Below are 230,686 nucleotides of genomic sequence, written 5' to 3' on the forward strand. Positions count from 1 at the left end.
CGAAGACCATGTCGGCGCCGTCGAGGGCCTCGGGGAGCGAGGACACGGCCCGGATCTGCGGGCCGGTACCCGGCGGACCCTGCTGGGCCATTGAGGCCAGGACCGCCTCGATGGCCGCCAGCCGGCCGGCGTCGACGTCGTAAAGCACCAGCTCCCGCACCAGCCCCGCGAAGGGGCCGGATGAGAGCGCCCGGTATACCAGGGGGACCCGGAACCCGCCCCCGCCGGCGATCGTGAGCCGCATGCGCACAGTCTATTCCCCGTTGGTCAGGGCCCCGCTTCCCGCGGTTTCCCTCGACGGCGGTACAGCGTAGTGTGCCGTATATGGACGCGACCCCGGCGCGGCGCTTTGACCCGCTCTCTGCCGTCCGCAGCCCGGCCGCGGACGGGTTCGATCTGCTCCTGACCGGGACCGTGTTCCAGGACATCATCTTCACCGGGCTGCCCCACGCCCCGCAGCCCGGGACGGAAATCTGGAGCGACGGGATGGGCAGCTGCCCCGGGGGCGTCGCCAACCAAGCGATCGCCGCGTCCCGGCTGGGGCTGCGGACCGGTCTTGCCGCCGTGTTCGGCGATGACGGCTACGGCGACTACAACTGGAAGATCCTGGCCGCCCAGGAACATGTGGACCTGTCGCTGTCCCGGCGCGTGCCGGGCTGGCATTCGCCCGTCACGGTGTCCTTGAGCGTGGAGAAGGACCGGTCCATGGTGACGCACGGGCACCCGGCGCCGGTGACCTCCACCGAGCTGGTCGGATGCCCGCCGCCGGCGCTCGCAGCCGTTGCCGAGCTGGGCGAGGAACTTGAACCGTGGGCCGTCGACGCGCACAAGAACGGCGTCCGGCTGTTCGGCGATGTCGGCTGGGACCCCACCGGCGCGTGGTCCCCGACCCGGCTGGAAAACCTGAAGTACTTCCACGCCTTCATGCCCAACCAGCACGAGGCCATGAACTTCACCGGCCGCGACGACCCCTGGTCCGCGTTGTACTCGCTCGCGGAGAGGGTTCCGGTGGCGGTGGTTACCCTCGGCGCCCAGGGGTCCATGGCCGTGGATTCGGAAACGGGGGAGGAGGAGTGGGTCCCCTCCCTGCCCGTCCGGGCCTACGATCCCACCGGTGCCGGGGACTGCTTCGGTGCGGCATTCATTGTCGGGTCCCTGGCCGGGTGGCCGCTGGGAGACCGGCTCCGCTTCGCCAATCTGTGCGCCGCCCTGGCCGTGCAGGAGGTGGGCGGCTCGCTAGCCGCGCCCGGCTGGGGGGACATTGCCGACTGGTGGCAGCGGGCCAACGCCCGGAAGGAGCGGCAAGCAAGTCAATGGCTTCGCCGCTACCGCTTCCTGGAAGAAATCGTCCGCGATGTCCCGCCCGAGGCACAGCGGCGGGCGACGGCGACCATCGCCCACCTGTCCGACGCGTAGCCGGGCCGGGGCGGGGTTCGTTCCGGTTACCACTGGACATGTCCTCCTGAGGGTTGCTCCACCACTGGACATGTCCCCTTGTGGGTTGCGTGACCACTGGACATGTCCCTCGCTGGGGCCAAGGAGTGGACCTGTACCCGTTGTGTCCGGCCTTGGGTGCGAAGAATGGGCATGTCCCGCGATGGTGCATGCCACCATTGGGCATGTCCCCTCGTGGGTTGCGTGACCACTGGACATGTCCCTCGCTGGGGCCAAGGAGTGGACCTGTACCCGTTGTGTCCGGCCTTGGGTGCCAAGAATGGGCATGTCCCGCGGTACGCGGGGTCGGCTCCTGCCATCACTGGACATGTCCCTCGTAGAGCTTGGACTGGTCCCTAAGAGTTGGACTGGTTCCCGTTGTGTCCGGCCTTGGGTGCGAAGAATGGGCATGTCCCAGGGGGGCGGGAGGGCATGTCCAGCCGAGGCACGCGGCCGCCGATTATTCGGCCTGCGGCGCCGCGCCTAGAATCGTTAAGTGACTTACCAAGCAGCAACAGGCGATCTCCTGCCCGGCTCGGCGGCAGTGCCGGCATACGCTGAGGAGCGCTCCGCCGTAATCGACCTAGACGCCATCCGGGACAACGTCCGCCACCTCGCAGCAGTGGCCTCACCTGCGCAGGTCATGGCCGTGGTCAAGGCCGACGCCTACGGGCACGGTGCGGTCCAGGTGGCCCGGGCCGCCCTCGGCGCGGGCGCCAGCTGGCTCGGCGTCGCCCACATCTCCGAGGCCCTCGCCCTGCGCGCCGCCGGGATCGAGGCGCCGCTGCTGGCCTGGCTGCACACCCCGGACAGCAACTTCGCCGCCGCCGTGGCCGCCGGAATCGACATCGGCTGCTCGGGCTGGGAACTGGACCGGATCGTGGCCGCCGCCCGCGAGCAGGAACGGCCCGCCCGCATCCACCTGAAGGTCGACACGGGGCTCGGCCGCAATGGCGTCACCCTCGACGCCTGGGACAGCCTCCTTGGTGAAGCGATGGAACACCAGGACCAGGGCCTGCTCCGGGTTGTGGGGATTTTCTCGCATCTGGCCGTCGCCGACGAACCCGAACGCCCCGAAACCGATGAGCAGCTCGCCGCGTTCCGCCAGGTCCTGGCCGTCGCCCATGACGCAGGCGTTGACCCGGAGGTCCGCCATCTGGCCAACACCCCGGCCACCCTCTCCCGGCCGGACACACACTTTGACCTCGTCCGCGTGGGGTTGGGCCTGTACGGGCTGTCCCCCTTCGAAGGACAAACTCCGGCCGAGCTCGGGCTGCGCCCGGCAATGACGGTCCGCACAAGGGTTTCGCACTGCAAGGACGTGCTGGCCGGGCAGGGCGTCTCCTACGGGCTGAATTACCACACGGACGGCGTCAGCACGCTCGGGCTCATCCCTCTGGGCTACGCCGACGGCGTGCCGCGCGTCGCGACCGGAGGCCCGGTCCGCGTCGAGGGCGTGAACTATCCGGTGGTGGGGCGCATCGCGATGGACCAGATGGTGATTGACCTCGGACCCCGCCACGTGGCGGCCGGCGGCCGGAGCATCCTCGGGGCCGAGGCGGTGCTGTTCGGCGACGGCGCCGACGGCGGACCCACGGCCGATGACTGGGCCAGGGCCGCCGGCACCATCAATTACGAGATCGTCACCCGCATCAGCCCCCGGGTACCGCGCCGCTACATCAACGAAGAGCCCTCCGCCGGCGAAGAGCGGCCGTGAGCGGGCCCGCGTGGGAACGGGGACTTGAGGTCCGGACGGCGGCGGAGACACACGCGCTCGCCGCGGCCCTGGGCGCCCTACTGCAGACAGGGGACCTGCTGGTCCTGACCGGCGAATTGGGCGCCGGCAAGACCACCTTCACGCAGGGGCTGGGGGAGGGGCTGGGCGTACGGGCCGGCATCATTTCGCCGACCTTTGTCCTGGTGCGCATCCACCCGAATCTCCCCGGAGGGCCCCGGCCGGGCGGCCCGGACCTGGTGCACGTGGACGCCTACCGGCTGGAGTCGGCCGCTGAAATCGATGACATCGATCTCGAAAACACCATGGACAGCGCCGTGACGGTGGTCGAATGGGGCCGCGGCCGGGTTGAGCACCTGAGCGACAGCCGGCTTGAAGTGGAACTCCACCGCCCCCGCGGAGGCGCCGCTGGCACCGGCACCGCGGGCATCGGCGCCGCGGGCATGCCCGCCGCGGCTGATCCCGCCGGGGCGCCGCGTGCGGCCGCCGATCCCGGTGTGCTGGACTTCGACACGGACGACGACGACGAGCCGCGGACCGTGGTGATCCGCGGCTTCGGGCCGCGCTGGGCCGAAGCGCCGGCGCTGCCCGGCCTCGAGCCCGTGCCCGCCACCGCAGCCCTGCCCGCCACTGAACCCGTGAACACCAACGAAACCGTGCCCGAGACCACGTCCCAGACCCCGGAACGGAACTCCTGATGCTGATTCTCGCCATCGACACCTCCGCCGTCGCCAGCGCCGCGCTGGTCTCCGACGACGCGCCGGAATCCGTGCTCGCCAGTTTCGCCACCGAAGACACGCGCACGCACGCGGAGGTCCTGGCCCCGGGGATCGACGAGCTTCTGGCCGAGGCCGGCGTCAGCGGCCGCGACGTCGACGCAATCGTCGCCGGCGTCGGCCCCGGACCGTTCACGGGACTGCGCTCGGGGATCGTCACCGCCCGCACCCTCGCCTTTGTCTGGGGCAAGCCGCTGCACGGCGTGATGAGCCTGGACGCGATCGCCCTGGAAGTAGCCGAATCCACCGACTCGGCCGGGGAATTCATTGTGGCAACCGATGCGCGCCGCAAGGAAGTGTACTGGGCCCGGTATACCCTCACCGATGCCCAGCTGCCGCACCTGGCGGACGGCCCGCACGTGGGATTCGCCGCGGATCTGCCGGATCTTCCCGTCTACGGGGCCGGGGCAGGAATGTACTCCGACGTCGTCAAGGCGGTCGCCGAATTCAGCACCCGGCAGCCGGAAGCCCTTTCGCTGGGCCAGTTCGCACTCGCCCGGCTCGCAGCGGGGGAACAGCTCCTGGATTCCAGTCCGCTGTACCTGCGCGAATCCGACGCCCAGGTGCCCGGACCTCGGAAGCGTGCCCTGTGAGCCGGGAACACGCCGCACCGCTCGGGCTGCCCGGCGGGGTCACCCTGCGGGATATGGAACCCGCGGACATCCCGGAGGTCCACACGCTGGAGCGCCGGCTGTTTCCCGTGGATGCCTGGCCGCTGCAGATGTTCCACGACGAGCTGGCTCAGACAGATACCCGGCGCTACCTCGTGGCGGAGGTTCACGGCGGGATCGTGGGCTATGCCGGGCTCATGTGCATCGAACCGATCTCGGACGTCCAGACCATCGCCGTGGTGCCCGAGCAGGAAGGCAAGGGCATCGGCTCGGCCCTGCTCACCGAGCTGATCGTGGAAAGCCGACGCCGCCACGCCCAGGACGTGCTGCTGGAGGTCAGGGCGGACAACCCCCGCGCCCAGCAGCTCTACCGGCGCTTCGGCTTCGAACAGATCCACGTCCGGCCCCGCTACTACCGCGACGGCGTCGACGCCCTGATCATGCGGCTCCAGCTGCCCCGCGAACCGCTCAGCCCCCAGCCCAAGGAAGCAGGCCGACCATGAACCGCACCCAGCCGCTCGTGCTCGGCATCGAATCCTCCTGTGACGAGACCGGCGTCGGCATCGTCCGGGGGACCGCCCTGCTGACCAACACCGTCTCTTCCTCCATGGACGAGCACGTCCGGTTCGGCGGCGTGATTCCCGAGATCGCCTCCCGCGCCCACCTCGACGCGTTCGTCCCCACCCTCGAGGAGGCCCTCGCGGAGGCGGACGTGTCGCTCGCGGACATCGACGCGATCGCCGTCACCTCCGGGCCGGGCTTGGCGGGGGCGCTCATGGTGGGGGTGTGCGCGGCAAAGGCGCTCGCCGTCGCCACCGGGAAACCCCTCTACGCCATCAACCACCTGGTCGCCCACGTCGGCGTCGGACTCCTGCAGCAGGGCGGCGGCACCCCGTCGATGCAAACCCCGCCGCGCGCCCTGCCGGAGAACATGGGCGCCCTCCTGGTGTCCGGCGGCCACACCGAGATCCTGCGGATCCGGAGCATCACGGACGACGTCGAGCTGCTGGGGTCCACGATCGATGACGCAGCCGGCGAAGCGTATGACAAGGTGGCGCGGCTCCTGGGCCTGGGCTACCCGGGCGGTCCGGCCATCGACAAGCTCGCGCGCACCGGCAACGCCAAAGCCATCCGGTTCCCGCGCGGCCTCACCCAGCCCAAGTACATGGGCACCGCCGAGGAACCCGGCCCCCACCGCTACGACTGGTCCTTCAGCGGGCTCAAGACCGCCGTCGCCCGCTGCGTGGAGCAGTTCGAGGCCCGCGGCGAGGAAGTCCCCGTGGCGGACATCGCGGCGGCCTTCCAGGAGGCCGTGGTGGATGTCATTACCGCCAAGGCGGTGCTCGCCTGCCGCGAGAACGGGATCACGGAGGTCCTCCTGGGTGGGGGCGTCGCGGCCAACTCGCGGCTGCGGCAGCTCACCGAACAGCGCTGCAGCGCCGCCGGGATCCGGCTGACGGTGCCGCCGCTGCCGCTGTGCACGGACAACGGCGCCATGGTGGCGGCACTCGGGGCGCAACTGGTGATGGCCGGAGTGGAACCGAGCGGGATCGGCTTTGCCCCGGACTCCTCGATGCCGGTCACGACGGTCTCAGCCTGAGGCTGTCTGCGGGCGACTGAGGGGTCGGCCGGCTGAAGCTCCGCCCGCCGCGGTGCGGGCCTTTGCGCTCCGGAGCTAGGCGTCCGGCCCCTGGCGCATCTGCTTGACCAGATCCAGGACGACGGCGCGCAGGTCCCCGCCGTGCTCGGCGGCCACCCGGCGCTGGCGCTGGTAGCCGGCGCCGCGCTCGATGATCTTCTCGACGTCGGCCAGTTCGGCGCTGCAGCCCAGCTTCGCCGCCACGGGCTCAAGCCGCTTGAGCGTCTCGCGCAGGTGCTCCGTGACGAGCTGCTCATTGCCCTCGGCGTCGAGGATGATGATTGCGTCCAGGCCGTACCGGGCCGCGCGCCACTTGTTCTCCTGGACATGCCACGGCGGCATTGTGGGAATGGTGCCGCCGTTCTCCAGCGTGGTGGAAAATTCGTCCACCAGGCACTGCGTGAGTGCAGCGATCGCGCCGACGTCCTCGAGGGTCGCCAGGCCGTCGCAAATGCGCATCTCGATGGTGCCCAGGGCCGGAACGGGGCGGATGTCCCACCGGATCTCGGAAAGCGTGTCAATCACACCGGTGGTGAACATGTCCTGCACGTAGGCCTCGTAGTCGTCCCAGCTGGCGAACTGGAAGGGCAACCCGGCGGTGGGGAGCTGCTGGAACATGAGGGCGCGGTGCGAGGCGTAGCCGGTGTCCTCGCCGCCCCAAAACGGGCTGGACGCCGAGAGCGCCTGGAAGTGCGGGAAGTAGTTGACCAGGCCGTCCAGAACCGGAAGGACTTTGTCCCGGCTGTCCAGGCCGACGTGCACGTGGACACCGTAAATGACCATCTGCCGGCCCCACCACTGGGTCCGGTCAATGAGCTTGGCGTAGCGTTCCTTGTCCGTGACGGGCTGCAGCTGGGGCGGGCTGAAGGGGTGGCTCCCGGCGCAAAAGATTTCCACGCCCATGGGATCGGTAACCTCCCGGACGGCTGCGAGCGAACTGTTCAGGTCCGCTTTGGCTTCCGCAACGGTTGTGCAGATGCCCGTGACGAGCTCCACGGTGTTCAGCAGCAGCTCCTGCTTGATGTGCGGGTGCTCGTCGTCCTCATTGAGTTCGGGATGCCGGGCAGCGACGCCGCGGAGCACTTGGTTCGCCACGGAGGCCAGCTCACCGGTCTCGGCATCGACGAGCGCCAGCTCCCATTCAACGCCAAGAGTCGACTGCCTGGATGAAGCGAACTCGATCTTCATGTGGTCCCTTCACTGTTTTGCTGTCGCTGGGCGCGGTCCTGGTGGGAAATGCGCTGCCAACCCTCGGACGTGCGCTGGGCGTGCCACCGGCGGTGGCACTCGAACATTTCCCCACACCAGAGCGCCGGCCGGGCGGCTGGCAGGGCAACGGGTGGTCCAAGTCTAGTGCAGGGGCGCCCTCCCGGACGGCGTCAAGGATGCCGCTGGCGCGTGAGTGTCTTCACAAAGCGGCTGGTCAGCGACGGTTCATGTTACGGCGTGGCGCGCGGCGGCCGGGGTGGCCGGACCCATCCTGGCGTTTAATGGAGCTGTGCCCATACTGAACAAAGACATGACGCTGTGTATCTCGCTCTCGGCCCGGCCCAGCAACAACGGGACGCGCTTCCACAACCACTTGTACGAGCAGCTTGGCCTGAACTGGATCTACAAGGCCTTCGCCCCCACCGACCTCGCCCAGGCGATCGCCGGAGTGCGGGGCCTCGGCATCCGCGGCTGCGCCGTGTCCATGCCCTACAAGGAGGACGTGATCGCCCTCGTTGACGTCATGGACCCGTCGGCGAAGGCCATCGATTCGGTCAACACCATCGTCAACGACGGCGGCCGGCTCACGGCCTACAACACCGACTACACGGCAATCGAGCAGCTCCTGCGCAGCAACGCCGTCCCCACCGACTACTCGGTGCTGGTCCTGGGCTCCGGCGGCATGGCCAAGGCCACCGTCGCCGCGCTGCGGGATGCCGGGTTCAAAAACGTGACCGTCGTGGCCCGCAACGAAGTCTCCGGCCGCGCCCTGGCCGACCAGTACGGCTTCGCCTGGAGCGCGGAACTGGGCTCGGCGCTGTCCGGCACCGGCACGGCCGACATGCTCATCAACGTCACACCTATTGGTATGGCAGGGAGTATGGCCGGCGGACCGGATGCCGAGGCGCTGTCCTTCCCGCAGGAGGCCATCGACGCCGCAAAGGTGGTGTTCGACGTCGTCGCCCTCCCGGCCGAGACGCCGCTGATCAAGGCCGCCCGCGCGGCCGGCAAGACCGTGATCACCGGAGCCGAGGTAGCCACGATCCAGGCGCTGGAGCAGTTTGTGCTCTACACCGGGATCCGGCCCACGGACCAGCAGATCAGGTCAGCTGAGGAGTTCATGCGGGCGCAGTAGCCCGCTAGCCCTGGTTCCTGCAGCCCACTGGCCCTGGATTCCGGCCGCTTCGGCCGGGAGCCTGTGCCGGGATCCTGCGCCGGCGGGGCTAGACGGGCTCCACCGAGATGGCCACCCGGTCCTCGCCGATCCTGGTGAGGACCAGGGTGGCCGTTTTCTTGCTCTTGGCCTTTGAACCGGCCGGCTTTCCACCGGGCAGGAGTTGCTTGCGCAGCTCTTCCGGCGTGACGGCTGTGCCGCGTTTTTTGATGTCCAGGACGCCGATCCCTTCGTCCTTGACCCAGGACTTGAGCGCCTTGACGTTGAACGGCATCACCTCCAAGACCTTGTAAGCCCTGGCGAACGGGGTGTCCTGCAGGTCCGGGGCGCAGATGTAGGCGATGTGCTCGTCCACGAGGTGCCCGCCCAGCTGGAGGGCGACGTCGGCCACCAGCCCGGCACGGATCACTGCTCCGTCGGGCTCATACAGATAGCCCTCCACGGGACCCACGGGCGCCACCGGGCCGCCGTCGAAGTTCTCCCCGCTGGTGAGTTCGGCCGCACCCTGCGGGCCGAGCACCAGGGCGGCACGCCGCACCCCGGGGCGCCGCACCGCGTTGAACCACAGGGCCACCTCGGTCACGTCCCCGCCCACGGAGACCCACTGCGCCTCGCAGTCGGCCGGCACGGAATCATGCGGCATGCCCGGGCCCATCTTGACGCCGACGGCGCGGCCGGAGCCAGCCAGCGTCTCCACGAAGGACAGGGGAGGGGAGAAATCCTCCGGATCCCAGATCCTTTTGGTTCCTGAGGTGGATGTGGTGCGTCGGGCCGGGTCGAGCCAGACGCCGTCGACGCCGTCCAGCGACACCGAGGTGGCGTCCGCGTGGACCACGGTGGCGTTGCGGAACGGGATGAGGTTCATCGTGGCGCAGGCGGCGGTCGCCTCGTCCATTTCCACCGCGGTAACCACGAGGTCCAGGGAGGCCAGAGCCATCGCGTCCGCCCCGAGCCCGCAGCCGAGGTCCGCAACGTGGCCGATCCCGGCTTCCGCGAACCGCTGCGCGTGCCGCGCCGCCACCGTCAGCCGGGTGGCCTGCTCCAGGCCGGCCTTGGTGAAGATCATCTGCCGGGCGAACTCCCCGAACTTGGCCTCGGCCTTGGTCCGCAGCCGGGACTGCGTGAGCACGGCAGAGACCATCTCGGGGGAGTGGCCGGCCTTGCGCAGCGCCGCAGTCAGGCGGAAGGCCTCGTCCTCGCGGTACGGGCCCAGCGACGCCAGCAGCTCCCAGCCCTCGGGCGTGAGGATCGGGGCAATATGTTCCTGCGGTGCGTCAGTCATGCCATCCAGCGTAGTTGAGCTCCGCGGGCACGCTGTGACCGGACCACGGGGGCTAGGCTTGACGGATGGAAGACAGCGGCACAGGCGACAGCACCTCAGCGGACACAACCGGGCAGGGCGCGGCCGGGAACGACGACGCCGGGCAGGGGCGCCGGAGCCCGCAGGGGCTGGCCCGGTACGCCCGGCCGGCACTAATCGCCGGCGCTGTGATCGCCGTCGTGAGCATCGCCCTCTTGGTGATCATTTTCTTCCTCGATTCCTTCAACGCCACCGTGTATTCCGTGGGCGGCAAGAACGTCCAGGACGCCACGGACGAGGCCCGGGCCATCCGGGACACCTATGCTGCCGCCCGGCTCGGCGGCATCATCTTCCTCATTGCAGGAGTCCTGCTGGCCGCCGCCGGGGGCGTGCTGGTGTACCGGCACCGGAACGACGAAGGCCGGAACACGGACGAAGACGACGGCCAGGACGTGGACTTCGAAGACCTCGCAGGCCAGTAGGCGCGCGCTAGCGACAGCCACGCGGTCACGCGATCACGGTCCCCGGGACATGCCCACCCTTCGGCACACGGAGTGGACATGTCCTCCCGGGCAGCCGGCACCCTCTGAGCATGCCCGTCGCTCAGCGCCAGGACTGGGCATGTCCTCCCGGGCGGCCCGCAACCGCTGAGCATGTCCGTCGCTCGGCGCCAAGAGTGAGCATGATGCCCAGGTGTCCTCTCGGCGGGGCAAAGATTGGGCATGGTCCTTTGCCCCGCCTGAACTGATTGGGCATGCCCTCGGTCCAGCATCAAGAGTGAGCATGTCCTCGGGCAGCCCGAATCCGCTGGGCATGTCCGTCGCTGAGCACCAGGACTGGGCATGTCCTCCAGCGCAGCCCGCAACCGCTGAGCATGCCCGTCGCTCAGCGCCAACATAGAGCATGATGCCCAGGTGTCCTCTCGTCGGGGCAAAGATTGGGCATGTTCCATTGCCCCGCCTGCGCTGGTTGGCATGCCCGTGGTCCAGCATCAAGAGTGAGCATGTCCTCGGGCCGCCCGAATCCGCTGAGCATGTCCGTCGCTCGGCGCCAAGAGTGAGCATGTCCTCCCGGGCAGCCCGCAACCGCTTGAGCATGTCCATTGCTCAGCACAGGCAGAGAGCATGATGCCCAGGTGTCCTCTCGTCGGGGCAAAGATTGGGCATGTTCCTTTGCCTCGCCTGAACTGGTTGGGCATGCCCGTGGTCCAGCATCAAGAGTGAGGATGTCCTCGGGCAGCCCGAATCCGCTGAGCAAGTCCGTCGCTCGGCGCCAAGAGTGAGCATGTCCTCCCGAGCAGCCCGCAACCGCTTGAGCCTGTCCATTGCTCAGCGCAGACAGAGAGCATGATGCCCAGGTGTCCTCTCGTCGGGGCAAAGATTGGGCATGTTCCTATGGCCCACCGGCACTCGTTGAGCATGTCCATTACTCCGTGCCAGGAGTGAGCATGTGCCACCGGGCGGCCCTGAACCGCACCCCGGAGGACATGTCAATCGCTCAGCGCGGGCCGTGAGCATGAGGCCCAAGTGTCCCCTCGCCGCGGCAAAGAATGGGCATGTCCCACCGGGGGAAATGTTCACCCCGAACGAATTTCTGGCACTCGCCTTGACCGAGTGCTAACCATTTACATAGAGTCGTCATTAGCACTCTCCCTAGGAGGGTGCTAATACATGAAGCGCGTTCCGCCAGGCATGCTGCCGGCACCGCGACGACGGTCTGTGCGCCTTGGCATCAGCGCTTCATAGTCCACGAATTTTCTGACGAAAAGGAGAGGTCCGAGTGTCGGTCTCTATTAAGCCTCTTGAGGATCGTATTGTTGTCCGCCCGCTCGAAGCCGAGCAGACCACGGCTTCCGGCCTGGTTATCCCGGACTCCGCACAGGAGAAGCCGCAGGAAGGCGAAGTTGTTGCAGTAGGCCCCGGCCGCTTTGATGACAACGGCAACCGCGTTCCCATCGACGTTGCCGTTGGCGACGTCGTCATTTACTCCAAGTACGGTGGAACCGAAGTCAAGACCGGCGGCACCGAGTACCTCGTGCTCTCCGCCCGCGACGTTCTGGCGATCGTCGTAAAGTAACTCTCTTGGACCCCCGCGCAGCCGATCCTTACGCATTGTATGGATCAGTTGCGCGGGGTTCTGTCTTGAAAGGACAAAACCATGGCAAAGCAGCTTGCGTTTAACGACGCTGCCCGCCGGTCGCTTGAAGCCGGCATCGATAAGCTCGCCAACACCGTCAAGGTCACGCTGGGCCCGCGCGGCCGCAACGTCGTACTGGACAAGAAGTGGGGCGCCCCCACGATCACCAACGACGGCGTGACCATCGCCCGTGAAGTCGAGCTGGACGACCCCTACGAGAACCTTGGCGCGCAGCTTGCCAAGGAGGTCGCCACCAAGACCAACGATGTTGCCGGTGACGGCACCACCACCGCCACCGTCCTGGCCCAGGCCCTGGTCAAGGAAGGCCTGCGCAACGTAGCGGCAGGCGCCGCGCCGGGCGAGATCAAGCGTGGCATCGAGGTTTCGGTCGAGGCCGTCGCCGCCCGCCTGCTGGAGAACGCGCGCCCGGTTGAAGGCACGCAGGTTGCCAACGTAGCCGCAATCTCCGCCCAGAGCGACGAGGTCGGCGAGCTCCTGGCCGAGGCATTCGGCAAGGTCGGCAAGGATGGTGTGATCACCATCGAGGAATCCTCCACCACGCAGACCGAGCTGGTCCTCACCGAGGGCATGCAGTTCGACAAGGGTTACCTGTCCCCGTACTTCGTCACCGACGCAGAACGCCAGGAAGCCGTCCTCGAGGACGCCCTGATCTTGATCAACCAGGGCAAGATCTCCTCGGTGCAGGACTTCCTGCCGCTGCTGGAAAAGGCGCTGCAGAGCTCCAAGCCGCTCTTCATCATTGCCGAAGACGTCGAGGGCGAGGCCCTGTCCACGCTCATCGTCAACCGCATCCGCGGCACGCTGAACGTCGTCGCCGTCAAGGCGCCGGGCTTCGGTGACCGCCGCAAGGCCATGCTCCAGGACATCGCGACCCTCACGGGTGCGCAGGTTGTCTCCGCGGAGCTGGGCCTGAGCCTGGACACCGTTGGCCTCGAGGTGCTTGGCACCGCACGCCGCATCACGGTCACCAAGGACAACACCACGATCGTCGACGGCGCCGGTTCGGCCGAGGACGTCGCCGCCCGTGTTGCCCAGCTGCGCGCCGAGCTGACCCGGACCGATTCGGACTGGGACAAGGAAAAGCTGCAGGAACGCCTGGCCAAGCTGGCCGGCGGCATCGGCGTGATCAAGGTTGGCGCTGCCACCGAGGTTGAGCTGAAGGAAAAGAAGCACCGCATCGAGGACGCTGTGTCCTCGACCCGCGCTGCCCTCGAAGAAGGCATCGTGGCAGGCGGCGGTTCCGCCCTCATCCACGCGCTGAAGGCGCTCGACGAGGACGCAGCCGTCCAGGCCCTCGAAGGTGACGCGGCTGCGGCCGTCGGCATCGTCCGCCGCGCCCTGACCCAGCCGCTGCGCTGGATCGCGCAGAACGCCGGCTTCGACGGCTACGTCGTCGTTGCCAAGGTGGCCGAATCCGCCGTGAACCAGGGCTTCAACGCCAAGTCCGGCGAATACGAAGACCTGATCGCCGCCGGCGTGATCGACCCCGTCAAGGTGACGCGTGCGGCTCTGCGCAACGCGGCATCCATCGCGGCACTGGTCCTCACCACGGAAACCCTCGTGGTCGAAAAGCCGGCTGACGAAGACGAGCACGCAGGGCACAAGCACTAGGCTCCGCCCGCACAGGGACGGTCCGGCATCTTGCCGGGCCGTCCTTTTGTCTTTCGGGACTCTGCCGGGGTTCTGCCGCGCGTCTGCAGGGTTCCGGCTACAAATTGCCCGGATGCTGGCGCGAACACCCCGGCATTCCGGCAGTCCGGCATTCCGCCGGTCTCTGGTTGCGGCAGCCCCATTCCTGCAGTCCCTTGGGCCCGGCGGGTCCGGTCGGTCGGCCCGGCAGTCCCACACCCGTCGGGTCCTAACGCCCGGCCGTCAACGCCGTGAACCGTCCGCCCTGCGCCGCAGCCGCAGTGCGGCGTCCGGCGACAGCCGCTTGGTCACCAGCCGGTAGAAGATGAGAACCCCGACGGCGGCCACCACGATTCCCAGCAGGTTCAGGAACAACTGCAGGGCGGAGCCGGCCGCCTTCTGATACTCGCCCAGGACCAGCGCCACAGCCACAAACCCCGCCGCCGGCACTGTGGTGACCGAAATGAACACCCCGATCAGCGCCGCAGAGCGCCGGCTGATGACCGACAGCATCCCGGCAATGCCGGCAAGGACGGCGACGATCAGTGAGTAAGGGCCCGGATGGTAAATGAATTCAACCGCTGAACCGCGGTTCAGCGCGTCACTGGGAAACAGCCCGAGCGGCACGGACAGCCACGCCGCCAGGGCGGCAGCCAGCATCGCCACGGGAAAGCCGACGCCGAGGGCCACGGCCGCGTCGCGTCCGAGCCGCCGCTCGCGCCGGACCAGGGCCACGGCCAGCGCAGCCAGCGGGCCGAACTCCGGGCCCACGGCCATGGCGCCGACGATCGCAATGGTGGAGTCGGTCACGATGCCGATGGCCGCCAGCTGGGTCGCCAGGACCAGGAAGGCCAGAAAACTCCACGTCAGGCGCGAATCCTCGCCGGTCTGCCGCGACACCTCGTCCCAGATCACGGCGTCGGCGCCCTCACCCGGCGCCTCCGCCTCCGCCCGGTCGGCCCGGTCTGAGAGCACGAGGTCCGGCTCGAGGACCGAAATCGATCCGCGCTGCTGGACATCGAGGACGTGGAGCTTCTCCACGAGCCCCTCGACGGATTCGCGCGCCAGCAGGACCTGGATAACGTCCCCGGGCGGCAGGACGGAAGCACCCGTGGCCAGCGCGACTTCCGAGACGCCGACGTGACTCGTACAACTTTCGACAACAACTCCGGACAACTCTCCCGGGACACAAATGCGCAGCTGCACGATCACTTGGCGGCCTCCTCAGACTCGTCCCAGCCTAGCTTCCGCGCCGCACCCGACGCCGCCGGTCCGGGCTCCGCGAGTACGCCGCAACCGGGCGCGTGGAGGCTCCCTGCCAGGTTTTCCGGGGGCCCGGCGGGCGCCGGCGATTGGCCAAGAAAATTACGTTTCGGTAACATTGATGTTTTGGAAACTGGCCGGAAGGGTTATCTGTGTCGAGCGAGCGAACCATCGCCACCCCGCCCAGGGCGGACGCAGGTTCTCCGGCGAGCCGAAAATCGAGCTACCGCCCCGAAGTCCAGGGCCTGCGCGCCCTCGCGGTCCTCATGGTGGTCACGTACCACGTGTGGCTGGGCCGGGTTTCCGGCGGCGTAGACATCTTCCTTCTCATTTCGGCATTCCTGATGACCCTCAGCTTCACGCGGAAAGTCGAAAGCGGCGCGCCGCTCCGGCTGCTGAGCCACTGGCTGCATCTGCTCAAACGCCTGCTGCCCGCCGTCGTCGTGGTGATCCTCGGCGTCCTCGCCGGCACCTGGGCCATCCTGCCGCAAAGCCGCTGGCCCGACGTCCTCGAGCAGGCCTGGGCCTCCCTGCTGTACCGGCAGAACTGGCTCCTGGCGGACAGCGCCGTGGACTACTACGCCCAGGACCATTCGGGCGCGAGCCCGCTCCAGCACTTCTGGTCACTCTCGATCCAGGGCCAGGTGTTCGTGCTCTGGCCGCTCATCTTCGCCGGCACGGCCCTTCTTTCCCGACTGCTCCGTCGCCTGCTCAGCCGAGGGACCGGCCAGGACCACGCGCTGCTGCGATACCGGTCCCTGCTGGCCGTGGCCTTCGGCGCCATCTTCGCCGTGTCCCTCGCGTACTCGATTCAGCAGACCACGTCGAACCAGGCCCACGCCTACTTCGACACCGGCGCCCGGCTCTGGGAGTTCGCCCTCGGCTCGCTCCTGGCCCTCGCCCTGCCGTACCTGAAGCCGGGCAAGATCCTGCGCGTCGTACTGGGCTGGGCCGGGCTGGCGGCCATGCTCTCCTGCGGGCTGCTGCTGACCGTGGACCGTTCCTTCCCCGGATTCATCGCGCTGTGGCCCACGCTGGCGGCCGCCGCGATCATCACCGCCGGCCAAAGCGGCAGCCGGTTCGGCGTCGACCGCTTCCTGACCTGGAAACCCCTGGTGGCGCTGGGGGACAACTCCTATGCGCTCTACCTCTGGCACTGGCCGTTGCTGGTCCTGGCCCTCGCCGGGGCGGGCATCACGGCGCCAAACCTCTTCCAGGGGCTGTGCATCGTTGCCGCGTCCGTCGTTCTGGCCGTGCTCACCACCCGCTTCGTCGAGAAGCCGCTGCGCGAGTGGCACTGGCCCAAGCGCCGCGCCTGGCGGACCGCCGTCGTGATTGCCGCCTGCGGTGCCTTGCTGGCCGGTCCCGTTGCCGTGTGGCAGAGCCAGCTCGTCGCCGACGAGGCCGAGGCGGCGTCCCAGCCCAAGGAACTGACCCCCGGAGCGGCCGCCCTGGCACCGGAAAACGCCGGAAAACCCACTCCGGAAGCGAAAATCATCCCCGCGCCGGCCGCGATGAAGAACGAGTGGGCTGACATCGACGGGCTGTGCACGGACGGCAACGTCGCCAGCGACCCCTTGCTGCAGGGCTGCCTGCAGAACAACAAGCCGGAGAAGGTCACCAAGCGGATCGTGGTGCTCGGTGACTCGCACGCCCAGCAGTACATGGCGGCCCTGGGCCCCATCGCGAAGAGCCACGGCTGGGAAGTGGTCACCCTCCTGAAGGGCAACTGCCGCTTCGGCGGGGAGTCCCCGGAGCGGGACGCGGACTGCAACGCCTTCAACAGGGCCAGCACACAGTACGTCCTGGACCACCGGCCCGACGCCGTTTTCACGGTTGCGTCCCTGACCCACAAGGAAGCGCCGTTCGAGACCGAAGTGCCGCAGTACCTGGAGGGCATCAAACCCTTCACCGACGCCGGCATGGACGTGGTGGGCATCCGCGACAACCCCCGCTTCAACATCAACATGCCCGAGTGCGTCCAGAAGAACGGCGAGGACGCGGCGGAATGCAACGTGCCGCAGCAGGAATCGCTCGCGGGGTCCTCGCCGCTTGACGCGTACCGCGGCCAGGTGCCCAGGCTGGCCCTGATGGACATGAGCGATTTCATCTGCGCCAACGGAACCTGCCCCGCGGTGGTCGGCAACGTCTACGTCTACAAGGACGACAACCACCTGACCAAGACCTATGTCCAGACCATGATCCCCATGTTCGAGAAGCGGCTGCTCGCCGCCACCGGCTGGAAATAGGCCGGCCCGGCCGGGCGGCCGGGCCCGTAGGAAGCCAGTCCCGCCGGGCGGGGGAGCCCTGCGGGCATGGTTCGGCTCACATTGAAGCCGCACATTACTGCCCCGGAATATGGCTATCGCCGCCAAGGTTCTACTATTTATGCAGGACTTCTGCACGACCTTCTGCATAACCTTCTGCACAGACCAGACCCGTAATGACGGGCTGGTCATCTGTTGCAACCCCTACCCGTGAACCCCGTAACCCAAGGTAAGAGGCGCACTCATGACCCAGCCCGAACACAATCCCTTCGGCTTCATCGGCCTGACGTACGACGACGTCCTGCTCCTGCCCGGCCACACCGACGTGATCCCCTCGGAAGCGGACACGTCCTCCCGGATCTCCAAGCGCATCACGGTCCAGACCCCGCTGCTCTCCGCCGCGATGGACACCGTCACGGAGTCCCGGATGGCCATCGCCATGGCACGCCAGGGCGGCCTGGGCGTCGTACACCGCAACCTCTCCATCGCCGACCAGGCCGACCAGGTGGACCGGGTCAAGCGCAGCGAATCCGGCATGATCACCAACCCGCTGACCATCGGCCCCGAGGCCACGCTGGCCGAGCTGGACGAGATCTGCGCACGCTACCGCGTCTCCGGTCTCCCGGTGGTGGACGAGGGCAACCGGCTGCTGGGCATCGTCACCAACCGCGACACCCGCTTCGTGCCCGAATCTGACTTCCCGCTCCGGCTGGTCAGCGACGTCATGACCAAGATGCCGCTCGTCACCGGACACGTCGGCATCAGCCGCGAGGAAGCCTCGCACAAGCTGGCCACGAACAAGATCGAGAAGCTCCCGCTCGTGGACGAGCAGGGCCGGCTCAAGGGCCTGATCACCACCAAGGACTTCACCAAGGCCGAGCAGTACCCGCTCGCCACCAAGGACGACGCAGGCCGCCTGCGCGTCGGCGCGGCGATTGGCTTCTTCGGCGATGGCTGGGAACGCGCCATGGCGCTCATCGACGCCGGCGTAGATGCCCTCTTCGTGGACACCGCTAACGGCCACTCCCAGGGTGTGCTGGAGATGATCCGGCGGCTCAAGTCCGATCCGGTCGCGGCGCACGTGGACATCATCGGCGGCCAGGCCGCCACCCGCGAAGGTGCCCAGGCACTGATCGACGCCGGTGCCGACGGCATCAAAGTCGGCGTCGGTCCCGGGTCCATCTGCACCACCCGCGTGGTGGCCGGCGTCGGCGTCCCGCAGATCACCGCCATCTACGAGTCGGCGAAAGCCGCCATTCCCGCCGGCGTCCCGCTGATCGCCGACGGCGGCCTGCAGTACTCCGGTGACATCGGCAAGGCGCTCGTCGCCGGCGCCGACACCGTGATGCTCGGCTCCCTCCTGGCCGGTTGCGACGAATCCCCGGGCGACCTGATTTTCGTCAACGGCAAGCAGTTCAAGAGCTACCGCGGCATGGGCTCCCTTGGCGCCATGCAGACCCGCGGCAAGAACACGTCCTATTCCAAGGACCGCTATTTCCAGGCCGACGTCTCCGGCGATGACAAACTCATCCCGGAAGGCATCGAGGGCCGGGTCGCGTACCGCGGTCCGTTGTCCTCCGTGGCGTACCAGCTGGTCGGCGGCCTCCGCCAGACCATGTTCTACACCGGCGCCCCGACCGTGGCCGAGCTGAAGGCGCGCGGCAAGTTCGTCCGCATCACCGCGGCCGGGCTCAAGGAATCGCACCCGCACGACATCCAGATGACGGTCGAAGCCCCGAACTACGGGTCGCGCTAAACCGCCGGAACTTCAGCGAACAGGCCGTGGGGACTTCTCCTCACGGCCTGTTCGTGTCTGCGCCCGGAACTAGGCTGGAGGCATGTCCGAACTCCTGCCGGCACGTGCGCCCAAACGCAAGCTCGCGCTCAAGCCCTACGCCCAAGCCGTGGCACAGGTGCTGCGCGTGAGTTTCCGGGCCTCACCCGCCGCCGTCGTCATGAAAGTCCTCGGCTCGCTGATCTCGGCACTGCTGCCGCTGGTCACGACTTACTTCGCCGCACTGACCACCACGGCGCTGGCGGCCGCCTACGCGGGCGACGCCGCCGCCGGCGGGCAGGCGATCGTCTACGTCATCATCACCGCGGCGCTCGGGCTTTTCTGGGGATCGTTCAGCAGCGTGGACCGCTACATCCAGCAACTCATGAGCTTCCGGGTCGGCGCGATCGTCGGGGATCTCATGTACGAGCGCTTCCTGACCCTGGACTTCTGGCGCTACGACGACAAAGAGACCGTGGACCTGTACGACCGGGCCAAGCGTTTCTCCGATTCCTATGCCCGCGTCCTGGACCGGATCGCCGCCATCTTCACGCAGCTCGTTTCCGTGCTCCTGGCTATCGGCGCGCTGTTGCTGGTCAGCTGGTGGATCGCCGTGATCGTCCTGGTCGCGATCGTGCCCAGCGTCTACCTGCAGTTCAAGCTCTCCCGCGAACAGATCGCGCACTGGAACACCCAGGTCGATTCCCGCAGGCAACGCAGGATGATCGAAACCAACCTGCTGCGCCCGCAGCACATCGCCGAGATGCGGCTCTACGGAATCGTCGGCCACCTGATGGGGCTGCGCTCCAGTCTGCGGGACGCCGACGAAAAGCGCCGGCTGGACTTCCAGAAACGCTACATTCCCAAACAGCTCGCGGCCGATGCCCTGCAGTACGGCGCCGAGGTGGTCTCCCTGATTTGGGTGGTGGGCCAGATCATCGCGCACGCACAGCCGGTGGGGCAGTTCCTGTACGTCCAGCAGATTGTCAGCCGCGCCCTGTCCACCGCCAACAACCTCGTCTCCTCGCTCAGTTCGATCGACGAGGACCTGGCAAACCTCAAGGACTACGAGCTCTTCATGGCGATGCCTGTGCAGTCCGGCCACGCCCCGCCCCTGCTGCAGGCGCCCAAAACGGTGGAACTGCGGGACATCCGCTTCACCTACACCGGCAGCGAACTGGAAGTGATCCGCGGCATTTCGCTGACCATCAGGCAGGGCCAGCACATCGCGATCGTGGGGGAGAACGGTGCCGGCAAGTCCACCCTGATCCGCATCCTGGCCGGGCTGTACCGCCCCGATTCCGGGCAGGTGATGCTCGACGGCGTCGACCTCGCCGCCGTCGACGTCACATCCTGGCACCGGCACCTGGCGGTGCTCAGCCAGGAGTTCCTCAAGTACGAGTTCGCCACCGCGGCGGAGAACATCTTCTTCGGCGATGTCGATTCGCCCCGCGACGACGGACGGGTCCGGCGCTCCGCCGCGGATGCCGAAGCCCTCGAATTCATCAACAAACTGCCCAACGGCCTGGACAACCACGTCAGCAACTGGATGGAGGACCCGCGCGGCCGGAAGGGCTCCGGGCTTTCCGGCGGCCAGTGGCAGCGCCTGGCGATGGCCCGGAACTTCTACCGCAACGCCTCCTTCATGGTGATGGACGAGCCGACGTCGGCCATCGACGCGCTGGCCGAGCATCGGATCTTCACGCGGCTCTTCGCGGACCGCAGCAGCACCATCATCGCCATCAGCCACCGGCTCGCCACGATCGAGAAGGCCGACGTGGTCTACATGCTCGAGGACGGCCGCATCGTGGAACAAGGCACCCACAAGGAACTCGTGGCGCTTCGCGGCCGCTACTTCCGGATGTTCGAGTCCCAGCTGACCGTCCCGGATGCCGAGAACGTCAGCGGCGAGTGAGGGGAGCGGCCCGGTGCTGGTGGTTCCGGCAACGTGTCCGAGGAAAATCCAGCGCCGTCCGCGGCGCCACAGCATGACGCCGCAGTACGCCGAAGCGGCGCCCCGCGTCCGCTGGGATAACCTAGAGCAGTGACTTACGAGATTGAGATTGGCCGAGGCAAGCGTGGGCGTCGTGCCTACTCCCTGGATGACATTGCGATCGTCCCCAACCGGCGCACCCGTGACCCCAAGGACGTCTCCGTCTCCTGGCAGATCGATGCCTACAAGTTCGAGATGCCCGTCATCGCGGCGCCGATGGATTCGGCCATGTCGCCGGAAACCGTCATCGCCCTGGGCCGCCTCGGCGGACTCGGCGTGCTCGACCTCGAAGGCCTCTGGACCAGGTACGAGAACCCGCAGTCCGTGCTGGACGAGATCGGCGGCCTCGCGGACGAGACCAACAGTCCCGCCGTCACCCGGCGCATGCAGGAGCTCTACCAGGCGCCGATCCAGCCCGAGCTGGTCACCTCGCGCCTCGCCGAGATCCGCGCCGCCGGCGTCACGGTGGCCGGTTCCCTGACCCCGCAGCGCACGCAGGAACACTACAAGACCGTGCTGGCCGCCGGCGTCGACATCTTCGTCATCCGCGGAACCACGGTCTCGGCCGAGCACGTCTCCAAGGACCACGAGCCGCTGAACCTCAAGCAGTTCATCTACGAACTCGACGTCCCCGTGATCGTCGGCGGAGCGGCCGGCTACACCCCGGCCCTGCACCTGATGCGCACCGGTGCCGCCGGCGTGCTGGTCGGCTTCGGCGGCGGAGCCACCACCACCACCCGCCGCGCCCTGGGCATCCACTCGCCGATGGCCTCCGCCATCTCCGACGTCGCGGCCGCCCGCCGCGACTACATGGACGAATCCGGCGGACGCTACGTCCATGTGATCGCCGACGGCGGCATGGGATCCTCCGGTGACATCGTCAAGGCCATCGCCATGGGCGCCGACGCCGTGATGCTGGGCAGCGCCCTGGCCCGCGCCGACGAAGCCCCCGGCAAGGGCTGGCACTGGGGCCAGGAAGCCCACCACCTCGAACTGCCCCGCGGCGACAGGGTCAACGTCGGAACGGTGGGCCCCCTCGAAGAGGTCCTGTTCGGACCGGGCCACCACACCAACGGCACCTCCAACCTCATCGGCGCGCTGCGCCGTTCGATGGCAACCACGGGCTACTCGGACCTGAAGGAGTTCCAGCGCGTCGACGTCGTCGTCTCGCCGTACGCCGGCAACTGAACCCCAAGCTGGCGGTTGTTTGGCCCTGCCCATCCGGGAAACTTGGACGTAGTCTGGTGCCCTAACGAGGTTTGACCCGGATGGAGGCGTGACATGAACAGTTTTCCCGGCGGTTCTGCCGTGGCCGGAGGTGCCCTTGGGCCTGCGGAACGCGAGGCTTCAATCGCGGTGCTCAGGGACAGCACCGCCCCCGGCAAAGAGCTCGACATCCTGATCGTTGGCGGAGGCATTGTGGGTGCCGGTGCCGCCCTCGACGCCGTCACCCGCGGGCTCAGCGTCGGCATCGTCGAGGCCAATGACTGGGCCGCGGGGACGTCGTCGCGCTCCTCGAAGCTGATCCACGGTGGCCTCCGTTACCTCGAAATGCTCGACTTCGGCCTGGTCAAGGAGGCGTTGCACGAACGCGGCCTGATTCTCTCCGTGCTGGCACCGCACCTGGCCCGGCCGGTCCCGTTCCTGTACCCGCTCCACAAGCCGTTCCTGGAACGGCCGTACATTGGCGCCGGGATCGCCCTGTACGACGCGATGTCCATCACCGGCGGGCACAGCCGCGGCGTCCCTTTCCACAAGCACCTGACCCGGCGCGGAACCCTGCGCGCTGCCCCCAGCCTCAAGGACGACGCCTTCGTCGGCTCCATCCGCTACTACGACGGGCAAGTCGACGACGCCAAGTACGTCGCCAACCTCGTGCGGACCGCGGCGCACTACGGCGCCCACGCGGTCAACCAGATGTCGGTTGTGGACTTCGTGCGCGAAGGCGAGCGCGTGGTCGGCGCCAAGGTGGTCAACCACGAGGACGGCTCCAGCTTCAAGATCCGGGCCAAGCAGGTCATCAACGCCACCGGAGTCTGGACCGACGAAACCCAGGCGATGGTGACGGACCGCGGGCAACTCAAGGTGCGGGCTTCCAAGGGCATCCACCTCGTGGTGCCCCGCGACCGGATCCAGTCCACGGTGGGGCTGATCCTGCGGACCGAGAAGTCCGTCCTGTTCGTGATCCCCTGGGGCAGGCACTGGATCATCGGAACCACGGACACCGACTGGCACCTCGACAAGGCCCACCCCGCGGCCTCCAGCAAGGACATCGACTACCTGCTGGAGCACGTCAACAAGGTCCTCAAGCGCCCGCTGACCCGAGAGGACGTCGAGGGCGTCTACGCGGGGCTGCGTCCGCTCCTGGCCGGGGAAAGCGACTCCACCGCGAAACTCTCGCGGGAACACGTGGTGGCCCACCCCGTACCGGGCCTGGTGGTGGTGGCTGGCGGTAAATGGACCACCTACCGGGTCATGGCCAAGGACGCCGTCGACGAGGCAACGCGCAGCATGGACGAGCGCGTCCCGCCCAGCTGCACGGAGTCCATTCCGCTGCTCGGGGCGAGCGGCTTCAAGGCAGCGTGGAACCAGCGGAACCGGATGGCGGAGGAGACCGGCGTCCACGTGGCCCGGATCGAACACCTGCTTAACCGCTACGGTGCCATGGCGCCGGAGGTGCTGGCGCTCATCGCCGACAACCCGGAACTGGCCGAGCCGCTGCCGGGCGCGGACGACTATCTGGCCGCCGAAGCCGTCTACGCGGCCACGCACGAGGGCGCCCGCCATATCCAGGACGCCCTGACCCGCCGCACCCGGATTTCGATCGAGGCGTGGGACCGCGGTGTGTCCGCCGCTCCCGTAGTCGCTAAACTAATGGGAGACGTTCTCGGCTGGAGTGATGCGCAGCGCGAGAGCGAAATCAAGCACTATCTGGCCCGGGTTGATGCCGAGCGCCTGAGCCAGCAGCAGCCGGACGACGAATCCGCCGACGCCGCACGGCTGGGCGTGGAGGACATCGTGCCCCTGCGCTGAGACGCAGCGCCGGCCGGCAGTGCAGATTACAACGCTAGTCATTGGACTGCCGGCCGGCGTGCACTGACGCCACTTCGAAGGGACATCTCTTGGCGGAACCACTGGACCGGTACGACGCCGAGCTCACCACACCCGAGATGGTGATCCTCGAAATGGATGCCACGGACAAGCTCGACGCCACATCCCAGCTCGCGGAGCGCATGCACGCGGCCGGACGAATTTCCGATCTGGAGGGATTCCTCAAACAGGTCAACGCCAGGGAGCACCAGCTCGCCACCGGCCTGCCCGGCGGTGTGGGCCTGCCGCACGCCCGGAGCGAGCTGGTCTCCCAGACCTCCATCGCGGTCGGCATCACGAAGTACGGCAGGGCGCTGGACTTCGGCGCAGCGGACGGCCCGGCCACTGTGATTCTGCTCATCGCCACCCCGGCGAGCTCCTTTTCCGATCACCTCGAAGTGCTCGCGACACTGGCACGCTCACTGTCGAAGGAGTCCTTCCGCGAGTCGCTCCGGCGCGCCTACGACGCCGAAGTGATCGCCGAACTCATCAATTCGAGTCTGGTGTTCTTCGACCACTAAAAATCGGCTTGCCCACTGTAGGGGGCAGGCCCTTTCGGAGGCCCGTTTCGCTGTTCTACACAGGGACGAAGTACGGTTAAGAGGTGCTGAAAACTGCCCTCAAACCCCGCTGGATCGCAGGACTCGTGTTCGCGATCGCCATTTCCGGGGTCTTTGTGCTGCTCAGCCAGTGGCAGTTTGGCCGTTCAACGCAGGCGGAAGCCCCGGTTTCCACCACAACGGAGGAGACGCGCCAGCTCACCGCGGTCCTGCAACCGGGTGGATTCTTCCCCGGGTCGGTGGCCGACCAGATGGTCTCCGCCACCGGCACCTACGATCCCCAGAAGCAGGTCCTGGTCGCGGGCCGGCTCAACGACGGGGCGAAGGGCTACTGGATCGTCTCCGCCTTCGCGGTCAAGGATGCCCCGGTCCTGTTGGGCGGCGGGGCCACGCCGCAGACCTGGATTCCGGTCGCGCGCGGCTGGGTGGCGGATCCCGCGGACGCCGTGGCGCCGCCGTCGGGCACCATAGAACTGACCGGACGGCTGCTGCCCTCCGAGTCCCCGCTGCCGCAGACCGATCCAGGGCCCGGCCGTGCCAGCGCCGTCTCGGTGGCCGAGCTCATCAACGACTGGAACGTCAGCAGCTACCCGGGCTTTGTCGCCGCGAGGACCGAACTGTCCGGCGGCACCGACGTCGGGCCCTCCGCCGCCGGCGGCGCCGTCAAACCGCTCCGGATCGGCCCGCAGCCGCCCGCGCAGCAGCTCAACTGGCTGAACCTGTTCTATTCCGTGGAATGGGTGGTCTTTGCCGGCTTCGCGTTGTTCATCTGGTGGCGGCTGGTCAAGGACGACTACCGCCGGGACCTCGAAGACGAGCTTGACGAGGAACTGGCCGGGGACGAGCCCCGCGCCGGACCCCACACGCCCGAAACCCATGCGGCCGAACCCCACTCGGCCGAACCCCACGCCGGCGCACAGGCCACCGACCCGCATCCCACAGCCCCCCACCCCACAAACCCGAGAGTGCAATCATGATCGAGCCCCAGCCAGCCATCCAGCCGCAGACAACCAACGGCACGGGGAAGGCCGGCAAGAAGCGCCGCTTCGGCGGCACCGAGGCCCAAATCCGGTCCGCCCTGAAGTTCTACAAGGTGCTCGCTTACCTGACCGGCACCATGCTGCTGCTGCTCTGCGCCGAACTGATCGCCCGGTACGGCTTCGGGCAGTACCTCTTCGCCGGCGGCACGAACGCCGTCACCGGCCAGCCGTTCGGCTTCGGATTCGCCGACGCCGAGCCTCCCGGAGTGATCGGGGGCGTCAACCTGTCCATCACGGTCCTGATCGTGCACGGCTGGATGTACGTCGTGTACCTGATTTCCAACTTCCGGCTCTGGTCGCTCATGCGCTGGCCGTTCACCAAGCTCGTGGTTATGGCCCTGGGCGGCGTCGTGCCATTCCTGTCCTTCTTCGTCGAGAAGAAGTTCCACGCAGAGGTCGAGGCCGAACTCGCAGCGAACCCGCAGGCTCCGCAGAGGTACTAAGCCCCCGGCGGTTCTGAACGCCGGCGGTCCTGAACCCCGCGGTCCTGAAGGGGGACACGACGCCGGCAGCCGCCGTCGGGCGTGTGAGTTCGCTTACCTCCGCCCGTGATTCGGGGCCCGCGCCGGCTTCTCAATGTGCGGGCGGGCAGCGGTGCAAAGTAGGCTAGTGGGGTGACTACTCCCTCTGCATCCCAGACGTCCCACAGGCCCGTCCTGGTTGTTGACTACGGTGCCCAGTACGCGCAGCTGATTGCCCGCCGCGTCCGGGAAGCGAATGTGTATTCGGAAGTGGTTCCGCATACCTACAGCACCGAGCAGCTGCTGGCCAAGAACCCCGCCGCGATCATCCTCTCGGGCGGCCCCTCGAGCGTCTACGCCGACGGCGCCCCCCGCGTCGGCGCCGACCTCTTCGAGGCCGGTGTCCCGGTCTTCGGCATCTGCTACGGCTTCCAGGCCATGGCCAACGCCCTCGGCGGCAAGGTGGCCCAGACGGGGCTCCGTGAATACGGCGCCACCGAGACCACCACCCTGGGCGAGGGCCGCTCCATCCTGGCCGGCATGCCCCAGCACCAGAGCACCTGGATGAGCCACGGCGACTCCGTCCATGAAGCGCCCGAGGGCTTTGAGGTCCTCGCGACGACGGCGGGCGCCGACGTCGCCGCGTTCGCCAATGAGGACAAGCGCCTCTACGGCGTCCAGTGGCACCCCGAAGTCAAGCATTCGGCCTACGGCCAGCAGGTCCTGGAAAACTTCCTCTTCAAGGGCGCCGGGCTGGAACCGAACTGGACCACCGGCAACATTCTGGAAGAACAGGTCCAGCGCATCCGCGACCAGATCGGCGACTCCAGGGTCATTTGCGGCCTGTCCGGCGGCGTCGACTCGGCAGTGGCCGCAGCCCTGGTCCAGCGCGCAGTCGGCGACCAGCTGACCTGCGTCTTCGTGGACCACGGGCTGTTGCGCGAGGGCGAAGCCGAACAGGTCGAACGTGACTACGTGGCCGCCACCGGCGTCAAGCTCTACGTCGCCAACGAGCAGGAGCGCTTCCTGAGCGCCCTTGCCGGCGTCAGCGACCCCGAGACCAAGCGCAAGATCATCGGCCGCGAATTCATCCGCGCGTTCGAGGAAGCCGAACTGGCGATCATCGCCGAAGCAGCGGCACACGGTGAAAAGATCAAGTTCCTCGTCCAGGGCACCCTGTACCCGGACGTCGTCGAATCCGGCGGCGGCGAAGGTGCGGCCAACATCAAGAGCCACCACAACGTGGGCGGGCTCCCCGAGGACCTGCAGTTCGAACTCGTTGAGCCGCTGCGCGCCCTGTTCAAGGACGAGGTCCGCGCGGTCGGTGCGCAGCTCGGCCTGCCGCAGGAAATCGTCGGACGCCAGCCGTTCCCCGGCCCGGGCCTCGGCATCCGGATCGTCGGCGATGTCACCCAGGAACGCCTGGACCTGCTCCGCAAGGCCGACGGGATCGCCCGCGCCGAACTGACCGCCGCCGGACTGGATGACGAAGTGTGGCAGATGCCCGTGGTGCTGCTGGCGGACGTCCGCAGCGTCGGCGTTCAGGGCGACGGCCGCACCTACGGACACCCGATTGTCCTGCGCCCCGTGTCCTCCGAGGACGCCATGACCGCCGACTGGTCGCGGCTGCCCTACGATCTCCTGGCCCGGATTTCCAACCGGATCACCAACGAGGTGGACGGCGTCAACCGCGTGGTGCTGGATGTGACCAGCAAGCCGCCGGGAACCATCGAGTGGGAATAGCAATGTGAATGGCCGGCCTTTCGAGGCTGGCCATTTCATTTTTCTTCCTGACAATTCGAGCTGAATTTCGCACCGCCCAGTGTTGCGGCCCCGCACCTGCGGGGGATTCGGGCTACCCTCGAAAGCATGCCGGTATGGTCCAAGGCGTCCCGCGCCAGCCAGACAACCGCGAGCACACACCACGCGGTCAGGGAAAGCGCGAACGCAACACAGACGAGCGTTGATACGTCGAACGCGCCAGAGTCGAGCCCGCCACGGTCCGGCACAGAGAAGTCGAGCACAGAAAAGAAGGCAGCAGTGTCAGTTGGTCAAGGCCACCCCGAGGGCTCCGAGGAGTTCAGGAAATGGCTGTCGGGGCTCAAGCCCGTCACCGGAGCAGACACCATGCTGCGCTTCACCAAGACGCCCGAAGGCTCGATCGACCTCACACATGCCCATCCGTCAGGGCTTGCCCAGCTGATGGCAGGCCGGCGCACCCGGCTCTCCACCCTGATCCGCGACCGCCAGCAGTACGTCGTGGCGGCCAGGGCATCGCGCAACCTGCGCTCCAAGATCTTCGAACTCGCCAATGACCGCGGCATCGACGCAGGCTATTTCTCCGCCGGCACGGTCGTCTGGACGTCTGCCGTCGGGGGCAAACCGCAACGGATCTCGGCCCCGGTCATGCTCGCCGCCATTTCCCTCACGGTGCGCCCCGGCGAGGACGACTACGAACTGCAACTCACCGAACAGGCGCAGATCAATCCGGCACTGGTCCGGCACCTCAAGTCAGTCCACGGGATCGTCTTTGACGTCAACGCGGTCACGCGGATGGCGTACAGCACGGCCCGTTATGACCCCCAGCCCGTCCTGGACCGCCTGGGCACCCTGGTCCAGCCGATCCACGGCGCGGAGATCGAGCACAACCTGCTCGTCTCCACCTTTTCCGACCTCTCCGGCAACCTCGATGATCCGTGGATCAACCAGAACAACCCCATTGTCACCGCGCTGGCACGGTCCGGTTCCGGCGAACGGGTCGATGTGCCCGCACTGGTGCCCGGCCGCTTCCCCAGCACGGATGAGCGGGACCCCGCCGAGGAGCTCTTACTGCTCGACGCCGACACGGACCAGCAGTATGTCATCGACGCCGTCCGCGCCGGCGACTCGCTGGTGGTCAGCAGCCCGCCGGGCACCGGCCAGACCCAGACCGTCATCAACACCATCGGCGCCCTCGTGGACGAGGGGAAATCCGTCCTGGTGGTGGGGGACAGGCGGGCCAGCCTCACCGAGATCTCCGCACAGCTCGATGGCCTTGGCCTCGATTCCGTGCTCCTGCAGCTGACCGGCAACGCCAGCCCGCTGCAGCTCAAGGGCCAACTGGTCCGGGCGATTGTCCGCAACGAGAAGTCGCTCCAGCCGCAGCTGAGCAACCTGCACGCCACTCTGACCGGGCACCGCCACGCCCTGATGGAGCACGTCGCCTCCCTGCACAACGTCCGGGCGCGCTGGGGCTGTTCGCCGTACGAGGCCATGCAGTCGCTGGCGGAGCTGACCTCCATCCAGCCGGCGCCGGCGACGACGGTCCGGCTCAAGCGCAGCGTGCTGGACAACATCCGCGACCGCGAGGAGCTCGCCGGCCGGCTCCGCCGCGCTGCCGAGCTCGGCAGCTTCAGCCGCGCGTCGACCACCAGTCCGTGGCACGGCGCGCGCCTGCTCACGCGCAAGGAGACGCAGGAAGCGCAGAACGTCGCCCAGTCCGTGGCAGAGAAACTGCCCTTGCTGCGCGGCCGCATGGACGCCGTGGCGGAACACGCAGAGATCCGGCTCGGCGGGACCTTCGCCGAATGGGGCGAGCAGATCGAGCTGCTCGTGGCCGTCCGCGAAAGCCTGGACAAGTTCACTCCCGACATCTTTGACCGGCCCGTCCATGATCTGATCTCCGCCACGGCGTCCTCCAGCTGGCGCAGGGAACGCGGGATCGAGATGCCGTCCATGCAGCGCTCACGCCTGCGCAGGGTAGCCAAGGAGTACGTCCGGCCCGGCGTGCACATCGCGGACCTGCACAGTTCCCTGGTCCTCGTGCAGGAGCAGCGCGCCGCCTGGTCCGGCTACGCCACCACGCAGCGGCACCCGGCCGTGCCGTCCGGGCTGGCCGAAATCTCGGGCCTGTACCGGGAACTCGCTGCTGAACTGGCCGAACTGGGCCAGGCGGTCAAGCACACCCCCGCCGGCGGTGACCTGGACCGCGCGCCGTACGATGAACTCCTGCCCCGGGTGCGGCGGCTCGTCGCCGACACCGCGACCCTGGAAACCCTGCCGGAGCGAACCTTGCTTGTCGAGAGCATGCGTGAGCACGGCCTCGGAGAGCTCCTCGCCGACCTTGCCGAGCGCGAGGTCCCGGAACGTTCCGTGACCGCCGAGCTGGAGCTGGCCTGGTGGCAGTCGGCCCTGGAAGCCATGATCAGCGGCGACGACTACCTCGCCATGTCCGACGGCGACGCCCTGCGCCAGCTTGAGGCCGAGTACCGTCTCGCGGACAACGCCCACATCGCCAGCGGCGCTGCGCGGCTGCGATGGAACCTGTCCGAGCGCTGGCGTGCGGCAATCGCGGCGTACCCCCGCCAGGCCGAGCTGCTGCGCAGCCTGCTCAAGGACGGCCGGGTGACCCTGGCAGCCCTGAGCGGCCAGGCGCAGGAGCTGCTGCCCACCCTCGTGCCGGTCTGGTCCGTCAGCCCCTACCTCCTGACCGGCCTCCTGCCGATCGAGCAGACCTTCGACGCCGTCGTGATCCTGGACGCGGAGACCACCTCGCTGCAGGCGGTCCTCCCGGCCATCGCCCGCTCCCGGCAGGTCATCGCCTTCGGCGACGAACAGATCGCCAGCCCCCGGACCTTTACCGTGGGCGTCGAACGGCTCGCGGCGGGGGAGAGCTCCTACCAAAGCGTCGAGAGCTCGTACCGGGCACTCTCCGCCGTGCTTCCGGTCCGGAACCTGAGGACCGTCTACCGTGCGGTCGATGAAGACCTGGTCCGCCAGCTCAGCAAGGGTTATTACGGCGGGGAACTTACCAGGCTCCCTGAAGGACAATCCGCCACGGGCCTGGACCGCACCCTCAGCGTGGAGTACCTCCCCGATGGCACGGGGCTGCCCAGCGCCGACCACGACGGCGTCGAATCGGTTGTTGCCGAGGTGAACCGCGCGGTGGAACTCGTCTTCGAGCATGCCCGACTCCGGCCCCGGACTTCGCTGGCCGTGGTGACCGGCAGCCTTCGCCACGCCGCCCGGATTGGCGAGGCCATCAGGGCGCAGCTGCCCAACTACCCCATGCTCGGCAGCTTCTTCACGGCCGGGGACGAGTCCTTCCGCGTGGTGGATCTGGAACGGGCCCAGGGCCTGGTCCGTGACCACGTCATCTTCTCGCCGGGCTACGGCCGCACTCCGCATGGGCGCACCCTCCACAGCCTCGGGCCGCTCTCCGCCGAAGGGGGCCGGGCCAAATTCGCACTGGCCATGACGCGTGCCCGCCGTTCCCTGCACGTGCTCAGCTGCTTCCGCCCCGAAGACCTCGATGTTAGCCGCCTCAGCCATGGCGCCGTGGACTTCTACGAACTGCTGGACCGTGAGATCGCGGGCAATACAGATCTTGGCAGCCCCGCCTCCCGGGCCGCGGCCAGCGAGCAGGCGCTCGGCGCCGATCCGCTGGTGGCCGACCTGGGCGACCGGCTCCGCGCCCGTGGGGCACGGGTGTGGCACCAATACGACGGCGTCCTGAACATGGTGGCGGCAGCCGATCCCATGACGACGATCGGCCAGGACGATGCGGAGATTCCCCGTCCGGTAGCGATCGAGTCAGATGGCACCGGCCAGTACCGGCGGATGAGCGTCCGGGAACGGAGCCGGCTCCGGCCCCAGCTCCTGGAACGGCTTGGCTGGCGCTACATGCCACTATGGACCATAGAGGTCTTCACCGACCCTTCGGCCTGCGCCGACCGGATTGGCGGCTACCTCGGGCTGGAGAAGCCTCCCGTTTCCAGCCGGCTCCGGACATCGCACGGGTTCTTTGACGACGACATCGAGCACCTGGCGATTGACGAGGCGCGGGCCGCGGAGCACCACCTGGCGGACGAACCCGCGGCACACGTGCTCCGGGGCCATGAAACTGCGGGCCAGGAATCGCGCCGGCAGGAACCAGCACCAGAAATGACAGGCAATACAGGCAGTAAGGAGGCCGGCAGCATGAGTGCGGACGGCGACATCCAAGACAACACCAACAACACCGGCAACACCGGCCCCGACGAGCGCGACGCGAGCGGAGGCGCTGAGCCCAGAACCGCTGAGCCGAAGTCCGACGAGCTGGCCGGAGAAGGGCCCGGCCAGGGCGCGGCCACGGAGGCGTCCCGCCGTTCGGAGGCGCAGGCCGCCGTCCCCGAAGGCGTGCTGCCGAAGAAAGCTTCGGAAGACGACCCCCGGCGCTGGGGTGACCAGCCTGACAATTACGATCATGACGCGTGGCTCCAGGAGCAGAAGCCTCCGCACTGGGGCTGACGTTGTTACGGGCGGCGCTGCGCTTGCGGGCAATGCTGCCGGCGGCAACCGTCGGCGCGGACTGCCCGGGCCCTAGACCGCCTGAGGGCTCCCCGGCCTCTAGCCCGGCGCGGCCGCCACAAGCACGAAGAACAGCTTGCCTTGGGTAGATGCGCCCGCCAGTCTTCGTGCCTGATCGGCCGCCGCTGCTACCACCACCAGCCCGTCAGTCTCCGCGGTGGCGGGCCACGGCCCTGCCTTGCCGCCCGGCACTGACGTCCAGAGCACCGGAACGGCTTCGGCCAAGATTTGGCTTTCGCCGGCCCGGTCAAGGCCGCTGCCGGCGGTGAGCACCACGTTGACGAGCTGCCCGGGGGAAACCAGCTGGACGGAGGCCGGATCCGCCATCCTGAGCGGCACGGCCGCAGAGCCGGGCGGGCTTCCCGCGAGCAGGCCCGGGCCCAGGATCTGGGCGTCGGTGAGGAGTTGGCCCCGGCGAAGCGGTGCGGCCAGCTGTTTGCCTTCGAACGCGGCCTCGGTGTCGGGATTGCCGACAGGCACGAGGCCCGGCGGCACGCTGACGCTGCTGACATCGCCGGGTACCAGGGTCTTCCCGGCAGGAAGATCTGCCGCTGCTGCGAAGGCAACGACGCTGTCAGCGGGCGCGGGAGTTAGCTGCTGAACCGTCAGGCCTGCGGGGATGCAGAACAGGAGGGCCGCGATAAGCCGCCGGTTCCGGTTCAACCAGCCGCGCACGCGGTGCTGCGGCGGACGACCGCGGGGCGGCCGCTGCCGGCGGGCATCCGTACGACGGTTCCGGTTCCGGAACGGCCGGCCAGCCGCGGATAATGTGGCGGCAGGAACGTTGGCGGGGCGGAACACCGCACGGGCCCAGCGGCCGGAGCCCTCCACAGGCATTGGGCGGGAGGGCAGGGACGAAACCCGGAACGAAGCCGGGTACGACGTCCAGAGCGAAGTCGGGGAAGCCGTGGAGAGTGAAAGATCCATGCCGCCACGCTACGGACCCGGACGCATCGGCGGGAGCGGCGGAATCGCCTATGTGGACAACGGCCAGCAGGCTCAAGAATTACCCTGCCTCAGCCGGCCGCCGCCCAAGCAGCAGCCACTGGCGGCCCGGGATCTGTTGGCCCGCCCTAAGCCGGCTCTGTTAGCCCGCGGCGGCGGGTGCAGGTGCGGGGGTGGCGGCCGGAGCTGCAGGCGCCGGGGAAACGGTGCTGCCCTTGGCGTCGCGCGAATCGGTGCGGTAGAAGCCGGAGCCCTTGAACACTACTCCGACGCTGTTGAACTTCTTGCGCAGCGTGCCCTGGCACTCGGGGCAGGACGTCAGGGAGTTGTCGCTGAATGACTGCACGATCTCGAAGGCGTGGCTGCAGTCCTTGCAGGCGTATGCATACGTGGGCACTGGAAATCCTCACTCTGGGGCAAACGAGCAGGTCCCGTGCTGCCGAGCCGGATCACTGCCGATATGTCTATCGACCGGTTCCGCCCTTAGCAGTCGCAGGGCCTGAGTGCTAATTCTATCACCTTGGCCCGGACCCCTATCAGCCGGGCGGCATCAGCCCAGCCGGATGATCCCGTCCGGCGTCAGGGCGGCGTCGACCTTCCGGTCGAACGACTCAGCGGGAATGCTGCCCGCGGGCAGCACCTCCGTGTCATAGACGACGGCGGCAGTCGGCAGCGCCGCGGCGTCGGACGCCTCGCCGGCCGCAGGGGACAGGGTGGCCAGGGCGGCAAGGAACTTGTCGTAGTAGCCGCCGCCTTGTCCGATCCGGTTGCCCGAGAAATCCACGGCGGTGGCTGGGAGGATGATTGCGGTGGCGTCGCGCATTATGGCGGTGCCGTGGCGGTCTCCGACAGGCTCCTGGATGGGCGCGTACCGGCTGCGGACAAAATCGGACTGCGGAGTCCAGTACACCCAGCTGAGCTCGATTTCGGGTTCGCAAACCGGAAGCAGCACCCGGTGCCCGGCGCCGGTCAGGGCAGTCAGCAGCGGCAGCGTGGGCGGTTCGGCGCCAACCCCGAGGTACGCCGCGAAGATGGCCCGCCGGCCGCGGGCCAGTCCGGAGGCCCACTGGAGCCCATGGCGGGCGATGCCCGCCGCGGCGGCATCCTGTGCGGCCAGCGGGAGTGCGGAACGCCTTGCCCTGTGGCTCGAGCGTATTTCCTCTTTTGACGCCATGCTGGCCCGTCCTCTGCCTCTAGCGGCCGCGACGCGCCGGGGACGGCCGCGGGAAGGTTCGACTAAAAATTACGCAATGATTGGTCCCTCCGTTAGATTAGTCGAGTGAATACACCCAACGCTTCCGTCCGTAAGGCCGTCATCCCCGCCGCGGGCCTTGGTACCAGGTTTCTTCCGGCGACGAAGGCCATGCCCAAGGAAATGCTGCCTGTCGTTGACAAACCGGCCATCCAGTACGTCGTTGAGGAGGCCGTGAATGTCGGCCTGAACGACATTCTGATGATCACTGGCCGCAACAAGCGGGCGTTGGAGGACCACTTCGACCGCGTTCCGGCGCTGGAGGCCACCCTCGAGGCGAAGGGCGACACGGCGAAGCTTGAGTCCATCCAGGCCGCCAGCAACCTCGGTGACATCCACTACGTCCGCCAGGGCGATCCCATGGGCCTCGGCCACGCCGTCCTCCGGGCCAAGCAGCACGTCGGGCAGGAGCCGTTCGCCGTCCTCCTGGGCGATGACCTCATCGACGCCCGCGATGAGCTGCTCAGCACCATGATCGAGGTCCAGGCCAAGACCGGCGGGTCCGTGGTCGCTCTGATCGAGGTGGATCCGTCCCAGATCAGCGCCTATGGCTGCGCCGACGTCGAGGCGCTCGGCGGTGAGGACTACGTCCGCATCAATCAGCTCGTGGAGAAGCCCGACGTCGAGGACGCCCCGTCCAACCTCGCCGTGATTGGCCGCTATGTGCTGCACCCGGCCGTCTTTGAAGTCCTTGAGCGCACCGCGCCCGGCCGTGGCGGAGAAATCCAGCTGACTGACGCGCTGCAGGAACTCTCGGCCGGCACCGGTGAGGGCTACGGCGTGTACGGCGTCGTCTTCCGCGGCCGCCGCTACGACACCGGCGACAAGCTCAGCTACCTCAAGGCCTGCGTCCAGCTCGCCTGCGACAGTGAGGACCTCGGCCCGGGCCTGCGCGAATGGCTGCCCGGCTTCGCCTCCACGCTGGCCCCCAGCCTCGCAAAGTAACTCCCGTGGGGGGCAGCTTCACCTGGCCGGTGACCCTGGAGAGTGGCGACATCGTGTTGCGCCCGATCCGGTACCGGGACCGGAAGGAGTGGACTGCACTCCGGTCCCGTAACTGCGAATGGCTGGCCCCCTGGGAGGCATCAAACCCGGTCCCCGGCGGCGGCCTGCCCGACTACCGGCAGATGGTGCGCTCCCTCAAGGCCCAGGCCGCGCAGGCCACTGCCCTGCCCTTCGTGATCGCGGAATGGACGCCCGGCCACCAGGCCCCGGTGATCGTGGGGCAGCTGACGGTGTCCTCGATCGTGTGGGGATCGGCCATGATGGCGACGCTCGGCTATTGGGTCGACAAGGAGCGAGCCGGCCGGGGGATTGCCCCGACCGCCGTGGCCATGGCCACGGATTATTGCTTTGGCACCCTTGGCCTGCACCGCATGGAGATCAACATCAGGCCGGAGAACGCGCCGAGCCTGCGGGTGGTGGAGAAACTCGGCTTTCGCGACGAGGGATTCCGGCCCAGGTACTTGCACATCAACGGGGAATGGGCGGACCACCGTACCTTCGCGCTCACCGCTGAGGAAGTGCCGGAAGGCCTCCTCGCACGGTGGCTGAGGACCCGCCAGGGCTGAGCCGGTGATGGCCGCCTGACCAGCCACGACGCCCCGACGCCTACCAGTGGCCGCCGCGCGCGCGACACACCTCTGACAATGCGGGGCAGCACCCCATATACCTCATACGGTTTTGAGTGTGGACTTCCCTCTTAGCAGCTCTGTGATCCTTGTCATTGCTGTTGCGCTCTGGATCGTGTGGGTGGCGCCCTACGTTCTCCGGAACGGGCGTCACCAGTTGCAGCCTGCAGGCGAATTTCTGGCGGACGTCATAGACATGGAACCAGCAGATCCACATGCGGGGAAGGTTATGAAAATGGCAGCGCAGCAGGAGAAACCCATGATCAGCACCCAGCGCGCAAAACCGGCCGGCGGCACTCCAGGTCCTGGTACCAGCACCTCGGCCACGTCTGGAGGGAATCCGATGTCTGCGGCAACTTCCCCGACGTTCCGGATTCGATGGGGACGGCTGGTGCTGGCGGTCGCCGGACTTCTGTCCCTCCTCACGGGAGTCGTATCCGCGGCCCTTCGGCTCTTCGGGATCGGTTCGGGCTGGCTCCCGGCCGTGGCCCTGCTGGGTGCCGTCGCCGCCGTGGCGCTGCTCCGCCGCCTCGCGGTCCGCGACCGCCGGCGAAAAATGAACGCCGCGTTCCGTGCCGCCATGGGCAGCCCGGAACGCCCCACTGCGCGGCCCTCAGCGCCCGAGCAGGTCCCCTCCCTTCCTGCCGGCTCTCCCGGTGCCCGGCCTGAAAGCCCGCTCTTCGACGCGGAAGCGGGCCGGGTCACGCCCGAGCCGGCGCCGAAGCCGCTGACCGCATTGGAGCTCCGCCAGGCCGCCCTCGCAGAAGCGGCAGCCTCGGGGGATACCTCGGCGGCTGTGGCTGCCGAAACGGCGGCAGCTACGGAGGGCTCCAGCTGGGAGCCCGTCGAGGTTCCCAAGCCCACCTACGTCGAAGCGGCCAAGGCCGAACGCGCAGCTCCCATGCCCCTTGACCTTCCTGAGGCGCCGAAGGCCGTCGGGAAACCGTCCCTCAAGCAGGCCTCCGGGCGGCCGGCCGCGTCGGATGCGCAGACCGCCGACGATTCAGAGTCAAAGCAGCTCAGCAAGGCCCAGAGCGCCCTGAGCAACCTGGACGATGTCCTCCAGCGGCGACGCGCCTGATCCGGTCTGTTCTTCCGGAGATTTCGCCCCGGGCAGCCAGCAATGGCCGCCCGGGGTTTTCGTTTCCCCGCAGCATCGCCGGCGGGCTTCGTTGCGGTAGCCTCGGGTCATGACCAGGATCTGCGTCGCCGGCGGAACCGGCCAAGTTGGCCGTGAAGTGGTGCGCCGGGCGCTTGACGCCGGGCACTCGGTGGCCGTCCTCAGCCGTAACCCGCCGCCGGCCGGGACCGCCGCCAACATCGGGGACGCGGAATACTTCCGCGCTGACGTGACCACGGGCGAAGGCGTCGCGGCAGCCCTGGCGGGCGCCGACGTCGTGATCGATTGCCTGGAGGGACGCTCCGGGAAGGCGCCGGGCCGTCATGTTGTCCATCGTGAATTGCGATCGCAGCAACTCCGCCTTCTACCGGTCGAAGGCCGCCAAGGAACACGTCTATGAGCTGTCCGGACTGGAGACAGTGGTGGTCCGTGCCACCCAGTTTCACTCGTTGCTGGCGATGATGTTTGGCGCCGGCTCGAAGGTACGGGTCATCCCCGTGGTGCGAGGCGCGCGGTTCCAGCCGGTGTCGCCGGCCGACGCGGCCGCGGTGCTCCTGGAAACCGCCCTGGAACCGGCGCCGGTTCCAGCTGCGGGACCGCGGCACCGGGTGCTGAACCTCGGCGGCCCGGAATCCAAGGACATGGCCGACTTTGCCCGGGAGTGGCAGCGGGCCACGGGCGTCAAGGGCCAACTGGTGCGCCTGCCCCTGCCCGGCGCGATGGGACGCTATCTGCGCGAGGGGCTGAACCTGGTGCCGGAGGCACGACACGGCAACGAGACATTCCGCGGCTGGCTGGAAAACAGCGCAGATAGTTTGTAGCCTAGGGACACCGGCAACGCCGTTCCCTCAGGACCGGCGTTGCTTCGGGGCTATAGCTCAGTTGGTAGAGCGCTTCGTTCGCATCGAAGAGGTCAGGAGTTCGAATCTCCTTAGCTCCACCCTTTTCAAGGCTCATGCCATGCGACCCGCGGCTGCAGGCCGTCCGTCGGCGCACTTTTCCATAGGCATGCTGGGATTCAGGTGTCAGACCCGGGCCGAGTGCCGCATCATCAAAATATTCTCCAAGAAGCCGCCGCGGGGTCGATTTCACGTGCTAGGTTTGCGGCAAAGCCGCGGCCATAGCCGGCAGTTTCCGTTCTCTTGGGGGGAGTGACGATGATCCCGAACCACAGCCAGCTCATCAATCTCGCTCGGCGCAGATCCGGGTTTTCTTGCCGGCCGTTTCGTTGCCGAATTTTCGGCGTCTTCGGGCCAGGAAGGGGAGCGGGGCACCTTCCGATACTTCGGGGCCGGCTACAGGCGGACCTGGAAGCTTTGAAATCAGGAGCAGCATGACCGCAGAGATCAGCTCCCGGACGGCGTCGAACGTCAGTCTGCACGTCGGCGCGCCGGGACCCGCCGTGGCCGCCGAGGCGGCAGCGCTCCTCAACGAATCCCTCGGCTCTGGTTTCATCCGCCCATCGGATCTGGCGGAACTCACGGTCCAGGGCGGGGGAGTGCTCATCCGGGCGCGCAGCCGGGAGGGTGATCTCCTTGGCGCAACGACCGCGCGCGTCCTGGACCAGAAGTCCCAGATGGCGCTGCAGAACCGCCTGCGTCTCGCCACCGCCGACGCCGGCTTGGCCGGGCGCCGCGTCGGCGAAATCAAGTCCATTGTCGTCCGCCCCGCGGCCCGCGGGATGGGCCTCGGCACGATCATGCTCGCGGCCTGCCTGGACTTTCTGAAGGCTGGCGGCTGCCGCTACGTCGTCTCCGCGTCGTGGGTCTCGGCCGATCCGCAGCACTCGTCCCTGGGAATGTTTGAGCGGGCCGGCTTTGCGCAGCTGGCCACCATCCCCAGCTACTGGGCGGACGACCAGAAAGCGGCCGGCTACCTCTGCCCCATGTGCGGCCCCGATTGCGTCTGCGCGGCCATCATCCTGGGGCTCCCACTCGAGGACGGACCAGCTAGAGCTCTTCCTTGGCGCGGGCCTTGGTCTGGTCCGGTGTCGGCCGTCCCAGGCGCCGGTCGAGTGTGACGCGCAGCCTGGCGGCCGCGACCTGAACCCGCTGCTGAGAGGCGGTCGCAGGGCTGGAAGCGTTCACGGGGATGTGCTGGGCAGCGGGATGTTCCTCGTGCCCGGTCACGGACTTCCACGCGATGTCCAGGAGTTCGAGTTCCTCGTCCCGGGCCAACTCACTGCTGGCGAGCACCTCCAGCGCCGCCAGCCCCAGGGCTCTGGTGTCCTCGTCCCGGTCCAGGGCACTGTCCAGCGCCCATTGTGTCCGTTTCCACCACTCGGCTCGGTCATCGGCGATGGCCCTCTGGCGCAGTGTCTGCCAGGCCATGAACGCTCCCACAGCTGCCGCTATGAGCACCGCAACAGGGGCAAGCGCGGCAACGATCTGCCACCACTCGGCCGGACTTGGGTGGAGGAAGACTTCAACCGGAACTGGAGTCGGGGCAGGCGTTGGCGGCATGCGATCAGCCTAAGCCGCGGCCCGGAACTCGGACGAGGACGCGCAGCGGATAATCTCGCGATCGGGGCCAACGTGTTCTGCCGCTAGCCTTGTCAGTAACACGAGGAGAATTATGACCACCCTGAAAGAACGCCTGCACGCCGACGTCGTGACCCACATGAAGGACCGCAACAAGGTTGCCCTCACCACTGTGCGCAATGTCCTCGGCGAAATCGAAACGCGCGAGAAATCGGGCAAGACGCCGATCGTACTCGACGACGCACAGGTGACTGCCCTCCTGCAGAAGGAAGCCGCCAAGCGCCGCGACACGGCCCGCATCTACACCGAAGCCGGCGAAGCCGAGCGTGCGGCCGCGGAGATCGCCGAAGCCGAGGTGATCGAGGCCTACCTGCCCAAGCCACTCACCGCAGCAGAAGTCGAGTCGATCGTGGACGAGGCCATTGCGGCGCTCAAGGCCGACGGCGTCGAGCTGTCCATGCGCCAAATGGGGGCAGTGATGAAGCCCGTCACCGCCACGGTGGCCGGACGTTTTGACGGCAAGGCCGTCAGCGAAATCGTCCGCAACCGTCTCGCGCAGCAGTGAGCCTGATCCGGCTGCACGACGTCGGCGTCCGCTTCGATAACACTCAGATCCTCCGCGAGGCGTTCTTCCGCCTCGAGCCCGGGGACCGGGTGGGCCTGATCGGCAAGAACGGCTCGGGGAAGACCTCCATCCTCAAGCTCATCCTGGACCAGGTTTCCCCGGACGCCGGAACGGTCACCGTGGAGCAGGGAACCAGGGTGGGGTACTTCTCCCAGTTTTCCGAGCTGGACGGCGAGGCGACCATCCTTGAGGTCCTCGACGGACTGTTCGTCCAGATCAAGGCTGCCGAGGCCGAGCTGGCAGCCATCGACGCCGCCATTGCGGCAGACCCTGCCGAGGCAGAGCTGGACCGGCTGATCGGGCGCCAGGCCGAGCTGTTCGAGGACATGGACCGCCTCGACGGATGGGACTACACGCGGCGCATCGCCGCCGTCCTGACCACGCTGGGGTTCAGCGAGGCCCACCGCACGTGCGCGATTGACGAACTCTCCGGCGGCTGGCGCAACCGCGCTGCGCTGGCCAAGATCCTGTTGGAGGGTCCGGACGTATTGCTGCTGGATGAGCCCACCAACTACCTCGACGTTGCCGGCGTCGAATGGCTGGAAAACTGGTTCCGCGACTACCGCGGCGCCGCGATCATCGTCTCGCACGACCGGAAGTTCCTCGATGCGGTGGTTACCCGGATTATCGAGGTGGAGAACTTCCATCTGCACGAGTACCCGGGAAACTTCGCCGAGTACGTTGTCCAGAAGCAGTTCCGGCTCAAAACGCTCGAGGCGCAGTTCGTCCACGAGTCCGAGCTCCTCGCGTTTGAAGCGGAGGGCATTGCCGACCGCCGCGAGGCGGCCAAAGCCGCAAGCCGCGGGTTGGGGAACCAGCTGGCCAAGATCAAGAAAGCGCGCACGCCCCGGCCCGTGGACCAGATCGTCACGGAGATCTACGGCGGGCTGCACGTGAAGGATGTTCTCTGCCGGGTGGAAGGACTGGGCAAGTCCTATGGCGAGAAAGTGTTGTTCGAGGACCTCAGCTTTGAGATCCGCCGTGGCAACAGGATTGTGGTCCTGGGCTCCAACGGCAGTGGCAAGTCCACGCTGCTGAAAGTGCTGACCGGGGAGGAGCCGACCGATGCGGGTGAGGTGGTCTGGGCCAAGGGGCCCGGTTTTGTTTCGTACAACAAAATGCTCGAAGAACTCGACGACGCCGACACCGTTTCGCACGCGGTCAACGCGCTGCCGGACAGCCTCGCCTTCAGCGCCACAAAGAAGTCCGTCAACAGGTTCCTCGCGATGTTCCAGTTCTCCGAGGCTGACCTCAAACAGAAGATCGGGAACCTCTCCGGTGGACAGAAAGCCCGCGTCGCCATGGCCCAGTGCCTGCTGTCCGGCGCCTCGGTGCTGCTCCTGGACGAGCCCACCAACCACCTGGACATGTCCAGCACCCAGGTGATGGAGCGGGCACTGCTCCACTTCCCCGGGGCGGTCGTCGTGGTCAGCCACGACCGCTTCTTCACCGAGAAAATCGCAACCCGCAAGCTGGTCTTTGGCAGCGACGGCGCGGAACCCGGCGAGATCGACGTACGGGCGGCCTGACGGAACGCCGGGATGGCCGGGGCGGGACGATTGACCCGGGCGCGGCGATCCCGGCAGCGAGATAATAAGAACATGACCAACCAGGAGCACGACCGCGACCCGTGGGAGGAGTTCGACCAGCTCAAGCCCGCTGGCCCGGACCGGGTTGCCGGTTACCCCGGCGGGCAACCGCTGGGCTTCGGCTTCCGCACGGGCGTCCGCAGCGCCCGTGTTGCCCTCGGATTTGCCGTCTACTCCCTAGCCCTTGGAAGCATTCTGGTCCTCATCGGGGCCGTCGTTTTCATTGGTAGCGGGAAGTGGCTGCTCCTCGGGCTCATGGTGCTGGTCGAGGTCGTCTTTATCCTGGCGTTCCGGCGGCTCATGGTCCAGGTCCGGGAACGCCGCGGTTCAGGCTAAAGCCAGCCCTTCCTCTTGAAGATGGCGTACATCAGCGCCGCCGTGCCGGCCATGAGCACGATCGCCATCGGGTAGCCCAGGGTCCAGTGCAGCTCCGGCATGTAGTCGAAGTTCATGCCGTACAGTCCGGCCACAAACGTCGGCGCGAAGAAGATCGCGGCCCACGAGGAGATCTTCTTGACCTGCTCGTTTTGTTCCGCGCTGGCCTCGTTCTGGCGGTTGGCGGTCAGGGTTCCGTCCAAAGTGAGCGCGTTCTGCAGCAGGTCACGGAACGAGTCGGCGCGGGAAATCAGCCGCTCCACGTGGTCCTCGACGTCGCGCAGGCTGTGCTGCAGTTCCGTGTCCACCCGGTACTTCGCAAAGCCCCGCCGGAGCTGCTGCATCATTGCCGGGAGCGGGTGGATGGCGCGCTGGAAATGGATAACTTCCCGGGCGAGTTCGTAGATCCGCCGGGACACCAGGGGGTCGCCGCTGAAGAGCTGGTCCTCGATCTCGTCGATGTCGTTTTCCAGCCCGGCCACCACAGGACCGTAGTCGTCCACCACCTGGTCCATGAGTGCGTACAGGACGGCCTCGGGGCCGTGGCGCAACAGGTCGGGCCGGTCCTCCATCCGGCGCCGGACCTGGCTCACGACTTCCGTCTCGGCGTGCCGTACGGTGACCACGAAGTTCGGGCCCGTGAAGATGTGCAGTTCGCCGAACTCCACAGTCTCGGTCTCGTCCAGGTACCGGGCAGGCCGGAGCACAGTGAACAGGTTGTCGTCGTAGCGTTCGAGTTTGGGGCGCTGATGGGCAGAGATGGCGTCCTCCACCGCCAGCCCGTGCAGGCCGAACTCCGCCGCCACGGCCGCCATTTCGTCGGGCGTGGGCCGGTAGAGACCGATCCAGGCCATCCCGCCGCGCTCGGTCAGGGTCTCGAAAGTCTGCTCGAGGTTCCGCGGCTCGGCGCTGCGGATGCCGTCAACGTAGACGGCGTTGTCGATGATAGTCACCGGGACATTATCCTTTGTTCACCTGAAGTTCGGCGGAACCGGCCCGCCGCGACCCGGGCCGGCCGGGAGCCAGCGCGTTGCCTTGGGCGAGCCGGCTGATCAGAGGTTCGGTTCGGTAGGGGATATGGGTGTGCAGGGCCAGTACAGTCTCGGTGCGGATGACTCCCTTGATCCGAAGGATCGACCGGAGGGCCGCCTGGAGGTTGTGCGTGTCCGTCGCCACCACCCGGCACCAGACGTCGCCCCGCCCGGAGATCTCATGGACTTCCAGGACCTGGGCGATCAGCCGCAGGGCCCCGACGACGCCGTCGAGCTCCCGGTGGTTGACCTCGATCGTGACGAAGGCGACGACGTCGTAGCCCACCGCCTCCAGATCGATTTCGCGGCCGCCGTCGTGCAGCACGCCCGAGCGCAGCATGCGCCGCACGCGCGACTGGGCGGTGTTCCGGGCGATGCCCAGGGAATCACTGAGGTCGCCGATCTGGATCCGCGGATCCCGGATCAGCTCCAGCAGGATCTTGAGGTCGGTAGGGTCCAGACTGTTCAAATCATCACTCCGGTTCACTCAAACAGCCCGAGAATGACTGTTTTGCTCAATTTTGGCACAGAAGTTAGCCATCAAGATCATTGGTATTGCACTGTGTAGGTACCAATCTTTCGACCGGGCCGGGCGCTTCCCCCACAACAGGGAAAGCCCGGCCCTGCACTTTGCAAGGGCACGGCCATGACTGTCTTCAACGAACTCCGCATGCGCCCGGCCACAGCTGACCGCTGGGGCTGGGATGCTTCCACCACCGCACGGCTCGTGATGGCAGGCGTCGTGATCTTTACGCTGCTCGTCGGCGCCAACCTGGCGACCCCGCTGTACCCTTTGCTGCAGGCAAAACTGGGGATCACCGCGCTCGATATTACGGTGGCGTTCTCGGCCTACGTCCTGGCGCTCGTGGCCACCCTGGTCCTGGCCGGTCACTGGTCCGACCACATCGGACGCCGCGCCGCCCTTGTGCTCGCGGTCCTGGTGGGCCTGGCCGGCGGCTTTGTCTTCGCCACTGCGGACAGCCTCGTGGCGCTCTGCGCCGGGCGCGCGCTACAGGGCGTCGCCGTAGCGCTCGCCACCGGCGCCAGCTCGGCTGCCCTGCGCGAACTCCTGCCCAGCCGGCCGGAGTGGGCCTCCCGGTTCACGCTCCTGGCCTCGGCCGGTGGCGTCGCGGCCGGCCCGGCGATCGGCGGACTGCTGTCACTGTTGCCGGGCCCGACGTCGACGCCGTACTACCTGCACTCCTTCGTCCTCGCCGCCGTGCTGGTGCCCCTCTACCTGCTCAAGGCGCGGCCCGCCATCAGCCTGCAGGCCGGGCCCCAGCCGCTGCGTGTCCTGGCACCGCGGCGGCCGTCGGTCTCGAGCGACGCGCGCGGCGCCTTCTGGCTGGCTTCCTCAGTGGGCTTCCTGAGCTTCACGGTCTTCGGCTTCTGCCTCTCGCTCGCGCCCGGCTATTTCGCCCAGATTGTCCACGCCGATTCGCGGCCGCTGATCGGCCTGCTGGCCGGACTGACGCTGGGTTCCTCGGCCCTGAGCCAGTTGCTGGCCATCCGGGGCCGGTTTGCCGTGCCCGCCGGCCTGGCCGTCCTCGGCGTTTCCGTGCTGCTGATCGCCGCGGCCGCCGCCTGGAGCAGCCCGTGGCTGCTGATCTTGGCCAGCATCACTGCAGGCGTGGGGCAGGGCGTGGCCTTCCGGACCGTCTTTAACGACGTCGCCGGCAAGGTGGAGCCCGGCCGCCACGCCCAGATCATCAGCACGGTCTATGTCATCACGTACCTGGGCAGCGCCATCCCGGTGATCGGGCTCGGGCTCGCGGCAGGGATGGTCGGGCTGCAGGCCGCCGTCGCCGGTTTCGTCACGGTGTGTGCCGCGGCCGCGCTGACGCTGGCGGCCGTGACGCTGCGGGCGGCGTTGCGCCAGCGGGTCTAGCCCGGCGCCGCTGTTACGGCAGCGGGCCGTGGTTGCCCTGGATGTGGTCGAAGACCAGCGTGGTTTCGGTGTGGCCCACCACGGGGTCTGTGGCCAGGTTGTCCAGTACCCAGTCCCGGAGGTCCTCGGTGGTGGCCACGGCGATGTGCAGCAGATAGTCCACGGATCCGGACGTGTGGAAGGTTGAGAGCACCGCCGGGAGCTTGGGCACCCGGGCCGTGAAACGGTCGATCTGCTCGCGGTCGTGGGCCCGGAGCCGGACCGCAATGAGGGCCTGGACCGAGCGTCCGATCGCGGACAGGCTGAGGTTGGCCTCGAAGCCCTCGATGATGCCCCGCTCGGACAGGGCGCGGGTGCGCATCAGCGCGGTCGACGGCGCGATCCCCACGAGCTCTGCCAGTTGCTTGTTGGAGATGCGGGCATCCGCGACGAGGGCAGCGAGCAGGCGCTCGTCGATCGCGTCCAGCGGCTCGCCGGGCCCCGGCCGAACATTCTTCGCACTGCTGCTCACGGATCCTCCTCGTAGTGTTGTCTATTCATCATAAAGGGCACTATCCGGCAGTTCCATTCAGAACCCCTACAAATGCTCGAATTATTGCCAGATACTTGCGGAATTCAATGGCGAATATTCGTAAGGAGTTAGGGTGCTCTCTCAAGATTCATTGGCGGTCCACGCGGGCCGGAACGGGCTCACGGAACTGGGTGTGCACGCGGTGCCTATCGATCTGTCCACGACGGCACCGCTGCCGTCCGTGCACGACGGCGGCCTGGCTTACGAGCACATGGCCACGGGCGGGGCGCACGTGGAGGGGCAAAGCACTGTGTACCAGCGGCTGTGGAACCCCACGGTGGCGCGTTTCGAAGAGGGCGTCGCCGTCCTGGAAGGCACGCCCGAGTCTGTCGCCTTTGCCACGGGCATGGCGGCGCTGAGCGCGGTGCTCCTCGCAGTTGTGGCGTCGGGCAAGAAGCATGTTGTCGCCGTGCGGCCCCTATACGGCGGCAGCGACTACCTGCTCGCCTCCGGCGTCCTCGGCAACGAGGTCACTTTCACGACGCCGGAGGGCGTCCGCGGCGCGCTGCGGTCGGATACCGGCCTGGTGGTCCTGGAGACGCCGGCCAACCCGACCCTTGAGCTGGTGGACATCGCACTGGTGGCTGCCGCTGCCGACGGCGTGCCGCTCCTGGTGGACAACACTTTCGCCAGTCCGGTGCTGCAGCAGCCCTTCAAGCACGGTGCCGCCATGGTGTTGCACAGCGCCACGAAGTTCCTGGGCGGCCACGGTGACGCCATGGGCGGTGTGGTGGCCGCAGGCTCTGAGTGGGCGGTGCGCCTGCGCCAGATCCGGGCAGTGACGGGCGGAATCCTGACCCCGTGGCCGGCCTACCTGCTACACCGCGGGCTGGCGACGCTCCCTGTGCGGGTCCGCGCCCAGCAGGCCAGCGCCGAAAAGGTCGCGGTTGCCCTGGCCGGGCACGGGCTCGTGAAGCGGGTCTACTACCCAGGACTGGCTGAATGCGACCCGCAGGGCCTTATCGGCACCCAGATGTCCGGCCCGGGATCGCTCATGGCCTTCGAGCTCGCCAGCGCCGAGCACGCCGAACGGATCCCGGCCGCCGTCGGCATGATCACGCACGCCGTCTCCCTCGGAGGGATCGACACCCTCATCCAGCACCCCGCAGGCCTGACCCACCGGCCGGTCGAGGCCGCGGCCAAGCCGCACGCGAACCTGCTGCGGATCTCGGTGGGCCTGGAGGACCCGGCCGACATCGTCGCCGACCTCGTGCAGGCGATCGAGACCACGCGGTAGCCCGCAGAGTCGACGGCCTGGCAGGAGCCGACACCTAACGGGGATCGGCGCCTAGCCGGACACCGCGGCCCCGCCGGCGGCGGCCTTGCTCCGGCCGCCGGCGGCCCTGCCGGCGGCTGCGGGAACCGACGCGGGATGCGCGACGGCGGTGATTGCCGCCGTCGCGCCGGCCAGTCCGATGACCGTCAGGGCAAGGGCCGTCCAGCCAAGCCGCTGGAAGACCAGGCCGCCGGCCCAGCCAAGCACGCTGGAGCCGAGGTAGTAGGCGAGGTTGTACAGCGAGGCGGCCTGCGCCCGGCCCGTCGTGGCGATCAGCCCGGTCCAGCCCGAACCGATGCTGTGTGCGGCGAAGAAGCCGCCCGTGAACAGCAGCAGTCCCACCAGGATCGGGACCAGCAGTTCCGTGAGCGTCAGGGCCAGGCCGCCCGCCATCAGCGCCGTGCCGGCAACCAGGACCGTGCGCCGGCCGAACCGGGACGTCAGTCCCGCTGCCCAGCGCGCCGAGACGGTGCCGGAGAGGTAGGCCAGGAAGATGAGGCTGATCGCGGTGGCCGGCAGGCTGAACGGTTCCCCGGACAGCCGGAATCCGAGGTAGTTGTAGACCGCCACAAACCCGCCCATGAGCAGGAACGCCTGGACGTACAGGGCCAGCAGCCGGGGATTGCGGGCATGGCCGGCCAGCGTGCCCATAGCGCCGCGGAAGCCGCCCGCGGCCGCAATGGTGAAGCCCTGGGCCCGCGGCACCAGAACGAGGAACAGGACGGCTGCCCCGGTGGCCAGAACGGAGACCGCCAGGGCCGCGGCCCGCCATCCCCACAGTTCGCCGGCCGGTCCGGCCACCAGCCGGCCGGCGAGGCCGCCCAGGGTGGTCCCGGCAACGTAGCTCCCGGCGGCGAGGGCGGCATGGGCCTTGTTGACCTCCTCATTGAGGTACGCGATCGCGATGGCGGGGATGCCGCCGAGCGCCATTCCCTCCAGCATCCGCAGGCCCAGCAGCACGGGGAAGCTAGGGGCCAGGGGGACCAGCAGGCCCAGGACGGTGGCAGCGGAGATGCCCCACATCATGGCCCGGACGCGGCCGATTCGGTCGGCCAGGAAGGACCACGGAAGCACCGTCAGGGCCAGCCCCACCGTCGCCAGGGAGATGGTCAGCGCGGCTTCGGCGGCCGAGATGTGGAGGTCCGCCGCCAGAAGGGGGAGCACCGCCTGGGTGGAGTAGAGCTGGGCGAAGGTCGCGACGCCGGCAAAGGCGAGTCCGGCGAGGATCCGCCGGTAGGCCGCGGAACCCTTCGGATGGCCCGCCCACGCTGCAGCGCCAGCTGCAGCGCCAGCTGCAGGATCAGCTGCCAGCTGGGGGACGGGACTGGGACCTGCGCCGGAGGGCGCGGAAAAGCGTGGCATGCCTTCAGGCTAGAGCCTGGCCGAGGGATGCTTCCAATGCATGATTTCCATAGGATAGATAGCAAGAATGCAACAGTGCACCGGGAGTGGACCATGGACGTCGAACACAGGCAGCTGGTTCAGCTGCTGCCCCTCCTGCCGCTGCTGGCAGAACTGGGGCGGACGGAGCACATTACCGAGACTGCCGAGCTCCTGGGCCTGCCGCAGTCGACGGTGAGCCGTGCAATTGCACGGGCCAGCGCCATTGTGGGGACGGAGCTGTTGATCCGGGACGGCCGCGGCGTGCGTCTGACGCCCGCGGCGAGGGCGCTCCTGCCCCACATCGAGGCCGCCCTGGACGAATTCCAGACAGGGCTGGATCTGGTCCGGCACGAATCGGAAGTGGTCCGCGGCCGGATCGCGGTCTCGTTCCAGCACACTTTCGGCGAGGCGATGCTGCCGCTGCTCATCAGTGCGTTCCGGAGCCGGCACCCGCAGACTGCCTTTGACCTCAGCCAGGGCGCACGGGACGGCTGCCTCGCGGAACTTGCCGCGGGCTCCGCGGACCTGGCGCTCACCGCCCCCGTGGCCATACCAAGCAAGAGAATCGGGTCGGCCGCGCTGTACCGGGAACCTCTGCGCCTGGTGGTGCACCACCGGCATCCCCTGGCCGGCCGCCGTCGGGCCCGCGTCGCCGAAATCCGGCAGGAGCCGTTCGTGGCGATGGGTTCCGGCTACGGCATGCGCTCGCTGACCGATGCCTTGTTCCGGGAGGCGGGGTTCCGCCCGCGCATTGCCTTCGAGAGCCAGGACTCGCACACCGTTCGCGGCCTCGTCTCGGCCGGTCTCGGCGTCAGCATCCTGCCGCCCGGCGGCTCCGCACCCGGCAGAGCCGCCCCACACAGCCACCACCAGCCGGCAGGCGCGGGAGCCGACGACGGCGGGCCCGGGTGGGTGGAGATTCCTCTGGATTCGGCCCTGGCGTTCCGCGAGATCGGCCTCGCGTGGCGGGAGCGCCGCGGCGGAGCCGATGCCGAGTCCGATCCCGTGCGCTTGTTCCGCGAACTCGTGCTGCGCGACGGGCCGGCACTCCTTGCAGGCTTCGTGCGCGAACGCTCGGGAGGCTGAGCCGGGCCGCCACACGCGCCAAGGTCGTCGAAGTCGCCGGAAGGGTCCGAGGACGCCGGAAAGAAACGGCGATCTCGCACGCTTCCGGCGAATTCGGGACCCTGCAGCGCGCGGCGGGACCCATCGGCGTTCAGCGGCCGGCGAGCAGCCCGTCCACGACGGCGGCGACGGGTCCGGCCTGCGCCTGCCGCCAACCCGAGCCGGCCCACAGGTTCAGGCGTTCTGGATCGCCCGCAGCGGCGGCCGCCGCCCGGAGCGGAGCCGTCAGGTGGTGGACGGCCGGGTAGGCCTCCGGCGCCTCGGGGTGGTCGCGGACGAATTCGTTCTCCAGGGCCCGGGCCTGCCGGCCGGTGAAGGCGCGTGTCAGCCGGGTGCCGGTGAAATGCGGATCCGCCAGGGCATCCTTGTGCAGCTGCCTGGCGCCGCTTTCGTCCGTGCGGAGGAATGCGGTGCCGATCTGGGCTGCTGCAGCCCCGGCGCGCAGCACCGCGTCGAGCCCGGCCGCATCCATGATGCCGCCCGCGGCCACCAGCGGCAGGTCGACGGCGGACCGCACCTCCGCGAGCAGCTCCGCCGTCGTGCCCGCCGTCGTCCCCGCCGTCCTCCCGCCGGGCTGTGCCCCCGACGCCGGAAGGAACGCCGCACTGTGTGCTCCGGCGCTCGTATGCTGCACCACCAGGGCGTCCACGCCCTGGTGTGCCGCCTGTACGGCTTCGGCCGCGCTGGTCACAGTGGCAAGCACCACCGATCCCGCCCGCTGCAGAGCGCTGGCGACGTCGGCGCCGGGCAGCCCGAAGGCGAAACTGACCAGCTCCACGGGCTCCGCCAGCAGGGCATCGATCTTTCCCTGCCACTCGTCGTCGTCATCGACCCGCAACGGCGGGAGCTCCACACCGTATCGCCGGGCATCGGCCAGCAGCTGCAGCCGGTAGTCCTCGAGCTCAGCCAACAGCGCCGCGGACGGCCGCAACTGGACCGGATCCGGGACGAACACATTCATGCCGAAGCGGGCGCCGGACTCCCGGACGGAGCGGATTTCCGCCTGCATCGCCGCCACGCCCTTGTAGCCGGCCGCCAGGAAGCCAAGGCCGCCGGCGCGGTGCACGGCCTCGACAAAGGCCGGCGTTGACGTTCCCCCGGCCATGGGCGCTGCGATGACGGGGGTGCCGAAGAGATCGTGGGGCATTGCGGGCTCCTTGCAGTGATTCAGTAACCTGATCCAGTGACTAACACTGACTTCCCGCCGGCGGCGGACTCCGTTCCATCTTCCACCACGCCATCCGCCCCGGCGACGACGGATGCCGTGATCGGTCTGGACATCGGCGGCACCAAAACCCGGGGCGTCCGGTTCGAGGACGGCAAGCCCGTGGCCGACGAATCCGTGGGCAGCTCCAATGTCCAGAACGTCAGCCCCGAGGAAGCGGCACGCAACCTGGCGGAACTCTTCGGCATGATCGGCGGGGGAGCAGTGGGCCAGGTTTACGTCGGAGCCGGCGGCATCGACACCGACGACGACGCCGCGGCGCTCGCGGCACTGATTGCCCCCCACGTGCCCGGCGCACGGATCACGGTGGTCCATGACACCCGGCTGCTGCTCGCTGCAGGCGGCGCCAGCACGGGCGTCGCAGTGATCGCCGGCACTGGCTCGGCCGCGTGGGGCAGGAACGGGCGCGGCGAGGAAGCCCGGGCCGGAGGCTGGGGCTACTTGCTCGGCGACGAGGGCAGCGGCTACTGGCTGGGCCGGGAGGCCGTCCGCCACAGCCTGCGGCGGATGAACCAGGGGCTGGAGCCGGACGAACTCACCAGCGCCCTGCTGGCATCCTGCGGCGTGGACCACCCGAACATGCTGATCGCAATGTTCCACTCGCCCGCGACCGGACGCCGCTTCTGGGCCCAGCAGGCCCGGCTCGTAGTGGAAGCTGCCGGCGCCGGCCATGCGACGAGCCAGGCCCTCATGGACCAGGCCGGGAGCGACCTCGCCAACCTGGCCGCGCAGACCGTCCGGCAGCTGGGCCTCGAGGGTCCCGTCATTCTGGGCGGCGGGCTCGGCATGAACGTGCCGCGGCTGCAGGAGTCCTTCCGCACGGCACTGGCCGCCGCCGGGATCACCGATGTCCGGGTCCTGGAGCAGGAGCCTGTCTTCGGGGTGCTCCAGCTGGTGGCGGAACAGGAATAGCCGGAGGCAATCTACCGGCTACTACGCTGGAGGGATGAGCATGCAATTCGACACCCGGCCTGCCGCCTACGCCGTCATCATCCGTGACGCCGAAATCCTCCTGGCCTACTGGAAGCAGGACGGCCGCGAGGGCTGGACGCTGCCAGGCGGCGGCCTGGACCTGGCCGAACACCCGGTAGACGGATGCCGCCGCGAGATTCACGAGGAAACCGGCTACGACGCCGAGGTCGGCGCCATGCTGGGGATCGACGTCGGGCACTGGCCATCCGAAGTCCGGCTCGACGGCGGCGACCGGGACTTCCAGTCGCTCCGGCTGGTCTACGAGGCGACGATCACGGGCGGGGACTTGCGCCACGAGGTGAACGGCAGCACCACCCACGCGGCCTGGATTCCGCTGGAGGCGGTGGCCGAGCTGAACCGGGTCTCGCTGGTCGATGCCGGGCTGCGCCTGTACCGCGAGAGGCCGCTGAACGGAAAACTCTCCGGCTAAATCGCTAGCCAGGCGCAGGCGCCATGGCTATTCTGTAGAAACCGCCGAGCAGAAGCACAGCAGTGCAGTCCGCAGGCGGGATCACGCAGGGCCGGCCGCAGCAAGCCAGCCAACAACGGGGAGGTGGAAGCAATGAATGCGATATTTCTGAGCGCGCAGCGCACCGATACAAGCCATGTCATTACTCCTGCCCCGTCCCACGGCGCAGCCTAGCCACCCAGCGCTAGTCTCTACGCCCGCGGCGTCTCTTGCCGCCGCAGCGCACCTGCGCCGCATCACGGGGCCCCATCAAAGGGTTTTCGTTGACTACACATGCTGCATCGCCGGGCGCCCGCCGCGCCCTCATGACCGATTCATCTGTTCCAAATTCACCCCTGCCCGATTCAGCCGGGCCTGATTCAGCCGGGTCGAATTCAGCTCTGCCTGCAAATGACGGCGGCCCCGAGGGGCCGGTCCACTACGGTTACACGGCCGGCGTCGCGGCGCGGTTCGCGGCCCATCCCGTGCCGGGAGGCCACCGCCCGGGCCGCGTCATCCGGGTGGACCGCAACCTCGTCCTGGTGGCCGACGGCGACGGAACCGCACACCTGCCCTATCCGCGTGGCGGGGAGCTTCCCGCCACGGGGGACTGGGTCTGGCTGGGCTCCAACGCGGCGGGGGAGCCCGCCGTCGTGGGCATCGTGCCGCGCCACTCGGAGCTGAGTCGCAAGCGTGCCTTCGAGGCCTCCTCCGAGGCCCAGGTCCTGGGCGCCAACATGGACATCGTGGGGATCGTCGTTCCGGTGGACCGTCCGCTCACGCACAACCGGCTCGAACGGACGCTGGTCGCGGCCTGGGACTCCGGTGCCACGCCGCTCGTGATCATCACGAAGGCGGACATCGCGGACCTGGCGGACGACGTCGTGGAGACGGTCGTGCGCCAGTCGGCCGGCGTCGACGTCGTCACCACCTCCGCTGAGAACGGCGACGGTCTCGACGAACTGCTGGGCCATCTGCCGCCCGGCGGCACGCTGGTGCTGCTCGGGCCCTCCGGCGCCGGCAAATCCACGCTCATCAATGCCCTCGCCGGCGCCGCGACCCAGGAGATCGGGGCAGTCCGCGCCGGCGACGGCAAGGGCAGGCACACCACCACGTCCCGCGCACTCGTTCCCCTGCCCGGCGGCGCCGTCCTGATGGACACACCCGGGGTGCGCGGCTTCGGGATCTTCGACGCCGAGGACGGAATGGAGGAGATGTTCGGCGACCTCGAAGAGCTCTTCGAGCAGTGCCGCTTCTCGGATTGCGCGCACGGCCGCGAGCCCGGCTGCGCTGTCCAGGCCGCGCTCGCCGACGGTGTCCTGGCCGAGCGCCGCTGGGCGAGCTACCTGAAGCTGCAGCGCGAACTCGCCGCCCTGGCCCGCCGCCACGACGCGGCCGCCCGGCGGGCCTACCAGCGCGAATGGCACCAAAAGATTGCGGTGGCGGGCAAGAGCCAACGGTCGGCCGAGCGGGACAGCCAGGAAAATGCGCGGGGCCACGGCAGTGGCAACAACAGCGGCAAGAGCGGCCACGGCAGTGGCAAGGGTGGGGCCAAGGGCGGGCGGCGGCGGCCCCGCTGAGGCACATCCCGCGGTGACACAACAGTCCCGGTGGCGCACCGGAAGCATTTCCGGTGCGCCACCCATCCGAAATCGTTGTGCTTCCGAAGCCCTACGGGAGCCGCGGCGCTGCTGACCGCATTTTCATGACAATGTCATGAGTGCTCGTTAGTCTAAGTGCTAACTGCTTTATGGCCAGCACACTGATGAAGTTGGCTGGTCCCTGTCGATGTTGCCGCCAACAGTTAGGTAAGCCCGGAAATGGCCGAAGCCATGATCGAGTTCCAAAACGTCACGAAGCAGTACCAGGGTGGCCAGCCCGCCGTTGACGGGTTGACCATGTCTATCGACAAGGGCGCCATCACAGTGTTCGTGGGACCTTCCGGTTGTGGGAAGACCACCTCCCTGCGGATGATCAACCGCATGGTGGAGCCCACTTCCGGCGTCATCACCGTCGACGGGGCTGATGTCACTTCAGTGCCAGCCGCGCAGCTGCGCCGGTCCATGGGCTATGTCATGCAATCTTCCGGGTTGATGCCCCACCGCTCCGTGCTGGACAACATCGCCACCGTTCCACGGCTCAACGGCGTGTCCAAAGCCGACGCCCGCAGGCGCGCCCAGGAACTGCTCGACGTCGTCGGACTGGCCTCCGCCCTCGGCAAGCGGTACCCGTCCCAGCTCTCCGGCGGCCAGCAGCAGCGCGTGGGCGTGGCCCGGGCGCTCGCGGCCGATCCTCCGGTGCTGCTGATGGACGAGCCTTTCAGCGCCGTGGACCCCGTGGTCCGCGATGAATTGCAGAAGGAGCTGCTCCGCCTCCAGCATGATCTGGCCAAGACGATCGTCTTCGTCACCCACGACATCGACGAGGCGACAGTCCTGGGCGACAAAGTGGCCGTATTCGCTGTCGGCGGCAAGCTGGCGCAGTACGCGGCCCCGCAGGAGATTCTGCGGGCCCCGGCCAACGAATTCGTGGCCGCCTTTGTGGGCCGCGACCGCGGGTTCCGGCACCTTGCGTTCAGCCCCTCCGACGGTGTCACCATCCACCCGGTCCGCACCATCACGGCCGAACAGCTCCGGGAGGAGGGCAGCTCCGACGGCTGGCAGTTGGTGGTTGACGACGTGCTCCGTCCCCTTGGCTGGGCCGGGCCCGGCAGTGCCACGGGAACCGGTCCGGCGATGGTTCCCGGCGGCTCCCTGTTCCGCAAGGGGGACACGCTCCGCCGGGCCCTGGACGCGGCCCTGTCCTCGCCGTCGGGCCTCGGCGTCGCCGTGGACGACGACGGCCGCGTGGCCGGGGTTATCGCGGCCACGGAAGTGCTCGCCGTGATCGAGTCAGACCGCAGCATCCGGCACGGAGGGCTCTGATGGAGTGGTTCCTGGCCAACAGGGCGGAGGTCTTCAGCCTCGCCGGCCAACACCTCGTCCTGGCCATCCTGCCGATGGTGCTCGGGGTCATCATTGCCGTCCCGCTGGCCCAGCTCGCCCGGCAGAGCCGGGGGCTCCGGTCCACGGTGCTCACAGGGTCCTCGCTGCTCTACACGATCCCGTCCCTGGCGCTCTTCATCATCCTGCCGACCATCCTCGGAACGCGGATCCTGGACCCCGTCAACGTGGTCGTGGCCCTGACCATCTACGCCGTTGCCCTGCTGGTGCGCGCCGCGCTGGATGCCTTCGACTCCGTGGACGAGGACCTCCGGCAGGCGGCCGTCGCGATGGGTTTCAAACCCTTCGCCCGTTTCATGCAGATCGATCTGCCGCTGTCTTTGCCGGTAATGTTCGCCGGGCTTCGCGTGGTCTCGGTCAGCAACATCTCACTGGTCAGCGTCGCGGCACTGCTCGGCATCGGCAACCTCGGAATGCTCTTCACGTCCGGCCTGCAACGCGATTTCGTCACCGAGGTGGTGGTGGGCATCATCGCCATCCTGATCCTCGCGCTACTGATGGACGCCATCCTCGTCCTGCTCGAACGGCTGCTAACGCCGTGGACCCGGGCCGCGGCGGCCACGGGCGCTGGCGCCGGTCCAGGCGCCGCCCAGGACACGACTGGCGCCGCTGACGGGGCCTTGCTGCTTTCACGGCCCAAGACCGGAGGGGGAAACGCATGAGCAATGTTGTCACGGACACCTTTGCGTGGCTCGCCAATCCGGAGAACTGGTCCGGCAGCGCCGGAATCCCGACGCGGCTAGCCGAGCACCTGCTCTATACGGGCCTGGTGATGCTGATCGCCACCGCCATCGCCGTGCCCATCGGCCTCTACGTCGGACACACCGGCCGGGGACGGGTTGCCATCGTGGCACTCGCCGGCGCGCTGCGCGCCCTGCCCACCCTCGGCTTGCTGACCCTCTTTGTCCTGCTCGCCGGCATCGGTCTGATGCCGCCGATCTGGGCCCTCGTGATCCTGACCGTGCCGCCCCTGCTGGCCGGCACCTACGCCGGGATCTCCAGCGTCGACCGCAATGTGGTGGATGCCGCCCGCGCCATGGGTATGACCGAATGGCAGGTCCTGTTCCGGGCGGAATTCCCCAACGCGCTGCCCGTGATGTACGGCGGCTTCCGGACCGGGGTGCTCCAGGTGATCGCAACCGTCTCCGTCGTCGCCTACATCAACCTGGGTGGCCTGGGCCGCTACCTGTTCGACGGGCTCGTGCTCTCCGACTTCCCGCAAATGCTGGGCGGCTCCTTGCTGATCGCCGCCCTCGCCATTTCCGTGGATCTTGTCCTCGCCCTGATCCAGAGGCTGTTCCTGTCACGGGGCGCCTCATCCAAGCCAAACCGCGGCCAGCAGGCTGCGGTTGATCTCACAGACCCCGTACTCGCGGGGACTGTTCTTCAAGGAGGTACGTCATGAAGGAATCCCGCCAACGAGCCCTCGGCAGGCGCACATTCGGCGCGGTTGCCGCCGGCGTCGGCCTGGCCATGGCCCTGTCAGCCTGCGGAGGATCGTCCAACCCGCTCAGTTCGGCCCCGGCCAGCAGCGGTGCGGCCTCCGGTTCAGGCGGCGCCCTGGTGGTCGGCTCCGCCGATTTCCCGGAGAGCCAGATCCTGGCGGAGGTCTACGCCGGTGCCCTGAACGCCGCGGGTGTCACGGCCAGCACCAAGCCGAACATCGGCTCGAGGGAGGTCTACCTGAAGGCAGTCCAGGACGGGTCGGTGGACGTAGTTCCCGACTACAGCGGCAACCTGCTGCTGTACGTAAACAAGGACGCCACCGAGGTTTCGGCCGAGGACATCGCGAAGGCCCTCCCGGCCAAGCTCCCGCAGGGCCTCGCCGTGCTGGATGCTTCCAAAGCGGAGGACAAGGACGCCATGGTGGTTACCAAGGCCACTGCCGAGAAGCACCAGCTGAAGTCCATCGAAGACATGGCGAAAGTTTGCAGCGACCTCGTAATTGGCGCCCCGGCGACCTTCGCCGAGCGCGCTTACGGGCTGCCCGGCCTGAAGAAGAACTACAACTGCGTCCCGAAGAAGCTTGAACCGTTCAGCGACGGCGGCGGCGCTGTCACGCTCAAGGCCCTGCTCTCGGACCAGGTCCAGGTGGCAGACATCTACACCACCACCCCGTCCATCCCGGACAACGACCTCGTGGTGCTGGAGGATCCGAAGAACAACTTCATCGCCCAGCAGGTGTTGCCGCTGTACAACACCGCCAAGATGACGGATAAGGCGAAGGAAGCCCTCAACTCCGTCTCCAAGGTCCTCACCACGGAAGACCTCATCAACCTCAACCGTGCCGTGAGCGGCAGCCAGAAGCAGAACCCGAAGGACGCCGCGGACGCGTGGCTGAAGGAGAAGGGCATCGTCAAGCAGTAGCCACACTGCGGGACCGCCGTGGCAACAAGCCACGGGGGACCCGGCCAGGCCGCTGGCCACGACTGACCTGACGACGACGCCGGTGTGCGGGCTTGCAGCCCGGGCGCCGGCGTCGTCGTTGTTACTGCCGCGCCCGCGTGTGAGTCATGTCTCAGCGGAAGTACATCCTCCATATGGCATATTTGATGGATGGCAGAATTCAAGCAGTCCACCAAGCTTCATAATGTCCTTTACGACATCCGTGGACCGATTCTTCAGGCCGCCCAGCAGATGGAGGCGGAGGGTCACCGGATCCTCAAACTGAACATCGGAAACCCGGCCCCGTTTGGGTTTGAAGCGCCGGACGCGATCCTGGTGGACATGATCCGCCACCTGCCGCACGCCCAGGGCTACAGCGACTCGCGCGGCATTTTCTCCGCCCGCACCGCCGTCTCGCAGTACTACCAGACCCGTGGGATCCAGAACATCCACGTCGATGACATCTATCTCGGCAACGGCGTCAGCGAACTGATCACGATGTCGCTCATGGCCCTGCTCGACGACGGCGACGAGGTCCTCATCCCTACCCCGGACTACCCGCTGTGGACTGCCTCGGTTGCCCTGGCCGGCGGGAAGCCCGTGCACTACCTCTGCGACGAGGAAACCGGGTGGCAGCCCGACCTTGAAGACATGGAAGCGAAGATCACCCCGCGCACCAAGGGCATCGTGATCATTAACCCGAACAACCCCACGGGTGCGGTGTATCCGAAAGCGACGCTGAAAAAGATCGTCGCCCTCGCCGAGAAACACGGCCTGGTGCTCTTCGCCGACGAGATCTACGAGAAGATCCTTTACGAAGACGCGGTGCATGTAAACCTCGCGTCGCTCACCGGCGACGACGTCCTGTGCCTGACCTTCAGCGGTCTCTCCAAGGCGTACCGGGTCTGCGGGTTCCGGGCCGGCTGGATGGCCATCTCCGGGCCGAAAAAGGACGCCGCCGACTACCTCGAGGGCATCAACCTGCTCGCCAACATGCGCCTCTGCGCCAATGTTCCGGCCCAGCACGCCATCCAGACCGCGCTTGGCGGCTACCAGAGCATCAACGACCTGATCCTGCCCGGCGGACGGCTCCTGGAGCAGCGGAACAAGGCCTACGACATGCTCAACGCCATCCCGGGCGTCAGCACGCAGCAGGCCCGCGGGGCCATGTATCTGTTCCCGAAGCTGGACCCCGAGGTCTATCACATCCGCGACGACGAGAAATTTGTCCTGGACCTGCTCCGCGAACAGAAGATCCTCCTGTCCCACGGCAGGGCGTTCAACTGGGTCCGCCCGGACCACTTCCGGATGGTGACTCTGCCAAACGTCAAGGACCTCGAGGAAGCGATCAACCGCATGGCGGACTTCCTGAGCCGGTACAAGGGGAACTAGGCTTCGGTCAGCAGCGCAATGGGGCACCTGCCCCGCCTACCGCGGCTGCGCCAACCGGAAAGAGGCATTGATGGCAGGCTCCGCGACATTCGATGACCACCCCTCGAAACTCCTGAAGGTCGGGAAGGGCTTTAGCCTGGATTCGCTGGACCCCGGCTCGACGCCCGGCTACGACGGCGACAAGGCCGACGGAGAGGAGTTGTTGGAGGAGCTGGACGGCAAACTCGCCCAACTCCAGGAACAGCTCTTTGCCGAGTCCCTGTACGGCGGAACCAAACGGCTCCTGCTGATCCTGCAGGCCATGGACACCGCCGGCAAGGGCGGAATCGTCACCCACGTCATGGGCACCATGAACCCCCACGGTGTCCAGCTGAAGTCCTTCAAGGCACCCACTCCGGAGGAGAAGTCCTACGACTTCTTGTGGCGCATCGAGAGGGAGGTGCCGGCGGCCGGGATGGTGGGCGTCTTCGACCGCTCGCACTACGAGGACGTCCTGATTCACCGCGTCCACCGCTGGGCCAGCCCCGAGGAGCTGGAGCGCCGCTACCGGGCCATCAACGAATTTGAGGCCAGGCAGGCGGGGGCCGGGACGAAGATCGTGAAGGTCATGTTGCACATCAGCAGCGACGAGCAGAAGGACCGCCTCCTGGCCCGGCTGGATGACCCCGCCAAACAGTGGAAGTACAGCAGTGGGGACCTGAAGGAACGGGCCTTCTGGCCTGACTACATGGACGCCTACCAGAAGGCCATCGACAAGACCAACACCGATCTGGTCCCGTGGCATGTGGTGCCGGCCAACAAGAAGTGGTACGCCCGCATCGCCGTGCAGCAGCTCCTCCTGGAAGCCCTCGACGGCATGGATCTCCAATGGCCGGTTCCGGACTTGGACCTGGACATGGAGCGCGAACTGGTAAAGCGGTCCTGACCGGCGGGCGACGCCGCGGGCCTTGCGGCGGTCTTTGAAGGGCGCCTAGTTCTTGTCCGCTGCGTGGTCCCGGGCTGCGGCGAGACGCTTGCGGGCGCCTTCGAGCCACTGTTCGCAGCGCTTGGCCAGTGCCTCGCCGCGCTCCCACAGCGCGAGCGATTCCTCCAGGCTGGCGCCGCCGGCCTCCAGCTTGCCCACCACTGCGACAAGCTGCTCGCGGGCGTCCTCGTAGCTGAGGGCCTCGATGTCGGCGTTCGGGCTGGATTCTTCTGCCATGTGGATGCTCCTTGGTTGTGGCGGTGTCTGCTGCCGCGGTGTCTGGTCGATGGTGCTGGTGCAGGGGTGCTGGGGTGCAGTGGTGCAGTGGGGCTGCCGGGTTGCCGGCTGATGCCCGGAGTGGCGCCGGATCAGGCGCCGCGTGCCTGGTTTTGGTCCGCTGGGTTAGTCCTCGGCCGGCTCCTGGCCGCCGGTGGATTGGGCCGTGAACCGGCCGCCGGCCACCCGCACCGTAAGGTCCGTGCCGACGGGCGCCTGCGAGGGGTGCCGCACCACGTCCCGGTGGGTCGCGGAGGCCGTTCCGGAGCTGGCGAGCTGGACCACCGCGTAGCCGCGATCCAGCGTCTTTTGCGGCGAGAGCGCGCGCACCTGCGCCTTGAGGTGGACCAGCTGGTCAGCTGCCCGCACGACGGCGGCGCTGATGGACGAGAGTGAGCGGACCTTGAGCCGTTCGACGTCGTCGTGGCGCTGGGTGATCATGACATCGGGGGAGAGCAGCACGGGACGGGAGCGCAGGGATGCCAGCCGGTCGCCCTCGCGTTCAACGAGCCGGGTGACTCCACGACGGAGCTGATCCCGGGCCTGCCGGACCCGGACGAGCTCTTCCGCGACATCCGGAACGATCCTCTTCGCGGCATCGGTGGGCGTCGAGGCCCTGAGGTCTGCGACGTCGTCGAGGATAGGCCGGTCCGCTTCGTGCCCGATTGCGCTCACCACGGGCGTGGACGCGTCCGCGACGGCCCGGATGAGCTCCTCGCTGCTGAACGGCAACAGGTCCTCGAGGGCGCCTCCGCCGCGGGCGATGACGATGACGTCAACCACAGGGTGGGCGTCGAGCTCCCGCAATGCCGCGATCATCTGGGCTACGGCGGTGTTGCCCTGGACCGCTACTTCGCGGATCTCGAATTCGACGGCGGGCCAGCGCAGGGCAGCGTTGCGCAGCACATCCTTCTTGGCGTCAGAGTCCCGGCCGGTGATCAGGCCGATCCGGTGCGGGAGCAGGGGGAGCCGCTTCTTCCGGGAATCGGCAAAGAGCCCTTCGGCGGCGAGGGCCTGGCGCAGCCGCTCGATCCTGGCGAGGAGGTCGCCGAGACCCACCGGACGGATGTCCTTCACGGACATGTTCAGGCGGCCTGTCTTGAGCCAAAATTCGGCCTTGATCAGGGCTACAACCCGGGAACCCCGTTCCAGCGGAGCGACCTGGCGATCCAGCACGGTGGTCCAGACCGACGCCGGCAGTGAGATCTCGGCGTCGATGTCCCGGAGCGTCAGGTAGGCGTTGCTGCCGCGACGGTTGAGCTCGATCACCTGCCCCTCAACCCATGCCGAGGGGGCACGGTCGATGTGCATCTTGAGCTTCTGGGACAGCAACTGCAGCGGCCAGGGGTTGTCCGGGCTGGTTTCAGCCGCCGTGGCCGGCAGCGTGGTGGCCGCCACCACTTCTTCAGACATGCCTGGGCTCCATGGCCGAGGGTGCCCTGTGGAGTGCCGTGTGGAGAGGCCTGTACATATGCGTGCGTGTCCTTTGCCCGAGGGGGACTGCCGGCGGCCCGCTCCCCGGCGGGTGAGCCGGCCGGCAGCCGGAAGTTGTCTCTTTCAACTCTATCCATAGCTCTACCACCGGGGCCCGACTTTATGGCCGCACCCCGCCCCGCCCTAGGATGGGAGGGATGCCATCGACCTCCTAGGAATCCCTTGCGCACTTTTGTCTCTGCCGCCGCCGTCCTTGTCGGGCTGGTGATGGCAGCCGTCGCCGTTCCAGCCATGTGGGTGGACCGCAACATCGTCCAGGAAGAGGGCTTTGTTGCCCTGACCGCACCCCTGGGCAAGAACCCGGCGTTCCAGCAGCGGCTGGCTACCGCTGCCGTCGATGGCCTGGCTTCCAGCGCCGGCATCCCTGAGGCGCTCAAAGAGCTTGCCCTGCCGGTCTTGGACAACGCGGCACAATCGCTCACGGGACTGCCCGGCTACTCCGAGGCCTGGGCGGAAACGCTGCGCAAGAGCCACCGCCTCACGTTCGCCGACCCCAGCACGCTGCCGCCGGAGGTTGACGGCACGTCGTCGCTCACCCTGGATGTCGCACCGCTTGTCGGGCTGGTGGCCAAGCAGGTATCCGAAGCGACCACGCTTCCTCTGGAGGCCCCCGCCCAAGTGCTGATCCATATCGGGCAGTCCAACCAGCGCCAGCTGATCGAACGCGTCACCGCCTTCGCCCCGATGGGCTATGCCGTTGCCGTCGGCGCCGGCATTGCCTTCATGCTGGCGTTCGTTGCGGCCCGACGCCGGTGGACCGTCCTGGTTGGCATGGGCCTCGGAGCCCTGGTGCTCGCAGGGGCATGGAAGCTGGCCAGCGATGCCGCCAGCGCCGCCGTCGCCGGGACCTCGAGCGGCAACGGTGTGGCGGAGCTCTTCAAGAACGAGTTTGTCGCGGCGAGCTCTGCCAGTTTCGGCCAGTGGATCGTCGCCGCCGCAGTCGCGGGAGCAGCCCTGCTGGCCGCAGGTGTGGCTGTCCGCGTAGTTGGGGGCCGCAAACGGGGCAAGAGTGAACACCGGTAGCATGGGGGGCATGACCTCCACCGCTGTTTCCGTTCCGATGCCATCCGTTCCGCGCCGGCGGCGTTCACCGGAAGACGTTCTGGCGGCAGCCCCTGTCGCCGGTCCCAAAAAGGTCCTGCTGGCGGCCCCGCGCGGCTACTGCGCCGGCGTTGACCGTGCGGTCATCGCGGTGGAAAAAGCCTTGGAGCACTACGGCCCGCCGGTCTACGTCCGCAAGCAGATCGTGCACAACGTCCACGTGGTCAGCTCCCTGGAGGAGAAGGGCGCCATCTTCGTCGATGAAACCGACGAGGTCCCGGAAGGTGCCCTCGTGATCTTTTCCGCGCACGGTGTCTCGCCCGCCGTCGTTCAGTCAGCCGAGGACCGCGGCCTGCGCACCATTGACGCGACCTGCCCGCTGGTCACTAAGGTGCACCGCGAAGCCGTCCGGTTCGCCAAAGACGACTTCGACATCCTGCTGATCGGCCACGACGGGCATGAGGAAGTGGAAGGCACCGCCGGCGAGGCTCCTGAGCACATCCAGATCATCAACGGCCCGCACGAGGTCGACAAGGTCACGGTCCGCGACCCGGAGAAGGTCATCTGGCTCTCGCAGACCACCCTCAGCGTGGACGAAACCATGGAGACTGTGCGCCTGCTCAAGGAGCGGTTCCCCACCCTGCAGGATCCGCCCAGCGACGACATCTGCTACGCCACCACCAACCGCCAAGTAGCGATCAAGAAGATCTCGCCCCAGGCAGAACTCGTGATCGTGGTGGGCTCCGCCAACTCATCGAACTCCGTCCGCCTCGTGGAGGTGGCACTGGAATACGGTGCCAAGGCCTCCTACCGGGTCGACTTCGCCAACGAGGTCGACGAGGCCTGGTTCGAGGGCGTCGCGACGGTGGGTGTGACATCCGGGGCCTCCGTCCCAGAAGTCCTGGTCAAGGACGTGCTCCGGCTCCTGGCCGACTACGGCTACGGATCGGTCGAGGAAGTCGTCACGGCCGAAGAAGACCTCCTGTTCTCCCTGCCGAAGGAGCTCCGGGCCACCCTGAAGCAGGCCGGCGACGTCACCCGCGCCCTCGGCGGCCGCGGCACCCGTCCCGAACAGTCCTAGGTACTGAACAGTCCTAGTACTGAACAGTCCTAGGCCGCGGACTCTTCGGCCTGGTTCCTGGGCTGCAGTTCCGGGGCGGCGACTGCCCGCGGCGTGACCTCGACTGCGGGCGGAGTGACCAGACCGGCTGATTCGAGGGCATTCAGCTTCCTGGCGGTGGGCAGGACTCGGGCCTCAAGGGTCCCGACCATGGAGTTGTACCGCTCCACCGAGGTCTTCAGCGATGACCCCAGCTTGGTGACGTTCTCGCCGAGTGTGCCCATCCGGTCATAGAGCTGCCGCGCCAGTTCGAAGAGTTCCCGGGCGCTGTCCGTCAACACGTCCTGCCGCCACGTGAACGCCACCGACTTCAGCACCGCCAGCAAAGTCCCGGGGGAGGCCAGGACCACGTTCTTGGAGAGGGCATAGTCCAGCAAGGCCGGGTCCGCGGAGAGGGCGGCGGCCAGGATGGACTCCGCCGGCAGGAAACACACCACCAGCTCCGGAGAATTGCCGGGGATGTCCCAGTACTTCTTGCTGCCCAGCGCGTCCACGTGGGCCTTGAGGGCCTTGGCATGAGCCGCTAGGTGCGCCTGCTGGCTGCCGGGCAGCTGCGAGGACTGCTGGCCTGTCTGGGAGGCGCCGAGGTCCTGGGCAGCCAGATACGCCGCCAGCGGGACCTTTGCGTCGACAACGAGCTGCTTGTCCCCGGGCAGCTGCACCACGAGATCGGGCCGGAGGCTGCCGTCCGGTCCGGAGCTGTGGGCCTGCCCGCTGTGGACCTGTTCATGGAAATCCACATGCCGCAGCATCCCTGCTGCCTCGACCACCCGGCGCAGCTGGACCTCACCCCACTGGCCGCGGGCGCTGTTGGAGCGCAGGGCAGACTCCAGCGCATGCGTCGAGCGCAGCAGCTGCTCATCGGACAGGCGGGCCTCCTGCAGTTGCTGGGCCAGCTGGCCGTACTGCTCCAGCCGGTCGCGTTCGAGCAGCGACACCTGCTGCTGCACGGCGGTGAGCTTCTCCGCCACCGGCGCCAGCGCTCGGAGCACACTGCCATCCTGGTTGCGGGACTCGCCCAGTTCCCGGTTCTGTGCCGCGAGAAGGCGCCTCTCGGCGTCGGCGGCGGCGAACTGGGCGCTGACGTCGGAGAGCCGGGCCGATACGCCGTCGAAGTCCTGTTCCACGGCCAGATAGCGCCGGCGGAGCAGGACATAGACGACGACGGCGCCCGCAACGGCGCCCGTGAGCAGCATGAGCAGGGCAAGAATCAGTGCAAAAGCATCCATAACTTCACTCTGGCATGCCCCTGTGACAGTTTCGGCTGCGACGCCCGGAACGCCCCGGACTTACAGCCCGGAACCTGCGCGCGGTCCCGCCCCGCAGGCCCTCGCGCCAGCCCTCGCGCCGGCCGCCGCAACGATCACCGGCCCGTGCGGGTAGAATATATGCTCGTGGCACTTACTATTGGCATCGTCGGACTGCCCAACGTCGGCAAATCAACCCTTTTCAACGCACTGACCCGCAACCAGGTCCTCGCGGCGAACTACCCGTTCGCCACGATCGAGCCGAACATCGGCGTCGTGAACCTGCCGGATGCCCGGCTTGAAAAGCTCGCCGGCATCTTCGGCTCCGCGCGCCTGCTGCCCGCAGCCGTGTCCTTCGTGGACATCGCCGGCATCGTTAAGGGCGCGTCCGAGGGCGAGGGCCTGGGTAACCAGTTCCTGGCCAACATCCGCGAGGCCGAGGCAATCGCGCAGGTTGTTCGCGTGTTCGATGACCCGGACGTCATTCACGTCGATGGCAAGGTTGATCCCAGTTCCGACATGGAGACGATCAACACCGAGCTGATCCTTGCCGATCTGCAGACCATCGAAAAGGCCGTCCCCCGGATTGAAAAAGAAGTAAAGATCAAGAAGCGGGATGCGGCCGAGCTCGCAGCCATCTTGGCGGCGCAGGCAGTGCTGGAACGCGGCGACACGATCTTCTCCTCCATCAAGAGCGACAAGCTGGAGATGGAGCACCTCAAGGAACTCGGCCTGCTGACGGCCAAGCCCTTCATCTATGTCTTCAACTCCGACGAGGGCATCCTCGGCAGCCCGGAGAAGCAGGCGGAACTGCGTGCCCTTGTGGCTCCTGCAGACGCCATCTTCCTGGACGCCAAGCTTGAGTCCGATCTGGTGGAGCTCGACGAGGCAGAAGCCCGCGAGATGCTGGAAATGAACGGCCAGGACGAATCCGGACTGGACCAGTTGGCCCGCGTCGGCTTCCACACCCTTGGACTGCAGACCTACCTCACGGCAGGCCCCAAGGAAACCCGGGCATGGACCATCCGCCAGGGCGACACCGCCCCGCAGGCGGCCGGCGTGATCCACTCCGATTTCCAGCGAGGCTTCATCAAGGCCGAGGTTGTGTCGTTCGATGACCTAGTCGAGGCCGGCTCCATGGCCGAGGCGAAGGCCCGCGGCAAGGTCCGCATCGAAGGCAAGGAATACGTCATGGCCGACGGCGACGTGGTCGAATTCCGTTTCAACGTTTGACGTCCTCCCGCCCGGCAGAGCGGTAATTCTGTCAAGTAATTAACGATTAACTAGAGGAGCCTCGATTTTCGGATCGGGGCTTTTCCTGTGTGCCGCTCTTTTGTATTTTGGCTACGCAGCCTTCAATGTTTTTGTGGAAAATTGGCTTTGCGGACCGTGTCCTATGTTGCAGCTCGGTAACGAACTTTACGGTGGGTCAACTTTGGTGGCTCCAAGTGGCCTTCTGGGTTTACGCTTCATGCCATGTGAGACGGGCCACACTGCCGCTGGGGGAGTGTGGACGTCTGTCTGGCGCTTCCGGCGCCGGTCTCACCCACACCACAGAAACAAGGAGGCGGAATGCGCTTGGGTCGTATTTCCAAAGCAGTGGGCGTGGCGGCAGCAGCTGCCATCGCCCTCAGCGCCTGCGCAGGCAACAGCGGCGGGACAACCCCGTCCACTGCGGCCGCAGCAAGCAAGCAAGGCGGATCGGCAACCGTAGTGGAGGTCAACGCGTTCAATACGTTCAACCCGAACACAGCCGATGGCAACACTGACATCAACTCGAAGATCAGCTATGCCACGCACTCGGGCTTCTTCTACATCGACAACAAGCTCAACGTTGTCCGCAACGAGAAGTTCGGCAAGATGGAAAAGGTCTCCGACAATCCGCTGACGGTAAAGTACACCATCAACGACGGCGTGAAGTGGTCAGACGGTACGCCCGTCACCGCGGCCGACCTTGTGCTGCAGTGGGCTGCCTTCTCCGGTTACTACAACGACGCTAACGCGGAGGCGAAAACCGGAACGTCCTACTTCTCCTACGCCGGTGACCCCACCGGTATTGCCCTCACCGACTTCCCGGAACTCGGTGACGACGGCCGCAGCATGACGCTGAAGTACTCCAAACCGTTTGCTGACTGGGAAATCGCCATCGGCGGCCCCGGCATCGACATCCCGGCCCACGTCCTCGCCAAGAAGGCAGGCCTGGCGGACACCAAGGCGTTCATTGACCTCCTGAAGGGCATGCCCCGTGGCGACGCCAAGGCCCCCAAGCCGGCGAACGCGCAGCTCAAGGCCATGGCGGACATGTGGAACACCGGTTTTGACACCAAGACCCTGCCTGCCGATCCGAGCCTCTACCTCTCCAACGGCCCGTTCATCGTCAAGAGCGTCAGCCAGGACCAGTCCCTGACCATGGTCAGGAACAAGGACTACAACTGGGGTCCGGAAGCCCAGCTGGACGAAATCACCGTCCGCTACATCGGTGAGGCACCCGCCCAGGTCCAGGCGCTCAAGAACGGCGAGGCCGACATCATCGCCCCGCAGGCATCCGCTGACACCGTGGAGCAGCTCAAGGCCCTCGAAAGCCAGGGCGTGACTGTCGACGTCGGCAACCAGCTCGCGTACGACCACATCGACCTGAACTACTCGGGCCCGTTTGCCGACAAGAATGTTCGTGAAGCGTTCATGAAGGCCGTCCCGCGTGCGGACATCGTCGACAAGATCGTCAAGAAGCTCGACCCGAAGGCAGCACCGCTTGACTCCCAGCTGTTCGTCCCGGACCAGGCACCCTACGCCGACTCCGCGAAGAACAACGGTTCCTCCGCCTACCAGGGTGTGGACATCGAGGGTGCCAAGAAGCTCCTCAACGGTGCCACCCCCTCGGTTCGCATCATGTACAACAAGGACAACCCCAACCGTGTTGACGCCTACTCCCTGATCAGCGAGTCCGCCACCAAGGCCGGCTTCAAGATCGTCGACGGCGGCCTCGGCAAGTCCGATTGGGGCAAGGCCCTCGGTGACGGCAGCTACGACGCCACCATCTTTGGCTGGAGCAACTCGGGTGTCGGCGTGTCCGGCGTTCCGCAGATCTTCAAGTCCGGCAACGACTCCAACTTCAACCAGTTCAGCAACCCTGAAGCCGACAAGCTGATGGACGAACTGATCGTCACCACCGACAAGAGCAAGCAGGACGGCCTCGTTGCGCAGATCGACAAGATGATCTGGGATTCGGCCTACGGCCTTCCGCTGTTCCAGTCGGTTGGCGTGGACGCGTACAGCGACCGCATCACCGGGGTGAAGTACATGCCGAACCAGACCGGCGTTTGGTGGAACTTCTGGGAATGGGCACAGAAGTAGCCCGCGACCCTAAGTAGCACTGCTGGAAAGGCGTCGGGACCACAGATCTTCGGTTCCGACGCCTTTCTGGCGATATCCTGGCGATGCCGTGGTCCCGCCGCCACATCGGCGGGAACCGGCCAAACTCCGCGACCGGTCCGGGCAATCCCTGGGCCCGAATTCCGAGGTTCTATTCCAATGGTGACCTACATTTTCCGGCGGCTTGTGACCGCCGCCCTCATCCTTCTCGGTGCGTCCTACTTCGTGTATCTCCTGACAGCGGCGTCCGGCGATCCCCTGGAGCAGTTCCGCGTCAACCCCTCGCCGCAGAAGCAGCAGCTCATGGACGCGAGGATCGAACTCCTGCAGCTGGACACCCCCGCCCCGTTGCGGTACTTCAAATGGTTCGGTGGCGCTGTCCAGTGCCTCATCCCGTTCGCCAACTCCTGTGACCTCGGGAAAAACATCGCCGGCCAGCCCGTCACCGAGGCCCTCGGCTTCGCGCTCGTCCAGACGCTGACCCTCGTCACCGCGGCAACGGTGCTCGCCATCCTGATCGGCATCACCCTGGGCATCGTCACCGCCCTGCGCCAGTACAGCACGCTGGATTACGGCGTCACCTTCATGGCTTTCTTGTTCTTTTCCCTGCCGATCTTCTGGGTCGCCGTCCTGCTCAAGGAATTCGGCGCCATCGGCTTCAACGACTTCCTGCGAAACCCCGATGTACCGCTGTCCGCGGCACTCGGCATCGGCGTGATCGTAGGCGCAGTGACTGCCGTCGCGGTGGGCGGGCCTATGCGGCGCCGGCTGCTGGCCGGGGTCGTCGCCTTCGGCTTCGTCGCCGCAGTGCTCATCTACTTCTCCGCCACCGAGTGGTTCAAGACGCCGGGTCTGGGCCCTGTGGTCATCGCCATCGCCGGTGTCGGCATCGCCTTCGCCGTGACCCTGCTCTCCGCCGGGCTGAAAAACCGTAAGGCACTGCAGTCCGCGCTCATCGCCGTCGGCGTCGGCGTCGTGCTGTACTTCCTCCTTCAGCCGCTGCTCAACGAGGCCACGTTCGTGATGATCGTGCTGCTGGCGATCGCCTTTGTCCTGATCGGCGTGGGCATCGGCTACCTGGTGGGTGGCTACGACCGGGGGCAGTCCATGCGGGCGGCGGGAATCACCTCGTTCCTGGTCGGCTTCCTGATCCTGCTGGACCGGTACATGCAGGCCTGGCCCAGCTACTTCAACAACAGTCGTGTGCGCGGCCGGCCGATCGCCACCATCGGTGCCAGCACGCCGAACATCCAGGGCGACTTCTGGGTCCTGGGCCTTGACACCTTTACCCACCTGATCCTGCCCACCCTGGCCCTGATCCTCATTTCACTGGCCAGCTACACGCGGTTCACCCGGGCCTCCATGCTCGAAATCATGAACATGGACTACATCCGCACGGCCCGGGCCAAGGGCCTGAGCGAGCGGACCGTCGTCATGCGCCACGCCTTCCGGAACGCCCTGATCCCGATCGCCACGATCGTGGCCTTCGACATCGGCGCACTGATCGGCGGTGCCGTCATCACCGAAACGGTCTTCTCGGTCCGTGGCATGGGCTTCCTCTTCCTGGACGGAATCGCGCACGTCGATCCCAATCCGGTCATGGGGGTCTTCATTTGCGTGGCCATCACGGCCATGGTCTTCAACCTCATCGCGGACCTTGCTTACTCCGCACTGGATCCGCGCGTAAGGGTAAAAGCATGAGCCAGCCAAGCCAGCAGGAAGAAATCATGGCCGAAGACGCCTCCCGGATATCTGCCGCCGCGGGCATTGAGCCGATCATCGAGGCCAAGGGCCTCAGCCAGGGCCAGATCGTCCGGAAACGTTTCCTCGGACACTCCGGCGCCATCATCGGCCTTGTGGTGTTCTCCCTCATCTTCATCCTGGCCTTCACCTCCGTGGGCTACCTGGGCATCCCGGGCTGGTGGAAGTACAACCACGAGCAAGTCTCCCCCCTGGTCAACGGCGGCGCACCGACCTCCTCCCTGTGGCCGCTGGCCTGGGGCGAACACCCCTTCGGCCAGGACCGGATCGGCCGGGACGTCTTCGCCATGACCATGCGCGGCGCGCAGCAGTCCATCACCATCATGATCGTGATCGGCGTCATCGCCGGCCTGATCGGCGTCGTGGTCGGCGCCATCTCCGGCTACTTCCGGGGCTGGCCCGAGGCCATCTTGATGCGACTGACTGACGTCATCATCATCATTCCCGCCCTGCTGCTGGCCGCTGTCATGGCTGCTCTCGCCGGGCGCCGGGACCAGGGAAGCTGGTTCGCTTCCTTTGCCAGCACCAACGGCGTCCTGGCCCTCGGAATCTTCCTGGGCCTGATCAGCTGGGTCGCACTGGCCCGCCTGATGCGCGGGGAATTCCTGTCACTGCGCGAACGCGAGTTTGTGGATGCGGCCCGGATTTCGGGCGCAAGCAATGCCCGGATCATCTTCAAGCACATTTTGCCCAACGCCGTCGGCGTGCTCATCGTGAACGTGACCCTGACCATGTCCGCCGCGATCCTCACGGAAACGGCGCTCAGTTACCTCGGTGTCGGTGTCAAGGCCCCGGACACGTCCCTGGGCCTGCTCATCTCGCAGAACCAGCAGGCCTTCACCACTCGGCCCTGGCTCTTTTGGTTCCCGGGTATGTTCATCGTGCTCATCTGCCTCAGCATCAACTTCATCGGCGACGGCCTGCGGGACGCCTTTGACCCGCGGCAGAAGAAGTTCAACGCCAAGAAAGCTGCAGAACACGGCGGCCCCGCGGCGCAGGCAAGCGCTGTCACCGGTCTGGACGGGCCGGAGCAACAGGGATTCCGGCAATCGGGGTTCCGGCCCGAGGAGCCGGGGCACGACGGGCCGGCTGACGGAACACGGGGCCAGTAAATGCCCGCCCCGTGCAGGCACCGGCTAGCTGGCGGTAACCGCCAGGTAGCTGGCCGCCAGGAGCAGTACGACGGCGCCGATCGCCACCCAGCGGACAGTGACGGTTGCGGCGGTGCTGCAGGCCTCGCCGGCGGCGAGCTGCCCGCCTTCCACCAGCTCATGCCACCGCGCCCGCACCAGCATGGCGGCCTGGCCGGAGTCCGTGGTTTTCAGATCGCCCGGACGGACCGACTTGCCAGGGCCATAGCTGGTTGCCGGCAGGCCGTGGAGGTCTTCCGGGCGGGCGTGGCGGCCGCCCCAGATACCGGGAGCGGGCGCGGCCCAGGACGTGTAGCTCTTCTCGGCGGTGACCAGCGTCAGTGCAAAGCGGGTATCGACATGCACCAGCGCGGCCCACGGCACCTCAATCGAGCGGAACGGATTTTCCAGGGTGACGCCGGCGTCGTGGACCACAACGGACGGCATCCAGAACAGTTGCCAGCCCATGAAGGCGATGAAGGCCAGCGGGGCGATGCCGCCCAGCGCCCCGGGACCTGCCATGACCACCGTGGCAACGACACCGAACGCGGCTACCGCCCAGGAGAGCCACGCGAACCATTTGTTGGTTCGTGCTTTGAAGACTTCAACTTTTCCGGCGTGCGCAGAGCTCATGCCCCCAATAATTCAGTATTCCGAGCCGCAGCACTAATCCCCGGTGCACCGGCGGCCCGGGCGGAAGGATAGCCCATCATGACTGACTTCATCACCCTCGATCCTCCGGCGTCACCCGCGCCTGGCAAAGGCGAAACCGTCCTGGAGGTCCGGGATCTCAGCGTGGATTTCGGTGTGGACAAGAAATGGGTCCCGGCCGCGATCGGCCTGAACTACGAGGTCCGGGCCGGCGAAGTCCTCGCCATCGTGGGGGAGTCCGGGTCCGGAAAGAGCGCCAGTTCAATGGCGCTGCTGGGCCTGCTGCCCAGTAACAGCCGCGTGAGCGGAAGTGTCAAGCTCGGCGGCCGTGAGCTGCTGGGAAGCAACGAGGCCAATATCCGCGCAGTACGCGGCAAGGACGTCGCGGTGATCTTCCAGGAGCCGATGACGGCCCTGAACCCGGTGTACACCGTGGGGGCGCAGATCGTGGAAACTGTGCGTCTGCACAATGAGGTATCCCCGGAAGAAGCCCGACTCCGCGCCCTGCGCATGCTGGATCTTGTCGAACTGCCCGATCCGGAGAAGGCCTTCCGGTCCTACCCGCACCAGCTCTCCGGCGGCCAGCGCCAGCGCGCGATGATCGCGCAGTCGCTCTCCTGCGACCCGAAGCTGCTCATCGCCGATGAACCCACCACGGCCCTCGACGTCACCGTCCAAGCCGAAATCCTTGACCTCATGCGCAACCTGCGGAACAAGCTGGACAGTGCCATTGTGCTGATCACCCACGATATGGGGGTGGTGGCCGACCTCGCCGACCGGATTGCCGTCATGCGCAAGGGCCTAATCGTCGAGACAGGGACGGCAGCGCAGATCTTCCACAACCCGCAGCACGAATACACCAAGGCGCTGCTGGCCGCGGTCCCGCACCTGGGCCAGGGGGGCGCCGATTCGGCCGCGGACGTGGACGTCACCGCCGCTCTCGCCGCCGCGACGCACGTCGAGATCCTGTCCATTCCGGAAGACGAGCTGATCCGGCGGGAGCGCGAAAATGCCGCCGCCCTGGCCGCGGCCGAGGCAGCCAAACCGAAGGGCGAGCCGGTCCTGGAGCTCAGCGATGTCGCCATCGAATACCCGAAGCAGGGCCGGGTGCCGGCCTTCCGCGCCGTGGAGGGGGCCAACCTGGTCATCTACCCCGGACAGGTGGTCGGCCTGGTCGGCGAGTCGGGCTCCGGCAAGACCACCATCGGCCGGGCCGCCGTCGGCCTGCTGCCGGTGGCGGCAGGCACCATGCGCGTGGTCGGGCAGGACATTTCCGCCGCCAAGCAGAACGGCCGCCAGCTCCGCGAGATGCGCCGGCATGTCGGCATGGTGTTCCAGGATCCGTCGTCGTCCCTGAACCCCAGGCTGCCCATCGGGGAAAGCATCGGGGAGCCGATGTTCCTGGCAAAGGCCGCGAAGGGCGCCGAACTGCAAAGCCGGATCGAGGCGCTCCTGGACCAGGTCGAGCTGCCGCGGGATTACCGCAACCGCTACCCGCACGAACTCTCCGGCGGGCAGAAGCAGCGCGTGGGGATCGCGCGTGCCCTCTCGCTCAAGCCGAAGCTGATGGTCGCCGACGAGCCCACATCCGCCCTCGACGTCTCCGTCCAGGCCAAGGTGCTCGATCTCTTCCAGAACCTGCAGAGGGAACTGGGGTTCGCGTGCCTCTTTGTCACCCATGACCTCGCAGTGGTGGATGTGCTCGCGGACCGGATCTGCGTCATGCAGCGCGGCAGGATCGTGGAGCAGGGCACCCGGGACCAGATCCTCCGCAACCCCCAGGAGCCCTACACCCAGCGGCTCCTGGCGGCCGTTCCGCTGCCGGATCCGGACAAGCAACGCGAGCGTCGCGAACTGCGTGCGCAGCTGCTGTCTGGGGCCAGCTGAGCTGCGCCCCGGGGGGCTAAAAACCGCCGGATTCCAGTTAATCGCGGGTAACCCGCGTCACACGGCGAGCGAATAGTACCAGCCAGTAGCGTGTGACTTGAAATACACCGCGCTTGACGTTAACCGTCATGAGATTGTCGGATCACGGTTTGGCAACGGAGTTCCAACATTTGGACAGTTAAGGGCTAGGCTACTTCCATATGTAGGCCACGTCACAGGGGATACCCCTGTGCCTGCTTACGGGGAAGCATAAGTTTTTCCCTCACGAACTCCCACAACTCATAGGAGGCGGAATGCGTTTTTCGCGCACTTCCAAAGCACTGGGCATGGTGGCTATCGCCGCCCTCGCCCTGACCGGATGCGGTGCCAGCGGCTCTGCAACCGGTAGCGGTAGTACCGGCGGTGACACCAGCAAGGTGATCCTCGCCGACGGCTCCGAACCCCAGCGTCCCCTGATGCCTGCCGACACCAACGAAGTTGGCGGCGGCAAGGTTATCGACATGATCTTCGCTGGCCTGGTCAGCTACGACCCCAGCGGCAAGCCCGTCAACGAACTCGCCGAGTCCATCGAGGGCAAGGACGGCCAGCACTTCACCATCAAGGTCAAGAAGGACCAGAAGTTTACGAACGGCGAGGCCATCACGGCCAAGACCTTCGTCGATTCCTGGAACTTCGGCGCCGCAGCCAAGAACGCCCAGCTCAGCGGTGGCTTCTTCGAAAGCATCAAGGGCTACGACGAAGCCAGCAAAGAAGGCTCCACCGTCGAGACCATGTCCGGCCTGAAGGTCGTTGACGACCAGACGTTCACCGTTGAACTGAAGCAGCCGGAATCTGACTGGCCGCTTCGCCTCGGCTACACCGCGTTTGTTCCGGTTCCCTCCGGCGCACTGAAGGACCCGAAGGGCTTCGGCGAGAAGCCGGTCGGCAACGGCCCGTACAAGATGGCCGACGGCGGCTGGCAGCACAATGTGGAGATCCAGCTGGTCCCGAACCCGGATTACAACGGCCCGCGCAAGGCCAAGAACGCCGGCGTGACCTTCAAGATCTTCCAGAACGACGACTCCGCTTACCAGTCTCTGCTGAGCAACGAGCTGGACATCCTCCAGACCATCCCCACCAGCGCTCTGAAGAACTTCAAGTCTGACCTCGGCGACCGCACCATCAACAAGCCGTACGCCGGCAACCAGACCATCGCCATCCCGGAATACCTCCCGGAATGGAGCGGCGAGGCCGGCAAGCTCCGCCGCCAGGCGATTTCCATGGCGATCAACCGCGATGAGATCACCAAGGTGATCTTCAACGGCGCACGCCAGCCTGCCAAGGACTTCACGGCTCCCGTGCTTGACGGCTACAGCGACGCGATCGCCGGTTCCGACAACCTGAAGTTCGACGCCGCCAAGGCCAAGGAAGCCTGGACCAAGGCTGACGCGATCCAGAAGTGGGATGCCAATAAGACCTTCACCATTGCCTACAACGCCGACAAGGGCGGACACAAGGCCTGGGTTGAGGCAGTGGTAAACCAGCTCAAGAACACGCTCGGCATCAAGGTTGAAGGCAAGCCGTACGCCACCTTCAAGGAAGCCCGCAACGACGCCACCGCCAAGACCCTCACCGGCTCCATCCGTGCCGGCTGGCAGGCAGACTACCCGTCGCTGTACAACTTCCTCGGCCCGATCTACAAGACCGGTGCCGGCTCGAACGACGCCAACTACGCCAACCCGACGTTCGACAAGGCCGTCTCTGACGGCCTGAACGCCGCGTCGGTCAGTGAAGGCAACAAGGCCATGAACAAGGCCCAGGAGATCCTCCTCCAGGACCTGCCGGCCATCCCCTTGTGGTACCAGGTCGCCCAAGGCGGCTGGAGCGACAAGGTCACCAACGTTGACTACGGCTGGGACGGCGTCCCGCTGTACTACAACGTAACCGGTAAGTAACAACAAAACGACGGCGGGGGCCGCCCATACTGGGGGCCTCCGCCGTCGTCGTGTTTTCCCACCATTTATTTTCTTGATGCCCGGCTCTTCGGGCGAACTTTTCGCAGCCCTGCCGCCGTGACTGAACCGGCGCCGGCCTGCATCCATAGTGAAAAGGTTCTTTGATGAACAACTCCGCCGCATCCCTGGACAGGATGCCTGCCAACGAGGGTGTGACTCGCTGATGTCGACATACATCCTCAAGCGTTTCCTGCAACTGATTCCCGTCTTTTTGGGCGCAACACTGCTGGTCTACTTCCTGGTCTTCAGCCTGCCCGGCGATCCCATCGTGGCACTGTTCGGCGACAAGCCGGTGAACGAGGCCGTGGCAGCCAAGCTGCGGGCGCAGTACCACCTGGACCAGCCGTTCTGGATGCAATACCTGCTTTACCTCAAGAGCATCTTCACGTTCGACCTAGGCCAGGACTTCTCCGGACGCCCCATCGCCGCCGTGCTCGGCGAGGTCTTCCCCGTCACGGCCCGGCTGGCCATCATGGCGCTGATCTTCGAGGCAGTTTTCGGCATCGTCTTCGGCCTCATCGCCGGCCTGCGCAAAGGCAAGTTCTTTGACGCCACGGTCCTGGTAGCGTCCCTGATCGTGATCGGCATCCCGATCTTCGTCCTAGGCTTCCTGCTGCAGTTCACCATCGGCGTCCAACTGGGCTGGGCCAAGCCGACCGTCAGCTCCGCCGCGACCGTCCAGGACCTCATCCTGCCGGCGATCGTGCTGGGACTGGGATCGTTCGCCTATGTCCTGCGCCTGACCCGTACGTCCGTCATCGAAAACATGAACGCCGACTACGTCCGCACCGCGACCGCCAAGGGCCTCTCCCGGTTCCAGGTGGTCCGCGTCCACATCCTGCGCAACTCCCTGATTCCCGTCATTACCTTCCTGGGCGCCGACCTCGGTGCCCTGATGGGCGGCGCAATCGTCACGGAAGGAATCTTCAACGTTCCGGGCGTCGGCAACCGGCTCTACCGGGCCGTGCTGTCCGGCGAAGGGCCCACGGTGGTCTCGATCGTCACCGTCCTGGTGCTGATCTACTGCCTCTCCAACCTGCTCGTTGACCTGCTTTACGGCTGGCTTGACCCGAGGATCCGTTATGACTCCTGATAACACCACCACCGCACGGCACGCCGATTCCCGCCGCCCGGCCCGCCGGACTGAGCACTTCGTGGCCGATGTCTCCGAGACCCCGCTCCAGGTGACGGACCGGGTCAAGGACGAAGCCGCACCACTGAGCCTGTGGGGCGAGGCCTGGAAGAACCTGCGCAAGCAGCCGCTCTTCATCATCTCCGCACTCCTGATCCTTGTGGTCGTGGCGGTCTCCCTCTTCCCCGGGCTGTTCTCGCCGATCGACCCGACCTCGGAGGCGTGCCAGCTGGCCAACTCCGACGCCGGCCCCGCCGCGGGGCACCCGCTGGGCTTCACCCAGCAGGGCTGCGACGTCTACGCCCGCGTCATCTTCGGCACCCGCTCCTCGGTGACGGTTGGCCTTTTGACCACCATCGGAGTGCTGCTGATCGGTGGCATCATGGGTGCCGTGGCGGGCTACTACGGCGGCTGGATCGATTCCGTCTTGGCACGCATCAATGACATCTTCTTCGCCCTGCCGCTGATCTTGGGCGCGATCGTGCTCATGCAGCTGCCGATGTTCCGGACGAACAAGACAGTATGGACGCTGGTGCTCATCCTGATCGTCTTCGGCTGGCCCCAAATCGCGCGCATCACCCGTGGCGCCGTCATAGAGGTCCGCAACGCCGACTTCGTCACGGCGGCCCGGTCACTCGGCGTCTCGAAGTTCGGTGCCCTCATGCGCCACGTCCTGCCGAACTCGCTGGCCCCGATCATTGTCGTGGCCACCATTTCCCTGGGCACGTTCATCGTGGCCGAATCCACACTGTCCTTCCTCGGCATCGGGCTGCCGCCCAGTGTCATGTCCTGGGGCAACGACATCCAGGCGGCGCAGGCCTCGCTCCGGTCCAACCCGATGCCGCTGCTCTACCCGGCAATTGCGCTGTCCATCACCGTCCTGAGCTTCATCATGCTGGGCGATGCCCTGCGCGATGCCCTCGATCCCAAAGCCCGCAAGCGATGAAAGGGGACACCATGAGCGCCTCTGTTGACTTCCAGGAAGCTGAGTACGCCACCGAGCGCCCACTGCTTGAAATCAGGAACCTGGCCATCGGGTTCACCACGAGCAACGGCGAGGTCAACGCCGTCCGCAACGCCCACCTCACCGTCATGCCGGGCGAAACCGTCGCAATTGTGGGCGAGTCGGGCTCCGGTAAGTCCACCACCGCCCTGGCCGCTATCGGCCTGCTCCCGGGCAACGGCCGCGTCGCGGCGGGCCAGATCCTGTTCGACGGCGAAGACATCTCCAACGCCAGCGAAAAGCGGATGATCGAACTCCGGGGCAACAGCATCGGCATGGTCCCGCAGGACCCGATGTCCAACCTCAACCCGGTGTGGAAGATCGGCGACCAGGTCCGCGAGACACTGAAGGCCAACGGACTCCCGAGCGGGCCCGACGACGTCGCAAAGGTCCTGTCCCAGGCCGGGCTGCCCGACGCTGGCAGCCGCGCCAAGCAGTACCCCCACGAGTTCTCCGGCGGCATGCGCCAGCGCGCGCTGATCGCGATCGGGCTCGCCTGCCAGCCGCGCCTGCTCATCGCGGACGAGCCGACGTCGGCGCTCGACGTCACCGTGCAGCGCCAGATCCTCGATCACCTGGACAAGATGACCACGGAACTGGGCACCGCGGTGCTGCTGATCACGCACGACCTCGGCCTCGCCGCCGAGCGCGCCGACCAGGTAGTGGTCATGTACCGCGGCCAGGTTGTCGAGTCCGGGCCATCGCTGGAGCTGCTGCAGAACCCGCAGCACCCGTACACCCAGCGGCTGGTCGCCTCGGCGCCGTCGCTGGCGTCCCGGCGCATCCAGGCCGCCAAGGAACTGGGGGTGGAGACCGACGACATGCTCGCCCCGAGCGAGACCGGCGTGGTTGAGCCGTCCAAGACGGACGAGGTCCTGCAGATCCAGAACCTGCGGAAGGTCTTCAAGCTGCGCTCGGGCCTGGGCAAGTCCACGGACTTCACCGCCGTCGACGACGTCTCTTTCAGCGTCAAGCGGGGAACCACGACGGCGATCGTGGGCGAGTCGGGGTCCGGCAAGTCCACGGTGGCCCAGATGGTCCTGAACCTCCTGTCGCCGACGTCCGGCAAGATCATCTTCGACGGCGTGGACACCTCCACCCTGAACAGCAAGGATCTCTTCGCCTTCCGGCGCCGGGTACAGCCGATCTTCCAGGATCCGTACGGTTCGCTGGACCCGATGTACAACATCTTCAGGACCATCGAGGAGCCGCTGCGGACCCACAAGATCGGGGACAAGGCGAGCCGCGAGAAGAAGGTGCGGGAACTGCTGGATCAGGTAGCGCTGCCGCAGTCCACCATGCAGCGGTACCCGAACGAGCTCTCCGGTGGCCAGCGCCAGCGCGTCGCGATCGCCCGCGCCCTGGCATTGGACCCCGAAGTGATCATCTGCGACGAGGCCGTCTCGGCGCTCGATGTCCTGGTGCAGGCGCAGGTGCTGAACCTGCTCGCCGAACTGCAGTCCCGGCTCGGTCTGACCTACCTGTTCATCACCCACGACCTCGCCGTGGTCCGCCAGATCGCGGACCACGTGTGCGTCATGGAGAAGGGCAAGCTGGTGGAGACGGGCTCAACGGACGACGTCTTCGAGTCACCGCAGCAGGACTACACCCGGGCGCTGCTCAACGCCATCCCCGGCGCCGGCCTCATGCTGCCGCCGGAAGTTGAAGTGGCCTGAGCCGCTTTCGCTAGGACTTGAACAAGTCCGCCGCCAACAGCACAGGAGCCGGTGTCCGCCCGTTGGGGCGGGCACCGGCTCCTTTGCTTTGCTTTTATTGGTGTGCGGGGCTGAGTGGACTGGCTGGGGCCCGGCCCGTCGCCGGGCCTGTCCGGGTCGCCGGGCCTCGCGGAGCTCCCGGCCCGCCCCAGCGCTAGTGGGACAGACCGGTCAGCATGCGGGGGTCTGCGTAGTCAAGCCCCAACGACTCCAACCGCTGGCCAAAAACGGCGCCAAGGGCCGCGTGGCCCTGCCGGTTCAGGTGGACCCCGTCCGCCATAGAACCCGTGAGGTTGTAGCGGGTAAGCCAGTCTCCCGCGCTGACGAACGTCAGACCGTGCCGGTCCGCCACTTTGCCCACGAGCGCGTCCACTTCGGACCGGCGTCCACCGCCGTAGTGGGCACCCCGCGCGAGCGTTCCGACCATGATCACCCGGGCCGCGGGATAGCGCTGCTGGATGCTGGCGATCAGCCGCTCGGCGTTGGCGACGATCTGCGCGTTCGACGCCCCGCGCGCGGCGTCGTTCCCGCCGCCTTCGATCACCACCAGGGGAGGGGTGCCGTAGGGGAGCTTCCAGTCGCCGCGCTGGAGCGCGTCGATGTAGTTGCCGGTTTTACCGTTGGACGCCACGTAGCCGGTGCCGCCCCGGCCGCAGAAGAAGACTTTGTACCCGGCGGCGGCCAGACCCTGCCTGGGCCAGCCGAAAGACGGTTCCGACTGTGAGTCGCCAATGAGCACCGCGATGTTGCTGGTGTCCTTGACGATGATCTCGTCGCGGCCGTTGGCAGGATTGCGGTAGATCGAGCCGGCCGGCAGACCGGCGGGGTCGATGGTGGACCCGATGTGCGTTTTCGCCGCGGATCCTGCCGCGACCGGCACGCCGGCCCCGTTGGCCGCTCCGGCCTGGCTGGCCGTCAGCGGGGCGCCCGCAGAACCCGCGTCAGAATATCCGCCGTCGGAAGAGCCCACATTGGAGGAGCCTGCGTCGTTCGCAGGTGAAAAAGAGGCCGTCCCGCAGCCGCCAAGAACTACGCCTACGGCGATCATCGTTGCGACAAAGCTGGACAGGGCCGAGGCGTTTCGCATGAATGACTCCGGGCTTGCTTGCTGCTATCAGAGCAATGATGGGGCATGGGAGCCGGAAAATCCAGTGATTTTACTCACAGGTAATAAACCAGTTCCGTGCGCCCGTCCTGCTCCGGCGGCGGTGCGGTGGCCGGCCGCCGGTTCGCATTTTAGGCCAATAAATGACCTAGCGTTTAGAATGGTAGAAGGTGCCCTGTGCCAAAGGGACTTATCCGTCGTGCGTTCCGGTTGGAAATGTCGCGATACCACAGCTGACTTCACCACTGAATCGAGCAATAACGCATGTCTGAAACCACCACCAACACCGCGGTAGCCACTGCATCGCGCAGTGACCTGCGCAACGTCGCGATCGTGGCCCACGTTGACCACGGCAAGACCACACTGGTCGACGCCATGCTCAAGCAGACCAACTCCTTTGCCGAGCACAACCACCTCGAAGACCGCGTCATGGACTCCGGTGACCTGGAACGCGAAAAGGGCATCACCATCCTGGCCAAGAACACCACGGTGGCCTACAACGGACCGTCCTCCAACGGCGAGACCATCACCATCAACGTCATCGACACCCCCGGCCACGCCGACTTCGGCGGCGAGGTCGAGCGCGGCCTGTCCATGGTGGACGGCGTCGTTCTCCTCGTAGATGCCTCTGAGGGCCCGCTGCCCCAGACCCGCTTCGTGCTGCGCAAGGCCCTGGCCGCGCACCTGCCGGTGATCCTCCTGGTCAACAAGACCGACCGCCCCGACGCGCGGATCGAAGAAGTTGTCCACGAGTCCATGGACCTGCTCCTGGGCCTGGCGTCCGACCTCGCCGACGAAGTTCCGGACCTCGACCTGGACAAGATCCTCAACGTTCCGGTTGTCTACGCCGCCGCCAAGGTTGGCCGCGCTTCCCTCGAGCAGCCCGCAGACGGCTCAGCCCCGGAGAACGAGGACCTCGAGCCGCTCTTCCAGGCCATCATCGAGCACATCCCGGCCCCGACATACAACCCGAATGGTGTCCTGCAGGCGCACGTCACCAACCTGGACGCATCCCCGTTCCTCGGACGCCTCGCGCTGCTGCGCATCTACAACGGCACCCTGCGCAAGGGCCAGACCGTCGCCTGGGCGCGCGCCAACGGCGAGCTGAAGAACGTCAAGATCACCGAGCTGCTGGCCACCAAGGCACTCGACCGTGTCCCCGCGGAATCCGCTGGCCCCGGCGAAATCGTTGCTGTTGCCGGCATCGAGGAGATCACCATCGGCGAGACCCTGACCGATGCCGAGAACCCGCAGCCGCTGCCGCTGATCACCGTTGACGACCCGGCCATCTCCATGACCATTGGTATCAACACCTCGCCGCTGGCCGGCAAGGTCAAGGGCGCCAAGGTCACGGCCCGCCAGGTCAAGGACCGCCTCGACAAGGAACTGATCGGTAACGTCTCCATCAAGGTTCTCCCCACCGAGCGTCCCGACGCTTGGGAAGTCCAGGGCCGTGGCGAGCTTGCGCTGGCCATCTTGGTCGAGCAGATGCGCCGTGAAGGTTTCGAGCTGACCGTCGGCAAGCCGCAGGTTGTCACCCGGACCGTCGACGGCAAGGTCCACGAGCCGATGGAGCACATGACCATCGACGTGCCCGAAGAGTACCTCGGCGCCGTCACCCAGCTGATGGCCGCACGCAAGGGCCGCATGACCAACATGGCGAACCACGGCACCGGCTGGTGCCGCATGGAGTTCATCGTTCCGGCCCGTGGCCTGATCGGGTTCCGCACCAAGTTCCTCACGGACACCCGCGGCGCCGGCATTGCAGCTTCGATCTCCGAGGGCTACGAGCCGTGGGCCGGCCCGATCGAATACCGCACCAACGGTTCGATGATCGCCGACCGCGCCGGTGTTGTGACCCCGTTCGCCATGATCAACCTGCAGGAACGTGGCTCCTTCTTCGTCAAGCCCACCTCCGAGGTTTACGAAGGCATGATCGTGGGCGAGAACTCCCGCGCAGACGACATGGACGTCAACATCACGAAGGAAAAGAAGCTCACCAACATGCGTGCAGCCTCCTCGGACACCTTCGAGAACCTGACGCCGCCGCGCGACCTGACCCTCGAAGAGTCCCTCGAATTCGCCCGCGAAGACGAGTGCGTTGAGGTTACCCCGGATTCAATTCGCATCCGTAAGGTCATCCTGGACACCAACGAGCGCGCCAAGGCCAACCGCGCCCGCGCCAAGGTCTGATCCCGGTCCCCGGGCTTCGGCTGAAACGTGACTAAGAGAGCTGCCGGTACGGCAGGCGGTATTGCCGCCGCCGTGCCGGCAGCTCTTTTTGTTGCCCTCGCAGGCACGGCCCTGCATCGGCACGATCTGGTCCTGGGCGGCGTGGACCTCCCGTGGGGCGCTGTGGCGGCTCTCGTGCTGCTGGGCTCGGTCCAGCTTTGGCTCGGGGCGGCGTTCCGTTCCGTCGTCCCGACGGCGGTGTGCGGCGTCCTCTGTTACGCGCTGACCGGCTGGTGGTCCACCCTGGAAACAGGCAAGCGCCTGGTCATCGGCGACACCTCGGGCAACATCTGGGTCTTCGGCATCGCAGGCATCACCCTGGCCATGCTCGCCTGGTGCCGCCGGTACCGGCGCCCGCCCGGCTAGGACCCACCCCCGGCCTGCCCCCACGCTCGGGGGGACATGCTCATTTTTCGTTCGCTCGAATGGACACAATGGCATTATGTCCGCCGGCGGCCCGGTGCACGGGACATGTCCAGTCCTCATGGTTGGGTTTGTTCGGTCGGCACTACCCTCGTCGCTGGACATGCTCGTTGTTCGTTCGCTCGAGTGGGCACAATGGCATTATGTCCGCCGGAGGGCCGGTGCGCGGGACAAGTCCAGCCATCGACCCCAGTCCGGGCAGGCTGCGGCCCTGCCCGGTCCGAGCGGTTGTCCACATAGCGCGGGATCCGACTACTCGGGCGCGGCCTGCGGCTCCACTATGGGTGAATGGCCAACATCCTCGAGGTGCTCTCGAATTATGACGGCGTCGCCCGCGCCAAATACATTGCTGCGGCGGGAGTCTCCGATTCTCAGCTCAGGTCGGCGATGGCCACGGGATCGGTGTCCCGGGTAGCCCGCGGCGTCTATGCCTTGCCCGGTGCGGACGCGCAGCTGATCTCCATTCGCTCGCTTCCGGCGGAGCCTGCGTGCATCACCGCGGCCCACTTCAGCGGACTGTGGGTTCTCCATTCCCCAACCCAGCCGCATGTAGCCCTCACCCACAGCAGGCACTACCAGGGCTTCGTCTGCCACCGGGCCTCCATGCCGCCGACGCTCCTGGACACGGTCATCCAATGCCTGCGCTGCTTGCCCGAACCAGACGGGCTGATCATCGCCGAATCCGCCGTCGTGCTGAAGGGACTCCCTCTGGGTTCGCTGCGTCAGCGGCTCGGTGGCCGGAATGACTCCCGGGAGCGCCGGATCGTATCGGCGATCGTCCCGCAGTCGCAGTCGGTCATTGAGTGCCTGGCCCGGTTCCTTCTGCGGCGGGCCGGCTTCCACGTTGAATCGCAGGTCAACGTTCCGGGCATGGGACACGTCGACCTGATGGTCGATGGCCGCCTCGGCATAGAGGCTGACGGGGCCGGGTTCCACATGGACAGGTCAAGCTTCGAGGAAGACCGGCGGCGTTGGAACGTCACAACGCGCCGGGGAATCCCGACACTGATTGTGACCTACCAGCTGCTGAGGGACCATCCTGAGGATTTCATCACCATGGTCCGGGAAGCGCTGAACAGGCTGTCCGCCGCCGCCTAAAGTCGGAGGCGAATTTCCAAATTTCGTGCGTCCTTGCACCGCGCCCTTGCGCAATGATCCTGCACTTCGCCCGCTGCGCTGCGCTGTGGTCCTGGGCTTGGCTCGCTGCGCTGTGGTCCCGCGCTTCACGCTTGCACCGTGATCCCGCGCTGCACCCAGTCACGGCTGGACATGTCCATTTCTCCGTCGATTCACCACTGGACATGTCCCGCGCTGCCAAGTGCCGATGCGCATTACGGTGAAATGTGCATCGCCGGCAGCGAGGGGAGGGCATGTCCATTGGGCGCGGGGGTGGCGGGTGGCCATGTGCGTGGCTCGCAGGCGGGGGAGGGCATGTCCACTGGACGCCCGAGCCCGCAACCACCGGCCACCCGCGAACCGCTGCTCAGCCGCCCTGCACGCGCCGGGCGCGGCGGGGTGGGGGTGGCGGGACTTCCTTGGCCGCCACTACGAGGGGGAGGGCGATGGCGACGTCGGAGTGGCGGGTACGGACAGTGCACACACCGTCGGCGCGTTCCACGAGCTCGCCAAGGGCATCCGTCAGGCCGCCGTCGATCCGGTACCGAACCACAACACGCGTGCCGAGCGGGGCGCCGGAGAGGAACTGCTGGGGCAGGGGCAGGGGCGAGCTCATCTGATCATAGTAAGACGCGGAGCATGTATGACGTCCCGCTAGGTTCGCGGGAACAGGCTGGGAGATAATAGGCTCGGAAGTCAGAAGCCCGGCTCAGGGCCTGGAAATCATCCGGCCGGTCGCCGGAACAACGTGGAGAGGCCAGGGACGTGACGTACGTAATCGCGCAGCCGTGTGTAGATGTTAAAGACAAGGCATGCATTGAGGAGTGCCCCGTCGATTGCATCTACGAGGGTGAGCGTTCCCTGTACATCCACCCCGACGAGTGCGTGGACTGCGGTGCCTGTGAGCCGGTCTGCCCCGTGGAGGCGATCTACTACGAGGATGACACCCCCGAAGAGTGGGCTGACTACTACAAGGCCAACGTCGAGTTCTTCGACGAACTCGGTTCCCCGGGCGGCGCGGCGAAGGTCGGGAACACCCACACCGACCACCCCATGATCGCCGCCCTGCCGCCGCAGAACCAAGACAACTAGGACGGCGCTACGGTGACATCCGCGGTGCGCACCTTCGGCCTGAGCCTGCCCGATTACCCGTGGGAGGCCATGGCGCCGTATCTCGCCACGGCAGCCCGGCACGAGGCAGGAGCCGTCAACCTTTCCATCGGAACCCCGGTGGACCCGACGCCGGCCCTCATCCAGGACGCGCTGCGCGCAGCCGCGAACGCCCCGGGCTATCCCACCGTTCACGGGACGCCGGCCCTGCGGGAAGCCATCGCCGGCTGGTTTGCGCGCCGGCGCGGCGTTCCAGGGCTCGATCCGCGGGATGTGATGCCGACGGTGGGCTCCAAGGAACTCGTCGCGTGGCTGCCGTTCCTGCTCGGACTGAAATCTGGCGACGTCGTCGTCCGCCCCACGGTCGCGTACCCCACCTATGACATCGGAGCCACCTTCGCCGGTGCGGAGCAGATCGCCGCCGACGACCTCGACGAGCTCGACGCCGGCACCCGGGCCCGCGTGCGCCTGGTCTGGGTCAATTCACCGGCCAACCCCACCGGCAGCGTCCGGGACATTGCATCGCTGCGGCGGATCGTCCGGCAAGCCCGCGAGCTCGGCGCCGTGGTCGCGTCCGACGAATGCTACGCCGAACTCGGCTGGGGGGAGTGGGACGTCCAGCGCGGCGGCACTCCGGTCCCCAGCATCCTGAACCCTGAGGTCGCAGAGGGTTCCCACGATGGCCTGCTAGCCGTCTATTCGCTGAGCAAACAGTCCAATGTGGCCGGCTACCGGGCGGCATTCGTCGCCGGCGATCCGGTGATCATGGCGAACCTGGTCAACAGCCGCAAGCACGCCGGGATGATTGTTCCGTATCCCGTGCAGGAAGCCATGCGGGTGGGCCTCGGCGACGACGCCCACGTCGAGGCCCAGAAGGATCTGTACAGGGGCCGGCGGGAACGGATTGTGCCCGCGCTGGAGGCGTTCGGCCTGACAATCCATGAGTCCAGGGCGGGCCTATATCTGTGGGCCACCGCCGGCGAGGCGACGTGGGACACCGTGGGCCGGCTCGCGGACCGCGGGATCGTCGTCGGCCCCGGCGTTTTCTACGGCGACGCCGGCCATGGGTTCATCCGGGTGGCGCTGACCGCCAGCGACGAGAGGATCGACGCCGCGGTATCGCGGCTGGCCACCGGAGCGTAACAATGCTGTGACGCGTGCCACATGTGGCACGTTTTCGGCGCTTTGGGCGCCTCCCGGATTAGTACCACCCGCGAAGTGAAGGTACTTTTTAACTGACGATCAATGGTGGCTTTCCACAAGAAGGCAGCGCAGCCTTTGGAAATCCTGTCCGCACAGGATCCGCGGGCAGCTTCACCAGATGTTGGACCAGCTTTCGACAGAGGCCCCGATGCCTCATGAGGAGACTCCATGACTGAAACCACCAGCGCAACCCTGCGCCATGCCGGCGGCGAACTCGAACTCCCGCGCATCAAGGTTGTAGAAGGAAACGAAGGCTACGACGTTTCCAAGCTGCTGAAGCAGACCGGCGCCGTCGCCTTCGACCCCGGTTTCATGAACACCGCGGCCACCACCTCGGCCATCACCTACATCGATGGTGACGCCGGCATCCTGCGCTACCGCGGCTACCCGATCGAGCAGTTGGCCCAGCACTCAAGCTTCCTGGAAGTCTCCTACCTGCTGATCTACGGCAACCTGCCGACCCCCACCGAGCTGGAAGCCTTCGACCAGAGGATCCGCCACCACACGCTGCTGCACGAGGAGCTCAAGGGCTTCTTCAGCGGCTTCCCCCGTGACGCCCACCCGATGCCGGTGCTGTCCTCGGCCGTGTCCGCACTCTCGACGTTCTACCAGGACTCGCTGGATCCGTTCAACGCCGAGCAGGTGGAAGTCTCCACCATCCGCCTCATGGCCAAGATGCCCGTCATCGCCGCCTACGCCCACAAGAAGTCGATCGGCCAGCCGATGCTGTACCCGGACAACTCGATGAACCTGGTAGAGAACTTCCTGCGCCTCAGCTTTGGCCTGCCGGCCGAGCAGTACGAAGTGGACCCGGTGGTCGCCAAGGCCCTGGACCTCCTGCTGATCCTGCACGCTGACCACGAGCAGAACTGTTCAACGTCGACTGTCCGCCTGGTCGGCTCCTCGAACGCCAACCTGTTCGCGTCCGTCTCCGCCGGCATCAACGCCCTCTTCGGCCCCGCCCATGGCGGCGCCAACGAGGCCGTCCTGAAGATGCTGCGCCAGATCCAGGCCGACGGCATCAAGCCCGAGGACTACATGGAGAAGGTCAAGAACAAGGAAGACGGTGTCCGCCTCATGGGCTTCGGACACCGCGTCTACAAGAACTACGACCCGCGCGCCAAGATCATCAAGGCCACCGCCCACGAGGTCCTCAGCAAGCTCGGCGGAAATGACGAGCTCCTCGACATCGCCATGCGCCTTGAAGAGAAGGCGCTGGGCGATGACTACTTCATCCAGCGCAAGCTCTACCCGAACGTGGACTTCTACACTGGCCTGATCTACAAGGCCATGGGCTTCCCCGAAAAGATGTTCACGGTGCTGTTCGCCATCGGCCGCCTGCCGGGCTGGATCGCCCAGTGGCGCGAGATGATCAGCGATCCCAACACCAAGATCGGCCGCCCGCGCCAGCTTTACGTCGGCGAACCGGAACGCAACTACCCGTCGCTGTAGCCCGCCCGCCTGCCACGGCAGGCACGCGCTAGCACGCACGACGCCGGCCGCGCACCTCCCGCTGAGGTGCGCGGCCGGCGTCGTTCCCTAGGCCCTCGGTGCGGATGTGACCCGCGCCACGCCTCTGGAGGGACCGGTGTGCCCTGGGGCGGCAGCGGCACGGACGTGCTAAAAAAGACCAGTGCCTAAATTTGTCGACGCCGTAATCCGGCGCCAGGAAGTAGTTGACGCAGTCTTCAGGATCATCGCCGTGGATGGTCTTGAGCGGGCCTCCCTGCGGGAGGTTGCAGACGAAGCGCAGCTGGCCGTCGGCTCGGTGCGGCACTATTTCGCCAGCAGCGACGAGCTCCTAACCCACGCCTTCGCAGTGGTGGTGGACCGGATCGTAGGCCGCGTCACCGCCGCGGACTCCCGGCGGGGGGACCTGCAGCCAAAGTCAGCGGAGCACCACGTTGCTGTCATGGCACTGCTGGAGGAGTTTCTTCCGCTGGACGAGGAGCGCGCGGTCGACGCCTGCGTTTGGATGGCCTTCAAGAATGCCGCCCGTACAAAGCCGTTCCTGGCCGCCGAGGCCGACCGCAGCCACCGCGCGGTGGCCGCAGTGGTGGGCGGACTCATCCTGGGCCTGGCCGACGGCGTAGTCCCCGGCGGCACGGATTCCGACCCCGACGGCGCCGATGGGTCAGTCAGCATCAACCAGCAGGTGCTCGTCACTGAGGCGGAGCTGCTGCTGGCAGTCCTCGACGGTCTGACGATGCACGCCCTCCTGCAGCCCGAGTGGATGACGGCCCAGATGTGCAAGGACGTGCTCGACGCCCATCTAGAGGGCCTGAACCGCCGGCTGGCGGCCGGGCAGCCAGCCGTTAACGCCTCATAACAACAGGAATAGACTGGGACCGTACGGCATGCCAAGGAGGCAATTGGATGCACCACACCGGCGGACCTGGCTGGCGGATCACGATGGACACTTCTGGTCCCATGCTCATCGCCCTTTATATTCGTGACGCTGCCGGTCTGGACACTGCGGGGCATCCGGCGCTGTGCCACGTGGCCCCGAAGATCCGTGCCGCGGACCACTCCCACCTGACCGCCGAGGTTGGCGGCCCGGCCGCGCTCAAGACCGAATGGGAGGCCTGGTGGGAGCAGCTGCTGAAAGCTCACCCGGAAATGTCTCCCGAGCTCGCCCCGCCGGGTTTCCGTGCGTTCGGCAATTCGCCGGCCCTCCGGCGCGTGCTGCAGGCCCACTTCGGGGCGGCCCTGACGTGGGCCCGGGAACGCCGTGGGGAATACGTGGCCCTCGAAGCGGAGCGTGAGGCCAACGGAAGCAATGAGCTGCTGGCCGACATGGTGGAGGACCGCCTGCTTGAAGTGGGACGCGCATCACAGGATTTCGGCCTGACGATCATCGAGCTGCCGCTTGCGGAGCCGCGGGCCTGGTACCTCGAGCCGGACAAGATCCTCATGAGCCACGAGTTGTTGTCCCAGCCGGAGCTGTTCCGCAGCTACGTGCAGCCGGTGGTCGACCTGCTGGTCTAATCCGTGCGTTGGTTGTCCGCCGGACGGCTGGCATTCCGTCGGTCCGCTAGCCTGGCGGCTGGCCGGGCCGGCTGTCTGCCAGTCGGCTAGTAGCCCGGTTGGCGGCTGACCGCCAGCGGTCAGGTAGCGGGCGCGTCGGCGACGGTTACCCGGACCTGGCCGGCCGGGACTGAGGCCGGCTGCCAGCCGTCGCGGGACTGCCGGTTCCAGGCACGGCCGTCGACCTCCACGCTGGTGATGGCGAGCTCCTTGGCGTTGGCCACGGCCCACTGCCCCACAGCCCAGGCCTTCGTGCCGTCGGCGTCCACCAGCAGCGTCCGGCCGCTGCTGGACGTCTGGACGTTCCCGAGCGCGGCGGTCAGCTCCGCGGAGACCGTAGCAGGATTCCCGGCGGTGTCGGGGGACCGCAGCGAGCAATCCAGGCCTGCGGGCGTCTGGCCGCTCAGGGCGGAGGCAAAGGCGCGGGCCATCAGCTCATGTTGGGCGTAGGCCTCCGGATACGCAGAACGCTGCACCTGCTGGGCGGCGTCGGTGATTTCCAGCGACTCGTACCCGGAGATCTCGACGAGCGCATCGTAGAAGGCGTTGCTGGCGTGGTATGGGTCCATCACCTGCGCTGTGGTGCCCCAGCCCTGGGACGGCCGCTGCTGGAACAATCCGCGTGAGTCGGGGCCGGCCTGGTCGCCATGGCCGATGTTGCGCAGTTTGGATTCCTGCATGGAGGTGGCCAGCGCGATGCTGGCGGCCCTGGCGGGAAGCCCACGCCGGACCGCGACCGCGGTGATAAGCGAAGCGTTGGCCGCTTGGTCGGTGGCGAGGTCATCGCCTCCGCTGCCCGCCGCCGTGCAGCGTTCGGCGATCAAGGTTTCCGATCGCTGCAGGAACGCCACTGCGGTGTATATCGCGCCCGCGACCATCGCCAAGGTCAGCAGAAGGACGATCCGGCGCCGCCAGCTCCCTCGTCGTGCCACGGACATACTCCCTCAGGCCCTAGCGGGCTGCGTCATCGGCTGCTTCATCGTTGCGGGTCGGCCCCGGCCGGACGGTCTTTGCCGCCCGCCACACCGTACCAGCCCGTGCTGTCAGTTGGCGTGCAGGTCCGCGTTGAGCTCCACGGTTTGGCCCTTGCGGGGCAGCGCCTCGACGGCGCCGGTGGCGGAGTTGCGGCGGAAGAGCAGGTTCGGAACCCCGGAAAGCTCCACGGCTTTGACTATCCGGCTGGTGTCCTCGCCGTCGGCATCCCGCGGGCTGATGACGCGGACGCGCGTGCCGGCGGTGACGTAGAGGCCAGCCTCCACCACTGAGTCGTCGCCTAGGCTGATGCCGACGCCGGAGTTGGCGCCGAGGAGGACCCGCTCGCCGAGGGCGATCTTTTCCTTGCCGCCGCCGGAGAGGGTTCCCATGATCGAGGCGCCGCCGCCGACGTCGGAACCGTCACCGGCAACGACGCCGGCCGAGATCCGGCCCTCAACCATGGAGGTACCCAGGGTTCCGGCATTGAAGTTCACGAAGCCCTCGTGCATGACAGTGGTGCCTTCGGCCAGGTGCGCACCCAGCCGAACACGGTCGGCGTCGGCGATCCGGACGCCGGAGGGAACAACGTAGTCCACCATCCGGGGGAACTTGTCCACGCCGAAGACGGTGACAGCGCCGCGCTTGCGCAGGCGCGCCCGGGTCAGTTCGAAGTCCTCCACGGCGGCGGGCCCGAAGTTGGTCCACACCACGTTGGGGAGCTTGCCGAAGATACCGTCAAGGTTAATGGTGTTGGGCTGGACGAGCCGGTGGGAGAGCAGGTGCAGGCGAAGGTAGGCGTCCGCCGTGTCCGCGGGTGCCTCGTCCAGGTTGATCTGGGCGAAGACAACCTGCTGCTCCGTGCCGCGGTCCGGGTCGGTGCCGCTGGCGGCGATGTCGATCAGCGACTGGTCAGCGTTTTCGACCTCACGCAGGTGTTCCGCCGCGACTCCGAGCGCCGGCGCCGGAAACCATACGTCCAGCACGGTGGCGTCACCGTTGCGGGTGGACACGGTGGCTACCCCGTAGCCATAGGCGGAGCGGGCGTCGGTGGGCACAGCGGAAGCAGCAGTTTCAGTCATGGCCCAAGTCTAACGAGAGGGCCCGCGGGCGCTGAAACCTGAGACGCCCAAGTGACAGGAGATGCTCGCCACCTACGTGTCGGGCCGGCACCTGCTGCGGCTCTGCGGGAAGACGAACAGATAAAGTGGGACGGTGACCCCCACGAACCCGCGCACCCCCGCCGATGCAACTGCCAGCGTCCCCGTCCGTACGCCTGTCCATTTGGACCTCCGCCAGGACGTTGCCCTGCTCACGGCCGCCCTGATTGACGTCAACAGCGTCTCCGGCAACGAAAGGGCCCTGGCCGACGCCGTGGAACATGCCCTGCGCCTGTTGCCGCAGCTGGAGCTGGTCCGCGACGGCGATTCCATCATCGCCCGCACCAACCTCGGCCGCCCCGAGCGCGTCATCCTTGCCGGGCACCTGGACACCGTGCCGCTTCCCACCACTGAGGGCTCACTGGGCACGGTGCCGTCGTACTGGCCGTCCGGGGCCCCGGGGGAGGGCATCCTCTACGGCCGCGGTGCCACCGACATGAAGAGCGGCGTCGCCGTTCAGCTGGCGCTGGCGGCCACCATCTTCGACGCCGGGGCGGAGCCGAACAAGGACGTCACGTTCGTCTTCTATGACCACGAGGAAGTCGAGGCTGTGAAGAGCGGCCTCGGCCGGCTGGTGCGCAATCACGGATCCCTGCTTGGCGGGGACTTCGCCATCCTGCTCGAGCCAACCGACGGGACGGTGGAGGGCGGCTGCAACGGCACCAGCCGCTTCGAGGTGACCACGAACGGCGAGGCCGCCCACTCGGCCCGGGCCTGGATGGGCAGCAACGCCATCCATGCTGCGGCCCCGATCCTGGCCCGGCTGGCGGCGTACGAACCGCAGACCGTGACGGTAGACGGCCTGGACTACCGCGAAAGCCTCAACGCCGTGAAGATTCACGGCGGCACGGCCGGAAACGTCATTCCGGACAAGTGCGTCATAGAAATCAACTACCGCTTCGCCCCGGACAAAACCCCGGACGGGGCCGAGGCGGTGGTGCGCGAACTGCTGGCCGGATTCGACGTCGTGCGCACCGACAGCGCCGCCGGGGCGCGGCCGGGACTCCACCACCCCGCCGCCGCGTCCTTCGTCGCCGCCGTGGGGGCGGAGCCGAAGCCCAAGTACGGCTGGACCGACGTCGCACGGTTCAGTGAGCTCGGCATCCCCGCGGTGAACTTCGGACCCGGCGATGCGCTGCTGGCGCACAAGGACAACGAGCACGTCGAGGCGGACGCCATCCGGGAATGCCTGCGGGCGCTGCGGACCTGGCTCAGCGCCTAACAGCGCCTAACAAGGTGCAACCAGCAACGTACAAAGGGTCCGAAACCTCCGAGAGGTTCCGGACCCTTTGTGGGTGGCGGGGCTTTACTTGGCCGCCGGGATTCCGGCGACCGGCACGTGCGCCACGCCGCCGGCGGCCCGCTTGGAGCCGCGGCGTTCGAGCCAGATGGCCAGGCGGGAGACCGCCAGGTCGATCGCGATGTAGATGGCCGCGGCCACGAAGAACACCGGGAACAGGTACTGCGGGCCGAGGAAGTCGGCCATGACCTGCACGGCCCGGAGCAGCTCGCCGTAAGCGACGATGTAGCCGAGCGAGGTGTCCTTCAGCAGCACCACGAGCTGTGCGACCAGCGAGGGCAGCATGCGCCGGATGGCCTGCGGCAGCTCGATGGTCAGCCGCGACTGGAAACTGGTGAGGCCGATCGCGAGGCCGGCTTCACGCTGGCCCTTGGGTAGCGACTGGACGCCGGCGCGGATGATCTCCGCGAAAATCGCCGAGTTGTAAAGGACCAGGCCCGCGACCACGGCGACGAACGAGCTGGTGGCAAAGACGAGCAGCACGAACAGCATCATGAGCACCACGGGCATGCCGCGCAGGAATTCCAGCACGATCCGGGTGGGCACCCTGACCCAGGCGTTGTCCGAGATGCGCATCAGGCACAAGAGCAGGCCCAGCGGGAAGGCAATCACGGCCGCCACCGCCGCGGCGGCGAGCGTGGCACCGATGCCGGCGGCGATCAGGGCCCAGACCTCGGGCAGCTGGAAGACCGCCCAGCGTTTGGGGTCGAAGATTCCCTGCTGTGCGAGGGTCATGACTGCCAGGACGAGGAGGCCGCCGATCACGATCACGCCGATGATGGAGCCAATCAGCGAAACCCGGCGGGCTTTGGGGCCCGGGACGTCGTAGAGAACAGAGCTCATCGCGCGATCGCCACCTTTCGTTCAACGACGCTGGCGAGGTAGCCCAGCGGGATGGTTATCAGCAGGTAGAAGAATGCGACGCCGACCAGAACCCACATGACGGCGTCGCCGTTGGCGTTGGCCAGCTGCTTGCCCTGGCCGAAGAGTTCCAGCACATAGAACGCGCCGGCCACAGAGGAGTTCTTGACCAAAGCGATCAAAATGTTGATCAACGGCGGGATCACGGTGCGCAGGGCCTGCGGCAGGATGATCAGGGAGAGCACCTGGCTGAACTTCATGCCGATGCTGCGGGCGGCCTCCGCCTGGCCCACCGGGACACTGTTGACGCCGGAGCGCACGGCCTCGGCAATGAAGGCCGAGGTGTAGGCGCTCAGGGCGATGATGGCGGCGACCTCGAACTGCTGGAACGTGACGCCGAGGCGGGGCAGAACCACCGCCGCGAAGAAGAATGCGATGGTCAGCGGGGTGTTCCGGACGATCTCGACGTACGCCATGCTGAAGCCGCGCAGCGCAGCGACCGGCGAGACACGGGCGGCAGCCAGGACGGTGCCGAAGACCAAGGCGATTAGGCCAGAGACCAAGGACAGGAAGAGGGTTCGGAGAAAACCGTCCCAATACTGAGGGAGGTTTTCAATGATGACGTCCATAAGTTCCTTCAGCTGCGTTGAGGGGATTCCAGGCGAAAGACGGGAGTGGCGGGGGGGGGGGGGGGGGGGAGTTAAATAACACCCCCCCCCCCCCCCCCCCCCCAAAGCAGGGATCCCCGGCCCGCGGGGGGGGGGGGGGGGGGGGGGGCCCCCCCACTTCCCCCCCCCCCAACCCGCCGCGGCCGACTAGTAGCGGTCGATCGTGGGAAGCGCGGGAGCCGTCTTGATGACGGTGCCGGCGGTGTCTTCCCAGGCCTTCTTGTAGGACCCGTCCTTGTCGAAGGCCTCCAGCTGGTCATTGATCCACATGCGGAAGGCGGTGTCGTCTTTCTTCAGGCCGATGCCATAGGGCTCCTTGGTGAAGGTCTCCTCCGATGCCAGCTTGAAGGCGTCCGGCTCCTTGGCCACGAAACCGGCCAGGATGACGTTGTCGGTGGTGATCGCTTCAACCTGCTTGTTCCGCAGCGGTTCAAGGCAGGCGGAGTAGGTCGCAGCCGGCACCAGCACAGCTCCGTACTTCTCGACGATCGTGGAGGCGGGCGTGGAACCGGTCACGGAGCAGACGTTCTTGCCCTTGACGTCCTCGGGCTTGGTGATGGTGTTGTTGTCCTTGTTCACCATCAGAGCCTGACCGGCCTCGTAGTACGGTCCGGCGAAGTCGACTTCTTTTTTGCGCTTGTCGTTGATCGTGTAGGTGGCGACGATCATGTCCACCTTGCCCTGCTTGATGAACTGCTCGCGGTTGGCGGAGACAGTTTCAACCCACTCGATCTTGTCGGCGGGGATGCCCAGCTTGGCGGCGATCAGCTTGCCGATTTCGACGTCGAAGCCGACGGGCTTGCCGTCGAGGCCCTTCTGGCCGAAGAGAGGCTGGTCGAACTTGGTGCCGATGGTGATCTTGCCTGCGGAGGCAAGCTTGGCCATGGTGGAATCGGCGGCGAAGCTCGGCTTCTCGGCTACAGGCGGGTTGGTGGTCGTGGGGGAGCTGCCGCCACAGGCACTCAGGCTGAGCGCCAGTGCTGCGGAGGCTGCAACCAGAAGGGATTTCCTTCGGGTCAAAAATGCCTTCATGACATTCCTTTCATTGGGCGGCCGCCGTCCGGCGGCCAGGGTACGAATTTCGGAGTCGGTCAGTGTGTCAGCAGCTTGGACAGGAAGTCCTTGGCCCGGCTGCTCTTGGGGTTGGTGAAGAATTCCTCGGGGGTTGCGTCCTCGACGATCTGGCCGTCGGCCATGAACACAACCCGGTCCGCCGCCTTGCGGGCGAAGCCCATCTCGTGGGTGACCACGATCATGGTCATGCCTTCCTTGGCCAGCTGGACCATGACGTCGAGAACCTCGTTGATCATTTCCGGGTCGAGGGCCGAGGTGGGCTCGTCGAAGAGCATTACCTTTGGCTTCATGGCCAGGGCGCGGGCGATTGCGACGCGCTGCTGCTGGCCACCGGAGAGCTGGGCCGGAAGTTTGGGGGCCTGATGCCCGACGCCGACGCGCTCCAGCAGTGCCATGGCGTCCTTGTCGGCCTCGCCCTTGGAGACGCCCTTGACCTTGATGGGGCCGAGGGTCACGTTTTCCAGGATCGTCTTGTGGGCGAACAGGTTGAAGGACTGGAAGACCATGCCGACGTCGGCGCGCAGCTTTGCCAGTTCCTTGCCCTCTGCGGGCAGTTCGTTGCCATCGATCTTGATGTCGCCGTCGTCGATGGTCTCGAGGCGGTTGATGGCGCGGCAGAGCGTCGACTTGCCGGAACCCGAGGGGCCGATGACAACAACAACCTCACCCTTGCGGACGTTCAGGTTGATGTCCTTCAGGACGTGCAGCTGGCCGTAATGCTTGTTCACGGCCTTCAGGGAGACGAGAGCATCGCCGGGCACTTGAGTAGTCATAGAAAGAATCTAGCGAAGATTGACGCAATATGACCCCAATCACCCTGTTTAGTGCAGATCGTGATTCAAGAGATACCTGCACGTCAGCGTCCCTTGCGGGGACGCCGCAGGCCTCCCGTCCCGGTCCCGGCCGCCGCCTGCTGCCGCTCCCGCGTCGACGCGCCGACGCGGCGGCGGTTGAGTTCCGCGCTAGCCTATGGGCATGAGTACCGATCCGCAGCACGGCCAGCAAGACGCCGAACAGAAGCCCGCCGGTAAGCCGGCCCGCGAGGCCCGCACAGCCCCGGCGGCCAACGGGATCCGCCACAAGGGCCCGCTTGAGCTGCGCCGCAAGGCCGCGAAGGTCACGATGTCTGACCAGACATTGCTGGACACCAAGGGGCCGGGCCAGTTCGTCCACACCGACCCCTGGCGCGTCCTGCGGATCCAGAGCGAGTTCGTGGAAGGATTTGGCGCCCTGGCCGATCTCGGTCCGGCGGTCAGCGTCTTCGGCTCCGCCCGCACCATCCCCGGGAGCCCGAACTACGAGCTCGGCGTCGAGGTCGGACGCCGCTTGGCCGAGGCCGGACTGGCCGTGATCACGGGCGGCGGCCCGGGGTCGATGGAGGCCGCGAACAAGGGCGCCGTGCAGGGCAACGGCGTCTCCGTGGGGCTCGGGATCGAACTGCCTTTCGAGCAGGGCATGAACCAGTGGGTGGACCTGGGCATCAATTTCCGGTACTTCTTCGCCCGCAAGACCATGTTCGTCAAGTACGCCCAGGGCTTCATCGTGCTCCCCGGCGGCCTCGGCACCCTGGATGAGCTCTTCGAGGCCATGGTCCTGGTCCAGACCCGCAAGGTCACCTCCTTCCCGATCGTGCTGGTGGGAACCGCCTTCTGGAGCCCCATGCTCGCGTGGGTCCGGGACACCCTCGTCGCGGAGGGGATGGTTTCGGCCGAAGACCTGGACCTCGTGCAGGTGGTGGATGACCCTGCGCTGGCCGTCGAGCTGGTCGTGGAGGGCGCCGCCCGCCACCGGAACCCTAACGGCGGCTCGGTCAACGGGAGCGGTAACCCGAACACTAAGGGAAGCGGCGCAGGAACTCGGGGCTGAACCCCACGGCCGCCGGCGTCTGGCACGATGGTCTAGTGAGTCTCTTCCTGGTCTTCCTGGCGATTGTGCTGATCGGCGTCGCCGTCCTCCTGGGCACCGGCCTGGCGCCGAAAATCTTCCGCCGACACCGGGACGGCGGTGCAGACGGTTCCTTTGACGACGGCTTCGACGAGCCGGTCGCCTCCCTGCCGCCGGTTCTGCTGCCCGAGCGCGCAGCCGCGGCCGACATCGACCGTCTCCGCTTCGCCGTCGGACTCCGCGGCTACCGGATGGACCAGGTGGATCAGGTCCTTGATGACCTGCGGGACCAGATCATCGCCAAGGACCAGAAGATCGAGGCACTCGGGGAGGAACTGGAACGCCTCCGTCCGCCCACCGAAGAACGTCCGTGAGCCTCGTGGAAGACCCGGAGACTGTCGCCGAGCCTGAGGCTCCGAACCCGCAGGGGTTGAACGCGGCGCTGTGGAACCGCGTCGCGGCCGCGGGCGCCAGGACGGCGCGGTGGCCGTGGTGGGTGCAGGTGGCCGGCCTGTACATCGCCGCCCGGCTGGTCAGCGCCTGTATCTTCATGGCTGCCGCCCTGCACCAGGGCGTGAACCCGTGGTTTCCCGCCAAGCCCGACTACTGGAACTTCATCAATATCTGGGACGCCCGCTGGTACGCCGAAGCGCTCCAGCAGGGGTATCCGGCGCTGCTGCCGACCGACGCTGCCGGCACTGTCCAAGAGAACACCTGGGCCTTCTATCCCCTGTTTCCCGTGCTGGGCCGGGTGGTCTCCGGGCTCACGGGCACGGGCCCGGCGTGGTCGCTGACGGCCATCGCGCTGGTCGCCGGGCTAGGTGCAGCGCTCGTGGCCTACAGGATCTTCCGGCACCGGGCCTCGCACCGCACGGCGCTCTGGGGGACCGTGTTCCTGGCGACCTTCCCGGTGGCCCCGGTGTTGCAGGTGCCTTACGCCGAATCCCTCAACCTGCTGCTGCTGGGCGCCGCACTGCTGCTGGTCATGGAGCGCCGGTACCTGTGGGCCATGCCGGTGGTGGTCCTGATGTGTCTTTCCCGCCCCACCGGGGTTCCGTTTGCCGTGATGCTGGGGCTGTTGTTTCTCTACCGGTTCTGGCAACGTGTCGCGGCGCCGCGCTTCACAGCGCAGACCGGGGATGGCGTTGCCGTCCCCAGCAACACGGAGCTCTGGTCCCTGGGCGGCCTCACCGCCGTCAGCGGCATCGGTGCGCTGCTGTGGCCGGCCATCGCCTGGGCCGCGACCGGCGATCTGGGCGCCTATACCAAGACCGAAACCGCGTGGCGCGGCGATGACCTGGTGCCGTTCAAACCGTGGTTCGACGCCGGCATCATGCTGTTCGGGCCGACGCTCGGCGTGCTGGCGCCCTTCGTGTTCGTTGCCGCATTCACCTTGTTGATGATGTCCCGCCCCGTCGTCGCCTTGGGCACTGAACTGAGGCTCTGGTGCTGCTGTTACATGGGGTACCTGTTGGTCTTCCTGCACCCCCAGACCAGCACATTCAGGATGCTGTTGCCGCTGTTCCCGCTCGCCCTCAGCGCAGCGCTCCTCTCGCGTTCCCGCGCCTACCGCGGAGCCGTCGTGGTCATGTTCGTGCTGCTGCAGATCGTATGGATTGTGTGGCTGTGGGCGTGGGCGCAACTGCCGGGCGGAGGGGACTACCCGCCGTGACGCACAGCACCATTTCGAGGTGCCGGCCCGGCATGGCAGGACGCGCTGGAAAGTCCAACGATTAGCTACGCGCGCATTGTTACGCGATAATAGAGGATAAGCAAGGACAAGAAGCGCACAGAATTCGTAAGCGATTTATTTGTGAGTTTGCCTGTCACGGCGGCCTCCTGGAGCGCTGCCGGACGGCTTGATTGGCCAAGCGGACGCAGCCCAGCCGGGCTGGTATGTCAGGGACTAATGGAGGGGATATTCCTTATGGCGGCAATGAAACCACGCACCGGCGACGGCCCAATGGAAGTGACGAAAGAGGGACGTAGCCTGATCATGCGTGTTCCGCTCGAAGGCGGGGGGCGGCTTGTAGTCGAACTCAATGCCGCTGAGGCGACAAACCTCAAGGAATGCCTCGTCGGCGTCACCGAATAGCGTCACGCCAAGAGCTTCGCAAAAGGGCGGGGTCCCGGCCACCAGGCCGCGGACCCCGCCCTTTGCTGTTGGCGCTTTGGCCTCTGCTTCGTGGCGGCCAACCCGCGGTTGCTATTTGTTGGCCGCTATTCTCGACTGTTTGTTACCTGGTGCTACTTCTTGACGGCGATCAGCAGGCCGTCGCCGGTGGGCAGCATCGCGGAGGCGAGACGGTCGTCGTCGCGGATGGACTTGCCGATCTGGCGCAGCACCACGGTGGTGGCTTCCCGGGCTGCTGGATTCGCCACCCTGTCCTTGTCGAGGGCGTCGTTGACAATCAGCAGGCCGCCGGACTTGAGCAGCCGCACGGCCTGTTCCACGTAGCTGGGGTAGCTCGGTTTGTCGGCGTCGATGAACACGAGGTCGTAGGCCCCGTCCGTAAGCCGGGGCAGGACATCGCCGGCCCGGCCGGAAATGGTGCGGGTGCGGTTGGCGGGGCTGCCTGCTTCGTGGAACGCTTCGCGCGCGGCCTTGAGGTGTTCGACGTCGACATCGATGGTGGTCAGGACAGCCTGCTGGCCCAGCCCGCGCAGGATGCAGACGCCGGACACTCCCGCGCCGGTGCCGATCTCCACCGCGGTCTGTGCCTTGGACGCTGCCGCCAGCACCGTCAGCACAGCGCCCACGCCGGGACCGATCGGGGTCACGCCAAGCTCGAAGGACCGTTCGCGCGCGTGCAACAGGACCTCGTCCTCGGCAGGCAGATCTTCTGCGTAGGACCAGCTCGTGGACTTATCGGCGCTCATGGGATATCGCTTTCTGGGCGGCAGGGGAGTGTTCCCTACAGCGTACTGTGTCCGGCGGGACGGGACGCGGAGGCGCCAGCGCCGTGGCACGGGCAGGAAGGGACTCGTTCTGCCTTCGGCGGAAGACCGCGATGAATCAGGAAATTCCCAGCTTATTTTGAAATGATAGGTATCCGCTCATCCGCGTGGTGATCGGCGTCGAATGAAGGGTGCAGGAACCTGCGCGAGCAGGCACAATTCAGGCGTAGGTACCATCCACGAGGGGAGCGGACGATGTCGATTCTGGCACCTGTCCCGGCAACTGAGGCAACTGATTCAACCGGCCAGTCACGGACCGCGGCGGAAGCCGAATGGGTCCGGCCGACCTGGGAGGAAGTGGTGACGAACCACTCCGCCAAGGTCTACCGCCTTGCGTACCGGCTGACGGGAAACAAGTACGACGCCGAGGACCTCACCCAGGAGGTTTTCGTCCGGGTGTTCCGTTCGCTGGAGAACTTCAAGCCGGGCACCCTGGACGGCTGGCTGCACCGGATCACCACCAACCTGTTCCTGGACCAGGCGCGGCGCAAGAGCAGGATCCGCTTTGACGCCCTGGCCGACGACGCCGAGTCGCGGCTGCCGGGCCGGGAGCCCGGGCCCGAGCAAAGCTTCGAATTCAACAACCTCGACGTCGACGTTCAGGCTGCGCTCGAGGAACTTCCGCCGGACTTCCGCGCCGCCGTCGTGCTGTGTGACCTCGAGGGGCTGTCCTACGACGAAGTCGCCGCCGCGCTGGACATCAAACTCGGGACCGTCCGGTCCCGGATTCACCGCGGCCGGACCATGCTGCGTGAAAAGCTCGCGCACCGCGACCCTCGTCCGGCGCAGACGGCCAAGCAGTCCCTCAAGCCGCGGCTCAAGATGCCGCGCATCGCCGGCCTCCTCTGAACCCGTCAATGGGTCTGCTGAGACGTTTCCTGGGAGGCTCTGGCTGCGGGTTCTGGAGCAGGACCGGCCGTGCCAAATTCGGTGCTACCCGGAAGTGGGCCGCCGGGCGCCATGACCATGTGGAATCGTGTGCCGAATGCCGTGCCCGGCAACAGCGTGAGCGCCAGTACCTTGAGAAGCTCCGCGGCGCCGCCGTGCCCGAGGCCAGCGAGGACCTGACCGCACGGCTCCTGGCACGGACCGGGCAGCTGGCCGCGGAACGCGCGGCGGCAGAACGGACGGGCCCGACCGGGCTGGAGGCACCCGAACCAGCGGCCCCGGACCGGGCGGCGCCGGCAGAGCTGGAGGCGCCGGAACGGGCGGCGCCGGAGCCGGCGGACGCAGCCGATACGGCGGCGACGGAACAGGCCGGCACTCATCGGTGGCCGTCAGAGCGGTTCCCCGCAGCCGACTCCCTGCCGGATCGGACACCGACGCCGGATCGGACAGCGGCCACCTTAACAGCCGCTAGTATTGCCGCGCATCCCCAGCGCCGCCGCGGAGGCCCCCGCCTGCCAGTGCTGGCAGTCGGAGGGGCCGTCGCCGCCTTGGCCTTCATGACCGGAACCGCGTACGTCATGGGAGGCGACGACGCCGTCCCTGTCGACGGCGCAGGGGCCTCCGCCCTCGTCCATCCGGACGCCGCCGGGCTGCCCGCCGGCAGTGCACCGGCCGGCGCGGGGGAGCTGTTCGACGCCAGCGGATCCGGCGGTCCCGGCGTCCCCGGGGCAGAGGAAAGCGAGCCCCGTGTTGCGTTCGGCCTGGGCGGTGAGCCCGACTTCACCCCCGCCGGGACGCTGAGCACCGGGCAGCTTGCCGCGTTCCGCTCGCAGGGATGGACATGTCCGGAGCTGCACGCCCTCGGATTCCATCTCATGTGGGCCCGCGCCGGCGTCATCGCAGGGGACGAGGTGCTGGAACTTCGCCTCACGGACGGCCAGCACTTCGCCACTGTCCTCGAGCAGCACGCTGCGGCGCGGGGCCCCGGTTCGGCACCCACCCCCATCGGTGCCGAAGTTTCACCCACTAACGTGCTGACCGGACACGCCGCCGTGGCAGACGGCTTCACCCGGGCCAAGGCGGGCACGCCGTCGGCCGCCCCCGAAACCGGAAATGGCACCCTCTGGGTCAATCCTGCCCCGCCCTACCGGGCCATCTACCAGACCTCCGCGGCCACGTACACGTACATTTCGGACCTGCCGGCCGAGCAGGCCGACGACGGCGTCGCCGCCCTGACCAGGGTCAGCAGCGGCGCTCCGGGGCAGGGCTCACGCAACGGAATTCCGGAGCGGATCGAGCGCGGACTGAGCCGAATCCTGGAGCACCTGGCCCCGTGAGGCAGGTCCGGGCCGGACATGGTCGGCATTGGGCCCTCGCGAAGTCGTCGCCAGCCCGAGCGAGAGGGTAATCTTCCTAAAGTGCTTGGAATCAATGGACCGGAGTTCTTACTTCTGCTGATCATCGGCCTTCTGGTGATTGGTCCCAGCAGGCTGCCCGAATACACCCAGAAACTTGCCAATATCGTCAAGGAAGTGCGCCGGATGGCGTCCGGTGCGAGGGAGCAGATCAAGGAAGAAGTCGGCATCGATATCGATGATGTCGACTGGAAGAAATACGATCCCCGCCAGTACGATCCCCGCCGCATCATCAAGGAAGCACTCCTCGACGACGACACCAAACCGGTGAGCACCGGGGCGCCCGCAGCTGTGTCCACGGCCGCAGCCGCCACTGCGGTCGCAGAGCACCGCCCGGCGCGGATGGTCGAGCGGTTGGCCGAGGGCGAACCGGCCCCCTATGACTCAGAGGCCACCTAGGACCTCCAGCAGCGCCTGGGCCCGCCTACCGGCCCCCGGGCGGCAGCCGCCACCAGCGGGCCCCAGTTTTCAGCGGGCGCTGTTAGCGGGGCTGCAGGCCCAGCGGCATGCCCTTGAGCCCACGGGGCACCGACGCCAGCTTGCCAGCGATTCCCGCCAGGGCCAGGGCCGCAGGCGTCTCGGGGCGGCCCAGCACCAGCGGCACGCCGGAATCCCCTCCCTCACGCAGCAGGACTTCGAGGGGAATCTGGCCCAGCAAGGGCACATCCTCACCCACGGTGGCCGAGAGCCGCTCGGCGAGCACGGCGCCGCCGCCACTTCCAAACAGTTCCATCCTGCCGCCGTCGGGCATTTCAAGGTAGGACATGTTTTCCACGACGCCGGCCACGGTCTGGCCCGTCTGGGTCGCGATCGCCCCGGCCCGCTCGGCAACATCCGCGGCGGCCGCCTGCGGGGTGGTGACGACGAGGATCTGCGCCTTGGGCAGCAGTTGGGCGACGGAGATCGCGATGTCGCCCGTGCCCGGTGGCAGGTCCAGGAAAAGGGCATCGAGGTCGCCGAAGTAGACGTCCGTGAGGAATTGCTCCAGCGCCCGGTGCAGCATCGGTCCGCGCCAAGCGACGGGCTGGTTCCCGGTGACGAACATGCCGATGGAGATGACCTTGACCCCGTAGGCCACCGGCGGCAGGATCATGTCGTCCACCCGTGTGGGGGCCTGTGTGATGCCCATCAGCCCCGGAACGGAGAAGCCGTACACATCCGCGTCCACGATCCCCACACGGAGGCCCTGGGCAGCCAGGGCGCATGCCAGGTTGACTGTCACCGACGACTTGCCCACGCCGCCCTTGCCGCTCGCGACGGCGTACACCTTGGTCAGCGAGCCCGGCGCGTTGAACGGGATGCCGCGCTGGCCGCCGGCGCCGCGCAATTGCTCTTTGAGGGCGTCGCGTTGCTCCTGCGTCATGACTTTCAAGTCCACCTCGACGCCGGTGACCCCCGGGACGGCGAACAGGGCCGCCTCGGTGTCGGCCGTGATGGTGCCGCGCAACGGGCAGCCCGCGATGGTCAGCAGTACCACGATCCGCACCCGGCCGCCGTCGGCGATCTCCACGGACTCCACCATGCCGAGCTCGGTAATGGGGCGGCGGAGTTCAGGGTCGATCACGGTAGCAAGTGCGCTGTGCACTGCCTGTTCGAGGGAGGTGCGGTCCATCGAGGCGCGGTCCAGCGGGGTGCTCATGCGGGCGATGCTCAGCTTTCGGGGATGGTGCGGTGTGCGGGCAGGCGGGTGGCGTCGGCGGCGGCCCCGGACTGGTTAGCCGGCGGTTTCTCCGCAGGGTCTTCCCGTTTGCCTTCCTTCGCAGGGTCTTCCCGCTTGCCGCCGGACTTGACGCGTGGGATCTGCTGGGTCCGGGGGCTCCGCTGTTTGTCGCGCCGCTCCTTCATCTTCTCTTTGACCTTGTCCCGTGGGGTCTCGTGGACGCCGGCGGAAGGATCGTGCGTGCGCAGTTCCTCCTGCGCCTCCAGCATGTCCTCGAGCAGGCTGCGGAGCTCGGTGCGGACGTAGTCGCGGGTGGCGACTTCGCGCAGCGCGATGCGTAGGGACGCGAGTTCCCGGGTCAGGTATTCGGTGTCGGAGAGATTGCGCTCGGCCCGCTGGCGGTCCTGCTGGAGGGAGACCTTGTCCCGGTCGTCCTGGCGGTTTTGCGCGAGCAGCAGCAGCGGGGCCGCGTACGAGGCTTGCAGGGACAGCATGAGGGTCAGCAGCGTGAAGCCAAGTGCCCGTGAATCAAACTGCCATTGTTCCGGAGCCCAGGTGTTCCAGCACAGCCAGAAGACGCAGAACACGGTCATGTAGAGCAGGAACTGCGGCGTGCCCATGAAACGGGCGAAGCCTTCCGTGGCATGGCCGAAGGCGTCCGGGTCGGGACGGAAGTTGGGCAGGATGCGCTGCCGGCCGCTCAGTGGCGTGTCGAGGCCGCCGGAGGTCCTGCTGCCGGGCCGGACAGGGGCGTTCCGTGGTGCGGTGGGATCAGCCAATGCGGCCTCCAAGCTTCCTTATCGGGACGTCGTCCTCGTGGGCGCGCCAGTCGTCCGGCAACAGATGATCAAGCACGTCGTCAACAGTCACCGCCCCCACAAGCCGTCCGTCCTCGTTGACCACGGGGAGAGAGTTGAGGTTGTATGTTGCGAGCGTGCGGGCGACCTCGCTGATGTGGGCCTGGTCGGAGACCGGCTCCAGGTTCTTGTCCACGAGGTTGCCCAGCGGTTCCGGCGGCGGAAAGCGCAGGAGCTGCTGGATATGGACGACGCCGAGGAATCGTCCCGTCGGCGTTTCCAGCGGTGGCCGGGCAACGAAGATCGAGGACGCCAGGGCGGGGGAGAGTTCTTCCCGGCGGACGTGCGCGAGTGCCTCGGCGACGGTTGCTTCCGGGGGCAAGATCACCGGAACCGGCGTCATGAGCCCGCCGGCAGTGTCCTCGTCGTATTCGAGCAGGCGGCGGACGTCCTCGGCGCCTTCGGGTTCCATCAGCTGCAGGAGCTCCTCGGCCTGCGCGCTTGGGAGCTCGGCGAGGAGGTCGGCGGCGTCGTCGGGATCCATTTCCTCGAGGACGTCGGCGGCGCGGTTGACATCCAGGGCGGAGAGGATCTCCACCTGGTCACCTTCCCGCATCTCCTGCAGGACGTCCGCGAGCCGCTCGTCCTGGAGCTCGCTGGCAACCTCGAAGCGGCGCTTGTCGCTCATTTCCTGGAGGGCTTCGGCGAAGTCTGCCGGCTTGAGGTCCTCGTGCGTTGCCACGAACTGGGTGGCTGCCTGCGGCTCGGTCTTGGCGCCCTGCCGGGCATCGGCCCAGTCGATGATCATGGTTTCGTTGCGGCGCAGCCGGCTCAGCGGCGAGAGCGAGTGGCCGCGGCGGACGAAGAGCTTGCTGACGAACCAGTCGCCGGAGCGGTGCTTGTCCATCGCGATGTCCTCGATGGTCGCGTCTCCGCTGCCGTCCGCGAGGGTCACGCGGCGGTCGAACATTTCCGCCACCACGAGGGTCTCCGCGCCGCGCTGTTCGAAGCGGCGCAGATTGACCAGCCCGGTGCAGATGACCTGGGTTTGGTCAATGGACGTAATCCGGGTCATCGGGACAAACACCCGCTTCTTGCCGGGGACCTCGACGACGATGCCCACCACGTGCGGGGCGCCCCTGGTCCCGCGGGAAAGCACCACGACGTCGCGCAGCCGGCCCAGACGGTCGCCCAAAGGGTCGAAGACGTCCAGTCCGAGGAGGCGCGCGACAAACACTCGCGAAAGATTCGTGCTCACCCCTACAGGCTACCGAGTCTGCTCTCTTTTAGCTGAATTTCCAGCCGCACACCAGCCGGATAGGTGAGAATGGGCTTATGTCAAACATTTTTGGTCCCAGGGCCGGTGCCCCCAACGGTTCGGACGAGGCCCGCGCCGTCCCGAGGGGCGACGTCGTCGGTTCCTACAACTCCTACCTGGATGCCCAGAAGGCGGTGGACTATCTGGCTGACCAGCAGTTCCCCGTGCAGATGGTGTCGATCGTGGGCAACGAACTGAAGATGGTGGAGCGGGTGACCGGCAGGCTGACCTACCCCCGTGTCGCACTCTCCGGTGCCCTCAGCGGCATGTGGTTCGGCCTTTTCGTCGGCGTCATGCTGTCCTTCTTCTCCACCACCCCCGGCTATTTCTCGATTGTGACGTCCGTGCTGATGGGTGCCGCGTTCTTCATGCTGTTCGGCATCGTCACCTACGCCATGCAGCGTGGCAAGCGTGACTTCACATCAACAAGCCAGGTGGTGGCGACCAACTATGACGTCGTGGTCTCCTTCGAGGCCGCCGGCGAAGCGCGGCGCATGCTGCACCAGCTGCCCATGACGCCGCATGACGCGTCCGGTGCCGCCGCCGGCGGTTACGCGCAGCACGACTACCGTCAGCAGGAACCCCAGCAGCAGGGCCCTGCGCCACAGCGCCCCGCGGGCTGGAACGATCCGTACGGCCAGCGGACGCCGGAGACCGGCAACGGGGCCGCCGGCCAGCCTCAGCCCGGACAATACCCGGGCGGTGCGCCCCAGCAGGAGGGCGCCGCAGGCCCTGCGCCGACGGCGCCGGCCACGGCGGACGAGCCGGCCCGGCCGGCCGGACGGGTCTCCGGGGTGACCTATCCGGACCTCCCCGACGGCCGCCCGCAGTACGGCGTCAGGGTCACGGACGCCGACAAGCCCGCGCCGGGCCAGGATGGCCAGCAGCACTGATCCGAGGCCGCCACAACAGGCAGCAGAAAAGGGAGGGTTCCGGACATCCGGAACCCTCCCTTTTCTGATCTTAGGCTTTTCGGATCTATGCCTTTTCCGCTTTTCGGCCTCTATTGGGGCTTTCCGAACTACGGCGTCTGGCCGTCGACCTCCAGGTAGATGCCCGCCATCCAGGACTCGACGTCGTCGGCCTTGCGCGGCAGTGCAGCGCTGAGATTGACCGGGCCGCCGGCCGTCATGAGGATGTCGTCCTCAATCCGGACGCCGATGCCGCGGTATTCCTCGGGGATGCCGATGTCCTCATTCTTGAAGTACAGGCCGGGCTCGATCGTGAACACCATTCCGGGCGTGAGCACGCCGTCAAGGTAGAGTTCCCGCTTCGCCTGGGCGCAGTCGTGGACGTCGAGGCCGAGGTGGTGGCTGGTGCCATGCGGCATCCACCGGCGGTGCTGCTGGCCCTCGGGGCTGACGGCTTCTTCCACGGAGACGGGCAGGAGGCCCCATTCGGCGAGCCGTTCCGCCAGCACGGTGGTGGCTGCGGTGTGGATGTCCCGGAACTTGGTGCCGGGCTGGGCAGCGGCAAAGCCGGCGTCGGCGGCGTCGAGCACTGCCTCGTAGACCTTGCGCTGGATCTCGGAAAACTTGCCATTGGCCGGCAGCGTGCGGGTGACGTCGGCCGTGTACAGGGAATCAGCCTCGACTCCGGCGTCCAGGAGCAGCAGCTCACCGGCATTGATCTTGCCGGTGTTCCGGGTCCAGTGCAGCACGGTGGCGTTGTTACCCGAAGCGGCAATGGTGTCGTAGCCGAGCTCGTTGCCTTCCTCGCGGGCCCGTGCGAAGAACGCCCCTTCCACCACGCGCTCGCCGCGGTGGTGGGTCAGCGCCCGGGGAAGCGCCTTCACGACCTCCGTGAAGCCTGCGACCGTGGCGGCGACGGCCGTCTTCATCTGTTCGATTTCCCACTCGTCCTTGAGGAGGCGCAGTTCCGAGAGGGCCTCGGTGAGCTTCTCGTCCAGGGCGTCCAGGACGCTCAGGTCAAGGTTGTCCGGGTCCTTGGCCGTGTTGTAGCGGGCGGTGTCCACGAGGGCGTCGATGTTGTCGTCGACCTTGCGGACCAGCCTGATGGAGATCCCGCCGATCTCGGGCGCACCAACGTTCTTGGTGATTGCGAGTTCGAGTTCGGCGATGTCCGCCGTGGCCAGTCCGAGCTTGGCCTGGAATTCGGCCAGGGTTGGGCGTGCGCCGATCCAGAACTCCCCGGAGCGGGAATCGGCGTAGAACTGCTCGGTGTCGCGGCCGGCCAGCGGGCGGAAGTACAGGGTGGCGCGGTGGTGGCCGCCGTCGTCGCCTGTGCCTTCCGGCACAGGTTCCAGGATCAGGACCGCATCAGGTTCGTGGTCCAGGCCGAGGCCGGTGAGGTGCGCGAAGGCCGAGTGCGGCCGGAAGCGGTAGTCGCAGTCATTCGAGCGGACCTTCAGCGGACCGGCGGGGATGACCAGGCGTTCACCTTTGAACAGGCCTGAGATGGAGCGGCGCCGGGCTGCGGCGTGGCCGGCGACGGCGTCCCTTTCGGGGAGCTGCTGCGTGGCCGGCGCCCAGTTGCTGGCCATGAAGGCCTTGAAGGCGTCGGAACTGGGCCGCTGTGAGCGGTTGTTGACGCGCTCTTCGAGGGGCTGGGAAGCGGAGACTAGGGTGTTATCTGCATCGTTCACCGTCCCATAGTCTCACCAGCGCCGCGGCTTAGGCCAACGGCACGCTCGCGCTGCGGGGCAACTGAAGGAGCCCTCGCATGAAGGAGCCGGGGCTTTGGATCCGGCCATCTACTAGGCTGGTGGGGTGAGGATTGACCTGCATGCGCACTCCAACGTTTCCGACGGCACCCAGATGCCGGCCGACGTTATGGAGTCCGCCGCCACTGCCGGCCTCGACGTCATCGCCCTGACCGATCACGATTCCACTGCCGGGTGGGCGGAGGCCGCCGTCGCTGCCCGGAAAACCGGGGTGGCCCTGGTCCCGGGCATGGAGATCTCGTGCCGGACGGCGGAAGGCATTAGCGTCCACCTGCTCAGCTACCTCCACGATCCCGCGCATCCGGGACTGCTTGAGGAAATCACGAAATCCAAGGATGCCCGGCACACGAGGGCACAGCGGATGGTCACCCTCTTGTCCGAGGACTACCCGCTGACATGGGACGACGTGATCCACCACGTCGCGCCGGGCGCCACCCTGGGCCGCCCGCACATCGCCGACGCGCTGGTCGCCGCGGGTGTGGTGGAAGACCGGGCCGAGGCCTTCGGCTCCATCCTCACCGCAAGGTCGCGCTACTGGGTCCAGCACTATGCGCCGGAGCCGGCGCTCGCCGTCGAACTAGTCCGTGCAGCCGGCGGCGTCCCGGTGTTTGCCCACCCCGTGGCGTCTGCCCGCGGGCGGATCGTGGGGGAGGAGACCTACCGGGAGATGATCGACGCCGGCCTGGCCGGCCTGGAAATCTACCACCGGGACAATCCCGAGGAGGGCCGGACGTTCCTCCGCCGCATCGCCGAACGGTACGGCCTGCTGGTCACCGGGTCTTCCGATTACCACGGCGCAGGAAAGCCGAACCTGCTCGGGGAGAACCTGACCTCCGCAGAAGTCTTTGCCCGGATCGAGGAACAGGGTACTGGCTCGTCCGTCGTCCGCTGAGGCCCAGTCCGCTGAGGCCCTGGCACCGCGGTTGCGCTATCACTTAGCGTCCCTCTGAGGCCTCCCAAGGCCCGAATGGCCGCCAGAAGTGATAGCGCAACGGGCTGGTTGGCGTCAGGCCGCCGGGAACGACGTGAACTGGGCTTGCGCGGCCAGGCGCTTGGCCATGACGTCGATGGCCGGCTGGTTCTGGTCCACGCAGACGAACCTGCGATCCAGTTTCGCGGCCACGGAGCCGAGCGTTCCGGATCCGGCGAAGAAGTCCAGGCACCAGTCGCCGGGCCGGCTCGAGGCCGCGACCACGCGGCGGATGAGACCCTCCGGCTTCTGCGTCGGGTAGCCGGTCTTCTCCTTGCCGGTCGGCGAAACGATCGTGTGCCACCACACGTCCGTGGGCAGCTTGCCGAGCTCGCGCTTGGCGGGGGTGACGAGTCCCGGGGCCATGTACGGCTCACGGTCCACCTCGGCGCTGTCGAAGTGGTACTTCGCCGGGTTCTTGACGTAGACCAGGATGTTGTCGTGCTTGGTGGGCCAGCGGTACTTGGCCCGTGCACCGTAGTCGTACGCCCAGATGATCTCGTTCAGGAAGCACTCCCGGCCGAAGATCGCGTCCAGCATGACCTTCGCGTAGTGCACCTCGCGGTAGTCCAAATGCAGGTACAGGGTGCCGTCGTCGGCCAGGAGCCGCCAGGCTTCCACGAGCCGGGGCTCGAGGAAGGACCAGTAGTCGCTGAACGCGTCGTCGTACTTGTGCAGGGCGCCCTTGATCGTGTCGTAGGACCTGCCCTTGAACCCGACGCGGTCACCCTCGCCGCCGGCGTTGAGCACCATCTTGGTTTCCTGGCGCCGCTGGACCCGGCCGGTGTTGAAGGGCGGGTCCACGTAAATCAGTGTGAAGGCGCCGTCCGGCAGCGTGGGGAGGTATTCCGCGTTGTCCGCGTGAACCACCAGGTTGCTGCCGTCCGGCGCCCAGACGGTGTCAGTCATGGAGGGGATTAGGCCTCGGCGCCGCTCGGCTGTGCGTCGCCCCCGGCCACTACCTCGCCGTTGCGGCGGCGCGTGCGGGTCCGGCGCCGGGCGCGGGTCGCCCGGTCCACCTCGGTGGGGGCCTTCGCCGTTGCTGCGGCAGCAGTTTCCGGACCCTGTCCGCTGGCGGTGGACGTCGTTGCGGCATCGGCCTCGGCGGGACGGCGACGGCGGTCGCCGGAGCGTCCGCCGGCTTCGGCGCCGCTGCGGCGTGAGTCGCGGCCGCCGGTGCGGCTGCCTTCACGGGCACCGTCACGGCTGCCGGTGCGGCTGCCCTCGCGGGCGCCGTCACGTCCACCCGTACGGCTGCCTTCGCGGCCGGTGTCCTTTGCGCCGGTGCGCGAGTTCTTCTTGCCGGTCTCGCCGAGGTCCTCGAGGACCTCCGCGTCGACGCCGGCCAGCACGCGCTTGTCGCGGGGCAGCCGGCCCTTGGTGCCTGCGGGGATATCGAGTTCCTCGAACAGGTGCGGCGAGGAGGAATAGGTCTCCACGGGCTCGGGATAGCTCAGGCCCAGGGCCTTGTTGATAAGCCCCCAGCGCGGCATGTCATCCCAGTCAACAAAGGTCACGGCGGTGCCCTTGTTGCCCGCGCGGCCCGTACGGCCGACGCGGTGCAGGTAGATCTTCTCGTCCTCGACGCACTGGTAGTTGATCACGTGCGTGACGTCGTCGACGTCGATGCCGCGGGCGGCAACGTCGGTGGCGACGAGGACGTCCACCTTGTTGTTGCGGAAGGCGCGCAGCGCCTGCTCGCGGGCGCCCTGGCCGAGGTCGCCGTGGATGGCGGCCGCAGCGAAACCGCGGTCCACCAGTTCCTCGGCCACCTTCGCGGCGGTGCGCTTGGTCTTGGTGAAGATGATGGTGCGGCCGCGTCCGCGGGCCTGCAGGATGCGGGCTACGACTTCGACCTTATCCATGCTGTGGGCGCGGTAGATCAGCTGGCGGATGTCGCGCTTGGTCAGGCCTTCGTCGTCCGGGTCCGCGGCGCGAATGTGGGTCGGCTGGGTCATGTAGCGGCGGGCCATGGCGATGACCGGGCCCGGCATGGTGGCCGAGAACAGGAGAGTCTGGCGGACCGCGGGGGTACCGGCGATCAGGGTCTCCACGTCCGGCAGGAACCCGAGGTCCAGCATTTCGTCGGCCTCGTCAAGGATGACGATCTTGACGTTCTTCAGGCTCAGGTGCTTCTGCTTGTAGAGGTCGATCAGGCGGCCCGGGGTGCCGACAACAACTTCGACGCCGTTCTTCAGCGCCTCGACCTGCGGCTCGTAGGCACGTCCGCCGTAAATGGTGGCGATGCGGGCGTTGCGCTTCTTTGCGGCGCTCTCAAGGTCCTTGGCCACCTGGACGGCGAGTTCGCGGGTAGGCACGATCACCAGGGCCTGCGGGGCGCCGGGAACGGCCAGCTTGTCGAAACCGGCGTCGTCACGGCCGACGACGCGCTGCAGCGCCGGGATGCCGAAGCCGAGGGTTTTGCCCGTGCCGGTCTTGGCCTGGCCGATGATGTCGTGCCCGGCCAGCGCGACCGGCAGCGTCATGGCCTGGATCGGGAAGGGGTGGGTGATGCCGGCGTCGGCCAGCGACTCCACAATGTCCGCGCGGACGTTGAAGTCGGCGAAGGTCTTTTCGGCAATCTCGTGCGGCTTTTCGTCCGAGATAATGGTCTCTTCAGGCTCGATGGTCTCCGTGCCGGACTCATCGGTCAGAAGCTGGTGCGTGTGCAATTCACTCACAGGGGAGTTTCCTTATTCATTTTGGGCTGCGCTGCTTGCTCAACGGGGCCGGCCTAAGTGGCCGTTCCGGAGCACGCTCAGGCGCGCAAGCATTTCCAGTGGAAGCCGATCGCGGGCTATCTAAATGCTGGCACTGGGGACCAGCGGGTGTATCTCAAGATCGCGTAGGGGCGGGCTTGTTGAATTCGAAAATCATGGAAATCAACGACCGGGCATCCATTTCTACCTCTCCAGTCTAGCTGTACACGGCCCGGATCCTCGACTGGACCCGTGATCGCGCCGCGGGAGTGTGCCGGCCGCGGACCGATAGCGGGCCTGGGGCGGACCGTCAGCCCACGAGCTCCAGCTCGATTTCGCGTGTGGCGATGTCCGAGGACAGCACCCGGACCCGGACTTGCGTGCCCGGCTCCAGTTCGCCGGGGCATCGTGCGGTCACGGCGGGCTCGGCGATCTGGACGATCCCGGAGGGGCCGTTCCCGTTCCCGTTGCCGTTGGCTTTGCCGCCGTTGCCATTCCCGTTGACGCTGACCGCTGTGTTGCCGTTCGCGCTCTTCGCCGGCTTGGGGCCGGAGATGACGACGGCGTCGAATTCCTGGCCGACGTGGTTGACCAACAGCGCCGCCTCCACGGTGTCCAGCGAGAGCCGCTCCAGCTTCGCGGCGAGCTGGTCCGAGGTGCCCATGATGGCCGGGAGGGACGGCAGGGCCTCCCGGGCCCAGGCCGGAACCTCGGTGCCGTTGCTCAGGGCCTCGCAAATCACCAGCACGAAGCGGTCGACCAGCCGCCGCAGCGGGGCCGTGGAATGGGCGTAAGCCGCGCCAATGGCGGACTGGACGGCGGCTCCCGGCACCGTGCCGTCGAAGTGCGTGTACCCGGCACCGCGGAAGAGCATCCCGGCCGCATGCACAATGGCCAGCTGCCGGGGGTCCGTGGGGTCCAGGGTCCGCAGGTACTCGCCGTAGCGCATTTCCCCGTCCCAGGGCTTGCCGAGGGCGTGGGTCTGCCGGTGGAAGTGCCGCAGCGACGCCTCGTCCGGGGCGGGCATGGTGCGCAGGATGCCGACCTTGCCCTGGAGCATGAGAGCGGCGGCGGCCATCCCGGTCATGAGCGAAATCTGGGCGTTCCAGTCCTCCACCGGCAGCGGCGGGGCCGCCACGATCCGGTAGCCGCCGTCGGGCAGCTGCTGGATCTCCTGTTCGGGCATATTCAGGCTCGCGCCGCCGCGCAGGCGTTCCTGCTCCACCCGCTTGATGCCCACCTCTTTGAGCAACTGCAGCACCGGCGCCGCGGTGCCGGCGTCGAGCTCGGCCTGGACTCCCTTGTAGTTGAGCTTGGCCCGGCTGCGGACCTGCGCCCGGCGGACGAGGACCGAGGTCACCTCTGCGGCGGCGTCGAGCTCGAACTCCCAGACGAACGCCGCACACAACTGCCCGGCGAGCAGGCTGCCGGCGGCCTCGCTGATGATCTCCGGGTGCAGCGGAATCCGGCCGTCCGGGGTGTAGAAGGTCTGGCCGCGGCGCCGGGTCTCGGCGTCGAGCGCCCCTCCGGGGGCGACAAAGGACGGGACATCGGCGATGGCGTAGAACACCTTGTAGCCCCCGTTGCTACGTTCGATGAACAGGGCCTGATCGAGGTCGGTGGACGACGCCGGATCAATAGTCACAAACTCGACATGCGTCAGGTCCAGGTCCGGCAGCTTGTGCTCGGCCACCGCTGCTTCCGCGTCGCGCACCACGTCATCGGGGAACGGACCGGGCAGTTCCAGCGTGGTGCGCAACGCCTTGAGAGCCTCGGCAAGCTGGTTCTGCTGCTCGTGGACACTGGGGGTCAGGCGATGATGTGACACGAAAATCAGGGTAGCCCGATTTCCGCTATTAGTCTTGGATGATGAGCGCAACTGCGGACGATCCTGCCCTCTACAACAGCTTGGTGGCGGATCTGCTGGGTGTCCTGGCGTATGGCGAGCTTTCCGCCTTCGAGCGGCTGTCCTCGAGTGCCCGGTATTCGCCCACGCTGCATGACCGTGCGGTGCTGGGCAGGATGGCAGTGGTCGAGTTCCAGCATTACGAACTGGTCCGCGCCCGGCTCGAGCACATGGGCCTGGACACCGAGGCCGCCATGCTGCCGTTCCAACCCTCGGTGGACCACTTCCACGAGCGGACGCGCCCGGCGGACTGGTATGAGGCGCTCATGAAGGCCTACGTGATCGACACCGTTTCCGCGGACTTTTACCGCGCCGTCGGCCGGTACGTCGACGCCGGGACCCGGGAGCTAATCGGTCAGGTCCGCTCCACCGGCGAGTCCACGGCCGTGCTCCAGGAGCGGCTCAAGGCGGCCCTGGCCGATGATCCCCGGCTGGCGTCGCGCCTGGCGCTGTGGGCCAGGCGCCTGCTGGGGGAGGTCCTGACCCACGCCCAGCGGGTCAGCCTTGAGCACGCGTTCCTCGCCGGGCTCTCGGGCCTGGACGACGCCGGCGCCCGGGAGCTGGTCAGCGGCCTGACGGCCGAACTCGCGGTGAACCACGGGCGCCGGATGGCAGGGCTGGGGCTCGCCGGCTAGGTTCAGTGCCGGCCGGGGTGCCGGCGGCCGCCGGGGGAACCTGCCTACGATGCAGCGGCGTCCAGCGCCGCCAGCAGCGCACCCGCGGCGTGGGCCGGATCGGCGGCGTCCGTGATCGCCCGGACCACCACGATCCGCCGGGCACCGGCCTCGACTACCTGCTCGACGTTGCTGAGGTCGATCCCGCCGATCGCGAACCACGGGATGACGCCGTCCACCTTGCCGGTTCCCTCAGCGTCCGCCTGGCCGATCGCCTGTGCGGCGTAGCGCACCAGATCAAGGCCGACGGCGGCTCGCCCCGGCTTGGTGGGCGTCGCCCACACGGGGCCCACACAGAAATAGTCGAGTCCCTTGCGGCTGGGCGAGGCAGCAATGGCGGCGTCCACCTGTTTCGGGCTGTGGGTGGACAGGCCGATCACGGCATCCTTGCCCAAGAAGCCACGGGCTGCGTCGAGCGAAATGTCCTTCTGGCCGATATGGAACACCGGTGCCCCGGATAAGGAAGCGATGTCCGCCCGGTCATTGACGGCCCACAGTCGTCCGTGGCGCTGGGCTGCGGCGTGCAGGACCTCCAGGAGTTCGAGTTCCTCGGCTGCCTCGAGTGATTTGTCGCGCAGCTGGATGATGTCCACCCCGCCGGCGAAGGCGGCGTCAACGAAGTCCTCGAAGTCGCCGCGGTCCCTGCGGGCGTCAGTGCACAAGTAGAGGCGGGCGGTGGTGTGGAGGCGGTCCTGGCTCATGGGTCCAGCCTAGTTCCTCTAAACTGGGCGCATACCGCGGGAGCCCGCAGCAGCCATGTCGCCGCTGCACGGCTGAGAGGGCGTCAGAGCCGACCGCTTGACCTGATCCGGCTAGTACCGGCGTAGGGAAGGAATTTTTTTATGGGCACACGAGCCGGCCGCGCAGCCGAAGCCGCAAATGACGCCGCCGCCGGGGTTTGTGACACCGGGCCCGGTTTCTCAGAGAGCATCACCACAGAGCCAATCATCCCAGAGGACATCACCGCAGACGTTGCCGTGATCGGCGGCGGGGTGATCGGGCATGGCATAGCGTTCGAGGCCAGCCGCGCGGGCCGGTCTGTGGTTTTGATCGACGATGCTCCCGGCAGCGGAGCCAGCTGGGCCGCCGCCGGCATGCTGGCCCCCGTCAGCGAACTGCACTACCAGGAGGAACAGCTGCTGGAACTGATGCTTGAGTCCTCCCGGCTGTGGCCCGGATTCGCTGCCAGCCTCGACACCGCTGCCGGCCTCGACGCCGGGACGGAGGCCGGTGCCGACGGCACGGAACCCCGGGCGGGGACCGGCTACCTGACGAACCCTACCCTCGCGGTCGGGGCCGACGCGGCGGACCGGCGCGCGCTCGCGGACCTGAGGGAAGTCCAGCAGGCCTGCGGCCTCACCGTGGAACCACTCACAGTGCGCGAGGCCCGCAGCCGGGAGCCCCTGCTCAGTCCCGGCATCTCGTGCGCCTTCGACATCCCGGCCGACCACCAGGTGGACCCCCGGCTGCTGCTCGCCCGGCTCGCCAGCGTCCTCGGCGCGGAGGGCGGGAGCTTCGTCCGGCGGCGCGCGGCGGGCCTGCTGTGGCAGGACGGACAGGTCGCCGGGGTGCGGCTGGCCGGCGGCGGCTCCGTGCGGGCTGCGGAGACGGTCGTCGCCAACGGCCTTGGCGCCGCCGGGCTCGAGGACCTGCCCGCCGGGCTGGCACTGCCGCTCCGGCCTGTCTACGGCGACATCCTCCGGCTTCGCGTGCCTCCGCGCCTGTTGCCGCTGCTGACGGCCACCGTGCGGGGCATGGTGCGCGGGGTCCCCGTGTACATCGTCCCCCGCCAGGACGGCACCGTGGTGATCGGAGCCACCCAGCGCGAGGACGGACCGTCGGATCCGCACGCGTTGTCTGCCGGCGGCGTCTACCAGCTGCTGCGGGACGCCCAGCAGCTGGTGCCCGCAGTCGCCGAGCTGGAGCTGCTCGAAGCCACGGCCCGGGCACGGCCCGGCACACCGGACAACGCCCCATTGCTGGGGCGGGTCGCGGGCCCGGACGGCGGGGACATCCCGGGACTCGTCATCGCCACAGGCTTCTTCCGGCACGGCGTCCTGCTGACCCCCGCGGCTGCGGCCGTGTGCCGGCAACTCATGGACGGGCCACCGGACCCGCGCTGGGCCGGATTCCGCCCCGACCGTTTCTCCCGCATCCCGGATACGTCCGGGGACAGCCCCAAGAAGGAAGCAGCATGAACATCAGACTGAACGGAACGGAGCAGAGCGTCGCCGACGGCGCCTCCGTCAGCACACTCGTCAGCCAGCTCACGGGCCGCAGCATCGGCCCCGACGGCCGGGCCGCCGACGGGGGCAAGCTCGGTGTCGCCGTGGCCCGCAACGCTGAAGTGGTGCCGCGCAGCCAGTGGCACGCCACGGCGCTCGCCGACGGCGACGACGTCGAACTTGTCACGGCAGTCCAGGGAGGATGACCAGCATGAACGAGACCACATTGGCAGGAACACCGGCCGTACCGGCGACCGGGTCGGTGGCCGACCCGTTCGTGGTCGACGGCGTGAGCCTCGGCTCCCGCCTCATCATGGGCACCGGCGGTGCGCCGAGCCTGGACGGGCTGGGGGCGGCGCTCGTGGCCTCCGGGACCGAGCTGACCACGGTGGCAATGCGCCGCTATTCGCCAGCGGAGACGGGCTCGCTGTTTCAGCTGCTCGAGGACCACCGGATCCGCGTGCTGCCCAACACGGCAGGCTGCTTCACCGCCAGGGACGCCGTCCTCACCGCCGAGCTGGCCCGCGAAGCCCTGGAAACGGACTGGGTCAAGCTCGAAGTCATTGCCGACGAGCACACCCTGCTGCCGGACGCCGTCGAACTGGTGGACGCCACCGAACAGCTCGTGGCGCGCGGTTTTAAGGTCTTCGCCTACACCAACGACGATCCCGTGCTTGCCCTCCGGCTCGAAAACCTCGGCGCGACGGCCGTGATGCCGCTGGGCGCCCCGATCGGCACGGGCCTGGGCATCCTGAACCCGCACAACATCGAGCTGATCGTCTCGCGGGCGTCCGTGCCCGTGGTGTTGGATGCCGGGATCGGCACGGCCTCGGACGCGGCCCTGGCGATGGAACTCGGCTGCGACGCGGTGCTGCTGGCTACGGCCGTGACCCGGGCGCAGAATCCCGTGCTCATGGGCGAGGCCTTCAAGCATGCCGTCATCGCCGGTAGGCTGGCAAAAAAGGCTGGCAGGATCCCGCGCCGCGAGCACGCGCTGGCGTCCTCGGCGATGGAAGGCCGGGCCGAGTTCCTCTGAGTCCGGCCGCTCCCGGTACGCCGCCGGTCTTGTCGGTCAACCAGTGAAGGAGACTGTCATGGCAGCCACGGATGACATCCTCACCCGCCCCCAAATCGACGAAGCGCTGGCGGGCCTGCCGGACTGGAGGTACCGCCTCGGCGGGCTGGTGACCGTGTACAAGGCGCCGACGGCGGCCGCCGCACTCGAGCTGATCGCCGCCGTCGGGCGCCTCGCCGAAGAGCAGAACCACCATCCGGACCTGGACTGGCGCTACAACCGGGTCTTTCTTCGCTACAGTTCCCACGACGCCGGCACCGAGGTGACGCCGCGGGACGTCCAGGCTGCGGCGGCGGCCAGCGTGGCGGCCGCCGCAGTCGGTGCCGCCGCGGAGCCGGGCCTGCACCGGACGGTGGATATAGCCATCGATTCGGAGGACCCCGCCGGGGTTTCGGAGGTCTGGCGGGTGGCCCTCGCTTACCGTAAGGGCCGTTTCGGAGTCCTCATGGACCCGCACGGCCGCGGCCCCTCGCTCCGGTTCCGGGAAACGTCCACCCCAAGCGCCAGCCGCATCCATGTGGACATCCACCGGAGCAAGGCCGAATCCGGGCCCGTCCTGGAAAAGACCGCGGCGACCGGCGCCTTAATGAACCGTGACCACGCACCCGATTGGGTGGTGGTCACGGATGCGCAAGGAAACCGGCTGTGCCTGTGTACCGAGGAAGGCCACGGACCGGACGTGCCGGCGTAGGGCGCTGCCCTGCCGGCGCCCCGCATGCCGGTGCCCCGGAGGGGGGCCGGGGCCGCTAGAGCTTCAGGATGGTGGTGAGCCGCGCGGTGTCCTGCCGGGTCCGTGTCTTGCCGAGGTACACCACGGCCGCGATCGAGGCCGCAGTGCCCAGGACCATCGGCAGGATCCACGGGATCCAGGTCAGGCCCGGCTGGTAGCCAAGCCCGGCCGCAATGAAGCTGATCCAGCTCAGCATGCCGACAGACGCAGCGACTCCCGCCGGGACGCTGACACCGTATTTCGTGTGCCGCTTGTCGTTGGCCCACACCACAAAGCCCGCAGCAACGGTCACGATGGCAACCACAATCAGGGAAAGCATTCAGGACACCTCACGCTGTTGAAGAAAACGGCAGTGGAGAAAAACGACAGTGAAAAAACGGCAGGTCTAGAGGGCGCCGAAGCCGACCCGGCGGGCCTCTTCCGCTCCGATTTCCACGTAGCCCAGGACATTGGCGGGGACGATCACCAGGCGGCCCTTGTCGTCCTTCAGCCGCAGTTCGCCGCCCTTGGCGATCGCGTCGCCGACTACCTTGGCGACGGCGTCGGCGTCCTGTGTCGATTCAAGGACAAGTTCGCGACCAATGTTCTGAATACCAATCTTTACTTCCACAGCAAGGCCTCCCAGCCAATCAACGTCCAAAAAATGTCTAAGGTCAATCTCTATTTGTAGTCTAGGTCTCCTTGGGGAAGCGGGAGATTCCGCGCCAAGCTAAACGGTAGATGAGGTCGCTGGCTACATCGAGATCCAGGTTCCCGTCCGTTTCCAGCCAGTACCGGGCGCTCACCTGGGCCATTCCGGCGAGCCCGCGGCCCAGCAGCTGGGCTTCCAGCTCGGGCAGCTTGGTGTCCTCGGCGATGACGCGGGCGACGGCGTCGGCAAAGGTTTTATTGAAGGTTTCCAGCCGTGCACTGACGTCGGGATCGTTGATCAGGTCCGATTCGAAGACGAGCCGGTGCGCCTGGTCGTCGTGGGCGATGAAGCGGAAGTAGGCGCGCATGACCGCCTGGACGCGTTCGTCATTGTCCTTGGTGGAATTCAGGGCGCCAAGCAGCAGATCGATCAGGGTGCTGAGGTGGCTGTCCAGCAATGCCAGGTACAGGTCCCGTTTGGAAGGGAAGTGCTGGTACAGCACCGGCTTGCTGACGTGGGCGGTCTCGGCGATCTCATCCATGGCGGCACCGTGGTAGCCGTTCGCCACGAAAACTTCCTGCGCGGCCGCGAGCAGCTGCGCCCGGCGTTCGTCACGGGGCAGGCGGGCCGAGCGGTGACCGCTCCGCGTCTGTCCGGCCGGCGGCTTGCCGGTCTCGTCCCGCTCCACCGGTGCCTGATGAACCACGTCGGCCTTCTTTCCCTTTTCACCCCATTGCGCGCAATGGCACTCAACTGCACTTGTACTGAACTACCTTGCACTCAATTACACCTTACGCGCGGGTAATATGACCTGGCGGTATCTTCGGGCATAGATTGAAGTATGGCTTCCAAGTTCACCGCCGCCGGCGCCCCCGCAACCCCCCAGACGCAGCTGGATCCGCGGCCCGGGCCGCTGGTTGAGCCGGCAGGGGACCTCAGCCCCGACGAGGTGGAACGCTACTCGCGCCACCTGATCATTCCGGAAATCGGTGCGATCGGCCAGCGGCGCCTGAAGAACGCGAAAGTTCTCGTGATCGGGGCCGGCGGCCTCGGCTCCCCGGCCCTGCTCTATCTCGCCGCTGCCGGGGTCGGCACCCTCGGCATCGTTGACGACGACGACGTCGATCTCAGCAACCTCCAGCGTCAGATCATCCATGGCGTCGCGGACGTGGGCCGGCCCAAAATCGAGTCCGCCCGCGACGCGATTGCGGCCCTGAACCCGCTCGTGGACGTCCGGCTCCACAACGTCCGGCTCGACGCTACCAACGCGCTGGAACTCTTTGCCGGCTACGACCTCATCCTCGACGGCGCGGACAACTTTGCCACCCGCTACCTCGTCAACGACGCCGCCGCCATCCTCGGGAAGCCCTACGTGTGGGGATCGATCTTCCGCTTCGACGGCCAGGTCAGTGTCTTTTGGGAGCAGTTCGGGCCCACCTACCGGGACCTCTACCCGGAGGCGCCGCCGGCCGGATCCGTGCCGTCCTGCGGCGAAGGCGGTGTGTTCGGCATGCTGTGCGCCGCCGTCGGAGCGTTGATGGTGACCGAGGCCGTCAAGCTAATCACCGGCGTCGGCCGGTCCCTGCTGGGCCGGCTGGCCCTCTACGACGCGCTCGGCGGCACCTGGCGCGAGATCAAGGTGGCCCGGGACCCCGAGGCGGTCCGCATCACGGAGCTTACCGATTACGAGGCATTCTGCGGGATAACCCCGACGGCGGATGCCGGCACCGAGCACACTGTGACGGCCACCCAGCTCGCGACCATGCTGGCCTCACGCAAGGCCGGCCTCAAGGACTTCCATCTCATCGACGTGCGGGAGCAGGGGGAGTACGAGATCGTCCGCATTGACGGGTCGGAGCTGATCCCGCAGGGCCGCATCCTTGCGGGGGAGGCGTGGCAGGAACTGCCCCAGGACGCCGAAATCGTCTTCCACTGCAAGGCCGGAACACGTTCCGCCGCCGTCCTGTCCGCCGCGCGGGCCGCCGGGTACGAGCGCGTCAGCCACCTCGAGGGCGGCATTCTCGCCTGGGTCCGGGACGTGGAACCCGGGAAGCCGGTGTACTGAGGCCCAACCGGCCAAGCGGACATCAAACCGGACACGTCGCGGCCGCCGAGAAACACCCCGCCAAGCGGTGCCCTCCTACGAAAGGCCTGGAGATGAGCGAGGAAAATATCGTGACGCCCCAGCGGAAGATTGGCTCCGGCTTTGGCCGGGACTCGACGGCAGCCGAGGTCATCGCCGGCATCGACCTGACCGGGAAGACCGCGATCGTCACGGGAGGCTACTCGGGACTGGGCCTGGAGACCGTGCGGGCACTGGCCTCCGCCGGTGCCGCCGTCGTGGTGCCCGCCCGCCGGCCCGAGCACGCCAGGGACGTCCTTGCGGCGGCCGGGCTGATGCCGGCTACCAAACGCGGCGATGTCAGCGTTGCCGAACTGGATCTGGCGGACCAGGCCAGCGTGAAGGAGTTCGCCGCCGGCTTCCTGGCCGGCGCGGCGCCCGGCACAAGCCGCAGCCTGGACATCCTGATCAACAATGCCGCCATCATGGCCAGTCCGGAGCGCAGGGTGGGTCCGGGCTGGGAATCGCAGTTCGCCACGAACCACCTGGGCCATTTTGCCCTCACCAACCTGCTGCGGCCCGCGCTTGCAGCGGCGCACGGAAGCCGGGTGGTCTCGCTGTCCTCCACCGGCCACAAGCTCTCGGGGATCCGTTTCGATGACATCAATTTCGACTCCGGCTACGACAAATGGCGCGCCTACGGCCAGGCCAAGACGGCCAACGCGCTCTTCGCCGTCCAGCTCGATGCCCTGGGCCGGGACTTTGGCGTACGCGCCTTCGCCGTGCACCCGGGCGGGATCATGACGGAACTGCAGCGGCACCTGCCGCGGGAGGAGATGATCGCCGCGGGCTGGATGGACTCGTACGGCAAGCTCGACCCGCGCTTCAAGACACCGGCGCAGGGCGCCGCCACCTCGGTCTGGGCCGCGACGGCGCCGGCGCTTGAGGGAATGGGCGGCGTCTACTGCGAGGACTGCGACATCGCCGAAGCCACGGTGCCGGGATCGTCCGAAGCGAGGATCCGGGGCGTGGATGCCCATGCGGTGGACCGGGAGGCTGCCGCGCGGCTGTGGCAGATGTCGGCCGAAATGACCGGGATCAACGCTTTCCGCTGATAAGTACCGGCAGGCACCGATAAGCACAGGGCCGATAAACACAAGTAGGCCGCGGACGGCACTGACTGCGCGGGGCGCCTAGCGGAGAACCTGGGCAGTTACGCGGTTTCGCGGATGTCGCCCGCATCGGAGATGTGCTCGCCAGGGCCGGGGACGGCGGCGGTGTGCTCGACGGGGCATACGGCCGCTGGGCCACCCGAGGCCGGTGCGCCGGCGGAGGGCTCCACCGTGATGCCGTACAGCGCCTCAAGACCGGCAATGTAGGTCTCCTGCTGTCCGTTGGAGGCCAGTTCGCGCGCCCGCACGGTGGGAATATGCAGCAGTTGCTTCACCATGCGGCGCAAGGCGAATTCGACTTCCTCGGCGGCGGCGGTACAGCCGTGCCGGGCCCGGACCTTTTCCATCTCCGCGTCCAGGACGTTCATTGTGTGGCGGCGCAAAGCGACAATCGCCGAGTCCACGGACCGTGCCTCGCGCTCCTGCTCAAAGGCGCTGGCCGCCCCGGACACGATGCTGCTGGCCTGCTCCAGCGACTCGGCCTGTTCCTGCGGCGCGGCCAGCCGGACGGATTCGAGCGTGAGCAGTTCGACGCCGTCGAGATCGCCCACCGCGGGGTCGAAGTCATGGGTCAGGGCGAGGTCAATCGCGATGAGCGGCTGGGGCGAGTTCGCCCGGATCCGGGCGAGATCGTCCGCCTCGACCCGGCTGTCAGAACCGCTGCAGCCGATCATGACGTCGGCCGCGGCAACTGCGGCCGGAAGGGTGTCCTCGTCCAGGGCCGTGCCGCCCCGGGTGGCGACGAAGCCGGCGGCGCGGCCGGAGGAGGAATAGACGCAGACGTCGGTGCAGCCGCGTTCGCGCAGCAGCGACATGGTGGCTCCGGCGTAGGCGCCGGTCCCGAAGACGACGGCTTTCTTGGCGGACCAGTCCGGGTTTTCCGACAGGTCCGTCGCGAGATCCAGCGCCACGGAAACGATGGACAGGCCGCGCGAACCCAGCGCCGTCTGGGCGCCGACGTCCTTGGCGGTCTTGGACGCGGCCTGGAACAGCCGGACCAGGCCGGAGCTGGCGGTGCCCTCGTGCTGGGCGGTGATCAGGGCGCGGCGGACCTGGCCGGCAATCTCGCGTTCGCCGACCACGGCGGAGTCCAGTCCGGAGCTGACTGCGAAGAGATGCTGGCTGACCTCGGCGCCGGTGCGGGTGCTGAAGGCGCGGGAGACGAGTTGATCGTTGAGTCCGCTGGCTCCGCTGATCTGGGTGATGAGGGCTGCCCGGGCCGCGTCGACAGCGTCGGGGTGCGGGGCTTCCCCATAGATTTCAAGGCGGTTGCAGGTGGCAAGGACAACGGCACCCGCCACGGCCGGCGATCCGGCGAGGGCGGATGTGGCGAGCCCGGAAGCGCCGGTGCTCAACTGAGCAACGGTTTCGAGGTCGATGTCGGCGTGTGTAGCCACCAATGAAAAAAGAACCACAGCATCACCATCATAGCTTTTTCGCGCCCGTGTAGAACAACTGTTCCGGCGTGGGTTCAGGCACGCCGGCCTGTGATTCCCGCCACCGTGCGGCGCTCGTGGCCAGTGTGAGAGGCGGCGTGACAGGCTGTCGTTATCTTTTGGGCACAAATTTGGGCACAATCGAAGGCATGACTCCAAGCGCTGCGGCACGTGCCGGCACCCCCACATTCAGTATGTCCGAGGGCAATGCTGCCAACGATGGCGGCGTCATGGATGGCACCGCCGGCGGCCTCGATGCCGGGCACCCACTGATGGACGGCCGCACCGCAGGCTCGCCGCTGATCACGGCCTACCGTGGCGGCAAGCCCTCCCGCCGTCCGGTCTGGTTCATGCGCCAGGCCGGCCGCTCGCTGCCCGAGTACCTCAAAATCCGTGAGGGCGTCGCGATGCTGGACTCGTGCCTGCGCCCCGAACTGGCTTCCGAGATCACCCTGCAGCCGGTCCGCCGCCACGACGTCGATGCCGCCATCTTCTTCTCAGACATTGTTATCCCGCTCAAGCTGGCCGGCGTCGGTGTGGACATTGTCCCCGGCGTCGGACCCGTCCTGGACAAGCCGGTCCGCACGGCTGCAGACGTCGCCGCCCTGCCGCAGCTGACCTGGGAGGCCCTGGAGCCCATCCGCGAAGCCGTCCGGCTCACGGTGGCCGAGCTCGGCAGCACACCGCTGATCGGCTTCGCCGGCGCGCCCTTTACCCTCGCCGCCTACATGGTGGAAGGCAAGCCTTCCCGCGACCACCTGGGCCCGCGCACCATGATGCACGCCGACCCCGAAACCTGGACTGCGCTGGCCAACTGGGCCGCGGACGCCTCCGGAATGTTCCTCCGCGCCCAACTGGAGGCCGGCGCCTCCGCCGGCCAGCTCTTCGACTCCTGGGCCGGTTCGCTGGGACTGGCCGACTACCAGCGCTTTGTTGCGCCGGCGTCGTCCCGTGCCCTGGACCATGTCCGGCACCTCGGCGCACCGCTGATCCACTTCGGCACCGGCACCTCGGAACTGCTCGTCGCGATGCGCGACGTCGGGGTCGACGTCGTGGGGGTCGACTACCGGCTGCCGCTGGACGAGGCCAACCGCCGCCTTGGCGGCACTGTTCCTCTGCAGGGCAACATCGACCCGGCCCTGCTCTCGGCACCGTGGGAGGTCCTTGAAGCGCATGTACGCGACGTGCTCGCGGCCGGCTCCGCGGCTCCCGGGCACGTGGTGAACCTCGGCCACGGAGTGCCGCCGGAGACGGATCCTGAGGTGCTCACGCGCGTGGTCGAACTCATCCACTCCATCGCCCCGGAGTAAGAGCGTGGATGCGGGCCCCGCCGGGACTGCCTTGGAAGGCACCGCCGTCGTGATTGGGGGCGGGATCTCCGGCCTGCTTGCGGCCCGGGAGTTCGCCCGGGCCAGCATCCGCACCACCGTCCTGGAAGCAAGCGAGGCCTGGGGCGGCTGCGTCGGCAGCCATGCCGTAGCCGGACTGACCCTGGACAGCGGGGCGGAGTCGTTCGCCACCCGCACTTCCGCCGTAGCCGATCTCGCCGGGGAACTCGGGCTGGAGGGCGAGATCGTCGCTCCGAACCCCGGCGGCGCCTGGGTCCAGCTGCCCGACGGCCCGCGGGAACTGCCCAAGACCGGGGTGCTGGGCATCCCGGCCAGCCCGTGGGACCCGGAAGTCCGCCGGTCGCTGGGCCTGCTGGGATCCCTCCGCGCCTCCCTCGACGCCATACTGCCGGCCTCGCTGGGCACCGGCGCCGAGGCCACGAGCGTGTCAGCCCTGGTCCGCCGGCGGATGGGCGGCCGGGTCCTGGACCGGCTCGTGGCGCCGGTTGTCGGCGGCGTCCACTCGGCCGATCCCGCAGTCCTCGACGTCGACATGGTGGCCCCCGGGCTGCGGGCCGGCATCCGCCAGCACGGTTCCCTCGCGGCCGCAGTCGCGGCCCAGCGCAGGGGAGCGGCGGCTGCCGCCGCCGGAGCGGCGGGGCCCGCGAAGGCCCAGCCCGCTGGCCTCCAAAAGGCCGGGTCCGCCGTCGCCGGGTTGCGCGGTGGCATGCACACGCTCGTCGCCGCCCTGCTCGCCGATCTGCGCCAGTGCGGCGTCACCCTGCTCAGCGGCACCCCGGCCCGGTCCGTGCAGCGCACAGCCGACGGCTGGCGGGTGGCCACTGACAAGGCCACGTTTGACGCCGGACTCCTGGTAGTTGCGGTGGAAGGTCCGGCCGCCATCGGGCTGCTTGAGGAAACCCTGCCGGAACTTGCCGGCCTCCGCCCCGACGCCGGACCCGATGTCAGCTTGGTCACTCTTGTGGTGGAACTGCCGGCCCTTGACCCGGCGCCGCGCGGCACCGGCGTGCTTGTGGCGCCGCAGAGCCCGGGCGTGCAGGCCAAGGCGCTGACCCACGCCACCGCCAAATGGGCCTGGCTGGCGGAGCGGACAGGCCCGGGAAGGCATGTGCTCCGGCTCTCCTACGGACGCGCTGCTGCCCCAGGGCCGGCGCCGGAATCCGGGGTCGGGGGAGGGGCCGCCGTGCCGCGCTCTGACGATGAACTGTTCCGGTCAGCGCTGGCTGACGCTTCTGCCCTGCTGGGCGTTCCGGTGGGCGACGGGGACGTGGCGGGCTGGGACGTGGTCCGCTGGGCCGGTGCGCTGCCCTTTGCGTCGCTGGGCCACAGGCAGCGCGTCGCGGCCGTCCGGAGCATCTGCGCAACGGACGGCACGCTTGCCGTGGTTGGCGGCTGGCTGTCCGGCAACGGCCTGGCCGCGATCGTGGCCGACACCCCGCGGCAGGTCCAAACCCTGTTGAACTGAAGGCGGCCGCCCTGAACGCGGACGCCCTCGACGCTGCTGCCCCACCCCGGCCGCCCTGGACGCGGCTGCCCTGGACGCGGCTGCCCCGACTGCCGCTGCCTCAGAAATCGGCTGCCCTAGAGACGGTCCCTGGAGTCCCAAAGACACCCTGAGCCACAGGAATAACAGCGGCTCCCGGGGCACCCTGAACCCCTCCGGTCCCGTGGGGTTCACTGCCGGATTTCCGCGGTTTTTGCAAGTTTTTCCTGCCAGTCGATTCCGGCTAGGGTCGATGACCATGGTTATTTTCAGGTCCAAGGTGTCCACAACGAAAAACGGGCGCCATCGGGGCCTTCGATGCGGCGCGGCGGCCGTCGCGCTAGGGACGGTGCTGGCTGCCACCGCAGGGGTTCCGGCCTCACATGCGGCCACAGGGCTGTCCGCGGCGGCGTCCGCCGCGCCGTCGGCGCAGGGCTCGCTGACCCTCGGCCTCGATGACGTGCTGGAGGGCCTGCTGGGCTCCGCGACGCCGAGCCCCTCGCCGTCCGGCGGCTCGGACGACGACGACACTCCGTCGCGGCCACCGTCGCACGGCAGCAGCCCGGAACCCAGCGATCCAGAACCCAGTGACCCAGAGCCCAGCACTCCCCAGCCCACGGCCCCGCGCACCAGCACCCCGCCGTCGAGCACCCCGCCCGCGAAACCTGCGCCGCCCGCCGCCCCGCAGGTCCCCGGCACGCCGTCCGCTGCCCCGGCGCCGGGAGCTCCCGCCGCCGGCGGATCCGCCGGGTCCGCTCCCACCGGCGAGGCTCCCGGCCGGCCGGCACCGGGAAGCGGCGGCGCCGACCAGGCCGCCGAACCCCAGCCCGGGGCCGCAGTGCCGGCAGCAGGCAGCGGTACCGGCACGCCCGCGTTGCCCTCGCAGCCGGCCACAGCGCACCCTTCCCCAACCGGTTCAAACACAGCCGAATCAAACGCAGCCGGTTCGACCAAGGCCCCGGCCAAGGGTCACTCCGGCAACTCCTCCCTGGAGGCGACTTCGGTAGTGAAACCCGCCGGGCCGTCACCGCTGGTGGGCTGGGGCATCGGCCTGGTGGTGTTCTCGCTCGGCGCGGGCGTCGCGGTGGTCCGGATGCGCCGGAGCTGACAGGACCTTCTCTGACGGACCCGCCAGCCGCGGACCCGCCAGCCGGACGCGCCAGCCGCGGACTGCCCCCCGGGTGTGAAATAAAGCACTTCTACGCGTTGTAGAAGTGCTTTTTTTCGACTTAGCTGGGGAGAGGGGGCAGACTGGTATGCATGAGCCACACTTCTGCCGAATCTGTCACTAAAACCGGAATGCCAGCCCCCGGAGAATCAGTTGCCGGGGCAACGGCGCCCGAAGATTCAACCGAGCAGTTCTTCACCCTCTGGACCGTTTTCAAGCGGTCCGAGGACATCCTGCGCGGCCCTGATGCAGCCGAAGACTTCGAAGCGCTGATGAAAAGCCTCGCCGACGCCGGCGTTGTCCACCGCGGCAGCTACGACGTCTCGGCGATGCGAGCCGACGCTGACATCATGGTCTGGCTGCATGGTCCCCGGCCGGAAGCGCTGCAGCGGGCAGTCCGGGACATCCGGCGCAGCAAGCTGTTCGCAGGCACCGAGATCGTCTGGTCCGCTATGGGCGTGCACCGCGAGGCCGAGTTCGCCAAGAGCCACACCCCGGCGTTCTCCCGCGGTGTGGAACCCGCAGAGTGGCTCTGCGTCTACCCCTTCGTCCGCTCCTACGAGTGGTACCTCCTCCCGGACGCCGAGCGCGGCGCCATGCTCCGCGACCACGGAATGCTGGGCCGCGAATTCCCCCAAGTCATCTCCAACACGGTCTCCTCCTTTGCCTTGGGCGACTGGGAATGGATCCTTGGCCTGGAAGCCCCCGAGCTCGTGGACCTCGTGGACCTGATGCGCCACCTCCGCGCCACCGAAGCCCGGCACCACGTCCGGGAAGAAATCCCGTTCTACACCGGCCGCCGCGTTACCGCCGCCGAGATCGCCGAGGTCCTTGCATGAGTCCGTTGGATCCCCAGGAATCCGCCGCCTCAGTAACCGCCCTGAACCCCGTCACCGAGGCCGGCCGGATGGCCCCCAAGGAGTACGACGCCGTGCTCCTCGCCTCCTTCGGCGGACCCGAGGGGCAGGAGGACGTCATCCCGTTCCTCCGCAACGTCACCCGCGGCCGCGGCATCCCCGACGAACGGCTCGAAGAGGTCTCGCACCACTACCGGGCCAATGGCGGTATCAGCCCCATCAACGGACAGAACCGTGCGCTCAAGGCCGGCCTCGAGACCGAACTTGCCGCCCGCGGCATCGGGCTACCCGTTTTCTGGGGCAACCGCAACTGGGACCCGTACATCCCGCAGACCCTGCAGGAGATCTACGACGCCGGCCACCGCAAGGTCCTCATGCTCACCACGAGCGCCTACTCCTGCTACTCCAGCTGCCGCCAGTACCGCGAGGACATCGGCATGGCGCTGACGGAAACCGGACTCGACGGCAAGCTCGAGGTCGACAAGGTGCGCCAGTACTTCGATCACCCCGGCTTCGTGGAACCCTTCATCGAAGGCACCGCCGCCGGCCTTGCCGAGGTCCGTGCCCAGCTGGCCGCGGCAGGCACGCCGGACGCCCCCGTGCATATCCTGTTCGCGACGCACTCCATCCCGACCCGCGATGCAGAGGCCGCCGGGCGGTCCGAGGAGGAGCCCCGCACATTCGAGGAAGACTCCGCCTACGCCGCGCAGCACCTGGCATCCGGCAGCGAGATCATCCGCCGGGTGGAGGCCGGGACGGGCCTGACCGCACCGTGGTCGCTCGTCTACCAGTCCCGCTCCGGCGCCCCGCACGTGCCGTGGCTCGAACCGGACATCAACGACGCCATTGAGGAGCTCGCCGGCCAGGGCGTCAAGGGCATCGTGATTGTGCCGCTGGGCTTTGTCAGCGACCACATGGAAGTGGTCTGGGACCTGGACACCGAGGCCCTCGAAACCTGCGCCAGGCTGCATCTGGCGGCCACCCGCGTCCCCACACCCGGAACGCACCGCAAGTTTGTCGCCGGGCTCGTGGACCTCATCTGCGAGCGGACCGTCGCGAACAACATCTCCGAGCGGCCGCACCAGACCACGCTGGGCCCCTGGTACGACGTCTGCCGGCCCGGCTGCTGCGCGAACTTCCGCGGCGAAAAGCCCACCATCGCCGGAGCCGACACCACCGTCGGGACCGGACACGATCCCTACCCGGCCGCACCTGCGGCTCCGGCTACGGCTGCTCCGGCGGCCCGGGTGACCCGATGACCGTCCGGATCGGTACCCGCGCCAGCAAGCTGGCCCTGACCCAGACCCAGCAGACCGCGGACCAGTTGGCCGCTGTCGGCGGGTTCCCCGTCGAGCTCGTCCACATCCGGACCGAAGGTGATGTCCTCAAGGGCTCGCTGTCCCAGATGGGCGGCACCGGCGTCTTCGTCGCGGCGCTCCGCGACGCCCTGCTGCAGGACAAATGCGATGTCGCCGTGCATTCGCTCAAGGACCTGCCCACCGGTCCGGCCTTGGGGCTGAGCCTCGCGGCCACCCCGAAACGCGTCGACGTCCGGGACGTGCTGTGCGCCCGTGACGGGTTCAAGCTCGCCGACCTGCCCGAGGGCGCCACCGTTGGCACCGGCTCCCCGCGGCGTGCTGCCCAGCTCCGCGCCGCCCGCCCCGACCTAGACATCCGGGACATCCGCGGCAACGTGGACACCAGGCTGGGGCGCGTCCCCGGCCTGCCCGGCAACACGAACGACGCCGTCGTCGACGGCAAGTCCTGCGACCTCGACGCCGTCGTGCTCGCCGCCGCCGGGCTGCACCGGATCGGCCGGCTCGACGCGGTCAGCGAGTACCTCGAGACGGACGTCATGCTGCCTGCCGCAGGGCAGGGTGCCCTGGCGATCGAATGCCGCACCGCCGGTGCCCCCCGCCGGGCCGGGTCCACGGAAGGCTCCCAGGGCGTGCTGGCGCAGGCCCTCGCTGCCCTCGATGATCCGGACACCCGGCTCGCCGTCACGGCCGAGCGCGCTTTGCTGGCCCGCCTGGAGGCCGGATGCGCCGCCCCGGTGGGCGCCTACGCCTACCGCAAGGGCAGCATGCTGTACCTGGAAGCGGTGGTCTGCGCGGTAGACGGCACGGCAACCGTCCGCGACAAGAAGGCCACCGATGGCCTCACCGAGATCGGGGCAACGCTGCTCGGGATCGAGCTGGCGGAAGTCCTGCTGGCCCGCGGCGCCGCCGGCATCGCAGACCTGGCAGCTTCCTGAGCCGCGGATTCCACACTTCATGGGACGGCACAACGACCGCAACCACACGGGCGGCCCAGCCGGCACGCGGGTGCCGGACGGCGCCCGTGTGCTGGTTGCCCGCAGCCCGGACCGGGCGGGGGAGCTCGTCACGGCCCTCCGTCGTGTGGGCGCCGAGCCCTTGCTGCTGCCCCTGATCGACTTCGAGCAGGCGAGTGACCAGCACTCCCTCGACGTCGCCTTCGACGCCCTGGGTGCCGGGGGCTACACGTGGCTCGTGATCAGCAGCGTGACCACCGTCCAGGCCCTTGAGGCGAAGGCGGCCGAACGCGGCGCCTCCCTCAGCAGCTGGCTGCCCGGCAGCCTCCTCGTGGCCACGATCGGCCCGGCGACCCGCAATTTCCTGGAATCCCGGGGCATCAGCGTCGATCTCGCCCCCACGGGCCAGCAGTCCGGAACCGGCCTGCTCGACATCTGGCCCGCCAACCAGGGCAGCGTGCTCCTGCCCCAGGCGGACATTGCCGACCCGCGGCTCCGCAAGGGCCTCGAGGCCCGCGGCGCCTCCGTCCAGGCCGTCACCGCCTACAACACGGTGGACTATCCGGCCGATCCGCGCCGGGCCCTGCCCGCCTTCCCTCCCGGGTCTGCGACGGCCCCACCGCAGACCCTGACACAGGGGAGCGGTCCGGCCGGGCAGGACGCACGGCCGCCCACCGTGCTCACCGTGGCCGAGGCAAAGGCGGAAATCGGTGCCGGCCGGCTGCACGCCGTTGTCGCAGCGTCGCCCAGCGCCGCCCGCCGCATCCACGCGGACCTCGCCCCGCTGGGCACCTGCCGGTTCGTCGCCATCGGACGTTCGACGGCGGCCGAGGCAGCCTCCCTCGGACTGGGCGTCGCCGCCGTCGCCCAGGAGCCGACGGCGTCTGGCTTGGTTGCCGCCGTCGTCCGGTCCCTGGATTATCAGCACTCTCCACCTCATCCGTCAGCCGCAGAGTCTTCAGCAAAGGACACCATATGAGCTTCCCGACCCACCGCCCACGCCGGCTCCGCACCACCCCGGCCATGCGCCGGCTGACCGCTGAACACCGGCTCTCGGCGTCGGAGCTCATCCTGCCGGCCTTCATCCGCGAAGGCCTGACTGAGCCAAATCCGATCGCTTCTATGCCCGGCGTGCAGCAGCACACCACCGATTCGCTCCGGCGTGCTGCGGCCGAGGCAGTGCAGTTGGGCGTCGGCGGCATCATGCTGTTCGGCGTCCCGGCGGTCCGGGACGCGCGCGGGACGGCGTCCTTGGACCCCGACGGTGTGCTGAACAAGGCCATCCGGGACGTCCGGGCCGAGGTGGGCGACGAACTCGTGGTCATGAGCGACGTGTGCCTCGATGAATTCACCGACCACGGCCACTGCGGCGTCCTGGACGCCAACGGCTACGTCGACAACGATGCGACCTTGGAAATCTACGGCCAGATGGCGGTCGCGCAGGCCGAAGCCGGCGCCCACGTCCTGGGCCCCTCGGGCATGATGGACGGCCAGGTCGCCGTGATCCGGCAGGCACTCGAGGACGCCGGGCACGCCAACACCGCCATCGTGGCGTACGCCGCGAAGTATGCCTCCGCCTTCTACGGCCCGTTCCGCGAGGCCGTCGACTCGCAGCTGACCGGTGACCGCCGCACGTACCAGATGGACGCCGCCAACCGCCGGGAGGCGATCCTCGAGGTGGACCTGGACCTGGCCGAAGGCGCCGACATGGTCATGGTGAAGCCGGCCATGAGCTATCTGGACATCCTCGCCGATGTGGCCGCCATGAGCCCGGTCCCCGTGGCCGCCTACCAGATTTCCGGCGAGTACTCGATGATCGAGGCCGCTGCCGCGAACGGCTGGATCGACCGCCGGGCGGCCATCACCGAGTCCGTCTTGGGCATCAAGCGCGCCGGCGCCAACATGGTGCTGACCTACTGGGCGAGCGAGCTTGCCGGCTGGCTGAAGGAATCCCGGTGAACGCGGCCCCCGAGCCCGGGAACACCGCACCCATTTCCACCCCCACGGCGCCGGTCGGGTCCGACCGTATCCTCCTCGGCCTGAACACCTTCGGCGACGTCGGCGTCTTCCCGGACGGCCATCCCGTCCCGCACGCCCAGGTACTGCGCCAGCTCCTGGAGCAGGCGGAACTCGCGGACGACGTCGGGCTGCACGCCTTCGCGGTGGGGGAGCACCACCGCCGCGACTTCGCGGTCTCCGCCCCGGAGGTATTCCTGGCCGCGGCCGCCGCCCGCACCAAGAACATCCGGCTCGGCTCCGCCGTGACAGTGCTCAGCTCCGATGACCCGATCCGGGTCTTCCAGCGCTTCGCCACCGTGGACGCCATCTCCGGCGGCCGGGCGGAAGTCATGCTCGGCCGCGGGTCCTTTATCGAATCCTTCCCGCTGTTCGGCCTCGACCTGGCCGACTACGAGGTCCTCTTCGAGGAGAAGCTCGAGCTCTTCGACAAGGTCCGGGCACAGAAACCGGTCCACTGGGAGGGCCGCACCCGGCCGGCCATCAACGGCCTGAGCGTCTATCCGCCGCTGGAACACCACCTTCTGCCGACCTGGATCGGCGTCGGCGGCACCCCCGAGTCGGTGCTGCGCTGCGCGGAGTACGGCTACCCGATCATCTTCGCGATCATCGGCGGCCAGCCGCGGTCCTTCGCGCCCCTGGCCAACCTCTACCGGGAGGCCATGGCCAAGTACGGGCACCCGATGCAGCAGATGGCGACGCATTCACCCGGCCACGTCGCCGCCACGGATGAGGAAGCCCGGGAGGAATTCTTCCCGCACTGGCTCGAGCAGCGGAACAGGATCGGTGCCGAACGCGGCTGGGGTCCGGCCAGCCGGGGCGAATTCGATGCGATGTGCACCCCCGAGGGAGCCCTCTATGTCGGCTCGCCCGAAACCGTGGCCGCGAAGATCGCCCTGCTCAAGAAGAACCTGGGCGTGGACCGCTTTGATCTCAAGTACAGCAACGGCACCCTGCCGCACCCGGCCATGATGCGCTCCATCGAACTGTTCGGCACCGAAGTGGCGCCCCGCGTGGCCGCGCTGCTGGCCGCGCACTGACCCGGCCGCGAACTGAAAGAATAGAAACCATGACTTCCAGCATGCCTCGCAACGAGGAACTCTTTGACCGCGCCCGCCAACTCATGCCGGGCGGCGTGAACTCACCCGTGCGCGCCTTCGGCTCCGTGGGCGGGACGCCGCGGTTCATGGTGTCCGCGAAGGGCGCCTACCTGACCGACGCAGACGGCGCCGACTACGTCGACCTCGTCTGCTCCTGGGGCCCGGCGCTGCTGGGACACGCCCACCCGGAGGTCCTCGCCGCCGTGCACGCCGCCGTCGACCGCGGGCTGTCCTTCGGCGCCTCCACGCCGGACGAGGCCAACCTCGCCGGCATCGTCAAGGAGCGCGTCCCGGCCGCCGAGCGCGTCCGGATGGTCTCCACCGGCACCGAGGCGACCATGACTGCCGTCCGGCTGGCCCGCGGCTTCACGGGGCGGAACCTGATCATCAAGTTCGCCGGCTGCTACCACGGCCACCTCGACGGCCTCCTGGCCGCCGCGGGCTCCGGCCTGGCGACCCTCGCGCTGCCCGGCTCGGCCGGCGTCACCGCCGCGACTGCCGCCGAAACCCTCGTGCTGCCCTACAACGACCTCGACGCCGTCGAAGCCGCCTTCGCCAAGCACGGCGACAGCATCGCCGCCGTCATCACCGAAGCCGCTCCCGCCAACATGGGTGTGGTGACCCCCGGCGACGGCTTCAACGCAGGCCTGTCCCGGATCACCCGTGAGCACGGTGCCCTGCTGATCCTCGACGAGGTCCTGACCGGCTTCCGCACCGGCTACTCCGGCTACTGGGGCCTGACCGGCGGGGCGGCCGACGCCGCCGAGCCGTGGGCCCCGGACCTGCTGACCTTCGGGAAGGTGATTGGCGGCGGCATGCCGACGGCGGCCCTCGGCGGACGCGCGGACGTCATGGACTACCTGGCGCCCGTGGGTCCCGTCTACCAGGCCGGAACACTGTCCGGTAACCCGGTGGCCATGGCCGCTGGCGTCGCGACCCTCACGCACGCCACCCCCGAGGTCTACTCGTTCGTGGACGCCCGCTCGCTCGAACTCTCCGCGGCGCTGTCCTCCGCGCTCGACGCGGCTGGCGTGGACCACTCCATCCAGCGTGCGGGCAACCTGTTCTCCGTGGCCTTCGGCACGGGCGCCCGCGGTGTCCACAACTACGACGACGCCCAGGGCCAGGACGTCTTCCGCTACGCCCCGTTCTTCCACTCCATGCTGGACTCGGGGGTCTACCTGCCCCCGTCGGTCTTCGAAGCATGGTTCCTCTCCGCCGCCCACGACGACACTGCGATGAACCGGATCTTCGACGCCCTGCCGGCGGCGGCGAAGGCGGCGGCCGGCGCCAAGCCGTAGCCTGCCCCCGGCGCCAAGTGCCCGGCGTCGGGCTTTATTGGCCGGCATCCTTAAACGACTGATGGCACCCGCAGCGGCGGGTGCCATCAGTCGTCAATGTTGACGCAGGTGAACTAGAGAACGTCCGCGAGGAACCCCTGCAGCCGTTCGGTCTCCGGGCTTGTGAAGATCTGTTCCGGCGGACCGGATTCGACCACCACGCCGGCGTCCATAAACGTGACCGTGTCCGAGACATTGCGGGAGAAGCCCATCTCGTGGGTCACCACCACCATGGTCATGCCGCCCTTGGCGAGGTCGGCCATCAGCGCCAGGACACCCTTGACGAGCTCCGGGTCCAGGGCCGAGGTGGCCTCGTCGAAGAACATCACCTCCGGCTTCATGGCCAGGGCGCGCGCAATGGCGACGCGCTGCTGCTGGCCACCGGAGAGGTTCGCGGGACGCGCGTCGGCCTTGTGCTTGAGCCCCACGAGATCGAGCTGTTCAAGCGCTTCGGCCTGGGCCTGCTCGGCCGGCAGCTTGCGCAGCTTCCGCAGGGCGAGCGAGACGTTGTCCACCACGGTCTTGTGCGGGAACAGGTTGAATTGCTGGAATACCATGCCGATCCGCTGGCGCAGCTCGTCAGGGTTGTCCTTCAGGACCGAGCGGCCGTCGAGCAGGATGTCGCCCTGGTCCGGTTCGATCAGGCGGTTCATGACCCGCAGCAGCGTCGACTTGCCCGATCCGGAGGGGCCGATCACCGAGGCGGTGGTGCCCTTCTCGACGTTCAGGTCGATGCCGCGGAGGACATGGTTCGAGCCGAAGGACAGGTGCAGGTTCTTGCCGGTCAGCGAACCGGAGGCAAACTCGCTCATGGCTGTGCTCCCTTCCCGATCAGGGCCGCGGCGTCGTCCGGCTGACGTTTCTCCGGACGGCCGGTGCGCAGGCGGTTGTCGATGTAGTTGACCAAGTGGGTGAGCGGAACGGTCAGGATGAGGTACATGAACGCCGCGGCAACCAGCGGCGACAGGTTCCCCGTGTTGGCGGCGGCGTCGTTACCGATCCGGAAGATCTCGCGCTGGCTGGCGATCAGGCCCAGCAGGTAGATCAGGGACGAGTCCTTGATCAGCGCGATGAACTGGTTGACCAAGGCCGGGAGCACGCGGCGGATGCCCTGCGGAATCACCACGAGGCGCATGGACGAGCCATAGCTGAAGCCCAGGGCGCGGGAGGCCTCCAACTGGCCCTTTTCCACGCTCTGGATGCCTGAGCGGAAGATCTCGCCGATGTAGGCCGCCGCCATGAGGGTCAGGGCGAAGATGGCGAGCGGGAACGGGTTGGTGGATCCGGTCGTGACGCGGATCACGGGTCCCAGCCCGAGGCCGATCAGGAGGATGATCACAATCGCCGGGACGCCGCGGAACACGTCCGTGTAGATCCGGGAGAGCCAACGCAACGCAGTGATGCGGGACGTGCCCATGACGGCCAGGACCATGCCCAGGATGCACCCGAGCACGCCCGCGGAACCCGCCAGGATCAGGGTGTTGGGCAGGCCGAACATAATCATGTTCGGTAGGACGGCTGCCATCGCCTCCCAGTCAAAGAAGGTCTTTACGAGCTGATCGAGTGCATCCATGGACTAGGACTTCGGAACGGTGACGGCCTTGGAGCCCGGGGACCACGTGGCCGGGGTCTCGCGGTCCGGGTACCATTCCTTGGTCAACCTGGACCAGGTGCCGTCGGCAATCACGGCGTCGAGGCCGGAGTTCAGCGCGTCGATGAGCGGCTGGTTTTCCTTGTTCACGGCGTACGCGGTGAAGTTCTGGGTGTTCACAACCGACTCGGCGATGACGGTGCCGTCGCCTTCCTTGACCTGGCCGGTGGCCTGCTGGGACGGAGCGACCCAGGCGTCAACCTGTCCGTTCTTCAAGTTGGCGTATGCGGTGTTGTAGTCCTCGAAGCGGACGGGCTCGATCTGGAGCGTGTTGGTGACGTAGTCATCCTGCACCGTGCCCTGGACCACGGCGATGCGGGTGTCCTTGGTCAGGTCCTTGAACCCCTTGATGTTGGAGTCCTTCTTGGCTACCACGGCCATGTAGCCGAAATCGTAACCGTTGGTGAAGCCAACGGTCTTGCGGCGGGCGTCGGTGGTGGAAATCGAGGAGGACCCGAGGTCGAACTGCTTGTTCTGGACCTGGGCGAGCAGCGACGCGAAGCCGGTCGACTTGAACTCCACCTTGAGGCCCAGCTTGTCCGCAATGGCGCGCAGGAGTTCGTTGTCGTAGCCGGTGAACTTGCCGGACTTGTCGATGTAGATGTTCGGCGGGGCGTCCGAAAGGGTGCCCACAGTCAGGGTTCCCTCACTCAGCAGGCCGAGCTTGGACTTGTCGATCTTGTCCAGGGGAGTGACGTCCTTGGTGGTGTATTTGTCCAAGGATTTCTGGTCGCTGCCCTGGAGGGCATCGGTCGATGACGCCGTTGACGGCGCCGATCCGCCGCCGCACGCTGCAAGGGAGACCGCCACGGCGATGGCCACGGGAACGGTTGTCAGCCACTTCAAGGCTTTGCTTTTCATCACGCAATCACTTTCGTCTGAAATTCAGTGGGTCGCGGGAGGCTCATCGGGGCCCCCGGCCGCTGGCTTGGGCGCCGGGTGGAGCAGACCACCGCGAAAGATAATTGTGTCATCCCACGTGGACGCTCATTCAATCCGAACGAATCGTGGCTGGCGCATGCGTTCTACGAAGTATCTTCAGGATCCGGCCTGATCGCCGGCGATCCTGGTAGCGCGTGCACGGAGAGGCGGAATCATCGGCGTCGGGGCTAGCGGCAGTTCGAAGCCCCAGGCGGTGTGAGCTCCGTCGCAATCACTGGAATTACGCGCCTTGGGGGTCTAGGTAAACGGTTCCACTGTCGAACGTTTCGTTTTAAGAAGTGCTCCCGCGCCGGTTTCCGGACGTCCAGGAGTCCCGAGTTTAGAGTCCGGAATTCAGATCCCGGCGTTCAGAAATCCTAAAAGTCGCCGCGGCTGGCGTCCTCAGGAGGCAGGACGGGCCAGTCACCTTCGATCACAGCGGCGGGCTTCGTCTTGCGGAGGTAGCTTTGGAAATCTGCGGCCTGGGCCGAGGCCCATTCGACCTGGAGCTGGTGCAGGTGGCTCGCCGGCATCCTGAGCTTGGGGAATTTTCCGGCCATGGCATCGAGCATGCGCAGGGTTGCCAAGGCGTCGGCGGCCGACGTGTGGGCGTTGTCCAGGCCGACGCCGTATTCCTCGCAGAGGGCGGTCAAGGTGCGCTTGCCCTTGCGGTACCGGTCCACCTGCTTGTTCATGATATAGGGGTCCAGGACGGGGAAGCGGCTCAACTGGGGGACGCCGTAGCGGGCCGATTCGGCCGCGAGCACGGTGAAGTCGTAGCTGGCGTTGAAGGCGATAACGGGCACGCCGTCGTCGAACAGCTCCTGCAGCACGGCGGCGAGTTCGCGCGTCACCTCCATTGCGGGGCGACCTTCGCGGCGGGCCTGCTCGGTGGTGACGCCGTGGATATCGCTGGCCTCGGTGGGAATCTCCACGCCGGGATCGGCGAGCCACTCGTGTTCCTTGATCACTCCGCCGGCGGAGTCCACCACGGTGACCGACGCCGTGACGATCCGCGCCGAGCGGGAGTTGCGGCCCGTCGTTTCAAGGTCGAAGGCGGCGCGGGGGAGGCTGTTCCAAGTGCTCATGCGTCAACGCTACCTGCTGCCTCCGACAGTTTTTGACCGCCGTGCCCGCGTGCCGTCCGGGCACCGTTCCGGAGTCTGGAACGGCTAGGCTGGATCGATGCGGACGGAGTATGTGGAGGCTGTGCTGGAGCTCGTGGCGATGATCCCGGCCGGCGCGGCAGTGGCCTATGGCGATGTTGCAGAACTCCTCGGCGCCGGCGGCCCGCGCCAGGTTGGCTCGGTCATGAGCCACCATGGCAGCAGCGTGCCCTGGTGGCGTGTCCTGAAGTCCAGCGGGGACGCGCCTCCCGGCCTCGAGCACGAGGCCTTGTCGCTGTATCTGCAGGAGGGGACGCCGCTGCTGGGCCGTTATGAGGACTTCCTCCGGACCGGCGAGGGCCGCTGGCGCGTTGACCTGGCGGCCGGCCGGTGGGCGCCCACCGACGCCGACTTCGACCGGATCGATGCCATTGCTGAGCGGCTCGAGCGGGAGTCGCATAAATTGTCGGTACCCGATGATGAAATGACTGTGTGAGTACCCCCAGCCACGGCCAGAATGTTGAACAGGCAGAATTCAAAGAGACACAGTTTGAACAGGCAGAGTTTCAACAGGCACGGTCTAAGGTGACAAAGTTTCCTTCTGCAGGGCTGCGCCTGTTGCCGCCCCGGACCCACCACAGCGCGGTCCCGTTGCTGTCGCCGGACCAGCTCGACGCCGTCGAGCTCCCGCCCGGTTCCGGGCCAGTCCTGGTGCCCGGAGCGCCCGGCACCGGAAAGTCGACGGTCCTCGTCGAGGCCGCCGTCCGCCGCACCCTGCGGGACGGCCTTGATCCGGAGCGGATGCTCATCCTGGCGCCCGGAAGACTCGCCGCGGATACGCTGCGCGACCGCTTCACGGCCCGCTTGAACCGGAGCCTCAGCACGACGCCGGCGCGGACCTGGGCGTCCTATGCCTTCGATCTGATCCGCCGTGCCAAGGCCGAAGGCCTCCTCCCGCTTCCGCGCCAGCCGAAGCTGCTCTCCGGTCCTGAACAGGACCTGATCATCAAGGAATTGCTGGAAGGCCATGCGTTGCCCGGCCTCGAGCTGCCGTGGCCGGAGGACCTGGGCGCGGCCCTGCAGACCCGCGGATTCCGGCAGGAAGTGCGCCAGCTCTTTGACCGGATTATTGAATCCGGGCGGACGGCCGAGGACCTCGTGGCGTTGGCCCGGCAGTGCAACCGGCCCGACTGGATTCCGGCGGCCGCACTGTACTCCGAGTACCGCGATGTCCTGGATTTGCGCATGCCCGAGGCCTTCGACCCGGCCGGCATCATCACTGCCGCACGCCAGATCTTCCAGGACTCACCGGATTTCCTCGCCGCCGAGCGCGACCGCTTGCAACTGATCCTCGTGGACGACATCCAGGAGGCGAACCCCGCGGTCTTCGAACTGCTGGCCGACATCGCCGCCGGCAAGGACGCCATCATCACTGCCTCGCCGGACACGGTGGTTCAGGGCTTCCGCGGGGCACGCCCCGACCTCGTGGCGGAGCTTCCCCGTCTCCTGGCCACTGACGGGGCGATCCTGGAACGGCCGCTGTGGATCGCACATCGGCACGCCCCGGCCGTGGCAGAGGCATGGCTGTCGGTGGCCGGGCGCATCTCCCGCAGGTCCGGCGGGCAGTCCGCACGAAGGCTCGAACAGCCAGAACAGGCCCCGACGCCGGCCAGGCCGCCGGTCCCGACGCCGGGATCTGCTGTCCCGACGCCGGACGGGCCGCCCCGCGCCGACAGCCGCCCGGGAACGGTCCAGGCCCACCTGCTGCCGTCGCCGGTCCACGAACTGCGGTACGTGGCGCAGCGGATCCTCGAGGCCCAGCTGAACGACGCCCGGGAACTCGGTGACATTGCCGTGATCGTGCGCAACGGCGGCCAGCTCAGCCAGCTGCAGCGGTACCTGGCCGGCCAGGGGATTCCGGTCCGGATTCCCGTCGCCGAATCCGCTGTCCGGGATGAGGTTGCGGTCCGTCCACTCTTGGATGCCTATGCGGTGGCCCTGGACCCCGCGGCGCTCACGCCCGAGTCGGCCGTGTCCTTGCTGACGTCGCGGATAGGCGGCGCCACCTCGATTGAGTTGCGGAGGCTGCGGCAGTCGCTGCGCCGGGAGGAACTCCTGGGCGGCGGCGGACGCACCAGCGACGCCCTCCTGGTCGAAGCTCTGCTGGAGCCGGGGGCGCTGGCGACGCTGGGCATCGAGGGGCACTCGGCCCGCCGGATCGCCCGGATGATCCGGGCGGGGCAGGACGCCGCCGAGGCCCCCGGAGGTAACGCCGAGACGGTGCTCTGGGCGCTCTGGCATTCCACCGGCCTGGCCTCCCGCTGGACCGAGGCCGCCCTCGCCGGCGGATCGGCCGGTGCCCGGGCCGACCGTGACCTCGATGCCATGATGGCGCTGTTCCATACCGCGGAACGCTTTGTCGACCAGCTGCCGGGCTCCGGCCCGGAGCAGTTCCTTGAATACCTGCTGAGCCAGGAACTGCCCATGGATACCTTGGCCGCGCGGGCGCAGCTGGAAGACGCGGTGGAGCTCATGACCCCTGCCAGCGCCGCCGGCCGGGAGTGGCCGGTGGTGATTGTGCCGGGAGTGCAGGAAGGCGTGTGGCCCAACACCCGGCTGCGCGGCGAGCTGCTCGGCAGCACCTTGTTCGCCGACGCCGTCGAACACGGGGTGGAGTATGCCCTGCGGTTGGATCCGCAGAGCCGGCTGCGCGAAATCCGCTATGACGAGCTCCGGAGCTTTTCTACCGCGGTGTCCCGCGCCCGGGAGGTGCTGATCTGTACGGCCGTGTCCTCGGAGGATGAGCAGCCGTCCTCGTTCCTGGACTATGTGGCGCCGCTGCAGCCGGGGCAGGACCGCCGGGGCTTTACCCCGGTCGAGCGTCCGCTGACCCTCAGGGCGCTGGTGGCGGAACTGCGCCAGTACGCCCAGCTCGACCCCAGGGCAGCCGAATCGGCCGAAGCCGCGGCCGTGTTGGGATCCCTGGCCACGGCTCAGCCGCCGGTTCCCGGCGCGCACCCCGCGAGCTGGTGGGGACTGGCCGGGTTGTCCTCGGAGGAACCGGTGGTTCCCCCGGGCGGTACCGTATTCGTGTCGCCGTCGAAGGTCGAAACCGTGCAGAAATCGCCGCTGGACTGGTTCGTCCAGGCTGCCGGCGGAGAAGCCGCGACGGATTTTGCCCGGAGCCTGGGAACGCTGGTGCACGCCATTGCGCAGGACCTTCCGGACGCCTCGGGCAGCGAATATGTCGCGGAACTCGTCCGGCGCTGGCCCACACTGGGGATGAAGGACAACTGGGAAGGCAAACTGGACTTCCAGCGTGCCGAGTCCATGGTCCGCAAGCTCGCCCAGTATGTCCTCGTGATGCGCAGCGAGGGCCGGAGCCTGATCGGCGTCGAACAGGACTTTGAGGTGAAGCTGCCGGACGTTCCGGCGGAGACCACCAGCGGACCCGGATCCGAGCCCGGCGACGGCGGGAGCATCGGGCCGGCGCGGCCCGCCGTGCTCCGCGGCCAGGTGGACAGGCTCGAGATCGACGCCGAGGGCCGGCTGGTGATTATCGACCTCAAGACCGGCAAACGCCAGCCCGGCAAGGCGGATCTGGACCGCCACCCGCAGCTCGGCGCCTATCAGGCCGCCGTTTTAGCCGGCGGCTTTGCGGGCCCCGACGACGGGCCGCCACCGCTGCCCGGCGGGGCCGTCCTGGCGCAGCTGGGCACCACAACCAAGAGCCCCGGCATCCAGGCCCAGGCCCCACTGGACCCGCAGGACAACTGGGCGCTGGAGATGGTCAGCGACGCCGCCCGCGTCATGTCCGGCAGTGTATTCCAGGCCCGTCACGATCCGTCCAAGGGAGGCCACGGCGGCCACGGCTGCCGGCTCCCCGAAGTGTGCCCGCTGTGTGTGCGGGGAAAGCAGGTTACTGAATGACCTCCGAGGCGCCGGCGACCGGCCTGGCCGGACCGGATCCGGCACCGCTTCCCCTCCCGGAGCCGCTTCCGGAGCCACGCTTCAGCCCGGAGGAGCTGTCTGGACTGCTGGGGGAGAACAACAGTCCCACTGCCGAACAGTCCCTGATCATTTCCTCGCCCCTCACACCGCGGCTCGTGATCGCCGGGGCAGGCTCGGGGAAGACTGCCACCATGGCGGACCGGGTGGTCTGGCTCGTTGCCAACGGCTGGGTCCGGCCGGAGGAAGTCCTCGGCGTCACCTTCACCCGCAAGGCCGCCGGTGAACTCGCCTCGCGGATCAGGGCCAAGCTGGCCGCGCTGGCGCGCATCGCGGCGGCCGACACCGGGAACACTCTCTTCCCGGCCGGGCTGCTGAGCACGGATGCGCTCGAACCCAAAGTCTCCACCTACCACTCGTACGCGAGCGGCATCGTGTCCGACTACGGCCTCCGCCTCGGCGTGGAACGCGACGTCGTGTTGCTCGGCGGCGCCCAGTCGTTCCAGCTCGCCAGCGAGGTGGTGGAAGCCTTTGACGGGGACTACGAACACTTCCGGTCCGCCAAGTCGACCTTGGTTAAGGCCGTGATCCAACTGGCAGGAGAGTGCGCGGAGCACCTGCAGGACCCGGCCCAGGTCCGTGGCTGGCTGCTGGAGCGGATCGCCGCGTTCGAGTCGCTGCCGTATGTCGCAGAGGCCAAGAAGAACCCCACCCAGGCCGCGGGCGAGCTCAGCGCGATGCTGCGCACCCGGGCCAGCGTCGCGGATATGGTGGGACGCTATTCCGCGGCGAAGCGCGCCCGCGGTGCCCTGGACTTCGGCGACCTCGTGGCCCTGGCGGCGCGGGTGGCCAGCGAGATTCCAATAGCCGCCCAAACGGAGCGCCAACGCTACAAGGTAGTGCTGCTCGACGAGTTCCAGGACACGTCGCACGCCCAGCTGGTGCTGTTCTCCCGGCTCTTCGGCGACGGCCATGCGGTCACCGCGGTGGGGGACCCGAACCAGTCCATCTACGGATTCCGGGGAGCGTCGGCCGGGCAGCTTTTCCACTTTGTCCGCGAATTCCCGATCCTCATCCACGGCGGAGGCACCGCCCACCGCACCGGCGCGGACCAGGGAGTCGGCGGGGACCAGGGAATCGGCGCAGACCAGGGAACAGCGGAGGACCTGCAAAGCGGTCCGGCCGGCCCGGCCCGGCGCTTCGCCGTGGCGCCGACGTCGTATTTGACCACCGCGTGGCGCAACGGGCGCAACATCCTGGCCACGGCCAACCTCATTTCGGCACCGCTGAGCAAGGCGGCGGCGAACCTCGGGGCCGCCGGGGCCCGGGAAACTGCCGATGCCGTCGAGGTGCCGCCGTTGCAGCCCAGCCCGGCCGCCGTCGAAGGCAGGGTCGTGATGGGACGCTTCGCCACGGACGAGGCCGAGGCCGCGGCGATCGCCGCAGACGTGCTGAAATTCCGGGTAACGGACTTCGATGCCCCGCAGTCCGCCGACCTGGTTCCGCCGGCCATGGCTGTACTCTGCCGGCGGCGGGCACAGATGGAATGCATTCGCCGCGAATTCGAAGTCCGGGGCATTCCCTATGAAATCGTCGGACTCGGCGGGTTGTTGGACACACCGGAAATCATCGATCTGGTCGCCACGCTCCGGGTGCTGGCCGACCCCGGCCGCTCGGACTCCCTCATGCGTCTGCTGGCGGGCGCGCGGTGGCGGATCGGCCCGGCCGACCTGATGGCCCTGCGGGACTGGTCCAGTTTCCTGGCCCGCCGTCGGGGCCGCCCCGGCGGCCTGGACGCCGACGGGGCCGGGGGTGGCGCCGCGGATACTGACGATGACGCAGTGATTGAAGGCGACATCACGGATTCGGCCAGCCTGGTCGAGGCCCTGGACTGGCTGCCCCGCGACGGCTGGACCTCGGCGCACGGCCGCAGGCTGAGCCCGGAGGCCCTCGGCCGGCTGCAGCGGCTCTCTGACGAGCTCAGGCAGTTGCGCAGCTACATGGGGGACGATCTCACCACGTTGCTGGGCGAGGTTGAACGGGCGATGCTCCTGGACATCGAAGTTGCGGCGCGGCCCGGGATCAGCATCCACCAGGCCCGCCGCAACCTGGACGCCTTCCAGGACGCAGCGGCGGGGTTCCTGCACACCTCCCAGCGGGTCGACGTCCTGGCGTTCCTCGCCTGGCTGGAAGCCGCGGCGGCCGAGGAAAATGGTCTCGATGCCGCCGCGCCGGAGGTGAACCATGAGGCTATACAGCTCCTGACCGTGCATGCCTCCAAGGGGTTGGAATGGGACGTCGTGTTCGTTCCCGGGCTCAATGCCGGGGCGTTCCCCAGCAGCAGGGACTCGCGGTGGAGCAGCGGCAGTGCGGCATTGCCGTGGCCGTTGCGCGGTGATCGCGCCGACCTGCCCCAATGGGACCTGGACCAGCCGGACCAGAAAGGCTGGCTCGACGCCGAGAAGGAGTTCAAGTCCGCCGTCCAGACGCACGGCGAAGCCGAGGAGCGGCGCCTGGCCTACGTGGCCTACACCCGTGCGAAACACGTGCTCTGGATTTCAAGTGCCGCGTGGGTGGGATCCCGGGCCGGCTTGGCTGAGATGTCCCCGTTTCTTTCCGGGCTGGAGGGCCTCACCGCGGAAGGCGCAGCCGAAATCCACCCGCTCTCCGTCAGCGAGGACGCGCTGCCGGACGAAAGCCCCTTGACCTCTGAACTCGAAGTCGCCGCCTGGCCCTACGATCCCCTGGAGGGGCCGCATGATCCACGGACGGGGAAACGGCTGCGTCTTGTCCCAGGCCGGCGCGCGGCCATGGAATCCGCCGCGGCCCGTGTCCTGCAGGCAATGGACGCCGGCCCGGACGGCCATGTGGTCAGTGATGCGGACACCGTCGCGGCTCTGTCGCACCCCGGCGGCGGACGGCGTCCGGTCCTGCGCGGTCCTGCGGCCGGATGGGCCAGGGAAGCGGCCACTTTGCTGGAACGCCGTTCCCGGCGCTCGGTAGTTCAGGACGTGCATTTGCCGGGCCATATCTCGGCGTCCACTCTGGTGGACCTGGAAGATGACGCAGGCTCCGTCGTGGCCCGCCTCCGCAGGCCGGTCCCGCGCGAACCGGGGATGTCGGCCCGCAAGGGCACGGCCTTCCACGCATGGGTGGAGGAATACTTCGGCGCCGCCGGGATGCTGGACCTGGGCGAGGCTGCCGGCGCTGACGACCACATTGACGAGGCCTACGGCCTGGATTCCATGGTGGAAACTTTCCGCCAGTCCGAGTGGGCGCACCGCGCTCCCGCCCATGTCGAGGTCCCGGTCGAGACACGGATTGGCGACGTCGTGGTCCGGGGCAGGATCGACGCCGTGTTCCGCGACGCCGACGGCGGCTGGGACCTTGTGGACTGGAAGACCGGTCGCCGCCCCTCGGCGGCCCAGCTGAAGGTAAAGGGAGTCCAGCTCGCCGTCTACCGCTTGGCCTGGGCCCGGCTCCAAGGTGTCCCGTTGGAGGATGTCCGGGCCGCGTTCTACTACGTGGCAGACAACCAGGTGGTCCGTCCGCACGACCTCGGGTCAGCGGAACAGCTTGAGGGAATCGTGGCAGCGGCGCTGGGCAGGACATCGCCGGCGCGGGGCGCCTAGCCGGTTTCTGCCTGCCGGAGCGCGCCTACCGGTGCGAGCCAGCCGGCAGGCGTCAGCCCTCAACTTGCAGGCGCCCTGACTGAACTGGCAGGCGGCGCCGGTTCTAGCGGGAGGTGGTGTCGACCACCGTGATGGCGGCGGTCGACGTGTTGTCGCCCGAGCCGGGCTTCGCGGCGGAGTCCGTCTGCACTGTGGAATCCAGCTGCGCGGCTGGATCCGCCCGGATGACGGCGATAGATTGTGTCGACGTGTCGTCGGTGGCGGGGACCCCGGCCTCAGCTTTTTCCCCGGTTTCACCGGCGTCGGCGTCCGGACGCTCGGCCTGTGGGGAATCGTTTTTGGTGACATCAGCCTCGGCGGCGGCGTCGGATGCGCGGGAGGGCTCGGTGATGTCGCCGGTGGATCCGGCGCCCGGCTCGGCGTCGGCGCTTGCCACTATGTTTCCGGCTGTGTCCTCAACGGTGCCCGTGTCGGCGACAGGCTGCGCGACAGCCGCCGGTGCGCCAGCCTCCGGCTCCCGCGGGATCGGCGTAACGTGCACAGCGGGTATGGCGCTGATTCCGGCTGAGGCAGCCCCGGCCGGGGCTGCGCCGGGTACCGGCTCCATGGGCAGCAGCGTGACCTTACTGACGGCGGGTGCCGTCCCGTTGCTCGGAAGTGCCGGAGCGGCCGGAGCCGCGGGCTCCGCCGTCGGCCCATCGGCATCGGCACCGGTAGCGCCTTGTTCCGCGCCGGCTTCGGGTGCCGCGACCGGTTGCGGCAGCGGTTCCACGCTGATGGGCTGGCCGCCGTGTTCCGCGACGTCGTCGGCCAGGGTGGCGAGCATGGACTCAGCCTCGTCGATCATGTCCTGGTTGCTGGCGGCCATGCCCTTGACCAGATACTGCGCCAGGGCGAATTCGGCGGACAGCGCAGCCCGCCGCAGCAGATGGGCATCGGGAACATCGCGCCGGTTGGAGGTGTAGTGATCCAAGACCGCGTTCACGAAGTCCTGTTCGTTGGAGGCGACCAGCCAGGCCATGTCATCGGCCGGGTCGCCGATGCGCAGGTCTGTCCAGCCCGTCACGGCGGTCACCCGGTCGCCGTCGACCAGCAGGTTGTCCTCGTGGAGGTCGCCGTGAACGACGCATGGATTGAAGCGCCAGAGGGAGACATCTTCCATGGCGTGTTCCCAGCGCCGCAGCAGCAGCGGCGGGATTTTTCCGGTCGTGGCGGCCTGGTCCAGTTCATTGAGGCGCCGCTGGCGGAATTCGTTGGGGGTGTAGCTGGGCAGATCGGCATTGCTCACAAGTGACCGCGGGAGGTCATGGATCGCAGCCAACGCTGCCCCGATTTCGCGGGCGACGGCGGGGGAGCCGCTGCTGAGGTCGTCCAAGGAGCGGGTGGCGCCGGCCAGGTGCGAGTAGACGAACGTGCTGAGCTGGCCCTGCCGGACAGTTCCCGCCACCGTGGGCATAAGGAACGGCAGTTCGGCCCGGATGCCGGGAGCGAAGGCCCGCAGAACCAGGAATTCGGTTTCGAGCCGGGCGCTTGCTTCGGCGTGCCGGGGGGAGCGGACGCGCCAACGCTTGCCCTCTGAGTCCAGCAGGAGGGCTGCGTCGAAGTCGGCCGGATCGTCGGGCGCGGAGCTGACGGCGGTCGGGGTCAGGCCGGGGACCGCCGCTGTGGCTACAGCTGCCAGTTCGATAGGTTTCCTTCTCACCCTTCCACGGTAGGTCGAGCGGCGCCCAAGACGGCGATGCACTCCGGCGAGTCTTGAGATCGGGCGTAAATGAGGGCAAAACTAGGGTTAAATCTGCGGCAAACGGCCTATCCCGCTCACGCCGTGGAGCACGCGGCGGCGGGGGTGGCAAATGTCAATTGTCTGCCCGAGTCAGTACGGTGGGTATATGAGTCTTGCGGAGTCACCGGCATCATCACAAGCATCGTCACAGGCATCAGGAAAAACCCCCTCCGGATCCTCGGCACCTGAAGGTGCAGTACCGCCGGTTCATCTGCCGGCAAACCACCTGATGGAGACGGTCCTTCCCGTGCGCCCGGCACTGATAGACCGCGGATCCGCGGCCCGGGTGAATCCCGGAATGCTGGCGGAGCTGGTCAGTTCAGGTTCGGCACAGGCCGTGGTGCTCTCCGGCCGGCAGGCCCTCGTCAGCGACAGCAGCCTTGTTCTGCTGAACGCGGCCGAGCTCGCCGGGCACCTGGCGAACACCCCGTATGCTCCGGAACACGTGATCTACCTCGGTTCGGCCCTGGCGGGTTCGGACCTCGACGCCGGCACCGAGCTCGTCCTCTTCGTTCTGCCGCTCCAGTTCGAAGTCCGGGCCGAGGAGTTCGAGGCCCATGTGGCCGGCATCCCCAGCGATGCCCAGTGGGCGGGCTTCCGCGATGTCGCGGCACGCTTGAACGCCACGGACACGGCGCTGTTCATCGAGGCCAGCGCCATCGCCAACTGGCACGCCACCCATACCCATTGCCCGCGCTGCGGCACCCCCACGCAGCCGGAGGCAGGCGGCTGGGTCCGGCGCTGCCCGGCGGATAACTCCGAGCACTTTCCCCGGACGGACCCGGCCATCATCGTGACCGTGGTGGGTCCCGACGGAAGACTGCTGCTGGGCGGAGGCGGTCCGCTCGACGCCCGGAACTATTCGACCCTCGCCGGCTTCGTCGAGCCGGGGGAGTCGCTGGAACAGGCAGTGCAGCGCGAGATCGGCGAGGAAGTCGGGGTCCGCGTCACCGCCTCCCAGTACCTCGGATCGCAGTCCTGGCCGTTCCCCGCCTCCCTGATGCTGGGTTTCACGGCCACCACGCCGGATACCGAAGCCCGGCCCGACGGCGTCGAGGTCACCAGGGCGCGCTGGTTTAGCCGGAGCGAACTGCAGGAGGCGGTCCTCAGCGGCGAGATCGTCATTTCCAGCAGGCTCTCCATCGCCCGGTCCCTGATTGAACACTGGTACGGCGGCGTCATTCAGGACGCCGCGGACAGCGCCTGACCCGGCCAGCCCCCATCCGCAGGACACCGACTACTGACTGAGCAGCAAGTGACCACAGAGAAGTTAAATTTCAGCACTATCCCCGGCGGAGAGCCGTCCGATGGCGCCACGCCCGGCGGAGCCACAGATGCCGCCGAACCGGACACCCGCTCGCTCGAGGAACGGATCCTCGGCGGCCTCGACGCCGAGCAGCGCGAGGTCGCCAGCACCCTCCAAGGGCCCATGTGCGTGCTGGCCGGCGCCGGCACCGGCAAAACCCGCGCCATCACGCACCGGATCGCCTACGGGGTCCACTCGGGGGTGTACAGCCCGCAGCGGCTCCTGGCCGTCACTTTTACGGCCCGGGCCGCCGCCGAGATGCGCAGCCGGCTCCGTGACCTCGGCGTCGGCAACGTGCAGGCCCGCACCTTTCACGCCGCGGCGCTGCGCCAGCTGCAGTTCTTCTGGCCGCAGGCGGTCGGCGGCACCTTGCCCAACCTGCTGGACCACAAGGCACAGATGATTGCCGAGGCCGCGAGGCGGCTCCGGCTCAGCACGGACCGTGCCTCCATCCGCGACCTCGCCTCCGAAATCGAGTGGGCCAAGGTTTCCATGCTGACCCCGGCCAACTATCTGGAAAATGCCCAGGGCCGCGGCACTCCGGGCGGCTTCGATCTGACGGCCGTGGCGCGGGTCTTCCAGTCCTATGAGGACGTCAAGACGGACCGCAACGTCATTGACTTCGAGGACGTGCTGCTGATCACGGTTGGCATCCTGCAGGAGGACCCGAAGGTGGCGGCGACCGTCCGGGAACAGTACCGGCACTTCGTCGTCGACGAGTATCAGGACGTCTCGCCGCTGCAGCAGCGGCTCCTGGAGCTGTGGCTCGGCGGACGTGACGAGCTCTGTGTGGTGGGTGACGCCAGCCAGACCATCTACTCCTTCACCGGCGCCTCCCCGAAGCACCTGCTCGGCTTCAAGACCATGTATCCCGAGGCCCACGTCGTCAAGCTGATCCGGGACTACCGGTCCACGCCCCAGGTTGTCAGGCTCGCCAACGACCTCCTCGGCGGCCGGCGCAGCGGTGGTCCCGTGGCGGACGCCGCCTGGGCCACCCCGCTGCAGCTCGTGGCGCAGCGGCCGGCAGGCCCCGCGCCGCGGTTCACCGAATGTTCGGATGACGAGGCGGAGGCCGCCACGGTTGCCGCGCGGGTCCGCGAACTCCTCGACGCCGGAACTCCGGCCAGCCAGGTCGCCGTACTCTTCCGCACCAACGGACAGTCTGAAGCCTACGAACAAGCGCTGGCCTCGGCCGGGATCGGGTACCAGCTACGCGGCGGTGAGCGGTTCTTCGCGCGTAAGGAGGTCCGGGACGCCATCCTGCAACTCCGGGCCGCCACCAGGGCCGTGGCCGAGACCGCCACACCCGAGCCGCTCGGCCAGCTTGTCCGCGACATCGTCGCCTCCCTGGGCTACACGGATGCGGCGCCGCACAGCGGCGGCGCCACCCGGGAGCGCTGGGAATCCCTGGCCGCCCTCGTCGCGCTGGCCGACGAACTCGTGATCAGCAGGGGCCCGCAGTTCGCGCTCCCGGACTTCGTCAACGAGCTCCAGGAACGGTCCCTGGCCCAGCATGCACCGACCGTCCAGGGCGTCACCCTGGCATCCCTGCACGCCGCCAAGGGCCTGGAATGGGACGCCGTGTTCCTGGTCGGGCTGAGCGAGGGACTCGTGCCGATCTCGTTCGCGGACACTCCGGAAGCGGTGGACGAGGAACGCCGGCTCCTGTATGTGGGCATCACCCGCGCCCGCGAACACCTGTTCCTGTCCTGGTCCACTGCCCGGACACCGGGCGGGCGCTCCAACCGCAAGCCCTCACGCTTCCTGGACGGCCTGCGCCCCGACTCGGTGGCCAGCTCCCAGCTCCGCGGCAAGGGGCCGGCACCGCGCCGGAAGGCGGCCGTCCCGGCGTCGTGCCGGGTCTGCGGCAGCATGCTCTCCAGCGGCGCCGAGCGCAAGGTGGGGCGCTGCAACCAGTGCCCACCCAGCTACGAGGAACAGACGTTCGACGCACTGAGGCAATGGCGGAAGGACGTGGCCCTCGAGGCGGACGTCCCGGCTTTTGTCGTGTTCACCGATGCCACCCTGACCGCCATCGCCGAGGCCCGCCCCGAATCGCTGGAACAGTTGGCCCAACTCGCCGGCATCGGTCCGTCCAAACTGGAGAAGTACGGTGAGGCCGTCCTGACGGTCCTGGCCGAAAGCACGGCGCTGTAATGTCCGGCGCAGTGACCCCAAGCGCCGGCAGCGGCCGTGCCGGCAAGCCCGGACGCGTTGGCAACCCCCGACCCGCGAGCTCAGCGGGCTCCGGCGCCGTTCCGGCGACCATACCGCTGGTGACCGCCGACGGCGCCCCCGTGCTTGTCCGTCGGTCCGCCCGCCGGCGCCGCACCGTCGCCGCGTTCTGGGAAGACGGCACCGCCGTCGTCGCCATCCCCGCGTCCTTCAGCAGGGCCCAGGAACGGGAATGGGTTCACCGCATGCTCGAAAAACTCCGGCTCCAAGGGGCCCGGGGTGCGAAGGGTTCCGGCCGGCGGCGCCCCCGCAGCGATGCCGACCTTGCCGCCCACGCCGCCGAGCTGTCGGCGAAGTACCTCGGCGGCAGGGCGGTGCCCTCCTCGGTCCGCTGGGTCACCAACCAGAATTCCCGATGGGGTTCGGCCACACCGTCGGAAGGAACCATCCGGCTCTCGGCGAAGCTCCAGCCCATGCCGCAGTGGGTCATCGACTATGTGCTGCTGCACGAACTCGCCCACCTCCTGGTGGCCGGCCACGATGCCGCATTCTGGCGGCTGCTGGCGGCGTACCCGGAGACGGAACGCGCCAAGGCCTTCCTGGACGGGGTCTCGTTCGCGACCTCACGCGGGCTGGCGCCGGGCGGCGGATACGACGAAGCCCCGGACGGAACCGAAATCCCGGCCGGGGCCCCTTAGCGATCGATTAGGCCTTCGGCTTGCCGCCGGCTTCCGGTCCACCATTGTCCGGTCCGCGGTCTTCCGGTCCGCGGTCCTGACGGTCGTCGTCGGCGGCCGCTTCCTGGCCGGACGCGTCGGGCTCCGCTGTGCCTTCTGACTGCCCAGCGTCGTCGGACTTTGCAGAATCCGCAGCGCCCTCGGACTTTGCGTCGCCCTCCGACTCCGCAGCGCCCTCTGACTTTGCCTCACCCTCGGTGTCCGTGGCGTCGGTGCCGGCGGGCTCGTCGAAACCGCCGTTGAGCAGCTTCTGCAGGGCATCATCCACTTCGCTGTCGCTGGCTTCTGCGAGTTTCCGGCGTTCGCTGAAGCCCTGCGGATCCTCCAAGTCCTCTGCCGTGGGCAGCAGGTCGGGGTGGTGCCAGACGGCGTCGCGGCCCTCCATGCCGCGCTCGGCCTTGAGCAAAGCCCAGAGCGTGGCGGCCTCGCGGAGCCGGCGCGGTCGCAGTTCCAGGCCCACGAGGGAGGAGAACGCGTGCTCCGCGGGACCGCCGGTGGCCCGGCGGCGCCGGACGGTTTCACGCAGCGCAGCGGCGGAGGGCAGCAGCTTCTCGGTCGCTCCCCAGGTGAGTTCGTCCACCCAGCCCTCCACCAGGGCAAGGGCAGTTTCCAGCTTTTCGAGGGCCTGCTCCTGGGCGGGCGTGCGCTGCGGCATGAAGACACCCTGCGAGAGCGCCTCCTGGATGCCCTCGGGGTTGCTGGGATCGATCTCCCGGGCGAGTTCTTCGATCTTGGACGTGTCGATGTGGATACCGCGGGCGTACGCCTCGATCGCGCCGAGCAGGTGTCCGCGCAGCCAGGGGACCTGGACGAAGAGGCGGGCGTGCGCCGCCTCGCGCACGGCGAGGAACAGGCGGATGTCGTTCTCCGGCAGGCTGAGGCCCTCGCCGAACTTCGCCACGTTAGCCGGCAGCAGCGCCATTTCGAGGTCTGCCAGGGGCACGCCGATGTCCGTCGAGCTGACCACCTCGGCCGAGAGCGCGCCGATCGCCTGGCCAAGCTGCATGCCGAAGATCGCCCCGCCCATGTTCTGGATCATCGAGGAGGCGCCGCCCATCATGGACTTCATTTCCTCGGGCATCTGCTCGGTCATGGCGGCGGAGAGCGCATTGGCAATACTGTTGGCCACCGGCTCCGTCAGCCGCTTCCACGTCCCAAGGGTTTCCTCGACCCACTCGGCACGGGACCACGCCCGGCCGATCAGTCCCGTGGCCGGTAGCCCGGTGACCTGGTCGAGCCAGAGTTCGGCCAGCCGGAGGGCCTCATCGACCTCACGCGACTGGTGAGCGGTGACCGACGGGTCGGATCCGCTGGCCGCCACCCGCCGGGCGTTCTCATGCGCCAGCTGCCAGTTCACGGGCCCTTCCGAAGGGGCGCTCATCATCGCCTGCACCTGGGAGAACATCTGGGCCAGGAGGTTTGGGTCGTCCGGGAGACCGGCGGCCTTGGCGAGTTCGGCGGGGTCGATGTTGCCCATGCCCTGGCCGCCCATCAGGTTCTTGAGCATTTCGGCCAATGGATCCTTGGGTTCCTCGTCGCCATTGGACGGATTGAGTGGGTTGGAGGTCATGATCCCGCCGATCGTCGGTGTGGCTGCTTCTCAACTTCACGGTACCCCTGTGCAAGAGCGGCTGTCTGCCGAAACCACGCCACGTTCGCTGTAGGCAAAGAGCGCTCCGGGGTGCCGAGCGCGTAGGCTTGGAAGTTGGAATATTTGCACGCCGCAGCCTCGGGTTAGGCTGCGGCCCTGGTGCGTGGACGCGGTGCCGTCGCAGGCTTGTCCTGTCGGGGCCGCCGCCCCTCGTGCCGGCACGGAGAGGTCGTTCAATGACAGTCACCCAAGGTGAGCAGCCCGCCAGCGACCCAGCGGCCGGCCCTGTCCGGGGCAGAAGGGCACGCCTGGCAGGCACTGGCGTGCGACGCAAGCGCACCAACCGGTCATCAGCCATGCTGGTCTCGGGGCTGCTGGCCGCGGCCCTGGGCATCGCTGCGGTGAGCCTGCCGGTGCCCTACGTGATCGAGTCTCCCGGACCCACCTTCAACACCATCGGCCAGGACAACGGCAAGCCGGTCATCAGCGTCAGCGGCCACGAGACGTTTCCCGCTAAGGGCAGCCTGGACCTCACCACTGTCTACGTCGACGGCGGTCCCAACGGTCCGGTCAGCGTCGTCGAGGCGTTTTCGGCATGGCTCAACGGGACCAAAGCTGTCTACCCCCAGGAGTTGCTGTTCCCGAGCGGCGTGACCAAGGAACAGTCCCAGCAGGAGAGCGCGACGGCGATGACCACCTCCCAGGAGAACGCCGTCGCCGCGGCACTGAAGGATCTGGAAATTCCGTTCGGACAGAAAATGCAGGTGGCCGGCCTCCCGGACGACTCCGCCTCGAAGGGACTGCTGCAGGCAGGGGACGTTCTGGTCTCCATCAATGACAAGCCCATCACGGCCCTCGGCGTCGTCCAGGCGGAACTGGCCGCCGGCAACGGCAAACCCGTCAAGGTCATCGTGGAACGCGCCGGCGCCCGGGTGCCTGTCACCATCACTCCGGCCAAAAACAGCGCGGGCCGCTACATCCTCGGCGTCTTGCTGCAGTACAAGTTCACCTTCCCGTTCAACGTCACTATCTCGCTCGACAAAGTCGGCGGCCCCAGCGCGGGCATGATGTTCGCACTTGGCATCATCGACACCGTCACCCCGGGCGACCTCACCGGCGGCAAGCACATCGCCGGAACCGGAACCATCGCTCCGGACGGTGCCGTGGGACCCATCGGCGGGATCGCACAAAAAATGCAGGGTGCGCGGTCCGGCGGGGCCACGTTGTTCCTGGCCCCGGCAGCCAACTGCGACGACGTCCTGGGCCACATCCCAGACGGACTGCAAGTGGTCCGGGTCGAGAACCTCACCGAGGCCCGCAAAGCGGTGGAACTGGCCGCGTCAGGCGGCGACACATCAGGCCTACCGGTATGCACTAGCAACTAGACTGACCGCGGAACTAAGCGGCGGCCCCACTCGTGGCATTAGTGACGGCCGCCGCCGTCCCTCGGGCACCCTTCCGCAGGGCCCTGACGGAACGGCAGCGGTGACCGTTAGAATGCATCAACCCTGCAATACCGGCATTTAGTCGCCCGACTGAGTCACAGCAGCGACCGATAACTAAAAACCAGCAGTAGACGACCAGCTATGAGGTACCGAGTTTGTCCCGTCCCGCCAGCACTGTCCCGCCCGGAAGACCCCAGACACGACGCGGCGCCCTGACGCCGACGCTGATCATCGTGGCCCTGATCGTGGTCGGATTCATCTTCTTCGCCAATGTCTGGACGGATGTCCTCTGGTACCAGCAGCTGGGCTTCTTCGAAGTGTTCCTGACCGAGAACCTGGCCAGGATCGCGATCTTCATGACCGGTTTCGCCATCATGTTTACCGCCGTCTTCTTCGCCATCCGGATCGCTTACCATGCACGGCCGGTGTACGCCCCCGACTCGGAAATCCGGGACAACCTGAACCGCTACCAGGCCCAGCTCGAACCCGTCCGACGCGTCGTGATGGTGGGGATTCCAATCCTCTTTGGCCTGTTCGCCGGCAGCGCCGCCGCCAGCCAGTGGCAGAAAGTGCTCCTCTTCCTCAACCAGGAGCCCTTCGGCCAGAATGATCCGCAGTTCGGCCTGGACATCAGCTTCTACCTCATGACCCTTCCGTTCCTCGGCTTCGTCACCGGGTTCCTCATCAGCGTCACCGTGGTCGCTGGCCTCGCCGGCATCCTCACGCACTACCTCTACGGAAGCATCCGGATCATGGAACGCGGGATCTTCACCAGCCGCGCCGCCCAGATCCACCTGGCTGTCACGGGCGCTGCCTTCCTGCTGCTGATGGGCATCAACTTCTGGCTGGACCGCTATTCCACCGTGCAAAACAACGGCGGGCGCTGGGCCGGTGCGTTGTATACGGACGTGAACGCCGTCATTCCGACCAAGGCCATCCTGGCCGTGGCCGCCGCGATCGTCGCCGTGCTGTTCATCGTCGCCGCGGTGATCGGCAAGTGGCGCCTGCCCGTGATCGGCACCGCCATGCTCATCATCACGGCCATCCTGGCCGGCGGCGTCTACCCCTGGGTCATCCAGCAGTTCCAGGTCCGGCCCTCGGAGCAGACGCTGGAGAACCAATTCATCAAGCGGAACATCGCCATGACCCGCGCCGCCTACGGCCTGGATAAGGTCCAGGAAAAGCGGTACAACGCCACCACCGCCGCCACCTCCGGTGCGCTGGCCCCCGATGCGCAGACCACTGCCAACATCCGTCTGCTCGATCCGAACCTGATCTCGGATGCGTTCTCGCAGCTTGAACAGTACCGGCCCTATTACCAGTTCCCCAGCGCCCTGAACGTGGACCGCTACGAGATCGACGGCAAGATCCAGGACACGGTCATCGCCGTCCGTGAACTCAACCCGGACGGGCTGGCCACCAACCAGCAGTCATGGCTGAACCGGCACGTGGTCTACACACACGGCTATGGCGTCGTCGCGGCCAAGGGCAACAAGTTCACCGTGGACGGCAAGCCGGACTTCCTGCAGTCAGGGATCCCGTCCACCGGCGCGCTCGGCAACGATTCGACCTATCAGCCCCGCGTCTACTTCGGCCAGGACTCGCCCGACTACTCGATCGTGGGCGCCCCGTCCGGTGCCCCGCACCGCGAGCAGGACCGGCCCGCGGCCAAGGAAGGCGACGGCGAAACGCAGTACACCTTCACCGGCAACGGCGGCCCGAACGTCGGCAGCTTCTTCAACAAGATCCTCTACGCGATCAAGTTCCAGTCCTCGGACCTGCTGCTCTCCGACGGCGTGAACGCCGAGTCCCAGATCCTCTACGACCGCAACCCACGCGACCGCGTTGAAAAGGTTGCGCCCTATCTGACCGTGGACGGCAATCCCTATCCCGCCGTCGTCGACGGCAGGGTGAAATGGATCGTGGACGGGTACACCACCAGCCCGTACTTCCCGTACTCGCAGCAGGAACAGCTCTCCGCGGCGACGGCCGACTCACAGACCGCCGCGAACCGGACGGTGGCCCTGCCGAACAGCTCGGTAAACTACATCCGCAACTCGGTCAAGGCCACTGTGGATGCCTATGACGGCTCCGTGACCCTCTACGCCTGGGACGACCAGGACCCGGTCCTGAAGGCCTGGCAGAAGGTCTTCCCCACATCGGTGAAGCCCTATACCGAAATGTCCGGTGCCCTCATGAGCCATGTGCGGTACCCGGAAGACCTGTTCAAGGTCCAGCGCGAGCTCCTCGGCCGCTACCACGTGACCAACCCGGACAGCTTCTACACCAACATTGACGCCTGGTCCGTTCCCAACGACCCCACCGTCAAGGACGAGGTCAAGCAGCCGCCGTACTACATGTCACTGAAGATGCCCGACCAGGACAAGCCGGCATTCCAGCTGACCTCGTCCTTCATCCCGCAGGTGGTCAACGGCAACGCCCGCAACGTGCTCTACGGCTTCCTGGCCGCGGACTCCGACGCCGGCAACAAGAAGGGCGTCAAGGCGGACAGCTACGGACAGCTCAGGCTCCTGCAGATCCCGCCGGAGACCCAGGTCCCTGGCCCCGGCCAGGCGCAGAACAAGTTCAACTCCGACCCCACCGTTTCCCAGGCCCTCAACCTGCTGCGCCAGGGTGCGTCGGCGGTGCTCAACGGCAACCTGCTGACCTTGCCGGTCGGCGGCGGCATGGCGTATGTGCAGCCCGTCTATCTGCGGTCTACCGGCGAAACCTCGTACCCGACGCTGCAGCGGGTCCTGGTGGCGTTCGGCGACAAGATCGGGTTCGCGCCCACGCTGGACGAGGCACTGAACCAGCTGTTCGGCGGAAATTCGGGGGCCGCGGCAGGGGACAAGTCGAACAAGGGACAAACGCCCGCCGCACCGTCCCCTGGGGGTACACCGGCAGCGCCTGGCCCCACCGACGCGAAGGCTGAACTGAAGGCCGCCCTGGACGAGGCCAACGCCGCGATCAAGGCCGGCCAGGACGCGCTCGCCAAGGGCGACTTCGCGACCTATGGCGACCAGCAGAAGAAGCTGGCTGCTGCCTTGCAGAAGGCGCTCGAGGCCGAAGCGAAGCTGGAAGCCCCGGCCGCCCCGGCGGGCACCGCCTCGCCGTCGGCCACACCGTCGGCGACGGCGGGCGGCTAACGCGTCGGTAGCAACTGACGCGGCGCTAGCAACCAACGCGGCGCCCAGCACACGCTGTGTGCGGTCCACAGGCCGGGCTTGCCCCTCTACAGAGAGGCGAGCCCGGCCTGTGGCGTAGACGGGCCCGCTCCGGTCTGCCCGGCTCTGGCCGCGGAGGTGTCCCGTTGGACCAGGGCGGAACCCGCTGAGCGCGAGATGCACATCACGCCACCTCGATTTGGCCTCAAGTTCACCGGCAGGTAGAGTTGATCTTGCGACGCGGGGTGGAGCAGTTCGGTAGCTCGCTGGGCTCATAACCCAGAGGTCACAGGTTCAAATCCTGTCCCCGCAACTGGAGAAAAGGTCCGGAACACTGGAAACAGTGTTCCGGACCTTTCGCTTTAAGCGCCGCAGGGAGGCCCCGGGAAATCGGAACCTGGTTATAGGACAAAACTTGTGTAAATGCCGGTGTTTCAGGGGTGCTCTGCTGTGAGCCTGGGCTACCGGGCTACTGGGCTACTGGGCTTGGGCACCCCTGGTCTCACCCGGCGGATGCGGCCGGGGGCACATTGACACGGACACGCCGCGGACACCGGATCCGGGGGCCGGAATCGTGTCCAAAGGCGCTCCGGACGGTGAGCGGCGGTGTCTGGAGCTCCCTTGGATGCGGGGTGGAGTGACCGGGGCTTGGGCACGTGGTCGGGGCGGTCCGGAAACTAGGGTAGAGTTGATCAAGCGACGCGGGGTGGAGCAGTTCGGTAGCTCGCTGGGCTCATAACCCAGAGGTCACAGGTTCAAATCCTGTCCCCGCAACCAAAGAACACCAGCAGTACACAGAAAGGCCCGGATCTGATGATCCGGGCCTTTCTGTTTTCCCCGTGGACGGCTTCCCCCGTGGACGGCTTCCCCCGAGGGCGGCTTCCGCCGCGGACGGCTACGGCCGAGGGCTGCTACCGCTGGGAGGGGCGCAACCCCGGACCGATCTAGCCGGCGCGCTCGGCCGGCCTCAGGGCCGCCCGTCAGCCGTCCTTGAGCCGCTGGTAGGTCGCCAGCGCACGCGCCCGGGACTCGGCAAGGTCCACGATGGGTGCGGGGTAGCCGGTGGCGGCGCCGCTGGCTTTCCAGGGCTCGTGGACGGTTTTGTCGTCCAGCGCCGCGAGCTCTGGAATGTACCCGCGCAGGTATCGTCCTGCGGCGTCGAACTTCTTGCTCTGCGTGACGGGGTTGAAGATGCGGAAATACGGCGAGGCGTCGGCTCCTGATCCCGCGACCCACTGCCAATTGGCCGGGTTGCTCGCGGCGTCGGCGTCCACGAGGGTGTCCCAGAACCAAGCCTCGCCCAGCCGCCAGTCGGCCAGCAGGTTCTTCACCAGGAAGGACGCCGCGGCCATCCGCACCCGGTTGTGCATCCACCCCGTCTGCCAGAGCTGGCGCATGCCCGCGTCCACCATCGGGTAGCCGGTGCGGCCCTGCTGCCAGGCTTCCAGCTCGGCGCCCGATGCCGGCTGCCACTCGAAGCGGTCGAACTCCGGCCGGTAATTCCGCGTCGCCAGGTCCGGATTCTCGTAGAGAAGCTGCCAGCAGAATTCCCGCCAGCCAAGTTCGGAACGGAAGATCCCGACGTCGGCCGGCGCCCCCGGCGTAAAGCTCTCCCGCAGCGTGTGCCAGATCCGGAAGGGACTGATTTCGCCAAAACGCAGATGCGGGGAGAGCCGGCTGGTACCTTCGACGCCGGGGACGTCGCGGCCGGTGCCGTATTCTGATGCCGGCCCGTCCACGAAATCCATGAGACGGCTGTAGGCGCCGGCTTCACCCGGTGTCCAGGTGCCCGCCAGCCCGGAGCTCCAGTCGGGATGCCGGGGGAGCAGGCCCCAGCTCTCGAGCGTTTCGCTTTCCGGCAGGCTGCCGCTGCGAGTGCGTGCGGGGGCCGGCAGCTGGTCCGGGGCCTCCAGGGGCCGTCGAGGCTCGGTGCCGGCCAGGCAGGCCTTCCAGAACGGCGTGAAGACCTTGTAGGGACCATCGCTGCCGGTCCGCACGGTCCATGGTTCGAACATGAGGTTTGCCTGGAAGCTCGTGGCGCTGATGCCGTGCTCGGTGGCCCAGCTCTTCAGGCCGGCGTCGACCGTGCGTTCGGGCCCGCCGTAGCGGCGGTTCCACAGCAGCGTGTCGGCCGATGTTTCCACCGCGAGGTCCTGGATGACCCGGGCGGCAGGGCCGCGGCGGAGCACCAGCCGCGAGCCGGTAGCCTCCAACGCGGCGGCCAGCTCGGCCAGGGAATGGTGGAGCCACCACTTCACCGCTCCGCCCAGGGGCCGGATGCAGGGAGACTCCTCATCCAGGACATAGACGACGGTCAGGGGTGTGTGCAGGGCGGCGGCCTCCGCGAGTGCCGGATTGTCATCCAGCCGGAGGTCGTCACGAAGCCAGACAAGGGTCGCAGACATGGATCCACGGTACACGCGCGGCGGGCGGCACCGCCGCCGGTACGGTGCAACGAGGTGCACAACGAGGTGCACAACGAGGTGCACAACGAAGGGTACAACAAGGGCCGGGCTCCGGCGGGCGAACCTGAGGTGTCAGGCTCACCCGCCGGAGTCCGGCCCTGGGTACGGAACGGGTGTTGGTCAGAGCTTGTCGAAGTCGGCCTCGTCCACCGTGGATTCGGACTCAGCGTTCTTGTCGCCGGTGCCGATGGCCGCGGGGGAGCCGCCGGACTTCAACGCTGCCAGCCGGGCTTCGATCTCTGTCTGCTCGCCCAGATCCTCCAGCGAATTGAACTGGGCGTCCAGGCTCGAGGCAGCGAGCTCCTGCTGGCCGCGGACCTTGGCTTCTTCGCGGCGGATCTTCTGTTCGAAGCGTCCCACCTCGGAGGTGGGGTCCATGATGTTGATGCTCTTGAGGGCGTCGTGGACCTGGCTCTGGGCCGCCACGGTCTTGGACCGGGCCACCAGCTCATTGCGCTTGCTGGTCAGTTCGTTGAGCTTGCCCTTCATCTGGTCAAGGCCCTGCTTGAGCTTGTCCACTACCTCGGTCTGGGACGCGATGCTGGGCTCGGCGGCCCTGGCCTCGTTCTCGGAGCCCATCTGGCGCTGCAACGCAACCTTGGCCAGGTTGTCGAACTTCTCCGCATCGCCGACGTCGCCCTTGGCGCGGTATTCGTCAGCCTTGCGCGACGCGGCGAGGGCCTTCTTGCCCCAGTCCTGGGCGTTGCGGACATCCTCGTTGTAGTCGTCCTGGAGCATGCGCAGGTTGCCGATGGTCTGGGCCACGGCGGACTCGGCCTCCGCGATGTTGTTCGTGTAGTCGCGGACCATCTGGTCCAGCATTTTCTGCGGATCCTCGGCCTGGTCCAGCAACGAGTTGATGTTTGCCTTCGCCAGCTGCGCCATGCGGCCGAAAATGGACTGCTTAACCATGGTGTTACCTTTCGTCCTGCTCCGTTGTCTCACTGATTCCAGTGATCGATGTGTGTCGCATGTATCCGCTGTCCGGTCCGTTGCGGCCGGAGCGTGGTCTTTACCGTTCCCGTCCTTGCTTCCCGACGCTGTGTCCCGTGCGGGGGAGGCTGCAGCTAGAAACTGCCGGAGTCGCCGCCGCCGAAGTCTCCTCCGCCGCCAAAGTCGCCGCCGCCACCCCAGCCGCCGCCGGAATCGTCGCCGCCCCAGCTGCCTCCGCCGCCGCCCCAGCCTCCGCCGCCTCCGCCGTGGAGGATTGAGTTGATGAGGATTCCGCCGAGGATCGCGCCGCCGAGGCCGCCTCCGCCGCTACCGCCGAACATCCCGCCACGGCCGTAGCCTTGGTTGGCGTAGCCGCCGAACTGGTCAACATCGGACTGGGCCAGCTGCGCGGCCTGCGCCGCCAGTGCGTGGGCCTGCTGCGCGTACTGCAGCGCTGTGACCGGGTCCGTGCGGGAGATGGAGAGCGCATAGTCCAGGTTCCGCTGGGCTTCCGCCAGGCGTGTGCGGGCATCGGTGCCCACGCCTCCGCGGCGGGCGGTGATGTAGTCCGACGTCGCACTGATCTGGGCCTGGGCCGACATGATGCTCTGCTGCAGCGAGGCCTGGGCGCGGCGCGCCTGTTCCTGTTGGTCGCGGATTCCGCCCAGGGACTGGTCCAGGGTCTGGTGCGCTGTTTCGACGCGTTCCAGCGTGGCGATGGGATCGAACTTGCCGCCCTGAATTTCCGCCTTGACCTGCGCGAGCGCCGCTTCCACGGCGGCCACCGGACCGGACAGTTCAGGATGGGCGCCGGACTGGAGCATCGCTTTCGCCTGCGCCAGGTCCTGGGCGGTGTCGGCGACGGCGGATTCCAGGCCGCTGCGTGCCTCGTCAAGGTTGCCAGCCACCTTGGTGATGGCGCCAATCAGCACGTTCGTCTGGTGCAGGCTTTCCTCGGCCGCCCGCACGGCCACCGCGGCAAGGCTGTTCTCGCCCGCCGCGAGCTTTTCCTGCGCCGCGGTCGAGGCGTTCTGGACGAATTCGAGGCGTTCCTTGGCCTGGTTGATATTGTCCGCAACCTGGACCAAGGCGCTCTCGGCGTACTTGGCGCGAAGATCCGTCAGCGACTGTTCGGCGCTGGCAATCTTTGCCTCGGCATCAGCTGCGCCGGCGCTGACGGCGGCGAGGGCCTGCGGTGCGTTCTTTTCCAGCTCGCGGAGGGAATCGAAGTCCGCCTTTTGCTCCTGCAGCGAGGCCAGGGCGGCCTCGGAGCGGCGGATGATTTCGCCGAGCCAGCTCCGTTGCTGCTCCTCGGTGTCGGGGATGTGGTCGTCGAGCTGCTGCTGCAGCTTGAACGACTCCGTCATGTGGCCCTTGGCCTCCTGCAGCGCCTTGGTGAAATTACCCACCGCGGAGTCACCATATTGGGCCTGGGCGAATCCCAGTTCCTGCTCGCTGGACTTGATGGCGTCATCGGCCTCGATCAACAGCGAATCGCTCTTCCGGCGCAGCTCCACCACGCTGAGGCCCGCCAGCGGATCCGCCTCCGCACCCTGGGCCCCGGAGGAGGCCCCGGCACCCTGACCGGCCTTCTTCCGGCGGTTGCGGAAATACAGGTAGGCTCCGCCACCTGCCACGGCAACGGCGCCGACCCCCACCAGGACGGCGCTGCCGGCCCCTTCGCCGGACGGCACTGTGCCGCTGCCGCCGCCCGCCGCGTCGCCCACCGCGGCAGCGGTATCAATGGCCGCCTGCGCGAAGTCGCGCTTGCCGCCGGCCAGGTTCGGCACAATGGCGTTCTGGGTGATGTTGGACGTTTTGGAGTAGATGGCGCTGGCCGAGCTGGGGGAGAAGTAGTACTTCCCGTCGTCGGACATGGTCAGAATGACGTCGGCCTTGCCCATGCCCTTGTTGGTCGCGACGGTCCGGGCCCATTGCGCTGGGTCGGCCGGATTCTCGAACGTCTTTGCCGTGACGACGTAGAGGTTGTACTTGTGGTCCTTCAGGAGCTTCTGGATGGCGTCCTGGACTTCGGCCTTGCGGCCGCCGAGCACGTTCGCGCTGTCCACAATGTTCTGCCCGGACGGAATGGTCACCGGATCTTCGGCCAGGGCTGGAGCGGCGGGGAGCGCCAGCAATCCAGCGACGCCAAGAACGGCGAGGAAACGATTCAACTTAGACCGCATGTGCAACCCTTCAGCACTTCTGGGACCGGTTCGGTCGAACCAGCCGTCACAGAATGCAGCAGCGCCCCCACGCAGATGTAAAGCGCCGCAGGTCGCTGTGGCATTTCCATTTGATTCTATGGTGCACCCAAATGGCAGTCCACCTAGGGGAATATGCCACCAGCGAAACGCGCCTAAACTGGGAAATACAGGCCCGGAGGCCGCAAACCATCCGTTCAGGAACCTCCCAGCAAATGTCCGCTCTAGTGTCAGCCTGAGCGTCCATAGTTATAGGCAGACGAGGATGAAAGGAAGTCTCATGACTGAGAACCCAGTGCCGGGTGCGTCACCGGAGCCGACACAACAGAACCGGGAACCGGCGGGGCAGCGGGCGGGCTCGCCGGAGCAGACGCATGCCGTAAACGCGCCTGAGGCGGCACCCGGAAACCCGGCACCCTCACAGCCAGCAGCGGGAAGCCCAGCGTCCGGAAGCTCTGCGCCCGAGAACCCCACCCTCCGGCTGGACCGCGCCGAGGACGGAGCACCACGTCCGGTGTACCAGCAGCAGCCCTCGGCCGGGGACACCCAGCAGTTCGGCACTCCCGCCCAGCACACCAGCCAGTACGGCGGGTTCTCCCAGGCCGGTCAGGGCCAGGGCCAACCGGCCCAGCCCTCCCACCTGCCCTATGGCCAGTCCCAGTACGGCGGCCCTTACGGTGCCAACCCCGGCGGCCAGCCGGCGTCGGGTCCGTCCTATGGATCCGGCCCGGGCTACGCGAACAACCCGGCGCACGCCCCTAAGCGCAAGGCGGCGTTTGGTGTCCCGACCCTCGTGGCCAGCATCGTGGCGGCCGGCCTGATCGGCGGCGGCGTGGTCGCTGGCAGCAACGCGCTGCTGCTGGACCGTTCCCCCACTGCCGCCACGAGCGGCACCACCCAGGCGGGTCCGGTGATCGTCAACAACAGGGACGCCGTCAACGCCATCACCGCCGCCGCCCTCAAGGCTTCCCCCAGCGTGGTGACCATCAAGGCAACCAGCGGCAGCGACGGCGGCACCGGCAGCGGGATCATCCTCGATGCCGAGGGCCACGTGCTGACCAACACCCACGTGGTCACTCTCGACGGCAAAACCGCGAACGCCACCGTGGAGGTCCGGACGAGTGACGGCAAGGTCTACTCGGCGAAGATCGTCGGTACCGACCCTCTGTCCGATCTCGCCGTGATCAAGATCGACAACCCCTCGGGACTGGTCCCGGCAACGCTGGGTGACTCGGGCAAGCTGAACGTCGGCGATACCGCCGTCGCCATCGGCTCGCCGCTGGGACTCACCGGCACAGTCACGGACGGCATCGTCTCGACCCTGAACCGGACCATCAGCGTGGCGTCCTCGGCCGCACCGAAGGACGGCGCGGATAACTCCCAGGGCGGGGACCAGGGCTTCCAGTTCGCGCCTCCGGGCGGTGGCGAGACCCCGAACACCGCGGATCAGGGGTCCATCTCGATCAACGTCATCCAGACAGACGCGGCCATTAACCCTGGCAACTCCGGTGGCGCCCTGGTGAACACCAAGGGTGAAGTCATCGGCGTGAACGTCGCGATCGCCTCCGCCGGCGGCGACTCGGCCACTGGAAGCAGCAGCGGCAACATTGGCGTGGGCTTCAGCATCCCCATCAACAACGCCAAGCGCGTGGCCCAGGAGATCATCAGCGGCGGCAAAGCCACACATGGGCAGTTCGGCGTCAGCGTGAAGCCCAAGGCCGCCGGTTCGTCCTCCTCCGGGTTCTCGGTGGGCGCCGAGGTCGCAACTGTCGAGTCCGGATCGGCCGCTGACAAGGCCGGCCTCAAAGTCGGCGACGTCGTGACGAAGTTCCAGAACCTGGCCATCAGCGATCCCAACCAGCTGACCGCGGCAGTGCGCGAACAGCCCGCCGGGTCCACAGTGAAGGTGACGGTCCTGCGCGGCGGCCAGCTGAAGGACTTCGACGTGACCCTCGGCGCTGCAGCCGAGCAGTAATAAGCACAGCAGTAATAAGCACAGCAGTAGTTAGGAGGCCGGGCGGCACCAATCGGTGCGGCCCGGCCTTTCCGTGCCAAACCTTTCCGTGCCAAACCTTTCTGTGCCCAGCCCATTGGTGCCCGGCTCATGCCGAAGATTCCGGGGTCCGGGCCGGGCGCTGACACAGGCGTTAACCGAGGCCGTGCTGCCGGCCGGCTATATGGTTAGCTAGGAACAGCCCGGCTACCGGGTGTTCCGTGGCCATGACCCCGCCAGGGGCGGCTGTCCACCCGCATGGAAGGCTGCTGTAGACACAGTGGAAGAAACTCTAAAAATCATTGTGCTGGTCAAGCACGTCCCGGATGCACAGTTCGACCGGCACCTCACCGGTGAGGGCAACACCGTGGACCGCTCCGAGAGCATCCTGTCCGAACTGGATGAATATGCCCTGGAGGCTGCCCTGCAGCTGAGCGAGGCCCGCGGCGGGGAAGCGGCCGGCAACAAGGTCATCGCCCTGAGCATGGGACCGGCCGGGGCCGTCAACGCGGTCAAGAAATCCCTCCAGATCGGCGCCTCTGAAGGCGTGCACCTCAGCGACGAGGCCCTTGCCGGATCCGATGCAGCAGCCACCTCGCTGGCACTGGCCGCCGCGATCCGCCACCTGGGCGCGGACGCCCCGGCGGACCTCATCCTCACCGGCATGGCCTCCACAGACGGCGAGACCTCGCTGGTCCCGGCACAGCTCGCCGAACGTCTGGGGCTCCCGCAGGTAACTTTTGCCGCGTCGCTGGAGCTCGACGCCGGCAAGCTCACCGCCCGCCGCGACGGCGACACCCACGCGGACACCATTGAGACCGAACTGCCGGCCGTCGTTTCCGTCACCGACCAGATCAATGATCCGCGGTACCCGAACTTCAAGGGCATCATGGCGGCGAAGAAGAAAACCATCACCACCTTGAGCCTTGCCGACATCGGCGTCGACCCGGCCCAGGTGGGCAAGGCAGGTTCCTGGACCGCCGTCGAGACCGCAGAGATCCGCCCGCCGCGCACGGCCGGCACCATCATCACCGACGAAGGCGACGCCGGCATCCAGCTGGTTGAGTTCCTGGCTGCCCAGAAGCTGCTCTAAAGGGGATTATCCGAACATGGCAAAAGTACTCGTTTTCATCGACAACCCCGGCCAGGCGCTGAAGAAGTCGAGCCTGGAACTGCTCACGATCGCCCGCTCCCTCGGCGAACCGGCCGTCGCCTTCAATGGCGAACTGCACGATGACGCCGCTGCGGCCCTTGCTGCGTACGGCGTCCAGGCACTCTACCGCCCGTCTGCGGCCGACCTCGACGACTATCTTGTGGGCCCCAAGGCGTCCTACCTGGCCGCCGCGGTCCAGACTTCCGGTGCCACCGTGGTCCTGACCGAGAACTCGGCCGAGGGCAAAGAAATCGCCGCCCGACTCAGCGTCAAGCTCGGCGCCGGTGTCATCACCGACGTCGTGGCCGTGGACCCCGACGGTACAGCGCACAAGTCCGTGCTGGCCGGCTCCTACACCACCACTGCGAGGGCCACCACGCCCGTGGCTGTTCTCACCGTCAAGCCCAACAGCATCACGCCCGAGCCTGCCGTCACCGGCACGGCACCGGAGGCCGTGACGATCGAGGTCCCTGAGACGGCCACCGCGGCCTCCGCCCGTGTCACGGCACGCAGTGAAAAGCCCGAAAGTGGGCGCCCCGACCTGACCGAGGCGCGGATAGTCGTGGCCGGCGGCCGTGGTGTGGACGGCAACTTTGGTCCGCTGGAGGAGCTCGCCGACGCCCTGGGTGCGGCCATCGGCGCCTCGCGGGCCGCCACGGACGCCGGCTGGATCGGCCACGACGCGCAGATCGGCCAGACCGGCAAGACCGTCTCGCCGCAGCTCTACATCTCCGCGGGCATTTCCGGAGCCATCCAGCAGAAGGCCGGCATGCAGACCGCCAAGGTGATCGTGGCCGTGAACAAGGACGCCGAATCGCCGGTTTTCGAGATCGCGGACTTCGGCGTTGTGGGTGACCTCTTCCAGGTTCTGCCGCAGGCAACCGCCGAAATCAAGAAGCGCAAAGGCTGACTGCATGAGCACCAACGCCGTTCCGGCGCAGAGCCCGTTCGACCCGGAGTCCTCCCGGATCGAGCGGGTGCTTTGTTTCACCGCCCACCCGGACGACATCGATTTCGGCGCCGCCGGCACAGTCGCCGCATGGACCGCCGCAGGAGTGCAGGTCAGCTACTGCATCATGACCGACGGCGACGCCGGCGGCTTTGATCCGGCGCAGCGCGAGGAAATAGTACGGCTGCGCGTGGCGGAGCAGCAGCGTGCCGCCGCCCTGGTCGGCGTCACGGACATCCATTACCTGCACCAGCGTGACGGCTACCTCGAACCCTCGCATGAGGTGATGCGCGAGGTGGTGCGCCTGATCCGGCAGCTCCGGCCCGACGTCGTCGTGTCCATGCATCCGGAACGGAACTGGAACCGGATCCAGAAGAGCCACCCGGACCACCTGGCCGTGGGGGAGGCCGTGACCCGTGCCGTGTATCCCGCGCTGGAAAACCCCTTCGCGTACCCGGAACTGGCCGAGTCCGGGCTCGAGGCCTACAAATTGCCATGGCTGTGGCTTTTCGCCGGGCCGGAAGAGCGCGAAAACCACTTCGTGGACGTCACCGAGCACGTGGACAGCAAGCTTGCCGCCATCCACATCCACGTCAGCCAGCACCCCGACGTCGACGCCATGGAGCGCACCGTCCGCGGCCTCATGCTCGGCACCGGGACCCGGGCCGGACTTCCCGCCGGACGCAGTGCCGAGGCCTTCCATGTCGTAACAGTCAACGGCCAGGGGACCATCGCCGGCTTCTAGTGTTGCTGCAGCACTACCTCTGCCATATGCTGGCCTCTGTTTAAATCATATTTATTTGATGGAAGGCAGACTTTGATGGCGAAGACTGCGCAACACCCCGTTCTTGTAATCATGGGCGTCTCCGGTTCCGGCAAATCAACTGTGGCGGGGCTTCTGGCCGGCAGGCTGGGCTGGGATCTTGCCGAGGGCGACGACCTTCACCCGGAAGCAAACGTGGCGAAGATGCACGCAGGAGAGCCGCTGACCGACGAGGATCGGTGGCCCTGGCTCGAAAGCATCGCCGACTGGATCCGGTCCCACACCGAAGCCGGAAACCCCGGCGTCGTGACGTGTTCGGCACTGAAGAAGCGCTACCGGGACATCCTGCGCGGCGAAGGGGTGGTGTTCGTGTTCCTCGAGGGATCACGGGACAAGATCTCCGACCGGCTGGCCTCCCGCCACGGGCACTTCATGCCCCCGGCCCTGCTGGAGTCCCAGTTCGACGCGCTCGAAGCGCCCACCCCGGACGAAAACTTCATTTCCCTGTCCGTCTCCGCAACGCCGGCGGAAGAAGCACAGGAAATCATCACCCGACTTCATCTCGACGCTGCCGACGCCAGGCCCTGAGCCTTCCGCGTTCCGCCGCCACCAAGGAATTTTTTTGTGAAACCACTGATAGCAACGCAGCTTCCGGCTGCCGTTGAGGCCGGCACCGGCATCAACACCCAACTACTCATCATCGCGGGCCTGGGCATCGCCCTGCTCGTGGTGCTGATCGCCAAATTCAAGTTCCACCCCTTCCTGGCCCTGATTCTGGGGTCCGGTTTCGTCGGCCTCGCCGCCGGTGTGGAACCGGCCAAGGTGATTGCCAACTTCGAGGACGGTGTGGGCGGCGTCCTGAAGGAAGTCGGCCTCCTCGTCGCGCTCGGCGCGATGCTGGGCAAGCTGCTCGCCGACTCCGGCGGCGCCAACCGGGTGGTCGACACCCTCCTGGCCAAGGCCACCGGAAACAAGCTGGTCTGGTCCATCACGCTGGTCGCCGTGATCATCGGCCTGCCGATGTTCTTTGAGATCGGGCTCGTCCTGCTGCTGCCGGTGATCGTCCTGGTCACGCAGCGCTCCAAGATGCCGCTGATGCGCATCGCCATCCCCGCGCTGGCCGGCCTGTCCGTGCTGCACGGGCTGGTGCCGCCTCACCCGGGGCCGCTGATCGCGATCAGCGCCGTCAAGGCGGAACTGGGCACCACCCTGGCCCTCGGCATCCTCGTTGCCATTCCCACGGTGATTATCTGCGGCCCGCTCTTCTCCCGCCTGGCAGCCCGGTGGGTGCCTGTGGGCGCCCCCGCCGTCGCCGGCGGCGTCGACACCGTGCATGGCGCGGACATGGAGGGCGTCAAGCGCCCGCCGAGCTTCCTCGTGACCCTGTTGACCATCCTCTTCCCGGTAGTGCTCATGCTGCTCAGGGCCGTCGTGGACATCATCTGGCCTGACCCTTTGACGGCCCCGGCCATACGGATGTTCTTCGACTTCGTCGGCCAGCCGCTGGTCGCCATGACCCTGGCGGTCCTGCTGGCCATGGTGACCTTTGGCTACGCGGTGGGCCTCAGCGGCGCCAAGATCACGAGCAGGATCAGTGCCAGCCTCGGCCCGATCGCGGGGATCCTCCTCATCGTCGGCGCCGGCGGCGGCTTCAAGCAGACGCTGATTGGTGCCGGTGTGGGTGACGCCGTGAAGACCTGGGCCGAGGGGACCAACATGTCCGTCCTGGTGCTCGGCTTCATCGTGGCCGTGGCCCTGCGCCTGGCGACAGGCTCGGCCACCGTCGCGACGGTGACGGCCGCCGGCATCGTGGCACCGCTTGCCAGTTCGCTGACGCCGACGCACGCCGCACTGCTGGCCCTCGCGATCGGCGCCGGCTCGCTGTTCTTCTCGCACGTGAACGACGCCGGCTTCTGGCTCGTCAAGGAGCTGTTCGGACTGACGGTGGGCCAGACGTTCAAGACCTGGTCCGTCATGGAAACGCTGATCTCCGTGGTGAGCTTCGGCCTGGTCATGCTGCTCTCGCTGGTCATTTAGCCGGTCAGGAAGTCAGCCGGACACCACGTCAGGCGCACCAAACGCAGAAAGCCGCCCGGGCCTTGAGTCCTTCTACGGAAGGAGCCAAGGCCCGGGCGGCTTTCTGTATTCCGGGCGGCCTGTGTTTGGCGGCCCGTGTGCAGCGAGAGCCTGTCCCGTGCGAGCGTCTAGGCGTTCAGTGGTGCAGCGGCGACGGTCGGCAGGGTTGGTTTCGCGGATCCGCCTGCAGGTTCCACGGTGATGCCCAGGGCGGCGGCGGAGCCGATGCCCTTGACCACCGCTGGCTTGGACAGGGCTTCCGCGTCCATGAGGCCCTGCGAGACCGGGGCCGAGCCGTCCTTCGGGATCAGCCACATCTGGTAGACCTTGCCCGCGGGCGGAGCCGGGACGCCGTTCATCTTGACGACGGCGGCGTCCCTGGACGGGGAAATCGACACGGTGGCCGTACCGCCGCCGTTGACGTCCACGGTGGCCTGGCGGACGTCGCTGGCCTGCAGCACCTGGTTCAGCGGATCGTTCTGGTTTGCCACATAGGCGCCCACCCCAACGCCGCCCAGGGCGATCACGGCGGCAGCGGCGACGCCGACAAGCCAGTTCCGCATGCCCTGCGGGCGGCGGCGTTCTTCCCTGCGCTTGCGGGCCGCGCCGAGCTCGTCGGTGGCGGCCACTCCGGAGCTGTCGCGTACCGGGTGCGGCATCACTGCCGCCGTCTGCGGACCCGTGCCGGGGAGGGGCACTGCAGCGGGGGACGGCTGTGCCGTCTGCGCCGGCAGCGATGACATGATCCGGTCCAGCAGCCCGGGCGGAGGTTCTTCCTCGGCAGTGAAGCTGGTGGTCAGGGTTTCCCGGGCCTGCCGGACGCGTTCATTGAAGGCATCCCGGTCGGCTGCCGGTGCGGAAGCGAGGAACTGCTCGATCGCGGCGCGTTCGGCGTCGTCCACCGCGTTGAGGGCGTAGACCTCGGCAAGGTCCACGACGCGGCCGGAAGCCAGGTCGGTGGCGATCTCGGCAGTGAAGCCGCCGGGGAGGCGGTTGTCGTTCTCATGTGGGTTCATGTCGGTCAATTCAGCTCACCCCCAAGCAGGTCTTCAGTCGGATCAGTCCATCGCGGATGCGGGACTTGATGGTAGGAACCGCGGCATTGAGCCGCTCGGCCACCTCCCGGTAAGTGAGGCCGCCGTAGTATGCCAGCCGCACGGACTCTTGCTGCGTATCGGTCAGCGTCGCCAAGCACCGGACCACTGCCTCGGCCTCGAGCCGGCTGCCGACTTCGTCCGAGACGGAATCGTGGTCGATCTCCTGGCTGCTGGCACCGTATTTGGCTTCGCGGTCAGTGGCGGACTGCGAGGACCGGACCTTGTCCACGGCGCGGCGGTGCGAGATGGTCATGAGCCAGGCCAGCGGACTGCCGGCCGCGGGATTGAACTTGGCCGCGTGCTGCCAGACCTGCAGGAAGACTTCCTGGGTGGTGTCCTCGCTGAGTTCGGTATCGATCAGGACCCGGCGTGCCATGCCGAAGACGCGCCGGGAGGTGAGGTTGTAAAATTCCGCGAACGCCGCCTGGTCGCCCTGCGCAATCAGTTCCAGCAGGCTGCCGAGCCGGCCATTGATGTCGGCTGAGGTACCCGCGGGAGCGGCGGCCTCGGGGTTCGGGGCATTCGGAGTATCCATCACTCCCAAGCATAAGCCGCCTGTCGGCGGACGCGGGCCAGGAGCGGCGGCATGGGGCGAGGGGCCTGCCCCTGCCGCATGGGCAGGGGGTCTATCCAGTTGCACTGTTCTCACCCGCCTTTTCTCGCTCCCTTCAGTGTCTCCCACAACGCTGGGTCGGCGGTTTCGTGTGCCCGCCTTCAGAAGTGATTCGGCGCAGCCCGGAATCCGGATGGGCGCGACGTGCGGGATTCTTTGCCGCGGGCCCCCGAGGGGGCAGCCGCCGGTCCGGCCGGCGGTAGGCGGCGGGCCGGCTACAGCTTGGCCCCTGCGAACCCGTTCTGGCGCCAGGCCTCATAGACGGCGATGGACGCCGCGTTGGCCAGGTTCAGCGACCGGAGGGAGGGAAGCATCGGCAGGCGGACGCGGGACGTCACCCGGGGACTGTGCTTGAGTTCCTCGGGCAAACCCACGGATTCAGGACCAAACAGCAAGACGTCGCCGGCGCGGTATTGGATGTCTGTGTAGGTGGTTTCGCCGTCGGAGGTGAAGGCAAATACCCGTTCCGGCTCCAGCGCCGCCCAGGCTGCATCTATGTCCGGGTGGACGGTCACGACGGCGAGGTCGTGGTAGTCAAGGCCGGCCCGCCGGAGCTTGGCGTCGGAAAAATCAAAGCCCAGGGGCTCCACCAGGTGCAGCTCGGCGCCCGTGATGGCTGCCAGCCTGATGGCGTTTCCCGTATTGCCGGGAATTTCGGGGGTGTGGAAGAGGATGCGGAACACCTTTCCATCCTAGCGAGCCGCCGGCGTCGGGCGCGCCGCGGGCGGTCAGCCCCGGAGACGCCGGGGAGGAACCGGGGCGAATCTAGTGCATTCCGCCCAGCAGCCGGGCCAGCACAGGCACGTTGACGGTGTTGGGGGCTGGTCCCGAGCCGAGGAACTGCTTGAGGCCGCGGGCCAGGCCCGCGGCGTTGACTACTTCGACAAGCCCCGAATTTTCCCCGTACCCGCTACCCTGGCCGCCGGGTGCGCGGCGGTGCCGGTCGATGACCGGTTGGTGCAGATTGCCGTCCGTGCTGTGGATAACAATCCAGCCGGTGACATTGAGCTCGGGAAAAATATCCTGCATCCGGCGCACGATATGGGCCAGTTGGGGCGGGGCGACGGAGCGGTTGCCGTGTGTCAAGGTGCTGCCGTTCCACGCATAGGCGCCCGGCGGCAGCAGCATCGACCCGATGATTGCGAGCCGGTACCCGGCAAGGACTGCGTGGTCGATGTGGCTGTTGTCCGCGGGGGACTGCAGCCCGTTGACGAGGCGCGCGGCCGGAATGGTGGTCAGGATCTGCCTGCTGATGAGCTGCACAGTGCGCATCTCGCGTTGGATCCTGGCCTCGGCGCCGAAGATCCCGCGCTTGCGGGGCATGCCGTGCACCTGCTGCCGGGCCACACCGGCAGGGATCAGCGGCACCGCCGTCCCGTCGCCAAACTGTTCGAACGGGGGAACATAGACAGGTGGGTCGGCAGCTGTATTCCGCGGCGTGTTCGGCCGGCGGACGTTGGCTGAGGCCCGGCTGCCGGCGGCCGGGGCATCGAAGTGGGCGCCCTCGTCGCCGGGAGTGGAATATGCGCTCCCGTAGGAGCGGTCATAGTCCGCGCGGCGCTTTGCGTCGATGAGTATCTCGTACGCGAGGGTGACACGTCGGAACGCGGCAGGGTCGCCTCCGTGGTCCGGGTGGGCGAGCCGGGCGGCCTTGCGGTACGCCACTTTGATGTCCTTCTCCGTCGCCGTCATGGGGATCCCTAGGACCTGGTAATGCGAGCTGCTGCCCTGCGTCAAACAGAGATCCTTTTCATCGATGGTGCTGGCGTTGAGAAATGCCGGGCCGTTCGTGGGCGCCCGGCAGGCCCAGTTTAACCGGCTGAGAGAACAACGAGTGCGCGTACCGGGATGGTTCCCCGCGCCGCAGGCCCGCGCAGCCGGGGCTAAGAACAGGGATGGTCCAGATGCCCCTCCTTTGGACGGGCACCTGGACCTGTTTGCTGTTACCCGGTTGTCCCGGACCGGACCGGGGCGGCCGTGTTCCGGCTTAGCGGCCTGGTGTGGCGGCGGGCGCGGCCTTGTGCGGGGACAGCCTGTTCAGTGCCAGGGCGCCCACGAGCAGCCCGAAGTCACGCAGTGCGACGTCGTAGAAGCCGCCGAGCACGATCAGGTTGATGATGATGCCCAGCAGCCAGGCGGCCACCAGCGCCGATCCGAAGCGCGGGCGCAGCGCCACCGTGACGCCGGCGATGATTTCCACTACGCCAACGATGTACATGATGGTCTGGGCCGGAAGCGGGATTACCGAGGTGGCCACGGGGGCCAGGTACATGGTCCAGTCGGTCAGCAGATTCGTGAACTTGTCGAGGCCGAACAGGATCGGCGCAACCGTAAAGACGGTCCGCAACAAGAGGAAGGCCTGGCGGTGCGGGTCCGCCGCCAGCTGCTGTGCGGGAGTGGCGAGGGATGGGGAAACTTTCATGGCGTGCTCCTTCTAAAAATGGATAACTCGATTTTAGAACGCGGCCCAGGAATTAAGCAATGATTCTTGTTTTTAGAGATATTCTTGGTTCATGACCAAACTTCCCTGGAACCGCCGGCTTGCGGCGGTCGCGTCCTTGGACGACGAGAACCGCAGGATGCTGTTTGACTACGTGGCCTCAGCTGCAGACGCCGTCGGCCGGGACGACGCCGCCCGGGCTTTGGGTCTGGCGCGGAGCACAGCCTCGTTCCATCTGGACCGTCTCGTGAAAGATGGGCTGCTGGTGGTGGAGTTCCGCAAGCTTGGAGGGCGGGAGGGCCCCGGTTCCGGCCGGCCCGCCAAGCTGTACCGGGCCGCCGTGGACGAGGTGGGGGCCTCCGTCCCGGACCGCCACTACGATCTGGCCGCGGAGTTGCTGGTCTCCGCGATCGAGGCCGCCACCAGCGACGGCGGATCGCCGCGGGAGGCCCTGCTCCGGGCCGCCCGCGCCAAGGGTCAGTCCGCGGTCGAGTCGGTAGCGCGTGCAGCCGGGCCCGAGCCGGCGGGGGCCACTGGCGTCGGGGATGCGGAAACCGCCGGCGGTCCCGCTGGCGACGGCCTGCTCGCGGACTTCTTGACGGGACAAGGCTACTGCCCGGCGGACGACGGCGCCGGGGGACTGGTGCTGATGAACTGCCCGTTCCATCGCCTGGCTGCCGGGCACACCGACGTGGTCTGTGCCATGAACGGGGCCTTCCTGGGCGGGGTCTCCGCGGCCCTGGGGATCGACCCTGGACGGATCGAAGCGCTCGCCATCGAAGATCTCAGGGCGCAGGGGGGCGCGCAGCCCGGGCAGTGCTGTGCCCGCATCCTGCCAGCCTGACTGTCCGGCTTGCCTGTATGAAGGCCCTGCCTGCCTGTGTTGCCGCGCTCTAGGGCCGGAGTGCCAGCATGTGTGACCCGGCATCTGGCGTCGCGGCTACCGGCCCCGCGCGCCCGCCGAAGAGGTGGCCGGGGCCCCGCGCCTGGGCCGGCCCTTGAGCCCGGTCAGCAGGACACCGGCGACCACCATGAGGCCGCCCACGATCTGCACGGGAGTGAGCGGTGTCCCCAGCAGCACTGTGATGATCGCCGTAAAGACAACCATCAGGTTGAGGTAGTTGCCCGCAGTCCCCGGCGGGGTGGTCTTCAGCGCCAGGTTCCACAGGAGGTAGGAACAAAGGGAGGGGAAGACGGCGATGTACGCCAGTGACCAGCCTTCGGCCGCGGTGTCCGGAAACTGCACGTGCATCGCGAGGGCCAACGGCGCCAGCGTCACGGTCGCGAACACCACCTGTACGGCGGTGGCCGAGATGGCCGGCACCTTCAGCCGGCGGGCAATGATCGTGTAGAAACCCCAGACGATGATCGCACCGATCATCAAGAGCTCGCCCGTGTTGATGGCGAAGCTGAATATGCGTGCCAGCTCACCCTGGGTCAGGACGAGCAGCACCCCCAGCAGGCCGAGACTGATGCCGAGCCAGCCCAGCCGGGTGGTCCTCTCACCGAGCAGGACAATCGCCATGACCACAATCAGGGCCGGGTTGGCGGCCGTAATGAGGGAGGCGTTCAGCGCGGACGTGTATCCGAGCGCGCTGTAGAGCAGCAGCGTGTAGCCGCTCATGCCCAGGACGCTCAGCAGGAGGAGGACGGGCCAGCGGCGCAGGACAGCGCGCCAGTCCGGCTTCTCAACGAAATGGGCCAGCAGCAGCAGCGGCACGGCGGCCAGGGTCCAGCGCCAGAAGGTCAGCTCCAGCGGGGTCATTGAGGCGACGGCGGCCTGCCCGACGACGTAATTGCCGGACCAGAACAAGGTGGCCAGCACAAGGTAGAGGGAGGCTTTCACCGCCCGAATCTACACCAGTCCAGTGCCCTGCCCGGTGCCTGCGCCCGTCGGCGCCGCAGCTGGGCAGCCGCGGCCGCAGGTAGAATTGGGCTGTGCCCGTCTACCTCGATCATGCCGCCACAACCACCCTCGCCCCGGAGGCGCTGGCTGCACTGACGCGCGAGCTGGCCCGGACGGGCAACCCCTCCTCGCTGCATGGATCGGGCCGTCGTGCCCGGCGCTCGGTGGAGGATGCGAGGGAGGTGCTGGCGAAGGCCGCCGGCGCCCATCCCTCGGAAGTGATCTTTACCTCCGGCGGGACCGAGGCGGACAACCTTGCGGTCAAGGGACTGTACTGGGCCCGCCGTGCCGAGGACCCGTCGCGTACCCGCATCCTGTGTTCCGCCGTCGAACACCATGCTGTGCTGGACACTGTCGAATGGCTCGAACGGCATGAGGGCGCCGAAGTCTGCTGGCTCCCGGTAGACGCCGCGGGCCTCGTGGACCTGGCCGTGCTTGAGGCCGAACTGTCCCGGGACCCGGCGTCGATCGCCCTGGTGAGCGTCATGTGGGCCAACAACGAGGTCGGCACCATCGAGCCCGTCGCCCGGGTGGTGGAGCTGGCCCACGCCGCCGGCGTGCCCGTCCACTCCGACGCTGTCCAGGCCTTCGGTTCCATCCCCGTAGACTTCCGCGGGACGGGCCTGGACGCCATGTCCGTCTCCGGGCACAAGATCGGCGGACCGGTCGGCGTCGGCGCGCTCATCCTGGGCCGGGCGGTGAAGCTGACCCCGGTCCAGCATGGCGGCGGGCAGGAACGCGACGTCCGCTCCGGGACCCTGGATACTGCCTCGATTGCCGCTTTTGCCGCGGCCGCCGAGGCCGTCGCCGCGAAGCTCCCCGAGGAGGCCGCCAGGATCGCGGCCCTTCGGGACCGGCTGATCGAGGGCGTCCAGGAGGCCGTCCCCGAGGCCGTACTCCGGGGCGCCCCGGGCCCCGGCCGGTTGCCGGGCAACGCGCACTTCACCTTCCGGGGCTGCGAGGGCGACTCGCTGTTGTTCCTGCTGGACCTCGCCGGGGTCGAATCCTCCACCGGCTCCGCCTGCACTGCAGGTGTTCCGCGGCCCTCTCATGTGCTGCTGGCCATGGGCCTGGACGAGGACACGGCCAGGGGTGCGCAGCGTTTTACTTTGGGTCATTCCTCCACCGACGCCGACGTCGATGCCCTGCTCGCCGCGCTCCCGGGCGCCTACGCGCGGGCCCGCCAGGCCGGCATGGCCGGACATGAATCCAGCATCCAGACCGCCGGTACGGTCGCCCGTGAATCCGCCCGTCAGGCTTCCGGCGGGCGCTGATCCAGGAGCTGATCCAGTGGTACCGAGGAAGCGGCAAGCAGGTCCGGGCTCACGGCGGTCCGTGCGCCGATGAGCGCCTTGATCGCCTTCTGCGGCTTGGCGGCGCGGGGCCAGTTGACGTTCATCCCGGCGATCACCTGGCCGCCCCGCTGCCAGAAGGCAATGAACTCCTTGTCCGCAAGCGAACCGCGGATGACCGGTGGCCCCGCGACGAGCGTCGGGAAGCCCGAGTACTCCATGCTGACGTCGTACTGGTCGGTGTAGAAGTACGGGATGGTGTCCAGCGCGGCGTCGAGGCCGAGCATCGCCTTGGCGGCCACCTTGCCGCCGTTGAGGGCATTGGACCAGTGCTCGCTGCGGTGGTGCTCCCCGGTGAACGGCTGCAGGGCATTGGCGACGTCGCCGGCGGCGAAGACCCCGGGTGCCGAGGTCCGCAGCGACGCGTCGGTGAGGATGCCGTTCCGGATCCCGATGCCGGCCGCCTCGGCCAGGCCGAGCTCCGGCACCACCCCCACGGCGATGACCACGAGGTCGGCGGGCAGGACGACGCCTGCGTCGGTGACCACCCCGGTCACCCGTCCCGACCGCCCCTGGATCTCGGCAGCGGTTGCCGGAAGCCGGAACCGCACACCGTGGGCCTCGTGCAGTTCACGGAAGAAGCCGCCCAGATCCGGGCCGATCGCCGCGCCCAGCGGCACCTCCGCCCGGCCCAGCACGGTGACGGTGTTTCCGAAGGTGCTGGCGGCGGCGGCCAGTTCCATCCCGATCCAGCCGGAGCCGATCATGACCACATTCAGCCCGCCGTCGGCCAGGCGGGCGTGCAGGCGCCGGCTGTCCTCCACTGTCCGGAACGTGCCGACACCGTCGAGCCCGCTGCCGGGCAGGGGGATGGTCCGGGGCCGCGCCCCCGTGGCGAGCAGCAGGGAGGCGTACTCCAGCCGTTCGCCGCCGTCCAGAACCACGGCCCGGCCGGCCGGGTCCAGTTCCGTGACCCTTACGCCGAGCCTAAGGTCGACGTCGTTCGCGCCGTACCAGTCCTCGGGCGCCACGGGCAGGGCGTCGTCGCCGGCCTTGCCCAGCAAGTACTCCTTGGACAGCGGCGGGCGCAAGTACGGCTGGTGGGACTCGGCGGCCACCAGCACCACGGGGCCGGCGAATCCCTCCGCCCGCAAAGTTTTGGCCGCCGTGCCACCGGCCAGTCCGCCGCCCACGATCAGGATGTCTTCAACAGCCATGTCCGCTCGATTCCCGGGTCTGCTCAATTCCCATGCCCGCGCGCTTCCGATTCTAAAACCGCTTGTCTTGACGCTAGAAGCCGGAAGCGGCCCCGTCAAGGCCTTTTGGGGAGGATTCGGCGTGGCGATAGAATGGCATGGCAGGCATTGTGCTATTTCCGCGGTTGCAGTGAGGTAATGCAGCAGTGAACAGCAGCCCCGGTGCCTGCGACACCCTGAACCCTAAAGAAAGCCAGTATGCGAGTTCTTGCAGCCATGAGCGGCGGCGTTGATTCCGCCGTTGCCGCCGCCCGCGCCGTCGAGGCGGGGCACGACGTCGTCGGCGTCCACCTCGCGCTGTCCCGGATGCCGGGTACCCTGCGAACCGGCAGCCGCGGCTGTTGCACGATCGAGGACTCCCGTGACGCCTGGCGTGCCTGCGATATCCTCGGGATCCCGTACTACGTCTGGGACTTTTCCGAGCGGTTCAAGGAAGATGTGGTCCAGGACTTCATCGATGAATACGCCGCCGGCCGCACCCCCAATCCGTGCATGCGCTGCAACGAGCGGATCAAGTTCGCCGCCCTGCTGGAGAAGGCTATTGCCCTGGGCTTCGATGCCGTGTGCACCGGCCACTACGCCAAGGTCATCACCGACTCCGACGGCAACCCCGAGCTGCACCGCGCTGCGGACTGGGCCAAGGACCAGAGTTATGTGCTGGGCGTGCTGACCCACGAGCAGCTCAAGCACTCGATGTTCCCGCTCGCGGAGACGCCGTCCAAGGCCGAGGTCCGCGCGGAGGCTGAGCGCCGGGGCCTATCGGTGGCCAACAAGCCCGACAGCCATGACATCTGCTTCATCCCCGACGGCGACACCGCGGGCTGGCTCGCCGAGAAGATCGAAATGACCACGGGTGACATCGTGGACGAATCCGGTGCGAAGGTCGGCGAGCACCCGGGGGCCAACGCGTTCACCGTGGGCCAGCGCCGGGGGCTAAAGCTTGGCACCCCGGCCGCGGACGGCAAGCCGCGGTTCGTGCTGGAGATCCGGCCCAAGGAAAACAAGGTGGTGGTGGGTCCGGAGGCGCTGCTCGCCATCGACGAAATCCGCGGCATCAAGGTCTCCTGGGCGGGGCTGCCCATCGCCGAGGTGGCCACTTGCGAGGAGTTCGACTGCTACGCCCAGGTCCGTGCCCACGGCGACCCTGTCCCGGCCCGCGCGCACATGGCGGGGGACGAGCTGGTGGTCACCCTCACCGAGCCGTTGCGCGGAGTGGCCCCCGGCCAGACTGTGGTGCTTTACCAGGGCAGCCGCGTGCTGGGCCAGGCCACGATCGATGCCGCGCGCTCACTGCAGCGGGCCGCGCTCTAGACGCCCGCCGCACCGACTCCTACGAAGGGCTCCGCCATGCGGCGGGGCCCTTCGTCGTATGCCGCACGGCAGCTGTGCCCGTGACTCTGCCGAAGATCCGGGCGGAATCCTGAAGAAAATGAGAGAAACCTTCGAATCGTGTAAATTTTGTGTCTCAACTCACAAAATGCAACGATTCACCGAATGGTTGTCTGGTTGAATCTAGGAATCAGCAAAGCGTGCCGCCCGACGAGTCACTCGTTTCACTTCGGGCTGCGCTAGAACGCATCGAACAGAAAGTTCACAGATGGCAATGAACAAAAAGGCCTTGCAGAGCGTTATCGCGCTCGCCGGGGTTTCCGCCTTTGCACTGACGGCCTGCACGGGACCGTCCGGCGGCGCTGGCGGGTCATCAGCCGCCGCAAGCGGTCCAGTCGCCTACGGCACCACGGACAAGGTCACTGCTTTGGACCCGGCGGGCTCGTACGACAACGGTTCGTTCATGGTGATGAACCAGATCTACTCCTTCCTGCTCAACTCGAAGCCAGGCAGCGCCGATCCGGTTCCGGACCTGGCCGAATCCGCGTCCTTCACTTCGCCGACTGAATACACGGTCAAGCTCAAGCCGGGACTGAAGTGGGCCAACGGTCACACACTCGACTCCAAGGACGTCAAGTTCTCCTTCGACCGGCAGACCAAGATCAACGATCCTGCTGGCCCCGCCAGCCTGCTGGCAAACGTGGAAGGCGTCACCGCCCCCGATGCCAACACCGTTGTCTTCAAGCTGAAGCTGGCCAACGACCAGACCTTCGCGCAGATCCTCAGCAGCCCTGCCGCGCCGATCGTGGACGATGAAGTCTTCCCGGCCGACAAGCTGCTTGACGACGACTCGATCGTCAAGGCAAAGGCCTTCTACGGCCAGTACACGATCGACACGTACAAGAAGAACGAGCTGATCAGCTTCAAGGCCTTCCCTGATTACCAGGGAGTCCTCGGCAAGCCGGCCAACGACGCCGCCACGATCAAGTACTACGCCGACCCCACCAACATGAAGCTGGACATCCAGCAGGGCAACATCGACGTGGCAAACCGCAGCCTGAGCGCCACGGACATCGATGACCTGAAGAAGGACTCCAAGGTCAAGGTCAACGTTGGCCCCGGCGGCGAAATCCGCTACATCACGTTCAACTTCGACACCATGCCGTTCGGTGCCAAGGCTGCCGACGCCGATCCGGCCAAGGCCACCGCGGTCCGCCACGCCATCGCGAACCTCGTTGACCGCCAGGCCATCGCGGACCAGGTCTACAAGGGCACCTACCTGCCCCTGTACTCCAACGTTCCCAACGGTTTCCTCGGCGCCAACGAGTCGTTCAAGGACGCCTACGGCGACGCCGGCAAGCCCAGCCTGGACAAGGCCAAGAAGGTCCTGGCCGACGCCGGAGTGACGACGCCCGTGTCGATGAACCTGCAGTACAACCCGGACCACTACGGCAAGTCCTCCGGCGATGAATACGCCATGATCAAGGACCAGCTGGAGAAGTCCGGTTTGTTCAAGGTCAACCTGCAGTCCACCGAATGGGTCACGTACAGCAAGGCAAGCCGGGCCGATGAATACCCGCTGTTCCAGTTTGGCTGGTTCCCGGATTTCAGCGACGCCGACAACTACCTGACCCCGTTCTTCCCGGAGGGCGGCTTCCTGAAGAACCACTACAACAACCCCACCGTCAACGCTCTGATCAGCAAGCAGCTCACCACCGTCGACAAGACTGAGCGCGAGTCCACGATCAAGGATGCGCAGAATGCCCTCGCCAAGGACATCTCCACGCTTCCGTTGCTCCAGGGCGCGCAGGTTGCCATTTCCGGCAGCGGTGTCAAGGGTGTGGATACCACTCTCGATGCCTCCTTCAAGTTCCGTTTGGGAACTCTTTCCAAGTAAGGCTGCATCTTTGCGGTTCTGACCGGCCTGCGAGGCGGGGCGCCCTCGAGGCGCCCCGCCTTTGCCGGTCATTGCCGCACCTTGCATTTCACGCCGGCCGGCCCATGGCCGCGAAAGCACAAGCTTAGGTACCAATGACAACTTTTGTAGAGGCGCCGCCAAGCGACGCCGACGGACTGCTTCCGTCCAAGAAAAAATCCTCGGGTGGGGGCCTGGGGACCTACATCCTGGTCAGGGCCTTCCTGATCATTCCGACCATTTTCATTCTCGTGACTCTGGTCTTCTTCCTGATGCGGGTCATTGGCGACCCCATCACCGCCGCCCAGGGCGGCCGGCTTCCCCCGGAGGCGCTGGCGCAGCGCATCCACGAAGCCGGCTACGACCGTCCGATTTTCGTGCAGTACTTTGAATACATTGGCCAGTTGGCGACCGGCAACTTCGGCACCACCATCACCGACCGCCGCCCGGTCGTCGAAATGGTCTTGACCTTTGGCGTGGCCACGCTGGAACTGGCCATCAACGCCCTCATCGTGGCGCTGCTGGTCGGTATCCCGCTCGGGCTCATCTCCGCCTACAAGCGCGACAAGGCACCCGACGCCTTCCTGCGGTTCTTCGCCATCCTCTGCTACGCCACCCCGGTGTTCTTCGCCGGCCTGCTGATGAAACTGACGTTCTCCGTGGGGCTCGGCTGGTTCCCCGTCGCGGGCCGGGCCTCCACCAGGACCGAACTGGCCATGGGAAGCCTGGCCGCACCGACCGGGATCTACTGGCTGGATGCGCTGCGCAGCGGCAACATGGCTGCATTCGGCGACGTCGCGTCCCATTCAGTCCTCCCCGCAGTAACCCTCGGGTTGCTGACGGCAGGGGTCTTCCTGCGGCTGGTCCGGACCAACGTCATCGGCACCCTCGGCAAGGACTATGTTGAGGCCGGAAGGTCCCGCGGCGTCAGCAATTACCGGCTCGTGACCAAGCATGCCTACAAGCCTGCCCTGATTCCGATCATCACGGTCATGGGGCTCCAGATTGCCCTCCTGCTGGGAGGTGCCGTCCTCACGGAGTCAACGTTCGAGTGGAAGGGCCTCGGCTACCAGCTGGTGCAATACCTGAACGCCCGCGACTTCGTCGCTGTCCAGGGCATCGTTGTGCTGCTGGCGGTCATCGTTGCCGTCACGAACTTCATCGTGGACGTCGTCGCAGCCCTGATCGACCCGCGAGTGAGGTACTAGCCATGAATGCAACCACAGTAAGCGGGCGCAAGCAGCCCCTCATCTACCGCCTGCCGGTAATTTCGCATTTCCGGACCAGCGTCGGGCTCCAGCGCGGCATGCTCGTCACCGGCTTGGTGCTTTCCGTCGTTTTCTTGCTCACGGCAGTGTTTGCGCCGTGGATCGCGCCCTACGGCTTTGCCCAGCTCAGTGACGCCGCGGGTCCCTTCCCGGCACAGCAGCCTCCCAGCCCGGCCCACATCTGGGGCACCACGGTGAGTGGCTATGACGTCTATTCCCGCGTGCTCTGGGGCGCCCAGACGGCCGCGGTGGTCATCATCGTCGCCGTGGCCATGTCGATCTTCCTCGGCGTGGCCCTCGGCCTCCTCAGCGGCTACTTCGGCGGCTGGCTGGACCGGATGCTGGTGGTCATCGCCGACGCGATCTACGCCTTCCCGTCACTCCTGCTCGCCATCGTGATGTCAATCGTCATTAGCCACGGCCAGTCCAGTTTCTGGGGAGGAATCGTTGCCTGCTCCATCTCCATCTCCGTGGTGTTCGTCCCGCAGTACTTCCGCGTGATCCGTGCCGAGACCATCCGGCTGAAGGCGGAGCCGTATGTCGAGTCAGCCAAGGTGGTGGGCGCCTCCAGCGTCCGCATCATGGGCCGCCACATCTTCAAGAACGCAACCCGCACGCTGCCGCTGATTTTTACGCTGAATGCGTCCGAGGCGATCCTGACCTTGGCTGGGCTTGGCTTCTTGGGCTTCGGCATCGAGCCGTCATCCGCAGCCGAGTGGGGCTACGACCTGAACAAGGCCATCGCCGACGCCTCCTCCGGCATCTGGTGGACGGGCATCTACCCCGGTACGGCGATCGTCCTGACCGTCCTTGGGCTGACCCTGGTCGGTGAGAGCATCAACGACCTCAACGATCCCCGCCTCCGCGGCCGCAAGAAGGCTGCCTCGGGCAAGGGCGGACCCGACTCAACCGCCGGTGCCCAGGCCGCACTCGAAGCAGAATCGAGAGTTCTATGACCATCAACATCGACAAGCCCGGCCCGGTCGCAGGGCCGGTCCTGGACATCGACAGCCTCAAGGTCACGTTCGCCACTGATGCCGGGGACGTGTACGCCGTGAAGGACGTCAGCCTCAAGGTCAACCCCGGCGAGGTCGTGGCCATCGTTGGCGAATCGGGATCCGGCAAGACCGTGACGGCCAAGACCATCCTGGGGCTCCTTCCGGAGACTGCCATCAGCCAGGGCGCGGTCCTGATCAACGGCAACAACGTCATCAGCGTCAGCGAGGCCAAGCTGCGGGAGATCCGGGGCCGCGACGTCGCCATGGTGTTCCAGGAACCCTCCACAGCCCTTAACCCGGTCTTCACCGTGGGCTGGCAGATTGCCGAAGGCATCCGGGCGCACGCCGGCACGAATGGCAAAAAGATCTCCGCCAAGGACGCCAAGGCGCGGGCCGTCGAAGCCCTCCGCAAAGTGGGGATTCCGGAGCCGGATACCCGGGTCAACTACTACCCGCACCAGTTTTCGGGGGGCCAGAAGCAGCGCGTCGTCATTGCCGCCGCGTTGGCCCTGAACCCCGGGCTCATCGTGGCTGACGAGCCGACCACCGCCCTGGACGTCACCGTCCAGGCGGAGATCCTGGAACTGCTGCGGGACCTGCGCGATAAGTACGGGACGTCCATCGTGCTGATCACGCACAACATGGGCGTTGTCGCCGACCTCGCCGACCGGGTAGTGGTGATGTACCAGGGCGACGTCGTGGAGGAGGCATCCTCACGGGTGCTGTTCGCGGAGCCCAAGGAGGACTACACCAAGAAGCTCCTTGCCGCCGTCCCGCACCTTGGCCGCAACTCCGCGTCCGAAGGCATGGTGGAACGCGCCCACCAGGGCGGCAAAGTGCTGGTCGAAGCCAAAAACCTGACCATCGAGTACCCGGGACGGCTGGGCACCCCGGCCTTCAAGGCGGTCGACGGCGTCAGCTTCACTGTGTCCGAAGGCGAAGTCTTCGGCCTCGTGGGGGAGTCGGGGTCCGGCAAGACCACCATTGGCCGGGCCATCGCCGGGCTCAACCGGACCACGGGCGGCAGCCTCAAGGTGCTGGGTTACGAAATGCTGAACTACAAGGAACGCACCTTCAAGCCGCTCCGCAAGGAGATCGGCTTCGTGTTCCAGGACCCGGCGGCCTCGTTCAACCCGCAGCTGACCATTGGCGACTGCGTGGCGGAGCCGCTGATCATCCACTCCAACCCGTCCGCGGCCGAGGCGCGCAAGCGGGTCGGTGAGCTGCTCGAGTCAGTGCAGCTGCCGGCGTCGTACGCTGACCGGTTCCCGCACGAACTCTCCGGCGGGCAGCGCCAGCGTGCCTCCCTGGCGCGGGCGCTCATCCTGAACCCGAAGCTGCTCATCGCCGATGAGCCGACCTCAGCCCTGGACGTGTCCGTGCAGGCTGTGGTGCTCGAACTGTTCAAGGAGATCCAGCAGGAGTTCGGCTTCGCGGCCCTGTTCATCAGCCATGACCTCGCCGTGGTGGACATGCTCTCCCACTGGGTGGGCGTGCTCTACAAGGGCAAGATGGTAGAGCAGGGCCTCGGCAACCAGGTGATGGGCAACCCGCAGCACGGCTACACAAAGAAACTCATCGCGTCCTTGCCCGTTCCGGATCCCGACGAGCAGGCCAGGCGCCGCGAGGCGTTCAAGGCCGTGCTCCACAGCTAACGGCTAACGGCCCGGTCCGATTCAGCGCGGGGCCGGGCTCGTGCCGAGCCACTGCTAACTGGGCATGCTCACCGTTCGACACGAACGGGGGGCATGCCCATTTGGCGGGCCGGCTTCATCTGACCCGGCGGGCGCCTGCAATGGCGCTTAACAGCGGGAGGCATTAGCTGCCGTGCCCATAGACTGGGTCAATGACCGAGCAGAACCTCAATCTTCCTGAAACCGATTCCTACGACCCGGCGGCAAGCTCCCTGGCCGGTTCCGTGGATCCCGCGGTAATGGCGGAGCTGTTGTCGATCCGCTCCAGCATCGACAACATCGATGCCACCCTCGTCTTCCTCCTCGCCGAACGCTTCAAGGCAACCCAGAAGGTCGGCTTCCTCAAAGCCGCGCACAAGCTCCCCGCCGGGGACCCGGGCCGCGAAACGGCGCAGATCGCCCGGCTGCGGCACCTCGCTTCCGAGGCCCACCTTGATCCCGCCTTCGCGGAGAAATTCCTGAACTTCATCATCGGGGAGGTCATCCGCCACCACGAGGCCATCGCCGAAGACCACCAGGCCGCCCAGGCCTCCGGCTCCGCGAACGCCAACCGCGCCGCAGACGCCTAGCCATGGCCGGAACAGACTCGGCCGCACCCGGCCAAGTGACCGCGACGGGCCTTGGCCCATGGCCCGGCGAGGACCCGGCCGAGGCCGCCCGCATCATCCGCGGTGAATTGGGCAGCCCGCACCTGCCGTTCCTTGCCGAACTGCCCGAGCGCGGCGTCGGCTCCGACGCCGTGGGCCGGACCGCCTCTTTGCTCGTGGAACTCGCCATCGACGTCCAGCCGCATGGATGGCGGCTCGTCGACCGCCCGGGCAAGGACCTGCAGCGGGCCAAATCGGCCCTGTCCACCGACATCAACATCCTGGCGGACGTTATCGGGGCCGAGGAAGCGCCGTCGGAAGATATCAAAATCCAGCTGCGCGGGCCGCTCAGCCTTGCCGCCGGCCTGCACCTGCACAACGGGGAGCGGGCCCTGCTCGACTACGGCGCCCGCCGGGACATCGCGGCCTCGCTCGCAGCGGGCGTGGAAGGCTACCTCAAGCGGGTGGCAGAGGCTGCCCCCGGAGCCCGGATCGTGGTCCAGATCGATGAACCTGAAATTGCCTCGGTACTGGCCGGCACCATTCCCACCGCCAGCGGCTACCGGACCCTGCGCTCGGTGTCGGGCCGGGAAGTCACCGAGTCCTGGCAATTGGTGATCGACGCGCTCCGGGCCGCAGGCGCTGTCGAAACCGTAGTGGCCGTCTCCGAGGTCGAGGCGCCCTTCGAGCGGATCCTGGCGGCAGGCGCGGACGGAATCGCCGTGCCGCTGCGGGCCCTGACCTCGCGGCAGTGGGAACAGCTCGCGGGCGCGGTGGAGGCAGGCAAGCGGCTTTGGGCCGGCGCGCTGGACGTTGCCGAGCCCGCCGCGACGCTGCCAAGGGTTGCCGACGTCGTGGAAAACGTGTGGCGCCCGTGGCGGCAGCTGGGTCTTCCCGCGTCCACGCTGGGGGCGCTGCGGGTCACGCCGTCGGAGGGTCTGGCACGGCACTCTCCGGCCGCGGCGACGGCGGTCCTGACCCGGCTGACCCAGGTGGCGGACGGCCTCAACCAGCTCGCCCTCGGCTAGAGCAGCCGCTGGGACTGCCGCGGCTGCCGGCGTCGGGACTTAGACCCTGCTCTCCCAGCCGTCCGGACGGGCGTACCCGGGAAGGTAGCCCGGCGTCGCTACAGCGCCGGGGTAGGGCTCGAGCCGGTAGTCGAAATGGCCGGCATACACCAGCACCAGGCCGAGTTGGGGCTGGATCACCTTGACTTGGATCCGGTGCCGCCCGCCGTCCTGCGGCTCCCACCACTGCTCGGCGTAGGCCTTTGCGTCGAGGGCGTCCGGCAGCGGTATCCGGAGAGGTCCCAGAAACAGCCGGGACGCCTCGGACACACCGCGGAGCCGGCCCTCCGGCGTGACGCTGAGATTGAGGTCGGTGGCGAGCCGCCGGAACCTGCCCACGTAGTCCACCAGCCCCTGCCGGGGCCCGGAGTCGTCGAAACTGGTGGTGTCGTGGAACAGCCGGGTGGTTCCGGGGAAGAAGATTTCCCGCCGGGCCGTCAGGCTTGACCTGCCGAACGGGTCCAGGTGGGCGTGGTTCTCGATCCGGAAGCGGATGCCCTCGCCGTATTCGGGGAAGAAGGCCTTCTCGCCGGTGGTGAGCCGGAGCAGGGGACGCAGCCACGCCTGCCGGCAGCCGACGACGTCGAAGACCCCCTCGCCGACGCCGTAGTGGCCGGAACCCGGTGCCAAGGCGAAGTATTCTTGAAGTTCCGGCTGCAACCGGTCAAAGTCGCGGCCCAGGGCACGCTCGTAGATGGGGGTGTTCACGGGTTCCTCCTGCGGTCCGGGCCGGTTCACGGGGCCTGTCCACAGCATGCAGGACAACGCGGCAATTGTCACAGCGGCCTGTGCAGCGGCGGGGCTCCGGCGGCGGTGGCAGGCGCGTCTGCGCCATGCCGTTGGGCCGCCCGATACGACAAAGCCAATTCAATGGGGGAATATATAACTATGAAGGCACGCATTCTGGTAGTGGATGATGACGAGGCGCTCGCCGAGATGATCGGTATTGTGCTGCGCAATGACGGATTCGAACCCGTCTTCTGCGCGGACGGCGGGCAGGCGCTGGACGTGTTCCGCGCCTCCAAACCGGACCTCGTCCTGCTCGACCTCATGCTTCCGGGAATGGACGGCATTGAGGTCTGCCGCCAGGTCCGTGCCGAGTCCGACGTCCCCATCGTGATGCTCACCGCCAAGTCGGATACTTCCGACGTCGTCCGCGGTCTCGAGTCCGGGGCCGATGACTATGTGCCCAAGCCGTTCAAGCCCGCCGAGCTCGTCGCCCGGGTCCGGGCCCGGCTCCGTCCGGGTGACCAGAAAGCCCCGGAAACCCTGCGGATCGCGGACGTCACGATCGACGTGGCCGGCCACCTGGTCAGCCGGGGCAACGACCGGATCTCCTTGACGCCGCTGGAGTTCGACCTCCTGGTCGCACTCGCCCGCAAGCCGTGGCAGGTGTTCACGCGCGAGCTGCTCCTGGAACAGGTCTGGGGCTACCGGCACGCTGCCGACACACGGCTGGTCAATGTCCATGTCCAGCGGCTGAGGTCCAAGATTGAACGTGACCCCGAAGCCCCCGAAGTTGTATTGACGGTCCGTGGTGTCGGCTATAAAGCAGGTTCCTGAGCCTGGGGACCGCGGTGCCCGGCAGGCCATAGCCACCGACACCGCGCCCGACACGACGCAGGCCATAGCCACCGAGACTGCGCCGGACACGGCGCCTGATAGGGCGCCGGCGGAGTCATCCGCCGTGTCAACCGCAAAGTCAATGGCAGAGCACTCCGTACCGCGCGGGCCCGGAAAGCGGCCGGCCGACGGCGCGCCGGGCCTTTGGCGCGGATACGCCTTCCGGACCCGGTTGTGGGCAAAACGCGCGAGGATCGTTGGCGTCCGGGTGGCGCGGCTGGTCCGCACAGGGATGCAGCGTCTCTTGCCCGGCATCCGGTACCTGCTGCGGGCGGTGCACCGGAAGTGGCGGCGTTCGCTGCAGTTCCGCACCGTCCTGACCACGCTGCTTCTGGCCATCGGTTCGTTCGCGGTGGTAGGCGCTTACCTGTCCAACCAGATCGCCAACAACCTGTTCCAGGAACGGCTCGCCCAGGCCGAATCCGAGACGCGCTACAACGTCAAGCAGGTCCAGGACACGTTCGACGGCGCCCAGGTCACCGACCAGTCCAGCGTCATCACGCTGGTCTACGACACCCTGAACGCGGTCGAAGGCCGCGGATCCGTGATCCAGCGGCGCTACGTCTTCGAGGCAATGCCGGAGCAGACCAAGCCGCGCAACCGTTGGGTTGAATCCCGGGCCTCTGACCAACTCACCATCGGCGTCATCCCTCCGGACCTGCGCAAGGCTGTGCAGGACTCGGGCAAGGACCAGTACTGGGCGTCCACGCAGTTCCCCGTGGGGACCGAGGACCGGCCCGGCATCGCCGTCGGCAACAAGGTGACCTTCAACGGCACCGTCTACGAGCTCTACCTCATCTATGACCTCAACACGGCGCAGAAGACGCTGGACGAGATCCAGAATGTCCTGCTGGCCGGCGGTGCCCTGCTGGTGCTCATGATCGGCGGCGTCGCCTGGTATGTCACCCGCAACGTGGTCAGCCCGGTCAGCCATGCCGCCGTCGTCTCGGAGAAGCTCGCGGCCGGCCAGCTGCAGGAGCGCATGGTGGTCAAAGGCGAGGACGAGGTCGCCCGGCTTGGTGCCTCGTTCAACCACATGGCTGCAAGCCTGCAGGAACAAATCACCCAGCTGGCCACGCTCTCACAAATGCAGCAGCGGTTCGTCTCGGATGTTTCCCACGAGCTCCGCACTCCGCTCACCACCGTGCGCATGGCCGCGGAAGTGCTCTATGACGCCCGCGAGGACTTCGATCCCATCAACAAGCGGTCCGCAGAGCTGCTCTACAACCAGGTGGAACGCTTCCAGTCGCTCCTGGCGGACCTGCTGGAAATCTCCCGCTTTGACGCCGGCGCAGCCACCCTCGACGCCGAACCCACGGACATTGTGCAGCTCGTGGCTCACGTGATTGAGGGCGTGTCGCCGGTCGCCGCCGAATACGGGTCCGCCGTCACCCTCAACGCCCCGGCCGGCAGCGTCATTGTCGACATGGACGACCGCAGGATCGATCGAATCCTGCGCAACCTGATCCTGAACGCCCTCGAACATGGCGAAGGCCGGCCGGTGAACGTCTCCGTGGCCGCCAGCGACACCGCGGTCGCCGTGGCCGTACGGGATCACGGCATCGGCATGACGCCGGCTGAGGCGGCGCGCGTCTTCGACCGGTTCTGGCGCGCCGATCCAGCCCGTGCCCGCACCACCGGCGGCAGCGGACTGGGACTGTCCATCGCCGCCGAGGACACGAAGCTCCACGACGGCTGGCTGCAGGCCTGGGGGAGCAAGGGCCACGGGTCCAACTTCCTCCTGACCCTTCCGCTGCGCCGGGACGAGCCGATCACCAAGTCCCCGCTCCAGCTTGAGCCGGTCAACGTCGGACTCCCAGTGGCAGGCAGCCAGCGGACGGTGGTCCTGCTGGACCCGCCGCGGACCGGGCAAGCGCCGGCCAGCGCGTCCGGGGCCCGCGGGACCATGGCCGACGGTTTCACCGACGACTTCACTGAGGACTTTGCTGGGGACACTACTGGCGGCGGCGGCACCGTCGGCGAGGCAACTGCGGCGGGCGGCTCGGCCGGCCACCGGGAAACCGGGATGGAGGGCAGGGCATGAGTGGGGTACCGGGCAAGTTCAGCCGCGTGGGGGCCGCACTGCTGGCACTCGTCCTGCTCCTGCTGACCTCCTGCGCCCAGATTCCGCGCTCGGGGCCGGTGGGCAAGAGCACCGACGAGAGCGCGGGAAACCCCAACGCCCCGGTCTTCTTCCCGGCTGCACCGCGTCCCGGCGCAGGACCCGAAGCAGTGATCGAGGACTTCTACCTGGCTGGCAGCGGCTACGAGGACGACTACGCCGTGGCCCGGCAGTACCTCACCCAGGCCTCATCGGTGACGTGGAAGCCGGACCAGCGGGCGCTCGTCTTCCGGAAGGCCGCCGTGGTGGCCACCGGCGTCGAAAACGTCTTCAACTACCAGCTCGACGTCGCGTATTCGGTGGACGCCGACGGGGTGGCCACGCAGCTTCCGGAGGGCACTACCGAAAACATCCCGGTCACCCTGACCCAGGTGGATGGGGAGTGGCGAATCTCCGATCTTCCGGACGGCACGGCCATTCCGGAAGAGACCTTCAAGGTCATCTACGGTGCCTACCCGATCTACTTCTACGACCCCACCTTCACGTATGCCGTGCCCGATGTCCGGTGGTTCATCCGGAAGAAGACGGTCAAGGCCATGACGAGCGCCCTCTTGGGCGGCCCCGCTCCCTACCTCAAGGGCGCCGTCGTCAGCGCGTTCCCGTCGGGCATCAAGCTGGCCCGCGAGTCCGTGCCCGTGGTCTCCGGAGCCGCCCAGGTGGATCTCACCGCCAAGGACCTGGTCGACGCCTCCAACGAGGACCGGCTAAGGATGCAGACGCAGCTGGCCCTGACGTTCCGCAGCCAGCCGGATGTCATCAATGTCGAGCTCCGGGCCAATCAGGATCTGGTGCGCGTCGAGGACAACGGCACGGTCCTGCCTCCGGTCCGGGACGAAAGCGTCCCCGCCTACCAGATAGCCGTCAGCAACCATGACCTGGTCCGGTACGAGAACAACAGGCTGTCACCGCTGCCGGACATCCGGTCCGTCGCGGCCCTGTCACCGCGGGCGCCGGCGGAGTCGATCGAGTCGCAGGCCGCCGCGTTCCTCAACGCCGCCCGCACCACGATGTACTCGATCGTTCCGGGCCAGCCCGCCAGGGCACTGACCACGCGGGCTACGTTGTCCCGGCCTTCGTTCGGCCGCTACGACTGGGTCTGGACCGCCGGCCCGGGTGCCGGCGGCGCCACCGAAGTGGTGGCCTACCGGCCGGTCGGTGTGGCGGAGAAAGCCAGCGTACCCACCGTGACCCTGTCGCCGGCATGGCTGGCCGGCCGGACCGTCAAGGAGTTCCGGATCTCCCGGGACGGCACACGTGCCCTTGTCATTTCGGAGCAGAAAGGCAAGAGCAAGGTCCAGATCACCGGGATCATCCGGAACGCGGACGGCACCCCGAGGGATCTGACCCCGCCCCTGACCCTCCTGACGCCGCGGAATCCGGACCAGGGAGTCTGGGTGGATGACACCACGGTGGCGGTCATGAAGGCTTCCGCCAGCGATGCCGTCACGCCCGAGTTGTTGTCCTTGGGCTCGGCGCAGCCGCAGCAGCTGGCGCCGTGGCCCGGGCTGACGGCCCTCAGCGCAGGCAACGGGACATCCGAGATCTACGGCCAGTCCGCCGAAGGAATCTTCCAGCGGCTGGGCAACGGGTGGTCACCGCAGCTCAAGGGCCCCACCGACCCGTCCTTCCCGGGCTGACCCCGTCCTTTGCGGGCTGACCCCGTCCTTTGCGGGCGGACCCCCGGGCCATCGGCGACGCCGGTGCGTCCGTCTGGGCGGGGTTCTATCCGTCATCGCCGGTGAGCGTCCGGGCCGGCGTGGGCGCCGGAGACGTGTTCCACATAGCGGCCCGTCCACCTAGCTGGTTGTCCACATAGCCGCCCGTGGGGCAGCCACCGAGGGCGCCCCCGGTGCAGGATCGAGGAATGAACAGCCACACGGATCAGTACGCCAGCCCGGCGCAGCCGGCCGCGGATCCGGACCTCGCCCCGGCCGCAGCGTCAGCGGCGCGACACCGCGGCAGCTACGCGCGGCCCCTGGCGAGACTCTGCGAGCTGACGGCCGAGTCCGCCGCAGAGGTGCTCGCCCTGGCCCTTCCGGTTGACTGCGCCTGCTGCGGGGCGGTGGACTTGGCGCTCTGCGGCGCGTGCGCCCGGAAGCTCCGCCTGCTGACACTGAGGCCGTTCCGTGCGGAGGCCCACGCACCTGCCCTGATGGACATGGACGGGTCCGTGCTGCTGCCCGTGGTGGCCGCCGGGGCCTACCGGGCCGAGCTCGCGCAGTGCCTGCTGGCCTTCAAAAGCCACGGGCAGGCCCGGCTGGGCGCCGAGCTTGCCAGGGCCCTGGCGCGGGCCCTTCACGCCGCGGCCGGGCCGGCACGGGGACTAGTCCTGGTCCCCGTGCCCACGAGCGCCGCCGCGTTCCGCAAGAGGGGTTTCAGTCCCGTCCACCTCCTGCTCCGTCGGCTCGCCAGCAGCGATGCGCTCCCAGGGTTCACCGTTGCGGACGCTTTGCGGAAAACCGTGCCGTCCGCGCGGAGCCGCATGCCCCCGTCGTTGCCACTGTTGGACCGGTTGCGGGCCGGCCCGCACGAGGACCTCTACCTCTCCGGCGGGCAGAAGGGACTGGGCCGGGGTGGCCGCGCCCGGCGCGTCCGCGGATCCATGCGGGCCAGGTCCGGCCCATGGGCTGCTCGAGTGGAAGGACGTCCCTGCATCATCGTCGACGACGTGCTGACCACCGGTGCCACCCTGGCGGAGGCGGCCCGTGCGCTTCGGGCCGCTGGGGCCGTAGTCGCTGGCGCCGTGGTGGTGGCCGCGACACGCCCGCCGGCCACCACCGACGTCGACGCCGCCAGCCCCGCGGCCGCGCGGGGGAACGGCGGGACCCAAAAAAATAAACCGTAAAAGGATGAATAACAGGTGTCTATGAACTAACGTCGAATATGGGTACCAAGAACAGATGTACCTGTCGATAGCGGCTCGGAAAGGGGCTCGACTGTCAGTCAGATCGGCCCCGGGAAGTACCGCCGTCGTGTCACCGAAGTCATTTGGAGGGCACCATGGAGTTCATGATCAGCGGACGCAACTTGACGGTCTCAGACCGGTTCCGCGAGTATGCCGACGACAAGATCTCAAAGATCGCGTCGTTGGGAGACAAGGTCCAGAGGGTAGACGCGAAGGTCACCAAAGAGACCAAAGCCCGCCAGACCGCCGAATCGCTCACGGTTGAGTTGACAGTCCTGGGGCGCGGCCCAGTAATCCGCGCGGAAGCGAGTGCCGCCGACAAGTTCGCTGCGTTCGATCTCGCTTACAACAAGCTTCTTGAACGCCTGCGCAGGGCTAGGGACCGCAGAAAGGTCCATCACGGCCGTCACACCCCGAAGTCCGTCACCGAGGCAACAGCAGCCTTGGAGCCGGCCAGCCCCAGCGAACCTCTTTACGTGGAGGCGGCGCAGCAGCAGGAGACCCAAATGCCGGCGGCAGCGAAGTCGCCGTACGATGTCGAGAACGATATTCCGGCCGGCGATTCGCCCGTGCTGATCCGCCGGAAGGTATTCCCCGCGGCCCAGCTCACGCTCGATGACGCCGTCGACAACATGGAACTTGTGGGTCACGACTTCTACCTTTTCGTGGACAAGGAAACCAAGGCGCCGTCGGTCGTATACCGCCGTGACGGCTGGACCTATGGGGTCATCTCCCTGGACCAGACGTGCGAACCCGGACATTCGACTCTGGAAGAGAAAATCCTGGCCTACCGTTCAGAGGATGAGGCCGCCAGCGCATAAGCTGGTGCAGACTTTTTCCGACGAAGGGACTAACGTGCAAGCATCGCTGAGCCTGGCACAGGCACGGCGGATCGCGTTGGCAGCCCAGGGATTGGACAAGGAACGGCCCGCCGGACCCGTGAGCGCACGGGCGGTGGGCCGTACCTTTGCCCGGCTGCACCTGGTTCAGATCGACTCCGTTAATGTGGTCTCCCGCAGCCACTTCCTGCCGTTCTTTTCGCGGCTCGGCAACTACGACCGCGACATCCTCCAACGCATGGCGGGGACCCACCCGCGCCGGATGATGGAGTACTGGGCCCACGAAGCCTCCTACATCCGGCCGGACCACTTCTACGACCTCGTGCAGTGGCAGAGCCGCAAATGGGTGGGCGCGCACAGCATGGACCCCGAACTGCGCAACGGGGTGGCGGCCAAGGTGCTGGAAACCCTGGCCGCCGGGAAACCGATGACCGCCGCCGAACTGACAGCCCGGCTCGGCCACGTGGAGGATCCGCAGCGGGAGAACTGGGGCTGGAACTGGAACGCCGTCAAAAGGGTGCTGGAACACCTCTTCGAGGAGGGACTTGTCTCGGCATCCTCGCGGACCGAATCCTTCGAACGGCGCTACACCCTCACTTCCAAGGTGCTCCCCGGACCGGGCGGGGAATCGCCGGCACCCGAACCGGACGCGGCCGCCGCGATGGACCGGCTGATCGACGCCGCGGCCCAGGCCCACGGTATTGGGACCGTGCGGTGCTTCGCGGACTATTTCCGGACACCGCAGAAAGCAGCCGCGGTGGCAGTCCAGAACCTCGTGGACAGCGGCCGGCTGGAACCGGTCACGGTGGCCGGCTGGGACCGGCCCCTGTACCGTCACGCGGAGGCGAAACTTCCGCGCTCCGCCAGCGGCCGGGCACTCCTGAGCCCCTTCGACTCCTTGGTGTTCGAACGCCGCCGGCTCGAGGAACTCTTCGGGTTCCACTTCCGGATCGAGATCTACACGCCAGAGCCGAAGCGGAGGTACGGCTACTACGTGCTGCCGTTCCTGCTCCGTGACGGGATCGTTGCCCGCGTGGACCTCAAAGCGGACCGGGCCGGCGGCCGGCTCCTGGCAAGGGCCGCCCATGCGGAAGCCGGCGCCCCGGGGGACACCGCCGTCGAACTCGCCGCGGAACTGCAGCTCATGGCAGAGTGGCTGGGACTGGACGGGGTAGTTGTCTCGCCAACGGGGAACCTCGCGCCGGCGCTCGCCGAAGCCGTGGCTGCCCAGCAATCGCACTATCCGCTGTGAGGGAACAGGCGCCACCGGCCCTGCGTCTCTCCCGTAGACTAAACACGCCAGAATTCGGCAGCTTGAGACTGGGAGCAACTTCACGTGGCAACACTTATCGAAAAACTTCTCCGCACGGGTGACAAAAAAACCCTGAGGCAACTGCGGAACTATGCCGATTCCATTAATGCCCTGGAGAGCTCCTTCCAGACCTTCACGGATGCCGAGCTCCGTGAGGAAACCGACCGTCTGCGCGAACGCCACCAGGCAGGCGAGAAGCTGGACGATCTGCTGCCCGAAGCCTTCGCCGCCGTCCGCGAAGCTTCCTCCCGTACCCTCGGCATGCGCCACTTCGATGTCCAGCTCATGGGCGGCGCAGCCCTGCATCTGGGCAACATCGCCGAAATGAAAACCGGTGAAGGCAAGACCCTGGTGGCCACCGCTCCGGCCTACCTCAACGCCCTCGCCGGCAACGGCGTCCACGTCATCACCGTGAACGACTACCTCGCCGAATACCAGTCCGACCTCATGGGCCGCGTCTACCGCTTCCTCGGCCTGAGCAGCGGCTGCATCCTGTCAAACCAGGATCCTGCGCTGCGCCGCGAGCAGTACGCCGCGGACATCACCTACGGCACCAACAACGAATTCGGCTTCGACTACCTGCGCGACAACATGGCGTGGGACAAGTCCGAACTCGTCCAGCGCGGCCACCACTTCGCCATCGTCGACGAAGTGGACTCCATCCTCATCGACGAGGCCCGCACCCCGCTCATCATCTCCGGCCCGGCCCAGGGCGACACCAACCGCTGGTACAGCGAATTCGCCAAGGTGGTCACGCGCCTGCACGCCGAGACCGACTACGAGGTCGACGAGAAGAAGCGCACCGTCGGTGTCCTCGAGGCCGGCATTGAAAAGGTCGAGGACTACCTCGGCATCCACAACCTTTACGAGTCCGCCAACACCCCCCTGATCGGCTTCCTGAACAACGCCATCAAGGCCAAGGAACTGTTCAAGCGCGACAAGGACTACGTCATCCTCGACGGCGAGGTGCTGATCGTCGATGAGCACACCGGCCGTATCCTCGCCGGCCGCCGCTACAACGAGGGCATGCACCAGGCCATCGAAGCCAAGGAAGGCGTCGAGATCAAGGCCGAGAACCAGACGCTCGCCACCGTCACGCTGCAGAACTACTTCCGCATGTACGGCAAGCTCGCCGGCATGACCGGCACGGCCGAGACCGAGGCCGCCGAGTTCATGAGCACCTACAAGCTCGGCGTCGTTGCCATCCCCACCAATCGCGACATGACCCGGATCGACCAGGCCGACCTCGTCTACAAGAACGAGGCCGTCAAGTTCGACGCCGTAGTCAAGGACATCGCCGAACGCCACGAAAAGGGCCAGCCCGTCCTCGTCGGCACCACCAGCGTCGAGAAGAGCGAATACCTCTCCCAGCTGCTGGCCAAGGAAGGCGTCCGGCACGAGGTCCTGAACGCCAAGAACCACGCCCGGGAAGCCTCCATCGTCGCCCAGGCCGGCCGCAAGGGCGCCGTCACCGTCGCGACCAACATGGCCGGCCGCGGTACCGACATCATGCTCGGCGGCAACGCCGAGTTCACCGCCGTCGCCGAACTGGCCAAGCGGGGCCTCGACCCGGAGGAAAACTCCGAGGAGTACGAGGCCGCATGGCCCGAGGCGTTCGAGTCAGCCAAGCAGGCCGTCAAGGACGAGCACGAAGAAGTCCTGAACCTGGGCGGACTCTACGTGCTCGGCACCGAACGGCACGAGTCCCGCCGCATCGACAACCAGCTCCGCGGCCGTTCCGGACGCCAGGGTGACCCGGGCGAGTCCCGGTTCTACCTCTCGCTGACTGATGATCTGATGCGCCTGTTCAACTCCGGCGCGGCCGAGCGGCTCATGAACAGCTCGGTGCCGGACGACGTTGCCCTCGAATCCAAGCTCGTCTCGCGCGCCATCGCCTCGGCCCAGGGCCAGGTGGAAGGCCGCAACGCCGAACAGCGCAAGAACGTGCTGAAGTACGACGACGTCCTGAACCGCCAGCGCGAAGCAATCTACGGTGACCGGCGCCGCATCCTCGAAGGCGATGACCTGCACGAGAAGGTCCAGTACTTCCTGGAAGACACCATCAACGCCTCCATCGACCAGGCCACGGCCGAGGGCACCGGCGATGACTGGGACTTCAACCTCCTGTGGTCCAATCTCAAGACCCTCTACCCTGTGAGCTTCACCCCCCGCGACGTCATTGACGAGGCCGGCGGCAAGTCCCGGGTCACCGTCGACTTCCTCCGCGAAGAAATCCTCTCCGATGCCCGTCTGGTCTACCAGGCCAGGGAACAGGCGATCGGCTCTGAGAGCATGCGCGAACTGGAGCGCCGGGTGGTTCTGTCGGTCATCGGGCGGAAATGGCAGGAACACCTCTACGAGATGGATTACCTCAAGGAGGGCATCGGGCTGCGGGCCATGGCCCAGCGCGACCCCCTGGTGGAGTACCAGCGCGAAGGCTTCATCATGTTCCAGGCCATGATGGAGGCGATCCGTGAGGAGAGCGTCGGCTTCCTGTTCAACCTCGACGTCGAAGTGACGCCGGCCGAAGATGTTGTGGTGGCGGACGCCGAGGGCCAGCACACCGAACACCACGAACCGCAGATCCGTGCCGCCGGGCTCGAGGCCCCCGAGAAGCCCGCGCAGCTGCAGTACACCGCCCCAGGCGAGGACGGTGCGGCCCAGACCCGGATCGAGGCGAAGGGCACCGGACGCTCGGGAAACCCGGCCAAGGCCGCGGCGCAGGACATCGGCCGCCGCACAGCGAAGAAGAAGCGTCGCTAGGCACCACGCCAACGCACGGGAGGACCGGAGCAATCGCTCCGGTCCTCCCGTGTTTACGCCTCCTTTCCCTGACAGGCCGGGCCGGTTTCCTGCCCCTTCCTGCCTGTTTCTGCTCGTACCTGCTTGCGGCCCGCTTCTGTCTAAGGCCCCGCGGTTCAGCCGATCTCCAGGACCGTGACGCGCCAGGCCGCTGTGCCGCGCTCCAGCCGCAGCGCGACCGCGCGGACCCGTGACTCCTCGACCACAACCGCGCTGGCTTCGTAGACGTCATCCGAAACGCGGCAGGCACGGACGGACCGGACTGACGGGTTGCGGTGCAGCCGGCCCGCCGTTGGCGAGCTGCCGGAGGCAACCCGGCGGGTCAGTGCGGCACGGTGCTGCAGTGCCGCCAGGCAACGCGGGTCCAGTCGGCGGGAGAGCTGCTGCGCGGGCCGCGTGCCTGCCAACACTTCGATGGCCGCCTGCACTGTGCTGCGGGAAATCGCACAAATCTCGCGGGCCTCGTCAACAACGCGCAGCGGCGGCGGGACCGCGGCGGTCTTCGCGGCCGGTGTTGCCGTGCCGGACACAACCCGGAGGGCGGGGGAGCGCGGGGCTGGGGTCGCCGCGGCTGAGCGGATCCCGGTGACTGCATTCATGACGGTTCCTTTGCTGATGGCTGATGGCTGATGACTGATGGGTGGTGCGTGCGGGGTGCTGGCGGGGCTGGTGCTGGCTGACTTCCTGTTGTCTGAACTTCCGCCGGGTCCCGGCTGCGGCCCTGTCTGGCCGTGGTTCTGACGGACCCTAGTGCGGCGGTCGCTAGGTTGGTGGCGGGAGGACGAGGACCTGTCCGGGCCGCAGGAAGTGCGGGTTGGTTCCGATGGTGCCGCGGTTCCCCGCATACAGCCGGGGCCACTCTCTGGCGATGTCGGCGTCGGACGCGAACGGCCCCAGCGTCGCCGCGGCGATGCTCCATAGCGAATCACCGGACCGGACCGTGACCTCTCGGCGGACGCCTGGTGTGTTCTGCGCGCGCGCGTGGCGTGCGGCCAGGGGGCCGGCATCCACGATCGGGCTCACGGGCTTCCAGCGCGGATCGACCGCGGAACCGGCGGCCGGATCTTGCGGCCCCGGCGCCGGGGCCTGCCCGGGCGAAGGCGTCCACGATGCCGACACTGCTGCCTGGCCGTGCCGGCCCGGACCGGGCCCCTCGTGCGCAGTCGCCGCGGAGGCCAGCGGCGCTGTCAGCAGCTGCAGGCCGACGGCACCGAGAACCAGCCGGCGCATGAACGCCGGACTGAACCGGCCCGTGGCGGCCGCCGCGCGGGTCCTGCCAAGGCGGGCAAGCAGCGCTGCCGCGACGGCGATGGCGAGGGACATCACCCACCAGGTGATAACGATCAGCCCCGCGGTGTTTGCCACGATCCCCAGCTGGTCCTCGAAGGAAAGTGACTGCCGGCGTGCCGAGCCTGACTGCCAGCGCCGGACGAGGAAACCTCCCGTAGTCGCGAGGAAGATCCCCAGCAGCAGGATGGCAGTGGCCATGGCCGCGTCGGTCCGAACCGTCTGCCTGGGTGAGGGCTGGGTCCGGGGTTGCTGTGCCGCTGTCCCGTCCATGGCTATTCCTCCGTTCGCCCACAATGCTGTTTGATGCCGTTTGATGTTATTTGATGGTGTTTAAGCCCGTTGAATGAAGTCTGGGCCCGCAGGTCTCGGTTTGTCTAGAGGTAGTCCGGGGCCTGTGGATAGCCGCCTCCCGTGCATCGGCGGCGCTCGTGGATTGACCCGTGCGGGAGGCGCGCCTACGCTGGCGCCATGCGGTGGGACGCCCTGTTTGAGGACATGGAGGCGCAGCTGGCGGCGCGCCAGCGGCTGGATTTTGAGGCCGAAATAGCGGAGCGTGCACTGGTGGATTCTGCGGGCATAGATCTCGCGGACCGGCTCCGCGGATCCCTCGGGCTTGGCATCCGCGTGCGCCTGTCCTCAGGGCAGGCGTTCGAGGGGGTGCTCAGCCATGCGGGCAGCGAAGCCCTGGTCCTTGATGAGCCCCAGCACCAGGTACTGATTCCTTATGCCGCGGCCGCTCAGTATCTGGGCCTTTCGAGGGTGGCGGTCTCCGAACCGTCAACCGTCCGCCGGCGGCTGGGATTGGGCAGCGCCCTGCGGGGACTCGCCAGGAATCGGGCGCGGGTGTCGATACTTCTCACGCACGGGAGGGCAGAGACCGCGCTCCACGGCGTCATTGACACCGTCGGCCGGGATTTCCTTGATCTGCTCATGGCGCCTGAGGGCGAGGACTGGCGTCCAGCCAGCGTGCGGCAGGTCGTGTCTATTCCTTTTCGCGCCCTCGCTGGCATCAGATCCGTTGGGGCCCCGGGAGGCTAGTCAGAACGCCAAGATCAACGTTCTGCAGATTTCGACTTAGCCTCTTCGATCATGCGGCTGGCCTCGGCGTAGCGTTCCTGGATGTACTGCTCGAGCATCTTCTCCTCGACACGCCACTGACCGCGCCCGCCCACCTGGATCGCCTTGAGTTCGCCGCTGCGAACCAGCGCGTAGGCGGCCGGTGAGTTGATCTGGAGCTGCTCGGCAACGTCAGCGAGAGTCAGGAATCGGGGCATGAGTCCATTTTGCCACCGTTGATGCCGACTGGTGCGGTTATCCACAGTTTGCGGCTGTTTGGCCCTGGATCTTCCACCGGGGCGGTCCGGGCGCAACAATAGGGGTGCCCGGCATACCGGGAAGGGACGGCGACGACAGGGGGAGCGGACGCATGAGTGGAAGCGCGGCAGCCGAAGGGGCCCGTTTGAAAAAACCGTCCTGGAAAGACCCCCGGCTCCTCGTCGGAATCCTGCTCGTCCTGGCATCCGTGGTGGGGGTGGTATCGCTGGTCGGTGCCGCGGACCAGACAACCGAAGCGTACGCGGCGCGCGAGCCGATCGCCGTCGGCGAGACGCTGACCGTCGACAAGCTGCACCGGGTCAAGGTAAGGCTCGGCGAGGTGGAACAGCACTACCTGACCCCGGAGGCCGGCCTGGACGCCGGCCTCGTGGCTGTGCAAAGAATCGGCAAGGACCAACTGCTGCCGCGCGAGAGTGTCGGCCAGCTCGATGGGCTGGACCGCAGGCCCGTCGCCGTCACGGTTGAGGAAACCCTTCCCGCCCAAGCCGTGGCGGGCTCTCGCGTGGACGTCTGGGTGGCCTTGCCGGATACCCGCAACGGCTTCAGCGAACCCACGCTGCTCCTCGCCGGCGCCGAAATTGCCCAGATCACCTCGGGCAGCACTGCCCTTGGGTCCTCCCGGTCGATGGTGGTCATGGTGCTCGTCCCGGACGCTCAGATGCCGAAGCTGCTGGGAGCCCAGGCCAACAAGGCAAAGATCGCGGTCGTCTGGAACCCGGGCGGAGCCGCGAGATGAGCATTCCCGTGGTGACGGTGGGGGACTCCCGCGATGACCTGGTGGGCGGACTGGAGCGTCTGCACGGACCTGTGTCCGTCGTCCGGCGGTGCGGCGAGCTGGCGGAACTGCTGGCCGCCTGCCAGAGCGGGCTGGCCCGCGCCGCTGTTGTCGCGGCGGGCAGCGAAGAGCTGACGGCGTCGCTGGTGGACCGTCTGTCCGCCGTCGGCGTCGTCGTGATCGCCCTGACTGACAATCCGGAGGAATCGGCCCGCCTGCGGACCATTGGCGTGGCAGCGGAAGCCCGCGCTGTTGACGCCGCCGCCCTTGCGGCGCGGATTTCCGCGGCCGTGGCGCAGCTCAGTGGCGCCGGACACCGGCCGCGGCTCGCTGGGTCCGACGACGCTTCCTCCGTGGCTGTCACGGCCGGTGGGCACGTGCTTCGGCCTTCCGGGGTGCCTTCAGTCACCCCAGCCCCTGCCGCGAGGGGCCGGATCATTGCGGTCTGGGGGCCGGCTGGCGCGCCGGGCCGGACCCTGGTGGCCGCCAACATCGCGGGGGAGCTGGCCGCGGAAGGGCAATCGGTGCTGCTGGTCGACGCCGACAGCTACGGTGCCAGCGTGGCCGCCCTCCTGGGTCTGCTCGACGAGGCTGCCGGGCTGGCCCAGGCCTGCCGGCTGGCAGACCAGGGACTCCTCGACGCCGATGCCCTGCTCAGGATCACCACGACGGTGGCGACCAAGGCCGGGACGTTTCGCGTGCTCACCGGGATCACACGGGCGGACCGCTGGACGGAACTGCGCGCCGCGGCGCTCACGCTGGTGCTGGAGCGGGCCCGGGAGATCGCAGATGTCACTGTGGTGGACACCGGCTTCTGCCTCGAAGCAGATGACGAGCTTGGCTTTGACAGCGGCGCGCCGCGCCGCAACGCCGCGACCCTGAGAAGCCTGGAGTTGGCCGACACGGTCTTTGCCGTCGGGGCGGCCGACTCCATCGGCGTGCCGAGGCTGGTCCGCGGCCTGGCCGAGCTCCAGGCGGCCATACCGCAGGCAGCGCCCCAAGTGGTCATGAACAAAGTCAGGACCTCCGCCGTTGGAAGGTCGCCCGAACGCCAACTTCGTGCTGCGTGGGAGCGGTACGGTCCCTCGGTGCCGTTGACGGCGTTCCTACCGTCCGACCCCGCAGCGAGCGACGCCGCCCTGCTGGCCGGGGCGCTTTTGCTCGAATCCGCGCCCGAATCCGAGCTGCGGCATGCGGTCGCCGCATTGGTTTGTGCACCTGCCCAGCGAAACAAGAAATCCTTTGTATTTTCTTCCACAGCAGAGCGTCGGGCAAAGGGCTAGGGTCAACATAAGGGCCGCAAAGAGGCGGCTGTGAACTTCTTTTATGGAGGCGTTTCGATGTCGTCTGGGTCCAGCGTGGAGGATCAGCCCGTTTCGATCGGGAGTAGCGAAAGCTATCTCGGGGATTACTACGAGCACCTCGCGGAGGAGGATCTCCGGGCCTACCCCCAGGAGGTCCTGACGGCAAGGGCGGATACCCACCGCCAGATCGCGGCGACGCGGAGGCCAGGCACCGCGAACATCGCCCTCCGTGACGAGGCCGATTGCAGCGTCCTGTACATCGTCACCGATGACATGCCCTTCCTCGTGGACTCCGTCAACGCCGAACTGGTCCGTCAGAACGCGCCCATCCACCTCGTACTGCACCCGCTGTTCGTGGTGACCCGCAACCGCGAGACCGGCAACCTGGTCAAGGTGGCGCGTGTACCCTCCCACCTGGGCATCTCCAGCGGCGACACGGCGGCCATGCCGAACCTCTCCCACCTGATCGCCGAGGGCGACAACGCCTCGCACATGGAATCCTGGATCGCCGTCGAAATCGACCTTGTCGACGAGAGCAAGCGCGCCGACCTGGTCAAGGGAGTCACCCGCGTGCTCGGCGACGTCCGCGCCGCCGTCGAAGACTGGCCAAAGATGCGCACGAAGGCCCTTGAGATCTCCGCGGACTTGGACAGGGTGGCCAACCGGGCGCAGATTGCCGAGCTCCGCCAGGCCCAGGACTTGCTCCGCTGGCTCGATGACGGAAACTTCACTTTCCTCGGCTACCGCGAATATGACCTCGTGAACGTATCCGGTGAGGATGTTTTGGAACTGCGCGAGGAAAGCGGCCTCGGCCTGCTCCGCGCCGGCGCGGACAGCCGCCAGGTCCAGCACCTCACCGAGGCCGGCAGGAAGAAGGCACGCGAGAAGCGGGCCCTCGTGATCACCAAGGCGAACTCGCGCTCCACCGTGCACCGCCCGGCGTACCTGGACTACATCGGCGTCAAGAGCTTCGACGCCGCCGGCAACGTCAACGGGGAGCGCCGCTTCATCGGCCTCTTCGCCACGACCGCCTACGCCGGTTCCGTCCGTGATATCCCCGTGGTCCGGGAAAAAGTGGCCGCTGTCCTCCACGACGCCGGTTTCCCGCCGGACTCGCACTCGGGCAAGGACCTGCTGGGCATCCTCGAGACTTACCCGCGCGATGAGATGTTCCAGATCGAAATCCCGGACCTCGCCGCCATCGCCACCGGCATCCAGCGCCTGCAGGAACGCCGCCGTACGCGGCTCTTCCTCCGACCCGACATTTACGGCCGGTTCATGTCCGCCGTCGTCTACCTGCCGCGCGACCGCTACACCACGAACGTCCGCCTGCGCATTGAGCAGGAGCTGCGGGAGACTTTCAACGCCGTGTCCATCGACTACGAGGCGCGCATGACGGAGTCCGCCCTGGCCCGCCTCTTCTTCCGGATCCGGCTGCCCAAGGACGCCGATGTCAGCAACGTCAACAGCGACGAGCTGGAGAAGCGCCTGGTCCGGGCAGCCCGCTCGTGGGGCGAAGGCATTTCCGAAGTCCTGCGTGCCCGCGGCGACGGCGGGGGCGCGGGCGCCAAGGAGAACGGCGCCAAGGAACTGGCAGCCATCTGGGCAGAAGCGTTTCCCGCCAGCTACCGCGTGGACTACGAGATCGAAGACGCGCTCCAGGACATCGACCGCTTCGAAAAGTACGGTGCCGCGGCCGAACGGGCCGGCGAGGCAGTCAAGGAGCAGCCCGGCGTCCACGTCTACCTGCCCGCAGGCGCCGGCGCCACGCTCGAAGAGGACGCCCGCGTCAAGCTCTACATGCTGGAGCCGAAGAGCCTGAGCCAGATCCTGCCGTACTTCCATAACCTCGGCCTCGAGGTCCTGGACGAGCGACCGTTCGAAATCGAGACCGCGGATCAGCGGGACTTCTTCCTCTACGACCTCGGTCTCAAGTACCCCGCCGGCGTCGATCCCCAGGCCACCGGCCAGCTGCTGGCCGAGTCCTTCGGCGCTGCCGTGACCGGCGCCGTGGAGTCCGACAGCTTCGACCGGCTGGTGCTGCGGGAGGGCATGCACTGGCGTCAGGTGGTCGTGCTGCGCGCTTATGCCAAATACATGCGGCAAATGGGCAACACCAACTCCTTTGGATTCCTGGCGGACACCCTGCTGGCGAACCCGGAGGTCACACGGGGACTCAGTGCCCTGTTCACGGCACGCTTCGACCCGGCACTCAGCGACACGGAGCGCGTGCTCAGGGAGGTCGAGGTCCTCGCCGGACTGGATGCAGCGATCGAGCAGGTCGCGACCCTCGACGCCGACCGGCTGCTGCGCACGTTCAAGAACCTCATCGAGGCCACACTCCGGACAAACTATTACCAGAACAAGCCCCACCTGAGCTTCAAGCTGGATCCGTCCCGCATAGCGGGCCTGCCGTTCCCGCGGCCCATGTTCGAGATCTGGGTCTACTCGCCCCGGGTCGAGGGCGTGCACCTGCGCTTCGGCAAGGTGGCCCGCGGCGGTCTGCGCTGGTCGGACCGGCGCGAGGACTTCCGCACCGAAATCCTGGGCCTCGTGAAGGCCCAGACCGTCAAGAACGCCGTCATCGTCCCGACGGGCGCTAAGGGCGGCTTCTACGCCAAGCAGCTCCCGGACCCCGCAGCCGACCGCAGCGCCTGGATGGCCGAGGGCATCGAGAGCTACAAGACGTTCATCCGGGGACTCCTGGACATCACAGACAACCTGATCGTGACAGCCGACGGCGAAACCGTCAGGCCGCCGGCCGACGTCGTGCGCCATGACGACGACGACTCCTACCTGGTGGTCGCGGCCGACAAGGGCACGGCGTCCTTCTCCGACATCGCCAACGGGCTGGCCGGCGAATACGGCTTCTGGCTCGGCGACGCCTTCGCCTCGGGCGGCTCCGTCGGCTATGACCACAAGGCCATGGGTATCACCGCCCGCGGCGCCTGGGAATCGGTCAAGCGCCACTTCAGCGAGCTGGACCTCGACACCCAAGCCGAGCCCTTCACCGTGGTGGGCGTCGGCGACATGTCCGGTGACGTGTTCGGCAACGGCATGCTGCTCTCCAAGCACATCCGCCTGCTGGCAGCCTTCGATCACCGGCACATCTTCCTCGACCCCACCCCGGACGAGGCAACGTCCTACGCCGAGCGGCAGCGGCTCTTCGAACTGCCCCGGTCCTCCTGGGACGACTACAACAAGTCGCTCATCAGCGAAGGCGGCGGCGTCTTTGCCCGGCAGGCCAAGTCGATCCCCGTGTCCGCACAGGTCCGCGCCGCCCTCGGCCTCCCGGAGGGCACCACGGAACTGAGCCCGCCGGAGCTCCTGCGCGCCATCCTCCTCGCCCCGGCGGACCTGCTCTACAACGGCGGCATCGGGACCTACGTCAAGGCCAGCACCGAAACGAATGCCGAGGTTGGCGACAAGGCCAACGACGCCATCCGCGTGGACGGCCGCGAACTGCGGGTCAAGGTGGTCGGTGAGGGCGGAAACCTGGGGATGACCCAGCGCGGACGCATCGAGGCCGCGCTGCAGGGCGTCATCCTCAACACGGACGCGATCGACAACTCGGCCGGTGTGGACTGCTCGGACCACGAGGTGAACATCAAGATCTTCGTGGACCGGATGGTCGCGGCGGGCAAGCTTGAGCCCGCCGAGCGTGCGGACTTCCTGGCCTCGATGACCGACGAGGTCGGCCGGCTGGTGCTCGAGGACAACATCGACCAGAACATCCTGCTCCTCAACGACCGGATGCGGGTCTCCGAATGGAGCCCCAGCTATGAACGGCTCATGGACTGGCTGGAAAAGTCGGCCGACCTCAAGCGGGACCTGGAGGCGCTGCCCACCACGGCCGCGCTGCAGGAGCGCCTGGAACAAGGCCAAGGGCTGACCTCGCCGGAACTTTCGGTCCTGGCCGCCTACGCCAAGATCGAACTCGCCAGCGCACTGCGCGACAGCGACCTCGCCGATGATCCGTGGTTCCGCACGACGCTGCGGAACTACTTCCCGGAGCAGCTGCGGGAGAGGTTCGACGCCGAACTGGACACCCACCCGCTGCGCCGCGAGATCATCGCCACCGTGGTTGCCAACGACATGATCAACCTCGGCGGCATCACCTTCGCGTTCCGCGCCATGGAGGAGACGTCGGCCACGGAAGCGGCCCTCGCCAAGGCGTTCGTGGCGCTCCGGGAGGTCTACGAGCTGGACATCATGGTCAAGGAACTCAACGAACTGCCGGCGTCGTTCCCGACCGAACACTGGAGCACCGTCCACCTGGACATCAGGCGGCTGCTGGACCGCGCCGTCCGGTGGCTCCTGGGCCAGGGCTCCGCGTCCCGTCCCATCGCCGAGATCGTGGCCGAATTCAAGCCGCTTATGGATCCCATGCGGGCCCGGCTGCTGGATTACCTCCGGGGCGACGACCGCGCCCGCGTGGCCGAATGGCTGGAGAAGGCGCGCAGCTGGGACCTTCCGGAGGACCTGGCACACCGCTGGGCGGAACTGTTCGAGAGCTTCGTGCTCCTGGATATCGCCAAGATCGTCCATGGCAGCAAGGAGTCGGTGGCCGATATTGCCCACGTGTACTACACGGTCTTCAACCGTTTCCATGCAGATTCCCTCCTCGAGCGCATCACCAAGCTGCCGAGGGCGGACCGCTGGCAGGCACTGGCCCGGGCAGCACTGCGCGATGACCTCTACTCCACCGTCTCGGACATGACGACGGCGGTGCTGGAGAGCACTCCGGCCGGGACTCCGGCTGAAGAGCGGCTGGCGGCCTGGGAGGGCCAGAACGCGGAGCAGCTGGGCCGTGCGAAGTCCATGTTTGACGAGGTCAATGCGCTCGAGGCCGATGACATGGCCTCACTGTCGGTAGCATTGAGGCTCTTGAGGTCAATCGTCCGACGCTAAGGGCTGCCGTCCCTGGTGTCGCAAATGGAGGTGCTGTGGCAATCTTTACGGACCCAATCAGGGAACATGCTGATTTTGGCCCGGGGGACGCCGAATGGCTGCACCTCCTGGTCGGCGACTGGCAGATGGTCGCCGACCTCGCGTTCGCCGACCTCGCCCTGTGGTTTCCGCATCCTGAGTTCGGCTACGTGGCACTCGCCCACGTCCGCCCCTCCACCACGCACACGGTATTCCATGCCGACTTCGTGGGGGAGGGGATCAGGTCGGACCTGCAGCCGCTGGTGGACAAGGCGTGGGAGAGCCGCGCGATCGAGCGCTCCAACGAGACCAACTGGAGCAGCGATATGGCGCTGCGGGTCGAGGCGGTCCCCATGGTCCGCAACGGCCGCACCCTGGCCATCGTGACGTCCCACATGGACCTTTCCAGTTCACGGATGCCCTCCCGGCTCGAGCTCACCTACCGGCAGTGCGCCTACGATCTGCTGCGCATGGGAACGCTGGGGCTGTGGCCGGACTTCGCGTCGCCCACAGGCTCGCGCCGCGGCGCTCCGCGTGTGGGGGATGGCCTGATCAGGCTCGACGCCGAGGGGATCGTGCAGTACGCCAGCCCCAACGGGGTCTCCGCGTTCCGCCGCCTCGGCGACGGCGAGTCCCTCGAGGGCCGGTCCCTTGCCGAGGTGACGGCGGGACTTTTGCGGGACCGGCGCATGGTCGATGAAACACTGCCGCTGGTGGTCACGGGCCGCATGCCGTGGCGCAGCGAAATCGAGTCACGCGGGGTCAGTCTTTCGCTGCGTGCGATCCCGCTGCGCGACGAGCAGCAGCGGTTCGGTGCCCTGGTCCTGTGCCGGGACGTCTCGGAGCTGCGTCGCCGGGAGATGGAACTGGTCACGAAGGACGCCACCATCCGCGAGATCCATCACCGCGTGAAGAACAACCTGCAGACCGTCGCGGCCCTTTTGCGGATGCAGTCGCGGCGCATGGTCAGCGACGAGGCGAAACAGGGGCTCGAGCAGGCGATGCGGCGGGTGGCGACCATTGCCCTGGTGCATGAGACGCTCTCGCAGGGCCTGACCCAGAGCGTTGATTTTGACGAACTCATCGGCCGCCAGTTCCGCCTCTCGGCCGAGGTCGCCTCGCCCTCGCAGCAGGTCAAGACCCAGCGGTCGGGCCTCTTCGGGGACCTGCCGAGCGACTTCGCCACCCCGCTGGCCCTCGTCATCAACGAACTGGTCACGAACGCCGTCGAGCACGGGCTGGAGGGGCGGACCGGTACTGTCTGGCTGCTCGCCGACCGCTCGGAGACCGAGGACGGGGATGAACTTCTCACCGTGACGGTGGAGGACGACGGCGTCGGGTTGCCGGACACGCCGTATGTCGAGGGTCTTGGCCTGCAGATTGTCCGCACACTGGTCACCAGTGAACTTGGCGGCACTATCCATTGGCAGGCCAGGGACGGCGGGGGAACCGCCGTCCAGATTGTCCTAAGCCTCTCGACCCGCTGACGATGCGTTGGCGGCTTAAACGGGCAATGGCCGCGGACCTGTGGGTCCGCGGCCATTGCTGCAGGGGTCGTGCGGTAGCTGCCGGCACTGTAGCTGCCGGTGCTTGGGCAGCAGAATCAGGAAGCGCGCCGTGCCCGTGCAGCGCGGCGCTTCAGGGCGCGGCGCTCGTCCTCGCTCATACCGCCCCACACTCCAGCGTCCTGGCCGGACTCCAAAGCCCACTGCAGGCAGGTGTCCACAACGGGGCAGCGGCGGCAAACACTTTTCGCTTCCTCGATCTGCAGGAGGGCAGGGCCCGTGTTTCCAACGGGGAAGAACAGCTCCGGGTCCTTGTCAAGGCAGGCTGCGCGGTTACGCCAATCCATGCTGATCAGTCACTCCATTCCTGGGAACTCGTTAAATGCCTTTGTGAATTTATTCACTAGAGGCTTCATAAGAAAAGGGCCCATTTGGGGCCCCCTCGGTCATCTGGATTAAGCGTGTCATGTTAACGCTGTGTAAACAAGGGGTAATAGAGGGCGAGATGCCCAGAGACCGTGAGCGATGCATCACATTCAGTGGCGGCGTCCTCACATCTAGACGACTATGTCCGGTAGTGTGCCAGTGTGTCAAGGCCCCCTGTGAACCCTGAAGACCCCAATGAAAATCCCCGCGAAGCCCCCAATGAAATCCCCAGCGAAAACCCCGCTGAAAATCCCCGCGGGAATGACGGCGAGCATCCCGGCGAAAACTCGCTCCGGAATCCGGACCGAGCCGCGGCCGGAAACCCTGTGAGGCCAAAGGGGATTATTGTCATCGCCGTCGTCGTCGCACTGGAGGCCGCAGCGCTGCTCGTGGCCGGCGGCTGGTACGGGATGCAGCTCCTGACCGGAGCGCCGGTGCTCTCCTTCTGGGGCGCCGTCTTCACGCTTTGCCTGTTGCTGGCGTTCTCCGCATGGCTCTTTGCCGTGGCACGCTTCCTGCTCCGAGGATTCCGTTGGCCGCGGGCCGGTGCCCTGGTGGCCCAGCTCTTCGTGCTGACCATTGGCTTCCCGACCCTGACCGGTGGCTATCCGGTGGCCGGACTGGCCATGCTGATCCCCGCCGTGACGGCCATCGTGCTCTTGTTCGACAAGCGGGTCATAGCGTTCGCCTCACGGGCCGCCGGAGCCCCGCCCGCCCTGTAAAGGGCCGTCCCGAGCGGCATGCTGTGCGGGGGAGTTCGCGGGGGAGGTCCGGAAACGCCCGCCGGCAGCCCGGACCGGAGCGGGCTGGGCGGCAGGGCCCAGTTGACCAGGAGAGCAGGGCGCCGCCAGCTGGACCGGCGTCGCACGGCCTTCGGATATGACGACGGCGCGCCCCGGAGGAGGACTGTGCTCCGCTTCGAACCGGACACCGAACAGTTCTCCGTCCATGAGCCCCCGCGGGCAAATCAGGACCGCCCGCCCCTGGCTGCGTGCGATGGCGGCCAGATCCACCCGTAGCCCAAAGGCCGGGCCGAATCCCGCGGTGAGGACCACCCTCCAGCCAAGACTGTGCAGGGCCGCCAGGGCACTGTTGGCTTCGGGCGCGAGCCGGTCAGCGTCGTCTGCGAGCGCTATCGCTGTCCGGTCCAGGGTGCCCGCGAGCGCGCTGGCGTGGAGCTCGGACCAGTACCGGCCGGGATCCGTTCCCGGCCGCGGCGAGAGCCAGGCAAAGGTTGGGTTCAGTCCCGGGAGCGCAGCCAGCAGCGTGCTCTTGCCGGAACCGGGGCCGCCGAGGACAGCGAGAACGCCGCCGACCGGAAACCGAACCCCGTGCGGCCGGAGTTCGTCGCCGCCCACCCCGAGAAGCAGGGCGGCCGCCGGGAAGGGGAGTTGCGCGGCGGACGGCATGGCTGCGGGCATGGGAGCGGGCGGCGGAATCCTTTGCCCCGGCCGGGGGTTGCCGCATTGGGCCAGCACCTGGTCCACGGTCACCAATATAGGCAGGGCTTCCACCCGGAAGGGCCTCACCGAGACGGCTTCGCCTGCGGGATACCGCCCGCCCTCGGCTGGCGGTTCGAACAGTTGGGCAGCGTGCCCGGTCGCTAAGGGAGCGGGCACAAAGGCGCCGAACACGGCCACGCGGCCGGCGATCGGCTCCAACGCCGGAAGCCGTGGCCACGCCAGCCGGCCCTCGTCGGTAGACCCTGCTGGAAAGAAGATCCGGTTGGGCAGGCCGGCGAAAAACCTCGCGGTCACGAGCTCACGCTCGCCAGAGACGATGACCGTGATCCCTGCCCGGGAACCGTCCCGCACAATGTCATGGACGACGTCTTCAACCCACGCCAGCGGCCCGAAACGGAATGCCGAAACCCAGGCGCCCCAGCCGCTGAGCACCAGGACCAGCCGGGGCCGTGGCCCGGCCGCGGCCCCGCTCAGCCGCGACGTGGCTTCTTCGGCGATCCGGCGCAGTACCCTGGCGGCCCGACGCACTTCATCCAGGCCCGCCACCGTGCCGACGCGGGGCGCCGCTGCGGCGCCGCTGAACACGCCGGCGGCGTCAAGTATGTACAGGTGTGACTCCACTGTGCCGGTCAGGAGCTGATCGACAGCCAGAACCAAGGCGGCATCGCCGGAGCCGGCCTCGGCCCCGACGAGGCCCAGATGCCCGTGCCGGGCAGGATTCCAGTCCAGCTCGGAGACGCGTTGGAGTTCCGGCAGATCCGTCTGGCCCAGTCGGACCGTGTCCCCGTCCGCGCGCCCGGGATATGGATAGGGCAGCAGCTCCGGCAGGGGATCTGCCACCGGCCGGCGGGGCGGCCGCCCGCCGCGGTCCTGCCACAGGCCCACAGTGGTGTCGATGAGCAGGGCCGTCCCCTGTGCCGGAGTCAAGGCGCCGCCGTCGTGAGATCCACTTTTGGGGAAACCGTCGCTCCGGACACCCAACACTGCCGGCGTTCGCGTCAGAAAGTCCGTGACGGTGCGCACCGTGACCGCTCCGTCTGTCTGCGCGGGGGTCCGGGGTGTCAAGGCGGCGGTCTGGAACTCTTCCGGGGCCTGGGCGCCGCGGATCAGGAATGCCCGTCCCGGACGTTCGATGGGGATGGCGGCCGCGAGCCCGGAGCCCATGATGTCGAACGATTCGGGGCCGGATTGGACGCGGAGGGCGATGCAGGTGGTGACGTTGGCCCTGATATCGGCGTTCAGGGCTCCCTGTGGGCGCTGCGTGGCCATGATGAGATGGATCCCCAGTGAGCGGCCGATGGCGGCAATCCTCATGAGTTCGGAGAGTGCGCCGGGCACTTCGTCCACCAGGATCCTGAACTCGTCAACGATGATGACAAGATAGGGGACCGGCGGTCCGGCCGTCGCCGACGAGTCGTAGGCCGCGAGATCAGGGGCATCCACCCGGGCGAGCAGTTCCTCCCTCCGCCGGACCTCGGCACGCAAGGAAACGAGCGTGCGGTCCACCTGCGCGGCGCCCAGATCCGTGAGCATGCCGACGCAGTGCGGGAGTCCGGTCAACGGGCCCAGGCCGGAGCCGCCCTTGAAGTCTATGAAAAGCAGGGTGACCCGGTCCGGCGGATGGCTGGCCGCGAGGCCGGCGGCAAGAGTCCGCAAAAGCTCCGACTTCCCTGAGCCGGTGGTCCCTGCGACCAGGAAGTGCGGACCGTCGGTCTTCAGATCGATGCGCAGGGTCCCCAGACTCCCCGTCCCGACTGGCGCACCCAGTCCGGCCTCCGCGCCGGTCCAAGACCAGCGCCGGGAGATGTCCGGCGCCGCGAGGGGAAGGACATCGGCCAGGCTGCAGTGCTGGGGGATGGCCGGCGGGGGAGTCACCGCAACGGGCCGTGCGGTATTGAAGCCCCGGCAAAAGCGGTCAAAGACAACTGCAGGGACCAGATCCGGGACGAAGTCCATCGGCGGGGCCCCGGCGGTGATGAGGGTGCTGCGCCGGCCGAGGACAATGCGGGGGTGGTCCGCGGGACCTCGTTCCGGCGTGCACTCGATCACCTTCCACCCGTGTGCCGTGGCCAGTGACCGGAACGCCGGCCCTGCACCGGCGGTGTCCGGCCCGGGCGCGGCCCCTGACTGCCCGGGGGTGCGCCAAAGGATAAGAACTCCGCGGTCGAGTGCATCCCCCGGACCCCTCGGGCCGCCCGGATCACGCGGATCGCCTGGACCGAGCGGACCGCCCGTCAACCCGCCCGGACCGACGGAACTGACCGCCTGGCGCGGACCGCCCGTCAACCCACCCGGAGCGCGCGGACCACCTGAATTAACCGGACCGCCGGGACCGCCCGTCAAGCCGCCGGAACTGTCGGGTCCGGCAGCCAACAGTGCCTCGGTCGTGGCGTCATTGGCGGACATTGTGACCCCTGGCAGGAAGCGCGCAGAATCCGGGACTGTGTCCGCCGGGCCATGCAGCAGCAGGCGGGTGCTGCCGCCGAGCGGATAGGACGCCAGCTGCAGGATGAACGAGCGCACCAGCCCGGCCACGGCAGGCGCAGGGCCGTGGATGGTCACCACCGCCGGGGCCGGGTCCAAGGTCAGGGGGACCTGGCCGAGCGGCGGTGGCCGGAAGCCGGAGTCGGGTGGTTCCAGCCGGATATTCGCCCTCTGATCCGCCAGCCCGAGCCGCAGGCAGATTTCCGGGGGCTGTCCATGGGGTGCAGGGGCCGCCGGGGGTGCCCAGGCCGCGCAACCGATGGCCAGGTCGGCCGCGGAAGGAGCGGCCTGCCGGCGTCGTTCCCTGTCCTGCCGAGTGGCTTCAGCCACAGCGGCGTTGAGCTCGCGGCGCTGCCGGCGGCCCGCCAGGTACGGGACCAGGACGGACACGCCAGAGACTGCCGTGAAGGCCAGGAACATCCACATTCCGGTGAGAAGCGCCAGGCCGAAGCCGGCCAGGAGCGGCAGTACCGCGGCCAGTGCCACGGCGGCCCGGTGGCTGGAGGAGGCGTTGCCCCGGACGATCAGCGGCGCGGCAACGCTGGAGCCTGCAAGCGCCGTCACCGAGTCGGCAGCACCGTTGGGCACCACCGGCGGCCAGAGCCGGAGCGAGAGGGTGGAGTCGCCGCAGCGGATCGAGGACGCCGTGGTCACCGGGGCCATTCCTACTTTCCGGCCGTCGACGCGGGTTCCATTCGCACTGCCGAGGTCCACGATGGTGATGTCCGAGTCCGAGACGTCCAGGCGCGCGTGCTCCCGGGAAAGTGCGGCATCCGGGATCACGATCTCGGTACCGCTGCGGCCGATCCGGAACTGCCCCCTCCGCAGCGCGACAAGCGTACCCGCACCGGGACCGCTGTCCACGGCGAGCAGCAACGTGGCAGTTTCCCGCTGGCGGGGACCGGGGCGGGATGGTGCTCCCGACCTATTAGCCGACGCGGCTCTCTCAACCAGCCCGGTTCTTTCCACCAGCCCGGTGCTTTCCACCAGCGCGGCTCTCTCAACCAGCACGGCGCTTTCCACCAGCACGGTGCTTTCCACCAGCACGGTGCTTTCCACCAGCACGGCGCCCGGGACCAGGGGAGGTTCGCCCACGGTCATGGCGGCGAGCGGGACTCCCCGGACGGACAGCCCACCGGTCCCGTAGCGCCGGGCGATGGCGGCTTCCAAGTCCGCACCCGGGCACGGCTCGGGGACCTCGACGGAGAGCTCAATGAGCTGCCCGTCCGGCGTCGAACCTGCGCTCGGCATCAGGGTGCTGGGTACTAGCGTGCTGGGTGCGAGAGTGCAGTGGAAAATCATCCGGGGCATCCTTTCCTGCGTGGCGGCCCGGTTCCACGTTAGGTGCCCTTCGGCCCGGCTGCGCCCGGGAAACTAGGCCATGTGGAAAACACCCCGAAGCGGCATGGCAACCCCCGCCACGTCTGGCTTCCGGGCCGGTGCCGGGGATGGCTCCGGGCGGCGGGGCTACCCGCGATTCGCCGATACCAGCCGCGTCTCAGGTAGGCTAGACCAGCAGACAATGCACAATATTGCGCTGCCCGCATTCGAACCAGGAGAGTTTGTGACCGCTGACCTCGTCATCGTAGGGTCGGGCTTTTTCGGCCTGACAATCGCAGAACAGGCCGCCACTGAGCTGGGCTTGAAGGTAGTCGTCATCGACCGCCGGCACCACATTGGCGGCAACGCCTACAGCGAAAAGGAAGAGCAGACGGGCATTGAGGTCCACCGCTACGGTGCCCACCTCTTCCACACGTCAAACGACCGCGTGTGGGAGTACGTGAACCGCTTCACGACGTTCACGAACTACGTCCACAAGGTCTACGGCGTCCACAAGGGCGAGGTCTACTCCCTGCCCATCAACCTGGCCACAATCAACCAATTCTTCCGGGCCAACCTCACCCCCGGGCAGGCACAGGAACTGATCAAGGACCAGGCCGGCGAACTGGCCGGCACCGATCCGCAGAACCTGAACGACAAGGGCATCCAGCTGATCGGCCGCCCGCTCTACGAGGCGTTCATCAAGCACTACACCGGCAAGCAGTGGCAGACGGATCCGAAGGACCTGCCCGCGAGCATCATCTCCCGCCTTCCGGTGCGCTACAACTACGACAACCGGTACTTCAACGACAAGTACGAGGGCCTTCCGACCAACGGCTACACCGCGTGGATCGAAAAGATGGCCGAGCACCCCAACATCGAGGTCCGGCTCAACACGGACTTCTTCGATGAGTCGCATGAGTACAGCAAGGACAAGGTCGTCGGCAACATCCCGGTCGTGTACACCGGCCCCGTCGACCGCTACTTCGACTACGCCGAGGGCGATCTGTCCTGGCGCACCATCGACTTCGAAGAAGAGGTGCTCGACGTCGGGGACTTCCAGGGCACGTCGGTGGTGAACTACAACGACGAAGACGTCGCGTACACCCGCATTATCGAGCCGCGCCACTTCCACCCGGAGCGCGAGTACCAGACGGAGAAGACCGTCATCATGCGCGAGTTCTCCCGCGCTGCGGAGAAGGGCGACGAGCCCTACTACCCGATCAACACGCCCACGGACCGCGATCGGCTCCTCAAATACCGCGACCTGGCCGCGGCCGAGCAGGATGTCCTCTTCGGCGGCCGTCTCGGCACGTACAAGTACCTGGATATGCACATGGCGATCGGCTCGGCCCTGACCATGTTCGACAACAAAATCCGCCCGCACTTCGAACGCGGCGTTAAGATTGAAAGCGGGGGAGTGGACGCATGAGCGCCGCAACCGATACCCAAGTAGAGTCCGCCCAGCAGTGGGACACCCTGCAGCGGGTCATCCTGCCCAACGCCAGCCAGATGGACACGGTTCCCCTGTATATGGACATGGGCACCGCGACCGGCATCCAGCTCCCCACGGTCGGTGACCGCGGAGGAAAAAAGACCAAGCCGCAGACGATCAGCAGCGCCGCCAAGGAAGCCCACGTTGAGGACTTCCTGTCGCGAAGCTCCACCAAGGTCAGGTCCGGGGAACGTGTTTCCTTCGGCAGCTATTTCAACGCCTTCCCGGCCAGCTACTGGCGCCGCTGGACCACCGTAGATTCTGTCCGGCTTCAGGTGCGCACCGAGGGCGCAGGATCCGTCATCGTCTACAAGTCGAACGCCCGCGGGTCCCTGCAGCGCGTCGACACGCGGCGTGTGGAGGGTACGGCGGAAAACACCTTCGAGCTGTCCCTGGCGCCTTTCGGCGACGGCGGCTGGTACTGGTTCGATCTCGTGGCAGGCTCCGAGCCGCTGGTGATGGTCGACGCCGAGTGGCAGGGCGTCGCGACTGACAAGACGCCCGGTTCGGTCACCTTGCAGATCACAACTCTGAACAAGACCGACTTCTGCCTCAACAATCTCCGGCTGCTGGCGGAGAACCCGGATGCCCTGAGGCATGTCCAGGAGATCCTGCTGGTCGACCAGGGCACCCAAAAGGTCGAGGACGCAGAGGGCTTCGCCGACGTCCGGGCTTCCCTTGGCGGCAAGCTGCGGATCATCAACCAGTCGAACCTCGGCGGATCCGGCGGCTTCGCCCGAGGCATGTTCGAAGCCGTCGAAAACGGCAGCGACTACGTCCTGCTGATGGACGACGACATCGTAGTTGAGCCTGAAAGCATCATCCGCCTGCTCACCTTCGCTGACCGCTGCAAGACGCCGACAATCGTCGGCGGCCACATGTTCGACCTCTACAATCGGACGGTCCTCCACACGTTCGGCGAGGTGGTCAACCCTTACCGCTTCCAGCCGTCCCTGCCGAGTGAGGAAATGGTCCTCGGACATGATTTCCTGTCCTCGAACCTGCGCCAGACCTCCTGGCTGCACCGCCGATGCGACGTGGACTACAACGGCTGGTGGATGTGCCTGATCCCCACTTCGGCGATTCGGGAAATCGGCCTCTCGCTGCCCCTCTTCATCAAGTGGGACGATTCGGAATACGGACTGCGCGCGAAGGCGCACGGCATCCCGACTGTCTCCCTGCCTGGTTCGGCCGTGTGGCACGTGTCCTGGATCGACAAGGATGACCTCGTCGGCTGGCAGGCTTACTTCCACGCACGCAACCGGATCGTGGCGGCACTGCTCCACAGCCCGTACGAATACGGCGGCCGCGTCGTGCGCGAATCACAGTACGCGGACATCAAGCACCTCGTGTCAATGCAGTACGCGACCGCGCACGGCCGCGGCTGGGCGCTCGAAGATGTGCTCAAGGGGCCGTCCGGCCTGCCGGAGCTGCTTCCGTCTAAGCTGCCCGAAATCCGGAAGATGATGGCCGGCTACTCCGACTCGATTTTCCGCGCGAATCCGGACGAGTTCCCGACGCCCAAGATGGACAAGCCGCCGCGCCGCGGGCACGGTGTGTCCCAGCCGTCCAAGATCACTCTTCTGCCCTGGGCGGCTAAAACCGTCGCGCGGCAGCTGTTCCGCCCCGTGGGCCACACGAGCGCGGAACGTCCGCAAACCAGCATTGCGCATCAGGACAACCGTTGGTGGCGGATCGCGCAGTTCGACAGCGCCATCGTCTCCAATGCCGAGGGAACGGGTGCCTCCTGGTACAAGCGGGACCCCAAGCGCGTGCGGGAAATGCTCACCGAGAGCACTCGCCTGCACGCCGCCCTGCTCAAGGACTGGCACTCGCTAAGCAAGGAATACAAGGCAGCAATGCCGGAGCTCACATCTCTGGATTCCTGGAAGAAAATCTTCGAAGAGCACACTCAGAGTGAAGTGAAATAGCGTGACAACCACGATTTCCGGGGAATTGACCCGCCCGGGTCTCGGCGGTGGATTTCGGGATCTTCGCCAGTCCAGTTTTTTGCTTAAGCTTCTGGTCCGCAAGGAACTGAAAGTCCGCTACCGCGGCTCCGTCCTGGGCCTCCTCTGGTCCTATGTGAAGCCCGGTGTGCAGTTCGTCGTGTTCTACGTGGCGCTGGGCGTCTTTCTCGGGCTGGAACGCAGCGCACGGAACCCGGACGGCCTCTCAAACTATGCCGTGTATCTCTTCTCCGGAATCGTGCTGATCAACTTCTTCTCCGAAGCCCTCGGGAACGCCGCACGGTCGATCGTGAATAACGGCAACCTGATCAAGAAGATCTATCTTCCCCGGGAACTGTTTCCGGTGGCGTCGGTCTGGGTGTCGGCGGTCCATTTCTTCCCCCAGCTCGTTGTCCTCGTGATCGGTTGCGTCTTGGCGGGGTGGCATCCGGACATGTTCCAGCTGCTGGCCGCGGTCGGCGGATTCGCCATTGTGGGCTTCCTCGCCACGGGGCTCGGGCTGCTTTTCGGCGCCGCCAACGTATATTTCCGTGATTCGGAAAACCTCGTTGACATGTTGCTGATGGTGGCCACCTGGGCATCGCCGGTCATGTACTCGTGGACGATGGTGGAGTCAAAGCTGGGTCCGGGATTCTTCACCCTCTATCAGGCCAACCCCATCACGGTGGGCGTCGAGTTGTTCCACTACGCTTTCTGGTACCCCACCACGGACGGCTCTGCCGCGATGCCGCCGAACCTGTTCAGCCTGTGGCTGCCGGTCGGCCTCGCCATTTCGCTCGTGGTCCTGGCACTGGGACAGCTAACTTTCCGGCGGCTTGAGGGCCGCTTCGCTCAGGAGCTGTAAATGGCAAACGCGATCGAGGTTTCCAATATCAGCAAGGAGTTCGTGCTCCGCCACACCCGTTCCATCAAGGAAGCGGTTGTGTGGCTGGTCAAGGGCCGCAAGGGCGACCTGTCCAAGAAGTTCCACGCCCTGAAGGATGTCTCCCTGATGGTGGAGACGGGGGAGACCGTGGCCCTGCTCGGTCTCAACGGGTCCGGCAAATCCACCCTGTTGAAGCACATCTCCGGCGTCATGCTCCCAGATTCCGGCAGCGTGTACACGCGCGGCCGGGTGGCTGGCCTGATCGAGGTCGGAGCGGGCTTTCATCCTGACCTGTCCGGCCGCGACAACGTGTATCTCAACGGGGCAATCCTGGGGATGACCGAGAAGCAGATCAACGAGCGGTTCGACGCGATCGTGGAATTCTCCGAGATTGGCGAATTCATCGACACGGAGGTCAAGTTCTATTCATCAGGCATGTACCTGCGCCTGGCGTTCTCCGTAGCGGTCCACACCGACCCCGAGGTATTCCTGATCGACGAGATCCTCGCCGTCGGAGATGAACCGTTCCAGCGCAAGTGCATCGCCAAGATCCAGGAGCTGGCGGAAAAGGGCAAGACGCTCGTCGTCGTCAGCCACGACCTGGACCTGGTCTCCCGGATCTGTGACCGCGGGGTCCTGCTGGAGCACGGAAATGTATTGTTCGATGGGCCGATCAGCGATGCGGTGAGCAGGCTCCGCAGCTAGTCGGCAGACCTCGCTGCCGCCCTCGCGGCGCGGCAGCCGCTAGTGTGGAGGCAGGTCCTTCGGCCCTGCCATCAGGCATGAGAGAAAAGGCACGAGAATCGTGAAGATTGCTGTAATTGCGTTGGGTAAGATCGGCCTGCCCTTGGCCGTCCAGTTTGCATCCAAGGGTCATGAGGTGGTCGGCGTCGACGTCAACCGGCAGGTTGTCGACCTCATCAACGCCGGTACCGAGCCATTTCCCGGCGAAGCCCGGCTGCAGGAACAACTGTCCGTGCTGGTGCCGGCAGGCAAGCTCCGGGCGACGACCGAATACGCGGATGCCGTCCCCGAAGCGGACGTTGTAGTCCTCGTCGTGCCGCTGTTTGTCGACGCCGACGCGAATCCCGACTTCGGCTGGATGGACGCGGCGACCGCCGAACTGGCGAAGCACCTGACCCCTGGCACCCTGGTGTCCTACGAAACCACCCTCCCGGTCGGCACCACCCGGACCCGGTGGAAGCCGGCCCTGGAATCGGCCTCGGGCCTGGTCGAGGGGCAGGACTTCCACCTGGTGTTCTCCCCGGAGCGCGTCCTCACCGGCCGGGTATTCGAGGACCTGCGCAAGTACCCCAAGCTCGTGGGCGGCCTGTCGGAAGAAGGGGCAGCCAAAGCCGTCGAGTTCTATCAGGCCGTGCTGGACTTCGACGAGCGCACGGATCTGGTGCGCCCGAATGGCGTCTGGGACCTGGGGTCCGCCGAGGCATCGGAGATGGCGAAACTGGCGGAAACCACCTACCGCGACGTCAACATTGGCCTCGCCAACCAGTTTGCCCGCTACGCCGCCACGGCCGGGATCGACATCTACCAGGTCATTGAGGCCGCCAACTCCCAGCCCTACAGCCACATCCACACACCGGGAATCGCCGTCGGCGGACATTGCATCCCCGTGTACCCGCGCCTGTACCTCTGGAACGATCCCGAGGCCACGGTGGTGCGCGCAGCCCGCGCGGCCAACGCCGACATGCCGGCCTACACCATCGGGCTGCTCGAGGGAGCCTATGGCGACCTCGCCGACGCCCGCGTGGTGGTACTCGGCGCCGCGTACCGCGGCGGCGTCAAGGAGACTGCGTTTTCCGGCGTGTTCGACGCCGTCAAGGCACTCGAACTGCGCGGCGCCACCGCGCTGGTCCATGACCCCCTGTACACCGACGAGGAACTCCAGAAGCTGGGCTTCCAGCCCTACCACCTGGGCGAGCCGGCCGACGCGGCCGTGGTCCAGGCGGACCACGCCGAGTACCGCACACTGGGGCCGCAGGACCTCCCGGGCGTCCGGGTGTTCATCGACGGCCGGCGGGTAAGCAGCCCCGAGGCGTGGGCCGGCGTCCAGTACCGCGTCATCGGCAAGGCATGACCCCGGTCGATTCGCCGATCGCTTCTTCCCTTTGACAGGAGATCCACGATGAACAACATTGCCCCGAGCGCTGATGTTTCGGACCGCGCCGTGCTGGGAGCCGGCACCAAGATCTGGCACCTGGCCCAGGTGCGCGAGGACGCCATCCTGGGAGAAAACTGCATCGTCGGCCGTGGCGCCTACGTAGGCACCGGTGTCCAGATCGGCGACAACACCAAAATCCAGAACTACGCTCTGGTCTATGAACCCGCCAAGCTGGGAAAGGGCGTCTTCATCGGACCCGCAGTGGTCCTCACGAACGACACCTACCCCCGCTCCGTCAGTCCCGACGGATCGTTGAAGAGCGCGCACGACTGGACGCCGGTGGGCGTCACCATCGAGGACGGGGCGTCCATCGGCGCCCGAGCCGTCTGCGTGGCGCCGGTGACGATCGGACGCTGGGCGACCATCGCCGCGGGCGCCGTCGTCACGAAGGACGTGCCCGCCTTCGCCTTGATGGCCGGAGTGCCGGCCAAACGGCTCGGTTGGGTCGGAAAAGCCGGCTTCCCGCTGCGTGAGGCGGACGGGTTCTGGGTGTGCCCCGAGACCGGCGCCAAATATGTTGAAGAAGAAAATTTCCTGAAAGAGGCAGAGGACAACGCATGAGCCTGGACTTTATCCCCGCAGCAAAGCCGATCATCGGCGATGAAGAGCGGGCGGCCGTAGATGCCGTACTCGCCTCCGGAATGTTGGCCCAAGGCAAGCAGGTAGCCGAGTTCGAAACCGAGTTCTCTTCGGTGCTCGTCGACGGCCGGGCGGCCGTCGCCGTGAACTCCGGCACCTCCGGCCTCCACCTCGGCCTCCTCGCCGCCGGCGTGGGCCCTGGCGACGAAGTTATCGTGCCGTCCTTCACCTTTGCCGCCACCGGCAACGCGGTGGCACTGACCGGTGCGACGCCGGTCTTCGCTGACATCGAGCTGGACCACTACACCCTGGACACAGACCACGTCGCCTCGCTGATCACGGAGAAGACCAAGGGCATCATGCCGGTCCACCTGTACGGCCACCCCTTCGACGTCGAGGGCCTCGGCAGGCTTGCCGCGGAGCGCGGCCTCGACCTCTACGAGGACGCAGCCCAGGCGCACGGAGCAAGCTTCAACGGGAAAAAGGTGGGCAGCTTCGGCACCTTCGCCATGTTCAGCCTGTACCCGACGAAGAACATGACCTCCGGTGAGGGCGGCATGGTCACGACGTCGGACGCCGCCGTCGAGCACAAGCTGCGGCTGCTGCGCAACCAGGGCATGCAGAAGCAGTACGAGAACGAGATCGTCGGTTTCAACGCCCGCATGACTGACCTGCACGCCGCCATCGGCCGCGTCCAGCTCACCAAGGTGCTCGGCTGGACCGCGCAGCGGCAGCAGAACGCCGCGTTCCTGGACGCCAACCTGGAGAACGTCGGGACCCCGGCGGTCAAGGCGGGGGCGGGCCACGTCTACCACCAGTACACAATCCGGGTGACCGAGGACCGCGACGGGCTGGCCAAGGCACTGCGCGACGAGTACAACATCGGAACCGGCGTGTACTACCCGGTCCCGAACCACCGGCTTCCGTCCTTCAACCGCACCGAAGACCTGCCCAACACGGAGACGGCCGCCAAGGAAGTGCTCTCCCTGCCGGTTCACCCGTCCCTGAGCCAGGACGACCTCGAACGGATCGTCGCTGCTGTCAACGCCGTGGCCAAGGCCGGTGCCTGAGATGGCGAATCTGCGCGTAGGCCTGATCGGGCTGGGAATGATGGGCCGGCACCATGCCCGGGTTCTTCGCGAACTGCCCGGCGTCGATCTGGTGGCTGTGGCGGACGCCTACGGCGACCCGCACGGCGTGGCCGGTGGCCTGACGGTGCTGTCCTCGGTCGAGGAACTCATTGCCGAAGGCCTGGACATGGCGGTCGCGGCCGTCCCCACGGGGATGCACGAGGAAGTCGGCCTGGCCCTGGCCGAAGCCGGCATCCACACCCTCGTGGAGAAGCCGATCGCCGAAAGCGCACGCGCAGGACAACGCCTCGTGGACGCCTTCGAGGCCAAGAACCTCGTAGGGGCCGTGGGGCACATCGAGCGCTTCAACCCTGCCCTGCAGTCGCTGCGGAAGCGGATTGAAGCGGGCGAACTCGGCGAGGTATACCAGATCGCCACCCGCCGGCAGGGTCCCTTCCCGTCGCGCATCGCCGACGTCGGGGTCGTGAAGGACCTCGGCACGCACGACATCGACCTGACCGCCTGGCTCGCCCAGAGCCGCTTCGAGTCGATCTTCGCCCACGTCACCACCCGCAGCGGCCGTCCGCATGAAGACATGGTGGCGGCGACCGGGCAGTTGGAAAACGGCGTCATCACCAACCACCTGGTGAACTGGCTCTCCCCCATGAAAGAGCGCCTGACAATCGTCACCGGCGAAAAGGGCGCCTTCGTGGCCGACACGGTCACGGCGGACCTGACGTTCTTCGAAAACGGCACCGTGGCCACGGAGTGGGAGTCCATGGCGGCTTTCCGGGGCGTCTCCGAGGGCAACATGACCCGGCTTGCCATCGCCAAACCAGAACCGCTGCGCACCGAGCACGAGGCCTTCCGCGACGCCGTCCTGGGGCTGCGCAACGACGTCGTGACCATGCGCGAAGGCCTGGACACGCTCGCCGTCGCCGAGGCCGTGCTGGAGTCCGCGCGTACCGGGCAGATGGTCAAAGTCGCCGCCTCGTGACGGCACCTCCCCGATTGAGGGTCGCGGTAGCGACCCGGCTATTCACACCCGAAGTGGGAGCCGCTGCCTTCCGTCTCCAGGCGCTAGTCGACGGGCTGGTGGCCGCAGGCGCTGACGTGCAGGTGGTGACGACCCGCGCCCCCGGCGGAGCCTCAGCCGGCAAAGTCCCGTTCGGACTCAGCCGCTGGCCCGTATTGCGGGACCCGGGCGGCAACGTCCGCGGCTATGTCCAGTACCTGAGCTTCGACATCCCGGCCTTCTTCCGCCTGCTGGTCCAGGGCGCGGACATTGTCGTCTCCGAACCGCCGCCCACCACCGGGCTGGTGGTGGCCCTCAGCAGCTGGCTGCGCCGCCGGCCATTCGTGTACTACGCTGCGGACGTGTGGAGTGAGGCGCTGTCCGCAACGGACGTGCCCGCCGTCGTCGTCAGCATGATGCGGCGCGTCGAAGGCTTCGTGCTGCGACGTGCCGCCTGCGTCATCGCCATTTCTGATGCCGTCGCCGAGCAAGTCGCGAAGTTCGGCGTCCCGGCGGAGCGGCTCCGGGTGGTCGCCAACGGGGTCGACACCTCAGTCTTCAACCCCCAGGGCGAGGTAGCCGCAAGTGAGCGGCCGTATTTCGCCTACACCGGAACCATTTCGGAATGGCAGGGAGCCGATGTTTTTGTCCGCGCACTGCCGATCGTGCAGCTGAAATATCCGGACGCCGAGATCCGCTTTTTCGGCCAGGGCACAGATGAGCCGGCCCTCCGGACGCTGGCGGCCGAGGTCGCCCCCGGGAGCGTGGTTTTCGGCGGAGTCGTTCCGCCCCGGCAGGCCGCGGCCTGGCTGCGGGGAGCCGCAGCCGCACTCGTCAGCATCAAGCCGGGCCAAGGATATGACTTCGCCAAGCCGACCAAAATCTATGCCGCCGCAGGATGCGGGACCCCGGTGATATTTGCCGGGACCGGCGAGGGCGCGGCAGTCGTGGCTGCCAACGGGCTCGGCGACGCCGTGGATCACGACCCCCAGGCCGTGGCGGCCGCAATGATCGCCGCGCTCGAAACCGACGACACGGGCCGCGGACTCCGCTCGCAGTGGGTGGCGGACCACGCTTCCCTCGCGGCGGCAGGCCAGGCCGCGGCGGCCGTCATTGCCACGGTGGCGAGGACCTCCCGATGAAGATCCTGGTGGTCACCACGTGGTTCCCCAGCCAGGGCTCGCCCGCCCAGGCGCCCTTCAACCTGGAGCACGCGAAGGCAATCCAACTCCGGCACGACGTCCGGGTGCTGCATGTAAGGCTGGGCAGCGGGCTACCCGCGGCCACGGAGTCCTACGCCGGCCTGCCCGTGCACCGGGTCTCCCTGAACCCCCGCCGGCCGTGGACGGCACTCTCGGTGCTCCGCCTGCTGCTGAGGGAATGCTCGACGGCGGATGTGCTGCACACGATGGCGTTTTCCTCGGCCCTCGTCGCGGCCCTGCCAGCGGCCCTGCGGCGGATCCCCTGGGTCCACTCTGAGCACTGGAGCGGTGTCACGAACCCGCGCAATGTCGCGGGGCTGTGGCGACAGTTCGCCTGGTTGCGATGGGTTCTGCGGCTTCCGCACGCCGTGACGGGAGTGACGGCAGAACTCGTGGAGAAACTGCAAGCGTTCGCACGGCCCCAGGCTGCGGTGCTGGTTCCCTGCGTCGTCGCCAACGACCGTCCCCTGCAGCCGCTGCCCGCGCGTGAACGGCTCCGGCTGGCCGCTGTTGGCGGCCTGGTGCCGGGGAAGAGGCCGCTGCTGGCCATCCGGACCATCGCAGCGCTCAAGGAATCAGGCCACGACGTGCACCTCAGCTGGGTGGGCGACGGACCCCTTCGCCGCGAGGCCGAGGAGCTGATCGCCGAGATGGACCTCGGCGGGAACGTCACACTGGTCGGCGCGGTCCCACCGGCCGAAGTCTTCGCGTTTTTCGAACAGGCCCACCTATTCTTCCTCCCGACGGCGCACGAGAACTTCTTCACGTCCGCGGCCGAGGCGCTCTCCGCCGGACGGCCCGTGGTGGTTCCGCGCGTCGGGGGATTCACCGACTACGTGACCGAAGCGAACGGCGTCCTCGTGGACGACGCTTCGCCGGAGTCCCTGGCCGAGGCGATCCTGGCGGCCCGCCGGACCTTCGCGGGGGTCGACCCCTCCACGATTGCTGAACCGATCCGGGCCAGGTTCAGCCGAACCACTGTCGGCCGGCTCTTCGAAGACGTCTACGGCCGGGTGCTCGCCGGCACAGGACCAACAGGACGGAGCCCACGTGAATAGCGGCGCAACAGAGGCGGTCCCCGCCGTCGACGTCGTCATGGCAGTGCACAGCAGCACCCGACCGGTGGCACGGGCGCTCGCCTCGATTGCGGCGGCCGGCCTGGAGCTGAACACCCCGGACGGCGTCCGGGTCACGGTGGTGTGCCACAACATTTCCCGGGACGAGATTTCGAGGAACGTTCCACCCGGGCTGGCCGCAGCCACCAGGTTCCTGGAACTCCGCGACGGGATTCCGAGCCCGGCCGGGCCCTTCAATTTTGGGCTGCAGCAGGCTACGGCCGAGTTCGTCTGCATCCTTGGCAGCGATGATCATCTTGAGCCCGGCGCCCTCCGCCAGTGGCTGGAGCTCGCCCGCAGCCACTCTTCCGCGATGGTCATCGCCCCGCAGCGCCACGCCGG

At 67.4% G+C, this 230,686-nt stretch carries 193 protein-coding genes, 3 tRNA genes, 1 pseudogene and 1 riboswitch (2 of these 198 running past the window's edge); of the genes and pseudogenes, 137 read left to right on the forward strand and 60 right to left on the reverse strand.

Going from position 1 to position 230,686, the window contains the following annotated elements; genetic code table 11:
• Positions 1 to 244, reverse strand: the start of a protein-coding gene (locus ACFRJ8_RS06570) for a 6-phospho-beta-glucosidase (RefSeq protein WP_377985322.1). 1,196 nt of this gene lie to the left of the window's left edge; the window shows 244 of its 1,440 coding nt (coding positions 1-244); it begins with the start codon at positions 242 to 244; the stop codon falls past the left edge of the window.
• An 80-nt stretch (positions 245 to 324) separates the two neighbouring features.
• Between ACFRJ8_RS06570 and ACFRJ8_RS06575 the strand changes: the two genes are divergently transcribed.
• The 6 genes from ACFRJ8_RS06575 (at position 325) to tsaD (ending at position 6,156) form a co-directional block, all read left to right on the forward strand.
• Positions 325 to 1,416 carry a carbohydrate kinase family protein gene (locus tag ACFRJ8_RS06575; protein WP_377985323.1) on the forward strand — a complete coding sequence of 364 codons (1,092 nt, stop codon included), beginning with the start codon at positions 325 to 327 and terminating at the stop codon, positions 1,414 to 1,416.
• A 514-nt stretch (positions 1,417 to 1,930) separates the two neighbouring features.
• The gene (gene alr, locus ACFRJ8_RS06580) at positions 1,931 to 3,151 is read left to right on the forward strand and encodes an alanine racemase (RefSeq protein WP_377985324.1); all 1,221 of its coding nucleotides are present in this window, start codon (positions 1,931 to 1,933) and stop codon (positions 3,149 to 3,151) included.
• A complete protein-coding gene (tsaE, locus tag ACFRJ8_RS06585; protein WP_377985325.1) occupies positions 3,148 to 3,867 on the forward strand; it encodes a tRNA (adenosine(37)-N6)-threonylcarbamoyltransferase complex ATPase subunit type 1 TsaE in 720 nt (239 codons plus the stop codon). Before alr ends, tsaE begins: the two co-directional genes overlap by 4 nt.
• Positions 3,867 to 4,538: a tRNA (adenosine(37)-N6)-threonylcarbamoyltransferase complex dimerization subunit type 1 TsaB gene (gene tsaB / locus ACFRJ8_RS06590; RefSeq protein ID WP_377985326.1), complete on the forward strand. Its 672-nt coding sequence runs from the start codon at positions 3,867 to 3,869 to the stop codon at positions 4,536 to 4,538. The genes tsaE and tsaB overlap by 1 nt, the downstream gene beginning before the upstream one ends.
• A gap of 53 nt (positions 4,539 to 4,591) precedes the next feature.
• Positions 4,592 to 5,059: a ribosomal protein S18-alanine N-acetyltransferase gene (gene rimI / locus ACFRJ8_RS06595; protein WP_377985585.1), complete on the forward strand. Its 468-nt coding sequence runs from the start codon at positions 4,592 to 4,594 to the stop codon at positions 5,057 to 5,059.
• Entirely contained in the window at positions 5,056 to 6,156 is a 1,101-nt protein-coding gene (gene tsaD / locus ACFRJ8_RS06600) for a tRNA (adenosine(37)-N6)-threonylcarbamoyltransferase complex transferase subunit TsaD (RefSeq protein ID WP_377985327.1), read from the forward strand. The genes rimI and tsaD overlap by 4 nt, the downstream gene beginning before the upstream one ends.
• A 75-nt stretch (positions 6,157 to 6,231) precedes the next feature.
• On the opposite strand, the gene ACFRJ8_RS06605 is transcribed toward tsaD, so the two are convergent.
• Complete coding sequence (locus ACFRJ8_RS06605) at positions 6,232 to 7,383, reverse strand: glutamate--cysteine ligase (protein WP_377985328.1); 1,152 nt, start codon at positions 7,381 to 7,383, stop codon at positions 6,232 to 6,234.
• A 310-nt stretch (positions 7,384 to 7,693) separates the two neighbouring features.
• On the opposite strand from ACFRJ8_RS06605, the gene ACFRJ8_RS06610 reads away from it, so the two are divergent.
• A complete protein-coding gene (locus ACFRJ8_RS06610; RefSeq protein ID WP_377985329.1) occupies positions 7,694 to 8,539 on the forward strand; it encodes a shikimate 5-dehydrogenase in 846 nt (281 codons plus the stop codon).
• Positions 8,540 to 8,627: 88 nt separating this feature from the next.
• Here ACFRJ8_RS06610 and ACFRJ8_RS06615 read toward each other — a convergent pair whose 3' ends face one another.
• Positions 8,628 to 9,860 (reverse strand): SAM-dependent methyltransferase, encoded by a 1,233-nt coding sequence (locus tag ACFRJ8_RS06615; protein WP_377985330.1) that lies wholly within the window; start codon positions 9,858 to 9,860, stop codon positions 8,628 to 8,630.
• Positions 9,861 to 9,925: 65 nt separating this feature from the next.
• On the opposite strand from ACFRJ8_RS06615, the gene ACFRJ8_RS06620 reads away from it, so the two are divergent.
• The 3 genes from ACFRJ8_RS06620 to groL all read left to right on the forward strand — a co-directional run bounded on the left by ACFRJ8_RS06620 (position 9,926) and on the right by groL (position 13,646).
• Complete coding sequence (locus ACFRJ8_RS06620; protein ID WP_377985331.1) at positions 9,926 to 10,360, forward strand: LPXTG cell wall anchor domain-containing protein; 435 nt, start codon at positions 9,926 to 9,928, stop codon at positions 10,358 to 10,360.
• A 1,297-nt stretch (positions 10,361 to 11,657) separates the two neighbouring features.
• A complete protein-coding gene (groES, locus tag ACFRJ8_RS06625; protein WP_018773735.1) occupies positions 11,658 to 11,954 on the forward strand; it encodes a co-chaperone GroES in 297 nt (98 codons plus the stop codon).
• 81 nt (positions 11,955 to 12,035) lie between these two features.
• Positions 12,036 to 13,646, forward strand: a complete 1,611-nt coding sequence (groL, locus tag ACFRJ8_RS06630) for a chaperonin GroEL (RefSeq protein ID WP_079550210.1) — start codon at positions 12,036 to 12,038, stop codon at positions 13,644 to 13,646.
• 261 nt (positions 13,647 to 13,907) lie between these two features.
• Here groL and ACFRJ8_RS06635 read toward each other — a convergent pair whose 3' ends face one another.
• Positions 13,908 to 14,876, reverse strand: a complete 969-nt coding sequence (locus ACFRJ8_RS06635) for a DUF389 domain-containing protein (RefSeq protein ID WP_377985332.1) — start codon at positions 14,874 to 14,876, stop codon at positions 13,908 to 13,910.
• A gap of 203 nt (positions 14,877 to 15,079) precedes the next feature.
• Between ACFRJ8_RS06635 and ACFRJ8_RS06640 the strand changes: the two genes are divergently transcribed.
• The 10 genes from ACFRJ8_RS06640 (at position 15,080) to ACFRJ8_RS06685 (ending at position 32,379) form a co-directional block, all read left to right on the forward strand.
• Positions 15,080 to 17,176 (forward strand): acyltransferase family protein, encoded by a 2,097-nt coding sequence (locus ACFRJ8_RS06640; protein ID WP_377985333.1) that lies wholly within the window; start codon positions 15,080 to 15,082, stop codon positions 17,174 to 17,176.
• 262 nt (positions 17,177 to 17,438) lie between these two features.
• Positions 17,439 to 18,950 (forward strand): IMP dehydrogenase, encoded by a 1,512-nt coding sequence (gene guaB / locus ACFRJ8_RS06645; protein ID WP_377985334.1) that lies wholly within the window; start codon positions 17,439 to 17,441, stop codon positions 18,948 to 18,950.
• An 82-nt stretch (positions 18,951 to 19,032) separates the two neighbouring features.
• Complete coding sequence (locus tag ACFRJ8_RS06650; RefSeq protein WP_377985335.1) at positions 19,033 to 20,883, forward strand: ABC transporter ATP-binding protein; 1,851 nt, start codon at positions 19,033 to 19,035, stop codon at positions 20,881 to 20,883.
• Between the two features lie 129 nt (positions 20,884 to 21,012).
• Positions 21,013 to 22,149, forward strand: a complete 1,137-nt coding sequence (locus ACFRJ8_RS06655; protein ID WP_377985336.1) for a GuaB3 family IMP dehydrogenase-related protein — start codon at positions 21,013 to 21,015, stop codon at positions 22,147 to 22,149.
• Between the two features lie 93 nt (positions 22,150 to 22,242).
• Positions 22,243 to 23,994: a glycerol-3-phosphate dehydrogenase/oxidase gene (locus ACFRJ8_RS06660; protein WP_377985337.1), complete on the forward strand. Its 1,752-nt coding sequence runs from the start codon at positions 22,243 to 22,245 to the stop codon at positions 23,992 to 23,994.
• An 89-nt stretch (positions 23,995 to 24,083) separates the two neighbouring features.
• Positions 24,084 to 24,572: a PTS sugar transporter subunit IIA gene (locus tag ACFRJ8_RS06665; protein WP_018773745.1), complete on the forward strand. Its 489-nt coding sequence runs from the start codon at positions 24,084 to 24,086 to the stop codon at positions 24,570 to 24,572.
• A gap of 83 nt (positions 24,573 to 24,655) precedes the next feature.
• Positions 24,656 to 25,588, forward strand: a complete 933-nt coding sequence (locus ACFRJ8_RS06670) for an SURF1 family protein (RefSeq protein WP_377985338.1) — start codon at positions 24,656 to 24,658, stop codon at positions 25,586 to 25,588.
• Positions 25,585 to 26,094 (forward strand): DUF3817 domain-containing protein, encoded by a 510-nt coding sequence (locus ACFRJ8_RS06675; protein WP_377985339.1) that lies wholly within the window; start codon positions 25,585 to 25,587, stop codon positions 26,092 to 26,094. Before ACFRJ8_RS06670 ends, ACFRJ8_RS06675 begins: the two co-directional genes overlap by 4 nt.
• A 171-nt stretch (positions 26,095 to 26,265) precedes the next feature.
• Entirely contained in the window at positions 26,266 to 27,855 is a 1,590-nt protein-coding gene (gene guaA / locus ACFRJ8_RS06680) for a glutamine-hydrolyzing GMP synthase (protein WP_377985340.1), read from the forward strand.
• Between the two features lie 297 nt (positions 27,856 to 28,152).
• The gene (locus ACFRJ8_RS06685; RefSeq protein ID WP_377985341.1) at positions 28,153 to 32,379 is read left to right on the forward strand and encodes an AAA family ATPase; all 4,227 of its coding nucleotides are present in this window, start codon (positions 28,153 to 28,155) and stop codon (positions 32,377 to 32,379) included.
• A gap of 99 nt (positions 32,380 to 32,478) precedes the next feature.
• Here the strand turns inward: ACFRJ8_RS06685 and ACFRJ8_RS06690 are convergent, their stop codons facing one another.
• The 3 genes from ACFRJ8_RS06690 to ACFRJ8_RS06700 all read right to left on the reverse strand — a co-directional run bounded on the left by ACFRJ8_RS06690 (position 32,479) and on the right by ACFRJ8_RS06700 (position 34,558).
• On the reverse strand, positions 32,479 to 33,366 hold the full coding sequence (locus ACFRJ8_RS06690) for an RcpC/CpaB family pilus assembly protein (protein WP_377985342.1): 888 nt from the start codon (positions 33,364 to 33,366) through the stop codon (positions 32,479 to 32,481).
• Between the two features lie 160 nt (positions 33,367 to 33,526).
• Entirely contained in the window at positions 33,527 to 33,781 is a 255-nt protein-coding gene (locus ACFRJ8_RS06695) for an FmdB family zinc ribbon protein (protein ID WP_090575512.1), read from the reverse strand.
• Positions 33,782 to 33,934: 153 nt separating this feature from the next.
• Positions 33,935 to 34,558 (reverse strand): 5-formyltetrahydrofolate cyclo-ligase, encoded by a 624-nt coding sequence (locus tag ACFRJ8_RS06700; protein ID WP_377985343.1) that lies wholly within the window; start codon positions 34,556 to 34,558, stop codon positions 33,935 to 33,937.
• Positions 34,559 to 34,663: 105 nt separating this feature from the next.
• Between ACFRJ8_RS06700 and galU the strand changes: the two genes are divergently transcribed.
• The 7 genes from galU to ACFRJ8_RS06735 all read left to right on the forward strand — a co-directional run bounded on the left by galU (position 34,664) and on the right by ACFRJ8_RS06735 (position 39,407).
• Complete coding sequence (galU, locus tag ACFRJ8_RS06705) at positions 34,664 to 35,581, forward strand: UTP--glucose-1-phosphate uridylyltransferase GalU (RefSeq protein ID WP_377985344.1); 918 nt, start codon at positions 34,664 to 34,666, stop codon at positions 35,579 to 35,581.
• Between the two features lie 5 nt (positions 35,582 to 35,586).
• Entirely contained in the window at positions 35,587 to 36,207 is a 621-nt protein-coding gene (locus ACFRJ8_RS06710; protein ID WP_277522389.1) for a GNAT family N-acetyltransferase, read from the forward strand.
• A 403-nt stretch (positions 36,208 to 36,610) separates the two neighbouring features.
• Positions 36,611 to 37,348: a hypothetical protein gene (locus ACFRJ8_RS06715; protein WP_377985345.1), complete on the forward strand. Its 738-nt coding sequence runs from the start codon at positions 36,611 to 36,613 to the stop codon at positions 37,346 to 37,348.
• 109 nt (positions 37,349 to 37,457) lie between these two features.
• On the forward strand, positions 37,458 to 37,787 hold the full coding sequence (locus ACFRJ8_RS06720; RefSeq protein WP_377985346.1) for an SDR family oxidoreductase: 330 nt from the start codon (positions 37,458 to 37,460) through the stop codon (positions 37,785 to 37,787).
• Positions 37,711 to 38,208: an SDR family oxidoreductase gene (locus tag ACFRJ8_RS06725; RefSeq protein ID WP_377985347.1), complete on the forward strand. Its 498-nt coding sequence runs from the start codon at positions 37,711 to 37,713 to the stop codon at positions 38,206 to 38,208. Before ACFRJ8_RS06720 ends, ACFRJ8_RS06725 begins: the two co-directional genes overlap by 77 nt.
• A gap of 46 nt (positions 38,209 to 38,254) precedes the next feature.
• Positions 38,255 to 38,327, forward strand: a tRNA-Ala gene (locus tag ACFRJ8_RS06730).
• 393 nt (positions 38,328 to 38,720) lie between these two features.
• A complete protein-coding gene (locus tag ACFRJ8_RS06735) occupies positions 38,721 to 39,407 on the forward strand; it encodes a GNAT family N-acetyltransferase (RefSeq protein ID WP_377985348.1) in 687 nt (228 codons plus the stop codon).
• Here ACFRJ8_RS06735 and ACFRJ8_RS06740 read toward each other — a convergent pair.
• Entirely contained in the window at positions 39,337 to 39,849 is a 513-nt protein-coding gene (locus tag ACFRJ8_RS06740; RefSeq protein WP_377985349.1) for a hypothetical protein, read from the reverse strand. The two genes, ACFRJ8_RS06735 and ACFRJ8_RS06740, sit on opposite strands and share 71 nt — an antisense overlap.
• Positions 39,850 to 39,961: 112 nt before the next feature.
• Between ACFRJ8_RS06740 and ACFRJ8_RS06745 the strand changes: the two genes are divergently transcribed.
• From ACFRJ8_RS06745 to ACFRJ8_RS06755, 3 genes are all read left to right on the forward strand, one after another.
• A complete protein-coding gene (locus ACFRJ8_RS06745; protein WP_377985350.1) occupies positions 39,962 to 40,432 on the forward strand; it encodes a GatB/YqeY domain-containing protein in 471 nt (156 codons plus the stop codon).
• Positions 40,429 to 42,021, forward strand: a complete 1,593-nt coding sequence (locus ACFRJ8_RS06750) for an ABC-F family ATP-binding cassette domain-containing protein (RefSeq protein ID WP_377985351.1) — start codon at positions 40,429 to 40,431, stop codon at positions 42,019 to 42,021. Before ACFRJ8_RS06745 ends, ACFRJ8_RS06750 begins: the two co-directional genes overlap by 4 nt.
• Positions 42,022 to 42,093: 72 nt before the next feature.
• Entirely contained in the window at positions 42,094 to 42,417 is a 324-nt protein-coding gene (locus ACFRJ8_RS06755) for a hypothetical protein (RefSeq protein ID WP_377985352.1), read from the forward strand.
• Here ACFRJ8_RS06755 and corA read toward each other — a convergent pair.
• Positions 42,414 to 43,409 carry a magnesium/cobalt transporter CorA gene (corA, locus tag ACFRJ8_RS06760; protein ID WP_377985353.1) on the reverse strand — a complete coding sequence of 332 codons (996 nt, stop codon included), beginning with the start codon at positions 43,407 to 43,409 and terminating at the stop codon, positions 42,414 to 42,416. The two genes, ACFRJ8_RS06755 and corA, sit on opposite strands and share 4 nt — an antisense overlap.
• A 7-nt stretch (positions 43,410 to 43,416) precedes the next feature.
• The gene (locus ACFRJ8_RS06765) at positions 43,417 to 43,956 is read right to left on the reverse strand and encodes an Lrp/AsnC family transcriptional regulator (protein WP_377985354.1); all 540 of its coding nucleotides are present in this window, start codon (positions 43,954 to 43,956) and stop codon (positions 43,417 to 43,419) included.
• A gap of 177 nt (positions 43,957 to 44,133) precedes the next feature.
• Between ACFRJ8_RS06765 and ACFRJ8_RS06770 the strand changes: the two genes are divergently transcribed.
• Entirely contained in the window at positions 44,134 to 45,375 is a 1,242-nt protein-coding gene (locus ACFRJ8_RS06770; protein ID WP_377985355.1) for an MFS transporter, read from the forward strand.
• A gap of 13 nt (positions 45,376 to 45,388) precedes the next feature.
• Here the strand turns inward: ACFRJ8_RS06770 and ACFRJ8_RS06775 are convergent, their stop codons facing one another.
• Positions 45,389 to 45,886 (reverse strand): Lrp/AsnC family transcriptional regulator, encoded by a 498-nt coding sequence (locus tag ACFRJ8_RS06775; RefSeq protein ID WP_377985356.1) that lies wholly within the window; start codon positions 45,884 to 45,886, stop codon positions 45,389 to 45,391.
• Positions 45,887 to 46,019: 133 nt separating this feature from the next.
• Between ACFRJ8_RS06775 and ACFRJ8_RS06780 the strand changes: the two genes are divergently transcribed.
• Positions 46,020 to 47,183, forward strand: coding sequence for a trans-sulfuration enzyme family protein (locus ACFRJ8_RS06780; RefSeq protein ID WP_377985357.1), 1,164 nt, complete (start codon positions 46,020 to 46,022; stop codon positions 47,181 to 47,183).
• A gap of 51 nt (positions 47,184 to 47,234) precedes the next feature.
• On the opposite strand, the gene ACFRJ8_RS06785 is transcribed toward ACFRJ8_RS06780, so the two are convergent.
• Positions 47,235 to 48,584 carry an MFS transporter gene (locus ACFRJ8_RS06785; protein ID WP_377985358.1) on the reverse strand — a complete coding sequence of 450 codons (1,350 nt, stop codon included), beginning with the start codon at positions 48,582 to 48,584 and terminating at the stop codon, positions 47,235 to 47,237.
• 93 nt (positions 48,585 to 48,677) lie between these two features.
• Between ACFRJ8_RS06785 and ACFRJ8_RS06790 the strand changes: the two genes are divergently transcribed.
• The gene (locus tag ACFRJ8_RS06790) at positions 48,678 to 49,691 is read left to right on the forward strand and encodes a LysR family transcriptional regulator (RefSeq protein WP_377985359.1); all 1,014 of its coding nucleotides are present in this window, start codon (positions 48,678 to 48,680) and stop codon (positions 49,689 to 49,691) included.
• A gap of 130 nt (positions 49,692 to 49,821) precedes the next feature.
• On the opposite strand, the gene ACFRJ8_RS06795 is transcribed toward ACFRJ8_RS06790, so the two are convergent.
• Positions 49,822 to 50,877 carry a nitronate monooxygenase gene (locus tag ACFRJ8_RS06795; protein WP_377985360.1) on the reverse strand — a complete coding sequence of 352 codons (1,056 nt, stop codon included), beginning with the start codon at positions 50,875 to 50,877 and terminating at the stop codon, positions 49,822 to 49,824.
• A gap of 36 nt (positions 50,878 to 50,913) precedes the next feature.
• Between ACFRJ8_RS06795 and ACFRJ8_RS06800 the strand changes: the two genes are divergently transcribed.
• The 9 genes from ACFRJ8_RS06800 to ACFRJ8_RS06840 all read left to right on the forward strand — a co-directional run bounded on the left by ACFRJ8_RS06800 (position 50,914) and on the right by ACFRJ8_RS06840 (position 60,079).
• Entirely contained in the window at positions 50,914 to 51,867 is a 954-nt protein-coding gene (locus ACFRJ8_RS06800) for an N-acetylglucosamine kinase (protein WP_377985361.1), read from the forward strand.
• Between the two features lie 34 nt (positions 51,868 to 51,901).
• The gene (locus ACFRJ8_RS06805; RefSeq protein ID WP_377985362.1) at positions 51,902 to 52,357 is read left to right on the forward strand and encodes an NUDIX hydrolase; all 456 of its coding nucleotides are present in this window, start codon (positions 51,902 to 51,904) and stop codon (positions 52,355 to 52,357) included.
• Between the two features lie 302 nt (positions 52,358 to 52,659).
• Entirely contained in the window at positions 52,660 to 53,955 is a 1,296-nt protein-coding gene (gene rsgA / locus ACFRJ8_RS06810) for a ribosome small subunit-dependent GTPase A (protein WP_377985363.1), read from the forward strand.
• A 240-nt stretch (positions 53,956 to 54,195) separates the two neighbouring features.
• Positions 54,196 to 55,299, forward strand: coding sequence for an ABC transporter ATP-binding protein (locus ACFRJ8_RS06815; protein ID WP_377985364.1), 1,104 nt, complete (start codon positions 54,196 to 54,198; stop codon positions 55,297 to 55,299).
• Positions 55,299 to 56,039 carry an ABC transporter permease gene (locus ACFRJ8_RS06820; protein ID WP_377985365.1) on the forward strand — a complete coding sequence of 247 codons (741 nt, stop codon included), beginning with the start codon at positions 55,299 to 55,301 and terminating at the stop codon, positions 56,037 to 56,039. The genes ACFRJ8_RS06815 and ACFRJ8_RS06820 overlap by 1 nt, the downstream gene beginning before the upstream one ends.
• The gene (locus ACFRJ8_RS06825; RefSeq protein ID WP_377985366.1) at positions 56,036 to 56,782 is read left to right on the forward strand and encodes an ABC transporter permease; all 747 of its coding nucleotides are present in this window, start codon (positions 56,036 to 56,038) and stop codon (positions 56,780 to 56,782) included. Before ACFRJ8_RS06820 ends, ACFRJ8_RS06825 begins: the two co-directional genes overlap by 4 nt.
• Complete coding sequence (locus tag ACFRJ8_RS06830; protein WP_377985367.1) at positions 56,779 to 57,744, forward strand: ABC transporter substrate-binding protein; 966 nt, start codon at positions 56,779 to 56,781, stop codon at positions 57,742 to 57,744. Before ACFRJ8_RS06825 ends, ACFRJ8_RS06830 begins: the two co-directional genes overlap by 4 nt.
• Before the next feature lie 189 nt (positions 57,745 to 57,933).
• A complete protein-coding gene (locus ACFRJ8_RS06835) occupies positions 57,934 to 59,154 on the forward strand; it encodes a pyridoxal phosphate-dependent aminotransferase (protein WP_277522555.1) in 1,221 nt (406 codons plus the stop codon).
• Between the two features lie 70 nt (positions 59,155 to 59,224).
• Positions 59,225 to 60,079 carry a polyphosphate kinase 2 family protein gene (locus tag ACFRJ8_RS06840; RefSeq protein ID WP_377985368.1) on the forward strand — a complete coding sequence of 285 codons (855 nt, stop codon included), beginning with the start codon at positions 59,225 to 59,227 and terminating at the stop codon, positions 60,077 to 60,079.
• Between the two features lie 45 nt (positions 60,080 to 60,124).
• Here ACFRJ8_RS06840 and ACFRJ8_RS06845 read toward each other — a convergent pair whose 3' ends face one another.
• Positions 60,125 to 60,355: an exodeoxyribonuclease VII small subunit gene (locus ACFRJ8_RS06845; RefSeq protein WP_377985369.1), complete on the reverse strand. Its 231-nt coding sequence runs from the start codon at positions 60,353 to 60,355 to the stop codon at positions 60,125 to 60,127.
• Positions 60,356 to 60,520: 165 nt separating this feature from the next.
• Positions 60,521 to 61,807 carry an exodeoxyribonuclease VII large subunit gene (gene xseA / locus ACFRJ8_RS06850; protein ID WP_377985370.1) on the reverse strand — a complete coding sequence of 429 codons (1,287 nt, stop codon included), beginning with the start codon at positions 61,805 to 61,807 and terminating at the stop codon, positions 60,521 to 60,523.
• Between the two features lie 243 nt (positions 61,808 to 62,050).
• Between xseA and ACFRJ8_RS06855 the strand changes: the two genes are divergently transcribed.
• Positions 62,051 to 62,911, forward strand: a complete 861-nt coding sequence (locus ACFRJ8_RS06855; protein WP_377985371.1) for a hypothetical protein — start codon at positions 62,051 to 62,053, stop codon at positions 62,909 to 62,911.
• A 10-nt stretch (positions 62,912 to 62,921) separates the two neighbouring features.
• Entirely contained in the window at positions 62,922 to 64,010 is a 1,089-nt protein-coding gene (locus ACFRJ8_RS06860) for a 4-hydroxy-3-methylbut-2-enyl diphosphate reductase (protein WP_377985372.1), read from the forward strand.
• A 29-nt stretch (positions 64,011 to 64,039) separates the two neighbouring features.
• Here the strand turns inward: ACFRJ8_RS06860 and ACFRJ8_RS06865 are convergent, their stop codons facing one another.
• Positions 64,040 to 65,278, reverse strand: a complete 1,239-nt coding sequence (locus ACFRJ8_RS06865) for a DNA recombination protein RmuC (RefSeq protein ID WP_377985373.1) — start codon at positions 65,276 to 65,278, stop codon at positions 64,040 to 64,042.
• A 165-nt stretch (positions 65,279 to 65,443) separates the two neighbouring features.
• Between ACFRJ8_RS06865 and ychF the strand changes: the two genes are divergently transcribed.
• From ychF to ACFRJ8_RS06885, 4 genes are all read left to right on the forward strand, one after another.
• Positions 65,444 to 66,529, forward strand: a complete 1,086-nt coding sequence (ychF, locus tag ACFRJ8_RS06870; RefSeq protein ID WP_377985374.1) for a redox-regulated ATPase YchF — start codon at positions 65,444 to 65,446, stop codon at positions 66,527 to 66,529.
• A gap of 339 nt (positions 66,530 to 66,868) precedes the next feature.
• A complete protein-coding gene (locus tag ACFRJ8_RS06875) occupies positions 66,869 to 68,650 on the forward strand; it encodes an ABC transporter family substrate-binding protein (RefSeq protein WP_377985375.1) in 1,782 nt (593 codons plus the stop codon).
• A gap of 177 nt (positions 68,651 to 68,827) precedes the next feature.
• Positions 68,828 to 70,369, forward strand: a complete 1,542-nt coding sequence (locus ACFRJ8_RS06880) for an ABC transporter permease (protein ID WP_377985376.1) — start codon at positions 68,828 to 68,830, stop codon at positions 70,367 to 70,369.
• Between the two features lie 26 nt (positions 70,370 to 70,395).
• Positions 70,396 to 71,541 carry an ABC transporter permease gene (locus ACFRJ8_RS06885; protein ID WP_377985586.1) on the forward strand — a complete coding sequence of 382 codons (1,146 nt, stop codon included), beginning with the start codon at positions 70,396 to 70,398 and terminating at the stop codon, positions 71,539 to 71,541.
• A 24-nt stretch (positions 71,542 to 71,565) separates the two neighbouring features.
• Here the strand turns inward: ACFRJ8_RS06885 and ACFRJ8_RS06890 are convergent, their stop codons facing one another.
• Entirely contained in the window at positions 71,566 to 72,192 is a 627-nt protein-coding gene (locus ACFRJ8_RS06890; RefSeq protein ID WP_377985377.1) for a PH domain-containing protein, read from the reverse strand.
• A 78-nt stretch (positions 72,193 to 72,270) separates the two neighbouring features.
• On the opposite strand from ACFRJ8_RS06890, the gene ACFRJ8_RS06895 reads away from it, so the two are divergent.
• From ACFRJ8_RS06895 to ACFRJ8_RS06915, 5 genes are all read left to right on the forward strand, one after another.
• Complete coding sequence (locus ACFRJ8_RS06895) at positions 72,271 to 74,097, forward strand: ABC transporter ATP-binding protein (protein ID WP_377985378.1); 1,827 nt, start codon at positions 72,271 to 72,273, stop codon at positions 74,095 to 74,097.
• Between the two features lie 293 nt (positions 74,098 to 74,390).
• A complete protein-coding gene (locus ACFRJ8_RS06900) occupies positions 74,391 to 76,031 on the forward strand; it encodes an ABC transporter substrate-binding protein (protein ID WP_377985379.1) in 1,641 nt (546 codons plus the stop codon).
• A 223-nt stretch (positions 76,032 to 76,254) separates the two neighbouring features.
• Entirely contained in the window at positions 76,255 to 77,184 is a 930-nt protein-coding gene (locus tag ACFRJ8_RS06905) for an ABC transporter permease (protein ID WP_229994650.1), read from the forward strand.
• Positions 77,174 to 78,169 carry an ABC transporter permease gene (locus ACFRJ8_RS06910; RefSeq protein ID WP_277522622.1) on the forward strand — a complete coding sequence of 332 codons (996 nt, stop codon included), beginning with the start codon at positions 77,174 to 77,176 and terminating at the stop codon, positions 78,167 to 78,169. The genes ACFRJ8_RS06905 and ACFRJ8_RS06910 overlap by 11 nt, the downstream gene beginning before the upstream one ends.
• An 11-nt stretch (positions 78,170 to 78,180) precedes the next feature.
• Positions 78,181 to 79,902 carry an ABC transporter ATP-binding protein gene (locus ACFRJ8_RS06915; protein WP_377985380.1) on the forward strand — a complete coding sequence of 574 codons (1,722 nt, stop codon included), beginning with the start codon at positions 78,181 to 78,183 and terminating at the stop codon, positions 79,900 to 79,902.
• Positions 79,903 to 80,095: 193 nt separating this feature from the next.
• On the opposite strand, the gene ACFRJ8_RS06920 is transcribed toward ACFRJ8_RS06915, so the two are convergent.
• Positions 80,096 to 81,028 (reverse strand): SGNH/GDSL hydrolase family protein, encoded by a 933-nt coding sequence (locus ACFRJ8_RS06920; RefSeq protein ID WP_377985381.1) that lies wholly within the window; start codon positions 81,026 to 81,028, stop codon positions 80,096 to 80,098.
• Between the two features lie 282 nt (positions 81,029 to 81,310).
• On the opposite strand from ACFRJ8_RS06920, the gene typA reads away from it, so the two are divergent.
• From typA to ACFRJ8_RS06935, 3 genes are all read left to right on the forward strand, one after another.
• Entirely contained in the window at positions 81,311 to 83,239 is a 1,929-nt protein-coding gene (gene typA, locus ACFRJ8_RS06925; RefSeq protein ID WP_377985382.1) for a translational GTPase TypA, read from the forward strand.
• 27 nt (positions 83,240 to 83,266) lie between these two features.
• Positions 83,267 to 83,644 (forward strand): hypothetical protein, encoded by a 378-nt coding sequence (locus tag ACFRJ8_RS06930; RefSeq protein WP_377985383.1) that lies wholly within the window; start codon positions 83,267 to 83,269, stop codon positions 83,642 to 83,644.
• A 345-nt stretch (positions 83,645 to 83,989) separates the two neighbouring features.
• Positions 83,990 to 84,799, forward strand: coding sequence for a type IV toxin-antitoxin system AbiEi family antitoxin domain-containing protein (locus ACFRJ8_RS06935; RefSeq protein WP_377985384.1), 810 nt, complete (start codon positions 83,990 to 83,992; stop codon positions 84,797 to 84,799).
• A 385-nt stretch (positions 84,800 to 85,184) separates the two neighbouring features.
• Here ACFRJ8_RS06935 and ACFRJ8_RS06940 read toward each other — a convergent pair whose 3' ends face one another.
• The gene (locus tag ACFRJ8_RS06940; RefSeq protein WP_377985385.1) at positions 85,185 to 85,433 is read right to left on the reverse strand and encodes a hypothetical protein; all 249 of its coding nucleotides are present in this window, start codon (positions 85,431 to 85,433) and stop codon (positions 85,185 to 85,187) included.
• A gap of 149 nt (positions 85,434 to 85,582) precedes the next feature.
• On the opposite strand from ACFRJ8_RS06940, the gene fdxA reads away from it, so the two are divergent.
• The 5 genes from fdxA to ACFRJ8_RS06965 all read left to right on the forward strand — a co-directional run bounded on the left by fdxA (position 85,583) and on the right by ACFRJ8_RS06965 (position 90,118).
• Complete coding sequence (gene fdxA, locus ACFRJ8_RS06945; protein WP_026266493.1) at positions 85,583 to 85,909, forward strand: ferredoxin; 327 nt, start codon at positions 85,583 to 85,585, stop codon at positions 85,907 to 85,909.
• A 12-nt stretch (positions 85,910 to 85,921) separates the two neighbouring features.
• Positions 85,922 to 87,070 carry a succinyldiaminopimelate transaminase gene (gene dapC / locus ACFRJ8_RS06950; RefSeq protein WP_377985386.1) on the forward strand — a complete coding sequence of 383 codons (1,149 nt, stop codon included), beginning with the start codon at positions 85,922 to 85,924 and terminating at the stop codon, positions 87,068 to 87,070.
• A 228-nt stretch (positions 87,071 to 87,298) separates the two neighbouring features.
• A complete protein-coding gene (locus ACFRJ8_RS06955; protein ID WP_090575702.1) occupies positions 87,299 to 88,582 on the forward strand; it encodes a citrate synthase in 1,284 nt (427 codons plus the stop codon).
• A 181-nt stretch (positions 88,583 to 88,763) separates the two neighbouring features.
• The gene (locus ACFRJ8_RS06960; RefSeq protein ID WP_377985387.1) at positions 88,764 to 89,459 is read left to right on the forward strand and encodes a TetR/AcrR family transcriptional regulator; all 696 of its coding nucleotides are present in this window, start codon (positions 88,764 to 88,766) and stop codon (positions 89,457 to 89,459) included.
• Positions 89,460 to 89,506: 47 nt separating this feature from the next.
• Entirely contained in the window at positions 89,507 to 90,118 is a 612-nt protein-coding gene (locus ACFRJ8_RS06965) for a hypothetical protein (RefSeq protein ID WP_377985388.1), read from the forward strand.
• A gap of 119 nt (positions 90,119 to 90,237) precedes the next feature.
• On the opposite strand, the gene ACFRJ8_RS06970 is transcribed toward ACFRJ8_RS06965, so the two are convergent.
• On the reverse strand, positions 90,238 to 91,095 hold the full coding sequence (locus ACFRJ8_RS06970; RefSeq protein ID WP_377985389.1) for a hypothetical protein: 858 nt from the start codon (positions 91,093 to 91,095) through the stop codon (positions 90,238 to 90,240).
• Between the two features lie 105 nt (positions 91,096 to 91,200).
• On the reverse strand, positions 91,201 to 92,211 hold the full coding sequence (gene dapD / locus ACFRJ8_RS06975) for a 2,3,4,5-tetrahydropyridine-2,6-dicarboxylate N-succinyltransferase (protein ID WP_377985390.1): 1,011 nt from the start codon (positions 92,209 to 92,211) through the stop codon (positions 91,201 to 91,203).
• A 202-nt stretch (positions 92,212 to 92,413) separates the two neighbouring features.
• On the opposite strand from dapD, the gene dapE reads away from it, so the two are divergent.
• On the forward strand, positions 92,414 to 93,511 hold the full coding sequence (gene dapE / locus ACFRJ8_RS06980) for a succinyl-diaminopimelate desuccinylase (protein ID WP_377985587.1): 1,098 nt from the start codon (positions 92,414 to 92,416) through the stop codon (positions 93,509 to 93,511).
• A gap of 84 nt (positions 93,512 to 93,595) precedes the next feature.
• Here dapE and ACFRJ8_RS06985 read toward each other — a convergent pair whose 3' ends face one another.
• The 4 genes from ACFRJ8_RS06985 to ACFRJ8_RS07000 form a co-directional block, all read right to left on the reverse strand.
• Entirely contained in the window at positions 93,596 to 94,432 is an 837-nt protein-coding gene (locus ACFRJ8_RS06985; RefSeq protein ID WP_377985391.1) for an amino acid ABC transporter permease, read from the reverse strand.
• A complete protein-coding gene (locus ACFRJ8_RS06990; RefSeq protein WP_377985392.1) occupies positions 94,429 to 95,079 on the reverse strand; it encodes an amino acid ABC transporter permease in 651 nt (216 codons plus the stop codon). The genes ACFRJ8_RS06985 and ACFRJ8_RS06990 overlap by 4 nt, the downstream gene beginning before the upstream one ends.
• A gap of 186 nt (positions 95,080 to 95,265) precedes the next feature.
• Positions 95,266 to 96,150: a glutamate ABC transporter substrate-binding protein gene (locus tag ACFRJ8_RS06995; protein ID WP_090950585.1), complete on the reverse strand. Its 885-nt coding sequence runs from the start codon at positions 96,148 to 96,150 to the stop codon at positions 95,266 to 95,268.
• A gap of 59 nt (positions 96,151 to 96,209) precedes the next feature.
• Positions 96,210 to 96,965, reverse strand: coding sequence for an amino acid ABC transporter ATP-binding protein (locus ACFRJ8_RS07000; RefSeq protein ID WP_377985393.1), 756 nt, complete (start codon positions 96,963 to 96,965; stop codon positions 96,210 to 96,212).
• Between the two features lie 349 nt (positions 96,966 to 97,314).
• Here ACFRJ8_RS07000 and ACFRJ8_RS07005 point away from each other — a divergent pair, with 349 nt between their 5' ends.
• The 4 genes from ACFRJ8_RS07005 to ACFRJ8_RS07020 all read left to right on the forward strand — a co-directional run bounded on the left by ACFRJ8_RS07005 (position 97,315) and on the right by ACFRJ8_RS07020 (position 100,171).
• Positions 97,315 to 98,058, forward strand: coding sequence for a TIGR00730 family Rossman fold protein (locus ACFRJ8_RS07005; RefSeq protein WP_377985588.1), 744 nt, complete (start codon positions 97,315 to 97,317; stop codon positions 98,056 to 98,058).
• Positions 98,059 to 98,093: 35 nt separating this feature from the next.
• Entirely contained in the window at positions 98,094 to 98,450 is a 357-nt protein-coding gene (locus tag ACFRJ8_RS07010) for a DivIVA domain-containing protein (RefSeq protein WP_377985394.1), read from the forward strand.
• A gap of 56 nt (positions 98,451 to 98,506) precedes the next feature.
• Positions 98,507 to 99,748, forward strand: a complete 1,242-nt coding sequence (locus tag ACFRJ8_RS07015) for a hypothetical protein (protein ID WP_377985589.1) — start codon at positions 98,507 to 98,509, stop codon at positions 99,746 to 99,748.
• A 255-nt stretch (positions 99,749 to 100,003) separates the two neighbouring features.
• Positions 100,004 to 100,171: a DUF3117 domain-containing protein gene (locus tag ACFRJ8_RS07020; protein ID WP_079550332.1), complete on the forward strand. Its 168-nt coding sequence runs from the start codon at positions 100,004 to 100,006 to the stop codon at positions 100,169 to 100,171.
• 152 nt (positions 100,172 to 100,323) lie between these two features.
• On the opposite strand, the gene ACFRJ8_RS07025 is transcribed toward ACFRJ8_RS07020, so the two are convergent.
• Positions 100,324 to 100,956: an O-methyltransferase gene (locus tag ACFRJ8_RS07025; protein ID WP_377985395.1), complete on the reverse strand. Its 633-nt coding sequence runs from the start codon at positions 100,954 to 100,956 to the stop codon at positions 100,324 to 100,326.
• A 273-nt stretch (positions 100,957 to 101,229) separates the two neighbouring features.
• Between ACFRJ8_RS07025 and sigE the strand changes: the two genes are divergently transcribed.
• The 3 genes from sigE to ACFRJ8_RS07040 all read left to right on the forward strand — a co-directional run bounded on the left by sigE (position 101,230) and on the right by ACFRJ8_RS07040 (position 103,736).
• Positions 101,230 to 101,883, forward strand: a complete 654-nt coding sequence (sigE, locus tag ACFRJ8_RS07030; RefSeq protein WP_229995002.1) for an RNA polymerase sigma factor SigE — start codon at positions 101,230 to 101,232, stop codon at positions 101,881 to 101,883.
• A gap of 119 nt (positions 101,884 to 102,002) precedes the next feature.
• The gene (locus ACFRJ8_RS07035) at positions 102,003 to 103,259 is read left to right on the forward strand and encodes a hypothetical protein (RefSeq protein ID WP_377985396.1); all 1,257 of its coding nucleotides are present in this window, start codon (positions 102,003 to 102,005) and stop codon (positions 103,257 to 103,259) included.
• An 81-nt stretch (positions 103,260 to 103,340) separates the two neighbouring features.
• On the forward strand, positions 103,341 to 103,736 hold the full coding sequence (locus ACFRJ8_RS07040) for a twin-arginine translocase TatA/TatE family subunit (RefSeq protein ID WP_377985397.1): 396 nt from the start codon (positions 103,341 to 103,343) through the stop codon (positions 103,734 to 103,736).
• Positions 103,737 to 103,818: 82 nt separating this feature from the next.
• Here the strand turns inward: ACFRJ8_RS07040 and ACFRJ8_RS07045 are convergent, their stop codons facing one another.
• Genes ACFRJ8_RS07045 through ACFRJ8_RS07055 form a run of 3 tightly spaced genes read right to left on the reverse strand, consistent with a single transcriptional unit; the run spans position 103,819 to position 107,052 of the window.
• On the reverse strand, positions 103,819 to 104,976 hold the full coding sequence (locus ACFRJ8_RS07045) for an Mrp/NBP35 family ATP-binding protein (RefSeq protein ID WP_377985398.1): 1,158 nt from the start codon (positions 104,974 to 104,976) through the stop codon (positions 103,819 to 103,821).
• A gap of 11 nt (positions 104,977 to 104,987) precedes the next feature.
• A complete protein-coding gene (locus ACFRJ8_RS07050) occupies positions 104,988 to 105,788 on the reverse strand; it encodes a DUF1003 domain-containing protein (RefSeq protein ID WP_377985399.1) in 801 nt (266 codons plus the stop codon).
• A complete protein-coding gene (locus ACFRJ8_RS07055; protein WP_377985400.1) occupies positions 105,769 to 107,052 on the reverse strand; it encodes a magnesium transporter MgtE N-terminal domain-containing protein in 1,284 nt (427 codons plus the stop codon). The genes ACFRJ8_RS07050 and ACFRJ8_RS07055 overlap by 20 nt, the downstream gene beginning before the upstream one ends.
• 77 nt (positions 107,053 to 107,129) lie before the next feature.
• Here ACFRJ8_RS07055 and ACFRJ8_RS07060 point away from each other — a divergent pair, with 77 nt between their 5' ends.
• A complete protein-coding gene (locus ACFRJ8_RS07060; RefSeq protein ID WP_377985401.1) occupies positions 107,130 to 108,005 on the forward strand; it encodes a general stress protein in 876 nt (291 codons plus the stop codon).
• Positions 108,006 to 108,133: 128 nt separating this feature from the next.
• Here ACFRJ8_RS07060 and ACFRJ8_RS07065 read toward each other — a convergent pair whose 3' ends face one another.
• Complete coding sequence (locus ACFRJ8_RS07065) at positions 108,134 to 109,717, reverse strand: aminopeptidase P family protein (RefSeq protein ID WP_377985402.1); 1,584 nt, start codon at positions 109,715 to 109,717, stop codon at positions 108,134 to 108,136.
• Positions 109,718 to 109,841: 124 nt separating this feature from the next.
• On the opposite strand from ACFRJ8_RS07065, the gene ACFRJ8_RS07070 reads away from it, so the two are divergent.
• Complete coding sequence (locus tag ACFRJ8_RS07070; RefSeq protein WP_377985403.1) at positions 109,842 to 110,687, forward strand: PHP domain-containing protein; 846 nt, start codon at positions 109,842 to 109,844, stop codon at positions 110,685 to 110,687.
• 114 nt (positions 110,688 to 110,801) lie between these two features.
• Here ACFRJ8_RS07070 and ACFRJ8_RS07075 read toward each other — a convergent pair whose 3' ends face one another.
• From ACFRJ8_RS07075 to ACFRJ8_RS07085, 3 genes are all read right to left on the reverse strand, one after another.
• Positions 110,802 to 111,674, reverse strand: a complete 873-nt coding sequence (locus tag ACFRJ8_RS07075) for a DNA-methyltransferase (RefSeq protein WP_377985404.1) — start codon at positions 111,672 to 111,674, stop codon at positions 110,802 to 110,804.
• Positions 111,675 to 111,682: 8 nt separating this feature from the next.
• Positions 111,683 to 113,446, reverse strand: a complete 1,764-nt coding sequence (locus ACFRJ8_RS07080; RefSeq protein WP_377985405.1) for a DEAD/DEAH box helicase — start codon at positions 113,444 to 113,446, stop codon at positions 111,683 to 111,685.
• Between the two features lie 328 nt (positions 113,447 to 113,774).
• Positions 113,775 to 115,292, reverse strand: coding sequence for an RNB domain-containing ribonuclease (locus tag ACFRJ8_RS07085; protein WP_377985406.1), 1,518 nt, complete (start codon positions 115,290 to 115,292; stop codon positions 113,775 to 113,777).
• Positions 115,293 to 115,330: 38 nt separating this feature from the next.
• Here ACFRJ8_RS07085 and ACFRJ8_RS07090 point away from each other — a divergent pair, with 38 nt between their 5' ends.
• Complete coding sequence (locus tag ACFRJ8_RS07090) at positions 115,331 to 116,005, forward strand: ferritin-like fold-containing protein (RefSeq protein ID WP_377985407.1); 675 nt, start codon at positions 115,331 to 115,333, stop codon at positions 116,003 to 116,005.
• 44 nt (positions 116,006 to 116,049) lie between these two features.
• On the opposite strand, the gene thiE is transcribed toward ACFRJ8_RS07090, so the two are convergent.
• Positions 116,050 to 116,745, reverse strand: coding sequence for a thiamine phosphate synthase (thiE, locus tag ACFRJ8_RS07095; RefSeq protein WP_377985408.1), 696 nt, complete (start codon positions 116,743 to 116,745; stop codon positions 116,050 to 116,052).
• A 26-nt stretch (positions 116,746 to 116,771) separates the two neighbouring features.
• A riboswitch (TPP riboswitch) is annotated at positions 116,772 to 116,892 on the forward strand.
• Between thiE and thiO the strand changes: the two genes are divergently transcribed.
• The 4 genes from thiO (at position 116,887) to ACFRJ8_RS07115 (ending at position 120,035) form a co-directional block, all read left to right on the forward strand.
• On the forward strand, positions 116,887 to 118,242 hold the full coding sequence (gene thiO, locus ACFRJ8_RS07100; RefSeq protein WP_377985409.1) for a glycine oxidase ThiO: 1,356 nt from the start codon (positions 116,887 to 116,889) through the stop codon (positions 118,240 to 118,242). It overlaps the preceding riboswitch by 6 nt.
• Entirely contained in the window at positions 118,239 to 118,475 is a 237-nt protein-coding gene (thiS, locus tag ACFRJ8_RS07105; RefSeq protein ID WP_377985410.1) for a sulfur carrier protein ThiS, read from the forward strand. Before thiO ends, thiS begins: the two co-directional genes overlap by 4 nt.
• Before the next feature lie 5 nt (positions 118,476 to 118,480).
• The gene (locus tag ACFRJ8_RS07110) at positions 118,481 to 119,305 is read left to right on the forward strand and encodes a thiazole synthase (protein ID WP_377985411.1); all 825 of its coding nucleotides are present in this window, start codon (positions 118,481 to 118,483) and stop codon (positions 119,303 to 119,305) included.
• Positions 119,306 to 119,363: 58 nt separating this feature from the next.
• Positions 119,364 to 120,035, forward strand: coding sequence for a 4a-hydroxytetrahydrobiopterin dehydratase (locus ACFRJ8_RS07115; protein ID WP_377985412.1), 672 nt, complete (start codon positions 119,364 to 119,366; stop codon positions 120,033 to 120,035).
• A 55-nt stretch (positions 120,036 to 120,090) separates the two neighbouring features.
• Here ACFRJ8_RS07115 and ACFRJ8_RS07120 read toward each other — a convergent pair whose 3' ends face one another.
• The 3 genes from ACFRJ8_RS07120 to ACFRJ8_RS07130 all read right to left on the reverse strand — a co-directional run bounded on the left by ACFRJ8_RS07120 (position 120,091) and on the right by ACFRJ8_RS07130 (position 121,393).
• Complete coding sequence (locus ACFRJ8_RS07120) at positions 120,091 to 120,393, reverse strand: hypothetical protein (protein ID WP_377985413.1); 303 nt, start codon at positions 120,391 to 120,393, stop codon at positions 120,091 to 120,093.
• 66 nt (positions 120,394 to 120,459) lie between these two features.
• Positions 120,460 to 120,684: a DUF3107 domain-containing protein gene (locus ACFRJ8_RS07125; protein ID WP_377985414.1), complete on the reverse strand. Its 225-nt coding sequence runs from the start codon at positions 120,682 to 120,684 to the stop codon at positions 120,460 to 120,462.
• Between the two features lie 61 nt (positions 120,685 to 120,745).
• The gene (locus ACFRJ8_RS07130) at positions 120,746 to 121,393 is read right to left on the reverse strand and encodes a TetR/AcrR family transcriptional regulator (protein ID WP_377985590.1); all 648 of its coding nucleotides are present in this window, start codon (positions 121,391 to 121,393) and stop codon (positions 120,746 to 120,748) included.
• 153 nt (positions 121,394 to 121,546) lie between these two features.
• Here ACFRJ8_RS07130 and moeB point away from each other — a divergent pair, with 153 nt between their 5' ends.
• Positions 121,547 to 122,770 carry a molybdopterin-synthase adenylyltransferase MoeB gene (moeB, locus tag ACFRJ8_RS07135; protein WP_377985415.1) on the forward strand — a complete coding sequence of 408 codons (1,224 nt, stop codon included), beginning with the start codon at positions 121,547 to 121,549 and terminating at the stop codon, positions 122,768 to 122,770.
• Positions 122,771 to 122,862: 92 nt separating this feature from the next.
• A complete protein-coding gene (locus tag ACFRJ8_RS07140; RefSeq protein WP_377985416.1) occupies positions 122,863 to 123,882 on the forward strand; it encodes an SDR family NAD(P)-dependent oxidoreductase in 1,020 nt (339 codons plus the stop codon).
• A 98-nt stretch (positions 123,883 to 123,980) separates the two neighbouring features.
• Here the strand turns inward: ACFRJ8_RS07140 and ACFRJ8_RS07145 are convergent, their stop codons facing one another.
• On the reverse strand, positions 123,981 to 125,354 hold the full coding sequence (locus ACFRJ8_RS07145) for a glutamyl-tRNA reductase (protein ID WP_377985417.1): 1,374 nt from the start codon (positions 125,352 to 125,354) through the stop codon (positions 123,981 to 123,983).
• A gap of 170 nt (positions 125,355 to 125,524) precedes the next feature.
• Between ACFRJ8_RS07145 and hemE the strand changes: the two genes are divergently transcribed.
• The 10 genes from hemE to hemL all read left to right on the forward strand — a co-directional run bounded on the left by hemE (position 125,525) and on the right by hemL (position 136,921).
• Positions 125,525 to 126,685: a uroporphyrinogen decarboxylase gene (gene hemE, locus ACFRJ8_RS07150; protein ID WP_377985418.1), complete on the forward strand. Its 1,161-nt coding sequence runs from the start codon at positions 125,525 to 125,527 to the stop codon at positions 126,683 to 126,685.
• 4 nt (positions 126,686 to 126,689) lie between these two features.
• Complete coding sequence (gene hemG, locus ACFRJ8_RS07155) at positions 126,690 to 128,189, forward strand: protoporphyrinogen oxidase (RefSeq protein ID WP_377985419.1); 1,500 nt, start codon at positions 126,690 to 126,692, stop codon at positions 128,187 to 128,189.
• Positions 128,190 to 128,556: 367 nt separating this feature from the next.
• Entirely contained in the window at positions 128,557 to 129,315 is a 759-nt protein-coding gene (locus ACFRJ8_RS07160; RefSeq protein WP_377985420.1) for a hypothetical protein, read from the forward strand.
• 152 nt (positions 129,316 to 129,467) lie between these two features.
• On the forward strand, positions 129,468 to 130,214 hold the full coding sequence (gene hemQ, locus ACFRJ8_RS07165) for a hydrogen peroxide-dependent heme synthase (RefSeq protein WP_377985421.1): 747 nt from the start codon (positions 129,468 to 129,470) through the stop codon (positions 130,212 to 130,214).
• Positions 130,211 to 131,491, forward strand: coding sequence for a ferrochelatase (locus ACFRJ8_RS07170; RefSeq protein ID WP_377985422.1), 1,281 nt, complete (start codon positions 130,211 to 130,213; stop codon positions 131,489 to 131,491). Before hemQ ends, ACFRJ8_RS07170 begins: the two co-directional genes overlap by 4 nt.
• A complete protein-coding gene (hemC, locus tag ACFRJ8_RS07175; protein ID WP_377985423.1) occupies positions 131,488 to 132,486 on the forward strand; it encodes a hydroxymethylbilane synthase in 999 nt (332 codons plus the stop codon). Before ACFRJ8_RS07170 ends, hemC begins: the two co-directional genes overlap by 4 nt.
• A gap of 19 nt (positions 132,487 to 132,505) precedes the next feature.
• A complete protein-coding gene (locus tag ACFRJ8_RS07180) occupies positions 132,506 to 133,483 on the forward strand; it encodes a uroporphyrinogen-III synthase (RefSeq protein ID WP_377985424.1) in 978 nt (325 codons plus the stop codon).
• Positions 133,480 to 134,463, forward strand: a complete 984-nt coding sequence (hemB, locus tag ACFRJ8_RS07185; protein ID WP_377985425.1) for a porphobilinogen synthase — start codon at positions 133,480 to 133,482, stop codon at positions 134,461 to 134,463. The genes ACFRJ8_RS07180 and hemB overlap by 4 nt, the downstream gene beginning before the upstream one ends.
• Positions 134,460 to 135,560: an LLM class flavin-dependent oxidoreductase gene (locus ACFRJ8_RS07190; protein WP_377985426.1), complete on the forward strand. Its 1,101-nt coding sequence runs from the start codon at positions 134,460 to 134,462 to the stop codon at positions 135,558 to 135,560. Before hemB ends, ACFRJ8_RS07190 begins: the two co-directional genes overlap by 4 nt.
• Positions 135,561 to 135,589: 29 nt before the next feature.
• A complete protein-coding gene (gene hemL / locus ACFRJ8_RS07195) occupies positions 135,590 to 136,921 on the forward strand; it encodes a glutamate-1-semialdehyde 2,1-aminomutase (RefSeq protein ID WP_377985427.1) in 1,332 nt (443 codons plus the stop codon).
• A 113-nt stretch (positions 136,922 to 137,034) separates the two neighbouring features.
• On the opposite strand, the gene ACFRJ8_RS07200 is transcribed toward hemL, so the two are convergent.
• The 4 genes from ACFRJ8_RS07200 to ACFRJ8_RS07215 form a co-directional block, all read right to left on the reverse strand.
• A complete protein-coding gene (locus ACFRJ8_RS07200) occupies positions 137,035 to 137,772 on the reverse strand; it encodes an amino acid ABC transporter ATP-binding protein (protein ID WP_377985428.1) in 738 nt (245 codons plus the stop codon).
• The gene (locus ACFRJ8_RS07205; protein WP_377985429.1) at positions 137,769 to 138,533 is read right to left on the reverse strand and encodes an amino acid ABC transporter permease; all 765 of its coding nucleotides are present in this window, start codon (positions 138,531 to 138,533) and stop codon (positions 137,769 to 137,771) included. Before ACFRJ8_RS07205 ends, ACFRJ8_RS07200 begins: the two co-directional genes overlap by 4 nt.
• Positions 138,534 to 138,536: 3 nt before the next feature.
• On the reverse strand, positions 138,537 to 139,472 hold the full coding sequence (locus ACFRJ8_RS07210; protein ID WP_377985591.1) for a transporter substrate-binding domain-containing protein: 936 nt from the start codon (positions 139,470 to 139,472) through the stop codon (positions 138,537 to 138,539).
• Between the two features lie 437 nt (positions 139,473 to 139,909).
• The gene (locus tag ACFRJ8_RS07215; protein WP_377985430.1) at positions 139,910 to 140,620 is read right to left on the reverse strand and encodes a 3'-5' exonuclease; all 711 of its coding nucleotides are present in this window, start codon (positions 140,618 to 140,620) and stop codon (positions 139,910 to 139,912) included.
• A 97-nt stretch (positions 140,621 to 140,717) separates the two neighbouring features.
• Between ACFRJ8_RS07215 and ACFRJ8_RS07220 the strand changes: the two genes are divergently transcribed.
• The 3 genes from ACFRJ8_RS07220 to ACFRJ8_RS07230 all read left to right on the forward strand — a co-directional run bounded on the left by ACFRJ8_RS07220 (position 140,718) and on the right by ACFRJ8_RS07230 (position 148,218).
• Positions 140,718 to 141,134 (forward strand): MGMT family protein, encoded by a 417-nt coding sequence (locus ACFRJ8_RS07220; protein ID WP_377985431.1) that lies wholly within the window; start codon positions 140,718 to 140,720, stop codon positions 141,132 to 141,134.
• Positions 141,135 to 141,223: 89 nt separating this feature from the next.
• The gene (locus ACFRJ8_RS07225; protein WP_377985432.1) at positions 141,224 to 144,568 is read left to right on the forward strand and encodes an ATP-dependent helicase; all 3,345 of its coding nucleotides are present in this window, start codon (positions 141,224 to 141,226) and stop codon (positions 144,566 to 144,568) included.
• Positions 144,565 to 148,218, forward strand: a complete 3,654-nt coding sequence (locus ACFRJ8_RS07230) for an ATP-dependent helicase (protein ID WP_377985433.1) — start codon at positions 144,565 to 144,567, stop codon at positions 148,216 to 148,218. Before ACFRJ8_RS07225 ends, ACFRJ8_RS07230 begins: the two co-directional genes overlap by 4 nt.
• A 750-nt stretch (positions 148,219 to 148,968) precedes the next feature.
• On the opposite strand, the pseudogene ACFRJ8_RS07235 reads toward ACFRJ8_RS07230, so the two are convergent.
• Positions 148,969 to 149,920 (reverse strand): annotated as a pseudogene (locus tag ACFRJ8_RS07235) (macrolide 2'-phosphotransferase); the annotation flags it as partial.
• A gap of 310 nt (positions 149,921 to 150,230) precedes the next feature.
• Here ACFRJ8_RS07235 and nudC point away from each other — a divergent pair.
• The 3 genes from nudC to ACFRJ8_RS07250 all read left to right on the forward strand — a co-directional run bounded on the left by nudC (position 150,231) and on the right by ACFRJ8_RS07250 (position 154,180).
• Entirely contained in the window at positions 150,231 to 151,208 is a 978-nt protein-coding gene (gene nudC / locus ACFRJ8_RS07240; protein ID WP_377985434.1) for an NAD(+) diphosphatase, read from the forward strand.
• A 165-nt stretch (positions 151,209 to 151,373) separates the two neighbouring features.
• The gene (locus ACFRJ8_RS07245; protein WP_377985592.1) at positions 151,374 to 153,464 is read left to right on the forward strand and encodes an ATP-dependent DNA helicase UvrD2; all 2,091 of its coding nucleotides are present in this window, start codon (positions 151,374 to 151,376) and stop codon (positions 153,462 to 153,464) included.
• Positions 153,465 to 153,475: 11 nt separating this feature from the next.
• A complete protein-coding gene (locus ACFRJ8_RS07250) occupies positions 153,476 to 154,180 on the forward strand; it encodes a YgjP-like metallopeptidase domain-containing protein (RefSeq protein WP_377985435.1) in 705 nt (234 codons plus the stop codon).
• A 7-nt stretch (positions 154,181 to 154,187) separates the two neighbouring features.
• Here the strand turns inward: ACFRJ8_RS07250 and ACFRJ8_RS07255 are convergent, their stop codons facing one another.
• Positions 154,188 to 155,789, reverse strand: coding sequence for a zinc-dependent metalloprotease (locus ACFRJ8_RS07255; protein WP_377985436.1), 1,602 nt, complete (start codon positions 155,787 to 155,789; stop codon positions 154,188 to 154,190).
• 257 nt (positions 155,790 to 156,046) lie between these two features.
• On the opposite strand from ACFRJ8_RS07255, the gene ACFRJ8_RS07260 reads away from it, so the two are divergent.
• From ACFRJ8_RS07260 to ACFRJ8_RS07275, 4 genes are all read left to right on the forward strand, one after another.
• Complete coding sequence (locus tag ACFRJ8_RS07260; RefSeq protein ID WP_377985437.1) at positions 156,047 to 157,195, forward strand: PDZ domain-containing protein; 1,149 nt, start codon at positions 156,047 to 156,049, stop codon at positions 157,193 to 157,195.
• A 215-nt stretch (positions 157,196 to 157,410) separates the two neighbouring features.
• A complete protein-coding gene (locus ACFRJ8_RS07265; RefSeq protein WP_377985438.1) occupies positions 157,411 to 160,404 on the forward strand; it encodes a UPF0182 family protein in 2,994 nt (997 codons plus the stop codon).
• 257 nt (positions 160,405 to 160,661) lie between these two features.
• Positions 160,662 to 160,735 (forward strand) — tRNA-Met (locus ACFRJ8_RS07270).
• Between the two features lie 387 nt (positions 160,736 to 161,122).
• Positions 161,123 to 161,199 (forward strand) — tRNA-Met (locus ACFRJ8_RS07275).
• Positions 161,200 to 161,402: 203 nt separating this feature from the next.
• Here the strand turns inward: ACFRJ8_RS07275 and ACFRJ8_RS07280 are convergent.
• The 3 genes from ACFRJ8_RS07280 to ACFRJ8_RS07290 form a co-directional block, all read right to left on the reverse strand.
• On the reverse strand, positions 161,403 to 162,827 hold the full coding sequence (locus tag ACFRJ8_RS07280) for a cryptochrome/photolyase family protein (RefSeq protein ID WP_377985439.1): 1,425 nt from the start codon (positions 162,825 to 162,827) through the stop codon (positions 161,403 to 161,405).
• Positions 162,828 to 163,007: 180 nt separating this feature from the next.
• Complete coding sequence (locus ACFRJ8_RS07285; RefSeq protein ID WP_377985440.1) at positions 163,008 to 163,799, reverse strand: PspA/IM30 family protein; 792 nt, start codon at positions 163,797 to 163,799, stop codon at positions 163,008 to 163,010.
• Between the two features lie 155 nt (positions 163,800 to 163,954).
• Positions 163,955 to 166,006, reverse strand: coding sequence for a TPM domain-containing protein (locus ACFRJ8_RS07290; RefSeq protein ID WP_377985441.1), 2,052 nt, complete (start codon positions 166,004 to 166,006; stop codon positions 163,955 to 163,957).
• A gap of 298 nt (positions 166,007 to 166,304) precedes the next feature.
• Here ACFRJ8_RS07290 and ACFRJ8_RS07295 point away from each other — a divergent pair, with 298 nt between their 5' ends.
• The 6 genes from ACFRJ8_RS07295 (at position 166,305) to ACFRJ8_RS07320 (ending at position 172,919) form a co-directional block, all read left to right on the forward strand.
• On the forward strand, positions 166,305 to 167,999 hold the full coding sequence (locus ACFRJ8_RS07295) for a trypsin-like peptidase domain-containing protein (RefSeq protein WP_377985442.1): 1,695 nt from the start codon (positions 166,305 to 166,307) through the stop codon (positions 167,997 to 167,999).
• Positions 168,000 to 168,297: 298 nt separating this feature from the next.
• The gene (locus ACFRJ8_RS07300; RefSeq protein WP_377985443.1) at positions 168,298 to 169,110 is read left to right on the forward strand and encodes an electron transfer flavoprotein subunit beta/FixA family protein; all 813 of its coding nucleotides are present in this window, start codon (positions 168,298 to 168,300) and stop codon (positions 169,108 to 169,110) included.
• Between the two features lie 16 nt (positions 169,111 to 169,126).
• Positions 169,127 to 170,080: an electron transfer flavoprotein subunit alpha/FixB family protein gene (locus ACFRJ8_RS07305; RefSeq protein ID WP_377985444.1), complete on the forward strand. Its 954-nt coding sequence runs from the start codon at positions 169,127 to 169,129 to the stop codon at positions 170,078 to 170,080.
• 4 nt (positions 170,081 to 170,084) lie between these two features.
• Positions 170,085 to 170,864, forward strand: a complete 780-nt coding sequence (locus tag ACFRJ8_RS07310; RefSeq protein WP_377985445.1) for a PIG-L deacetylase family protein — start codon at positions 170,085 to 170,087, stop codon at positions 170,862 to 170,864.
• 75 nt (positions 170,865 to 170,939) lie between these two features.
• Positions 170,940 to 171,470, forward strand: coding sequence for a gluconokinase (locus tag ACFRJ8_RS07315; RefSeq protein WP_377985446.1), 531 nt, complete (start codon positions 170,940 to 170,942; stop codon positions 171,468 to 171,470).
• Positions 171,471 to 171,506: 36 nt separating this feature from the next.
• Positions 171,507 to 172,919, forward strand: a complete 1,413-nt coding sequence (locus tag ACFRJ8_RS07320) for a gluconate:H+ symporter (protein WP_377985447.1) — start codon at positions 171,507 to 171,509, stop codon at positions 172,917 to 172,919.
• Positions 172,920 to 173,086: 167 nt separating this feature from the next.
• On the opposite strand, the gene ACFRJ8_RS07325 is transcribed toward ACFRJ8_RS07320, so the two are convergent.
• The 5 genes from ACFRJ8_RS07325 to ACFRJ8_RS07345 all read right to left on the reverse strand — a co-directional run bounded on the left by ACFRJ8_RS07325 (position 173,087) and on the right by ACFRJ8_RS07345 (position 177,090).
• On the reverse strand, positions 173,087 to 173,974 hold the full coding sequence (locus tag ACFRJ8_RS07325) for an anti-sigma factor domain-containing protein (protein WP_377985448.1): 888 nt from the start codon (positions 173,972 to 173,974) through the stop codon (positions 173,087 to 173,089).
• Between the two features lie 10 nt (positions 173,975 to 173,984).
• The gene (gene sigK, locus ACFRJ8_RS07330; protein WP_377985449.1) at positions 173,985 to 174,590 is read right to left on the reverse strand and encodes an ECF RNA polymerase sigma factor SigK; all 606 of its coding nucleotides are present in this window, start codon (positions 174,588 to 174,590) and stop codon (positions 173,985 to 173,987) included.
• A 293-nt stretch (positions 174,591 to 174,883) separates the two neighbouring features.
• On the reverse strand, positions 174,884 to 175,351 hold the full coding sequence (locus tag ACFRJ8_RS07335; RefSeq protein ID WP_377985450.1) for a tRNA (cytidine(34)-2'-O)-methyltransferase: 468 nt from the start codon (positions 175,349 to 175,351) through the stop codon (positions 174,884 to 174,886).
• Positions 175,352 to 175,433: 82 nt separating this feature from the next.
• Positions 175,434 to 176,405: a J domain-containing protein gene (locus tag ACFRJ8_RS07340; RefSeq protein ID WP_377985451.1), complete on the reverse strand. Its 972-nt coding sequence runs from the start codon at positions 176,403 to 176,405 to the stop codon at positions 175,434 to 175,436.
• 250 nt (positions 176,406 to 176,655) lie between these two features.
• The gene (locus ACFRJ8_RS07345; RefSeq protein WP_377985452.1) at positions 176,656 to 177,090 is read right to left on the reverse strand and encodes a hypothetical protein; all 435 of its coding nucleotides are present in this window, start codon (positions 177,088 to 177,090) and stop codon (positions 176,656 to 176,658) included.
• Positions 177,091 to 177,181: 91 nt separating this feature from the next.
• Between ACFRJ8_RS07345 and ACFRJ8_RS07350 the strand changes: the two genes are divergently transcribed.
• The gene (locus ACFRJ8_RS07350; protein ID WP_377985453.1) at positions 177,182 to 177,952 is read left to right on the forward strand and encodes a helix-turn-helix transcriptional regulator; all 771 of its coding nucleotides are present in this window, start codon (positions 177,182 to 177,184) and stop codon (positions 177,950 to 177,952) included.
• Positions 177,953 to 178,048: 96 nt separating this feature from the next.
• Here ACFRJ8_RS07350 and ACFRJ8_RS07355 read toward each other — a convergent pair whose 3' ends face one another.
• On the reverse strand, positions 178,049 to 178,954 hold the full coding sequence (locus ACFRJ8_RS07355) for a DMT family transporter (RefSeq protein ID WP_377985454.1): 906 nt from the start codon (positions 178,952 to 178,954) through the stop codon (positions 178,049 to 178,051).
• Positions 178,955 to 179,046: 92 nt separating this feature from the next.
• Here ACFRJ8_RS07355 and ACFRJ8_RS07360 point away from each other — a divergent pair, with 92 nt between their 5' ends.
• A complete protein-coding gene (locus tag ACFRJ8_RS07360) occupies positions 179,047 to 180,288 on the forward strand; it encodes a cysteine desulfurase family protein (RefSeq protein WP_377985455.1) in 1,242 nt (413 codons plus the stop codon).
• On the opposite strand, the gene ACFRJ8_RS07365 is transcribed toward ACFRJ8_RS07360, so the two are convergent.
• Positions 180,267 to 181,523: an NAD(P)/FAD-dependent oxidoreductase gene (locus ACFRJ8_RS07365; protein WP_377985456.1), complete on the reverse strand. Its 1,257-nt coding sequence runs from the start codon at positions 181,521 to 181,523 to the stop codon at positions 180,267 to 180,269. The genes ACFRJ8_RS07360 and ACFRJ8_RS07365 overlap by 22 nt on opposite strands.
• Before the next feature lie 237 nt (positions 181,524 to 181,760).
• Between ACFRJ8_RS07365 and mnmA the strand changes: the two genes are divergently transcribed.
• The 7 genes from mnmA to ACFRJ8_RS07400 all read left to right on the forward strand — a co-directional run bounded on the left by mnmA (position 181,761) and on the right by ACFRJ8_RS07400 (position 190,381).
• The gene (mnmA, locus tag ACFRJ8_RS07370) at positions 181,761 to 182,873 is read left to right on the forward strand and encodes a tRNA 2-thiouridine(34) synthase MnmA (protein WP_377985457.1); all 1,113 of its coding nucleotides are present in this window, start codon (positions 181,761 to 181,763) and stop codon (positions 182,871 to 182,873) included.
• A 286-nt stretch (positions 182,874 to 183,159) separates the two neighbouring features.
• Complete coding sequence (locus ACFRJ8_RS07375) at positions 183,160 to 184,788, forward strand: ABC transporter substrate-binding protein (RefSeq protein ID WP_377985458.1); 1,629 nt, start codon at positions 183,160 to 183,162, stop codon at positions 184,786 to 184,788.
• Between the two features lie 134 nt (positions 184,789 to 184,922).
• Positions 184,923 to 186,014 carry an ABC transporter permease gene (locus ACFRJ8_RS07380; protein ID WP_377985459.1) on the forward strand — a complete coding sequence of 364 codons (1,092 nt, stop codon included), beginning with the start codon at positions 184,923 to 184,925 and terminating at the stop codon, positions 186,012 to 186,014.
• 2 nt (positions 186,015 to 186,016) lie between these two features.
• Positions 186,017 to 187,030, forward strand: coding sequence for an ABC transporter permease (locus tag ACFRJ8_RS07385; protein ID WP_377985460.1), 1,014 nt, complete (start codon positions 186,017 to 186,019; stop codon positions 187,028 to 187,030).
• Entirely contained in the window at positions 187,027 to 188,727 is a 1,701-nt protein-coding gene (locus tag ACFRJ8_RS07390) for an ABC transporter ATP-binding protein (RefSeq protein WP_377985461.1), read from the forward strand. The genes ACFRJ8_RS07385 and ACFRJ8_RS07390 overlap by 4 nt, the downstream gene beginning before the upstream one ends.
• Positions 188,728 to 188,918: 191 nt before the next feature.
• Entirely contained in the window at positions 188,919 to 189,335 is a 417-nt protein-coding gene (locus ACFRJ8_RS07395; protein WP_377985462.1) for a chorismate mutase, read from the forward strand.
• Positions 189,336 to 189,337: 2 nt separating this feature from the next.
• Entirely contained in the window at positions 189,338 to 190,381 is a 1,044-nt protein-coding gene (locus ACFRJ8_RS07400; RefSeq protein ID WP_377985463.1) for a hypothetical protein, read from the forward strand.
• Between the two features lie 39 nt (positions 190,382 to 190,420).
• On the opposite strand, the gene ACFRJ8_RS07405 is transcribed toward ACFRJ8_RS07400, so the two are convergent.
• Positions 190,421 to 191,128, reverse strand: a complete 708-nt coding sequence (locus ACFRJ8_RS07405) for a DUF4166 domain-containing protein (protein ID WP_377985464.1) — start codon at positions 191,126 to 191,128, stop codon at positions 190,421 to 190,423.
• 180 nt (positions 191,129 to 191,308) lie between these two features.
• Here ACFRJ8_RS07405 and mtrA point away from each other — a divergent pair, with 180 nt between their 5' ends.
• The 7 genes from mtrA to secA all read left to right on the forward strand — a co-directional run bounded on the left by mtrA (position 191,309) and on the right by secA (position 201,984).
• Positions 191,309 to 191,983, forward strand: coding sequence for an MtrAB system response regulator MtrA (gene mtrA / locus ACFRJ8_RS07410; RefSeq protein WP_277522792.1), 675 nt, complete (start codon positions 191,309 to 191,311; stop codon positions 191,981 to 191,983).
• On the forward strand, positions 191,955 to 194,087 hold the full coding sequence (mtrB, locus tag ACFRJ8_RS07415; protein ID WP_377985465.1) for an MtrAB system histidine kinase MtrB: 2,133 nt from the start codon (positions 191,955 to 191,957) through the stop codon (positions 194,085 to 194,087). Before mtrA ends, mtrB begins: the two co-directional genes overlap by 29 nt.
• The gene (locus ACFRJ8_RS07420) at positions 194,084 to 195,802 is read left to right on the forward strand and encodes an LpqB family beta-propeller domain-containing protein (protein WP_377985466.1); all 1,719 of its coding nucleotides are present in this window, start codon (positions 194,084 to 194,086) and stop codon (positions 195,800 to 195,802) included. Before mtrB ends, ACFRJ8_RS07420 begins: the two co-directional genes overlap by 4 nt.
• 227 nt (positions 195,803 to 196,029) lie before the next feature.
• Entirely contained in the window at positions 196,030 to 197,010 is a 981-nt protein-coding gene (locus ACFRJ8_RS07425; RefSeq protein WP_377985467.1) for a ComF family protein, read from the forward strand.
• A 155-nt stretch (positions 197,011 to 197,165) separates the two neighbouring features.
• Positions 197,166 to 197,891, forward strand: coding sequence for a ribosome hibernation-promoting factor, HPF/YfiA family (hpf, locus tag ACFRJ8_RS07430; RefSeq protein ID WP_377985468.1), 726 nt, complete (start codon positions 197,166 to 197,168; stop codon positions 197,889 to 197,891).
• A gap of 34 nt (positions 197,892 to 197,925) precedes the next feature.
• On the forward strand, positions 197,926 to 199,161 hold the full coding sequence (locus tag ACFRJ8_RS07435) for a winged helix-turn-helix domain-containing protein (RefSeq protein ID WP_377985469.1): 1,236 nt from the start codon (positions 197,926 to 197,928) through the stop codon (positions 199,159 to 199,161).
• A gap of 84 nt (positions 199,162 to 199,245) precedes the next feature.
• Positions 199,246 to 201,984 (forward strand): preprotein translocase subunit SecA, encoded by a 2,739-nt coding sequence (gene secA / locus ACFRJ8_RS07440; protein WP_377985470.1) that lies wholly within the window; start codon positions 199,246 to 199,248, stop codon positions 201,982 to 201,984.
• A 155-nt stretch (positions 201,985 to 202,139) separates the two neighbouring features.
• On the opposite strand, the gene ACFRJ8_RS07445 is transcribed toward secA, so the two are convergent.
• Both ACFRJ8_RS07445 and ACFRJ8_RS07450 read right to left on the reverse strand, forming a co-directional pair.
• Entirely contained in the window at positions 202,140 to 202,622 is a 483-nt protein-coding gene (locus tag ACFRJ8_RS07445; protein ID WP_377985471.1) for an Rv3235 family protein, read from the reverse strand.
• Between the two features lie 163 nt (positions 202,623 to 202,785).
• The gene (locus tag ACFRJ8_RS07450; RefSeq protein WP_377985472.1) at positions 202,786 to 203,583 is read right to left on the reverse strand and encodes a LysM peptidoglycan-binding domain-containing protein; all 798 of its coding nucleotides are present in this window, start codon (positions 203,581 to 203,583) and stop codon (positions 202,786 to 202,788) included.
• A 198-nt stretch (positions 203,584 to 203,781) separates the two neighbouring features.
• Here ACFRJ8_RS07450 and ACFRJ8_RS07455 point away from each other — a divergent pair, with 198 nt between their 5' ends.
• Entirely contained in the window at positions 203,782 to 204,351 is a 570-nt protein-coding gene (locus tag ACFRJ8_RS07455) for a hypothetical protein (protein ID WP_377985473.1), read from the forward strand.
• Between the two features lie 14 nt (positions 204,352 to 204,365).
• On the opposite strand, the gene ACFRJ8_RS07460 is transcribed toward ACFRJ8_RS07455, so the two are convergent.
• On the reverse strand, positions 204,366 to 204,587 hold the full coding sequence (locus ACFRJ8_RS07460) for a helix-turn-helix domain-containing protein (protein WP_277522814.1): 222 nt from the start codon (positions 204,585 to 204,587) through the stop codon (positions 204,366 to 204,368).
• Between the two features lie 152 nt (positions 204,588 to 204,739).
• On the opposite strand from ACFRJ8_RS07460, the gene ACFRJ8_RS07465 reads away from it, so the two are divergent.
• From ACFRJ8_RS07465 to ACFRJ8_RS07480, 4 genes are read left to right on the forward strand one after another with little or no spacing between them, the layout of a single operon-like run.
• On the forward strand, positions 204,740 to 205,384 hold the full coding sequence (locus ACFRJ8_RS07465) for a hypothetical protein (protein WP_377985474.1): 645 nt from the start codon (positions 204,740 to 204,742) through the stop codon (positions 205,382 to 205,384).
• Entirely contained in the window at positions 205,381 to 206,706 is a 1,326-nt protein-coding gene (locus ACFRJ8_RS07470; protein WP_377985475.1) for a CpaE family protein, read from the forward strand. The genes ACFRJ8_RS07465 and ACFRJ8_RS07470 overlap by 4 nt, the downstream gene beginning before the upstream one ends.
• A gap of 57 nt (positions 206,707 to 206,763) precedes the next feature.
• Complete coding sequence (locus tag ACFRJ8_RS07475) at positions 206,764 to 211,638, forward strand: NAD-glutamate dehydrogenase (RefSeq protein WP_377985476.1); 4,875 nt, start codon at positions 206,764 to 206,766, stop codon at positions 211,636 to 211,638.
• A gap of 35 nt (positions 211,639 to 211,673) precedes the next feature.
• Complete coding sequence (locus tag ACFRJ8_RS07480) at positions 211,674 to 213,143, forward strand: sensor histidine kinase (protein ID WP_377985477.1); 1,470 nt, start codon at positions 211,674 to 211,676, stop codon at positions 213,141 to 213,143.
• Positions 213,144 to 213,259: 116 nt separating this feature from the next.
• Here the strand turns inward: ACFRJ8_RS07480 and ACFRJ8_RS07485 are convergent, their stop codons facing one another.
• Entirely contained in the window at positions 213,260 to 213,508 is a 249-nt protein-coding gene (locus ACFRJ8_RS07485) for a WhiB family transcriptional regulator (protein WP_003804966.1), read from the reverse strand.
• A 240-nt stretch (positions 213,509 to 213,748) separates the two neighbouring features.
• On the opposite strand from ACFRJ8_RS07485, the gene ACFRJ8_RS07490 reads away from it, so the two are divergent.
• Positions 213,749 to 214,309, forward strand: a complete 561-nt coding sequence (locus tag ACFRJ8_RS07490) for a hypothetical protein (protein WP_377985478.1) — start codon at positions 213,749 to 213,751, stop codon at positions 214,307 to 214,309.
• On the opposite strand, the gene ACFRJ8_RS07495 is transcribed toward ACFRJ8_RS07490, so the two are convergent.
• Entirely contained in the window at positions 214,277 to 218,836 is a 4,560-nt protein-coding gene (locus ACFRJ8_RS07495) for an FtsK/SpoIIIE domain-containing protein (RefSeq protein WP_377985479.1), read from the reverse strand. The genes ACFRJ8_RS07490 and ACFRJ8_RS07495 overlap by 33 nt on opposite strands.
• 262 nt (positions 218,837 to 219,098) lie before the next feature.
• Here ACFRJ8_RS07495 and glf point away from each other — a divergent pair, with 262 nt between their 5' ends.
• The 11 genes from glf to ACFRJ8_RS07550 all read left to right on the forward strand — a co-directional run.
• Positions 219,099 to 220,286, forward strand: coding sequence for a UDP-galactopyranose mutase (gene glf, locus ACFRJ8_RS07500; RefSeq protein ID WP_377985480.1), 1,188 nt, complete (start codon positions 219,099 to 219,101; stop codon positions 220,284 to 220,286).
• On the forward strand, positions 220,283 to 222,280 hold the full coding sequence (locus tag ACFRJ8_RS07505) for a glycosyltransferase (RefSeq protein WP_377985481.1): 1,998 nt from the start codon (positions 220,283 to 220,285) through the stop codon (positions 222,278 to 222,280). The genes glf and ACFRJ8_RS07505 overlap by 4 nt, the downstream gene beginning before the upstream one ends.
• A 1-nt stretch (position 222,281) precedes the next feature.
• Positions 222,282 to 223,163, forward strand: coding sequence for an ABC transporter permease (locus tag ACFRJ8_RS07510; protein WP_377985482.1), 882 nt, complete (start codon positions 222,282 to 222,284; stop codon positions 223,161 to 223,163).
• Positions 223,164 to 223,889, forward strand: coding sequence for an ABC transporter ATP-binding protein (locus ACFRJ8_RS07515; RefSeq protein ID WP_377985483.1), 726 nt, complete (start codon positions 223,164 to 223,166; stop codon positions 223,887 to 223,889).
• 100 nt (positions 223,890 to 223,989) lie between these two features.
• Entirely contained in the window at positions 223,990 to 225,279 is a 1,290-nt protein-coding gene (locus tag ACFRJ8_RS07520; protein WP_377985484.1) for a nucleotide sugar dehydrogenase, read from the forward strand.
• A gap of 48 nt (positions 225,280 to 225,327) precedes the next feature.
• Positions 225,328 to 225,924, forward strand: coding sequence for an acyltransferase (locus tag ACFRJ8_RS07525; RefSeq protein ID WP_377985485.1), 597 nt, complete (start codon positions 225,328 to 225,330; stop codon positions 225,922 to 225,924).
• On the forward strand, positions 225,921 to 227,012 hold the full coding sequence (locus ACFRJ8_RS07530; protein WP_377985486.1) for a DegT/DnrJ/EryC1/StrS family aminotransferase: 1,092 nt from the start codon (positions 225,921 to 225,923) through the stop codon (positions 227,010 to 227,012). The genes ACFRJ8_RS07525 and ACFRJ8_RS07530 overlap by 4 nt, the downstream gene beginning before the upstream one ends.
• Before the next feature lies 1 nt (position 227,013).
• Positions 227,014 to 228,009: a Gfo/Idh/MocA family oxidoreductase gene (locus tag ACFRJ8_RS07535; protein WP_377985487.1), complete on the forward strand. Its 996-nt coding sequence runs from the start codon at positions 227,014 to 227,016 to the stop codon at positions 228,007 to 228,009.
• A gap of 53 nt (positions 228,010 to 228,062) precedes the next feature.
• Positions 228,063 to 229,169 (forward strand): glycosyltransferase family 4 protein, encoded by a 1,107-nt coding sequence (locus tag ACFRJ8_RS07540; RefSeq protein WP_377985488.1) that lies wholly within the window; start codon positions 228,063 to 228,065, stop codon positions 229,167 to 229,169.
• The gene (locus tag ACFRJ8_RS07545) at positions 229,166 to 230,287 is read left to right on the forward strand and encodes a glycosyltransferase family 4 protein (RefSeq protein WP_377985489.1); all 1,122 of its coding nucleotides are present in this window, start codon (positions 229,166 to 229,168) and stop codon (positions 230,285 to 230,287) included. The genes ACFRJ8_RS07540 and ACFRJ8_RS07545 overlap by 4 nt, the downstream gene beginning before the upstream one ends.
• Positions 230,280 to 230,686, forward strand: partial view of a glycosyltransferase family 2 protein gene (locus tag ACFRJ8_RS07550; protein ID WP_377985490.1) — the 5' portion only. It continues 694 nt past the right edge of the window; the window shows 407 of its 1,101 coding nt (coding positions 1-407); the start codon lies at positions 230,280 to 230,282; its stop codon lies off the right edge, out of view. The genes ACFRJ8_RS07545 and ACFRJ8_RS07550 overlap by 8 nt, the downstream gene beginning before the upstream one ends.

Origin of the sequence: Arthrobacter sp. NPDC056886, assembly GCF_042788715.1 — a bacterium.
GTDB lineage: Bacteria > Actinomycetota > Actinomycetes > Actinomycetales > Micrococcaceae > Arthrobacter.

Bases quoted from the DNA above. Each gene is read 5' to 3' on its own strand.
- ACFRJ8_RS07230 (WP_377985433.1), top strand. From the start codon at position 144,565: ATGACCTCCGAGGCGCCGGCGACCGGCCTGGCCGGACCGGATCCGGCA.
- ACFRJ8_RS06805 (WP_377985362.1), top strand. From the start codon at position 51,902: ATGAGCATGCAATTCGACACCCGGCCTGCCGCCTACGCCGTCATCATC.
- ACFRJ8_RS06715 (WP_377985345.1), top strand. From the start codon at position 36,611: ATGTCTGCGGCAACTTCCCCGACGTTCCGGATTCGATGGGGACGGCTG.
- hemB (WP_377985425.1), top strand. From the start codon at position 133,480: ATGAGCTTCCCGACCCACCGCCCACGCCGGCTCCGCACCACCCCGGCC.
- ACFRJ8_RS07465 (WP_377985474.1), top strand. From the start codon at position 204,740: ATGAGTGGAAGCGCGGCAGCCGAAGGGGCCCGTTTGAAAAAACCGTCC.
- hpf (WP_377985468.1), top strand. From the start codon at position 197,166: ATGGAGTTCATGATCAGCGGACGCAACTTGACGGTCTCAGACCGGTTC.
- ACFRJ8_RS06795 (WP_377985360.1), bottom strand. From the start codon at position 50,877: ATGCCCCACGATCTCTTCGGCACCCCCGTCATCGCAGCGCCCATGGCC.
- mtrA (WP_277522792.1), top strand. From the start codon at position 191,309: ATGAAGGCACGCATTCTGGTAGTGGATGATGACGAGGCGCTCGCCGAG.
- ACFRJ8_RS06725 (WP_377985347.1), top strand. From the start codon at position 37,711: ATGTTGTCCATCGTGAATTGCGATCGCAGCAACTCCGCCTTCTACCGG.
- ACFRJ8_RS07455 (WP_377985473.1), top strand. From the start codon at position 203,782: ATGCGGTGGGACGCCCTGTTTGAGGACATGGAGGCGCAGCTGGCGGCG.
- ACFRJ8_RS06700 (WP_377985343.1), bottom strand. From the start codon at position 34,558: ATGGCGTCAAAAGAGGAAATACGCTCGAGCCACAGGGCAAGGCGTTCC.
- ACFRJ8_RS06660 (WP_377985337.1), top strand. From the start codon at position 22,243: ATGAACAGTTTTCCCGGCGGTTCTGCCGTGGCCGGAGGTGCCCTTGGG.
- hemC (WP_377985423.1), top strand. From the start codon at position 131,488: ATGACCGTCCGGATCGGTACCCGCGCCAGCAAGCTGGCCCTGACCCAG.
- ACFRJ8_RS06920 (WP_377985381.1), bottom strand. From the start codon at position 81,028: ATGCGAAACGCCTCGGCCCTGTCCAGCTTTGTCGCAACGATGATCGCC.
- ACFRJ8_RS07295 (WP_377985442.1), top strand. From the start codon at position 166,305: ATGACTGAGAACCCAGTGCCGGGTGCGTCACCGGAGCCGACACAACAG.
- ACFRJ8_RS06880 (WP_377985376.1), top strand. From the start codon at position 68,828: ATGGTGACCTACATTTTCCGGCGGCTTGTGACCGCCGCCCTCATCCTT.
- ACFRJ8_RS06720 (WP_377985346.1), top strand. From the start codon at position 37,458: ATGACCAGGATCTGCGTCGCCGGCGGAACCGGCCAAGTTGGCCGTGAA.
- ACFRJ8_RS07140 (WP_377985416.1), top strand. From the start codon at position 122,863: ATGAGCGAGGAAAATATCGTGACGCCCCAGCGGAAGATTGGCTCCGGC.
- ACFRJ8_RS06740 (WP_377985349.1), bottom strand. From the start codon at position 39,849: ATGCCGCCAACGCCTGCCCCGACTCCAGTTCCGGTTGAAGTCTTCCTC.
- ACFRJ8_RS07535 (WP_377985487.1), top strand. From the start codon at position 227,014: ATGGCGAATCTGCGCGTAGGCCTGATCGGGCTGGGAATGATGGGCCGG.
- ACFRJ8_RS07045 (WP_377985398.1), bottom strand. From the start codon at position 104,976: ATGAGCACCCCGCTGGACCGCGCCTCGATGGACCGCACCTCCCTCGAA.
- ACFRJ8_RS07525 (WP_377985485.1), top strand. From the start codon at position 225,328: ATGAACAACATTGCCCCGAGCGCTGATGTTTCGGACCGCGCCGTGCTG.
- ACFRJ8_RS06615 (WP_377985330.1), bottom strand. From the start codon at position 9,860: ATGACTGACGCACCGCAGGAACATATTGCCCCGATCCTCACGCCCGAG.
- ACFRJ8_RS07170 (WP_377985422.1), top strand. From the start codon at position 130,211: ATGAGTCCGTTGGATCCCCAGGAATCCGCCGCCTCAGTAACCGCCCTG.
- ACFRJ8_RS06770 (WP_377985355.1), top strand. From the start codon at position 44,134: ATGACTGTCTTCAACGAACTCCGCATGCGCCCGGCCACAGCTGACCGC.
- ACFRJ8_RS06990 (WP_377985392.1), bottom strand. From the start codon at position 95,079: ATGGACGTCATCATTGAAAACCTCCCTCAGTATTGGGACGGTTTTCTC.
- ACFRJ8_RS06650 (WP_377985335.1), top strand. From the start codon at position 19,033: ATGTCCGAACTCCTGCCGGCACGTGCGCCCAAACGCAAGCTCGCGCTC.
- ACFRJ8_RS06940 (WP_377985385.1), bottom strand. From the start codon at position 85,433: ATGAGCTCGCCCCTGCCCCTGCCCCAGCAGTTCCTCTCCGGCGCCCCG.
- ACFRJ8_RS07420 (WP_377985466.1), top strand. From the start codon at position 194,084: ATGAGTGGGGTACCGGGCAAGTTCAGCCGCGTGGGGGCCGCACTGCTG.
- ACFRJ8_RS07000 (WP_377985393.1), bottom strand. From the start codon at position 96,965: ATGACTACTCAAGTGCCCGGCGATGCTCTCGTCTCCCTGAAGGCCGTG.
- sigE (WP_229995002.1), top strand. From the start codon at position 101,230: ATGTCGATTCTGGCACCTGTCCCGGCAACTGAGGCAACTGATTCAACC.
- xseA (WP_377985370.1), bottom strand. From the start codon at position 61,807: ATGTCTGAAGAAGTGGTGGCGGCCACCACGCTGCCGGCCACGGCGGCT.
- guaB (WP_377985334.1), top strand. From the start codon at position 17,439: ATGACCCAGCCCGAACACAATCCCTTCGGCTTCATCGGCCTGACGTAC.
- ACFRJ8_RS06845 (WP_377985369.1), bottom strand. From the start codon at position 60,355: ATGGCAGAAGAATCCAGCCCGAACGCCGACATCGAGGCCCTCAGCTAC.
- ACFRJ8_RS07505 (WP_377985481.1), top strand. From the start codon at position 220,283: ATGAGCGCCGCAACCGATACCCAAGTAGAGTCCGCCCAGCAGTGGGAC.
- ACFRJ8_RS06935 (WP_377985384.1), top strand. From the start codon at position 83,990: ATGGCCAACATCCTCGAGGTGCTCTCGAATTATGACGGCGTCGCCCGC.
- hemQ (WP_377985421.1), top strand. From the start codon at position 129,468: ATGAGCCACACTTCTGCCGAATCTGTCACTAAAACCGGAATGCCAGCC.
- ACFRJ8_RS06895 (WP_377985378.1), top strand. From the start codon at position 72,271: ATGACTGACTTCATCACCCTCGATCCTCCGGCGTCACCCGCGCCTGGC.
- ACFRJ8_RS07255 (WP_377985436.1), bottom strand. From the start codon at position 155,789: ATGACCTCCAACCCACTCAATCCGTCCAATGGCGACGAGGAACCCAAG.
- ACFRJ8_RS07425 (WP_377985467.1), top strand. From the start codon at position 196,030: ATGAACAGCCACACGGATCAGTACGCCAGCCCGGCGCAGCCGGCCGCG.
- ACFRJ8_RS06905 (WP_229994650.1), top strand. From the start codon at position 76,255: ATGTCGACATACATCCTCAAGCGTTTCCTGCAACTGATTCCCGTCTTT.
- rimI (WP_377985585.1), top strand. From the start codon at position 4,592: ATGGAACCCGCGGACATCCCGGAGGTCCACACGCTGGAGCGCCGGCTG.
- ACFRJ8_RS07545 (WP_377985489.1), top strand. From the start codon at position 229,166: ATGAAGATCCTGGTGGTCACCACGTGGTTCCCCAGCCAGGGCTCGCCC.
- ACFRJ8_RS07375 (WP_377985458.1), top strand. From the start codon at position 183,160: ATGGCAATGAACAAAAAGGCCTTGCAGAGCGTTATCGCGCTCGCCGGG.
- tsaB (WP_377985326.1), top strand. From the start codon at position 3,867: ATGCTGATTCTCGCCATCGACACCTCCGCCGTCGCCAGCGCCGCGCTG.
- ACFRJ8_RS07315 (WP_377985446.1), top strand. From the start codon at position 170,940: ATGGCGAAGACTGCGCAACACCCCGTTCTTGTAATCATGGGCGTCTCC.
- ACFRJ8_RS06885 (WP_377985586.1), top strand. From the start codon at position 70,396: ATGGCCGAAGACGCCTCCCGGATATCTGCCGCCGCGGGCATTGAGCCG.
- ACFRJ8_RS07280 (WP_377985439.1), bottom strand. From the start codon at position 162,827: ATGTCTGCGACCCTTGTCTGGCTTCGTGACGACCTCCGGCTGGATGAC.
- ACFRJ8_RS07090 (WP_377985407.1), top strand. From the start codon at position 115,331: ATGATGAGCGCAACTGCGGACGATCCTGCCCTCTACAACAGCTTGGTG.
- ACFRJ8_RS06815 (WP_377985364.1), top strand. From the start codon at position 54,196: ATGGCCGAAGCCATGATCGAGTTCCAAAACGTCACGAAGCAGTACCAG.
- hemL (WP_377985427.1), top strand. From the start codon at position 135,590: ATGACTTCCAGCATGCCTCGCAACGAGGAACTCTTTGACCGCGCCCGC.
- ACFRJ8_RS07445 (WP_377985471.1), bottom strand. From the start codon at position 202,622: ATGAATGCAGTCACCGGGATCCGCTCAGCCGCGGCGACCCCAGCCCCG.
- ACFRJ8_RS06985 (WP_377985391.1), bottom strand. From the start codon at position 94,432: ATGAGCTCTGTTCTCTACGACGTCCCGGGCCCCAAAGCCCGCCGGGTT.
- ACFRJ8_RS07450 (WP_377985472.1), bottom strand. From the start codon at position 203,583: ATGGACGGGACAGCGGCACAGCAACCCCGGACCCAGCCCTCACCCAGG.
- ACFRJ8_RS07205 (WP_377985429.1), bottom strand. From the start codon at position 138,533: ATGGATGCACTCGATCAGCTCGTAAAGACCTTCTTTGACTGGGAGGCG.
- ACFRJ8_RS06790 (WP_377985359.1), top strand. From the start codon at position 48,678: ATGGACGTCGAACACAGGCAGCTGGTTCAGCTGCTGCCCCTCCTGCCG.
- ACFRJ8_RS07305 (WP_377985444.1), top strand. From the start codon at position 169,127: ATGGCAAAAGTACTCGTTTTCATCGACAACCCCGGCCAGGCGCTGAAG.
- mnmA (WP_377985457.1), top strand. From the start codon at position 181,761: ATGCGAGTTCTTGCAGCCATGAGCGGCGGCGTTGATTCCGCCGTTGCC.
- thiO (WP_377985409.1), top strand. From the start codon at position 116,887: ATGGGCACACGAGCCGGCCGCGCAGCCGAAGCCGCAAATGACGCCGCC.
- ACFRJ8_RS06890 (WP_377985377.1), bottom strand. From the start codon at position 72,192: ATGAGCTCTGCGCACGCCGGAAAAGTTGAAGTCTTCAAAGCACGAACC.
- ACFRJ8_RS06910 (WP_277522622.1), top strand. From the start codon at position 77,174: ATGACTCCTGATAACACCACCACCGCACGGCACGCCGATTCCCGCCGC.
- ACFRJ8_RS07350 (WP_377985453.1), top strand. From the start codon at position 177,182: ATGACCAAACTTCCCTGGAACCGCCGGCTTGCGGCGGTCGCGTCCTTG.
- ACFRJ8_RS06840 (WP_377985368.1), top strand. From the start codon at position 59,225: ATGGCAGGCTCCGCGACATTCGATGACCACCCCTCGAAACTCCTGAAG.
- ACFRJ8_RS07120 (WP_377985413.1), bottom strand. From the start codon at position 120,393: ATGCTTTCCCTGATTGTGGTTGCCATCGTGACCGTTGCTGCGGGCTTT.
- ACFRJ8_RS07075 (WP_377985404.1), bottom strand. From the start codon at position 111,674: ATGACTGACACCGTCTGGGCGCCGGACGGCAGCAACCTGGTGGTTCAC.
- ACFRJ8_RS06830 (WP_377985367.1), top strand. From the start codon at position 56,779: ATGAAGGAATCCCGCCAACGAGCCCTCGGCAGGCGCACATTCGGCGCG.
- tsaD (WP_377985327.1), top strand. From the start codon at position 5,056: ATGAACCGCACCCAGCCGCTCGTGCTCGGCATCGAATCCTCCTGTGAC.
- ACFRJ8_RS07060 (WP_377985401.1), top strand. From the start codon at position 107,130: ATGTCAAACATTTTTGGTCCCAGGGCCGGTGCCCCCAACGGTTCGGAC.
- ACFRJ8_RS07345 (WP_377985452.1), bottom strand. From the start codon at position 177,090: ATGAAAGTTTCCCCATCCCTCGCCACTCCCGCACAGCAGCTGGCGGCG.
- dapD (WP_377985390.1), bottom strand. From the start codon at position 92,211: ATGACTGAAACTGCTGCTTCCGCTGTGCCCACCGACGCCCGCTCCGCC.
- ACFRJ8_RS06620 (WP_377985331.1), top strand. From the start codon at position 9,926: ATGGAAGACAGCGGCACAGGCGACAGCACCTCAGCGGACACAACCGGG.
- ACFRJ8_RS06970 (WP_377985389.1), bottom strand. From the start codon at position 91,095: ATGTCCGTGGCACGACGAGGGAGCTGGCGGCGCCGGATCGTCCTTCTG.
- ACFRJ8_RS07485 (WP_003804966.1), bottom strand. From the start codon at position 213,508: ATGGATTGGCGTAACCGCGCAGCCTGCCTTGACAAGGACCCGGAGCTG.
- ACFRJ8_RS07310 (WP_377985445.1), top strand. From the start codon at position 170,085: ATGAGCACCAACGCCGTTCCGGCGCAGAGCCCGTTCGACCCGGAGTCC.
- ACFRJ8_RS06690 (WP_377985342.1), bottom strand. From the start codon at position 33,366: ATGGATCTTTCACTCTCCACGGCTTCCCCGACTTCGCTCTGGACGTCG.
- ACFRJ8_RS07290 (WP_377985441.1), bottom strand. From the start codon at position 166,006: ATGCGGTCTAAGTTGAATCGTTTCCTCGCCGTTCTTGGCGTCGCTGGA.
- ACFRJ8_RS07460 (WP_277522814.1), bottom strand. From the start codon at position 204,587: ATGCCCCGATTCCTGACTCTCGCTGACGTTGCCGAGCAGCTCCAGATC.
- ACFRJ8_RS07180 (WP_377985424.1), top strand. From the start codon at position 132,506: ATGGGACGGCACAACGACCGCAACCACACGGGCGGCCCAGCCGGCACG.
- ACFRJ8_RS06875 (WP_377985375.1), top strand. From the start codon at position 66,869: ATGCGCTTGGGTCGTATTTCCAAAGCAGTGGGCGTGGCGGCAGCAGCT.
- ACFRJ8_RS06735 (WP_377985348.1), top strand. From the start codon at position 38,721: ATGACCGCAGAGATCAGCTCCCGGACGGCGTCGAACGTCAGTCTGCAC.
- ACFRJ8_RS07515 (WP_377985483.1), top strand. From the start codon at position 223,164: ATGGCAAACGCGATCGAGGTTTCCAATATCAGCAAGGAGTTCGTGCTC.
- typA (WP_377985382.1), top strand. From the start codon at position 81,311: ATGTCTGAAACCACCACCAACACCGCGGTAGCCACTGCATCGCGCAGT.
- ACFRJ8_RS07005 (WP_377985588.1), top strand. From the start codon at position 97,315: ATGTCTGACCAGACATTGCTGGACACCAAGGGGCCGGGCCAGTTCGTC.
- ACFRJ8_RS06785 (WP_377985358.1), bottom strand. From the start codon at position 48,584: ATGCCACGCTTTTCCGCGCCCTCCGGCGCAGGTCCCAGTCCCGTCCCC.
- moeB (WP_377985415.1), top strand. From the start codon at position 121,547: ATGGCTTCCAAGTTCACCGCCGCCGGCGCCCCCGCAACCCCCCAGACG.
- hemE (WP_377985418.1), top strand. From the start codon at position 125,525: ATGACTCCAAGCGCTGCGGCACGTGCCGGCACCCCCACATTCAGTATG.
- ACFRJ8_RS07495 (WP_377985479.1), bottom strand. From the start codon at position 218,836: ATGATTTTCCACTGCACTCTCGCACCCAGCACGCTAGTACCCAGCACC.
- ACFRJ8_RS07200 (WP_377985428.1), bottom strand. From the start codon at position 137,772: ATGAGCGAGTTTGCCTCCGGTTCGCTGACCGGCAAGAACCTGCACCTG.
- ACFRJ8_RS07210 (WP_377985591.1), bottom strand. From the start codon at position 139,472: ATGAAAAGCAAAGCCTTGAAGTGGCTGACAACCGTTCCCGTGGCCATC.
- ACFRJ8_RS06745 (WP_377985350.1), top strand. From the start codon at position 39,962: ATGACCACCCTGAAAGAACGCCTGCACGCCGACGTCGTGACCCACATG.
- ACFRJ8_RS06860 (WP_377985372.1), top strand. From the start codon at position 62,922: ATGACCTCCACCGCTGTTTCCGTTCCGATGCCATCCGTTCCGCGCCGG.
- ACFRJ8_RS06835 (WP_277522555.1), top strand. From the start codon at position 57,934: ATGGCAGAATTCAAGCAGTCCACCAAGCTTCATAATGTCCTTTACGAC.
- ACFRJ8_RS07285 (WP_377985440.1), bottom strand. From the start codon at position 163,799: ATGGTTAAGCAGTCCATTTTCGGCCGCATGGCGCAGCTGGCGAAGGCA.
- ACFRJ8_RS07115 (WP_377985412.1), top strand. From the start codon at position 119,364: ATGGCAGCCACGGATGACATCCTCACCCGCCCCCAAATCGACGAAGCG.
- ACFRJ8_RS07325 (WP_377985448.1), bottom strand. From the start codon at position 173,974: ATGAACCCACATGAGAACGACAACCGCCTCCCCGGCGGCTTCACTGCC.
- ACFRJ8_RS07215 (WP_377985430.1), bottom strand. From the start codon at position 140,620: ATGAGCACTTGGAACAGCCTCCCCCGCGCCGCCTTCGACCTTGAAACG.
- ACFRJ8_RS07025 (WP_377985395.1), bottom strand. From the start codon at position 100,956: ATGAGCGCCGATAAGTCCACGAGCTGGTCCTACGCAGAAGATCTGCCT.
- ACFRJ8_RS07530 (WP_377985486.1), top strand. From the start codon at position 225,921: ATGAGCCTGGACTTTATCCCCGCAGCAAAGCCGATCATCGGCGATGAA.
- groL (WP_079550210.1), top strand. From the start codon at position 12,036: ATGGCAAAGCAGCTTGCGTTTAACGACGCTGCCCGCCGGTCGCTTGAA.
- sigK (WP_377985449.1), bottom strand. From the start codon at position 174,590: ATGGATACTCCGAATGCCCCGAACCCCGAGGCCGCCGCTCCCGCGGGT.
- ACFRJ8_RS06915 (WP_377985380.1), top strand. From the start codon at position 78,181: ATGAGCGCCTCTGTTGACTTCCAGGAAGCTGAGTACGCCACCGAGCGC.
- ACFRJ8_RS07385 (WP_377985460.1), top strand. From the start codon at position 186,017: ATGAATGCAACCACAGTAAGCGGGCGCAAGCAGCCCCTCATCTACCGC.
- ACFRJ8_RS06755 (WP_377985352.1), top strand. From the start codon at position 42,094: ATGACCAACCAGGAGCACGACCGCGACCCGTGGGAGGAGTTCGACCAG.
- ACFRJ8_RS06900 (WP_377985379.1), top strand. From the start codon at position 74,391: ATGCGTTTTTCGCGCACTTCCAAAGCACTGGGCATGGTGGCTATCGCC.
- ACFRJ8_RS06865 (WP_377985373.1), bottom strand. From the start codon at position 65,278: ATGGATGCTTTTGCACTGATTCTTGCCCTGCTCATGCTGCTCACGGGC.
- ACFRJ8_RS07470 (WP_377985475.1), top strand. From the start codon at position 205,381: ATGAGCATTCCCGTGGTGACGGTGGGGGACTCCCGCGATGACCTGGTG.
- thiE (WP_377985408.1), bottom strand. From the start codon at position 116,745: ATGAGCCAGGACCGCCTCCACACCACCGCCCGCCTCTACTTGTGCACT.
- ACFRJ8_RS07475 (WP_377985476.1), top strand. From the start codon at position 206,764: ATGTCGTCTGGGTCCAGCGTGGAGGATCAGCCCGTTTCGATCGGGAGT.
- ACFRJ8_RS07220 (WP_377985431.1), top strand. From the start codon at position 140,718: ATGCGGACGGAGTATGTGGAGGCTGTGCTGGAGCTCGTGGCGATGATC.
- ACFRJ8_RS07390 (WP_377985461.1), top strand. From the start codon at position 187,027: ATGACCATCAACATCGACAAGCCCGGCCCGGTCGCAGGGCCGGTCCTG.
- ACFRJ8_RS07400 (WP_377985463.1), top strand. From the start codon at position 189,338: ATGGCCGGAACAGACTCGGCCGCACCCGGCCAAGTGACCGCGACGGGC.
- ACFRJ8_RS06955 (WP_090575702.1), top strand. From the start codon at position 87,299: ATGACTGAAACCACCAGCGCAACCCTGCGCCATGCCGGCGGCGAACTC.
- ACFRJ8_RS07365 (WP_377985456.1), bottom strand. From the start codon at position 181,523: ATGGCTGTTGAAGACATCCTGATCGTGGGCGGCGGACTGGCCGGTGGC.
- ACFRJ8_RS06965 (WP_377985388.1), top strand. From the start codon at position 89,507: ATGCACCACACCGGCGGACCTGGCTGGCGGATCACGATGGACACTTCT.
- ACFRJ8_RS07110 (WP_377985411.1), top strand. From the start codon at position 118,481: ATGAACGAGACCACATTGGCAGGAACACCGGCCGTACCGGCGACCGGG.
- ACFRJ8_RS06995 (WP_090950585.1), bottom strand. From the start codon at position 96,150: ATGAAGGCATTTTTGACCCGAAGGAAATCCCTTCTGGTTGCAGCCTCC.
- ACFRJ8_RS07395 (WP_377985462.1), top strand. From the start codon at position 188,919: ATGACCGAGCAGAACCTCAATCTTCCTGAAACCGATTCCTACGACCCG.
- ACFRJ8_RS07260 (WP_377985437.1), top strand. From the start codon at position 156,047: ATGACAGTCACCCAAGGTGAGCAGCCCGCCAGCGACCCAGCGGCCGGC.
- ACFRJ8_RS06820 (WP_377985365.1), top strand. From the start codon at position 55,299: ATGGAGTGGTTCCTGGCCAACAGGGCGGAGGTCTTCAGCCTCGCCGGC.
- nudC (WP_377985434.1), top strand. From the start codon at position 150,231: ATGGAGACGGTCCTTCCCGTGCGCCCGGCACTGATAGACCGCGGATCC.
- ACFRJ8_RS07380 (WP_377985459.1), top strand. From the start codon at position 184,923: ATGACAACTTTTGTAGAGGCGCCGCCAAGCGACGCCGACGGACTGCTT.
- ACFRJ8_RS06575 (WP_377985323.1), top strand. From the start codon at position 325: ATGGACGCGACCCCGGCGCGGCGCTTTGACCCGCTCTCTGCCGTCCGC.
- ACFRJ8_RS06605 (WP_377985328.1), bottom strand. From the start codon at position 7,383: ATGAAGATCGAGTTCGCTTCATCCAGGCAGTCGACTCTTGGCGTTGAA.
- ACFRJ8_RS06675 (WP_377985339.1), top strand. From the start codon at position 25,585: ATGATCGAGCCCCAGCCAGCCATCCAGCCGCAGACAACCAACGGCACG.
- ACFRJ8_RS06825 (WP_377985366.1), top strand. From the start codon at position 56,036: ATGAGCAATGTTGTCACGGACACCTTTGCGTGGCTCGCCAATCCGGAG.
- thiS (WP_377985410.1), top strand. From the start codon at position 118,239: ATGAACATCAGACTGAACGGAACGGAGCAGAGCGTCGCCGACGGCGCC.
- ACFRJ8_RS07020 (WP_079550332.1), top strand. From the start codon at position 100,004: ATGGCGGCAATGAAACCACGCACCGGCGACGGCCCAATGGAAGTGACG.